Below are 226583 nucleotides of genomic sequence, written 5' to 3'. Positions count from 1 at the left end.
AAGGCTTTCGGGTGATTCGCTACGACAACCGCGACGTCGGCCTGTCCACCTGGCGGCAGGCGCCGGCGAGCGCCAACCTGACCTTCGAAGTGCTGCGCTACAAGCTCGGCTTGCCGGTGGCTGCGCCTTATACGTTGACCGACATGGCCGACGACGCCCTGGGCTTGATGGACGCGCTGCAGGTGCAGCAATTTCACGTACTCGGCGCGAGCATGGGCGGCATGATCGCTCAACACCTGGCGGCCATGGCGCCACAGCGGGTGGAAAGCCTGACCCTGATCATGACCAGCTCCGGCGCCGAGGGCTTGCCCGCGCCGAACGCGGCGCTGGTGCAATTGCTCTCGCGGCGCAGCGCGCCCAATCGTGAGGTGGCGCTGGAGCAACAGGCGGATTTGCTCGCGGCGTTGGGCAGCCCGGATATCAAGGACGATCGCCAGGCGTTGCTGCACCAGGCGGCGCTGTCCTATGACCGCGCCTTCAACCCCGAAGGCGTGAAGCGCCAGATCATGGCAATCCTGGCCGAGCCAAGCCGTGTGCCCTTGCTCAACCAACTGCGCGTGCCTGCGTTGGTCGTCCACGGCACCGCCGACCCCTTGCTGCCGGTGATGCACGGCGTGCATCTGGCCGCGCATATCCAGGGCAGCCAGTTGAAATTGATTCCCGGCCTGGCCCACCGTTTTCAGGAAGCGTTCAAGGCGCCCTTGCTGGCGGCGGTGTTGCCCTACCTGCAAGCCCATCGCCAGGATGCCGCGCACTGGGCGCAGATCGATTTGAGCGAGCCTTCGAAGGTGCTGTGAAGGTGGTGTATCGTGCAACCTTTATGTATGCGCATGACTGCACGCGAGGTTGCCCACCATGAGTACTCCCCTGAAAATCGATTTCGTCAGCGACGTATCCTGCCCCTGGTGCATCATCGGCCTGCGGGGCCTGACCGAAGCCCTCGACCAGCTCGGCAGCGAAGTGCAGGCCGAGATTCATTTCCAGCCGTTCGAACTGAACCCCAACATGCCCGCCATCGGTCAGAACATCGTCGAGCACATCACTGAAAAATACGGCTCCACGGCTGAAGAGTCCCAGGCTAATCGTGCGCGTATCCGCGACATGGGCGCCGCACTGGGCTTTGCGTTCCGCACCGACGGCCAGAGCCGTATCTACAACACCTTCGACGCGCACCGCCTGTTGCATTGGGCCGGGTTGGAAGGTTTGCAATACAACCTCAAGGAAGCGCTGTTCAAGGCGTATTTCAGCGATGGCCAGGACCCTTCCGACCACGCGACCCTGGCGATCATCGCCGAGAGCGTAGGGCTGGACATTGCGCGCGCCGCCGAGATTCTTGCCAGCGATGAATACGCCGCCGAAGTCCGCGAGCAGGAACAGCTGTGGGTTTCTCGTGGAGTGAGTTCGGTGCCGACCATTGTCTTCAATGACCAATATGCGGTGAGCGGTGGGCAACCGGCGGAAGCCTTCGTCGGCGCGATTCGCCAGATCATCAACGAATCGAAATCCTGAGGCCGAGCACGCAGCAAAATGTGGGAGCTGGCTGTCAGTTGCAAATGAGTTGACTGAAACACTGCCATCGCAGCATAGGTATCTACACAGCTTTGGTGTGACGCTGGACCTGTGGCGAGGGAGCTTGCTCCCGTGACGGACTGACAGCCGGCGCTGATCTAACTGACACACCACGATCCAAATGTGGGAGCTGGCTTGCCTGCGAAGACGGCCTACCAGCCAACGCCTATCTACCTGACACCCCGCGATCAAACTGTGGGAGCGGGCTTGCTCGCGAAGGCGGCCTGACAGGCGACACAGTTGGACCGTGTACATATCCATTGCTGCGGTAACGGCCACTTAGGGTTCCGCCCTGACGGCGGGTCACTTTGGAAAAGAGCCGGAATGCCGGCCCAGCCCAAAGTAACCAAAGGGCTCTTGCCCCACCACTCGGCACCTCGCTTGGGCTCGGTGTGCCCGAACACAGGCTTGAATCCGTGGGCCGCCGCCACGCGCCATCCATGGCGCGGGGCGGCTAACCCGGCGTCCTGCCGGGTTACCCACGAATTCAAGCCTGCGTTCGGCCAGCGTGGTTTAACGGGGCGCTTAAGATCAAAAGCAGAGCAAGAGCAAGAGCGACTCGCTTCGCATCGTGGTTAGCGTCTGCTGTTACAACTCACAAAGTTGTGTGAAGACCTATGGCCATCGCAGGCAAGCCAGCTCCCACATTTGATCTGTGTCGGCATTAAGAGAAGCGCTGGCCCATCCCTTGCATTACCCCCCTAAAGCCCAACCGGCCTGCGGTTGGGCACTGCCATTAGGGGTGAAACTTACCTTGAATATTCTTGACCTTGACCACAGCCTCACCGGCCAGGCACCGATTGCCCGGCGGTTGGCCAGCGGTCGGGCCACGCGCCTGGACCTGCTGGACTTGGGCCCGAAATTGCGTTTGTGGTCCACCGAAAAAACCTGGAAGCGTTTCGTCGAGCGCCTGGCCCAACGGACACGGCCCCGTGACGCGCGCCCGGAAATGCTGTTTGTCGGCTCCGGCGATTATCACCACCTTACGCCAGCGTTTTTGGCCGACCTCAAAGAGCCCGTCAGCCTGATTCACTTTGACAACCACCCAGACTGGGTGCGCTTTGCGCCCAAGCGGCACTGTGGTTCGTGGGTCAACCGGGCGCTGAAGATGCCAGCGATCCAACGCATCGTCACCCTCGGCCCGTGCAGCGATGACCTGCATAACCCGCAACTGCGCGGCGGCAACCTTGGCGCCCTCAAGCGCGGGCGTTTGCAGCTGTTTCCCTGGCAGCATCCGCCGTCCAAGGTCTGGGGCCGGGTGGGGGACGGCGCCGGCCACCAGCAACAGGAAAACCACCTGCACTGGCGCAACCTGGCGGACCTGGATTGGGGCGCCTTCCTCGACCAGATGATTGCCAGCCTGCCCACCGAGGCGATCTGGATCACCATCGACAAAGATGTGCTCGCCAGTGAAGACGCCGCCACCAACTGGGACCAGGGCGGCATGCGCCTGACCCATTTGCTCCAGGCCCTGCGGGCGTTGGCGGCGGGTAAACGCATCATTGGGATCGACGTCTGCGGTGAGTTCGCTACGCCGGCATTCAGCAACGCGTTCAAGCGCTGGGAAGCCAAGTCCGACCAGCCGCCACCGGAGCGCTGGAGCCCGCAAGACTTGCAGCGTAATGCGGCAACCAATGAAGCCTTGATCGACCTGTTTGAGGAACTGTTCCCGTGACCCTGACCGTGGTGTTGTTACTGGCGTTTTCCATCGTCCTCGATGTGATTGGTCAGCTGTGTTTCAAATTGGGCGTGGACCGTTTGCCGCAACTCGATGGCGGTTTTCGCCTGCGTGCGTTCTGGGGCCAGGTGTTCAATGCGCCGCTGTTGTGGGCCGGCGTCGGCGCCTACGTGATTGAGTTTTTTGTGTGGCTCGAAGCGCTGTCCCGTGCGCCCTTGAGTCTGCTGTTTCCGCTGGCGGCGTTGGCCTATTGCCTGGTGGTACTGGCAGGCAGGGTGGTGCTCAAGGAGACCGTCAGTCGGCGTCGTTGGCTGGGCACGCTGGTGATTACCTTAGGTGTGATGTTGGTAGCGATCGCGGGGAATCAGGCATGACAACGCAAACAATCAATACCGGCTGGCTGCATGGGCGTGTTGGCACCCTGGTGCTATGGGCACTGCTGATCGCCACCGAAAGCGCCGGGCAGTTGTTCACCAAGGTGGCCGGCGATCAGTTGGGGCCGATGGACTTCAGTTGGCAATGGCTGGCGGACGTGGCGCGCAACCCGGGGATTCTGGCGGCGATTGCCAGCTATCTGGGTGCGTTTTTTGTGTGGATGCTGATCCTGCGGCGTAGCAGTTTGTCCCTGGCGTTTCCGCTGAGTTCGCTGGTGTTTGTGGCGGTGCTGCTGGGCTCTTGGCTGGGGTTGGGGGAGCACATCAGCGTGTTGCATTGGGTGGGCGTGGTGGTAATTATCGGTGGTATCGCACTGTTGGCTGAGGGCGAGGAACACTGAAGATAGAGCTATGAAACACAGGCCCATTGTGGGAGCGGGCGTGCTCGCGAATGCGGTGGATCACTGAAGTATCGGGTGACTGACACACTGCTTTCGCGAGCAAGCCCGCTCCCACAATTTTGCTCCCAGGTGATTCAGTCAAAGGTGTAGCTGATCGCCGTCTGCACCTGGCCCTGATTCACATGGCCAGCCTCCTTGACGATGCTGCTCTTGGCCGCCGACCCCACCAGGTGTACCCAGCTGGCGCTGGTCAGCAGCGACCAATGGGGCGCCAGGGGGAAGGCGAAGCTTTGGCTCAGCGTCACGTTCTGGAAGCCCCCGCTCGCTTTATAGGGCCGCAAGCCTGAAGCGACGGCTTCGTTGTTGTCCACGCCGAAGAAGGTATTGGTCTGCCGCGCGTCGGCAAAATGCGCAACCAGGCTATTGCTGCCGATAATCCCGCCACCCACGGGGTAACCCAGTTCGCCGCCGATTTTACCCAGGGCGCCGCTCTGGGAATGCCCGCCGCCCACGGCCTGGCCCAATTGCGCATAGACCCGCCAGAAATCGGCCGGGGCGTATTGGACGAAACCGCCCACCTCGGCCATGTCCGACACGTTGCGCAGGCCCTGCAACTCGCCGTTGGAAGTACGCCCCGGCAGGTAGTTGATATAGGGGCCAGCGGTAAGGCCGTGGGTATCCAGGGCGCTCCAGGTGAGGCCGTCATCGGTACTCAGGCTGACGTCACCCCAATCCAGGTCCAGGTAAGGCACAGGCCGGGTTTCGTAGCGGCTGCCGCTGGGGTCGTGGGGCTGATAGCTGAGGCCCGCGCCCACGTCGCCCGTGATGCCTTCTGCCCACGCGGCACTGCAAAGGCCCCACCCTCCAAGTAAACCGGTGAATACAGCAGCAGCGAGCTTGGACATGGGGACGTTTCCTGAAGGTGGGCAGGCGCGCATGAACGCGCAAACCGACGCGCCTGCGCAAGCACTCATGTTGTTTGTAGCAAGCTACAAAAATTGTAGCTCCCGCGACACCTATCGCCGCGCATTTCGCCCTAACCCCCAGCCCTGCGGGGTTTTCGCCAGTTGGCACAGTCCCTGCTCTATCCCTTGGCAAGCGCATACAGCGCGCTCCTCCAAGGCCCTTTACCTAAAGGAAAGGCAGATGATCAACTGGCATATCGTGTGTGACTTCGACGGGACCATTACCCCCACCGATGTCATCGACAACGTCCTCCAACGCTTCGCCGGCCCCGAGTGGGAAACCATTGAGCAGGAATGGCTGGATGGGCATATCGGTTCACGCGAATGCCTGAGCCGCCAACTGGCGCTGATCAAGGCCACCCCGGCTGAACTGCTGGCGTACTTTGACAGCGTCGAGATCGACCCGGACTTCCCGGATTTTGTCGATCACGTCATGGGCCTGGGTGCTTCCATCGAAGTGGTCAGCGATGGCATCGAGCAGGGCATTGCCCGCATCCTTTCGCGCAACTACGTGACCTTGTTGCCGATCCTCGCCAACCGCCTGCGACAGGTCGACCAGGACAGCTGGCGCATCGACTTCCCGTATGCCAGCGATGCCTGTCGCGCCGCTGCCGGCAACTGCAAGTGCAAATCCACGCCGCGCAACAAGCGCGTGCTGGTGATCGGCGACGGCAAGTCCGACATGTGCGTGGCCTCCACCGCCGACTTCGTGTTCGCCAAGGGCAGCCTCGCCGACTACTGCGCCGCCCACCAGATTCCTCATGCGCGCTTCGACAGCTTTGCGCAAGTGCCGGCGTTGCTGGCCAAGCTGCCACAAGGCCTCGCCGCCAACGCCACCACCTTCAACACCTCTTCTGACAATCAGGAACTCTTCCATCATGTCTGATATCCGTATCGCTACCGCTGAAGACCAGGTGCTTCTGGATAAAGAAGCCAAGTATTGCTCCTACGGCGACACCGTTCACTACATCGAGCCGCCGCGTATTTTCAGCCGCTGCGAAGGCTCCTATGTGTGGGACACCGAAGACCAGGCCTACCTCGACCTGCAGATGTGGTACTCGGCCGTCAACTTCGGCTATGCCAACCCGCGCCTGAACAACGCGCTGAAAAAGCAGATCGACACCTTGCCGCAAATCGCCAGCCAGTACCTGCACAAAGGCAAGATCGAGCTGTCGGAAATGATCGCGGTCGATGCCAAGAACAAGTTCGGCCTCGATGGCCGTGTGCACTTCAACGTCGGCGGTTCGCAGTCCATCGAAGATTCCCTGAAGGTGGTGCGCAACGCCAGCAACGGCAAAAGCTTGATGTTCGCCTTCGAAGGCGGCTACCACGGGCGCACCCTCGGCGCCTCGTCGATCACCTCCAGCTTCCGCTATCGTCGTCGCTACGGCCACTTTGGCGAACGCGCCAATTTCATCCCATTCCCTTACCACTTCCGTGGCCCGAAGGGCATGACCAAGGAAGAGTACGGCAGCCATTGCGTGCAGCAGTTCGCCCGCTTGTTCGAGACCGAATACAACGGCGTGTGGGACCCTAAGACCAACCAGTGCGAATACGCAGCTTTCTATGTCGAGCCGATCCAGGGCACCGGCGGCTACGTGATCCCGCCGATGAATTTCTACCGCGAGCTCAAGCACGTCCTGGACCAGCACGGCATCCTGATGGTGTCCGACGAAATCCAGATGGGCTTCTACCGCACCGGTAAACTCTGGTCGATCGAGCACTTCGACGTGCAGCCGGACGTGATCGTGTTCGGCAAGGCGCTGACCAATGGCCTCAACCCGTTGGGCGGTATCTGGGCCCGTGAAGAGTTGATCAACCCGAAGGTGTTCCCGCCAGGTTCGACTCACTCCACCTTCGCCTCCAACCCGCTGGGCACCGCCGTCGGCCTGGAAATGTTCAAGATGACCAGCGAAGTCGACTACGGCGCCATGGTCATGGCCAAGGGCAAATACTTCCTGGAAGGCCTGCAAGACTTGCAAAAACGCTTCCCGATCATCGGCGATGTGGACGGCCTGGGCCTGGCGTTGCGCTGCGAAATCTGCGGCCCGGATGGCTTCACCCCGGACAAGGCGACCCTGGACTACATGGTCGAAGAAGGCATGAAAGGCGACATGCTGGTAGACGGCCAGAAACTCGGGCTGATCCTCGACGTAGGCGGTTACTACAAGAACGTGATCACCCTGGCGCCGTCCCTGGAAATCAGCTACCCGGAAATCGATCTGGGCCTGAAGTTGCTCGAGCAACTGCTGGTGCGAGCGACCACGCGGTGAATGCTCAAGGGATCGACCTCGGTGAAGGTACTGCCGGTTTCGTTCTCGGTGATGGTCCGGTCGGGATCCTGTTGATCCACGGCCTGACCGGCACGCCGACCGAGTTGCGCCAGGTCGCGAAGGGCCTGGCCAAGGTGGGTAACTGCACGGTGTATGTGCCCACACTGGCGGGGCACTGCGGCGACAACAGCGACTTGCAGGCCACTGGCTGGCAGGACTGGTACGAAGGCGTGCGCAAGACCTTCGTACAGGTCAAGCAACGCCACGGGCAGGTGTTTGTCGGTGGCTTGTCCATGGGCGCGGTGATGTCGATGTATGTGGCGTCCGAACATCCTGGGCAAGTCGCCGGGTTGCTGATGTATTCCACCACCTTGAAGTACGACGGTTGGAGCATCAACAAGCTGGCGTTCCTCACGCCGTTGCTGATGAAGATTCCATTCGGCGTACACATTTGCAGCTTCGAAGAGAAGCCGCCCTACGGCATCAAGAACGAGCGCCTGCGGGCCATCGTCGAGCGGCAGATGAAGGAAGGCGAGAGCAGCGAGGCGGGGTTGCTGACCATGGAAGGCATCACCGTGCGCGAGCTGCACCGCATGAACGCCGTGGTCAAGAAGCGCATGCCCCAGATCAAGGTGCCGGCGCTGGTGCTGCACTCCATCGAGGACGACATCACCAGCCGCTGGAACGCCGATTACGTGGAGCGCCACCTCGGCGGGCCGGTGACCAAGATCCTGTTGGACAACTGCTACCACATGATCACGGTCGATTTGCAGTACCGGCGGGTGATCGAGTTGAGTGCCAGGTTTGTCGAGCAGCACGCAGTGCAACTCAATCGTGTGGCGTGATTAGTTTACTTGTAGGAGCGAGCTTGCTGTGGCGAGCAAGCTTGCTTGCGCTGGGGTGCGAAGCACCCCCAAAAGCCTGCGACTGCTGCGCAGTCGAGCGGGAGCAAGCTCCCTCGCCACAGCAAGCTCGCTCCTACAGTAGAACGGCGTTGATAAGGAAAAACTGTGATAACCACCCAAGCCTTCCCGACCATCCGGGCTATCCAGCGCGATGCCTGGAACGACTGTTTTCCCGGTGCCCTGGAGGATTGGGACTATTACCTAGCCGTGGAAAACGCCGCGATCGATGACTTTCAGTGGCGTTACCTCGCGGTCTTCGAGGATCAAACGCTGGTGGCCGTGGCTGCCGCGTTCGTCACCCATTATCGCCTCGACACCACGGTGTCGGGGGCTGGCAAGCGCTTGACCGAGCGCCTGGAGCAGCTGTGGCCTGGCGTTTTGCAATTGGCGTTGTACGCCATCGGTTCGCCGGTGGCTGAACGCTGTGACGCCGGTGTCGCGAGCCATGTGCCCGAATCCCGCCGCCCGTTGCTGTTGCAGCAATTACTGGCGGCTGCGCGCAGCGATGCCAACGCGCTCGGTATCGGCTTGCTGGCGGTCAAGGATGCGCCCACCAACGACCCGCATTGGGCCCAGAGCTGCCTTGCCGCAGGCTTTCAAAGCATGCCCAGTTTGCCCACGGGGGTGTTGCCGCTGCCTTATGGCTCGGTGGATGCCTACCTGGGGTCGCTGGGCAAATCCACGCGCAAGGACCTGCGCCGCAAACTGCGCGCACCAGGGCCGCGGGTCGAGTGGCGGCGTAATATCGATGATGTGCTGCCTGAGGTCATGCGCCTGTATGAAGCCACGCTCGCGCGCGCAGACTTACAGTTCGAACGCCTGCCCGCCGGTTACTTCACGGGCGTGCTCGAACACCTGCACGAGCGGGCGGTCTGTGTTCTGTACTGGGTGGACGAGCGCCTGGTGGCGTTCAACCTTATCCTCCTGGATGAGCATCGGCTGGTGGACAAGTTCTTTGGCCACGACCTTGAGTTCAGCCGCGAGTACAACCTGTACTTCCGCAGTTGGTTGACCAATGTCGACTATTGTATTGAACACCGTATTCCGGTGTACGAGTGCGGCCAGGCCGGGTATGCCAGTAAACTGCGCCTGGGGTGCGAGTTCGAGGGCAACAGCCTGTTCTTCCGCCACCGCAACCGGCTGGTCAACGGCCTGCTCAAGCTTGTAAAACTGTTTATTCGACCGGATCGTTCCGACCCTGCCATGGCTGCTGCGATAAGCGAAACCTGATGATTACCAAGACCCGCCAGAAAGCCCGCCCCTTTGCCATCTCGCGTTGGAGCGTCCAGCGCAAGCTGGTGCTGGCGTTCTGGCTGGTCAGCGTGATTCCCACCATGATCGCGGCTGAGCTGGCTGCCACCACGCTGTCGCAGATTTTCGACAGCAACGTGCGTATCTGGCTGCAAGAGTCGACCAAGATCGTCAAGGACGAAATCGGCGACATCCTTCACGACAACGCGCGCATGGCCAAGCTGTTCCTGCGCTATACCAGCCCGCCGTCGTCCAAAAATGCCGAGAAGCATGACCGGCTCACCGCCGACATTGCCGATGCCACCGATATCGACGTGGTCGCGCTGATCCGCACCAGCGACCGTAAAGTGATGTTCAGCACGGCCGCCGATGACATCGTCAGGCAGATCAACCTCACCAGCAACGCGGTGCTGCAAACCGTGCAAGTCGCCGGCGTGAGCACGGGCCTGGTGGTGTCCACCTTCGAAACCAGCCGTGACGGCGTTGATTACCTGTTGCTGGTCGCCACTTACCTGGACAGCAGTTTTCTCACCAGCGTGGCCGATGTGCATTCCCTCGACCTGCGTTTGTACCTGGCCAACCCTGCCGGTTTTTCCGAAATATTTTCCACCCAGCGCTTCGCCAATCACCCCTCGCGCATCCCCAAGAATGTCGAGGCCTACCTGCGCAGCACCAAGCAGCCCAGCGAGCAGTTCACTAACCAGTACAGCGGTTTGTATTGGCCGATTTTCAATGATGCCGGCGAGTTGCAAGGCGTGATCTTCAGCGGCCTGCTACGCCATACCAGCCTGGTGGGGTTGGTGAACCAGAGCAACTTGTTCGTGCTGATCTTCCTGGTCAGCTCGGCGCTGTCACTGGCGGCCGGGTTGTTGGTGTCGCGGCGCCTGACCAAGCCCCTGCGCGATTTGTCCCAAGGCGTGGATGCGGTGATCTCGGGCAGTTATGCGCACCGTGTGGTGGTCAGTGGCGGTGACGAACTGGCGCAATTGAGCAGCACCTTCAACCACATGACCGAACGCCTGGGCGAGTTGCATCACCTGGAAGCCCAACTGCGTCGGCGTGACCGCTTGCATGCCCTGGGTGAAGTCGCCATGGGCCTGGCTCACGAAATTCGCAACCCACTGGGCATCATCAAGACCGCCACCCAACTGTTGCATCGGCGCGCTGACCTGGCGGAAACCGACAAGCGTCACCTGGAATATGTCATCAGCGAAGTCAGCCGCATCAACGAGCTGATTACCGAGTTCCTCGATTTCGCCAAGCCCAACCCGCCGATACGCGTGCAGCAACCGGCACGCGCCCTGGTGGAAGAAATCCTCGGTTTCTGCGGCCCGGAGCTGAGTAGCCATCGCATTGACGCGCAGATCGACGACCAGGCGCCTGGCGCGACGATCTACGCCGATGCCAAGCAGCTCAAACAGGCCTGTCTCAACCTGATTCTCAACGCCGTCGACGCGATGCCCGACGGCGGGCGCCTGACCCTGGGCATTCGCAGCGTGGGCGACAACACTGTGATCAGCATCGCCGATACCGGCGAAGGCATCCCGGCGGACATGGTGGAGCGCATCTTCACGCCATTCGTCACCACCAAGGCCTCGGGCACAGGCCTGGGCCTGGCCAAAGTCTATTCGATCATGGAAAGTCACGACGGCAGCATCGAATGCGCCAGTGAGAAAGATGCCGGCGCGACCTTCAGCCTGTACATTCCGTCTGACGGTGAAGACGACGGTGAAGATGAGGACGGGCATGACGCATAACGTATTGGTGGTCGACGACGAGCCCAAGCTCTGTGATCTGCTGACCCAGGCCTTGAGCCAGAACGGCATCCAGGTGTTCAGCGCGGGCAATGGCCTGCATGCGCTCAAGGTGCTGGGGGAGGAGGACATCGACCTGGTCATCAGCGACTGGCGCATGCCGGGCATGGACGGGCCGGCGTTGCTGGCCGAGATCAAGGTGCGTTATCCGACTTTGCCGGTAATCGTGATGACGGCCTACAGCACGGTGAAAAACGCCGTGCAGTCGATGCGTAACGGTGCCTATGACTACATTGCCAAGCCGTTCGACATCGACGAGCTGGACATCACCGTGGCCAAGGCCCTGCAATTTCGCGACATCATGCGCGACAACGCGCGCATGCGCGCCGAGCTGGACGAGCATGCTCAGTTCGACAGCCTGGTGGGCGACAGCCCGGCGTTTCGCCAGGTGCTCCAGGCGGTGGATTCGGTGCGTGAAAGCAACGCCACCATCCTGCTGACCGGCGAAAGCGGCACTGGCAAGGAAATGGTCGCCCGCGCCATCCACAAGCATGGCAGCCGTGCCGACCAACCCTTCGTGGCGGTCAATTGCGCGGCCATCCCTGAAGGCTTGCTGGAAAGCGAGATGTTTGGCCATCGCAAAGGCGCGTTCACCGGCGCCGTGGCTGACCGGGTAGGGCGCTTCATGCAGGCCGACAAGGGCACGCTGTTTCTGGATGAAGTCGGTGATATGCCCTTGGCGTTGCAGGCCAAGATTCTGCGCGCCTTGCAGGAGCGGGTTATCGAGCCGGTAGGCGACCCCCGCGAGCGCAAGGTGGATGTACGAGTAATTGCCGCCACCAACAAGAACCTGCTGGATGCGGTGGCGGCCAAGGAGTTTCGCGAAGACCTGTATTACCGCCTCAATGTCTTTCCGATTCCGTTGCCGTCGTTGCGCGAACGCGTGGAAGACATCGCGCCCCTGGCGCGCCACTTCGCTCACACTTTGAGCGCCACCACTGGCAAACGTATCACCGGTTTCAGCCCCGAGGCGTTGCAGGCCATGGCGGCGTATCACTGGCCGGGCAATATCCGCGAGCTGCAAAACTGCGTGGAGCGCGCAACCATCGTGGCGGCTTCATCGGTGATCGAGGATATTGATTTGCCGGGGTATCTGTTTGCTTCCACACCGAGCGAGGGTGATGTGACCGCGATCCTCAGCGACGGCCCAGGCGTGCCGCGGGATCTGGATGCGGCGCTGGCCGAAGTGGAGAAAGCCTATATTCTTGCGGCGCTGCAGGAGAGCAATGGGGTGCAGGCCGCGGCGGCGCAGCGGATCGGGATTTCCGAAAGGAGCTTCTGGTATCGCCTGAAGAAGCTGGGGATTCAGGTCGACAAGATCGTGCGCTGATCTGAGTGTGGGAACTCATGATCGCTCCCACGCTCCACGTGGGAGTGCCTCTGGTGACGCTCTGCGTCACGCGTGTGGACGCGGAGCGTCCTTGGCTGCATTCCCACGCGGGAGCGTGGGAACGATCTGCCGTGTTGCGTCAGGTGTGCAGGCGTACCCACACGCTGACCAACACCGTCGCGGCCATCAACCAGGCCACGGCGGCGACTGCCAGCGATGCCTCCAACCGCAGCCGATCGACCATCACATACAGCGTCGCCAAATACACAAAGTACGGAATGATCGACCACATCCCGAACAGGATCGTGGTCTTCAAGTCCGCAACCGTTCGGCCTTTGCCGACGATGTAATGGGCGATCAGCGCAAAAGTGGGAAACAGCGGCACCAAGCCTGCGATGTAATAGTTTCTGGTCTTGGCCAGCGCCGCCAGGATCAGCACCACTGCGGCGCCAAGTGCAGCCTTCAGGAACAGATCCATCAGTGACTCAACCCGTATTTCTTGACCTTGTCGAACAGGGTGGTCTTGGCCATCCCCAGTTCCTGGCTGGCCTGGGTCAGGTTCCCGCCGCTGCGTTGCAGGGCATCGTTGAGCAGGTTGCGCTCAAAGGCTTCCACCGCCTCGGTAAAGGCAACCCCTTGGTTGCCGCTGCCGGCGCCGCTTTTCTTGAAGGCGGGCAGGCCGAGGGCGAAACGTTCGGCGACGTTGCGCAGCTCACGCACGTTGCCTGGCCAGTCGTGGCTCATCAGGCTGGACAGGGTCTGGTTGTCCAGCTCCGGCACCGCCCGGTCGAAGCGTAGCGACGATTGCTGCAGGAAGTGTTCGAACAGTTGCAGGATGTCTTCGCGCCGTTCGCGCAAAGGCGGCAGTTCCAGGGTGACGACGTTGAGGCGGTAGTACAGGTCGCTGCGGAACTGGCTGGCGCGGCTCAACTCGTCGAGGTCGGACTTGGTGGCAGCGATTACCCGGCAATCCACCGCCACGCTCTGGTTCGAACCCAGGCGTTCCAACGTACGTTCTTGCAGCACCCGCAGCAATTTGATCTGCAGGTTGATCGGCATGCTCTCTACTTCATCGAGGAACAGCGTGCCTTGATGGGCATGCTCGATCTTGCCGATGCGACGTTTGCCGGCGCCGGTGAAGGCGTTGGCCTCGTGGCCGAAAATCTCGCTTTCAAACAGGTTTTCCGGCAGGCCACCGCAGTTGAGGGCGACGAACTGGTGGGTATGGCGCCGGCTGAAATCATGCAGGCAGCGCGCGACCAGTTCCTTGCCGGTGCCGGTCTCGCCTTCGATCAGCACGTTGGCCGAGGTATCGGCGACATTGGCAATCAGTTCGCGCAGGTTTTGCATGGCCGGCGAGCGGCCGATGATGCGGCCTTCCAGTGAGTCGCGTTCGGCCAGTTGCCGGCGTAGCGACCAGACTTCCCGCGCCAGCCCGCGTTGTTCCAGGGCGCGGCGTGCCACGTCCACCAGGCGTTCGGGCGAGAAGGGTTTCTCCATGAAGTCGTAGGCGCCGTTACGCATGGCGCCCACCGCCATGGAGATATCGCCATGCCCGGTGATCAACACCACCGGCAGGCTTTTATCCAGGGCCTTGAGGCGGGTCAGCAGTTCCAGGCCATCGATGCCCGGCAGGCGGATATCGCTGATGACGATGCCGGCAAAGTTTTCGCCGATGCGCTTGAGCGCTTCTTCGGCGCTGCCCACGCCGACGCTAGTGATGTCTTCGAGCGCCAATGCTTGCTGGCAACCGAGCAGTACATGGGGGTCGTCTTCGACGATCAGGACGGTAAGGTCTTGGGCTTGTGTATTCATGTCGACTCAGCTCGTTGAGCGCCCACCAATGGCAGGTTCAAGACAAAGGCGGTACCACCATTGGCCGGATGTTCCACGGCAAGGCTACCGCCTGTGGCGGCCGCGAGGCTTGCGGAAAGGGTCAGGCCCAAGCCCAGGCCTTGTTCGCCGGGCTTGGTGGTAAAAAAGGGTTCGAACAAATGCTTGCGCGCCTCGGGGTCGATGCCGTGGCCATTATCACGCACCAAAAGGCGGTATTTGCCATCGCCGCTCTGGCCTTCCAGCCACAGTTGCGGCACTGCTTGGGCCTGCATCGCATCGAGCGCGTTACCGATCAGGTTGACCAGGATCTGCTCCAGGCGGGTCTGGTCGATCTGCAATTGGGCGTTGGCAAAGTCACGGTGCACGGTCAACGGCAGGCTGTCCAGGCGCGCGCCGAGCACCTGGAACGCGGCGTCCACGGCCTTGCCGAGGCTGGCTTCGCCCTGGTCGTCACCGCGCCGGGCAAAGGAGCGCAGGCTGGCGGTGATGCGGCCCATGCGGTCGATCAGTTCGTTGATGGTCTTGAGGTTGGTGCTGGCAGTGTCCAGGGCGCCGCGCTCAAGGAAGCGTACGGTGTTGCCCGACAGCGTGCGCAGCGCCGCCAGCGGCTGGTTCAGTTCGTGGGCGATGCTGGTGGACATCTGGCCGATGGCCGCGAGTTTGCCGGCCTGCACCAGTTCGTCCTGGGCGTGGCGCAGGGTTTCTTCGGCCTGGCGTCGTTCGCGAATCTGGCCCTTGAGCCGTTCGTTGCTGGCGCGCAGGTCGGCGGTGCGTTCGGCAATCCGACGCTCAAGCTGGCTGTTGGCTTCCTGCAAGGCTTCCCGTGCGGCGAGGCGGGTGGCGATGACCTTGCGCCGTTCGTTCCAGGCGATCAGCAGGAAGGCGACCAGGCCAAAGGCGACGGCCACCAGGATGCCCTGGTTGATCGCAGCGCGGCGCAGGTCGTTGAGCGGGGTGAGCAGGGTGAAATTCCACGGTGTGTCGTTCAGCGGGCGGGTCTGCGCCAGGTAGCTGACGGCGTGCTGGTCGTTGACCACTTCGGTGTTGGCCGGGAAGGTCAGTTTCTCGGTGCCTTCGTTCAGGCGCTCACGGGCCAGGGGTTGCAGTTCATTGAGCGTCGCCCAGTAATATTGCAGGCTGTGGGCCAGGCGGTCCTTGGTGTCATCGCTCAGCGGGCGTACAGCCTTGAGGCGACGCGCCGGGTCGCTGGAAAGAATAATGATGCCGTTCTCATCGCTCACGAAAGCTTCGAGGCGCGCACGTTGCCAGCGCTCTTCAAGGGCTTCGAGGCGCACCTTGACCACGGCGACGCCGATGATCTTGCCGTGCTCTTCCAGGCCGTGGGCCAGGTAATAGCCGGGTTCGCCGTTGGTGCTGCCGATGCCGTAGAAACGACCGGGCTGGCCGCGTACAGCATTCTGGAAATAGGCGCGAAAGGACAGGTCCTCACCTTGGTAACTGTCGGCATCGCGCCAGTTACTGGTGGCCAGCACACGGCCGGTGGTGTCCATTACATAGATGGCGCGGCTGCGACTGCGGCGGTTCAGGCCTTCGAGGTAGTCGTTGACCGTCTTGCGGGTTTCCTGGTTCGGGTCGGCGAGCAGTTGGGAAACACTGGACTCCAGCTCCAGCAGGCTGGGCAGGTAGGTGTACTTGCTCAGTTCGCTTTCGACGGTGCGGGCGTGCAGCTCCAACTGGCGTTCGCCATTGTCGCTGAGGGTGCGGATGCCGTAGTAGTCACTGACCCAGAAGCCGATATAACCCAGGCCGACCATCAGGGCGATGATCAACGGCGGCAGGAACAGTTGGCGTATCAGACGAGGCTTCACGGCAAGTGATGGCGGCGCGGCGCGATATTGATTGGGGTCGCATTTCATCACAGATGCCTTGGGTCAGCTACTTCTCGCCAGTGTAAGAGCGGGCTTGTGTGGGAGCCGGGCTTGCCCGCGATGCAGGCGCCTCGGTGTAACAGTTGCACCGAGGCGATGCCATCGCAGGCAAGCCAGCTCCCACACAAGCCCGGCTCCTACAGGACGAACGGTGTTGCTTTTAGTGCTGCAGGATTTTCTCGAGGAAGTGCTGCGCACGCTCGGAGCGGGCGCTGATGTCGCCGAAGAACTCTTCTTTCGGGCAGTCTTCGATGATCTTGCCGGCATCCATGAAGATCACGCGGTCGGCCACTTTGCGCGCAAAGCCCATTTCGTGGGTCACGCACATCATGGTCATGCCTTCGTGGGCCAGTTGCACCATCACGTCGAGCACTTCGTTGACCATTTCCGGGTCCAGCGCCGAGGTCGGTTCGTCGAACAGCATGACGATCGGGTCCATGGCCAGGGCGCGGGCAATCGCCACACGTTGTTGCTGGCCGCCGGAGAGCTGGCCTGGGTGCTTGTGGGCGTGTGCCGACAAGCCCACGCGTTCGAGCAGTTGCAGGCCCTTCTTGGTGGCTTCTTCCTTGCTGCGGCCCAATACCTTGATCTGCGCGATGGTCAGGTTTTCGGTGATGGTCAGGTGCGGAAACAGCTCGAAGTGCTGGAACACCATGCCTACGCGCGAACGCAGTTTTGGCAGGTTGGTCTTCGGGTCGGCGATGGAGGTGCCGTCGACGACGATGTCGCCTTTCTGGAACGGTTCCAGTGCGTTGACGCACTTGATCAGGGTGGATTTGCCCGAGCCGGATGGCCCGCACACCACGATCACTTCGCCTTTTTTAACCTCGGTGCTGCAATCGGTCAGCACCTGGAAGTCGCCATACCACTTGTTGATGTTCTTGATAGAGATCATACGGCAAACCTTTTTTGCAGACGCTTGACCAGCAGCGAGGCGGAAAAGCTGATGATGAAGTAGACGACACCGGCGAAGATCAGGAACTCATTGGAGCGGCCGATGATGTCGCCGTTGGAGCGGGCGGAGTTGAGGAAGTCCACCAGGCCCACGGTGTAGACCAGGGAGGTGTCCTGGAACAGGATGATCGACTGTTGCAGCAGCAACGGCGTCATCTTGCGGAACGCCTGGGGCAGGATGATCAGGCGCATGGTCTGGCCGTAGGTCATGCCCATGGCTTGTGCCGCCGCCATCTGGCCCTTGGGAATCGACTGCACACCGGCTCGTACGATTTCGCAGAAGTACGCGGCCTCGAACATCATGAACGCCACGACGCAGGAGGTGAACGCGCCGATAGGGGTGTCTTCGCCGGTGATCCAGCGCAGCACGAACGGCACCGCCAGGTAGAACCAGGTGATCACCAGCAGCAAGGGGATCGAGCGGAAGTAGTTCACGTAGGCGCCGGCCACGCGGGACAGCAGTTTGTTGGACGACAAGCGCATCAGGGCCAGGATGGTCCCGATGATGATGCCGCCGACCACGCCCATGACCATCAGCTTCAAGGTCATGACCATGCCGTTCCACAGGCCTGGAATGGCGGGGATGATGCCGCTGAAATCGAAGTCCATTATTTGCCCCCCACGGAGATCAGGCCGGGCACCGCGACTTTCTTCTCGACCACGCGCATCAGCAGCATCAGGCTCATGTTCAGGGTGAAGTAGATCAGCGTGGCCAGGGTGAAGGCTTCAAACAGGTTGGCCGAGAACTCGGCGGTCTGTTTGGTTTGCGCCAGCAGTTCCATCAAGCCGATCAAGGACGCCACGGAGGAGTTCTTGAACACGTTGAGGAATTCCGAGGTAAGCGGCGGAATGATGATGCGGTAAGCCTGGGGCAGCAGCACGTTCCAGTAGATCTGCGGCAGCTTGAAGCCCATGGCGCGCGCCGCGGATTCCTGGCCGCGTGGCAGCGCCTGGATACCGGTACGCACTTGCTCGCACACACGGGCGGCGGTGAACAGGCCCAGGCACACCACGACGCTCAGGTAGGCCGAGGTGGTCGGGTTCAGGTCTTGTTTGTACCAGTCCTGCAGGTTCTGCGGCAGCATGTCCGGTACCAGGAAGTACCAGATGAACAGCTGAACCAGCAGCGGCACGTTACGAAACAGTTCCACGTAGCAGGTCGCGATGCCCGATACGAGGCGGTTTGGCACAGTGCGCATGACCCCCAGAATGGAGCCCAGCAGCAAGGCGATAATCCATGCCACGACAGCGATGGCGATGGTCCAGCCCAGCCCGGAGAGGTACCAGTCGAGATAAGTCTCGCTGCCCACGCCGGTGGACTTGAAGAACACGCCCCAGTCCCAGTTGTAATTCATTAGGGTCTCCCCTCGAGATCGATCGATGTACAAGCACCCGCTTGGGGAAGATCCGTTCCCGCCTGACGTTGAACGCCAGGCACACACGATCGGCTCGAAAACCGCCAGGTCGAGTGTTCCAAGTTAAAACCAGCAGGTAATTACAGACGCCTGAGGGAGGGTTGGCTCCCTCAGGACATAAGCTTAGTCAGGTATCAGATTTTTACTTCTGGCGCTGGTTTGTCGCTAGGGTTAGCGATCAGCTCCTTGACCTTGTCGCTCATCGGGAAGTTAAGGTTCAGGCCTTTCGGTGGGATCGGGCTTTCGAACCATTTGGCGTAGATCTTGTTGATCTCGCCGGACTTGTACAGGGCGACAATGGCGTCATCCACGGCTTTCTTGAAGTCCGGGTCGCCTTTGCGAACCATGCAAGCGTAGGCTTCAAAGGACTGCGGAGTACCGGTAATGACCCAGTCGTCCGGCTTCTTGGCCTTGGCTTCTTCACCGGCCAGCAGGGCGTCGTCCATCATGAATGCAACGGCGCGGCCGCTTTCGAGCATCTGGAAGGATTCGCCGTGGTCTTTGGCGGAGATAACGTTCATGCCCATCTGCTTGTCGGCGTTCATCGCCTTGATGATGCGCTCGGACGTGGTACCGGCGGTGGTCACGACGTTTTTGCCTTTCAGGTCGGCAAAGTCAGCGTAGGACGGCTTGCCTTCCTTGTCTTTCTTGACCAGCAGGCGGGTGCCGATTTCGAAGATGTTGACGGTGAAATCAACTTGCTGGGCGCGTTCGGTGTTGTTGGTGGTGGAGCCGCACTCCAGATCCGCGGTGCCGTTCTGGATCAACGGGATACGGGTTTGCGAGGTCACCAGGTTGTACTTGGCTTTGAGGTCGGGTTTGTTCAGGTCTTTTTTCAGTTGCTCGACAACGGCCAACTGGATGTCGTGGGAGTAGCCCACGGGTTTGCCCGAGCCATCCGCGATGTAGGAAAACGGAATGGAGCTGTCGCGGTGAGCGAGAGTGATGGTGCCGGAGTCGTTGATTTTCTTCAGTGTGCCGGTGAGTTCGGCGGCAAAAACTGGAGTGCTGATCAGAGCAGCAGCGATAGCTGCGCCCAGGATATGGGGAACGATGCGCATCAATACTTCCTCGACATTTGTTTTTTTTATGAAGCCAGCTGAACGGCTCTCTTGTAAAGCGACTGCCCGTGACGGCTCCTAAGGCGCCTCAGGCAATCGTTGAAGAGTGTAGAGCATGAGTCGTGCCATACCGAAAACAAAAGGATAACTTCATGATTTATATGGAAATTAACTTTTTGTGTCGGCAGTATTTTCGGTCGGTAGTCCGGCAAACCGAATAGGGCAGAGGTGTGCGTTCGGAAAACCGAATAGTCCGTAGGAGCGAGCTTGCTCGCGAAAAACGCAAAAACGCCGCGTTTATGCTGAATAAACGCGGCGCTCTCGGGTTTTTCGCGAGCAAGCTCGCTCCTACACTGGGGCGGTCAGGCGGCTTCGATCTTGCTGCGGTTCTGCTCGACCTTGGACAAGTAGCGCTGCAGGTTTTCCTGCTCTTGCGGCGTGGTGAACAGGCCAAGCTTGGTACGGCGCCACAGCACGTCCTGCGGTTGTGTTACCCACTCTTCGGCGCACAGGTAGTCGACTTCGCGGGTATAGAGGCCGCCACCCAAGTGGTCACCCAGATCGGCGAGCGATTGCGCGCCTTCCAGCAAGCGCCAAGTGCGGCTGCCGTAAGTGGTGGACCAGCGACGGGCGATCTCGCTCGGTACCCAGTCGAACTTGGCGCGGATGGCATCGGCCAGGGCTTCTGGGGTAGTCATGTGTTCGCCACCGGGCAGGCTGGCTGTGGCAGTCCAGCTTGGGCGCATCTGGGTGAAGTACGGCGCCAGTTGGGCCATGGCCGACTCAGCCAGTTTGCGATAGGTGGTCAGCTTGCCACCGAACACCGACAGGATCGGCGCTTCGCCGGTGCCGCCGGACAGCGACAGGGTGTAGTCACGCGTAATGGCCGACGGGTTGTCCGACTCGTCATTGCACAGTGGGCGCACGCCGGAGTAGGTGTGGACGATATCGTCACGGCTCAGTTGTTTCTTGAAGTGCGCGTTGACCACTTTAAGCATGTAGTCGGTTTCACCTTCGGTGATCGCCACTGCAGCCGGGTCGCCGGTGTATTCGCGGTCGGTGGTGCCGATGATGGTCAAGTGGTTCAGGTACGGAATGGTGAAGACGATGCGTTGGTCCTCGTTTTGCAGAATATGCGCGTGAGCACCCTCGTACAGTCTCGGCACGATCAGGTGGCTGCCCTGGATCAGACGAATGCCGTACGGTGAATCCAGCTTCAGGTCGTCCCGGATGAATTTGGCCACCCATGGGCCGGCGGCATTCACCAAGGCGCGGGCGCGGATCGAGAACAGGCTGCCGTCGGCACGTTCCATGTTCATTTCCCACATGCCGTTGCTGCGCTTGGCGCTGACGCAACGGGTCTGGGTGTGGATGTGCGCGCCTTTCTCGCGGGCAGCCATGGCGTTGAGTACCACCAGACGGGCGTCGTCGACCCAGCAGTCGGAGTATTCAAAGCCTTTGGTGATTTCGCTTTTCAGCGGGCTGTCGGCACCGAACTTGAGGCTTTTGGAACCCGCGAGCTTTTCGCGCTTGCCCAAGTGGTCATAAAGGAACAGACCAGCACGAATCATCCAGGCCGGGCGCAGGTGCGGGCGGTGCGGCAGTACGAAGCGCATTTGCTTGACGATGTGCGGTGCCTTGGCCAGCAGTACTTCGCGTTCGGCCAATGCTTCACGCACCAGACGGAATTCGTAATGCTCCAGGTAACGCAGTCCACCGTGGATCAGCTTGCTGCTGGCCGATGAGGTGTGGCTGGCCAAGTCATCCTTTTCGCAAAGGAATACCGACAAACCGCGACCGGCTGCGTCTGCTGCAATCCCGACGCCATTGATCCCGCCACCAATTACGGCTACGTCATAGACTTCGGCAAGCGGTGGAGCAGGCAAGGTGGAAGGGTTCATCGGCTGGCCTCGCGATCTTTTCGTCTTGGAATTCGAACATGAATGTTCATTTGCGAAAATGGTAGCTGATAATTGCGGGCACAGCCACCCGACTTCGATTGAAAAAACTCATCGAAGGGCGGGGAAAGGAAGAATCATGAACAAAGGTGAATGTATGGGTGTGAGTGAGGCCGTCATCGCGGGCAAGCCCGGCTCCCACATTTGATCGCATTTCAAACTGTGGGAGTCGGGCTTGCCCGCGATGACGCCTGAACAGGCGCTAAACGACTTCCAGCCGCACCTTGTGCTCATTCAGCACTTGCACCAACGCCGGCACCGGCTGCTGGTCAGTCACCAGGCAGTCCACCAGGCTGATCGGCCCCAGGCGAATCATGGCATTGCGCCCGAATTTGCTGGAGTCCGCCGCCAGGATCACCTGCCGCGCATTGGCGATGATTGCCTGGGAAACCCGCACCTCCTGGTAATCGAAGTCCAGCAGGCTGCCGTCCTCGTCGATCCCGCTGATGCCCACCAGGGCAAAGTCGACCTTGAACTGGTTGATGAAGTCGACACTGGCCTGGCCCACCACACCACCGTCACGGCGCACATTGCCGCCGGTGAGCAACACATCGAAGTCGTCCTTGGCACTGAGCATGGTGGCGACGTTGAGGTTGTTGGTGATGATTTTCAGGTGGCTGTGATTGAGCAGCGCACGGGCGATGGATTCGGTGGTGGTGCCGATGTTGATGAACAGCGAGGCATGATCGGGAATCTGCGCGGCGATGGCTTCACCGATGCGTTGCTTCTCGTCGCGCATCTGGTCGGCACGCATGGCGTACGCGGTGTTCTCGACACTGGAGTCATAGGCTGCGCCGCCGTGGTAGCGGCGCAACAGGTTGGCGTCCGCCAGCTGGTTGATATCGCGGCGGATGGTTTGCGGGGTGACAACGAATAGCTGCGCCATTTCCTCGATACTGACGTACCCGCGTTCGCGGACCAGTTCGAGGATTTGTTGTTGGCGGGGAGGCAGATTCATGGGGCGTCCTTTGGGCTGCCATACAAAAGTGGCCCATGATGACGCAGGAATCCGCTCCCTGCCAGTTACAACCTGCCGTAAGCCAGCGCTTGGCTTATTCGGCGCCTTCGTGCGGCTCCCAGTCACGGGTGCGGCTCACAGCTTTTTGCCAGCCGGCGTAGAGTTTCTCTTTGGCCGCCTCGTCCAGCTGTGGCTCGAACTCGCGCTCGATTACCGCCTTGCCGCGCAACTCGTCCAGGCTGCCCCAGAAGCCACACGCCAGGCCGGCCAGGTAGGCTGCGCCCAAGGCAGTGGTCTCACGCATTTGCGGGCGTTCTACCTGGGTGCCGAGGATGTCGGCCTGGAATTGCATCAGGAAGTTATTGGCAACCGCGCCGCCGTCCACGCGCAGGGCCTTGAGGCGTTCGCCCGAGTCCTGTTGCATGGCGTCGAGGACGTCGCGGGTCTGGTAGGCAATCGACTCCAGGGCTGCGCGAATAATGTGGTCTACGCGTACGCCACGGGTCAGGCCGAACAGTGCGCCACGGGCATACGGGTCCCAGTAGGGCGCGCCGAGACCGGTGAAGGCCGGTACCAGGTACACGCCGTTGCTGTCCTTGACCTTGCCGGCAAAGTATTCGGTGTCGTGGGCATCGTTGATGATCTTCAGCTCGTCACGTAGCCATTGCACGGTGGAGCCACCGTTGAAGACCGCGCCTTCCAGGGCATAGGCCACCTCACCGCGCGGGCCGCAGGCAATGGTGGTGAGCATGCCGTGCTTGGATTTCACCGCCTTGTCGCCGGTGTTCATCAGCAGGAAGCAGCCGGTGCCGTAGGTGTTCTTGGCCTGGCCCGCTTCCACGCACATCTGGCCAAACAGGGCCGCTTGCTGGTCGCCGGCAATGCCACCGATAGCGATGCCGCTCTTGGTACGGCCATAGATTTCCGACGACGACTTCACTTCAGGGAGCATTTCCCGTGGGATGTCGAGAATCTCCAGCATCTTCGCATCCCACTCCAGGGTGTGGATGTTGAAGAGCATGGTGCGCGACGCGTTGGTGTAGTCGGTGACGTGGGTCTTGCCGCCGGTAAATTTCCAGATCAGCCAGCTGTCGACGGTGCCGAACAGCAGTTCGCCATTGCGCGCACGTTCGCGACTGCCTTCGACGTTGTCGAGGATCCACTTGAGCTTGGTGCCGGAGAAGTATGGGTCGGTCACAAGGCCCGTGGTGTCGCTGATGTATTGCTCATGGCCGTCGCGCTTGAGCTGCTGGCAGATCTCGGTACTGCGGCGGCACTGCCAGACAATAGCGTTATAGATCGGGCGGCCGGTGATCTTGTCCCAGACCACCGTGGTTTCACGCTGGTTGGTGATACCGATGGCGGCCACCTGGTCATGGTGCAGGCCGGCCTGCGCCAGCGCTTCGACCATCACCGCGCTCTGGGTGGCGAAGATTTCCATTGGGTCATGTTCAACCCAGCCAGCCTGCGGGTAGTGCTGGACGAATTCACGCTGGGCGGTACACACCACGTTGGCGTCACGATCGAAGATGATCGCCCGGGAACTGGTGGTGCCCTGATCAAGGGCAATGATGTAGTTCTTATTCTGAAGGTCGGTCATGTCAATTGCCTTGGACGAAATAAGGAAGTCAGAAATCAGCCTGGGCCGCGAAGGGCAGGGGACCAGGCTGGCGCTTTCAGGAAATACGAGTCTTGCCGTTGACAGCCGTGTCAGGTGTTTCTTCAGCGATAGCCGGTGCGGCGCTCGGCAGGTGGCGAGCAATCAGCCCGCGATAGGCCGCAGCGCCCAGGCATGCGCCGACAATCGGAGCGAAAATCGGCACCAGGAAATAAGGAATATCGCGACCGCCAGTAAAGGCCATTTCACCCCAACCGGCGAAAAAGGTCATCAGCTTGGGACCGAAATCCCGTGCCGGGTTCATCGCAAAGCCAGTCAACGGGCCCATGGCGCTGCCGATTACGGCGATCAGCAAACCGATCAGCAGGGGGGCCAGGGGGCCGCGTGGCAGGCCGTTGTTATCATCGGTCAGAGCCATGATCACGCCCATCAGGATGGCGGTGATGACCATCTCCACCAGGAATGCCTGGGCCGTGCTCAGCAGCGCATGGGGATAGGTGGAGAACACCGACGCCAATTCCAGGCTGGCTTGTGAGCCGCGGACCATGTGGTGAGTTTGTTCGTAATCGAAAAACAGATTGCTGTAGAGCGTGTACACCAGGGCGGCGGAGCAAAAGGCGCCGGCGACCTGGGCAAGAATATAGAAGGGCAGTTTGCGCTTTTCAAAATCGGCAAAGATGCACAGGGCGATACTGACCGCCGGGTTGAGGTGAGCCCCGGAAATACCGGCACTCAGGTAGATCGCCATGCTCACGCCGACCCCCCAGATGATACTGATTTCCCACAAGCCAAAGCTCGCACCCGCGACCTTGAGCGCGGCGACGCATCCTGTACCGAAGAAGATCAGCAGCGCGGTGCCCAGGAATTCGGCCATGCATTGGCTCGAAAGTGAAGGCTGTTGAAGAGCAGTTGTCATGGAAAACCTCAATTGTTGTTCTTGTCTTGCGCACGGCCTCAACGGGCAGTTGCGCGATATTCACCACGAGAAGGATCCCCATCCTGGATCGCGGCTTACTGCGGAGTACCAGAGGATTATTCCTACGGTATTCGGAAACGAAAAAATATAGACAAGAATGACCGCTGTCAAAGGTCGAAAGTGAACCATTGGTCATTTCCGAACTATTGGTGTGGTGAATGATCATGGCCAAGGCGCGTTGCTTTTGCGGTGATAGGTCTGTGCTAGAGCGTTTTAGGTAGGCTTGGCCTAGAATTGGCCATCAGTTTGCCCGCCCGGAGCCGTTATGACCCCTGCATTGGACCTGTTGAAAAAAGTTCGCGCCGAACATCGTGTGCATAGTTATGAACATGATCCCAAGGCAGCCTCGTATGGGCTGGAGGCCGCGGAAAAATTGAGCCTGGACCCGGCCCAAGTGTTCAAGACGCTGCTGGCGAGCAGTGAGAAGGGTGAATTGTTGGTGGCGGTTGTGCCGGTCGTCGGAAGTCTGGACTTGAAAGCCCTGGCTCATGCTGCGGGTGTGAAGAAAGTCGAAATGGCTGACCCGGCAGCGGCGCAGCGTTCCACGGGTTATCTGTTGGGCGGCATCAGCCCGCTGGGTCAGAAGAAGCGGCTGCGCACGTTTATCGATGAAACGGCGCAACCCTTTGCAACGATTTTTGTCAGCGCGGGCAGAAGAGGATTGGAAGTTGAATTGCCAGCGGCGGTGTTGGCTGAACACACCCAGGCCAAATTCGCACCGATCGGGCGGGCCTGATATGCATTCTTTGAAGTCTATGAGGATCAAATGTGGGAGCTGGCTTGCCTGCGATAGCATCAACGCGGTGTAACAGATAACCCGAGTTGTCTGCATCGCAGGCAAGCCAGCTCCTACATCCCGACCCGGTTTTATCAGTGAGCGACGCTGTGGCGGCGCACGCCTGACTCAACAGCAGGAATTTGCGCCGCTGTGCTGCCGGATGCCTGGAACACCACCAAATGCTCAGCCGCCACACGAATCCCCACCTCCGCGCCCACTTGGTGATCGGCATGGCTGGGGAAAATCGACTCCAGCTGAGCGCCGGTCGGCAGCTGTAACCGGTACAGCGTTGAGGCGCCGAGGAAGGTCTTGCCGACGATCCGGGCTTTCAACGCGCTGTCCGGCGCATACACGATATCGTCCGGGCGCAGCAGCACGTCCACCGCAGCGCCGGTCGGCAAGGTGTAGGCACGGTTGCCGCGCAGGTCGCCCAGTTCAGTGCTGACCGATTCGGGCGAGTTCAGCCGACCACGGATGAAATACCCTTGGCCGATGAAACTGGCGACGTAAGGCGTCTGCGGTTCGTGATAGAGGTTGTAGGGCGTGTCCCACTGCTCAAGGCGGCCTTCCTTGAAGACCCCGACGTGATCGCTGACGGCGAAGGCCTCTTCCTGATCATGGGTTACCAGGATCGCGCTGGTGCCGCGAGCCTTGAGGATGTCGCGCACTTCATGGCTGAGCTTGCGGCGCAGTTCGCCATCGAGGTTGGAAAAGGGTTCATCCAGCAACAGCAGTTGCGGCTCCGGCGCCAGGGCCCGGGCGAGAGCGACGCGTTGTTGCTGACCACCGGAAAGCTCATGGGGGAAGCGCTTGCCCAGGTTCTTCAAGTTGACCAGTTCCAGCAACTCGGCAACTACGCGCTCTTTTTGCGGGTGCTTGCGAATGCCAAAGGCGATGTTGTCAGCCACGCTCAGGTGCGGGAACAACGCGTAGTCCTGGAACACCATGCCGATACGACGTTTTTCCGGGGCGAGGGTGAAACCGGCACGGGAGATGACTTCGCCCGCCAGGCTGATTTCGCCTTCATGCACCGGTTCAAAGCCAGCAATCGCGCGCAGGGTAGTGGTCTTGCCACACCCTGAAGAGCCGAGCAGGCAACCGATATCGCCGGCGTTGAGGTGCAGGTTGAGGTTCTGCACGACGCGCTGGTCTTGATAACCGCATGCCAGATTGCGCAGGTTCAGCAGTAATGACTGGCTCATGCGTGGTGGTACGACGGTGGTACGAGGAATTCGAGCAAGGCTTTTTGCGCATGCAGGCGGTTCTCGGCCTGATCCCACGCGACTGAGCGCGAATCGTCGAGCAGGTCCTGGCTGATTTCTTCGCCCCGGTGGGCGGGCAGGCAGTGCATGAACAGCACGTCTGGCGCGGCCAGGTCGAGCAACGCACGGGTCACCTGGAACGGCGCGAACTGGGCCAGGCGCTTGGCGGTTTCGTCTTCCTGGCCCATGGAGGTCCAGACGTCGGTGCTGACCAGGTGCGCGCCGACCACTGCGTCTTTCGGATCGCGCAGCAGTTGCACACGGCCATCGGCCTTGGCCATGAACTCGGCGCTGGGCTCGTAGCCTTCAGGGCAGGCGATGCGCAGGTGGAAGTCGAACTGGATCGCCGCTTCTATATAGCTGTTGCACATGTTGTTGCCATCGCCGATCCAGGCCACGGTCTTGCCTTGGATCGAGCCACGGTGCTCGAGGAAGGTTTGCATGTCGGCCAGCAACTGGCAGGGGTGCAGGTCATCGGACAGGCCGTTGATCACGGGCACACGGGAGTTGGCGGCAAATTCGGTCAAGGTGCTGTGGGCGAAGGTACGGATCATCACGGCATCGAGCATGCGCGACATCACGATGGCGCAATCGCTGATCGGCTCACCACGGCCCAATTGGGTGTCGCGCGGTGACAGGAAGATGGCCTGGCCACCCAACTGGATCATGCCGGCTTCGAACGACAGGCGTGTGCGGGTCGAGGACTTTTCGAAAATCATCCCGAGTACCCGGTTTTTCAACGGCTCAAACAGTACACCGCGGTTACGCAGGTCTTTAAGCTCAATGCCTCGACGGATCACGCTGACCAGCTCTTCGGGCGTGCAATCCATCAGGGAGAGAAAGTGCCTTGCGCTCATCATTAACTACCTTTTGCAACAGACCGCAGATACTCAAAGCCTTGTTTATTGCGACAACGGGCGAGACCTGCGGCGAAAGCCGCACGGGGCGACGAAATAGGGGAAGACGCGATATTGACATTAAATGTCGCGTTTTACCAATAGGGCTACGGCTTTAGGGGTGTTCAAGCAGGGCGCTGGCGCGCGTTTGAAGACGAATTCCTGACAGCAGCGAGCCATTTGTACACTGGCGTCCAGGCCTTTTGCAATGCGCGGGGGCGGGCTTGGGCCAGGTCGCGTCGGTTTCAGCGCCTGCTGACAAGGTTTCTGAAACATTTGCTCATGCTTAGCCATGCCCTGGCCTATGCCCGTCGATTCACAACGCGAAGGTTGCTGGCGCGCCAAGTGGTCGCGGCCCATAGTTGAGTCAAAGCCCCTATAAAAGAGACTGGCCATGACCAAGACTCTCCACCACCGTGCCTGCCACCTGTGCGAAGCCATCTGCGGCCTCACCCTGGAAACGACCCAAGCCGAAGACGGTAGCCTGGCGATCAGCTCGATCAAGGGCGACCCTCTGGACAGTTTCAGTCGCGGCCACATCTGCCCCAAGGCGGTGGCCCTACAGGACATCCAGAATGACCCGGACCGCCTGCACCAACCCATGCGGCGGGTGGGCAGCGAATGGCAGCCGATTGGCTGGGATGAAGCCTTTGCCCTAGTGGCCGAGCGGCTTGCGGGTATCCAGACGCGGCATGGGCAGAACGCGGTGGCGGTGTATCAGGGCAACCCAAGCGTGCATAACTATGGGTTGATGACCCACAGCAACTACTTTCTAGGGCTGTTGAAGACGCGCAATCGTTTTTCCGCGACCTCGGTAGACCAACTGCCTCATCACCTCACCAGTCACCTGATGTACGGCCACGGCCTGTTGTTGCCCATACCCGATATCGACCAGACCGACTTCATGTTGATTCTCGGCGGCAACCCGCTGGCTTCCAATGGCAGCATCATGACCGTGCCCGATGTGGAGAAACGCCTCAAGGCCATCCAGGCGCGGGGCGGAAAAGTGGTGGTGGTCGACCCTCGGCGCAGCGAGACGGCAGCCATCGCGGACCAGCATGTGTTCGTACGCCCCGGCGGCGATGCGGCATTGTTGTTTGGGGTGCTCAACACTTTGTTCTCCGAAGGGCTGACACGCGATAGCCATTTGCCGGTGCAAGGCCTGGATGATGTACGCAAGGCGATTACCGGCTTCGATGCCGAGGCCATGAGCCGCCAGTGTGCGGTGCCTGCCGAGCAGATTCGCCAGTTGGCCAGGGACTTCGCCGGCGCTGACAAGGCCGTTTGTTATGGCCGCATGGGGGTCTCGACCCAAGCGTTTGGCACGCTGTGCCATTGGCTGGTGCAACTGATCAACCTGGTGACCGGCAACCTGGACCGTGTCGGCGGCGCGCTCTGCACCAGCCCCGCGGTGGACCTGGTGGCCTCCACCAGCGGCGGCCATTTCAACCGCTGGCAGAGCCGCGTGTCCGGGCGCCCGGAGTACGGCGGAGAACTGCCGGTGTCGGCGCTGGCCGAAGAAATGCTGACCGAGGGTGATGGGCAGATCCGCGCCCTGGTGACGGTGGCCGGCAACCCGGTACTGTCCACGCCTAACGGCCGCCAATTGGAACAAGCCCTGGACGGGTTGGAGTTCATGGTCAGCATCGACCTGTATATCAACGAGACCACGCGTTATGCCGACCTGATCTTGCCGTCCACCTCGGCGCTGGAAAACGATCACTACGACACTACCTTCAATTTGTTCGCGGTACGCAATGTCACACGCTTCAATCGCGCCATCCTGCCCAAGCCTGAGGGTGCATTGCATGACTGGGAGATCTTCGTTGGCTTGGCCAAGGCGTTCGCGGCGCACACTGGCGCGGTGCTCAAGCCCACCCTGCCACCGGCACAGATGATCGACTTTGGCCTGCGTGCGGGTGCCTATGGTGACGCATCCAGTCATAAACTGTCGGTGGCGATGCTGGCGGATCATCCCCATGGGGTCGACCTGGGGCCGCTCAAGCCCAACCTCGCGGCACGTTTGAAAACCGCGGATGGCAAGGTGCAAGCGGCACCGGCCGTGATCCTGGCAGACCTGGCGCGTTTCGCCGCGCAGCCGGTGCCGGTGGCCGACGAACTGCTATTGATTGGCAGGCGGCATGTGCGCAGCAATAATTCCTGGATGCATAACTATCACCGGCTGGTGAAGGGTAAGCCACGCCATCAACTGCTGATGCACCCCGATGATCTGGCTAGCCGTCAGTTGAGCGATGGCCAGCGGGTGCGGGTGAGTTCGCGTATCGGTATGGTCGAGGTGGAAGTAGCGGCCAGCACGGACATGATGCCGGGTGTGGTCAGCCTGCCTCACGGCTGGGGCCACGGTCGTCCGGGCGTGCAGATGAGCATTGCGAGCGGCCAGCCGGGGGCGAGTGCCAATGACTTGACCGACGAGCGGCAATTGGACGAGTTGTCGGGTAATGCGGCGCTCAACGGCGTACCGGTGAAGGTGGCGGCGGCCTGAGCATCCTGCTGGATTTTTGCGTTACAATGCGCCACCGTGCCGACCCGTGAGTCGCAAAGTTCCTGCAGAGGTGTTCCATGGATATCATCGAAACGATCAAAGAGCAGATTGCCAACAACACCATTCTGCTTTACATGAAGGGCGCACCTAACGCGCCTCAATGCGGTTTCTCCGCAAAGGCGTCCCAGGCTGTGATGGCATGTGGCGAGAAGTTCGCTTACGTGGATATCCTGCAAAACCCTGAAATCCGCGCCAACCTGCCAAAGTACGCCAACTGGCCGACTTTCCCGCAGTTGTGGGTAGCCGGTGAGCTGGTTGGCGGTAGCGACATCATCACTGAAATGGCAGCTGATGGTTCGCTGCAAGCGCTGATCAAGGACGCAGCGGAAAAAGCAGCGGCCAAGACTGACGCCTAATTGGCTAGCAATAAAAAGCCCCGCTTCTCACAAGAGAGCGGGGCTTTTTTTGAGCTTTTCTGTAGGAGCGAGCTTGCTCGCGAAGGTCGCCCAGGCAACGCGTTAAATCAGATGCGCTGCGTGATCGTTGACGTTCTTCGCGAGCAAGCTCGCTCCTACAGTGATAACAAACGCAGTTATTCGCCCATCTGCGATTGCAGGTAATTCTCCAGGCTGACCTTGTCGATCAGGCCCAACTGGGTTTCAAGCCAGTCGATATGCTCTTCCTGATCTTCCAGGATATCTTCCAACAATTCACGGCTGCCGAAATCGCCCTTGGTTTCGCAGTGAGCGATACCAGCCTTCAGGTCGCTGTGGCTCTTGCGCTCAAAGCCCAGGTCGCTGCTGATCATTTCCTGGGTGTGCTCGCCGATGTTCAGCTTGCCCAGGTCCTGCACGTTCGGCAGGCCTTCCAGGAACAGGATGCGCTTGATCAGCGCGTCGGCGTCCTTCATGGCCTTGATCGATTCTTTGTATTCACGCTTGCCGAGCTTTTCCAGGCCCCAGTCGTCGTACATGCGCGCATGCAGGAAGTACTGATTGATCGCGACCAGTTCATTGGCAAGGATTTTGTTGAGTTGCTGGATGACTGAGATGTCGCCTTTCATGACTGGGGTCCTGCCCTGTAATAGCTGTGTATAGGGCGGAGTCTGAGCGGTGAAAATCCTAGTGTCAAACCTAAGTTATTGAATAATAAATGAAAATTAATCGGAATAAGAATGTTTGTGTTCCGCGTCTTGGCGCTAACTAATTGAATTACAGGCATAAAAAAACCGGACACAAGGTCCGGTTCTTTAAAACATGCCTATCAGGCGTGTGTAAATTCTGTCGAGTAGGGGAGTGCGGCCTGGGCTGTTTGCAGCTGCGTCAGGGTTTCCCGTACCACTTGCTTGGCCAGGCAAGCACATTTGCCGCACTGGCTGGCAACGCCGGTGGTTTCACGCACTTCTTTGTAGCTGCAGCAACCTTCATAGATTGTTTCGCGGATTTGTCCGTCGGTGACGCCAGTGCAGAGGCAGACATACATAAGTGAGAACCGTCGCGGGTTTATGGCTTAAGTGCGATGGATCTTAATGTTAACGAGAATGATTGTCAAAATAGTTTCAGCAGCAATCCGGGGGGAATTGCCCGTGCGCTGACGAACGGTTTTTTCGGTGTATGATGGTCGGTCTTCACGAAGCGTGATTGCGTCATATTTCTGTCTGTTTCCACAGGCAGACTCGACCGGTCCTTTTACTTCAATCGTCACCCCTATATCAGGAGATATCCAATGAGCGTACTCGTCGGTAAACAAGCCCCGGATTTCGACGTACCAGCCGTCCTCGGCAATGGCGAAATCGTAGACAGCTTCAAGCTGTCTGAAGCCATCAAAGGCAAATACGGCCTGGTGTTCTTCTACCCGCTGGACTTCACCTTCGTCTGCCCTTCAGAGCTGATCGCCCTGGACCACCGCATGGACGATTTCAAAGCGCGCAATGTTGAAGTGGTCGCGGTTTCCATCGACTCCCATTTCACCCACAACGCCTGGCGCAACACCGCCATCAACGACGGCGGCATTGGCAAAGTCAAATACACCATGGCTGCCGACATGAAGCACGACATCGCCAAGGCCTACGACGTTGAGTCCGAAGGCGGCGTGGCGTTCCGTGGCGCGTTCCTGATCGACGACAAGGGCGTTGTGCGCTCGCAGATCATCAACGACCTGCCGCTGGGCCGTAACATGGAAGAGCTGATCCGCCTGGTCGACGCGCTGCAATTCCACGAAGAGCACGGCGAAGTCTGCCCTGCCAACTGGAAAAAAGGCGACAAAGGCATGAACGCTTCGCCAGAAGGCGTTGCGGCTTACCTGACCGAGAACGCTGGCAAGCTGTAAGCCAACGTCACGGTACAAAAAAACCGGCCTGAAAAGGCCGGTTTTTTTATGCGTGGGATTTGCCTTCAGTCGTTGAAGTCTTCCCAGCCGCCCATCTGTTTCCACCGATTGACGATGCCGCAGAACAGCTCGGCGGTCTTCTCGGTGTCGTAGCGGGCCGAGTGGGCTTCACGCCCGTCAAAGTCGATACCGGCCGCCTGGCAGGCTTTGGCCAGAACGGTCTGACCGTAGGCCAGGCCGGCAAGCGTTGCGGTGTCGAAACTGGAGAACGGATGAAACGGGTTGCGCTTCATGTCCAGCCGCGCCACGGCGGCGTTCAGGAAGCCCAGGTCGAAACTGCTGTTGTGGCCGACCAGAATCGCACGTTTGCAGCCATTGGCCTTCAACGCCTTGCGCACGCCACGGAAGATATCGGTCAGCGCCGCTTCTTCACTTACCGCCATACGAAGTGGGTGGTCGAGCTTGATCCCGGTGAATTCCAGGGCAGCGGCTTCGATATTGGCGCCTTCAAACGGCTCGACGCGGAAGAAATGGGTGTGTTCCGGGTACACAAAGCCCTGTTCGTCCATGCCGATGGTGGTTGCGGCGATTTCCAGCAAGGCGTCGGTGGCGCAGTTGAAACCACCGGTTTCTACGTCGATGACAACCGGCAGATAACCGCGAAAACGCTCGGCCATCGGATGGCGCGAGCCGCCACCGCCGTGCTCTTGTTCGTCGTCGTAATGGTCTTCACTCACTTGCTTTCCTCCAGCAGGCGCCAGCGCAGTTTCTCACCGGCGCGCAGCGGGATAACGGTCAGCTCGCCAAACGGCAGGCTGGCAGGGGCGGTCCAGTCTTCACGGACCAGGGTAATGCGGTCGGTATTCGCCGGCAGGCCGTAGAAACGCGGGCCGTTGAGGCTGGCGAAACCTTCGAGTTTGTCCAGCGCGTTACGCTGTTCGAAAGCTTCGGCGTACAACTCGATGGCGGCAAACGCGGTGTAGCAGCCGGCGCAGCCGCATGCGGCTTCCTTGGCGTGCTGGGCATGTGGCGCAGAGTCGGTGCCGAGGAAGAACTTCGGGCTGCCGCTGGTGGCGGCATCCAGCAGTGCCACCTGGTGGGTATTGCGCTTGAGGATAGGCAGGCAATAGAAATGCGGCCGAATCCCGCCCACCAGCATGTGGTTGCGGTTGTAGAGCAGGTGATGAGCGGTGATGGTCGCGCCAACGTTGGCCGACGCTTCGCTGACGAACTGCACCGCATCGGCGGTGGTGATGTGTTCAAACACCACTTTGAGCGTAGGGAACAACTCGACCACACGACGCATGTGTTCATCGATGAAGATTTTTTCGCGATCGAACACATCCACGTCGCCACGAGTGACTTCCCCGTGGATCAGCAATGGCATGCCGACCTCCGCCATGGCTTCGATCGCCGGCAGGATCTTGTCGATACTGGTTACACCGGAATCGGAGTTGGTGGTCGCACCTGCCGGGTACAGCTTGGCGGCGTGCACATAACCGCTGGCCTTGGCTTCACGAATTTCTTCAGGCTGGGTGCGGTCGGTCAGGTAGAGCACCATCAACGGTTCGAAGCGGCTGCCGGCCGGTCGTGCAGCGAGGATGCGCTGGCGATAGGCGTCGGCTTCTGCGGCATTGCGCACCGGAGGTACCAGGTTAGGCATGATGATGGCACGGCCAAACGTGCGGGCCACATCGGCCACGGTTTGGGGTAACGCAGCACCATCGCGAAGATGAATATGCCAGTCGTCGGGACGCAGCAGGGTCAGGCGGTCGGACATTGGGGATTCCAGGCGGGTCAATCTGGTGGGAATGCTACCGGAAAAGACTCTTGCAGGCACTCGCTATCAAGTTTTGCCGGATGCTACCGATATCTCCGGGTATGCCTTAACGATGTATGACGCTTTGAAGTGTTGTAGAAACCAGTGGAGCCTCCCGTGCGCCAGTATTATCTAGCCCTGCTCAGTGTGTTCGCCAGCCTGCCTGCGGCGGCCCTCACGTTCCAGACACGTCTGGAGAATATTGAGTGGAAGGTAGAGGGCGATCAGTTCGAGTGCCGCCTGACCCAGCCGATCACCGATTTCGGTTCCGGTGAGTTCGTGCGCCGGGCCGGCGAGCAGGCAACGTTTCGTCTGAAAACCTATGGCGGCACCCTCGGCGCCGGCTCGGCAACCTTATTGGCCGCGGCCGCGCCGTGGCAGCCGGGCCGAGGTGATATCAACCTTGGGGCCGTGCGTGTCGGCAGCGGCGACGTCCTGTTCAATAGCTCCCAGGCCCAGGCCGGCCGCCTGTTCACGGGTTTGCTTGAAGGGCGCAGCCCGACCGTGCGGCATTACGGACGTCAAGGCGGCTACTCGGAAATTCGCCTGCTGCCTGTGAAGTTCAACAAGGCGTACAACGATTATCAGGTGTGCACCACCAAGCTGCTGCCCATGAATTACGACCAGGTCAAACAGACTGAAGTGGGCTTCCCCGGTGGTGGTATTGAGCTGGACGCGGCGGCCAAGAAGAAGTTGTCGGTGATCCTGGCATTCATGAAAGCCGATCCCACGGTCAATCATGTCGAGTTGAACGGTCATTCCGACAACAGTGGCAATCGCCTGACCAACCGTGACGTCTCACGGCGCCGCGCCCTGGCGGTGATGGACTACTTCAAGGCCAACGGCATTCAGGAATCGCAAATCACGATGCGCTTCCATGGCGAAAGCTACCCCTTGGCGCCCAACACTAATGCCACCAACCGTGCGCGTAACCGCCGTGTAAATATTCAGCTTGAGCGGGTGGCTACCCCAGAGAAACCGGCGCCTCAGGCCACTGCGCCGAGCAACCCGGCGGCTACCTCATAAGAGGCGACCATCGGTCGCCCACTCGACATAATCTGTCGCTTTATCTTCATTTGCTGTCGCGCCCCTGTAATTTCACGGTTTTGATCGGTAGAATCGTCGCCTTTCCGTACAACCCCGTGGAGTGATGGCATGGCCGACGTAAACAAGGTCGTTCTCGCGTATTCCGGCGGCCTGGACACTTCGGTGATCCTCAAGTGGCTGCAGGATACTTATAACTGTGAAGTGGTGACCTTCACCGCTGACCTGGGTCAGGGTGAAGAGGTCGAACCTGCACGTGCCAAGGCGCAAGCCATGGGCGTGAAAGAGATCTACATTGACGACCTGCGCGAAGAGTTCGTCCGCGATTTCGTTTTCCCGATGTTTCGCGCCAACACTGTCTACGAAGGTGAGTACCTGCTGGGTACCTCCATCGCACGTCCGCTGATCGCCAAGCGCCTGATCGAGATCGCCAACGAAACGGGCGCCGACGCCATTTCTCACGGCGCCACCGGCAAGGGCAACGACCAGGTACGTTTCGAACTGGGTGCCTACGCACTCAAGCCAGGCGTTAAAGTCATTGCGCCGTGGCGTGAATGGGACCTGCTGTCCCGTGAAAAGCTGATGGATTACGCTGAAAAGCACGCTATTCCGATCGAGCGCCATGGCAAGAAGAAGTCGCCGTACTCGATGGACGCCAACCTGCTGCACATTTCCTATGAAGGCGGCGTGCTGGAAGACACCTGGACCGAGCACGAAGAAGATATGTGGAAATGGACGGTCTCCCCGGAGAACGCTCCAGACAAGGCGCAGTACCTGGAACTGACTTACCGCAACGGCGACATCGTTGCGCTGGACGGCGTTGAAATGACCCCGGCCACCGTACTGGCGACCCTGAACCGTATCGGCGGTCAGCATGGTATCGGCCGTCTCGACATCGTCGAGAACCGTTATGTGGGCATGAAGTCTCGCGGTTGCTACGAAACCCCGGGCGGCACCATCATGCTGCGTGCCCACCGCGCCATCGAGTCCATCACCCTGGACCGTGAAGTCGCCCACCTTAAAGACGAGCTAATGCCCAAGTATGCCAGCCTGATCTACACCGGTTACTGGTGGAGCCCTGAGCGTCTGATGCTGCAACAGATGATCGACGCCTCCCAGGCTCACGTGAACGGTGTCGTGCGCCTGAAGCTGTACAAGGGCAACGTGATCGTCACCGGCCGCAAGTCCGATGAGTCGCTGTTCGACTCCAACATCGCCACCTTCGAAGAAGACGGCGGCGCCTACAATCAGGCGGACGCGGCAGGCTTCATCAAGTTGAACGCACTGCGCATGCGCATTGCTGCCAACAAGGGCCGCTCGTTGTTCTGAACCGTGCGCCCGTCGTGAAAAATGGCCCCTTTTGCAAGGGGTCATTTTTTTTGCCTGGATTTTAGATGCGGCGCTGTTTATTAGCGTTTAGCGTGTGTTTAAGGATTTTTCCGTAACTTGCGCAATTATTATCCAGTTTATCTTTATGTTTTTAAGGTTGAATGATTTTTTACATCTGAGGGGGAACTATATCTGACAGAAAATTCACTCATGTAGCTGCAATGGATATGTGAGTTGTTGAATTTTCTGTAGGAATTATGGAAGTGTCGAAATATGTTAAATGGAACTAATGCGGATAGTTTTTTCGGGGCGGTTTGCTGGCGCCATTGCGACAAACAAGGGGTATTTCCTGAAAGACTTGTGCGGCACGTTTACTTTCACGGGCTGATGGTCATGATCTTTCACTCAAAATATGTACGCGTCGAGAAAGGTCTGAAAGCAACCATAAAGCTCTATGCATCTAAGTTGGCGAATTTTTGTAGGCTAATTCCTATCTTCTTGTGGGTTGGGTCTCTGCCTGCTCTTGCTCGGGGGGGAATGCTATGCCAACTAGTAATCGACTAGGCTATTGTGTTTGCTCTAAATAATTCGAACAGCGAAATTGGACTTTCTCATGAATAAAGTGCTGATCGTGGATGATCATCCCGTCATTCGTCTTGCTGTGCGCATGCTAATGGAGCGTCATGGTTATGAGGTCGTTGCCGAGACTGATAACGGTGTCGATGCGTTGCAACTTGCACGGGAACATATGCCGGATATTGTGATACTGGATATCGGAATCCCCAAGCTCGACGGCCTGGAAGTTATTTGTCGGCTGGCTTCGACCAAGCAAGCCGTCTCGTTCAAGGTGCTGGTGCTGACGTCCCAGGCGCCTGGCCATTTTTCCATGCGCTGCATGCAGGCGGGTGCCGCCGGCTATGTGTGCAAGCAGCAGGATCTGACAGAGTTGCTCAGTGCCATCAAGGCGGTGCTTTCCGGCTATAGCTATTTCCCGAACCAGGCGCTCAACTCAGTGCGGTCAACCATGGGCAATGCCAGTGAAGCCGACATGGTCGAACGCTTATCGGGACGGGAGATGATGGTGCTGCAGCAACTGGCCCGTGGCAAAACCAACAAGGAAATTGCCGATGGCATGTTCCTCAGCAACAAAACCGTCAGTACCTACAAGACGCGCTTGCTGCTCAAGCTCAATGCCAGGTCCCTCGTGGACCTGATCGAACTGGCCCAGCGCAACGGCTTGGTCTAGGAGGATATTGCCCCCCTTGAATACCCGTGTAACCGGCAGAAAAAAGCCTCCGTCAGGGAGGCTTCCGGCCGTCAACGGCTCGATCAGAGATCGAAGTCGTAATCGGCCAGCTGTTTTTGCAAGCGTCGCTCTTCCAGAAGATTGTCGATAGTGCGGCGTTTGCTTAAATTGGTCTTGGCCACCTCTGCCACAGGTGCCTCTACCACATCGTCATCCGACTCAACGAGGTCGTCTTCCACTTCCAGTTGTTCGTTGCCAGCGCTCATAAGGTTAACTCCAGGCTAAGACTGCCGTTGGGGCTCCTTATAGCGATAATCCGCGAACGGGTAAAAAAGATTTTTTCAATCGTCTGATCACAAAAACCAATGATCGCTCAATCGTCGGAGGTCTTGTCCTTGTATTCGCACAAGTCTTCGATACGGCAGCTGCCGCAGCGCGGCTTGCGGGCCTGGCAAACGTAGCGTCCGTGCAGGATCAGCCAATGGTGGGAGTCGAGCAGATAGGGCTTGGGCACGAACTTCATCAATTGCTTTTCCACCTCAACCACATTCTTGCCCCGTGCAATGCCGGTTCGGTTGCTGACGCGGAAAATGTGCGTGTCCACCGCCATGGTCAACTGCCGAAACGCGGTATTGAGCACCACGTTTGCCGTTTTGCGGCCCACGCCAGGCAAGGCTTCGAGGGCTTCGCGGGTTTGTGGTACCTCGCCTCCATGCAGCTCCAACAGCAGGCGGCACGTTTCGATCACATTCTTGGCCTTGCTGTTATACAGGCCGATGGTCTTGATGTATTCGGACAGGCCTTCCACACCCAGAGCGTAAATCGCGGCGGGTGTATTGGCCACGGGGTACAGCTTCGCCGTGGCCTTGTTAACGCCAACGTCCGTGGATTGAGCCGAAAGGATCACCGCAATCAGTAATTCGAACGGTGAGGAGTAGGCCAGTTCGGTTTTCGGTTCCGGATTGTCTTCGTGAAACCTACGGAAGATTTCCAGGCGTTTTGCGGCATTCATAGGGACAGACGTTTCCTTGCAGGCGGTCGGCGTGATGTTAGTAATACACAGCGCAGTGGGTCAGCCGTTGGCCTCGGCATCTTGCAGCGTTTGCTCGGCGTCATTCAATGCAGCTTTCAAGGTTGCCAATTGATGCTCGTCAGCATGGTGATCCTGAGCCTTTTTCAACGCTGCACGGCGCATGGCCAGCTGGATTTTTGCGCGCTTGAACTCGGCGCTTTTAGTGGTCGTCTTTGGTGGCTGCGGTGAGCTGTTGGCCTCCAGTGCGGCAAGCGCCTGCTCGGATGCCTCGAACTGTCGCTGCAGCATAATCAATTGCGACTGTTGCTCAAAGGTCGGCGGATGCCCAAACGCTTTCAAGGATTTGTGCAACTGAGCGCGACTCATGGCGACGCTGCTTTTGGCCTGCTTGATCGCAGCGTCCTGAGCGGCCTGAGTGTTATCGACCGGTGCAACCTCCATCGGCGCTGCGCGCTTGGCTCGTGCCAGTCGTTCGGCGAGCTTGCAGGCTTCTTCACGTTGCAGGCGGGCGTTACGTTGTTCGAAGCGTCGCCGCGCCCGGTTGCGTTTGAGGTCGCGTGCACGCCGTTCATCATCGTTGCTGGCCAAGTCACCGACGATAGGCACAACGTCAGCAAGCGGGCGCATCTCGATACAGTCGACAGGGCAGGGCGCAACACACAGGTCGCAACCTGTGCACTCGTCGACAATCACGGTGTGCATCAACTTGGCGGCACCCACAATGGCGTCCACCGGGCAGGCCTGGATGCATTTGGTACAGCCGATGCATTCGGCTTCGCGGATATAGGCGACTTGCGCAGGCGCATCTCCACGGCTGGTGTCCAGCTCCAGTACCGGCAGGCGCAGCAGTTGCGCGAGCCCGGCAATGGTATCCTGCCCACCGGGCGGGCACTTGTTGATGGCTTCGCCTTTAGCGATGCCTTCTGCGTAAGGCTTGCAACCCGGGTGCCCGCACTTGCCGCATTGAGTCTGCGGCAGCAGCGCGTCGATACGTTGAATGAGGTTCATGCTGTGATCATAGCGTGGACGCCCGGCCCTGGGAGGAGGGCAAGCTGAGAAGCCCCGCCGTAGCAACAGCGGGGCATTTTGCAGAGGTTACTTGATGCGTTGACCCGGCTTGGCACCGCTGTCCGGGCTCAGCAGGTAGATTTCTTCGCCGCCAGGGCCCGCCGCCATCACCATGCCTTCGGAAATGCCGAACTTCATTTTCCGTGGCTTGAGGTTGGCGATCATCATGGTCAGGCGGCCATCGAGCTTGGACGGGTCCGGGTAAGCGCTCTTGATGCCGGAGAACACGTTGCGCTGTTCGTCACCGATATCCAGCGTCAGGCGCAGCAGCTTGTCGGCACCTTCCACGGCTTCGGCCTTGATGATCAGCGCCACACGCAGGTCTACGGCGGCAAAGGCGTCGAAATCGATTTCCGGGGAAATCGGGTCCTTGGCCAGCTCGCCATTGCCCGCCGGCGTGGATTGGCCGGTATCAGTCTGGCTGGCGACCAGGTCTTCTTTCGAAGCGTCGGTCATTGCCTGGACTTTCACCGGGTCAATTCGGGTCATCAAGGGCTTGAACGCGTTCAACTGATGATTGCCGAGCAAGGTGGTGTGATCGTTCCAGCTCAACGGCGGTACGTTGAGGAACGCCTCGGCATCGGCGGCCAGCAATGGCAGCACCGGCTTGAGGAAGATCACCAACTGACGGAACAGGTTGACTCCGGTGGCGCAGATCGCCTGGACTTCAGCTTCCTTGCCTTCCTGCTTGTTCAGTGACCACGGCGCCTTGTCGGCGATCCAGGCGTTGGCGCGGTCGGCCAGGCCCATGATCTCGCGCATGGCGCGGGCAAAGTCGCGGGCTTCATAAGCGTCGGCGATGCTCGGCGCGGCGGCCAGGAAGGCGTCGGTCAGTTCCGGTGCGGCGTTCTCGGCTACCAGTACACCGGCGTTGCCCTTGTGGATAAACCCGGCGCAACGGCTGGCGATGTTGACGACTTTACCCACCAGGTCCGAGTTGACCTTCTGTACGAAGTCTTCCAGGTTCAGGTCCAGGTCGTCGACGCCACGGCCCAGCTTGGACGCGTAGTAATAGCGCAGGTATTCCGGCGACAGGTGGTCCAGGTAGGTGCGCGCCTTGATAAAGGTGCCACGGGACTTGGACATTTTCTGGCCGTTGACCGTCAGGTAGCCGTGCACGGCAATACCGGTCGGCTTGCGATAGCCCGAGCCTTCAAGCATCGCTGGCCAGAACAGCGCGTGGAAGTTGACGATGTCCTTGCCGATGAAGTGGTACAGCTCGGCGGTGGAGTCCTTGCCCCAGAACGCGTCGAAGTCCAGCTCCGGGGTGCGGTCGCACAGGTTCTTGAAGCTGGCCATGTAGCCGATCGGCGCGTCCAGCCAAACATAGAAATACTTGCCCGGCTCGCCCGGAATCTCGAAGCCGAAGTACGGCGCGTCGCGGGAGATGTCCCACTGCTGCAGGCCACTGTCGAGCCATTCGGAGAGTTTGTTGGCCACGGCGTCCTGCAAGGTGCCGCTGCGCGTCCAGGTTTGCAGCATTTGCTGGAAATCCGGGAGCTTGAAGAAGAAGTGCTGCGAGTCCTTGAGCACCGGAGTGGCGCCGGAGATCGCTGACTTGGGATCCTTCAAGTCGGTCGGTGCGTAGGTCGCGCCGCATTTTTCGCAGTTGTCGCCGTACTGGTCTTCGGTGCCGCATTTCGGGCAGGTGCCCTTGATGAAGCGGTCGGCCAGGAACATCTTCTTTTCCGGGTCGAAATACTGGGTCACCGAACGTTGGTCGATGTGTCCGGCTTCTTTCAGCCGCAGGTAGATCTGGCTCGACAGCTCGCGGTTTTCGTCCGAGTGGGTCGAATGGAAGTTATCGAAGTCCACCAGAAACTCGGCAAAGTCGGCGCTGTGTTCAGCCTGCACATTGGCGATCAGTTGTTCCGGGGTGATGCCTTCCTTTTCGGCGCGCAACATGATGGCCGAACCGTGGGCGTCGTCCGCGCAGACATAAATGCATTGATTGCCGCGATGCTTCTGGAAGCGCACCCACATATCGGTCTGGATGTACTCAAGCATATGGCCAAGATGGATCGAACCATTGGCATAGGGCAGGGCGCTGGTAACGAGGATCTTGCGTGGCTCGGACATGGGGCTCGGCTACTTGATGAAACGGAGGTCGGCCACTATAAAGCGCCGGGAAATTTATTTCACCCCGTGACGCTGTTTCAGTATCTTGCGCAGCTTCGAAAGCATGCCGTTCGGCGGCTGGAACGGTTAGGATAGCCGCCTGTTTCAGTCAGTCTTTTTTCGGGAGTAGCCCATGAGCGCCGTCAATCGCGCAGCGGTGGAAGCCGTTCTTCGCCAGTACACCGACCCTTATTTGAACCAGGACCCGGTCAGTGCCGGTTGTGTGCGTGCCATCGAGGTCCAGGGCGACCAAGTGTCGGTGCAGTTGCAACTGGGTTATGCCGCGGGTTTGTTCAAAAGCGGTTGGGCGCAGATGTTGCAAATGGCCATCGAGGGCTTGGACGGCGTGGGTTCGGCCAAGGTCGATATCCAATGTGTGATCGCGCCGCACAAGGCCCAGGCGCAGATCCCGGGCCTGGCCAACGTCAAGAACGTGGTGGCGGTGGCGTCCGGCAAGGGCGGTGTGGGTAAATCGACCACGGCGGCCAACCTGGCCCTGGCCCTGGCACGGGAAGGCGCGCGCGTGGGCATCCTCGATGCCGACATCTACGGGCCGAGCCAGGGCGTGATGTTCGGCATCGCCGAAGGCACGCGGCCGAAGGTGAAGGATCAAAAATGGTTTGTGCCCATCGAGTCGCTGGGTGTGGAAGTGATGTCCATGGCGTTTCTCACCGATGACAACACGCCGATGGTCTGGCGCGGGCCGATGGTCTCCGGTGCGTTGCTGCAACTGGTCACACAAACGGCTTGGGGCGACCTCGACTACCTGGTGATCGACATGCCGCCAGGCACCGGCGACATTCAGTTGACCCTTGCGCAGAAAGTTCCGGTGGCCGGTGCAGTGATTGTCACCACGCCTCAGGACCTGGCGCTGCTCGACGCCAGGAAAGGTGTGGAGATGTTCCGCAAGGTCAACATCCCGGTGCTGGGTGTTGTGGAAAACATGGCGGTGCACATCTGTTCCAACTGCGGGCATGCCGAGCATCTGTTCGGTGAAGGTGGGGGCGAGAAGCTCGCTACCCAGTATGGCGTTGAACTGTTGGCATCGTTGCCATTGGCGATGGAGATTCGCGAGCAGGCCGATGGTGGCAAACCTACCGTAGCGGCAGAGGCTGATGGGCAGATCGCGATGATCTATCAGGAATTGGCCCGTCACGTCGGTGCGCGGATTGTTTTGCAGGAAGCGACGACGCCGGCGATGCCGACCATTACCGTGAGCGACGATTGATTAGGCTTTAACGGTTACGTGAAAAGCCTGACGATCCGTGGTGCTCTCAGGTTTTTCGCGAGCGAGCTCGCCCCTACAGGTGGGGCGCCAATAGGGCTTGCTGCTACTTTGCGTAATGCGCGTGTAAGCATTCGCTTACTTTTCCGTAAGTGTTTGGTTTTTTTAGCGGTTACGTACGTCTTGAATCGACGAAGCTATTATCTAAGCTTTTGAAAAATAAAGATTATTTTAATTCTGGCGAGCGGAAAAGTTTGTCAGCCCGCCGTGGGGATCGCGTTGAACTTCTCTGGGAACGCTCTAACATCAGCCCTGTGTCCACGGATTGGCACAGCCATCAAGGAACGATGGTTTGAAGGAACGTCGCAGGATGCGATTCATCAGGATGATGAAAAGGAATACAGGGACTAGGGAAAAAATGTGGGCGGGTCATACCGCCCCTTTTTTTTGCCTGTAGAAAAGTGAATGCAGGCACCCGAACGCAAAAAAGGCCCTCAAGGGGCCTTTTTTTGTTGGGCAGCGGCGCTTTAGCGCTCTAGTTGCTCAATTTTGTTGGGCTTGCCATCCCATTCAGCGGCATCCGGCATCGGATCTTTGCGCTCGGTGATGTTTGGCCACACTTCGGCCAGCTCGACGTTCAATTGAATGAATTGCTCCATGCCCGCAGGCACTTCGTCCTCGGAGAAAATCGCGACGGCCGGGCATTCTGGTTCACACAGGGCGCAGTCGATGCACTCATCCGGGTGGATAACCAGGAAATTCGGGCCTTCGTAGAAGCAGTCCACCGGACAGACTTCTACGCAGTCGGTGTACTTGCACTTGATGCAGTTGTCGGTGACGACGAAGGTCATTTCTAATTTTCTCCTCAGGCGGCGGCAGCGAAACCCCTTGTGGTGGGGTTCGCGAGGTTTGAGAGCGATAGTCTGCGGACCAGGCTAAAAGCCCGCAGCATCCCAAACCGCGCGAGATTCTATCAGCTTGCAAGCGTCTGCGTTATATCCGAGTCTTCAGTGCATATAACATTTCGAGCGCTTTACGCGGCGTCAAGTCATCCAGGTCAAGTTTTGCCAACTCATCCAGCACTGGATGGGGCAAACTGGCGAACATATCGCTCTGGTGCGGCGCGGCAGGTTTCTTGCTGGCCTTAGCAGGGCTGGCGACCACGGTTTCATGGGGCAGCGCCGTTGTTTCCAGGCGGCTGAGGTGTTCGCGGGCACGGGTGATCACCTCGTTCGGCACACCGGCCAACTGCGCCACGGCCAGACCATAACTCTGGCTCGCCGGCCCTGGCAGCACATGGTGCAGGAACACGATGCGCTCGTTGTGCTCGGTGGCATTGAGATGCACGTTGGCCACCAGCGGCTCGCTTTCCGGCAACACCGTCAGCTCGAAGTAGTGCGTGGCGAACAGCGTGTACGCACGCAGATGCGCCAAGCGTTCGGCCGCGGCCCAGGCCAGGGACAGGCCGTCGAAGGTGCTGGTGCCGCGGCCCACTTCGTCCATCAGCACCAGGCTGCGTTCGGTGGCGTTGTGCAGAATGTTGGCGGTTTCGCTCATTTCCACCATAAAGGTCGAACGGCCGCCGGCCAGGTCATCGCTGGAGCCGATCCGCGTGAAAATGCGGTCTACCAGGGACAATTCGCAACTGGCTGCCGGTACGAAGCTGCCGATATGCGCCAACAACACGATAAGCGCGGTCTGGCGCATGTAAGTGGATTTACCACCCATGTTCGGACCGGTGATCACCAACATGCGGGTATCGTCGTCCAGCGACAGGTCATTGGCGACGAACGGCGTGGTCAGCACCTGCTCTACCACCGGGTGACGACCTTGCACGATACGCATGCACGGTTCGCTGACAAACCGTGGGCAATTGAGGTCCAGGTTCAGCGCACGTTCGGCGAGGTTGCTCAATACATCCAGCTCCGCCAGGGCGGCGGCGGTGTCTTGCAACGGCGCCAGGCGGCTGATCAAGTCCTCGAGCAAGGCTTCGTAGAGCATTTTTTCCCGCGCCAGGGCGCGGCTTTTGGCTGACAGCGCCTTGTCTTCGAACTCTTTGAGCTCAGGGGTGATAAAACGCTCGGCGCCTTTGAGGGTCTGGCGACGTTGATAGTCGATAGGCGCCGACTCGGCCTGCTTGCTCGGCAGCTCGATAAAGTAGCCATGCACGCGGTTGTAGCCGACCTTCAGGTTGGCCAGGCCCGTACGGGCTTTTTCGCGGGCTTCCAGGTCGATCAGGAACTGCCCGGCGTTTTCGCTCAGGGATTGCAGCTCATCCAGCTCGCTGTCGTAGCCGGTTTTCAACACGCCGCCGTCACGAATGATCGCCGGCGGGTTGTCGATAATGGCCTTTTCCAGCAGCGCCGCGAGGTCCGGGTAAGTGCCAGCGGTGACGGCAAGCTGTTGCAGGTGCGGCGTGTCCAGTTCGGTCATCGCGACTTGCAGCTGCGGCAGGGCGCTCAAGGCATCGCGCAGGCGCGCCAAGTCGCGGGGCCGCGCATTGCGCAGGCCGATCCGCGCCAGGATGCGCTCGATATCGCCAATCTCTTTCAGTTGCGGCTGCAGTTTTTCAAAGCGATAGCCGTCGAGCAGGCAGGTAATGGAAGACTGGCGCGCTTGCAGCACCGTCAAATCCCGCAGCGGACGGTTCAACCAACGGGTCAGCAAACGGCTGCCCATCGCGGTCTGGCAACGGTCCACCACCGATTGCAGGGTGTTATCACGCCCACCGGCCAGGTTGGTGTCCAGTTCCAGGTTGCGACGGCTGGCGCCATCGAGCACCACGGTATCGTCCAGACGCTCATGGCGCAGGCTGCGCAAGTGAGGCAGAGCAGTGCGCTGGGTTTCCTTGGCGTAGCTGAGCAAGCAGCCTGCGGCACCGATGGCCAGGGTCAGGGTTTCGCAACCGAAGCCTTTAAGGTCCTGCACCGAGAACTGCTGGCACAGACTTTTCAGCGCAGAGTCGCGCTCGAAATCCCACGGTGCACGACGCTTGGTCCCACGACGTTTCTCTGCCGGCAAGTCCTTGGGCCAATCATCCGGAATCAACAACTCCACCGGATTGATACGCTCAAGTTCCGCCAACAGGTTCTCCCAGCCCTTGATCTCCAGCACGCTGAAGTTGCCGCTGGTGATATCCAGCACCGACAGGCCGAACAAACGCTCATCGCCCAACACCGCCGCAATCAGGTTGTCGCGACGCTCATCCAGCAACGCCTCATCACTCACCGTGCCCGGCGTAATAATGCGTACTACCTGACGCTCCACCGGCCCTTTACTGGTGGCCGGGTCGCCGATCTGCTCACAGATCACCACCGACTCACCCAGCTTCACCAGCTTGACCAGGTAGCCTTCCAACGAGTGGTAAGGAATCCCACACATCGGAATCGACTGCCCCGCCGACTGCCCGCGCGCGGTCAGGGTGATGTCCAGCAGCTTGGCGGCCTTCTTCGCGTCTTCATAGAAGATCTCGTAGAAGTCGCCCATGCGATAGAACATCAACTGATCAGGGTGCTGGTTTTTCAGGCGCCAGTACTGCTGCATCATCGGGGTGTGGGAGGACAGATCGGAAATTGCTTTATTCATCAGTGGCTTAGAGTGTCTCGTCGAATTGGTGGGGGCAAAAAAGGGGCATTTTAGCATCCACTTTTTGGGCACGGTGCCATCAAGCTGCTCGTCATTTTCCAAGAGGCCGCGCTATGATGCCTTAAGTACATCCCTTGGCCCATTTTTTCAATGGAAGCATTTGCCCTGGTGACTGTCTTTCAGCCCGACCTAGGGAAGCGTCTATAAAATAAAGGATTATCATGGCTATACCAGCACCTAGAAAACCGATCAGTCGCACGCTGCAGCTGAAGCCAATTCAGTTTTCTGAGCTCAAAGATGGCAACGATACAACCTTATCTGGCTTGATGGCTGTATTGGCCGGCGAGCTTCCCACCGTCGGGTCACGGACTGATACGACGGGTGTAACACTCGCTGATATGAGTGTGATACCTAATCAATGTACATTTTTTAATAACTATCAAGACCTGGGTGATGACACCTGTCTGTTTGAGATTTGGACATACGAGCCTGGCACGATTCCGCATACGCTTACACCTGACCCTAGCCTAGAAAATGCTGTGGTTGATACGGTTGCATTGGAAGTCGATGAGGAAGGTAAAACTAAAGAGTTTATCCATATTTCTCATGTGTTGGCATTTGGGCGCTGCGCCATAATTGAAAGTACGCGCAGTACCGGCGGTGTCCATAATATTCAGCGTTATTTGAATAAAATGGCGCGTGGAATAGGACTTGGTAGAAGAGGTAACTTCTTCTTTACTGATGCTGTTTCAAGTAGTTTGTCTAAAGAGATTGATCGTGCTGGTGGCGCGAGTGGATTTACCGTTGGCGTAACCAGCGTGGATCCTAATAGCAAAAGTGAATTGCTGGGGGTTCTTTCTGGTGTTCGTGGTTATATGCCCTCGTCGGGAATTTTGACAGTTGATTGGAAATCCAAGGATAAGCTCCCTACGGATAAGGTCATCAAGGCATACGACGAAGCGCAGCAGCAAGAAGAGGTAGAGACTGTTATAATTCATTTGAATGACGGATCTTCCATTCGTGGATTGTCCAAGTTTAAGATCAAGAAGACTGTGCATGTGGACGACGTCGGTGGGAAAAATCCGGATCGTGCCGAACTTGCACACAAGATGGTGCTCTATCTAGAGGAACTTTGCACTCCCGGTAAGGATGGAAAAAGGATTTTGGACGAATCTGGAGGGCTGGCAGATAATGAAATATTTATACCTAATTCCCGAAGAAGTAAGAAACGCGAAGCTGGTAAGTGATGAGCTGGGAGAGGTGGCGCGTTCGGGTTCTAGTAACACTGCCTATTTGTGCTGGAATGCTTTGGTCTTAGTAGTAGGTGGTGTGCCAGGATACTTTGGTGCTTCCTTCGTTGATGATAATTTACTCAATGCTATTATTGCGTTTAGCGGTGTGATAATTGGGTTTGTGATTACAGCGATGCTTTTTTCTGGGCGTAGCCAATATTTGACTAAGATGACTTATGAGCAAACGTTGTTGTATGCTCAGAAGACTAGATACATGCTCATGTCTCAAATTAATACGTTGTTCTCGTTTTTGATGTGTTTGCTGTTTTGTATTTTGACTATGGTTTCTAGTAAAAGTGGTTTTTTGCATCAGCCCACAGCGGTAGCGTTTTCGGCCGGTTTTTTTGTACTAGGTTGTTATCGGGTTTTGTTGTTGCCTTTCCAAATTTATGATGTTCACTCGTTTGCTCTAGATAATTTGATCGCTGATTCAAATGAGAGCACGACAACTGATGTTAAGTCAAAAACGGCAGAAAGATTAAGGCTTTTGAAGCGATAATAACTGTTCAAAAAAAGCGCCTTAGGCGCTTTTTGTTTCTTTTAATTTTGACCATATAAGTTCTAGTTCTTTAGGGGACTCATCATCCATCAATTTAGCATAAACCTCGACCAGCATTGTGAAATCTTTGTGACCCATCTGCTTCGCGATGAATGCAATGTTACCTCGAGTTGTCAGGCACCAGCAGGCGTAGGTGTGGCGAGTTTGATATGGCCGACGTGGACGGATGCCTGAACGCTTTTGGATCGCTGCCCACTTGGTGTTCCACGCGGTGGGAACATACCAGAAGTTTATGATCTTCTTGCGCGCCTGAGTGGATGGGGAAAGCAGTGGGGTAACCCTCTCTTTCCGGCTCTCGTGCCTGTTCTGGAACACCTCAATGACGCGTACAGGATGATCGGCAACAATCGACAGCAACACCCGGCAGGCTTCGACCGCTGGTGGCATTAATAATACTGAGCGGGGCTTCCCCGTTTTAGGAACCTTGAACGTGCCATTGGCGGTTATGGCGCGGGTTATGTTTATCTGCCCTGCGTCCAGGTCGATGTCCTCTACAGCCAGCGCGCATAGCTCACCTGGTCGAAGCCCGGTATACACGGCCAAGGTAATCGCCGCAGAGTCCTGGGGGTGAAGGCATCCTCTATCGACCAGCAGCTGAAACTCATCACGAGTAAGCGGATCCGGCTCTTGGCCTTGCATTGCGAACCGATTGCACGCTTCTGATAATCCCTTGCGGCAGTATCCATTGGTCTCGCACCAGCCCAGGAAACCGGCGAACGTCGCCAGGTAGTGATTGACGGTTGACGGCGCTCGATCTGCAATCAGCAACGTCCTCAGCAATTGAATGTCTTCGGGCAACAAAACTCCGGCGAAACGATCAATTCCAACCAAGGCAGTGCAGATGTCCAAGGCATAGCCGTACTTCTCCTCGGTCATCGGCGTGATGTCGACAGCCTTCAACGGCTTGTACCGCTCCAGTAATGCCCCAAGCCTTTCGTCCTTGGCACTGCTGTAGTTGGTCGCGTGCTTTGAGTTTGGAAAGTGCCGCCCATACTCAAAGTGGTCGGTTTTGATCTCATGAAGAATTGCCGCCCTTAATAGGGCGGCGTGTTTGATGTTGGCTTTGGTGATCGGAAGGCCGAGGGATTCGCGGCAGCGCATACGCCGCCACATGAACACAACGCGCAGGTTACCGCCGTGTATCTCAATCCCCTTGTGCTTTGCCAGCTCGGTTTCTAGGCCGCTTCCTGAGGTGCGCTCTCGGCCCCAGGTGCCGTTTTTCACTTTGTGGCGAATGGCGTCTTCGCTATAGCCAGTAAGTTCTGAGGCGCGGCTGATCATTATCCAGCGTGGAAATCTCATATTTTTCCTCTCCACAGGCTGCTGTCATGCGACATTGAGCGGACTGACAGTGGGTATTGCTCAAGGCCAGCCCCACGTCGGTGAGCAGGGGCGCTACTCGCAAAACGTGGATAAAAGGGGGCTAATCGGTGCACACGTTCCAAGTGAAAAGTATCAACGACATGTTATTGAAGCTGGACTGGGAGATAAGTCAGCTGCAGCGCAGTTACATCTCCAATGCGGTGGATAACCTTTCCACGTCGAGTTATTTTGCAATCAACGGCGCCCTCACGGCGTTCCACATTTGTGAATGGATCTGGCACAGCGGAAATGAGTTACAGCGTGCGATTTGGGGAAAAGGTCAGAAGGTAGGGGAGCCTACGAAGACAAACTTCCAGTTGAATCTGAGAGATGCTTGCCCAAACCTCACGGTATGTCGTGAGATCGCGAACTCCTTCAAACATTACGCCCCAGATCGTCATACCGATGAAGCGGTCAAGCCTGCCTCCGTTTGGTTTACTACTTTTCCGGCAAGGGCAGGGATTGCGCGAGCTGGGGACGCGTTGAACTCTCCGGCCGCAGTAGTGATGATTTCCAATGGCGTGGATACGCTGCCTGTTGCTCACGTCCTCAGCGTCGTCCATGGATACTTGGAGGACTTCTGTGAGAAACACGGGCTTCTTGGCGAAATTATTGATTAGGGCGGCAGCCTTTTTACCCTCTTTGCCAGGCTGCGCGAGCGGGCGTTTCTGAGGGGTTAGCGTTACATCACTGAGCGCTGCCCTGCGCAGATTTTCGTGGGGTATGAGTGCCTCGGCAGTGGCGCTGGGAGGAGCAATGATGCCTGCTGCTGCGCAGCAGAGACTGTTTGTTTCTAGCGTGTCGCCACCATTTGCAGCAATCCGCAAAGCGGACAGGGCACCGGTGTTGTTCTGTCGGTTCTCGGCCAGGTAAAAACACAAAAAGAGGCGACGCATTTATTCAATGCGCCGCGCCCCTCTTCCTAGCTCCTTACCGAATGTTGCCGGGCGAATTCAACACCTTCACCACATCATCAACTACCGCCTTCACCATTTCCTGCAAGTAATGCGACGCCCAGGCATAACGGTCCGTCTCCTTGGTCATCGCCGCATCTTCTGCGAGCAGTTTGGCGACATGGAGAAGGTCGGATGCGTGATGCAAGGCGTCTTGCAAGGAAACACCGCTGTTGACGCGGAATAGAGGTTGGTCGGAGTGAAAGAAGAAGGGGGTGACACCAAGAGTGGTTAACGCAGGTGGATTTGTAGCGGTCATCGGTAAAACTCCCATATCAAGTGAGAGCTACCACGTTCGTTATCAGGCGAATGGGGTGGCAGCTGTGCGCAGGCTGATAAACCGGAGATACAGGAACCCGGCAGACCCGAAGGTCTCCCACGCACAGCCGCCATTGCACGAAATGATGGGCGAAAAAAACGCCTGCAAATCGGGTTTGGTGGCGCTTGGTGCGCCTGCATCTTGACGGGTTATCAGGCCCGGTCGCTGAATTGGCAGCGACGAATGGAAGGGTAGCGTGGTGATAGGGAGGGTGCAACTGGGAAAATTGTGTCTTGGAAATAAATGCGTCCCCTTTTTTCCACGTCCCCTTTTTTCAGGAGTATCAGGGCATCTGATACGTGAACGCAACCGAGAAAGACAGAGATATCCTGGCGCGCACGTTGTACGGCGATGGCTTTGAAGACCAGATTGCCTTGGCCTCGACCATTCGCAAGCGTGTGTTCGACGGCCAGGCCGCATCTTGGTGGGGAGGCATATGCTGGCGTGTGCCTGAAGCCGTTGCAGTTCAACTGCTGGAACCAGAACGACCCGAACTACACTTACCTGAGCGGTGCCAAGCAGATCCCTGCCGCGCAGTGCGCCTAGGTTCAGCGCGCGGCTGACCAGGTTATATCGGGTGCGGTGCCGGACCCTACCGGCGGCGCTACGCACTACTACGCGACCACGGTGCCAAAGCCCCGGCCTAGGCGTCGAAGGCAAAGCAAACGCTGCGCCTCGGTCACCATGTCTTCTTCAAGGATGTGCCGTGATGACGCCCGTACAGATCATGGTCACACTTTGCTGGCGATGGTGATCAGCGCCGCATGCACCTGGCAGGTTCAGGAATGGCTTATAGGTATGAGGCTTGTCGAGCAGGCCGGCAGGACGCCGTAGGGAGTTGGGGGTTAGCAGGCTGATTTGACTATCAAGTGCCCAAACATTTCCATGTATTCATTCGGGCCATCAAGGTCGGCAGCATCAAAATCACGTGACCAGTGAGCGAGCCAGTTTTCAAGATCTTCAGCGCTGTACTCGTGAGTTGCAACACCAACCATAATATCGACGAATTCGTCGCTGGGCGCGGTCAGCTCGTAACCATTCAGGAGGAGAAAAATATACCCAGCAGCTGCCGCAGTTCGCTTATTGGCGTTTGCAAAGCAGTGGTTTTTGATGAGGCTTTCCATAAGAACTGCGGCAAGACAGAACATGTCGTTTGTCTGCGTGTAGTACCTATGAGTCGCAGGTCTTGCCTGGGAGGAGTGGAGCAGTTCTTCGCTGAGGACGCCCAACGGTTCCGTTGGGGTTTGCGCTAAAATTAGGCGTTTGTTAATCCATATAAGGGCATCTGGAGTGAGATAGCGAATCCCCTCCAGGTGCTCGCTTAGCGCAGACGTATCCATTGTCGACACAAATTAGACCTTTGCCAGAGCCTCGAACGCCTTTTCATAACGCTGGAAAGCTGTGCAGAAGGCTTTTTCGATTTGAGCCTGGTATACGCCTTCAGCCGAACGTGGTTCCGCCACGCGCGATTTGTCGCGCTGAGGGATGTAGATGCGGTCGGTTTTTTTCAGTGCGTGTCCCACGGTTTTCTCCTCGTCCCGGCGGTGCCGGGGAATGCCATAACTGGTCCAGAAATGGTCTTCATGCTCCGTAAAACGTAATTTACGGTCCACTTAAAGTGGATGGCGATTCTTCATATGTCAACGCATGAAGTCAATGAAAAATAACTATCGGAAAGCCCGTTCGTCATTTGGTTACCATTCACACAGTGTGTATCGACCGAAATTTCTGTATCTAAATGCTCTGTTGAGACCATTCATAAAATCAGACAGCAATCTGGCTAAGCAGTTCGTAAAATTGACCAGCCGATCAGGATGCGACCGATAATCTCAGGAAAATTCTGTCTAAAACTGTTGAAAGTGATGGGGCAAAGGGGGCGCTTGGCCCAGCATTTTTTGCGATGGCGGCAAGGTTAACACGCGAGGTGGCGGGTTCGCAGGTTGCAAACGGCCAGGTAAAACGCAAATTAACCCAATAAAAAGCCCGGCACAGTACCGGGCTTCGAAAGGCGATGTGCAATCAAGCTCTTTTCGCTTCTGCCTCATCATCACGAGATTCTGCTGCTTGGTCGCTTCAGTCAGAACCTCACTGTAGACGCGCTTTTTTTGATCAGATTTTGCGTCACGGATAAAGTCGGCAAAGGAGCTTTTTGCGCCTTTGGACAAGCCCAGCTTGATCGATATCATCAACGCGCTCCTGATGGTGGCCCGAGCTTAGCCGCTAGATCGGCCCGTGTATGCTGCTCGGGAATATGGTAGTCAATTTTGTCGACACCTGCTTTGTAAAGTCGTCCAGAGTTGTCGATATGCTTGATAGCAAAACCTCGCGAACGTCCCCGCTGATTAAGCGGCAAACTCGTTGCGAAGCTCATCGGGGTCGATCCATAGGAGGTCGAGACTATCACGCGATTCCAGCTCCTTTACTGGCCGAAACGTCACTTAATACATCGGTTTTATGTATAAATATGCAAATTAGCATTTGCCAACCCCAAAAACTCCCGTCACTATCCGCGCTATGCAAAAACGCAACGTTTCTATCGTCTTAAGAGAGCTGCTGGACCGCGACCGGATCTCCCCCACGGAGCTTCACCGCCGTACCGGCGTGCCTCAATCCACACTGTCCCGGATCCTCAGCGGCAAGATCGTTGATCCGTCGGATAAACACATCTCGCGCATCGCCGAGTATTTTCGCGTCAGTACTGATTACCTGCGCGGGCGCGCAGCAGTGGGCGTTGTGCGCGACGATGGGCGCGACCCGATGCATTCGGAACTCAAGGACATAAGCCTGTGGGACGACGACACCCCCGTTAATGATGACGAGGTGTCGATCCCCTTTCTGCGCGAGGTTGAATTGGCTGCTGGATCAGGAAGATTCGTCATCGAGGAAAGTGAGAAAGCCAGCCTGCGGTTCGGCAAGCGCAGCCTGCGGCATAATGGTGTGCAGTTCGACCAGGCCAAATGCGTGACGGTACGTGGCAACAGTATGTTGCCGGTATTGCGCGACGGCGCCACGGTAGGGGTGAATGCCGGCAAGAGCGGCATTGGCGATATCGTGGATGGCGACCTGTATGCCATCAATCACAACGGCCAGTTGCGGGTTAAACAGCTCTACCGCCTACCTTCCGGTATTCGCCTGCGCAGCTTCAACCGTGATGAACACCCCGATGAGGACTACAGCTTCCAGGATATCCAGGATGAGCAGATCAGCATCCTCGGTCATGTTTTCTGGTGGGGCATGTACGCCCGCTAACCTCCACGCGTAAGAAGAAACCCGCCCATGTGCGGGTTTTTTTTCGTCCATAGGAAACCGGCAAAACCCAAGCCCGCCAGGCTTCGAATGCATCCGTGCATTCCGGCAGCAAAAATAAATGCATTTGTGCATTGACTGTATATGCATACATGCATATTCTTCATCTCAAGCCAGCCAACAAGGCCGGTGGAGGCGGCAAGGATGCTGCCAAGGAAGACAAGGAAGGCACGCAACATCGGCAAGGACGCCATCGAAGCGATGGCAGGGATGCCAGGCAACACCGGCAAGGATGCCGACGCTCTTTAGTTTCAACGCTTCAACAACGGGCAGCGATGAACCGGCCTTAACGGTTCAGAGGGTTGGCAACTGACCCGGGTGTGCAGCGTAAAGCACCAAAAGCAGTTATCCGGCAGACAGGGATCGTGGTCGGAAAAACATCGAGGAAAGGACCGTACCGCGCCAGTAGCGCCGAAAGTCCGAGGACATCATTACTGAAAAGCCCGGGCGACCGGGCTTTTTGGAATGCCTACCTACTCAAGCATTTGTAAATGAAATACGGACTATTTATTGCTCAGCCAGGAGGCGTGACATGACAAGTGAACAGCAAGCGTTAGCGGAGATGCCTATCTGGCTGGTCATCGTACTGGCAGTGATCGGCGGTGTATCCGGCGAGATGTGGCGGGCCGACAAGGAGGGCGCCCGCGGTTGGTCGTTGATCCGCCGCCTGGCCCTGCGTTCCGGGGCGTGCATGGTTTGCGGGGTTTCGGCTTTGATGCTGTGCTACGCCGCCGGCATGTCGATCTGGACCGCCGGCGCCATTGGTTGCCTGACCGCCATGGCCGGTGCCGACGTGGCTATCGGCCTTTACGAGCGGTGGGCGGCCAAGCGCATCGGGATCAACCAAGGCTCCCGCCAGGACCCGCAGTAATTGTTGCAAGGACGCTACTAAAATGACGCTTATCGAAAAGCCATCGCAACTGCCCCAGGCCATTGGCGCGGCGCTGCATGCAGCCCTCCCGGGCCTCAAGGTGGGGAGCCACCAGGACTTCCAGGGCGACGCTGAAAAAAACGGCGTAATGGTTACGGTCGAAGGTAATGGCCCTGGCATTCGCTCTCGCGAGGGGCGCAAAGCCCACGTCTTGGCCATCTCACTCAGGGCCATGGTTGCTCCCGGTGCATTGGCGTTCGATGCCTGCGACCTGGCCAGCCAACTGATGGACCTGGTGCTGGATAACCGATGGAACCTGCCCCCGGCACAGTGCGATTTGCCGGCGAATATCGTCGCTGCGCCCGCTTTGCGCACTTCCGTAGAAACGGACTACGACACCTGGACGGTTTCCTTCACGCAAACCCTCTATCTGGGGCCGACGCTACTCGACGATCCCACAGGCCAACCGCTATTTGCCTGCACCTGGGACGTCTCCAACATCGACGACCCGGCCCAATACAAGCCACTGGCGGAGTAACCCATGTTCGACGCGCTGTTACGCATGCAATTGGGACCGATCGTCGAACGCCTGGCCGAGATGGAGTCCCAGCTCGAGGACCTCTACCGCCGCGCCGAGAGCTTCTGCCGGATCGGCATCTGCCAGCAGGTCGATGCGGCCAGCAACACCTGCAAGGTCAGCCACGGTGACTTGCTCACCCCGGCGATCCGCTTTTTCAACCCCAGTGCCGGTGCACAAACCGAAACCCGCATCCCCACGGTGGGTGAGCAATGCCTGCTGCTCAACTACGGCGGGGGGGAGGGCGGTGTGCAATCCGTGGCCCTGTTCGGCCTTAACAGTGATCGCTTCCCGCCGGTCTCCAGCGTGGCAACGCTGACTCGGCGCCGGCATCAAGATGGCACCCAAAGCGACTATGACGACGCCAGCCACACCTTCAACTGGGTCAACGGCCCGACCAGCTTCAGCGGTTCCCGCGAACAGGTTGACGTCAAAGTCGGCGCCGCCAGCCTGACCCTCAACGCCCAAGGCATCACCCTGCAAGTCGGCGGCACCAGTCTGTTGCTGGATGCCGGCGGCGCGCACTTCAGCGGCCCGGTGGTGGACCATCAAGGACGCGTCATCAGCCCCCGATAAGGACACCCCATGCTTGGAATCGATAGGAACACCGGGGCGGCCGTCGACGACTGGCTGCAATTTGTGCAGCGCGCCACCCGAGCGCTGACCACCCCTGTGGGCACTCGGCAAAAACGCCCGTTGTACGGCTCGCTGATCCCACAGTTGCTCGGCCAGAACCTCGGCGACGACCTGTTGATCCTCGCCCAGAGCCACGCCGCGCAGGCCTTCTACAACACCCACAACGGCATCGGCGACTTCGACCCTCAGGTCATTGTCGCCACTCGCCAAGGCGCCGGCCTGCTGTTGCGGTTTGCCGGCACCTGGAAAAACCGCCAACAATCCTTCGAGGTCGTGACATGAGCATGCTGATCCCCGGCCAGAACCAACTGGCGGAACCGGCCATCATTAAGGTCGATGAGTTCGAACCGTTGCTGGCCGAATTCAAAGCGTTTGTCATCGACTATGTCGCCACCCGCGCGCCGCAAAGCGCAGCCAAACTCCAGGCCAGCCTCGACAACGAAAGCGAACTGCTGACCCTGGCCCTGGAAGCTTTTTGCGTGCGCCTGCAAACCCACGAACGCAAATACAACGCCCGCATCAAACAGATGCTGGCGTGGTGGGCCACCGGTAGCAACCTGGATGCACGCCTGGCCGATATGGGCCTGGAACGCCAAATGCTCGACCCTGGCGACCCGGCCGCGTTCCCGCCGGTGCCACCCACCTTGGAAAGCGACGACGACGCCCGCCTGCGCTACTACCTGGCACCCCACGCCCCAGCGGCGGGCTCGCGCATGCAGTATCGTCGCGAAGTGTTCACCCTTGGCGAGCGCCCGGCGGTGAAAGTGCAGAGCGCGACGCCTGGGGTGGTGACGGTCACCTACACCTTCGACCCGGACGGCTATGCGGCCCAGATCAAGGACGGCAACGCCCGACGTACTGCACCGGGTGAAGTCATGGTCACCGTGCTTTCCCGCGAGGGCGACGGCACGCCGTCTGCCGACTTGCTTGACGGCGTGCGTCGACATTTCGCACGGCCGGATGTACGGCCCGAAACCGACCTTGTCAGCGTTCAGGGCGCACAGATTCAACCCTACAAAATTCGCGTGGTGGCCAAGATCAACGCCGGACCGGACTCCGGGCTGACCCAAGTGGCAGCGCAGAAACTGCTGCAAGACTACGCAGAGTCCTGCCACCGCCTGGAAGGGCGGGTCGACCCCAGCTGGATCGACTACGCCATCCACAGCGCCGGCGCCGCGCAACTGCAAATTCTTGAACCGCTGGCGCCGATTGTCAGCACCGCTTTTCAGGCCCCGTATTGCATGGGCGTCGAGGTGGAGGTGCGCACCCTATGAGTGAACCCAAAGCGAGTTTGTTGCCGGCCAACAGCTCACCGCTGGAAAAGGCTCTGGACCTGGGCTTCGGCACATTGCTTGAGCGCGTCACGCCGCCGTTTCCAGCGCTGATGAATCCACTTCAAACCCCAAGCGAATTCCTCCCTTACCTGGCCGCCGACCGCGGTGTCAGCGAATGGGACGCCGAGGCCAGCGAGGCGGAGAAGCGTCTGACCGTGGCCTTGTCCTGGCAGATCCAGCGTCAGGCCGGCACGCCCAAGGCGCTGAGCCATGCGGTGGAGTCATTGGGTTTTACCCCCAACATCAGCGCCTGGTACCAGCAGCGCCCCGTGGGCGTGCCTTACACCTTCGACGTGCAGGCAATCATTGGGCGCAGTTGGTCCAGCGGGGATCACAACCGGCTGATCCGGCGTATCAATGCGGCCAAGAGTGAGCGCGATCAGGCGACGATTACCATCGTGCATGAAACCGAAGGCCAGCTCGCGCTCACGCAAGTGCTCGACGCGCCTTTAAGCGACGGCGAGTTCTACCTGAACGGCGCGTTGCCGGACTTGGCGCTGGTTGCCCGGCTAAACAGTGCCGGGGTTGCCCAGCACTACACCATTAACGATTACGACCTCAGGGCGCAGCCATGACAGATGAAATCACGCGCCTGGTGCGCTTCACCTCCAAAGGTTTGGATGAAGTGCTGCAGGCAAAGAACCAGGGCCTCAAAGGCGAAATCACCCACGTTGGCGCCGGCACCGGCCGCTACAACCCCGACGGCAGCGAAGTGGCCTTGCGTGACGAGCGCCAACGGGTGGCCATCGTCGATTACGAAGACCTGGGCGAGCGCCAACTCAGGATGGCCGCGCTGTTCGATGGCGACGGTGAGTATGAGATTGGCGAGTTCGGTTTTTACCTCGCCAGCGGCACCTTGCTGGCGGTGTATTCCGTGGCGGGGAAGTTGCTGACGTATAAAGCGGCGGCGGCGCGGGTGCTGCAGAAGTTTACGCTGGATGTTTCGCCGTTGCCGGCGGATAGCGTGACGATTGTGGTGGGGAGTGAGAACTTGAATCTGTTGTTGGCGGAGGAGATCGCGATTATGGCGGCGGCTTCGGTTGGCAATATGTCCCGCCACCTTGATTTAATGTTTCGGGTCATGCATCTCGAAACGAAGTAATTGCACTGACAAAAGTGCTGGAAAGATTAATTGACAGGGAGTTGATGATGGGGATTGAAACGACTATTACGAAGGTTGTGGATGCGTGTAATAAACTCACCGATACGGTTACTTCTCAGGTCGGAAAAATTAATACTCGAATGGATACTGCTCAAGAACAGTTTTCTACTTGGCGAGGCACTGTTCAAGCCAAGGATATTAATGGTCGCGCGTCTTATTCGCAGGTTATTGATCTAACTGGTTTATCCACCAATATTTTTTATCCGGTATGGTGGCGTATGCCGGGTAACGAACAGGGGATTTCTGAAATAGTCATATCTAGGAACTATGCTCAAAATCATGAATTGAATCCATTTAATAATAATTTTGAACCTCATGTTGCGGGCTTGAATCTTCAAATGGAAGGCTGCGGCATTCCTTGGAATGGAGATGCAAATTTTCTAGCCATAAAGCGCGTCTCTCAAACGTATCGAGAGACTGTCCGAAAAGCGCAGTTCGCGATGCTTTCTTTTGTTCGGCCTGTAACTGGCTTGAAACCGATTTGGCTTAATTTGACGCCAGGTGTTCTGACCACATCGCCGCAAGAGTCCGGGTGCTACTTGCGCGGTGGACTAACATATCTTGTGACCAAAAGCTTTCAAGAACCCGTGAAGTACAGTCGTACGGATGAAGAGGTTGAGCTAAGCCAAGCAGTTACGCCGGAGTATGAAATTTCTTGGAAGGTCAAACCGTTCGTAATGACCGCGCCAGAGCTGGGCGATACATATCCGGAAAGTAACACGGCATACACGTTGGATAACGATAAGCGCTATGCGGTGAAAGGAGTATGACCATGGGCCGTTCTATTAGAAAGCTGTTACTTGATTCGGGTGAAACGCTCATCAACGTTCCCGCAGACCGCCCTACGTTGGTTTCTCTCGGATTCAGTGAATCTCGGGCCAATGAGTTGTGCAAGGAGGCTGAAAACGCTGAAAAGCAGGAGGCAGTTATTACTGCGCGCCGTACTTTGTACGCCACCCAGGCCGACCCGCTATTTTTAGAATGGCAATACGACGAAACCCCTGAAAAAGAAAAGGTCTGGCGTGACAAAGTCGCCGAGATCAAGGCGCTCTACCCCTTGCCTGATCGCACCTGACCCACCTCCGCGAAAGCGGTTTTTTTCGCCTCCCCAAAAGCCCCTCCCCGCAGGGGCTTTTTGCATTTCCCACCCGGAGATTTCCACCCATGCCCACCCGCCAAACCTACACCGTCCTCATCCCATTCCCCATCGGCAACGGCCATTGGTCTACCGCCGGTGAGGAGCTGGAACTGCTCGACGTCGAAGCATCCGCCCTGCGCACCGCTGGCCGTCTGGAACTGACCAGCGTCCTCAACTCCACCCCGAAGAAGGCTGAATAACCATGGCAGAAGTCCTGAACTTCGAGCACAACGGCATCACTGTGAATGCCACTGAATCCCCCGAGGCCATGGGTGGCCTTGGCGATAACGTCATTGGCCTAGTTGGCACTGCGCCGAATGCCCATGCGTCAATCCCGAAAAACGCCCCGTTTCGCATCAACAGCTTCACCGCCCAGGCGCTCCTGGACCCTACCGGCACTGAGTCGGGCACCTTGTTCCAGGCGGTGTACCAGATCCTCAAAGTGGTCAAGGTGCCGGTCTATGTGGTCATCGTCGAAGAAGGCGCCACCCCGGCCGACACGATCAACAACGTGATCGGCGGCAACGACCCGGTCACCGGTCGCAAACTGGGCCTGGCGGCCCTGAGCAGCGTCCCTGAAGACCTGACCATCATCGGCGCTCCAGGCTTTACCAGCACCAAGGCCGTGGCCGGTGAGTTCGCCTCCTTCGGCAAGCGCATCAAGGCCCGTGTGGTGCTGGATGGCAAGGACGCGTCCGTTGCCGACCAAGTGACCTACAGCGGCGAACTGGGCGGGGCCGACCTCGGCTTCGACCGTTGCCTGCTGGTGCACAACATGCCGTCGGTGTACTCCAAGGCCGCGAAGAAAAACGTGTTCCTGTCGCCATCCTCGCTGGCCATTGCCGCATTGGCCAAGGTCAAGCAGTGGGAAAGTCCAGGTAACCAGGTGACGTTCGCCGAGGACGTTTCCCGCGTGGTCGAGTACAACATCCTCGACACCTCCACCGAAGGCGACTTGCTCAACCGCTACGGCGTGAGCTACTACGCCCGCACCATCCTCGGCGGCTTCTCGCTGTTGGGCAACCGCTCCATCACCGGCAAGTTCATCAGCTACGTCGGCCTGGAAGATGCCATCAGCCGCAAGCTGGTCAAGGCCGGCCAGAAAGCCATGGCCAAGAACCTCACCAAGTCCTTCATGGACCAGGAGGTCAAGCGCATCAACGACTGGCTGCAAACCCTGGTGGCCGACGAAACCATCCCCGGCGGCAGCGTGTACCTGCACCCGGAACTGAACAGCGTCGAGAAGTACAAGAACGGCACCTGGTTCATCGTCATCGACTACGGCCGCTACGCGCCGAACGAACACATGGTTTATCAACTCAACGCCCGCGATGAAATCATCGAGCAGTTCCTGGAGGACGTTCTCTAATGTTTACCAACCGAGTCAGACAGGCCATTGCGGCCACCCTTCAAGGCCTGCCGTTGTCCGCAACCGTAGAAGAGTTCACCCCGCCGAAGATCGAGTTCGACATGGAGCCCATGTCCGGCGGGCGCTTTATTGCCGAGGAAATGGCCAAGAGCGGCAAGGTGCTCAACGCCAAGCTGGTGCTGCAAGGTGCCGGCCCGGAAATCATGCTGGCCCTGGGCGTGCGCACTGGCGACGACATCTTGCTGAACGTGCGTGAAGCCGGCCAAGACCAGGACGGCAAGACCTACTTCACCTACCACACCGTGGGCGGCAAGCTCAAATCCCTGGAGGAGGCGAAGCTGAAAATGGGCGACAAGGCCACCACCACGCTGGAGCTGTCCTGCCGTACCTACAACCGTCTGGAAAATGGCATTTCGGTGATCGATATCGATGTGCGCACCCAGAAGTTCGTGCTCAACGGCGTCGACATCCTTGGCGATGCGCGCCGCGCCGTGCTGATGCCTTAAGGGCCGGCGCAATCTGAAGCGAGCACGGTCAAGGTGGGAGCTGGCTTGCCTGCGATGCAGGCGACTCGGTATCTCTGGAGCATCGAGTGGATGCCATCGCAGGCAAGCCAGCTCCCGCAGGGGCCGTGCTCAGGTTTAGATTTTTTGCACTTTTCAACACCGCTCAACAAGGAATTCCCCATGGCCTGGATGCCACCGTTGCACATCCTGCTGTCCCCGATCACCGCCGACACCGGTGCAATGATCGAGCAGGTTCAACTCAAGCCGTTGTTCTACGCCGCGCAGAAAGACGCGCTGGCCCGGGCCGGTGATGACGAGGACGACCAGTTCTTCGAACTGGCGAAACTCGCCACCGGCCTGTCGGAAAAAGAGCTCGACCAACTCAAGCGCCCGGACTACGTGAGCATTGCGCAGTACGTACACGAAATGTCGACACGGCCGGCCTCGTTCTTCCTGAAAGAACAGGACGTGACGACCCACGACCAGCCTGTCCACCTGCTATTACCCCTGGAAGCCGCCGGCCGAAACCTGTCGGAACTGCCCCTGGAAATGCCCGCCCTGCGCGCTACCAAGGTGATGAAAAAGCTAGCCACTAACAAAGAGCGTGCCGAGTTCATCACCGCCCATTGTACCGGCCTGATGATTCCCGATCTTGCCGGCCTGACCGTGCCCGACTGGACCGAGCTGCAGGAGCGCATCGACGATTTTTTAAACAAACCGGCGGACTTCTTTCGGAGCGCGACATCGAAGTGATTCTCGATGTAGTGCCGCTGGTTTACTCGGTGAACGAAGCGGAAATCCTCGATTGGGAAGCCGGCAAAGCATTGCGCCGCTACGACATCGCAATCAGTCGTCTTGGCGTCAAACAGGAGTAGAGCGCAATGGCAGATAGTAATCATGGAGCAGGGTCAGCCATTGCCAAGGACGGCGTGATGACTCAGGGCGCCCTTCAGATGACAGGAATGCAGGCCAGTCTCAAACCTATCACCCAAGCGCTGCCGAGCCCGCTTGAGGTGGCCCCGGGGAGTGCGGCGAGTTTGGCCCTGGCATTGGCCGATGCCAGCTTGCAGATCAAGCATCTGGCGGACGGGCAGGTACGGTTGGTCGATACGCTGGAGCTGTTCAACGTCTCGTTGCTCAAGGTGATGGACGCCCGGCAAGCTCAAACTGCCGGGAACGCAGAGGGTACGAAGACCGTCGCGGCTACAGACAAGCGCACACCCTCGCAGGCGCTGGACGCCGCGATGACCGATATTGATCAACTGTTGATGTTTGCCCGGCATGAGCGCAAGGCATTGCGTGAAGCCAACCTTGCCATGGCGTCCGAGCCGGTGGTGGCTGCCAGTGGTGCCAGTGCCGTCGACCTCGCGAAGGTCGAGTATGCCGCCGCCCGTTCCGGTATCGGCAGTGATCGCAAGGACGCTTCCGGCAATATCGACCCCGTTGGGCGCCGGGCAGACCTGCAGCAGTTCGCTCGCGACGCTGCGATCCTGGCGACGGCGTTCAAGATCGACGTCAAAAATGCCGGCGAAATCATGGGCGGCTGGCGCGAGTCAATGCACCTTGATCGCGCACAAGCCTTGGACCTTGCCGACGCAACAAACGTGCTGGGCACCCAGGTATCGCTCAAGGCCGAATCGGCGGATATCGGCGCTGTTGTGCAACTCCAGGGCGCTGCCGCGAAGGCTGCGGGCATGAGTCCCGAACAGGCTGCAGCGCTTTCGGCGGCGTTGTTGAGCGCAGGTAACAACAAGGCTGTTGCTGGTGCCGGGCTGGAAAAAATCAGCACCGTCCTGGCTAAAGGCGACAACGCCTCTGCAGGGCAACGCAGTGCCTGGGCAGAGCTCAAGCTTGATCCAAAAGTACTCGCGGCGGGCATGAAACAGGACGCCCCACAGGCCGTGCTTACGGTGCTGGAGGCGCTCAAGTCGCAACCTGCCGAAAGGCAGGCGGTGCTGGCGACGCAGTTGTTCGACGGCAACCAGACGATTCTGAGCCTGGTACCGGTGATCGACAACGTGAAACAGGCCTTTTCGCTGGTCGCAGAAAAATCCACCTACGCCACTTCGACGCTGGGCGACCAAGGTTCGGTGCTGCGTTCCGCCGCGGTTCGTGCGGACTCTACTTACGCGCGTCGGCAAGCCTACGAGGCCAGTACCACACGCTTGAGCACCGCCTCTGATACAGCGCTGGCCCCCGTTGTGGATGCCTCGCTGACCGTAATGAACGGCCTGGTCAGTGGCGTGGCTTGGCTCGCGGAAGGCCTGCCCAAGGCTGCCGCTGCCGTCGCCCTGGCGGGGGCGGTGCTGATCCCGGTGGTTTCTGGTGTTTTCGGTGCCGTGAAGGACAAGATTTTCGAAAAGGTCGCAGGGAAAGTGCTCGGAGAGGGGCCGGCAGCAGGGAATAAAACCACACCGCCGGACAGCCAGCGCAAAGCCCCGAGCAATGACGAGCACAGCGGTAATCGCCCGTCTGCTTCCGGCCCTGGCATCTCTGGCAAAGCGGCGAAGGTGAGCAAGCTGGCCAAAGGGGTCCCCCTGGGTTTGGTGGTGGCCCAGGCCGGTGTCGAGATGACGAAAGGCGCGATGACCGGAAACCTGGGTCAAGCGGTTGGCACTAGCGTGGGCTCTATCGGCGGCGGTGTTGCCGGCGGTGTCGTCGGTGATGTGGCTGGGATGGCGATAGGCCGAGCGGTCGGCACGCTGGCGGGAGCCGTTATCGGTTCGGTCGTTCCGGGTGCCGGCACAGTGTTGGGCGGTGTGATGGGCGGCGTCGCCGGGGGCGCAATCGGTAAGGTAGTCGGTGGTGCCGTGGGCACTTTCGTGGGCAGTGACGTCGGTGCGTGGCTGGCTGAAAAAGTGATGGGGGCGGGCGATCGCCTGCCATCCCCCACAGAGGTCAGCAAAAACCTCAACGCCCCTCAAGCCGACAACCGCCAAATCAACTTCGCCCCGCAAATCACCATCACCGCGCCTGAGCAAGCCAGCCATCAACAACTGGCGGCGCTCGTGGTGCAACAGATCGAAGCGCAATTTACCCCGCTGTCGATGGACAACCTGCTGGCGACCCGACGCGGCGCAGCACTCACCGATGGAGCTGTGTGATGCGACAACAGATGGTCTTGGGTACTTTTATTTTCGGGCTGTCCCGTGGGTTCGCCTACGACACGCTTGATCGTGGTAGCAGCGGGGGCTGGGTCAGTCTCGACATCATTGCCGGCAAACCTAAATCCAGCCAGGTCGGCCAGGGGCTCGAAACCCTGGCATTGGGCGGCAAGGCTGCGCGTGCCAATGGCATGGCGCGCCTGGATGAGTTGCGCACCCTGCAGGCCCTGCGTGCGCCGTTGCCTTTGGTGGACGGGTTAGGGCGTAACTGGGGGCTATGGACCATCCGGTCGATCAGTGAAAAACAAGCCAGCGTGATCGACGACGGGACGGCCATGGTGATCAATTGGACATTGTTACTGGAGGAGTTCGTCAATGCGTAGGGTTCGAAGTATTGCCGGCGACTCGGTGAACCTGTTGCTCTACCGTGAGCTGGGGCGCAGTGATGATGCCGCAGAAGAAGCGTTGTGGCGCTTGAACCCGGAGTTGGCCGAACAGGGCGCGGTACTGCCGGCGGGCGTCAGCGTGCTGGTGCCCGAATTGGACGCGCAACCAGTTGCGAGCCGGCCGGTTTCCGCCTGGGATTAAGGAGCCATCATGGCACTCGGATTTACACCTGTAGTGGAGCTATACGGAGCCAATGCCGCGTTATTCAACGAGCGGCTATTGGAGTGGGAGCATACCGACGCAGCGGGGTTTGTATCTGATCAACTGAAGTTGACCCTCGATATCGAGGGGCTTGAAGGGCTGCCCGATCTGGGCGGCAAAATTGGCCTGCGTATTGGCTATCTGGAATCGGGCCTGGTGGATAAGGGTGTGTTCAAGATTACCCAGCGCACGCCGTCGATGTTCCCATTGAGACTGGTGCTGGTGGCCACGGCGGCACCGTTCGACGAGCACGAATTCAAACAGCGCCGCACCGCCAGCCATGGGCCGATAACCCTGGGTGCGCTGTTTCGCCAACTGACCACCCGATATGGTTTTTCACCGCGTGTGGCGCCTGAACTCGACGGTGAGCCGATCGCGCACATCGATCAGACCAATGAAAGCGACATGGCCTTTCTGACGCGCTTGGCCAAGCGCTTCGATGCGGTGGCCAAGCCTGTCGATGAGCTTTATGTACTGGGGCGCAAAGGCCAGATCAAGACGCTGTCGGGCAAGGCATTGCCGGATGTACGGTTGTCGATTACCCATGACAATCGTCCAGGTGACCGCGCGTTCATCAGCGCCAGCTTCACCGAAACCAGCCGTGCCAAATACAACGGTGCGCAAACGTCATGGTGGGACGCGGCAGCCGGAAAACAGCGTGTCGTCAAGGTGGGCATCGCACCCTTCAAAGTGGTGACACCGCGATACCAGAGCGAGGACGAAGCACGCTCGGCGGCGCAGGGAGAGATGCGGCGGGTGGAGCGCGAAGGGTTGCAGATCGATGTGGTTTGCCCGGGTAATCCTTCGTTGGCTGCTGAAGGCCTGTTGCTGCTGGATGAGTCGTGGCCGGGGTTCATGCAAGGGCGCTGGTCGATTAAAACGGTGAAATCCAGGGGCGAGCGAAAAGGTGGCTATCGGAGTACGGTCCAGGCCAGCGGTTTGTCGGTGTAGATCCTTCCTTAGAGTAAAACCCATGGTAATCACACATGCTCAGCTTCTGGGTGTAATGCCTGGAGCCCGCCTTCGCGCGGGCATTTTTTTAACCTTTCTAAATGCGGCCTTTGCGGGGCATCAGATCAATACGGCCCGTCGCGTCGCCGCCTTCCTCGCCCAAATCGGTCACGAGTCTGCCCAGTTACAGTACGTGCGCGAATTGGGTAGCGATCAATACCTGAGCAAGTACGACACCGGCAGCTTGGCCGCGCGGCTGGGCAACACCCCTGAGGCGGACGGTGATGGGCAAATGTATCGGGGCAGGGGGTTGATCCAGATCACCGGGCGCCGTAATTACATGGCGTGTAGCCAAGCTCTGTTTGGTGACGATCGTCTGCTGCGACAACCAAAATTGCTGGAGCAGCCACAGTGGGCCTGCGAATCTGCCGCCTGGTTCTGGCAAAGCAACGGCCTCAATGAGCTCGCCGACAAAGACCAGTTCACCACCATCACTCGCCGTATCAATGGCGGGCTCAACGGTCTGGACGATCGTTTGCGGTTGTGGGTGCGAGCGAAGGCGGTGCTATGCGTTTCCTAGGTGCGTTTCGCTTGGTCGGTGTGTGCCTGCTCATGGCGCTTGTTTGGCAGGTGCAGGCGTGGCGATACGGGGCGCAGCTGGAGCTGCAATCGGTCCGACATACACAGGCGCTCAGCCAACAAAGCCAGGCAATTCTTCAGCAACAACAGGCTGAACAGGCCAAACGCCTGGCCCTTGAACAGCAAATCTCTACTAGCGATCACCAACACATTCAGGAATTGAACGATGCCCTGCGTAATCAAGCGGCTCTGCGCGATCGCCTGGCCACTGCTGATGTGCGGCTGTCAGTCCTTCTCGCCACCGTCACCACTGGCTGCACAGTGCCTGCCGCCCCCAGCCCCGGCGGCGTGGTTCATGCAACCTCGCGAGCCCGACTTGACCCGGCGCATGCTCAGCGAATTATCCGCATCACCGACGACGGCGATAACGCCCTGATCGCCTTGCGTGCTTGCCAGGCCTACGTGCAGGCCGTCGCGCATTAGCGTCTTGATGCACTCTGTACCTTGCAAGGTCGATGGGCTCCTGTAGGGTAGACAAACCCCCGCCCATTCCTGGAGACGACCGTGAAGGAAATCACTCAACTGGCTGCCGAACTGGGTCGCCGTTTGCAGGTGCTCAGTGCCCACGTCACCACTGCCGAGTCCTGTACCGGCGGCGGCATTGCCGAAGCCATCACGCGGATCCCGGGCAGTTCGGCCTGGTTCGAGGCGGGCTATGTCACTTATTCCAACCGACAGAAGACCCGGCAGTTGAATGTGCCGGAAAAACTGTTCGCCAAAGTCGGGGCCGTCAGCCAGGAAGTGGTGGAGGCGATGGCCCGCGGTGCGCAGGAAAAAAGCCTGGCACGGTTTGCCGTGGCGGTCAGCGGTGTCGCTGGCCCGGATGGCGGTTCGCCGGACAAGCCGGTGGGCACCGTTTGGCTGGCTTTTGCCGTGGGCGAAGAGGTGACCGCCGAGCTTGCGCACTTCCCCGGCAACCGCGACGAGGTCCGCCGACAAACGGTAAAAGCCGCGCTGGAGGGCTTGTTGCGACGAGCTGCAGTAGAAATAGACAATCAGGGGTAGGCGATCTCGGATCTTTGTGGAACAATACTGTCTACTTATACAGGTGTTGGCCGTCAGGCCTTATTGATTACGTGAGGACTTTAATGGACGACAACAAGAAGAAAGCCTTGGCTGCGGCCCTGGGTCAGATCGAACGTCAATTCGGCAAGGGTGCCGTAATGCGTATGGGCGATCACGACCGTCAGGCGATCCCGGCTATTTCCACTGGCTCTCTGGGTCTGGACATCGCGCTCGGCATTGGCGGCCTGCCAAAAGGCCGTATCGTTGAAATCTACGGTCCTGAATCTTCCGGTAAAACCACCCTGACCCTGTCGGTGATTGCCCAGGCGCAAAAGATGGGCGCCACCTGCGCGTTCGTCGACGCCGAGCACGCCCTGGATCCTGAATACGCCGGCAAGCTGGGCGTCAACGTCGATGACCTGCTGGTTTCCCAGCCGGACACCGGCGAGCAAGCCCTGGAAATCACCGACATGCTGGTGCGCTCCAACGCCATCGACGTGATCGTGGTCGACTCCGTGGCGGCCCTGGTGCCCAAGGCTGAAATCGAAGGCGAAATGGGCGACATGCACGTGGGCCTGCAAGCCCGCCTGATGTCCCAGGCGCTGCGTAAAATCACCGGTAACATCAAGAACGCCAACTGCCTGGTGATCTTCATCAACCAGATCCGTATGAAGATCGGCGTGATGTTCGGCAGCCCGGAAACCACCACCGGTGGTAACGCGCTGAAGTTCTACGCTTCGGTCCGTCTGGATATCCGCCGTACGGGCGCGGTGAAGGAAGGTGACGAGGTTGTCGGTAGCGAAACCCGCGTCAAGGTCGTGAAGAACAAAGTGGCCCCGCCATTCCGTCAGGCTGAGTTCCAGATTCTCTACGGCAAGGGTATCTACCTGAACGGCGAGATGATCGACCTGGGCGTACTGCACGGTTTCGTCGAGAAGTCCGGTGCCTGGTATGCCTACAACGGCAGCAAGATCGGTCAGGGCAAGGCCAACTCGGCCAAGTTCCTGGCAGACAATCCGGATATCGCTGCCACGCTTGAGAAGCAGATCCGCGACAAGCTGCTGACCGCAGCGCCGGACGTGAAAGCGGCTGCCAACCGCGAGCCGGTAGATGAAATGGAAGAAGCCGATACTGACGTCTGAAGCAAACGATGACTGTTGTACTGGATACACTCGTCGCCGTTCGGCGCACTGCAATGGACCTGCTCGCTCGCCGCGAGCATGGTCGAGTCGAGCTGACACGTAAGTTGCGTCAGCGCGGCGCAGAGCCTGAGATGATCGAAACAGTCCTCGACCGGTTGACGGAAGAAGGGCTGTTGTCGGAAGCCCGTTACCTTGAAAGCTTTGTGTCTTACCGCGCACGTTCCGGTTACGGCCCTGCGCGGATTCGCGAGGAGTTAAGCCAGCGCGGACTGCAACGTGCCGATATTGACCTTGCGCTACGTGAGTGCGGTATCAGTTGGCAGTCGCAGTTGGAGGAAACCTGGCGTCGCAAGTTTGCTGGGCATCTTCCTATTGATGCCAAGGAGCGTGCGAAGCAAGGTCGCTTCTTGAGTTATCGCGGGTTTTCGATGGACATGATCAGCCGCTTATTGAGCGGTCGGGATATGGACGACTGAGCAAAAAACAAAAGGCCCACTATGAAAATAGTGGGCCTTTTTTTTTGCCTGCAAAAAATCACGCTGTTTCTGGTGTCATCCGTTGCTGTGCCTTGCCCTGGGCCTGTGCCCAGTTCTCCGGCAGGTTGATGTAATCCACCAACTCCCGCAATCGCCCCTGGTCGCGACCGTTGAAATTGAACACCAAACGCGTCAAATGGCTGAACCTCGGTTCGTCATAGTCTTCGCCCGTATAGGCGAGTTGCTGGAACTCGCCACTGAGCCGCAAGCTGGCAAACGCTTGCTGCATATGGGCCAGGGCGCGGTCACTCAGTGGATGATTCATGCGCACCACAAACTCACGCTTAAGCCAACGGGTGGAGTGGAAGTTGGCGTAGAACTGGTTGATTTCGTCCACCGCCTCTTCGGCGCTGTAGACCAGGCGGACCAGTTTGAGGTCGGTGGGCAGGATGTAGCGATTGGCTTCCAGCTGGCTGCGGATGAAATCCAGGGCGCCTTGCCAGAATCCACCGCCCGGCGCATCCAGTAGCACTACCGGCACCAGCGGGCTCTTGCCGGTCTGGATCAGGGTCAGCACTTCCAATGCCTCGTCGAGGGTGCCGAAGCCGCCAGGGCACAACACCAGCGCGTCGGCTTCTTTGACGAAGAACAGCTTACGGGTAAAGAAGAAGTGGAATGACAGCAGGTTGTCGGTGCCATCAATGGTTGGGTTGGCATGCTGTTCAAAGGGCAGGGTGATATTGAACCCCAGGCTGTGCTCCAGGCCCGCGCCTTCGTGGGCTGCGGCCATGATCCCGCCACCGCCACCGGTGATGACCATCAGGTCGGAACGTGCCAACGCCGCCCCCACTTCTCGGGCCAGCGCATACAGCGGGCTTTCCACTGGCGTACGCGCCGAGCCGAATACCGTGACTTTGCGCCGGCCCTTGAATTGTTCGAGCACCCGAAAGGCATGGTCCAGTTCACGGATGGCACGCAGGGTGATCTTGGCGTTCCAGCGATCACGGTCGTCTTGGGCCATGCGCAGGACGGTGAGGATCATGTCTCGATAAAGAGGGATATTCGGGCTGTTGGGGGCGATCAACTGAATTTGTGCGTCGACCTGCTGAGTGAGGTCGGTCCCGTTTTCTTCAAAATGACGAAGCAGCAAATCATTCGATTCATAAGGCATTCAATTTCTCCTTCTTTACAGGGCCTGGGTAGTCGACGAGAACGTCGCCTGGGCCACGACACTGCTTGTGTCGCGGCATGCCGCAGGAGGGCAGGCCTTTTTTGTCCTGAAAATATGACAGAACAGCATTAAAAACTGTGGTGGGTGGGCATCTGGGATGAACTGATCATGGGCCGAAAAACCCTTGGCTGGCAACCGCTTATTGGGGGTTCATTACGCAGTTTAGTCGTTGGTGGCAAACGCAGAGGAAGCGTGCGCGCCGCTGGGAAGCAGCGCGGGAGGGTCAAGCAGAGGTTACTTTTTCTTTTTCGCCGGAGCCGGGCAATCGGCCTCTGCGAACTTGACGGAAGCCACCGGGCGATTGGTCTTGTTCTCGGTAATTTCGTAGCGCATCACTGCGCCCTTGGCCATCAGCTCGCGGTAGCCCGGGTTGGTGCACACACTGCGGCCCAGCTGGAAATACACAGCCTTGGGGTTGGCGCGCATCTGTTCGGCACGGTCAGGCAGCACGCTGAGGTGATCGATCAGTTGCATCCCTTCAACGGTGTAGGCGACTTCCAGGGTTTTTTCATCGATTTCCCGGGGCAGGTCCTTGTTGCTTTCGGCCGCGACGCTTTGCAGCTTCTTGTTCATTTGAGCCTCCAGCAGCGAGGCCGCGTGGGCGCCCATAGGCAAGACCAGCGCAAGGGCGACGGATGGGGCAACAAGGCGCAGCATGGAACGCAGCATGAAACTCTCCTGATTCGGTTACTGGTGCATAGACCAGCCACTGGGCTGTGCGTTCAGTGGCGCGCAATTATAGGTGAGCCCTTGCCACTACAGCCAGGCGTATCGCTGGTAAACTGCTGGACTTCTGTTTTTCACGAGTTTGTTCCGTGTCGATTTCCTTTTCTTCGCCGCGTGCCCGATGAGTCACGCCGTCTCCCGTTTGCGTACCCAGCGTCTGGCGCGTGCCGTCAGGCCGTTTCTCAATCGGGGTTCCCGTGCTGAGCGCTGTCCCGGCTGTCGGGTCATTCCTGAGTACTGCCTGTGTGCCTGGCGGCCTCAGGTAGAAGCCAAGTCCGCCATGTGCCTGTTGATGCATGACGTAGAACCGATGAAGCCCAGTAACACGGGCTGGCTGATCGCCGATGTCATACACGACACCACCGCATTCGCCTGGTCGCGTACCGAAGTCGACCCCGAGTTGCTCAGGCTGCTGGCCGACCCGCAGTGGCAACCCTACATCGTATTTCCCGGTGAATTCGTGGCGCCGCAACGGGTGGTCAGTGAAGTGCGCGTGGAGGAGGGCAAGCGCCCACTGTTCATCCTGCTGGACGGCACCTGGAGCGAAGCGCGCAAGATGTTTCGCAAAAGTCCCTATCTGGAACATTTACCGGTGCTGAGCCTGGCACCCGAGCAACTGTCGCGTTACAAGCTACGGCGCTCCAAGCGTGATGACCACTTCTGCACCGCCGAGGTGGCGGCGCTGTGCCTGGAGCTGGCCGATGACCTGGTCGCCAGCGAAGTGCTGGATGCCTACCTCGATGTATTCAGCACCCATTACCTGGCTGCCAAGTTCCAACTGCCACTGGATGCGGCAGACACCGTGCATACGCGCCTTGCACCCTACATCCCGGCGGGATAACCAGACGACGTTTGCATGATGGCACTGTAAGCCCGCAACCCGCTAAAATCCCCACGGGCGTAGTGCTTGACCCTCCAGGCTACGCTGGGCATGCTGTGCGCCGATTGGGCGCAACCGTGAATTATCGACGTCGTTTCATGTGTTTTTGACGTTGAGCGGGCCCTGTGGCGATCGCTGTCCGGCCGTCGCCTCGTGTATTGGTGAACCCTGAACCCATCAGGGCTCCCATAAAAAACAGGATCATTTAACCAATGGCCACATACGAAATCCTGATTGCCGATGACCACCCGCTGTTTCGCAGCGCACTGCATCAGGCCGTAACCCTGGGCCTTGGCCCCGATGTACGTTTGGTCGAAGTAGCCAGCATTGCCGAACTGGAAGCCCGCCTGACTGAAAAATCCGACTGGGACCTGGTGTTGCTCGACCTGAACATGCCGGGCGCCTACGGTTTTTCCGGGCTGGTGCTGCTGCGTGGCCAATACCCGCAGATCCCCGTGGTGATGGTGTCGGCCCAGGAAGAAGCCGACGTGGTGGTGCGCTCCAAGGAGTTTGGCGCCAGCGGTTTCATTCCCAAGTCCAGCGCGATGGAAGATATCCAGAAAGCCGTGCGCACGGTGTTGGACGGCGATGTGTCCTGGCCACCCCAGGCGTTTGAAGAAATCAATGTGTCCGATGAAGCCAAGGCCGCCCGCGATGGCCTGGCCAGCTTGACGCCCCAGCAGTTCCGGGTGTTGACCATGGTTTGCGAAGGTTTGTTGAACAAGCAGATTGCCTACGAATTGAGTGTGTCGGAAGCGACCATCAAGGCCCACGTTACGGCGATTTTCCGTAAGTTGGGTGTGCGTACGCGCACTCAGGCGGCGTTGCTTTTGCAGCAACTCGAGTCCATCTCGCAACATTAAGTTACAGCCGCTTCACGCTTTTTTGACTTTGCGTGATCTAGCTTCCCCACTTCTTTGGTTCAGTTGCCTACATCTATGTCGCCTTTCAAGGGTCAAACCGGTATCAAACGTATCTTCAATGCAGGGGGCTATTCCCTGGATGGCCTGCGTGCGGCTTTCACGGGCGAGGCGGCATTCCGCCAGTTGGTGTTGCTGAACGTCATCCTGATCCCCTTGAGCTTTTTCCTGCAGGTCAGCCGGGTTGAACGGGCGCTGCTGATTGCAGTGTGTTTGTTGGCGCTGATCGTCGAATTGCTCAACTCAGCGGTAGAAGCGGCCATTGACCGTATTTCCCTGGACCGCCACCCGCTGTCGAAAAACGCCAAGGACATGGGCAGCGCCGCGCAATTTGTGGCACTGACCATGATCACCCTGGTATGGGCCGTGATCCTGATCTGACGATCAAGCGATACTCGGCAGCACGATCTCGTCGCTGCGCTGCACCCCAGCGGTGAAGGCGCGGCACAGTTCGAGAAACTCACGCATCGCCGAGGTCTGGTACTTCTGCTTGTGCCAGATGAAGTAGAACTGCCGGGCCAGGTCCAGGTCCGGGGTTTCCACCGGCACCAGGCTGCCACGGCGGAAGGCATCGCGCAGCGCCAGCCGCGAAATGCAGCCAATCCCCAAGCCCGACTCCACTGCCCGTTTGATCGCCTCGGTGTGTTCCAGCTCCAGGCGGATATTCAGCGCGCTGCGGTGATGACGCATTGCCTGATCAAAGGTCAGTCGCGTGCCCGAGCCCTGTTCCCGCAGGATCCACGCTTCGTGGGTCAACTCGTCCATGGTGGCCACGCCACGCTTGGCCAAATGATGCTGGGGCGCACAGAACACCACCAGCTCATCTTCTACCCACGTCTGCACCTCGATATCCGGGTGGCTGCAGTCGCCTTCAATTAGACCCAGGTCAATTTCGTAGTGGGCAACCTGATGCACGATATGGGCAGTGTTCTGCACATGCAGCTTTACCTGGCTCTCGGGGTGTTGCTGCATAAAGCTGCCAATCAGCAGTGTCGCCAGGTAATTGCCTATGGTCAGCGTGGCGCCGACCGCCAGGGAACCGAAGCCTGACTTGCCGTTGAGCAGGTCTTCGATCTCCTTGGCCTGGTCCAGCAATGCCACCGCCTGAGGCAACAGCTGGTGACCGAGGGCGTTGAGGCTCAGGCGTTTGCCGGCGCGGTCGAATAATTGGCAGCTGGATTGACGCTCCAGCTCGGTAATCGAGGTGCTGGCGGCGGATTGAGATAAGGCCAGAAGGCCAGCAGCGCGCGAGACGCTTTCCTGCTGGGCGACGGCGACGAAAACTTGCAGTTGACGGAGAGTAAATCGCATATCGATATAACCGATAACCCTTATCTTAATAATCCAGTTAACAGATATTGTCGCCGCCATTAGAATGCTGTGCAATTGCGCATCCATACCTTTGGCGCAGACCCATTTCCAGGAGTCCCCCGTACATGAGCAACATGAACCACGAGCGTGTCCTCAGTGTTCATCACTGGAACGACACTCTGTTCAGCTTCAAGTGCACCCGCGATCCGGGCCTGCGCTTCGAGAACGGTCAGTTCGTGATGATCGGCCTGCAACAGCCCAACGGCCGCCCGCTCATGCGCGCTTACTCCATTGCCAGCCCGAACTGGGAAGAGCATCTGGAGTTCTTCAGCATCAAGGTGCCCGATGGCCCGCTGACTTCCCAATTGCAGCATTTGAAGGAAGGCGACGAGATCATCATCAGCAAAAAACCGACGGGCACCCTGGTGCTTGACGATTTGAAGCCGGGCAAACACCTGTACCTGCTCAGCACCGGTACTGGCCTCGCCCCGTTCATGAGTGTGATCCAGGACCCTGAGACCTACGAGCGCTTCGAAAAAGTCATCCTGTGCCACGGCGTGCGCTACGTCAACGAAGTCGCCTACCGCGAATTCATCACCGAGCACCTGCCGCAGAACGAGTTCTTCGGTGAGGCCCTGCGTGACAAGTTGATCTACTACCCGACCGTGACCCGCGAGCCGTTCGAAAACGAAGGCCGCCTGACCGACCTGATGCGCAGCGGCAAGCTGTTCAGCGACATCGGCCTGCCGCCGATCAACCCCGAAGACGACCGCGCCATGCTGTGTGGCAGCCCAAGTATGTTGGATGAGACCAGCGAAGTGTTGAACAGCTTCGGCCTCAAGGTTTCGCCACGGATGCGTGAGCCGGGTGACTACCTGATCGAGCGTGCGTTCGTCGAGAAGTGACTTCGGGTCACTTGTAGGAGCGAGCTTGCTCGCGAAGAACGCCAACGATAACGCTGGCATCTTGACTGAACGCGGTGCCTGCTCGTTTTTCGCGAGCAAGCTCGTTCCTACAGTCGAATGCGTTGCAAAGAAAAGCCCGCGTTGCCTGTGAAGGCAGCGCGGGCTTTTGCGTTTCTGCGATTTACTGCGCCGAAACCACTTCCAGCACACAAATCATCCCCGGCTCCGGGTAGTGCCAGCGCACATCCACATCCCAGAACCGCACACCGTATTCGCGTTCCGACGTCGGAACCTGATACGCAGGCCGCGGGTCCTGTGCCAGACACTGTTCAATCAACTCCACCAACGGTTCACCAAGGCGCTGTGCATGGCCTTGCGCCTGTTGCAGTGCAGCCTTGAGCCATTGCACGCCGATCAGCGCGGGCGCATCGCTGGCGATGTCGTTGGTGGCCGCATCCACGATATCGGCATAAGGCACATACGGCTTGATATCCAACACCGGCGTGCCATCGAGCAAATCTATGCCGGAAATCCACAGGCGCCCCCGTTCCACCTTGTCCAGCTTCACCACCGACTGGCCGATGCCATTGGGGCGATGGGTTGCGCGGGTGGCAAACACGCCCATGGACGTATTGCCGCCCAGGCGTGGCGGGCGCACTTTCAGGCGTGGCTTGTCTTCCAGGGCCTGATGAAACAGAAACAGCAGCCACACATGGCTGACCTGCTCCAGCCCCTGCACCGCCTCACCCTGGTCGAACGGCGCTACCAGCTCCAGCACGCCACGGGCAGCCGGTGCCAGTTGCGGTTGGCGCGGGATGGCGAACTTCTCCTTGAAACAGGAGCGTACGAAGCCGACGGGCGAGATCTGGTAACTCATGGCTTAGGCACGGACCCGCAAGGTCAGGCCCTTGAGGAAGTTACGCAGCAACTGATCGCCACAGGTGCGGTAGTTGGTATGACCAAACTTGCGAAACAGCGCGCTCAGCTCTGGCTTGGACACCGGGAACTCCGCCGCCTTGAGGATTGCATGCATGTCGTCTTCCTTCAGTTCGAAGGCCACGCGCAGCTTTTTCAGAATGATGTTGTTGGTCACCGGGGTTTCGATCGGTTGCGGCGGGCGGCTTTCGTCCTTGCCGCGCTTGAAAATCACCAAGCCATCGAGGAAGTGAGCCATGACTTCATCCGGGCAGAACACGAAGCCTTCTTCCTCATCTTTCTTGAGGTAGGTCAGTAGGTCTTCCTTGGTCACGTCCATGCCGCCGAGCTTGATGATCTCGACCATCTTGTTGTCGCTGATGTCGAGCATGTAGCGCACGCTGCGCAGTACGTCGTTGTGAATCATGGTGGGCAATCCTGGTATTCAACTGATGACACCGCCGGAATCAGGCGGTGTCGGGAAAAGGGAACGGCTTAAAACTTTTCTTTGCCGGACAGGTAACGCCATTGGCCCACTGGCACCTTGCCGATGGACACGCCGCCGATGCGGATGCGGCGGATGGCGATGACTTTCAGGCCAACGGCTTCGCAGAACAGCGCGATCACGCCGGGTTGCGGATTTTTCATCGCAAAGCGCAGGCGGTTCTCGTTCTGCCAGCTGGCTTTGACGGCAGGCAGCTCTTTGCCTTTGTAGGTCAGGCCGTGGTTCAAGCGGTTAAGGCCGTGGGCAACCATGTCGCCTTCGACTTCCACCACGTATTCCTGCTCGATCTTGGCGGCATCGGCGGTCAACTTGCGCAGAATCTTCCAGTCTTGGGTGAACACTAGCAGGCCACTGGCCTTGGCTTGCAGGTCGGCGCTGGCGCTCAGGCGCAGAAAGTGCCCCTTGAGCGGGCGCTTGCCGAAGCGGTGCTCTTCAGAAAGGGTTTCGGCGCTGATCGAGGCCATGGCGGTTTCAGCATCCATGCCTGCGGGGGCGTGCATCAGGATGGTCACCGGCTCTGGCGCGGTGGCTTTAGCTTCCGGGTCCAGCTCGACCTTCTCGTCAGTGACCTTGAACTGCGGCTCGTCGATCACTTCGCCGTCCACCGAGACCCAGCCGCCTTCGATAAACAACTCAGCCTCCCGACGGGAGCAACCGACCAGTTCGATAAGGCGTTTGGAGAGGCGTATGGGGTCAGTCATGACAAGGGCCGTAACAAAAGGGGGCCACTATTGTACCTGCCTGGCGCCGGTTAATCCCGGCCCCATTTCAGCACATGGGCCATAACAATTACTTAACTGACACAACACGGGTCAAATGTGGGAGCTGGCTTGCCTGCGATGGCGGTATACCAGCACCGGATGGGTAGACTGACCCGACGCCTTCGCAGGCAAGCCAGCTCCCACAGTTCAGACATTACGGGCCCGTTGCTGCTGGTGTAGACGCAGGTGCAGCAATGGATAAGGCTGCCCAAGCCCATCATGTTCTGTGCGCCCGATTACCTCGAAGCCTTGCTTGAGGTAAAAACCCAGGGCCTGGGGGTTCTGTTCGTTGACGTCCAGTTCATCGGCATTCATGTGTTCGATCGCGTAACCCAGCAATTGCCGGCCCAGTCCCTGGCCACGGTGGTGCGGGTCGATAAACAGCATTTCCACCTTGCCCGCCGACACTCCGGCGAACCCGGTGATGCGTTGGCATGAGTCCTTGGTGCAGATCAGCATGACCGCATCGAGGTACCGGGTCAGCACCAGGTTTTTCAACATGTCGATATAGCTGTCCGGGAGGAAGTCGTGGGTGGCGCGTACCGAGTTCTCCCAGATCTGCACCAGGCGCGTGTAATCGCTGGTTTTAGGTGTGTGAATCACCGAATGCTGACGCATACCCGCTGTCCCTTGCTGTATTCGGGGTTGATGGACAATACGATAGACCTAAAAAAGCCCCGCATCTTCTCAGAGGCGAGGCTTTTTATCACCGTGCGATCAGTCGCGCTTTTCAGCCCACAAGTCGTACTCGTCGGCGTCGGTCACGGTGCACCAGACTTTGTCACCCGGCTTCAGGCCGCTGGCATCGTCGATAAACACGTTACCGTCAATTTCAGGGGCGTCGAAGAAGCAACGACCCACCGCGCCTTGCTCGTCGACTTCATCGATCAGCACTTCGATTTCCTTGCCGATGCGCAGTTGCAGGCGTGCCGAGCTGATGGCCTGCTGGTGCGCCATGAAGCGCTCCCAACGGTCTTGCTTGACGTCGTCCGGTACCACGGCCAAGTCCAGCAGGTTGGCCGGTGCACCTTCCACCGGCGAGTACTGGAAGCAACCGACGCGGTCCAGCTGCGCTTCGGTCAGCCAGTCCAACAGGTACTGGAAGTCTTCCTCGGTCTCGCCGGGGAAACCGACGATGAAGGTGGAGCGGATGATCAGCTCCGGGCAGATCTCGCGCCAGTTCTTGATGCGTGCCAGGGTCTTGTCTTCGAACGCCGGGCGTTTCATCGCCTTGAGCACTTTCGGGCTGGCGTGCTGGAACGGGATGTCCAGGTACGGCAGGATCTTGCCGGCGGCCATCAACGGGATCAACTCGTCCACGTGCGGGTAAGGGTAAACATAGTGCAGGCGCACCCACACGCCCAGGCTGCTGAGGGCTTCGCACAGCTCGGTCATGCGGGTTTTCACCGGCGCGCCGTTCCAGAAACCGGTGCGGTATTTCACATCGACGCCGTAGGCGCTGGTGTCCTGGGAGATCACCAGCAGCTCCTTGACGCCAGACTTGACCAGGCGCTGGGCCTCGTCGAGCACATCACCCACCGGGCGGCTTACCAGTTTGCCGCGCATCGACGGGATGATGCAGAAGCTGCAGCTGTGGTTGCAGCCTTCGGAAATCTTCAGATATGCGTAGTGACGCGGGGTCAGCTTGATGCCTTGAGGCGGCACCAGGTCGATCAGCGGATTGTGATCCTGGCGTGGCGGCACCACCTCGTGCACAGCGTTGACCACTTGCTCGTACTGCTGCGGGCCGGTCACCGCCAGCACACTCGGGTGCACGTTACGGATATTGCCTTCTTCCACCCCCATGCAGCCGGTCACGATGACCTTGCCGTTTTCCTTGATGGCTTCGCCGATCACTTCCAGGGATTCGGCCTTGGCCGAGTCGATGAAGCCACAGGTGTTGACCACCACCACATCGGCGTCCTGGTAAGTGGACACGACGTCGTAGCCTTCCATACGCAATTGCGTGAGGATGCGCTCGGAGTCGACAAGCGCCTTCGGGCAACCCAGGGAAACAAAGCCAACCTTGGGGTTGGCTTTTGCGATGGTGGTGGACATGTCTAACCTCGGTATTGAATGACGCTGCCGGTCGCGCACGACAAGGCAACGGATGGGCGCTTGGTGCGCCTCTGATCAAAAAGTGCGCAATTCTATCGGCGGGCAGCGCACTTGACCAGCTTTATGCAGGGAAATGCGACGAGTGCTGCGCCGGGTAATCCCCATAGCTACTGGCGCGCGCTTAAGCCTGGACGTCTTGTTCTGTTCGGTGCGATACCACTTTAGACATGCCCACACCTAACGCCTGGAGGACTTTAAGCAAAGTGGAGAGCTTAGGATCACCGCCGACGCCGATGGACCTGTAGAGGTTTGCTCGATTGAGTCCTGTGTTCTGCGACAAGCTGAGCATCCCACCACGAGCTTCCGCCACTCGACGGATAGCGACAAGGAAAGCGTCCTCGCCACCGGCTTCATCTATTTCCTCAAGCGCGACAGATAAATATTCGAGGGCGAATGCTTCGTCGTTGCGAAGCATTTCCAGAACGCTATCTTCGTGCGGGCGGGTACGAATGGTCATTTTTGCTGCACCTTGTAAGATTTCCAGAGAGCCTTGGCCTGATCGATATCGTTCTGCTGTCTGGCCTTCGAACCACCGCCCAATAGGAAAATGATTTTTCGATCCTGGACTGCGTAATACACGCGAAACCCTGGGCCGAAGTCGAGCTTCATCTCAAAGACCCCATCACCCACTGGCTCGGTAACGCCAAAGTGACCAAGGGACGCCCGATCCACTCTGGTGGTGATTCTTGCTTTCGAACGCGTGTCCTGCACTGTATCCAGCCAAGCCTGGTAGATATCCACGCCGTTGATTGACAGTACGTGTTTCACTTCGTACATGAGGAGTGTACCTTAAAAGAGACAGTCCGATAGTTGAGTTTTTATATCGACTGCGCGCCATGCGAATGCACGAATGACTGATCAGGTAATCCGGCCAAGGCGCTCCTGCTCACACCACCCACGCAGCACGACTGAGCCGGGCCAGGAATATACGGTTGGCCGTAAATGTGATCAATGCAGGCAAAAAGGCGCCAAAGTGCTGCTGTGCCCGCTATGACTGATTGCCTAAAACGACACCCCGTTCACTTGAACGGGGAAATACGACGAGTGCTGCGCTATGCTTCGCGCCGTTGCGCACGGGTAAAGCCCTTGGGTCAATAAAACGTCTGTTACGAGAAGTAAAACGGCGCATGCTAGGGTCAGCTTAGAAGCGCTGTTTATAAAAGACCTCAGGTCAAAGGGCAGGAGTGGTTGATGGGTCAGGCAAGTAGTCAGGCAGCAGGTGCCGAGCATTCAAAAGCCAAGCCGATTGGCATGCTGGTAGCGGCGGTCGGGGTGGTTTATGGCGATATCGGGACCAGCCCGCTCTACACCCTTAAAGAGGTGTTCAACGGTGGTTATGGGGTGCAGGTCAACCATGACGGCGTCCTGGGGATCCTGGCGCTGATCTTCTGGTCGCTGATCTGGGTGGTGTCGATCAAGTACGTATTGTTCGTGCTGCGTGCCGACAACCAGGGCGAGGGCGGCATCATGGCCCTCACCGCGTTGGCCCGGCGAGCTGCCGGGAAGCACACGAAATTGCGCAGTTTCCTGGTGGTGTGTGGCCTGTGTGGCGCGGCGTTGTTCTACGGCGACAGTATGATCACCCCGGCAATTTCGGTGTTGTCGGCCATCGAAGGCTTGGAACTGGCGTTCGACGGCCTGGAAAAATGGGTAGTGCCCATTGCCCTGGTGGTGCTGGTGGCGCTGTTCCTGATCCAGAAACACGGCACCGACCGCATCGGCAAGCTGTTTGGCCCGGTGATGGTTACCTGGTTCCTGGTATTGGGCGGCCTGGGGGTGTACGGCATCCTGCAGCAGCCCGAAGTGCTCAATGCGCTGAACCCGGCATGGGGCGTGCGCTTCTTCATGGTTCACCCCGGTATTGGCGTGGCGATCCTCGGCGCGGTGGTGCTGGCATTGACCGGCGCTGAAGCGTTGTACGCCGACATGGGCCACTTTGGCCGCAAACCCATCGCCCGCGCCTGGTTCCTGCTGGTGCTGCCGGCGCTGGTGCTGAACTATTTTGGCCAGGGCGCGATGCTGCTGGGCGATCCGGAGGCGGCGCGCAACCCGTTCTACCTGCTGGCGCCGAGCTGGGCACTGGTCCCGTTGGTGGGCTTGTCCACCATGGCCACGGTGATTGCTTCCCAGGCGGTGATTTCCGGCGCGTTCTCGTTGACCCGCCAGGCGATCCAGCTGGGTTACATCCCGCGCATGCATATCCAGCACACCTCCAGTGCCGAACAGGGCCAGATCTACATCGGTGCGGTGAACTGGTCGTTGATGGTCGGCGTGATCCTGCTGGTGCTGGGTTTCGAATCCTCCGGCGCTCTGGCCTCGGCCTACGGTGTGGCGGTGACCGGCACCATGCTGATGACCACCATCCTGGTATCAGCGGTGATGCTGCTGCTGTGGAAATGGCCACCGGTGCTGGCCGTGCCGCTGTTGCTCTGCTGCCTGTTGGTGGATGGCCTGTTCTTCGCCGCCAACGCGCCGAAGATCCTCCAGGGCGGCGCCTTCCCGGTACTGGCGGGGATCGTGCTGTTCGTGCTGATGACCACCTGGAAGCGCGGCAAGCAATTGCTGGTCGGCCGTCTCGACGAGGGTGGCCTGCCGTTGCCGATCTTCATCAGCAGTATCCGCGTACAGCCGCCCCATCGCGTTCAGGGCACGGCGGTGTTCCTCACCGCGCGGCCCGACGCCGTGCCCCATGCGCTGTTGCACAACCTGCTGCATAACCAGGTGCTGCATGAGCAGGTGGTGCTGTTGACCGTGGTCTACGAAGACATTCCACGGGTGCCTGCGGCGCGACGCTTCGAGGTGGATGCCTATGGCGAAGGCTTCTTCCGGGTGATCCTGCACTTCGGGTTCACCGATGAACCGGACGTGCCTGAAGCGCTGAAACTGTGCCATCTGGATGACCTGGACTTCAGCCCGATGCGCACCACCTACTTCCTCAGCCGTGAAACGGTAATTGCCTCGCGCATCAAAGGCATGGCCCGTTGGCGTGAAGTGTTGTTTGCCTTCATGTTGAAAAACGCCAACGGCAACCTGCGGTTCTTCAAACTGCCGGTCAACCGTGTGATCGAGTTGGGCACCCAGGTCGAGATGTAAGGCGCTGCCTACCGGGAGCCGGCAATCGGCTCCCGCTTTCCTTTCTGAACCCTGTGCAAACGATGGTTGTCGACTAGGCTCTATGCACTGTTGAACAGTGCCCACAGAACCCAGAAGAGGTGCGCCATGAGTCAGCTGCTCGAACCTTATACCCTGCGCCAATTGACCCTGCTCAACCGCATCGCGGTTTCACCCATGTGCCAATACTCCAGCGACGATGGCCTGGCCAATGACTGGCACCTGGTGCACCTCGGCAGCCGGGCCGTGGGTGGCGCCGGGCTGATTTTTACCGAGGCCACGGCGGTGACCGCCGATGGCCGTATCACCGCCCAGGACCTGGGCCTGTGGAACGACACCCAGATCGAACCATTGCGGCGCATCACCCGTTTTATCGCGGCCCAGGGCGCGGTGGCGGGTATTCAATTGGCCCACGCCGGGCGCAAGGCCAGCACCCACCGGCCATGGATCGGCAAACACGGCAGCGTCAAGCCGGAGGAGGGCGGCTGGGTGCCGGTGGGGCCCTCGCCGATTGCCTTCGACCCCAATCACACCCAGCCCAAGCCACTGGACGAAGCACAGATCCAGCAAGTAATCGCCGACTTTGTCGCCGCCGCCAGGCGCGCCTTGACCGCAGGCTTTGAGGTGGTGGAAATCCATGCAGCCCACGGGTACCTGCTGCACCAGTTTCTCTCGCCGATCAGCAACCAGCGTCAGGACCACTACGGCGGCTCCTTCGAAAACCGCATTCGCCTGGTGCTGGAAGTCACCAAGGCCGTGCGCGCCGTGTGGCCTGAGGAGTTGCCGCTGTTTGTGCGCGTGTCGGCCACCGATTGGGTGGAAGACGGCTGGAACCCGGATGAGACCGTGGAATTGGCGCGCCGCCTGAAAGACCTCGGGGTGGATCTGATCGACGTGTCGTCCGGTGGTACCGCCGCCAATGCCGAGATTCCCACCGGCCCCGGCTACCAGACGCGCTTCGCCGAGCGCGTGCGCAAGGAATCGGGCATCGCCACCGGCACGGTCGGCATGATTACCGAACCGGCCCAGGCCGAGCACATCCTGCGTACCTGCCAGGCTGACATTATTTTTCTGGCCCGTGAACTGCTGCGCGACCCGTACTGGCCGTTGCATGCCGACGATGACCTGGGCGGACGCAAAGCCATCTGGCCGGCGCAGTACCAGCGGGCAACCCATCGGGACCAGCCGATCCATGAGTCGGATCTGCGGGATTGACCCTACTTACCTCTGTGCCAAACCCACCCTGATACGGTGGGTTTTTTCTTGCTCGCGTTTATAGGAAGGTTGATCCTTGGCGGTTGTTAAGCAGGAGAAGCTTATGCTGGTGGAACGCGCGTTAACCGAAGACGATATCCCTTTGCTGGCAACCATCGATCGTACGGAGCTGATCCCGGCGTGCTATCGCATGGACTGCGGCGAACTGGTGTTGTATGCCACACATCATGATATGCGCGGCTGGCCCGAAGGCGAGGCTGAACAGGATGCGGTGGCGCTGCGTGCCTGCCTCCAGCGCGGCGGGTGGTTGTGGGGCGTATTCGACGGCCAGGTGCTGGTTGCCGCAGTGGTGGTGGACAATCGGCCGTTCCATCACCAGGGCCTGCTGATGCGGCAGCTGAAATTCCTGCATGTCAGCCACAGTGCCCGCGGTTCTGGCCTGGGCGGTCGGTTGTTGGCGCTGGCTTGCGAGCACGGCCGGCAAGTGGGGGCCCAAGCGCTCTATATCTCGGCGACGGAGTCGCGTAACACTGTGGACTTTTACCTGCGCCATGGTTGCGGTCTGTTGCAGCAACCCCACGCTGAGCTTTATGCGCAAGAACCGCTAGACATTCACCTGTATCGACCCCTGCGTGAGTAATGGCTGTAGGTTTTTATTACCGCCGTTATTTTTTAAGTTAATACTCTAAAAAAATCCCACGAATGATGAGATAGTTTCTACGCTAAGGGTAAGCCCGACTCCTGGCCCAGGGAGACAGGCGGTTGGTCCGCGAAGCCGTTGCGCTTCCCGGGAGTTTGGAAATGGGCACCAGGAGTGTTTGACTGATATCAGGAGTAGCGGTCCATGGCCAAGTCCTATGGCGTAGCGGGTGCGGTGGCGTCTTTTCTGAGCCGTCGGATGTCCTTGCGGGGTCGAAGGTTGAGTTCAGATGAGATGGAGTTGCTGGTGCAATACCGGGCGCTGACCGAGAGCGATCAGGTGGCGATGCGGTATCTGATTGGTGCGATGAAAAGCGTGTCGCGGTTCTAAGCCACCTGTGATCATTCCCACGCTGCGGCGTGGGAATGATCAGGCGGTTAATTTCAGGTGTACTTGCGCTGCTCCGGTGCTGGCGGGAAGTACTGATACAGCCAGGTTTCACTCAGGGTGCGGTCCTGGGTTCGTATAAACAGGCGCAATTCGACGGGGTCCACGCTGTCGCTGGTGGGGTACCAGTCGAACAGGATGCGATAGCCCTTGATGTTATCCAGCACCAGCACGCTGAAATCCTTCACCTCACCATGGGAACAAGTCACCACCGGCTCGATGCCGGTGCCCGCTGGCAAGCGATCCAGGCCGCCGCCCTTGAAGTCTACGGCGAAACGCCGCGCCCATACCTTCGGATAATGCTCGCCGGGTGCCCAGCCTTCGGTAAAGCCGCCCATGCCCGAACGGGTCGCGTCGACCTGTGCCAGCGGCGTGCTCACCGGCGGCAGTGCGCTCCAGTACAGCTTGTAGCCGTAGTTGAGCGAATCACCCGCGGCCACGGGCTTTTTCGGGGTCCAGAAGGCCACGATATTGTCCAGGGTTTCGCCAGTGGTGGGGATTTCCAGCAAGTCGATGGAGCCTTCGCCCCAGGCCGTGGTCGGTTCAACCCACAGGCTTGGGCGTTTGCTGTACCAGTCGACGGTGTCCTGGTAGCTGGCGAACTCATGGTCGGTCTGCACCAGGCCGAAGCCTTTGGGGTTGGTGTCGGCGAACGCGTTGAATTGCAGCTTGGCCGGGTTGTTCAGGGGCCGGCAGATCCACTCGCCGTTGCCGCGCCACATGGCCAGGCGGTCCGAGTCGTGGATTTGCGGGTGAATGGTGTCGCACATGCGGCGCTCATGGGTGCCGCAGCTGAACATACTGGTCATGGGCGCGATGCCCAGTTGCTCGATGGCGGTGCGCGCATTGATGTGCGCGTCGATCGCCATCACCACTTGGTTGGCCTGGCAGTCGATATCGAAGCGGTAGGCGCCGGTGGCGCTTGGCGAGTCGAGCAGGGCGTAGACCACAAAGCGCGTGGCGTTCTTGTCCGGGGTTTCGAACCAGAACTGCGTGAAATCGGGGAATTCCTCGCGTTTTTTCGCGTAGGTATCAATCGCCAGGCCACGCGCCGAGAGGCCGTACTGGCCGGTGGAATCCACCGCACGGAAGTAGCTGGCGCCGAGAAACGACAGCACGTCATGGCGGTCCAACTCCGGCGCCTTGAACAGCTTGAAGCCGGAGAAACCCAGGTCCCCGGTCAGTTGCTGGGTGTCCACCGTGGTTTTTTCATAGTTGAACAGTGAAGGGCGAAAATGCACTTCGCGGGCTTCACGGGTCTTTGGGTCGACGCTGTGCATACGCACCGGCGTCTTGAAGCCCATGCCGACGTGGAAGAACTGCACGTCCAGTTGGCCGTTCAACTCCTTCCACAGCGAATGGTTACGGTCATAGCCGATGGCGTTGAAATTCTGCGGGGTCATGGTGGCCAGGGTCGGCGGCAGCACCTGCTTAGTGTCCTGGTAGCCACGGGTGGCCAATTGCTTGGCCTGGGCCTTGAGCGATTCGAAATCGAACGCCACGGCCTTGCCATCGGCAGCCCGATTCCCGGCCCAGGCCTGCGCGGCCAGCAGGCCACTGGCCGACAACCCGGTGTAAGCCGCAATGGCCATGGATGCTTTGAGCAAATTCCTGCGGTGCATAGAGACAACCTGTCGTGAGCAAATCCCGCGCCGTTCCTGGCACGTATCGGATCAGAAATAACGGTTCGGACATGCCTTCGGCCAAACGCAACGGACAATAAACAGACGCCGGATAGCTTAAGCGGTTCGATGAACAAGGCAAATTGATTGATGGCGGGATGATGGCGTTGCATGTGCAACAAGACATTTCCAGCATCGCAGGAGGACGTTACATCTGGAAGCACTCTAGATCGCGGCTTTTTGGCACTTAGTTTTACGCTGGAGGCCTATTGGTCCTACGAACCCAAGTGTCTGGAGGCTACGAATGAATACCCGTGGATTGCTCGATCAGTTGCTCAAGTCTGGCCAGGACATGTTGCAAAACAAGGCCGGCGGCCAACGCAAATCCAATGACAAGGGCGCCCTCGGCGGCTTGCTCAGCGGTGGCGGGCTCGGCAGCATGCTCGGCGGTGCCGGCGGCGGCGCCCTGGCGGCGGGGGCCATGGGTTTGCTGCTGGGCAACAAGAAGGCGCGTAAATTCGGCGGCAAGGCGCTCACCTACGGCGGCTTGGCCGCACTGGGTGTGATTGCCTACAAGGCTTACGGCAACTGGCAAGCCCAGCAGGCCAGCGCGCCCCAAGGCGAGCCGCAAACCATCGACCGCCTGCCGGCTGACCAGGTGGAGCAACACAGCCAGGGCATTCTCAAGGCACTGGTGGCCGCGGCCAAGGCTGATGGGCATGTGGATGAGCGCGAGCGCGCCTTGATCGAAGGCGAATTTACCAAGCTGGACAACGACCAGGAGCTGCAACACTGGCTGCACGCCGAACTCAACAAGCCCCTGGACCCAACCGACGTTGCCCGCGCCGCCAGCACCCCGGAAATGGCCGCCGAAATGTACATCGCCAGCGTGATGCTGGTGGACGAAGAAAACTTCATGGAAAAAGCCTACCTGGACGAACTGGCACGCCAACTGAAACTTGAACCAGGCTTGAAGCTTGAGCTGGAAAAACAAGTACGGCTAAACGCATAAATAGGGCCACACGCCAGTCAAACCTGTGGGAGCAGGCTTGCCCGCGAATGCGGTGGGCCAGTCACTCTATTTCTGACTGACTGACTGACTGACTGACTCACGCCATCGCGGCATAGGCACCAACACCGTAACCACGATGCGAAGCGAGCCGCTCTTGATCTTGCTTTTGATCTGCTTGTGATCTTGATCTCAGGCGCCCCGTTAAACCACGCTGGCCGGAATTCGACAGGGATTTGGGGGGTAAACCGGCAGGGATGCCGGTTTAGCCGCCCCGCGCCATGGATGGCGCGTGGCGGCGGCCCCCCAAATCACTGGCGGATTACGGGCACACCGAGCCTGGGCGAGGTGCCGAGTGGTGGGGCAAGAGCGTTTTGCTTACTTTTGCGCTTTTCAAAAGTGAGCCGCCGTCAGGGCGGAACCCTAAGCGGCCATTGCCGCAGGAATGGATATGTACACAATCCAGCTGTGTTGACTGTCAGGCCGCCATCGCAGGCAACCAGCTCCCACATTCAGATCGTGGGGGGGCAGGTGGGTAGGCGTCGGCTGTCAGGCCGTCACGGGAGCAAGCTCCCTCGCCACAGGTCCAGCGCCGTACCAAAATTGTGTAGATAGCTGTGGCCAACGCGAGCACATCTGCATTCTGTGCACTGCACATCAAAAGCCTTGATAAAAGCGCGCAGCCGCTCAGCTATACTCCCCTCCATTTGAATGGCCCTGCGAGGAATTACTGTGAAGAACTGGACCCTGCGCCAAAGGATTTTGGCGAGCTTTGCGGTAATTATCGCGATCATGCTGCTGATGGTCGTGGTCTCGTATTCGCGCCTGCTGAAAATCGAAATCAGCGAAAACTCAGTGCGGGACGATGCGGTGCCCGGGGTGTTTTTCAGCTCGATGATTCGCAGCGCCTGGGTCGACAGCTACCTGCAAACCCAGGAGTTGGTCGGAATCCACGAGAACCAGGGCATTTCCGAAGCCGACAAACAGGACTACAAGTCTTTTGAGGCTCGGCTTGAGCAACATATGGCCAGCTACGCAGGGACGATCAATATCACCCAGGATCGCACCGAATTCGATGCCTTCGAAAAACTGCACCAGAGCTACAACCAGATTCTCGCCCAGGTTTTGGCGGCCCATCAGAGCAATAACGCCGCCGAAGCACTGAGGTTGTTCAACGAGCAACTGACCCCCGCCTGGACAGCAGGCCGCATGAAGCTCAATGACATTATCAATGAGAACAAGCAGGTCGCCGACAACGCCACCGCCGCCATCGATGATGCGGTAGCGGCCGCGAAGATCAGCATGGGCGTCTCGCTGTTGCTGGCGATTCTCGCCGCCGCGCTGTGTGGCCTGTTGCTGATGCGCGCGATCATGGCGCCGATGCAGCGCATCGTTCAAATCCTCGAAGTCATGCGCACCGGTGACCTGAGCAAGCGCCTGAACCTGGAGCGCAAGGACGAATTCAACGCGGTTGAAACCGGCTTCAACGACATGATGACCGAGCTGACTGCCCTGGTGTCCCAGGCGCAGCGTTCATCGGTGCAGGTCACCACCTCGGTCACCGAGATTGCCGCGACCTCCAAGCAGCAACAGGCGACCGCGACAGAAACCGCAGCCACCACCACCGAAATCGGCGCCACTTCCCGCGAGATTGCCGCCACGTCCAAGGACTTGGTCCGCACCATGACCGAAGTGTCCACCGCCGCCGACCAGGCCTCGGTGGCTGCCGGTTCCGGCCAGCAGGGCCTGGCCCGCATGGAAGAAACCATGCACTCGGTGATGGGCGCCGCCGACCTGGTCAACGCCAAGCTGGCGATCCTCAATGAGAAGGCCGGCAACATCAACCAGGTGGTAGTCACCATCGTCAAGGTGGCCGACCAGACCAACCTGTTGTCCCTCAATGCTGCGATCGAGGCTGAGAAAGCCGGTGAGTACGGGCGCGGCTTTGCCGTGGTTGCCACCGAAGTGCGCCGCCTGGCCGACCAGACCGCTGTGGCGACCTACGACATTGAGCAGATGGTGCGTGAGATCCAGTCGGCGGTGTCGGCAGGGGTGATGGGCATGGACAAATTCTCCGAGGAGGTGCGCCGCGGCATGTCTGAGGTGCAGCAAGTGGGCGAGCAACTGTCGCAGATCATCCATCAGGTACAGGCCCTGGCGCCGCGGGTGCTGATGGTCAACGAAGGCATGCAGGCCCAGGCCACCGGTGCCGAGCAGATCAACCACGCGCTGGTGCAATTGGGCGATGCCAGCAGCCAGACCGTCGAATCCCTGCGCCAGGCCAGCTTTGCCATTGATGAACTGAGCCAGGTTGCGGTCGGTCTGCGCAGCGGCGTCTCGCGTTTCAAAGTCTGATGAGCGAACTCGCGGCTAAACGCGGTGCCGTCCCGGCAGCGAAAAAGGCGTTGTTTCTGGTGTTTCGCATCGGCAACGAACGCTTTGCCCTCAAGGCTACGGAAGTGGCCGAGGTGCTGCCGCGCCTGGCGCTCAAACCTATCGCCCAAGCGCCCTTGTGGGTGGCGGGTATCTTCGCCCATCGTGGGGTGCTGGTGCCGGTCATCGACTTGAGCGCCCTGACGTTCGGCACTTCGGCTCAGGCGCGTACCAGCACGCGCCTGGTGCTGGTCAATTACCAGCCGCAGCCCTGGAGTGAGGCGCGTTGGCTGGGGCTGATTTTGGAACAGGCCACCGACACCCTGCGTTGCGACCCCGCCGAATTCCAGCCCTATGGCCTGGACAACCGGCAGGCGCCGTACCTGGGGCCGGTGCGTGAAGATGCCCAGGGCTTGATGCAGTGGATTGGCGTTGCGGATCTGTTGACCGCGCCAGTGCGCGCCTTGCTGTTTTCCGCCGAGTTGAGCCTATGAGCAATGACCCGCGGTTTTTCGCGTTTTTGAAAGAACGCATCGGCCTGGACGTCGCTTCGGTGGGCGAGGCGATTATCGAACGCGCGGTGCGCCAGCGCTGCCAGTCGTCCCAGTCGCAGTCGGCGGAGGCTTACTGGCAACACCTGCAAACCTCCCATGACGAGCAGCAGGCGCTGATCGAAGCGGTGATCGTCCCCGAGACCTGGTTTTTCCGCTATCCCGAATCCTTTGCAACCCTGGCCCGCCTGGCCCAGATGCGTCTGGCCGAGATCAATCAGCTGCGCGCCCTGCGTATTCTCAGCCTGCCGTGTTCGACGGGCGAAGAACCCTATTCGATTGCCATGGCCTTGCTCGATGCGGGCCTGGCGCCCCACCAGTTCAAAGTGCAGGGCATGGATGTCAGCCCGCTGTCGGTGGAGCGCGCGCGGCGGGGCGTGTACGGCAAGAACTCGTTTCGCGGCGCCGACCTTGAGTTTCGTGACCGTCACTTCACTGAAGACGCAGGTAATTACCGCATCGCCGACCGGGTGCGCGAACAAGTGCGCCTGCAAGTCGGCAACTTGCTGGACCCGGCACTGCTGGCGAATGAGCCAACCTACGATTTTGTGTTCTGCCGCAACTTGCTGATCTACTTCGACCAGCCGACCCAGAAACAGGTCTTTGATGTGCTCAAGGCATTGACTCACGTAGACGGTGTGCTGTTTATCGGCCCGGCCGAGGGCAGCCTCCTGGGGCGTCACGGCATGCGCTCCATCGGTGTGCCGCAGTCCTTTGCCTTCAGTCGGCATGTAGAACCGGCCCCGCCGGTTGCACCTGTGGTCAAACCGACGCCCGCGCCGCTACCGCAGCGCAGGGCGGCGCCGATACCGCTCAAGCCGCGGCCGTTCAGCACCGTCAGCCCCAACGTGCCACCGGTCAAAGTGGTGACTACCGATGCCGGGGATTTGCTCAGCCAGATCGCAACCCTGGCCAACGAGGGCAAAAGTGCCGAGGCCCGAGCGGCCTGCGAACGGTATTTGAGCAGTCACCCGCCGGCCGCCCAGGTGTTTTACTGGTTGGGGCTGCTCAGCGATGTGGCTGGCAGTGCCCTGGAGGCCCAAGGGTATTACCGAAAAGCCCTGTATCTGGAACCGCAGCATCCCCAGGCCCTGATGCACCTGGCCGCGTTGCTCGAGTCCCAGGGTGACAGTGCCGGCGCGCGCCGTCTTCAGGCACGCGCCGCCCGTAGCGAGCGAGCTGACAGTGAGTCCAAACGATGAGTAGCCCTGACGCGCTCGACACCGCAGGCCTGGACCTGACGCTGACCGATACCCAAGCCATTGACGACTGTTGGAACCGCATCGGTATTCATGGCGACAAGTCCTGCCCGTTGTTGGCCGAGCATATCCACTGCCGCAATTGCTCGGTGTATTCCGCCGCCGCCACACGCCTGCTCGACCGCTACGCACTGCAACAGGACGACCATCATGCGCAGGCAACTGCCGAAGCGGATAACGAGGTGGTCACCCGTTCGCTGTTGATGTTCCGCCTCGGCGAAGAATGGCTCGGTATCGCCACCCGTTGCCTGGTGGAAGTGGCGCCGTTGCAGCCGATCCACTCGCTGCCGCACCAGCGTTCCCGAGCGCTGCTGGGCGTGGCCAACGTACGCGGGGCGCTGGTGGCGTGCCTGTCACTGGTGGAACTGTTGGGCCTGGACAGCACCAGTGCCGGCGCCAGCGGCGGGCGGATCATGCCGCGCATGCTGATCATCGCTGCCCAGGACGGCCCGGTCGTGGTGCCGGTGGATGAAGTAGACGGCATCCATGCCATCGATGAGCGCACCTTGAAGGCCGCATCGGTGTCCGGCACCCAGGCCAGCGCACGCTACACCCAAGGCGTGTTGCAGTGGAAAGGCCGCAGCCTGCGTTGGCTGGACGAAGCGCAATTGTTGTCCGCCGTGACCCGGAGCCTCGCATGACCCCCGACCAGATGCGCGATGCCTCGCTGTTGGAACTGTTCAGCCTGGAGGCTGATGCGCAGACCCAAGTGTTGAGCGCGGGCCTGCTGGCGCTGGAACGCAACCCGACCCAGGCCGACCAGCTCGAAGCCTGCATGCGCGCCGCGCATTCACTTAAAGGGGCGGCGCGGATTGTCGGTGTGGATGCCGGCGTCAGCGTGGCCCACGTCATGGAAGATTGCCTGGTCAGCGCCCAGGAAGGCCGTCTGTATCTGCAACCTGAACATATCGACGCATTACTGCAAGGTACTGATCTGCTGATGCGTATCGCCACCCCGGGCAACGATGTGGGGCCGGCGGATATCGAGGCGTACGTAGCGCTGATGGAGCGCTTGCTCAATCCCTCGCAGCCGATTGCCACGCCCGTGCCAAAACCCGAGCCCATCCCCGCGCCGCGGGTTGACGCGCTGCTGCTGGACCCCGAGCTGGAGCCTGCGCCACCGCTCGGCAGTGACGCGCCGCGCCAGAACAAGCGCATGACCGAAGGCGGCGAGCGTGTGCTGCGGGTGACGGCTGAGCGCTTGAACAGTCTGTTGGACTTGTCCAGCAAATCCCTGGTGGAAACCCAGCGGCTCAAGCCGTACCTGGCCAGCCTGCAACGCCTCAAGCGCATTCAAAGTAACAGCTTGCGTGCGCTGGATGCCCTGGACGGCCAGCTCAAGTCGCTGGATCTGAACCTGGAAGCCCAGGAGGCCCTGGCCGATACCCGTCGCCTGCTGAGTGAAGCCCAGGCCCTGCTGGCGGAAAAAAACGCCGAGCTGGATGAGTTCGGCTGGCAGGCCGGCCAGCGCGCCCAGGTGCTCTACGACACCGCATTGGCCTGCCGCATGCGGCCGTTTGCCGATGTGCTGGCCGGGCAGGTGCGCATGGTGCGTGACTTAGGTCGCAGCCTGGGCAAGCAAGTGCGCCTGGAGATTGAGGGCGAAAAGACCCAGGTCGACCGGGACGTGCTGGAAAAACTCGAAGCGCCGCTCACCCATCTATTACGCAATGCGGTCGATCACGGCATCGAAACCCCTGAGCAACGCGTGCTGGCGGGCAAGCCGGCGGAAGGCTTGATTCGCCTGCGTGCGTCCCATCAGGCCGGGTTGTTGGTGCTGGAATTGAGCGATGACGGCAACGGTGTCGACCTCGAGCGCCTGCGCGGCACCATCGTCGACCGCCATCTGTCGCCGGTTGAAACGGCCCTGCGTCTGAGTGAAGAGGAACTGCTCACGTTCCTCTTCTTGCCAGGGTTCAGCCTGCGCGACAAAGTCACCGAAGTGTCCGGGCGCGGGGTCGGCCTGGACGCGGTGCAACATATGGTTCGTCAACTGCGCGGCGCGGTGGTGCTGGAGCAGACGGCGGGGCAGGGCAGCCGCTTCCATCTTGAGGTGCCGTTGACCCTGTCGGTGGTGCGCAGCCTGGTGGTGGAAGTCGGCGAAGAAGCCTATGCCTTTCCCCTGGCGCATATCGAACGCATGTGCGACCTGGCGCCCGACGACATCGTGCAGTTGGAAGGCCGCCAGCACTTCTGGCATGAGGGCCGGCACGTCGGCCTGGTTGCCGCCAGCCAGTTGCTGCAGCGCCCGCCGGGGCAGAGCCCGTCAGATACCTTGAAGGTGGTGGTGATCCGCGAGCGCGATGCCGTGTACGGGATTGCCGTGGAGCGTTTTATCGGCGAGCGCACCCTGGTGGTGTTGCCGCTGGATGATCGCCTGGGCAAAGTCCAGGACATTTCCGCCGGGGCCTTGCTAGATGACGGCTCGGTGGTGTTGATCGTCGATGTCGAAGACATGCTGCGTTCGGTGGATAAATTGCTCAACACCGGTCGCCTGGAGCGCATTGCCCGGCGCAGCCAGCAGGCCACCGAAGCGCCGCGCAAGCGTGTGCTGGTGGTGGACGACTCACTGACGGTGCGCGAGCTGCAACGCAAATTATTACTCAATCGTGGTTATGAAGTCGCTGTTGCGGTCGATGGCATGGATGGCTGGAACGCATTGCGCTCCGAGGACTTCGACCTGCTTATCACTGATATTGATATGCCTCGCATGGACGGTATTGAATTGGTCACACTTTTGCGCCGTGACAGTCGCCTGCAATCGTTGCCGGTGATGGTGGTTTCCTACAAGGATCGTGAAGAAGACCGCCGCCGTGGCCTCGACGCCGGGGCCGACTATTATCTAGCCAAAGCCAGTTTCCATGACGACGCCTTGCTCGACGCCGTGGTTGAACTGATTGGAGGCGCCCGGGCATGAGGATTGCGATCGTCAATGACATGCCCCTGGCGGTGGAGGCCTTGCGCCGCGCCCTGAGTTACGAGCCCGCCCACGAGGTGGTATGGGTGGCCAGCAATGGCCTGGAAGCGGTACAGCGTTGCGCCGAGCTGACCCCGGACCTGATCCTGATGGACCTGATCATGCCGGTGATGGATGGGGTGGAGGCCACCCGGCAGATCATGGCCGACACGCCTTGCCCGATTGTGATCGTCACTGTCGACCGCCAGGCCAACGTCAGCCGCGTATTCGAAGCCATGGGCCACGGCGCCCTGGATGTGGTGGACACCCCGGCACTGGGCGTTGGCAACCCCAAGGATGCGGCCGCGCCCCTGCTGCGCAAGATCCTCAATATTGGTTGGCTGATCGGCCAGCGCGGCACGCGGGTGCGTGCCGAAACCCCGCCGCAGCGGGTCACCGGCAAGCGTCAACGGCTGGTGGCCATTGGTTCTTCGGCTGGTGGGCCGGCGGCACTGGAAGTTCTGCTCAAGGGTTTGCCCCGGGATTTTCCCGCCGCCATCGTGCTGGTACAGCATGTGGACCAGGTCTTCGCCGCCGGCATGGCCGAGTGGCTGAGCAGCGCTTCCGGCCTGCCGGTGCGCCTAGCCTGTGAGGGCGAGCCGCCTCAACCCGGCGTGGTATTGCTGGCCGGAACCAACCACCATATTCGCTTGTTGAAAAATGGCACGCTAGCCTATACCGCAGAGCCGGTGAACGAGATTTACCGGCCCTCCATCGACGTGTTTTTCGAAAGCGTCGCCAGTTACTGGAACGGTGACGCCGTTGGCGTCTTGCTCACCGGCATGGGGCGCGACGGCGCCCAGGGCCTCAAGCTGATGCGTGAACAAGGATATTTGACCATCGCCCAGGACCAGCAGAGCTCGGCGGTGTATGGCATGCCCAAAGCGGCGGCGGCGATTGATGCTGCTGTTGAAATTCGCCCACTGGATAGAATTGCGCCCCGATTGCTGGAGGTCTTTGCAAAATGAACAAAAATCTCCCGCCGTGCTGGCTTGCAGGTAGTAATTCAGGTGATTGCACATGAATGATTTACAGCTCGACGACTTCAAGACCGACGAAAACGCCGCCATGGTGCTGCTGGTCGACGACCAGGCCATGATCGGTGAAGCCGTGCGGCGTGGCCTGGCCCATGAAGAGAACATCGACTTCCACTTTTGCGCCGACCCGCACCAGGCGATTGCCCAGGCGATCCGCATCAAGCCCACGGTGATCCTGCAAGACCTAGTGATGCCGGGCCTGGACGGCCTGACCCTGGTGCGTGAGTACCGCAATCACCCGGCCACCGCGAATATCCCGATCATCGTGCTGTCCACCAAAGAGGACCCGCTGATCAAAAGCGCGGCCTTTGCGGCCGGGGCCAACGATTATCTGGTCAAGCTGCCGGACAACATCGAATTGGTGGCGCGCATCCGCTATCACTCGCGCTCCTACATGACGCTGTTGCAGCGCGACGCGGCCTACCGCGCGTTGCGGGTCAGCCAGCAACAGTTGCTGGACACCAACCTGGTGCTGCAACGCCTGATGAACTCCGATGGCCTGACCGGGCTGTCCAACCGCCGTCACTTCGACGAATACCTGGAGCTGGAATGGCGCCGCGCCATGCGCGACCAGACCCAACTCTCGTTGCTGATGATCGATGTGGATTTCTTCAAGACCTACAACGACAGCTTCGGCCACGTCGAGGGCGACGAAGCCTTGCGCAAAGTCGCCGCCACCATTCGCGATGCCAGCAGCCGCCCTTCGGACTTGCCGGCGCGCTACGGTGGCGAAGAGTTCGCACTGGTCCTGCCCAACACCTCGCCGGGCGGCGCACGCCTGGTCGCGGAAAAACTGCGCATGGCGGTGGCGGCGTTGAAAATCCCGCACATCGCCCCGGCTGAAGGTGCCAGCCTGACCATCAGTATCGGGCTGTCGACGTTGACGCCGGCTCAGGGTACGGACTGTCGGCAGTTGATCATGGCGGCGGACAAGGGGTTGTACACGGCCAAGAACAATGGGCGTAATCAGGTTGGTATCGAGTAATTAGAGGCCAACTTCAATGTGCGAGGGGGACTTCCCCCTTGCACTCCTGAGTTTCGTACTCATCCGAATTGATTACATATGAAAGTTTTTGAGCTAAGAAATCTGCCATCGTTGTAGAGCCGATGGCAGGGGGCAGGACGGCGTTATTCTATTCTGAATCCAGGCTTGCCATTATTCGCGCGCCACTCTTTGACCTCTTTTACAATGCCTTCTGGACTGTCTTCTCTACCCTTTCTTGGATAATAGACGAGGTCTGACCCATCAGGATGCTCCGTAAGTCGCTTGAATTCTAATAGCATTTCGTCATCTTCTTCCTCAGAGCGAGCACTCGCATCACAAAGAGAAATTACAAATTTTAAAAATTCGCTTTCTGTGTACTCGGAAATTGAGGTTTTCATCTTAATTACCTTTGCCGTGAATACGCTTATGAAGTTTTGGAGTGACTATGTGGATATTGTCGATGTCGAAAATTTCTCCGCCTTGGGAAATGAATATTTTATGGTGAAGTTCGAATTTACTAGATTTTCCAGCATGTTCTAGTTCGCTAGTATAGGGCGCCTTGCCGTTTAGTATTCTTCTTAGGTTTTGACGGTTTAACTGACTAGCCAGTTCCGAGTCGCTAGCAACCGTTTTCCAGAAGGCTTCACGAAATGCCTTGAAGTTTTTAAATTCTTGACCTCTCAGTTTTGCGGCAATTTGCGATGGTATAGGGACTCCTTCACCCTGGGAGGCCGCTCCCAGCCAAGAGCCGGTTATAGATTGCCCATTGCCTGTCACGATTCCGGGATCTTCACGCCGATCCCTGAACATGACATAGATTGGAGGCAGGCCAGAATCGACCGGGAAAACGATGATGAAGTCGTCAAATCCAGCTTCAACAACGGCTGGAAAACTGTCAACCCTACCCTCGACTGGAATTGTGTCGGCGCCTGCATAGACGGGCGTTTCAGGCGGGGCCGGTGGCAGCGTTGTTGAGCTATCTCCAGGAGCGGAAATAGGTGTCCAAATCAACGTTCTTGGTGGAATGTCACTTGTCGTGACGGTGTATACCTTCTGCCCAGGATCATAGGTCGCAGTAACCACTTTGACCCTGGAAGGCACGCTTGCACCATCGGTGTTGACCACAAAAACTTCTGACCGCCCATCTGCGGCCGTCCTCGAACTCATTCGAACCGGCAGGTCGATTGTGCCGTTGACTGCCGAACTTATCGTCGACTCGTCGAGGCCTGGTACCAAGGTTGAGATCGGTGTGCCAAGCGCATAACGCTCTGGAAGTTCTCCGTTCGCGAGTTTGGGAGAATAGATCAGCACTGAAACACCGACCATCAAGCCACTCGCGGTACTGGCGGCCAATTCCGTCAATGCGGCCACTGCTGCCCCAATAGCGGCTCGCAGCGTGACGGTAACCCCCTCTGCTGTAGCGATAGTTCCGACTGAGGTCATGACGATCGCTTGAGTCGCAGCAGCAGTGCCCGACAGTCGATAGGTATTGGCTACTCTTACCGCTTCAATACGCGCTTGGGCCGTTGCTACCTGCTGCGCACGTTCTGCGAGGTCGCTGATTGCATTGGAGGCGTTGGCAAGAAACCGCGCGGACTCTGACTTCAGCACAAAGTCATGATGGCTGAGCCATCTCACCCCAAGAGCGGTATTCTGCTGTAGATAAATAAGCTGTTTGAGTCCCTCAAGCTCGGGTTTGCTCAGTGGCGGTGTAACCCGTGGGTTGGCTGCGGGATAGTAAATCATCAACCCGTTCCGGTTTATGGCTAACGGTGGGTCAATAGGTTTGATCGCTGCCATCGTTTCTTCGATCATTTTGTCCAGCGTGTTTTTGTAAAGCATGAGGGTCTGGCCGGGTGTCAATCCAACGACCGAACCGGCAAGAGAGGCGAGTTCCACCTGCAAATATTCCGGCAGCAACTGCACTTGAATTTCCAACTCATCTGCAATGACCTTCAGATACTCATTGTGTAAATTTGCCCAGCCAGGATCATGTTCGGCTAAATTGGCCTCCAGCGTTTGCCGGGCCTTTGCCAACCCTGAAAGTTTTTTAGTCAGAATGTCTATGGAGAGCGAGAGAGCCTTGAGTTCTTGTGCGGCCCTCCAGACGTTGTCGTAAAGTGTGTAGGCATCGCCCAGATTTTTTATCGGGTCAGAAGAGGCAAGCGTTTCACGTAGCTTTGTATAAGTTAAGTTTTCCATCAGGTAAAAAGGGCTTTGATCATAGAGCCCATAGATGAGTGGCGCAGTACTGGCGTATTTGGTTTTTTTCGCGCCGATGATTTCAAGTGTGATTTTTTGATCGAGAACGGCTGAGGCTGTTTCTGTAAGCGGCTGTGAAGCTTTCGCGGCTTGCTGTTTCTCTGCGAGTTCGCGTTCAGTTTCAGTAGTGAGCGTTGCGAACCGTGCGCTGTACTCCGCGTCAATCAAGGATTGATTGTACTTTTGCTCTCCAATGAAATCGGCGGTGGTGCTAGGGAAGTCAAACTGCTTGAAGCGGCTACGGTCTCCTTCACCTCGACGTGGCCCTTCTTGAAGGCCCCAGCCATCTCCACTTCCTACGTAGCCTCCGCCTTCACCACCCCAATAAGTGTTTCGTCTCCCTGCGGTAATTATCGTCGGCTTGAGTTCTAAAGGTTGTCCTGGCTGCCACCCTTGTTGTGCCATAGGGCCTCTCCATTTTTATGAGAGTGATCGTTAGAGTTTGTGCGTCCTGAAGAAAAAAACTCAGGCGCTTTGATCAAACTTATTTGAGAGGGAAGAAAGAAAAAACTGATGGCGTTTTGATTTGATTTTATGCGTGTAGGAGACTCTGTAAGACGGTTCTGAAACTGATGTATTTATATTCTTGTATGTTTATCACTTGAGTCTTGGGATGATTTGGCTAGAAACCTAATTGTTTGTTTTTATTGGAGTGGGTTGGTTTGTGGTCTTTTAGGCAGGCTCTGATTTGGATTTTCAAATTATTTGTATAAACAGATGAACGGTCTGGTTTTAGCGAGTAGTAGGTCGGGTTTTCTAACGCGCGGCATCGTCAACCTATAGGAAATGCTCTGAGGGTCACGTGTCTGTCACCGAAGCAAGCGTGACGAGAGGCAAGCGCTGTCTTGGCAGAATCGACCAAGCGGGCTGCCGTTTCCAGCCGTTTGCCGTTATACTCGCCGGCTTTCAAAAGTTCGCCAACGAGTGCTGCCCGCCATGGAAATCAACCCGATCCTTAACACCATCAAGGACCTGTCCGAGCGCTCCGAAACTATTCGGGGGTATCTTTGACTACGATCAAAAGCATGAGCGTCTGACCGAGGTCAATCGCGAGCTTGAAGATCCGAGTGTCTGGAACAAACCTGAATACGCCCAGGAACTGGGGCGCGAGCGCGCTGCGCTGGCACAGATTGTCGATACCCTCGACGAACTGAACACCGGCCTGGGTGATTGCCGCGACCTGCTGGACATGGCCGTCGAAGAAAACGACGAAGGCGCAGTGGGCGATGTTGTCGCCGAGCTGGCCCGTCTCGAGGAAAACCTCGCCAAGCTTGAATTCCGCCGCATGTTCAGCCACGAAATGGACCCGAACAACGCCTACCTGGATATCCAGGCCGGTTCCGGTGGCACCGAAGCCCAGGACTGGGCCAACATCCTGCTGCGCATGTACCTGCGCTGGGCCGACAAGCGCGGTTTCGACGCGACCATCATGGAACTGTCCGCCGGTGAAGTGGCCGGTATCAAGGGTGCGACCGTACACATCAAGGGCGAATACGCCTTTGGCTGGCTGCGCACCGAGATCGGCGTGCACCGCCTGGTGCGCAAGAGCCCGTTCGACTCCGGCAACCGTCGCCACACCTCATTCTCTGCGGTGTTCGTCTCGCCAGAGATCGACGACAAAGTGGAAATCGAGATCAACCCGGCCGACCTGCGGATCGACACCTACCGTTCCTCCGGCGCTGGTGGTCAGCACGTAAACACCACTGACTCGGCCGTACGTATCACCCACGTACCGACCAACACCGTGGTCAGCTGCCAGAACGAACGTTCCCAGCACGCCAACAAGGACACCGCCATGAAAATGCTGCGGGCCAAGTTGTACGAGCAGGAAATGCAGAAGCGCAACGCCGCTTCCCAGGCGCTGGAAGACACCAAGTCGGATATCGGCTGGGGTCACCAGATCCGTTCGTACGTGCTCGATGCCTCGCGGATCAAGGATCTGCGCACTAACATCGAACGCAGCGACTGCGACAAGGTACTCGACGGCGATATCGACGAATACCTGGAAGCCAGCCTGAAATCCGGCCTCTAATACCCTCTGTGGGAGCGGGCTTGCCCGCGATCCCCCGCCGAAGGCTGGGGGCAACGAACCTGATGGAATATTTAAAGACATGAGCGACCAACAACTCGACCCGCAAGCCCTGCAACAGGAAGAAAACTCCCTGATCGCCCTGCGCAAGGAAAAGCTTGCTGCCGAGCGCGCCAAGGGTAACGCCTTCCCCAACGACTTCCGTCGCGACAACTACTGCGATGCCTTGCAGAAGCAATACGCGGACAAGACCAAGGAAGAACTGGCAGAGGCTGCGATCCCGGTCAAGGTGGCAGGTCGCATCATGCTCAACCGTGGCTCGTTCATGGTGATCCAGGACATGACCGGTCGCATCCAGGTCTACGTCAACCGCAAGACCCTGTCCGAAGAAACCCTGGCCTCGGTGAAAACCTGGGACATGGGCGACATCATCGCCGCCGAAGGCACCCTGGCCCGTTCCGGCAAGGGCGACCTGTACGTCGAGATGACCAATGTACGCCTGCTGACCAAGTCCCTGCGCCCGCTGCCAGACAAGCACCACGGCCTGACCGACACCGAACAGCGCTATCGCCAGCGCTACGTTGACCTGATCGTCAACGAAGACGTGCGCCAGACCTTCCGCGTACGCTCGCAAGTCATTGCTCACATCCGCAGCTTCCTGATGCAGCGTGACTTCCTGGAAGTGGAAACCCCGATGCTGCAGACCATCCCGGGTGGTGCCGCAGCCAAGCCGTTCGAGACCCACCACAACGCGCTGGACATGGAAATGTTCCTGCGTATTGCGCCTGAGCTGTACCTCAAGCGGCTTGTTGTTGGCGGCTTTGAAAAGGTGTTCGAGATCAACCGCAACTTCCGTAACGAAGGCGTCTCGACCCGTCACAACCCTGAATTCACCATGTTGGAGTTCTACCAGGCCTACGCCGACTACGAAGACAACATGGACCTGACCGAAGAGCTGTTCCGCGAGCTGGCACAGCTGGTGCTGGGCAGCACTGACGTGCCGTACGGCGACAAGGTGTTCCACTTCGGCGAGCCATTCGTGCGCCTGTCGGTGTTCGACTCGATCCTCAAGTACAACCCCGAGCTGACCGCTGACGACCTCAACGACATCGACAAGGCCCGTGCCATTGCCAAGAAAGCCGGCGCCAAGGTGCTGGGCTTCGAAGGCCTGGGCAAGCTGCAGGTGATGATTTTCGAAGAACTGGTGGAGCACAAGCTGGAACAGCCGCACTTCATTACCCAATACCCGTTCGAAGTGTCTCCGCTGGCCCGTCGCAACGACGACAACCCGAACGTCACCGACCGTTTCGAGCTGTTCATCGGTGGCCGCGAAATCGCCAACGCCTATTCCGAGCTTAACGATGCGGAAGACCAGGCCGAGCGCTTCATGGCCCAGGTGGCCGACAAGGACGCCGGTGACGACGAAGCCATGCACTACGATGCCGACTTCGTTCGGGCCCTGGAGTACGGCATGCCGCCGACTGCCGGTGAAGGTATCGGCATTGACCGTCTGGTGATGTTGTTGACCAACTCGCCGTCGATCCGCGACGTGATCCTGTTCCCGCACATGCGGCCACAAGCGTAACCGTAGCGAAATCCGAAGCCGCCTTTTATAAGGCGGCTTTTTTATGTGGCCTGTTCAAGTGGTGCTCGTCATTGATCGTTCCCACGCTCCGCGTGGGAGTGCACTCTGTGACGCTCCGCGTCACCTCTAAAGGAAGAAGTGTGGTGAACCGCATAATGGCTCAAGAAGGTGCCGCCGGCATTGCTGCTGCCGTGGCTGAAAGTGTTCAGTACCAGGGCCGCAAGGCCAGTCGGCGGGGCAGCGAGCAGCGCCGGCAAGACATTCTCGATGCGGCCATGCGTATCGTAGTGCGCGATGGCGTGCGGGCCGTACGTCATCGGGCAGTGGCGGCAGAGGCGGGGGTGCCGCTGTCGGCCACCACCTATTACTTCAAAGACATCGACGACCTGCTCACCGACACCTTCGCCCAATACGTGGAGCGCAGCGCCGCTTTCATGGGCAAGCTGTGGGTGCGCAACGAAGGCCTGTTGCGCGAGATGGTCGCCTATGGTGACGGCAGCCCGCAGTCGCGTTCGCAACTGGCCGATGATATCGCCCGCCTGACCGCCGACTATGTGCTGCGCCAACTGACCAACCGCCGCGAATACCTGATGGCCGAGCAGGCTTTTCGCCAGGAAGCCCTGCTCAACCCGCGCCTGGCCGAACTGGTACGCTCCCACCAACAGATCCTGTTGCAGGGCACCGGGCAGTTTTTCCAGGTATTGGGTTCCCGTGAGCCACAGCAGGATGCCAAGGTGTTGACGGCTATCATCAGTCGGATGGAATATCAGGGCCTGTTGGGCGGCGCAGAGCCTTTGACGGGTGACGAGATGCTTGAAATCCTCAAGCGTCACATGCACCTGGTATTGGCCTCGGCCTAGCCCTGTGCGCAATCTGCTTTGGGTGGGGGCAGGCAAGCCAGCTCCTACCTCTGATGGGCCTGCTGCTCAGATGTGAAGCCGTGCGCTAACTGCGCGTGGGCCAATAACGTTTAAAGAGGAAGCACCGGGTGGACGATTACCAGCAGACGATACGCACCTTGTCCGATCGCATTGTGCTGGCGCAAACACCGATCCGCGTCCTTGATGCGGTGAAATGGGACGAGAACATTCGTCAGGGATTTCTCAAGGCCAAGGGCAAGGCGATGCCTGCCGTAGACCGTGATTACTACCTGAACCGGCCGCTGTCGTTCGATTCCAGTGCGGTGAAGCTGGAGTTTCAGAACATCGAGCGCGACATCACCCGTCGCCTTGGGCAATTCAGTCCGGTGGGGCAGATCATGCGGCGCATGTGCCGTGAATACCGCATGGTGGTGCGCATGCTTGAAGCGCGCGGCACCGAGGACTTCGGTCTGATTTCCCAAGAGCTTTACGGCGCCGCCTCCGATGCGTTCCACGCCGGCGACCCGACCCTGGCCGACCTTGGCCTGATGCTCTCCGACTACCTGAACAACATCGATGGCCGGGGTGACCTCAAGGACGAAGCCAAGACCCTCACCGCCAAGGACGCGGTCAGCCTGCTGCAAACGCGCCTGAACAAGGTGTTTGGCGAAGCCGAAGAGACCATCCGCGTGTTCGAGTCCGACGGCATCGTCGCCGATGCGGCAGCGGGCGCCGACTACATCAAGATCCGCGCCGATGCGATGTTCAATGACCGCGACGTGCGCGCCCTCGAAGTGCATGAAGGGTTGGTGCATGTGGGCACCACCCTTAACGGCCAGAACCAGCCGATCTGCACGTTTCTGTCCAAGGGCCCGCCGTCGTCCACCGTCACCCAAGAAGGCCTGGCGATCCTGATGGAAATCATCACGTTTGCCTCCTACCCCAGCCGCCTGCGCAAACTCACCAACCGGACCCGCGCCATCCATATGGTGGAGGAGGGCGCTGACTTCCTGCAGGTGTTCGAGTTCTTCCGCGAGCAAGGCTTTGAAATGGCCGAAAGCTATGGGAATGCCAGCCGGGTATTTCGTGGTTCGGTGCCCACCGGCCTGCCATTTACCAAGGATTTGTCCTACCTCAAGGGCTTTATCATGGTCTACAACTACATCCAGCTCGCCGTGCGCAAAGGCAAGCTGGAGCAAGTGCCGCTGCTGTTCTGCGGCAAGACCACCCTTGAAGACATGCGTACCCTGCGCCAGTTGGTCGACGAAGGCCTGGTGGTGCCGCCCAAGTACCTGCCGGAGCAGTTTCGTGACATGAACGCGCTGGCGGCCTGGATGTGCTTCTCCAACTTCCTCAACCACTTGAGCCTGGACCGGATCGAGGCGGATTACTCCAATATCCTGTAACTGACGAAACCGAATCAAAAAATGTGGGAGCTGGCTTGCCTGCGATAGCGCTGGGTCAGCCAGCGCTCAGTCACTGATAGACCGCTATCGCAGGCAAGCCAGCTCCCACATTTGATCTTTACTGGTCTTCAGAACTTTCGCGAGGTTTCAACGGATGAGAATCCTCGGCATTTTATGCCTGCTACTCACATTGAACGGCTGCAGCTCCTTGCTGTTCTACCCCGAGCCCGGCCTACCCTTCACCCCGGAAAAAGCCCACCTGCAATACCGCGACGTCACGCTCACCACCGCAGATGGCGTGAAACTGCATGCCTGGTGGCTGCCGGCCAAACCCGGTGTCCCGCTCAAGGGCACAGTCCTGCATTTGCACGGCAACGGCGGCAACCTCGCCTGGCACCTGGGGGGCAGTTGGTGGTTGCCGGAGCAGGGTTATCAAGTGCTGTTGCTGGACTATCGCGGCTATGGGCTGTCGGAAGGCAAGCCGTCGTTGCCGGCGATCTACCAGGATATCGACGCCGCATTCGGCTGGATCGACAAGGCGCCTGAAACCCAGGGGCAACCGTTGGTTATTCTCGGCCAAAGCCTGGGCGGTGCATTGGCGGTGCATTACCTGGCAGCCCACCCGGAGCGTCAAGCCCAGCTAAAAGCCTTGGTACTGGACGGCGTGCCAGCCAGTTATCGTGACGTAGGACAATTCGCCCTGAGCACTTCCTGGTTAACCTGGCCGTTGCAGGTGCCGCTGTCGTGGCTGGTGCCCGACGCCGACAGTGCGATCAATGCCATTCCCCGGTTGACCGGTGTGCCCAAGCTGCTGTTCCACAGTCTGGATGACCCGATCGTGCCGGTGGCCAATGGGATCCGCCTGTATCAAGCGGCGCCACCGCCCAGGGTGTTGCAACTGACTCGTGGCGGCCATGTGCAGACCTTTGCCGACAAGACCTGGCAAACCGTCATGCTGCGTTACCTGGACGACCCGCAGCACTTCAATGGCCTGCGCCGTCTGGGCGAGATTCCGAATTACCCTATTCCTAAAGTTGACTCATCAGAGAGCCCGCAATGAGCGAAGAACGCAACATGATCCCGCTGATCCTCACCGGCATCGGTACCATCATCGGCACCGTTGGCTGCCTGTGGTACTACGGCTATCTGCACTTCGCCAAGCCGGAAGATGCGTTGCTGCTCAGCGATTTCACCATGCTCAAGACCATACCGGGCGAAGATTACAAAGTCTCCCTGACCCCGGCCGCGCAAGTGGCGCAGTGTGTTGACGGCGTATTGGTGATGTTTGATACCGAGCAGAAAGGCTTGAGCGGCGTGCTGGTGAACAACAAGAAGCAGGCCGTACGTTGTATAGGTCAAGAAACGCCGAAACTGGAGCAGTAGGACAGGCAGTGTGGGGAAAGCTGGAACCATTTTGAGTGAGTTGCCACTGATTTGGGACCGAGCAGCAACGCTGATTCGGTTAACTCTTTAACTTGATTTGGAGTCACATATGTCTATAAGTGGAGTTGGTCCTTCCCAAGGTGGTTTTGGCGCTCAAGATGCAGGTCAACAATCCGGTGACGTAGGCAGCCTCAAGAAAGAGATTGAGGATCTGAAGAAGCAAATAGGTCAGATGCAATCTCAAGGTGCCGGTGGTTCAGAGGGCGGCGGCGGTTCGGGAGGCGCTGTGGATGACCTTAAAAAACTGCTGAAAGAACTCGAGGAAAAGCTTAAAGCTATGGAAGGCCAAGAGGGTAAAGGCGCTGATGGCGAAGGCAGCAAGCCTGGTGGCGAAGGTAGCGCAAAGATTTCCATTGATTTCCAGCAGTAACATGAATAACGGGAACCGTCTTGCGTCAGAAGCCACAAAAGCGTCATGACTCATAAAGATTGGGGCCGAGACAGTGGCGATTACTATTGCTGCGATACGCAATATGTTGAACATGGCGAGAGGGCATGAAGAACTGGAGCGCAAAGTTGCCCAGACGCATGAGCTTAGCCAGCTGATGGACAAGCTATCGAGCGCGAAGATAGAAATGCCGCTCGAAGATACACATCGTCCAGTCGGGTTCGACGAACCCAAAAAAAACCCACCGTAAGGTGGGTTTTTTATCCAGCATCAATCAGTTAGCAACGGAAGACCGTGGCTTGACCGGCTGGTTGTCGTTGGAAATGGTCACTTCCACGCGACGGTTCATGGCGCGGCCGGAGACGCTGCCGTTATCGGCAACCGGGTATTCCTTGCCATAACCCTGGGTCACGATACGCGAGATATCCACGCCTTGTTGAGCCAGTGCACGCTGAACAGAAGCGGCACGACGCTCAGACAGGCTCTGGTTGTACGAGTCGGAACCGGTGCTGTCGGTGTAGCCTTCGACGATCACTTTACGGTCTGGGTTATCGCGCAGGAACTGAGCCAGCTTGGTGATGTTCACCAGGCCGCTGGATTTCAGATCGGACTTGTTGGTGGCGAACAGCACGTCACCGAAAGTCACCAGGGTGCCGCGATCGGTTTGTTTGGCGTTCAAGCTGTTTTGCAGTTGCTTGATTTGTGCGTCACGAGCGTCCAGCAGGGCGCGGGCACGTTCGTCACCAGCGTTTTTCAGCTTGGCTTCGGATTCGCGCAGGACGATGGTGTCCTTGGCCACTTCAACGCGCTGGTTGGTCAGGTAGGCCAACTGGTCGACTTTCTTCTCGTCTTCCTTGTCGCGGTAGGCCTTGTCAGCCTTGTCCAGCCATTCGCTGGCGTCTTTGGTTTCCAGCGCCGCCAGCTTGGTGGCTTGCGGGTTGGTTTGCAGGGACGAGAAATTGGTCCGCGCATTTTCCAGGTTCGCGTTCGGCGGGGTGGAGCAGGCCGCCAAGGCAACGCTCATCGCCAGCAGGGCAGGGATCATCAATTGTTTACGCATAGTCGTGTCGTCCTTTCAATTCGATATCAGGTGCGATGCAGTCAAGGAGCTGCGGCTTACTTCTGCATGATTGCAGCTGGGCGCATGCCTTCCTTACGCAGTTCTTCAACAGCCTTCTGGGAATCCTTCACAGCCTGTTGAGCCTTGGCAGCCTGGGCCTTACGCTCAGCGACGCGGGCATCCCACTCGGCTTGTTCAGCCAATTGGCGAGCCTTGTCGTAGTTCTTGTCGTGCATGGCAATCTCAGCTTCTTTGAGCTTGTCCTGGGCCGACTTCATTTCCACCGCCGCATACTCGGTACCGCCGGCGCTGACTGCGCTGTTGACGGCCGATTGGGTCACGGCGTACTGCTCGGTTGGAGGGTTGCCGGCGCAGCCAGCCAGAACGAAGCTGGTGCCGATTGCCAGCGCGGCCAATTTGAGCCCGCGCAGGTGGTTAAACGAGGATTTGGCAGTGCTGGTGTTCATCGTCTTCAACTCCATTGGATAACTCCTGAAAAACATCAAAATCCATCGGGGCGTATCGATTTCGGGCCCGTCGGTAAAGCACATGGCGTCCGTTCAAACGACCGTTCCACAAGTGATGGCTACTGGCTGTGACCGGAGGCTTTTTTCAAAAGTTCAGCGGATATGGCGATTTGCCTAAAAAAATATCTGACTGATTGGTCAGTGTTTGAAAAATGGAACTTTCGCGGTGCGCAGCGGTACCTCCGGGCCTGTAAAAGGCCCGGAATACGTGGGTTTAATTGACGTCAATAAATGTTTATCAGTGTTTTTGTTCGTCAGCGCCGGCCGACAAATCATGTAAGTGGCGACGGGATAAAGTAAGAAAGCGTGGCGTGGGGCCGACGTCTTCATACAGCGGGTCACCCTCTTCGTCAGTGGCAATTACCTGCTGGCCCTGGATGTAGGGAAAGCTGGCTTCCAGCTCTTCTAGGGCGGCACCGATCAACTCGCCGAGCAGTTCTTCGACATGGCGCTTGGGGTACATCTCGGCAATGGCCGCCAGCCGTGCAGCGGCTTCTACATCCAGATGAATGGCGTACTCAGTCTTGGTCAAACGACCCTTGGCGGTTTCTTCCCAATGCTGGGCCAGTTCTCGAATTTTCATGGCTACCTCAATAAAGCCTGCGATGGCAGGCGGTGATGAGTGACCAGCCGCCTGCGTGGATGACGCGGCGACTCACCGTTGAGACTAGCTGCAAGCGCCAAGGTTTAAAGTCGTTTGCGTTCGGCCTTGTCAGAAACCGACGTCGGCGGCACTCTGAAGCACCTGCGCGTCCCGGATTTCTGGCTGGAGATTGGCTGATGAGTGATATCGATGCACGCTTGCGTGAGGATGTTCACCTGCTGGGTGAGCTGTTGGGCAACACCATTCGAGAGCAGTACGGCGAGGCTTTCCTCGAAAAGATCGAGCAGATCCGCAAAGGCGCCAAGGCCGACCGTCGCGGAGCCGTTTCAGAGAAAGCCGCTGGCGATGAGTTGAGCGCCAGCCTCAATCAGCTGCAGGAGGACGAACTGCTGCCGGTGGCCCGAGCCTTCAACCAGTTCCTCAACCTGGCCAACATTGCCGAACAATATCAATTGATTCATCGGCGCGATGAATCGCAACCCGCGCCGTTCGAATCCCGGGTTTTGCCGGAGTTGCTGGCCCGTCTGCAAAGCGAAGGTCACAGCAATGAATCCCTGGCCCGGCAGTTGGCGCGGTTGGACATCGAGCTGGTGCTCACCGCCCACCCCACCGAAGTGGCCCGCCGCACGCTGATCCAGAAATACGATGCCATTGCTGCGCAACTGGCCTTGCAGGATCACCGCGACCTCACCACCGCCGAGCGCGAGCAGATTCGCGAGCGCTTGCAACGCTTGATTGCCGAAGCCTGGCACACCGAAGAAATCCGTCGGGTGCGGCCCACCCCGGTGGACGAAGCCAAATGGGGCTTTGCGGTGATCGAGCATTCGCTGTGGCACGCCATCCCCAATTACCTGCGCAAGGCCGACCAGGCCCTGCACGCCGCCACCGGCCTGCGCCTGCCCCTGGAGGCTGCGCCGATTCGCTTTGCTTCGTGGATGGGTGGCGACCGTGACGGCAACCCGAACGTCACCGCGCCGGTCACGCGCGAAGTGCTGTTGCTGGCGCGTTGGATGGCGGCGGATTTGTATCTGCGTGACATTGATCAATTGGCCTCCGAGCTGTCGATGCAACAGGCCAGCCCGGCGTTGCAAGCCAAAGTCGGCGACAGCGTCGAACCTTATCGTGCCTTGCTAAAGCAACTGCGTGAACGCCTGCGCGCCACGCGCCAGTGGGCCCACACCTCGTTGACCAGCACCACCCCGGCGCCGGCCGAGGTGTTGCAGAACAACCGCGACCTGCTGGACCCGCTACAACTGTGCTACCAGTCCCTACACGAATGCGGCATGGGCGTGATCGCCGATGGCCCGCTGCTCGACTGCCTGCGCCGTGCCGTGACGTTCGGCCTGTTCCTGGTGCGCCTGGATGTGCGCCAGGACTCCAGCCGTCACTCGGCGGCCATGACCGAAATCACCGATTACCTGGGCCTGGGGCGTTATGAGGACTGGGATGAGGATGCGCGTATCAGCTTCCTCACCCAGGAACTGACCAATCGGCGGCCATTGCTGCCGGGTTACTTCAAACCCTCGGCGGACACTGCCGAGGTGCTCAATACCTGCAAGGAAATCGCCGCCGCACCAGCCGCATCATTAGGTTCGTATGTCATCTCCATGGCCGGCGCCGCGTCGGATGTGCTGGCGGTGCAACTGCTGTTGAAGGAATCCGGTGTACAGCGGCCAATGCGCGTAGTGCCATTGTTCGAGACCCTGGCCGACCTGGACAACGCCGGGCCGGTGATGGAGCGCCTGTTGCAACTGCCGGGTTACCGCGCGCGCTTGCAGGGCCCGCAGGAAGTGATGATTGGCTACTCGGACTCGGCCAAGGACGCCGGCACCACGGCCGCCGCCTGGGCACAGTACCGCGCCCAGGAGCGTCTGGTGGACATCTGCCGCGAGCAACAGGTGGAGCTGTTATTGTTCCACGGTCGCGGCGGCACTGTTGGTCGTGGCGGTGGCCCGGCGCACGCTGCCATCCTGTCGCAGCCACCGGGCTCGGTAGCGGGGCGGTTCCGCACCACTGAGCAGGGCGAGATGATTCGCTTCAAATTCGGCCTGCCGGATATCGCTGAGCAGAACCTCAATCTCTACCTGGCCGCGGTACTGGAAGCGACCCTGTTACCGCCGCCGCCTCCCGAGCCTGCCTGGCGTCATCTGATGGACGAACTGGCGGCAGACGGTGTCAGCGCATACCGGGCCGTGGTGCGGGAAAATCCGCAGTTCGTCGAGTACTTCCGCCAGTCCACGCCGGAGCAGGAGTTGGGCCGTTTGCCTTTGGGCAGTCGCCCGGCCAAGCGTCGTGCGGGCGGGATTGAGAGCTTGCGCGCCATCCCATGGATCTTTGGCTGGACCCAGACGCGCCTGATGCTGCCCGCCTGGCTCGGCTGGGAAGCGGCACTGAGCAAGGCGCTGGAGCGCGGTGAAGGTCAATTGCTGGGGCAGATGCGCGAGCAGTGGCCGTTCTTTCGCACGCGCATCGACATGCTGGAAATGGTCCTGGCCAAGGCCGATGCCGATATCGCCCGTCTTTATGATGAGCGCCTGGTGCAGCCGGACCTGCTGGCATTGGGTGCGCACTTACGCGACCTATTGTCGCAGGCGTGTGACGTGGTGCTTGGCCTGACCGGCCAGTCGCAGCTGCTGGCCCATAGCCCCGACACCCTGGAGTTCATCCGCCTGCGCAACACCTACCTCGACCCCTTGCACCTGTTGCAGGCCGAGTTGCTGGCACGTTCCCGTCAGCAGGAGGCTGCCCAAGACAGCCCTCTGGAACAGGCGCTGCTGGTGTCCGTGGCCGGTATCGCGGCCGGTTTGCGCAACACCGGCTGAGGTTTTTTGCGTGTACTCAATGGCTTGCGGATAAACCGCGACGACCGCCCGGAAACGGGCGGTCGTCGTTTGAGAGGGTGGGTTGCGCTCAGGCACACCCTGGCGCTGACGCATGTGCGGCGCGGGTTTCTCCTACTTTTGGCGGCTTGTATGGTGAGGGCCCGCTGTGTATCTTGATCAGCCTTTGGCCGTTTGATCGGCCTAGAACCACATTTTTACGAGATTGGCCCCACGCGGCGAATCCGAGCGTCATCTCTATAAAAAATTGAGGAGCACATCGATGCGCGTCATTCTGCTGGGAGCTCCCGGGGCCGGTAAAGGTACTCAGGCAAAGTTCATCACTGAAAAATTCGGCATTCCACAAATCTCCACCGGCGACATGCTGCGTGCGGCCGTCAAGGCTGGCACCGAACTGGGCCTGATCGCCAAGAGCGTGATGGACAGCGGCGGCCTGGTCTCCGATGACCTGATCATCAACCTGGTCAAGGAACGCATCAGCCAGGAAGACTGCAAGAACGGTTTCCTGTTCGACGGCTTCCCACGCACCATTCCCCAGGCTGAAGCCTTGGTGAAGGCGGGCGTGGAGTTGGACGCCGTGGTCGAAATCGCGGTTGAAGACGAAGAGATCGTCCAGCGTATCGCTGGCCGTCGTGTTCACGAAGGCTCTGGCCGCGTGTACCACATCGTCTACAACCCGCCGAAAGTGGAAGGCAAGGACGATGTCACCGGCGAAGACCTGGTGCAGCGTAAAGACGACACCGAAGAAACCGTGCGTCATCGCCTGTCGGTCTACCATTCCCAGACCAAGCCCCTGGTGGACTTCTACCAGAAGCTGTCCGCAGCCCAGGGCAAGCCGAAATATAGCCACATCCCTGGTGTGGGCTCGGTAGAGGCCATCACCGCCAAGGTGCTGCAAGCACTGAGCTGATCCCTTGATCAGCGGCACAGACAACGGCCCGCTTGCGGGTCGTTGTTGTTTATACTGGCGCACTTTTTTCCGACTTGGACACCCACACCGATGAGTACCCTGCTGGCCCTGGACACCGCGACTGAAGCTTGCTCCGTTGCCTTGCTGCACGATGGCAAGGTCACGAGCCACTACGAGGTGATCCCGCGCCTGCATGCGCAGAAATTGTTGCCGATGATCAAGCAATTGCTTGAAGACGCCGGGACCACCCTGGCTGCCGTGGATGCCATCGCGTTCGGCCGTGGCCCCGGTGCGTTCACTGGCGTGCGCATCGCCATCGGCGTGGTGCAGGGCCTGGCCTTTGCGCTGGAGCGCCCGGTGTTGCCGGTGTCCAACCTGGCGGTACTGGCCCAGCGTGCGTTGCGTGAGCACGGGGCATCGCAGGTGGCAGCGGCAATTGATGCGCGCATGGATGAGGTTTACTGGGGTTGCTACCGTGAGACCGCAGGCGAAATGCGCCTGGTCGGTACGGAAGCGGTGCTGGCCCCCGAAGCGGCGCAGTTGCCCGCTGACGCCAGCGGCGATTGGTTCGGTGCCGGCACGGGTTGGGGTTATGGCGAACGCATCAAGGTGACCTGTGCCGAGCAGGACGCGGCGATGTTGCCACACGCCGAAGACCTGCTGGCGTTGGCACGTTTCGCATTCGAGCGCGGCGAGGCGATTGCGGCGGACCAGGCAGCACCGGTGTACCTGCGCGATAAAGTCGCGCAGACCAAGGCCGAACGCGGGATTATTTGACGCCAAAAAGGTGGGTGTTACGCGGCAAATTTCGCCAATCGTCAGAATTTGCCTGGGTTTTTAAACCTTTTACAAATTATGTGTTCTAGTTATCACCAGAGCATTTGCGCGCCATGGAAAGTGCCGCTAAATTGCCATCATTGATACCGAGTCTGCATGTATGCGTATAGACGGTTTTTCCTCACAGTCGTACCCCCTCAAGCGTAAGCCGCGCAAGGCGAGCGTGACGGTAGACGAGTCCGTCGAGGATTCACCGGACTTCATCGAAGTACACACCGATACGCCTTCCAAAGCTCAAGGCGCCTCGAGCGCCCGCATCAGCGGCGTTCCTGCCCGTCAGCAAGACATGGTCTTTCCCCGTTCCATGAGCAAAAGCGTTGCCACCGCCTTGGCCAGCTACCTGACCACTGCCGGCTTTGTCGAATGGGATATGGAAGTGCTGGGTCTCGATATCCATATCTGATGCGTTTGCCTTATTACATCGGCTGCCCGTCCTGGAGTGAAAACGCCTGGCGCGAGTACCTGTATCCCGTTGAGGCACGTTCCAGCGATTACCTCGGGCTCTATTCCCAGGTCTTCAACGCCGTTGAGGGCAATACCACTTTTTATGCTCGCCCCTCGGCCGCCACTGTGCAGCGCTGGGCCGAAATCATGCCTGATGATTTTCGCTTCACCGCCAAATTTCCCGGCGATATCAGCCATGCTGGCGATTTGCGTGAACAGTTGCCGGCGGCAGAAAGTTTTGTCGGCTTGATGAGCCCTTTGGGTGAGCGCGTTTCACCGCTGTGGCTGCAGCTCTCGAAGAGCTTTACGCCGCCACGCCTGGCGGAGCTGGCTGGATTTCTCGATGGCATTGATCGGCCGCTGGCCGTGGAGGTGCGTCATGAACTGTTCTTCGCCAAGGGTGATGCTGAGCGCATGCTCAACCGCCTGTTGCGCGATCGCGGTGTCGAGCGCATCTGCCTCGATCCACGTGCCCTGTTCAGTTGTACCTCTACCTCGGAAGCGGTGCTGCATGCCCAGTCCAAAAAGCCCCGGGTGCCACCGCGCCCAGCGGCCCTGACGCAGTTTCCCCAGGTGCGCTTCATTGGGCATCCGGACCTTGAGGCCAATGACCCGTTCCTGATTCCATGGGTGGAAAAGATCGCCAGTTGGATCGAAGAGGGCCGCACGCCCTATATGTTCCTGCACACGTCGGACAATCGTCTCGCGGCACAACTGGCGCTGCGCTTCCACGCCAAGCTGATGGTGCGCCTGCCAGGGCTACCGCCGCTGCCTGCCTTGCATCGAGAACCCGTGGCGGAGCAGCTCGGGCTACTTTGAGGGTCGAGCCGTGGGTGTGGTCAAGACATTGAGTGTGTTGCTGGTGCTGGTGGGCGCATTTGCGTTGGCCGTCTGGCGGGGTTGGGTGCCGATGCCGGCCGAGTGGAACCCCTGGGCGCCCTTGGATGTGCGGGCCAGCCCCAACCTGTTGACGCGCTACAAGCTCAGTCGTTTGCAGGACGATCCGGCGCTGTGTGACCAGGTGTTGAACACCTCTGGTCTGCGCGTGAGCCGCCAGGCCGATACACCGGCTGATGCGGCGTGCCCCTTGCGCAATATTCTGCGTGTGCAGGGCGCTGACGTGGCCTTGAGCAGCAGCTTTCTCGCCAGTTGCCCGCTGGCGGTGGCGTTCGCCTTGTTCGAGCGCCATAGCCTGCAACCGGCGGCCCAGGCCGTGTTTGGCCAGGCGGTGAGCCGCGTCGAGCATTTGGGCAGTTTTGCCTGCCGTAATATCTACAACCGCGCCGACGGTCGACTCAGCCAGCATGCCTCGGCCAATGCGCTGGATATCGCCGGTTTTCGCCTGGCGGATGGGCGCAGCATCAGCGTGCTCAAGGATTGGCCGGGGCAGAGCGACAGTGCGCGTTTCCTGCGTTTGGTACGCGATGGCGCCTGTGATGATTTCAACGTGGTGTTGAGCCCGGACTACAACGCGGCTCATCGCAACCATTTCCATCTCGACATGGGGCGTTGGTGGGTGTGTCGCTAGGGTTCAGGCGGCCAGGCGCAGGTTGTGGGTCACCAGCGGGCGTGCCCAGTAGTAATCGAAATCCAGTGCCTTTTGCTGCGCCAGCAGCTCTTCTTCAGGGTACGGCGTGGCGGCCGGTGGCAGCAGGTCCAGCTCGAATTCGGCAATCGGCAGGTGCAGTGGGCGTGGTTGTGGCGCGGGGCCTGGCCCGGGTAGCGGTTGGCCGGCGTTCAGCACGATGGGGCGCACCCACTCGCTCTCAAACGCTTGTTGGCGTTGCTGGGCGATGACTTCTTCTTCCGGGAACGGCGTGGCGGCCGGTGGCAGCAGCTCGGTTTCGAACTCGGCAATCGGCAGGAAGAGCGGTTCCGGCGGGGCGATCTCGGTGTCTTTCACATCGCACTCACGCTGGGTGAGGATCTGCGCCAGCAGGTCGGCGCCTTCGCGGGGTTCAACTGCCGGGTCTGCCGGGGCGGGCGCCTTGGCGGCGAGCGCGTCCGGCGTTTCACCGAGCTGCTCGGCCAACGCGCGGGCGAAGAAGTCCTGCCACACATGACTCACCCCGGCCAGCGCTTGGGTATTGCGCAGGCCGTAATGGTTGTGGGTCGGCAGTACACCGATGGAAAGGGGAAGAATGTCTGACATTTTTCTCGGTCGACGCTCAGCTCTGGCAAAATACCTGACTGTGATTTTTATCGGCCGTTGTTTGCCGATCCTTAATATTTTTGAGCGTGGCGATTGATGAACGAACAACCAGCGGCCAGCCGCATCCAGGTCCAAGCCTTGGCTGACAGCTTCCAGGCCCGCGCTGAACAGTGGGCTTCGCTGCTGGGGTTGCCTCTGCAGGTGGCCGATGCGGATTTTTCCCTGCAAGTGGGGGAGCACGGCTTGCAGTTGCAACAGCTTGGGCCTGATGCGCCAGGGCCGGTGCGGGTCGACTTTGTCGAAGGCGGCGCGGCGCATCGGCGATTGTATGGTGGTGGCAGCGGGCAGATGATCGCCAAGGCGGTGGGCATCGCCCAGGGCGTGCGCCCGCGAGTGCTGGATGCCACGGCTGGCTTGGGCAAGGACGCGTTCGTGCTGGCCAGCCTCGGGTGTGAGATGAGCCTGATCGAGCGCCAGCCGTTGATCGGCGCCTTGCTCGAAGATGGCCTGGCACGCGCTGCCGAAGATTTTGACGTGGCGCCGATTGTGGCGCGCATGAAGCTGCTCAAGGGCAACTCCATTGACGTGATGCTCAATTGGCAGGGCGAGCCGCCTCAGGTGATCTACCTGGACCCAATGTTTCCGCACCGTGAGAAAACTGCCCTGGTGAAGAAGGAAATGCGCCTGTTCCGGCCGTTGGTGGGCGATGACCCGGATGCACCGGCGTTGCTTGCGGCCGCTCTGGCTTTGGCCAGCCATCGGGTGGTGGTCAAGCGGCCGCGCAAGGCACCCTGTATTGAGGGGCCGAAGCCAAGCCATGCGCTGGATGGCAAGTCCAGCCGCTACGATATTTATCCCAAGAAGGCGCTCAAGGCTTAAGCGGCAGCATTCATCTTGCTGATGCGGCGAGATCCAATTGTGGGAGCTGGCTTGCCTGCGATGACGGCCTCCCAGCCGACACCTATCCACCTGACACTCCGCGATCAACCTGTGGGAGCTGGCTTGCCTGCGATGGCGGCCTTCCAGCCGACACCTATCTCCCTGGCGCCCCGCAATCAAATTGTGGGAGCGGGCTTGCTCGCGAAGGCGGCCTGACAGCCGACACAGTTGGATTGTGTACATATCCATTGCTGCGGTAACGGCTACTTAGGGTTCCGCCTGACGGCGGGTCACTTTGGAAAAGAGCCCCAAAGTAACCAAAGGGCTCTTGCCCCACCACTCGGCACCTCGCTTGGGCTCGGTGTGCCCGAACGCAGGCTTGAATCCGTGGGCCGCCGCCACGCGCCATCCATGGCGCGGGGCGGCTAACCCGGCGTCCTGCCGGGTTACCCACGAATTCAAGCCTGCGTTCGGCCAGCGTGGTTTAACGGGGCGCTTGAGATCAAGATCACAAGCAGATCAAGATCAAGAGCGACTCGCTTCGCATCGTGGTTACCGTTGGTCGCTACCGACTACGCAGATGTATCGAAACCCTGGCTGCGATAGGCCCGCATAAACAACTTCACCACGTCCTGCACATGCTCCTCGGCCTCTTGCGCACTCAATTGCCCGCCACACCCGTACAACAAACGAAAGTTCGCCGTGCCCTTAAGCAAGCAAAAGAAGTGCTCCGCGGCTTTGAACGGTGTGTCGATGCTCAGGGCTCCGCCCTGGTGAATCTTGCCGAGCAGGCGCTCCATGCCTTGCAGCATGCGCATGGGGCCGGCGTTGAAGAAGATCTGGGAGAGTTTCACGTCCTGATTGCCGGTGGTCATCATCAGGCGATGCAGGTTTACCGACTCCTCGCTGTTGATCAGCCGATGAAAGCCGCGTGCGATGTTGAGCAACACCGTCTCGACGGGCATGCCTTCGGGAAGCTCGAAGTGCATCACCGGCAACTGCTCTTCACATTTGGCCACCACCGCAGCGGTGAACAGCGTCTCCTTGTCGGTGAAGTGGCTGTAAACCGTGAGCTTCGATACGCCGGCCGCCAGGGCAACGGCGTCCATGCTGGTGTTCGCATAACCCTTGTCCAGAAACAGCGATTTCGCCGATTCGAGGATTGCCTGGCGTTTTGCCATGTCCTTGGGACGCCCGGGGCTTGCGGTGTTCAGAGGATTGTCGGACATTTTCACCTTTAATACTGGACTGGTGAGTTTGGTATTAATAACATACCGGCCAGTATAATTATTCCAAGCTCTATTTGCGAAAGGTCCTTCAGCATGCGCAGCGCTTTCCTGCCCCTTGCTTTGCCTGTCAGCCTGGTCTTCCTGTTGGCCGCGTGCGGCCATGAAGAAGCGGCCCAGACCACCGTACGTCCGGCCATGGTGGTGCAACCGCAGCCTTCGGCACAGGCGATGGACAGCTACCCCGGTGAGGTGCGTGCCCGTTATGAGCCGGACCTGGCCTTTCGCATCGGCGGTAAAGTCAGCAAGCGCCTGGTGGAGGAGGGCGAGCGGGTCAAGGCCAACCAGCCGCTGGCCGAACTCGACCCCCAGGACGTGCGCCTGCAACTGGAAGCGACCCGCGCTCAAGTAGCCGCTGCAGAGGCCAATCTCAGCCTGGTGCGTGCGGAACGAGATCGCTATAAGACCTTGATGGACCGGCAGATGGTCAGTCGGTCGCAGTACGACAATTCCGAAAACCTCTACCGAGCCGGTGAAGCACGCCTCAAGCAGATCAAGGCCGAGTTCGATGTGTCGAGCAACCAGGCCGGCTACGCCGTGCTGCGTGCGCCTCAGGACGGGGTGGTCGCCAAGCGTGCGGTCGAAGTGGGGCAAGTGGTTTCCGCTGGCCAGACCGTGTTCACCCTGGCCACCGATGGCGAGCGTGAAGTGTTGATCAGCCTGCCTGAACAGGGCTTTGGCCGCTTCAAGGTCGGCCAGCCAGTGTCGGTGGAGTTATGGAGCCAGCCAGAGCAACGTTTTGCCGGGCGCATTCGTGAGCTGTCTCCCGCGGCTGACCCCAAATCCCGCACTTTCGCGGCGCGTGTGGCCTTCACCGGCGGCAAAGTGCCCGCCGAACTGGGGCAAAGTGCGCGGGTTTTCATCCAGGCCGACGGTGTCATTGCGCTGTCGGTACCCTTGTCTGCCCTGAGTGCCGAAAACGGCGCGTCCTACGTCTGGCGCGTACAACCGGACAACACCCTTGAACGCACTCCCGTGCGCATGGGTGCCTTTGGCGAAAACACGGTACCGATACTGGAAGGATTGGCCGCCACCGATTGGGTGGTTGCCGCAGGCGTGCATGTACTCCATGAGGGCCAATTAGTGCGCCCGGTGGATCGCTCCAACCGTGTGGTTAATCTGGCGGCCAAGGAGTAGTCCCCATGGGTTTCAATCTTTCCGAATGGGCGTTGCGTAATCGCCAGATCGTACTGTTCCTGATGATCCTGCTGGCCGTGGTTGGAACCTTGTCCTACACCAAGCTGGGGCAAAGCGAAGACCCGCCCTTTACCTTCAAGGCCATGGTGATCAAGACCAACTGGCCCGGGGCCACGGCCCAGGAGGTATCGCGCCAGGTCACCGAGCGAATCGAGAAAAAACTCATGGAGACCGGTGAGTACGAACGCATCGTGTCGTTCTCCCGCCCCGGTGAATCCCAGGTCACCTTTATTGCCCGTGATTCGATGCGTTCGGCGCAGATTCCCGAGTTGTGGTATCAGGTGCGCAAGAAAATCAGCGACATCCGCCACACCTTGCCGCCGGATATCCAGGGGCCGTTTTTCAACGATGAGTTCGGCACCACGTTCGGCAATATCTACGCCCTGACCGGCGACGGATTCGACTATGCCGTGCTCAAGGACTACGCCGATCGCATCCAGATCCAGCTGCAACGTGTCCCGGATGTGGGCAAGGTCGAGTTGCTCGGCTTGCAGGACGAGAAGATCTGGATCGAGCTGTCCAACCTCAAGCTCGCTACCCTCGGCTTGCCTTTGGCTGCGGTACAGCAGGCGTTGCAGGAACAAAATGCGGTGTCCACCGCCGGCTTCTTTGAAACCCCTACCGAGCGCGTGCAATTGCGCGTTTCTGGCAACTTCAAGACGGTGGAAGAGATCCGCAACTTTCCGATACGCGTGGGGGATCGCACTTTCCGCATTGGTGACGTGGCTGACATCCATCGAGGTTTCAACGACCCACCGGCACCGCGCATGCGCTACATGGGCGCAGATGCCATCGGCTTGGCCGTGGCCATGCGCGACGGTGGCGACATCCTCGTATTGGGCAAGGCCCTTGAAGCGCAATTCGCACGCCTGCAAAAGAACCTTCCGGCAGGGATGGAGCTGCGCAAAGTGTCGGACCAACCAGCAGCGGTAAAGACCAGCGTCGGCGAGTTTGTCCAGGTACTGGCTGAAGCGTTGGCGATTGTTTTGCTTGTGAGCTTTTTCTCCCTCGGTGTGCGCACCGGCATGGTCGTTGCCCTGACGATTCCGCTGGTACTGGCGATGACCTTTGCCAGCATGTATTACCTGGGCATCGGCCTGCACAAGATTTCCCTTGGCGCCTTGGTCCTGGCACTGGGCTTGTTGGTAGATGACGCGATCATCGCCGTGGAAATGATGGCGATCAAAATGGAGCAGGGCTACGACCGGCTCAAGGCTGCGAGTTTCGCCTGGACCAGTACCGCGTTCCCTATGCTCACCGGCACCCTGATCACGGCGGCGGGCTTCTTGCCGATTGCCACCGCGCAATCGAGCACCGGGGAATACACCCGCTCGATCTTCCAGGTGGTGACCATCGCACTGCTGGCCTCCTGGGTGGCAGCCGTGGTGTTTGTGCCGTACCTGGGGGAAAAACTCCTGCCCGACCTGGCGAAGATTCACGCCGCCAAACACGGTACCGACGGCCCGGACCCTTACGGCACACCCTTCTACCAGCGTGTAAGACGTCTGGTGGAGTGGTGCGTGCAACGGCGTAAAACCGTGATCGTGCTGACCTTGCTGCTGTTTATCGGCTCGGTTGCACTGTTCCGCTTCGTGCCGCAACAGTTCTTCCCGGCTTCCGGTCGCCTGGAGTTGATGGTCGACCTGAAACTGGCCGAGGGCGCTTCGCTCAGCAACACCGCCGAACAGGTCAAACGCCTGGAGGCGTTGCTCAAGGAGCATGCCGGCATCAACAACTATGTCGCCTACGCGGGCACCGGTTCGCCGCGGTTTTACCTGCCACTGGACCAGCAATTGCCCGCTGCCAGCTTCGCCCAGTTTGTGGTGCTGGCTAACACCATCGAGGAGCGAGAAAGCCTGCGCACCTGGCTGATCGAAACCCTCAACGAGCAATTTCCCGAACTGCGTTCGCGTGTCACACGGCTGGAGAACGGCCCGCCCGTAGGCTACCCGGTGCAGTTTCGCGTGACCGGCGAGCACATCGAAGAGGTGCGCGCGCTGGCGCGCAAAGTGGCGGCGAAGGTTCGCGAAAATACCCATGTGGTCAATGTGCACTTGGACTGGGAAGAGCCAAGCAAAATCGTGTACCTGAATATCGACCAGGACCGTGCCCGCGCCCTCGGCGTGAGCACCGCCAACCTGGCGAAATTCCTGCAGAGTTCCCTGACCGGCTCCAGCGTCAGCCAGTACCGTGAGGACAACGAATTGATCGAGATCCTCCTGCGCGGCACGGTGCATGAGCGTAGCGAACTGTCGCGCCTGCCGAGCCTTGCCGTGCCCACCGACAATGGTAAAAGCGTGGCGCTGTCGCAAATTGCCACCCTCGAATATGGCTTCGAAGAGGGCATCATCTGGCATCGCAACCGCTTGCCCACGGTGACTGTGCGGGCCGATATCTATGGCAAGGAACAGCCGGCGACCCTCGTGCAGCAGATCTTGCCGACGCTCGCCGATGTACGTGCCGAACTGCCGGACGGCTACTTGCTGGAAGTGGGCGGCACGGTTGAAGATTCAGCGCGTGGGCAAAACTCGGTGAAGGCCGGCGTACCGCTGTTTATCGTGGTGGTGCTGACCTTGCTGATGCTGCAACTGCGCAGCTTTTCGCGCACGGCGATGGTCTTTCTCACCGCACCGTTGGGGCTGATCGGCGTGACCCTGTTCCTGCTGGTATTCCACCAACCCTTCGGCTTCGTCGCCATGCTTGGCACCATCGCGCTGTCGGGAATGATCATGCGTAACTCGGTGATTTTGGTGGACCAGATCGAGCAAGACATCAAGGCCGGCCTGGCACCTTGGCAGGCGATTATCGAAGCTACGGTCCGACGCTTTCGCCCGATTGTTCTGACGGCACTGGCGGCGGTGCTGGCGATGATTCCACTGTCGCGCAGTGTGTTCTTCGGGCCGATGGCCGTGGCGATCATGGGAGGGTTGATCGTGGCTACGGCATTGACCTTGCTCTTTCTCCCGGCGCTTTATGCTGCGTGGTTTCGCGTCAAAAAGGACGCTGGATAATCAGGCTGTCATCTCGGTTGTCGGGGCGTAGAGAGTACGCGCCCCGTCACCGTGGGCATGCGGCAGAATGAGCAATTTTCCTATGTGAGAGATAGGAAGCTCACTACACGGGCCTAGGAACCTTTCCTTATTGATTGCCACTCAATGTTACCTGGTTGGCAGGTACCTACTGCTCTTGCTCGTCGGCAGAAACAGTAGTGATTGGAATGAATTTAAGGAGTTCGCCATGTGTATAGCTAGTTTGAAGGCTTTTCTGCGTCCGCCCAGCAGGCCAAAACCTCCTGAAAAGTGTAAACCCAGCCCTCCTGAACGTTGTAAGCCCAAGCGCCCTGGGTATTGCAAACCCAAGCCCCTTGAGAGTTTCAGACCCAACCCTCCTGAGGAATGCAGACCCAAGCCTCCTGAGGAATGCAAACCCAAACCCCCTGAGTATTGCATGCCCAAACCTCCTGAAGAGTGCAATCCCGAGCCCCCTCCGAAGTGTTGCTACATAAAAACCGTTGAGCTGACGATTGTCATGAAGGCGGCCATAAATTACTGACTTTGAGGCTCTTTTTTGCGCAAACGCCTCGAGAATACGAGGCGCTTGTGGGGGGCAGGGCAGATCGGCAGGTTTTACAGCGCGCCAAACACCTTCTTGGCCAAGCTGGTAGCCGCAGCCGCTGGATTCTTGCGAATCGTTTCTTCCTGCTGCGCAATCATCTTGAACAAACCATCCAGGGCCTGCTCGGTCACGTAGTTCTCAACGTTGGCGCTCTTGGCGTCCACCGCGCCAAAGGCCGCGGCCTTGCCGGCGAGGGCGTTGTACTGCTGGGCCACGCCGACTTTGTCGGTGGCGGCCTTGACGATAGGCAGGAACTTGGCGCGAATCTCTTCACGGCTGCTTTTGTTCAGGTACTGGGTGGCGGAGTCCTGGCCACCGCTGAGAATGCCCTTGGCGTCGGTCACGCTCATGTTCTTCACAGCGTTGACCAGGATCGGCTGGGCCTGGGTCACGGCGGTTTCCGCCGCCTTGTTCATGCTGGTTTCCAGCTGCGTGACCTGGTCACCCATGCCGAACATTTTCAACTTGTCGGCGACTTTGCCGAGTTTGCCCGGCAGGTCGATCTTCACGTCCGGGTTGTTGCTGAAACCACCGGGCGTCCCGAGCTGTTTCACAGCAATCTGTGCACCTTGGGTCAAGGCATCCTTGAGGCCGCCGCTGGCGTCGCCCTGGGACAGGCTGCCGAGATCCAGGGCCATGGCGTTGGCGCCGAATAGCAAGCCAGCACACAGGGCGGTGAGGCGAAGAGATTTGCGGAGCATGGGCGCTTCCTTATGAAGTGGGAATGATCAGTGTGCAGCCGCATCCACGCGCAGGCGCAGCGGTTGTGGGTCCTGGCCGTTGAGCTGCACGGTGTGCCGCTCGGTGGTGATAAACAGTAGCTTGCCGTCCAGCTCGATGCGAGCGCTGACCGAGTATGTGTGGCCTGGCTTAACCTGGGCCGGGTCATAGCTCAGGTGAAACGGCAGCGGCACCTGGCCTTTGACCGGCCCTTTCTGTTCGGCGAGGGTCACGGCCGGGGCGTCCATCAGGGACACGTCCTGCAGGCTGACACTCAAGGTGGCGGCTGGCGGCAGGGCGATGCGTTGCAGGTAGAACACTTCGCCGTCGAGGCTGGCCTTCGGGGTTGGGGTCATCGAGTGGCAGGCTCCGAGCAGGGCGGTCAGGCCCAGGAGGATGAGTTTTTTCAAGGTGCGGCTCCTTTTCAACGGCGCCGGAATCCGCCCGGCGCCTCAATCAGTCTAGCGCTGTGCTTCAGGATTGACGGCAACCGGTTCGGCCGCAGCCTCGGCTGCGCCGTCCACGCGGTGCAAGGCAACTTGGCGGATCGACAGGCGAATATCCGCCGGCAGTACGCGTTTGGCGGCGCCTTCGGCCAGTTCGCCGAGCAGGTCGTGATAGCCCAGCTTGCCGGCTTCATCGCGGCGCAGCACATCTTGCTCCAGCAACGTCTGGATAAAATGTCGGAAAAGACTCTTGTCGAAGAATTCCGGGGCATTGAGGCCGTGCAGGATCGACAGGCGCTGGGCCATGATCGTGCACAGGTCTTCCAGCTCTTCGGCGCTGATGCTGTTCTGGCCGCTGTTGAGCAGTAACGAGATCGCCATGTAGAAACGTTGCAGGGTCTGGGCGATGCTCTTGGACAGCAGCGTCAGCAGCACAAAGTGCCGCGAACTCGGCGCCGGGCGCAGGTATACGGCGTTTTCGAAACGCAGCAGGCCTTGTTCGACAAACGCGTCCAGCCACTGGTCGACCACGCTGTCCAGATCCTCCAGCGACCAACGGATAAACAGCTCCGATTGCAGGTACGGGTAGAGCGCGTGGGTGTAGCGCAGGATCTGTTCGCGGGTCATGCGCGAACTGCTCTGGAAGAAGCTCGCCAGCAACGCTGGCAGGGCGAAGATGTGCAGCACATTGTTGCGGTAGTAGGTCATCAGGACGGCATTCTGCTCATCCAGATAAACGATTTTGCCCAGGGCGTCGCTCTGTTCGGACAACAAGTTCATGTCCTTGACGTGCTTGATCAGCGCCAGGCCATCGCCCTCCGGCAAAGTGGTATGGGGCGAGTAGGGCACACGACGCAACAACGCCAGGTACAGGTCCAGTTGGCGGGCCATGGCCTGTTCATCCAGCGCCAGGCGAGTGGTGGACAGTAGCGCCAGCGCCACCAGGTTCACCGGGTTCACCGCAGCGGCTTCGTTCAAGTGGCGCGCCACCTGTTCGCCGAGGCGATTGGTGGTCTCGTTGAGCCACGCCGGTTTGTAGTTCGGCCCCAGTTCCTGGGCGCGCCAGTCCGGTTGCTCGGCGTCGAGGAACTCCGCCAGCTTGATCGGCTCACCGAAGTTGACCGCCACTTGGCCGAAGCGCTGCTTGAGCGCGCCGACCACTTTGAAAATATCGAAGATCGACTCTTTCTTCTTGCTCGCGCCACGCAGTTCGCCCAGGTAAGTGCGGCCTTCGAGCACGCGCTCATAGCCGATATACACCGGCACGAACACGATGGGCATGCGCGAGGAACGCAGGAAGCTGCGCAAGGTGATCGCCAGCATGCCGGTTTTCGGTTGCAGCATGCGCCCGGTGCGCGAGCGCCCGCCTTCGACGAAGTATTCCACCGGGAAACCCTTGGTAAACAGGGTGTGCAGGTATTCGTTGAACACCGAGGTGTACAAAGGGTTGCCCTTGAAGGTGCGGCGCATGAAAAACGCACCGCCACGGCGCAGCAGGCTGCCGATCACCGGCATGTTGAGGTTGATGCCGGCGGCGATGTGCGGCGGGGTCAGGCCGTTCTTGAACAGCAGGTAGGACAGCAGCAGATAGTCGATGTGGCTGCGGTGGCAAGGCACGTAGATCACCTCGTAGCCTTGGGCCACCTTTTGCACGCCCTCGATGTTATTGACCTTGATACCGTCGTAGATCTTGTTCCAGAACCAGCTCAATACCACTTCCAGGAAGCGGATCGCGGTGTAGGTGTAATCCGAGGCAATCTCGTTGCCATAGCGCAGGGCCAGGGCCTTGGCTTTTTGCGGGGCGATCTTTTCGCGTTCGGCTTCATCCGCAATGGCTTGGCGTACCAGCGGCATATTGACCAGGCCCTTGACCAGATTACGCCGGTGGGACAGGTCGGGGCCGATCACTGCCGTCTTCAGGTTACGGAAGTGCACACGCAGGATGCGCTGGGCCATGCGTACGGTGCGTTCGTGACCTTTATTGTGCTCGATCAATTCACGCAGGTTGATAGGCGCGGAGAATTGCACGCGAGTCTTGCGCCCCAGGATCAGGATGCTCAACAACCGGCGTAGACGCCCGGTGACCGCCCAGCTGTCGGCGAACAACAGCTTCCACGGGCTGGACTCGCTTTCGGGGGATTGGCCCCAGAACACACTGACCGGAATGATTTGTGCATTCTCTTCGGCGTGTTCGGTGAGGGTGTTGACCAAGCGCGTCAGGGTGGGCGGCGCACCGCGCTTGTCCTGGCGGCCGAGCCAATCCGGATCCGGCGTGAGGTAGAAGAACGCCGCAGGCTCCATCAACGGCCCCACCGACACCGGCAGCACCGGACGTGGCAGGCCAGCCTTGGTGCACTCGGCATCGACCACCGCCAACTCGGTCAGGGAGGGTGATTGCAGGACGTAGAAAACCGGCCGGCTGCGGTCCAGGTTGAGGGTTAGGGACGACTGGTTGATCGTCTCTGAGCGAACCCAGAGGTACAACAGTCGGCGCAAGGTGCCGAACACCAGACGGCGGAACGGGGAGCGGGTCATAGGCGAGCTGCTTCAAGTGGAAAAAACCGAGCAGGCGCTCGGGCGGGTAGTGTGCCGTATTCGCCGAAAATCGGCAAAAAAGCAGCGATGTAAAGTTGAGTTGATGGTTTTTGAGCCTGTCTTATACTCGGCAGTTCAATGCGAGCGACTCAACAATAAAAAACCAGTGGGAGTGAACAGATGTCAACGCGCGAAACCGGGAATGTGAAGTGGTTCAACGATGCAAAGGGCTACGGCTTTATCCAGCGTGAGGATGGCAAGGATGTGTTTGTGCATTATCGCGCTATTCGCGGTGAGGGCCACCGTTCGTTGGCCGAGGGCCAGCAGGTGGAGTACGCCGTGGTGACGGGCGAGAAGGGCTTGCAGGCGGAGGATGTGGTGGGCCTGTAGCAACGTTGTTTGATCGTTCCCACGCTCTGCGTGGGAACGCCTCTTGTGACGCTCCGCGTCACGCTTTGGGACGCAGAGCGTCCCAGGCTACTTTCCCACGCAGAGCGTGGGAACGATCTTCAGGCGGTCTTCCAGGTGATCTGTTCTTCACCGTCTTCGCTGATGCGAATCCAGGTGTCGGCACTTTCCTCACCTTCTTCCTCAACCCAGGTGCCCGGCGCGCAACGCACTTCGACGTTCAGCGCGGCAAACGCGGCGCGGGCGCAGGCAATGTCGTCGTCCCATGGGGTCTGGTCGCTTTCCAGGTACAGGCTGTTCCATTTGCCCACCGCCTTGGGCAGCCAGGTCACCGGCACGCTGCCGGCCTTGCACTTGTAGGTCTGGCCTTTCTGGACCCAGTCGGTACACGGGCCGAGTGCGGCGCCCAGCCAGGCAGCGATGGCCTTGTGATCGACGTCGGCGTCCTTCAGGTAAATCTCAATATCGGGTTGGCGCATGGATGTTCCTCGTTGCGGGATTCGAAAATCCATTCGCGGATGGGTGAACGTCAGTCATTGAAGCACGAAATAATCGTAACGCATCGACACCGTGACCTGCAGCGGCTCGGCCGCCTCGATCACCTCGTGGCGGCGCTCGGCACTGGCCCGCCAGCCGTGGGGCGTCATCGCCAGCAGGTTGGCGCGGTCCTGGGCTTCGGCCAGGCTCAGGGTGAATTCCAGGGTTTCACTGTGAGCAAGGCTCATACCGTCCGGCACCAGGGCCAGGTGTTTGTCGTCGGTGTACTCGCGTACCTCGTCGTAAAGACGCTCGCGCAGTTCCATCAAGTGGCCGCTGGTCGGGCCGACCTTCATCAAACCGCCGCCGGGACTGAGCAGGCGCTTGGCCTCTTGCCAGTCCAACGGGCTGAACACGCTGGCGAGGAACTGGCAGCTGGCATCGGCCAATGGCACGCGGGCCATGCTGGCGATCAACCAGGTCAGCGCCGGGTTGCGTTTGCACGCGCGCTTGACCGCTTCCTTGGAGATATCCAGGGCATAGCCATCGGCGTGGGGTAGGGCCTGGGCAATTTGCGCGGTGTAGTAACCCTCGCCACACCCAATGTCGACCCAGCGCTGCGGTGCACGCTCGACGGCCAGTTCGGCCAGGCGCTTGGCCACTGGCGCATAGTGGCCAGCGTTGAGGAAGTCGCGGCGCGCCTCGACCATGGCCAGGTTGTCGCCTGGGTCGCGGCTGTTCTTGTGCTGCACCGGCAACAGGTTCAAATAACCCTGGCGCGCGCGGTCGAAGCGGTGCCCGGCCGGGCACGCCACGCCATTGTCCACGGTATTGAGCGGTGCACTGCAAATGGGGCAGGCAAGCATCAGGCGAGCAACTTGATCAGGGTCTGGTAGTAGATTTCGGTCAGCACGTCGAGGTCGCTGGCCAGGATGCGTTCATTGACCTGGTGGATCGTCGCGTTCACCGGGCCCAGTTCGACCACCTGGGTGCCCAACGTTGCAATGAAGCGCCCATCGGAGGTGCCGCCACTGGTGGACGCCTGGGTCTCGCGCCCGGTGATCGCCAGGATGCTGGCCGACACTGCATCCAACAGAGCGCCTGGCTCGGTGAGGAACGGCAGGCCCGACAGCGCCCACTCCACGTGCCAGTCCAGGCCATGTTTGTCGAGAATGGCCGCGACGCGTTGTTGCAGGCCCTCGACGGTGGATTCGGTGGAAAAACGGAAGTTGAACACCGCCGTCAGGTCACCCGGGATCACGTTGGTGGCGCCAGTACCGGAGTTGAGGTTGGAAATCTGGAAACTGGTTGGCGGGAAGAACGCGTTGCCGTCATCCCAATGCTCGGCAGCGAGTTCGGCCAGGGCCGGTGCGGCCAGGTGGATCGGGTTCTTTGCCAGATGCGGGTAAGCCACATGGCCCTGTACACCGCGCACGGTCAAGGTGGCGCCAAGGGAGCCTCGGCGGCCGTTCTTGACCACGTCGCCCACCAGGCTGGTGCTCGACGGTTCGCCGACGATGCACCAGTCCAGGCGCTCGTTGCGTGCGGCCAGGCGTTCGATCACGGCCTTGGTGCCGTGGTGCGCCGGGCCTTCTTCGTCGCTGGTGATCAGGAAGGCGACCGAACCCTTGTGGTCCGGGTAGTCGCTGACGAAACGTTCCGCCGCCACCAGCATCGCCGCCAGGCTGCCTTTCATGTCCGCCGCCCCACGGCCGCAGAGCATGCCGTTGTCATCGATCAACGCGTCGAACGGGTCGTTCTGCCAGGCCTGTACCGGGCCGGTCGGCACCACGTCGGTGTGACCGGCAAAACACAGCACCGGGCCTTCGTGCTTGCCGTGGATGGCCCAGAAGTTGTCCACATCTTCGATGCGCATCGGTTCAAGCGCAAAACCGGCGTCGCCCAGGCGCTGCATCATCAGCTTCTGGCAATCGGCATCGATCGGTGTGACCGACGGGCGACGGATCAGGTCGATGGCAAGTTGAAGGGTCGGCGAAAGGTCGGCATGGGCCGTCATGGGGGGAACTCCGGAAATCGAGGCGGCGACGTTCTAACTGTAGGAGCGAGCTCGCTCGCGAAAAACTCAAGGGCACCGCGTGCATTCAGGATGCCCGCGTTATCGTTAACGATTTTCGCGAGCAAGCTCGCTCCTACAGTGATGGGTGTAAGGCACGCAAAAGGGCCGTTATCTTATAGCAAAACGGCGGCCAAGGGCCGCCGTTTAGTGCATCGCGTGACTTTTTACGCCGCCGGCGCAGCCTCAGGCGCCGTCGAAGGTTTGGGCAGCGACGACAAGAACGCCATGATCAGCGCCGCCACGTACGGCAGCGACTGTACCAGCAACATCACCACCCAGAAGCGAATGTCATTGCTCGGCAGGCCTTGCACCAGGTAGATCCCCAGCGCCGCGCCCCATAGCAGCAGCATGATGAACATTTCTTCGCGGGCTTCGGAAATCGCCACCCAGAAGCCGTGGTTATCCGCGTTTTTCGGTGTACGAAAGAACGGAATGCTGCTGGTGAAGAAGCCGTACAACACCGCCTTGGCGATGGTATGAGACAGCGCCAACCCGGCCAGCGCCGCGCAGAACGCATCTTTCAAGTTCACACCTACCGCACGACGATAGAGGAAGATGATCTTGCCGACTTTGAACACAAACAACGCCAACGGCGGGATTGCGAAAATCAGCAATGGCGGGTCGACCCGAGTCGGCACGATGATCATCGCCGCAGACCACAACAGGGCGCCGACGGTAAAGAAGATGTTCATGCCATCGGCCACCCACGGCAACCAGCCCGCAAGGAAGTGGTAGCGCTGGCCACGGGTCAGTTCGGTGTCTTTGCCGCGCAACAGGCTGGCGGTGTGGCGCTTGATGATCTGGATCGCGCCATAGGCCCAGCGGAAACGCTGTTTCTTGAAGTCTATAAAGGTATCCGGCATCAAACCCTTGCCGTAGCTGTCGTGGTAGTACGCCGCGGACAGGCCTTTTTCGAATACGCGAAGGCCCAGTTCGGCGTCTTCACAGATGCACCAGTCGGCCCAGCCCAGCTCTTCAAGCACCGAGCGACGGGTCATGGTCATGGTGCCGTGCTGGATGATCGCGTCACGGTCGTTACGGGTGACCATGCCGATATGGAAGAAGCCCTTGTATTCGGCGTAGCAGAGCTTCTTGAAGGTGCTTTCGTTCTGGTCGCGGTAATCCTGGGGCGACTGCACCACGGCGATTTTCGGGTCGGCGAAGTGCGGCACCATGTGCTTGAGCCAGTTCGGCGATACGCAGTAGTCCGAGTCGATCACTGCGATCACTTCGGCATCCTTGGCGGTGTGCGGGATCAGGTAGTTCAGCGCGCCGCCCTTGAAACCGGCCAGGGGCGCGACGTGGAAGAACTTGAAGCGCGGGCCGAGGGTTTCGCAGTAGTCGCGCACCGGCTCCCACACCGCCGGGTCCTTGGTGTTGTTGTCGATGATCAGGACTTCGTAGTCCGGATAGTCGAGGGCGGCCAGGGCATCGAGGGTCTGCTTGACCATTTCCGGTGGCTCGTTGTAGCACGGCACGTGGATCGATACTTTAGGGCGGTAGTCCGAGTCGCCTTCCACGGGCAGGAATTCACGCCGACGCTTGTGGGTCCACACCGCTTCCGCCAGTTCGTGGGCTTCGGTCAGCAACACAATGAACACGCCCAGGGCGCCGAGTGCCAGCAACACCCCGACCGTCACGCTGAACCAGGTGCTGTATTGCTGGCTGTAGTCGTAGCCGATCCAGACCAGCACCGACCCGCACAGGAACGCAATGAAGGTCAGGAAGGTACGGCCCCGCTGGCGCAGGGCCGAGCCGTCGATCATCAACAGGGTCAGGGACAGCAGCGCAAGCACCACCGAACCGATGGCCAGTACCCGCCATTGCGGAATCGCCACCACCGGGCCGTCAAAATTGAATTTCTGCTGGCGCGCGGCATTGAATACACCCCAATACGCACCCGCCGACCCTTCGTCGCTGACCTTCCACGGCTGGTCGAAGGCCTCGATCACAAAGTAGTTGTAACCCTGGCGGTTGAGCTTGTTGACCAGCGTACGCAGGTAAATCGCCTGGTCGGCCGGCGACGACTCATTGCCACCGCGCATACGGCCGTTGCTCGGCCAGCCCACTTCCGATAGCAGCAGTGGCTTTTTCGGGAAGGCTTTCTTCAGGTCCTTGGCGCGGTCGAGAACGTACTGGCCGGCCTTGTCCATTGGGATGTATTCCCAGAACGGCAGGATGTGCGCGGCGATCAGGTCGACGTGCTTGGCCAGTTGCGGGTTCTTTTCCCAGATGTGCCATTGCTCGGAGGTGGTCACCGGGACTTTCACGGCGGCGCGCACGCGGTCGAGCAGCACGATCAGGGCTTCGGGGGTGATTTCTTCACGGAACAACGCTTCGTTGCCCACCACTACGCGCACGACGCTGCGCGAGGTGTTGGCGATCTCGATAGCGCGCTGGATCTCCCGCTCGTTACGCTCAAGGTCCGGGCTGATCCAGATCCCCAGGGTCACGCGCAGGCCAAACTCTTCGGCCAGCTTGGGTATATCCCCCAGGGGGCCGTCCACCGAGTAGGTACGGATGTTGTCCGTCAGCTTGCTCATGATCGCAAGGTCCTGACGCATCTGTTCGTCGGTAGGGTACTGGCCTTTCTGCGGGTACTGGCCTTGCTGGAACGGCGAGTAGGAAAAACCGGAGATCTGATCGGGCCAGTTGGGAGCGGTGACCGGGCGGTTGATCAGCGCCCAGAAACCGGTGAACAGCGCGGCAATTGCCAGCACCACCACCAGGTTGAGTCCAAATTTACGCGATGCCATGGTTATGTCGGGTTCCAAAGGGTGCGGAACGAAAGAGGTGTCGGCCTGCGCCGAACGGCGCGCATCCTACACTGGCGCTTCCCTGAGCGTACAGCAGACAGAGAAAAGCCGGACGTTAGTCTGCGAAACTCCATCTAAGTTCTTCACTTGTAACTTGTAGCTTAAAACTTGCCGCTCCGTAGCCCTATAATGCGCGCCGGTTTTTGGGGTAATGATGATGAGTACAGAAGATCCGCGGTTTGCAGGCGTCGCCCGCTTGTACGGGCTTGAGGGCCTGGAGCGCTTGAAAGCGGCCCATGTGGCGATTGTCGGCGTCGGCGGCGTGGGTTCCTGGGCGGCGGAAGCGATTGCCCGCTGCGGGGTGGGCGAGATTTCGCTGTTTGACCTGGACGATGTCTGCGTCAGCAACAGCAACCGCCAGTTGCATGCCTTGGACAGCACCGTGGGCAAGCCCAAGGTCGAAGTGATGGCTGAGCGTTTGCGCGGTATTAATCCTGAGTGCACCGTGCACGCGGTGGCAGACTTCGTCACCCGCGACACCATGGCCGAGTACATCACCCCGACTATCGACTGCGTGATCGACTGCATCGACGCGGTCAACGCCAAGGCGGCGCTGATTGCCTGGTGCAAGCGTCGCAAGATCCAGATCATCACTACTGGCGGTGCCGGCGGGCAGATTGACCCCACGCTGATCCAGGTGTGCGACCTGAACCGCACCTTCAATGATCCGCTGGCGTCGAAAGTACGCTCTACCTTGCGCCGCGATTATGGCTTCTCGCGCACGGTGACCCGTCATTACAGCGTGCCCTGCGTGTTTTCCACCGAACAACTGCGCTATCCCAAACCCGATGGCAGTATCTGTTTGCAGAAGAGTTTTGTCGGCGACGGGGTCAAGCTTGACTGCGCGGGAGGGTTTGGCGCGGTGATGATGGTCACCGCCACGTTCGGCATGGTGGCGGCGACCAAGGCGGTGGACAAGATTGTGGCGGGAGTGCGCAGGCCGTCGGAGCGCATCAAACCCAGCTAAATCTCATTGCCGAACATAGATCCAGATTGTGGGAGCTGGCCTGCCTGCGATAGCGGTGTGTCAGCCACTGAAAATACTGACTGATTCGCCGCTATCGCAGGCAAGCCAGCTCCCACATTATTTCTGTGTACGCGTCAGGTCTCGCATGCGTTGCAGTACGGCATTCAAGCCATTGCTGCGCGACGGCGATAGTTGGCGCGACAGGCCCAGTTGATTGAACCAGCCAGGCAGGTCGACCGCTTGCAATTGATCAGCCGACAAGCCGTTGACCCGCGCCAGCAGCAACGCCACCAACCCGCGAATCATCCGTGCCTCGCTGCTCGCAGCAAACTGCCAATGGCCGCCCTGCAAGCGGCCCACCAACCACACTAGGCTTTCACAACCTTGCACCAGGTTAGCGTCGACCTTTTCGTCATCAGCCAGGGCGGGCAAGCGTTCACCCCATTGCATCAGCATCCGTGCGCGCTGCTCCCAGCTGCCCACAGCCTGGAAGGCCTCCAGCGCGGCCATGGCGTCCACTGGCAAGCTCATCGCAACATATCCAGCGCCTGGTCCAACGCTTCAAAAAAGCGTTCCAGGTCGTCGGAATCGTTGTAGAGCGCCAGGGAAACGCGGATTGCGCCTGACAGATGCATTGCCTTCAACAATGGCATCGCGCAGTGATGACCGGCGCGCACAGCAATGCCTTGCTCGGTCAGCAGGTGGGCGAGGTCGGCGTTGTGCACGCCCTCCACCACAAAACTCACCAGCGCCACCTGCGGCGATCCCAGCACGCGCACGCCATTGCGTGCCTTAAGCCCGCGCAGCAGGTAGTCATGCAGGGCGGCTTCGTGGGCGATCACCGCCGAGGCATCCAGCGAGCTCAGGTAATCCAGGCTCGCGCCCAGGCCGATCACACTGGCAATCGGTGGGGTGCCGGCTTCAAAGCCCAGCGGCGCGGGGCGAAAGCTGGCGCTGTGGTAGTCGGCCTGTTGCACCATCTCGCCGCCGAACTGCCAGTGGCGCAGGTGGTGCAGGGCCTCATTACGGCCATACAGTACGCCGACGCCGTCCGGGCCGTAGAGTTTGTGGCTGGAGAACACGTAGAAGTCGCAGCCGAGGGCCTGTACGTCGTGGCGGCCATGGACGATGCCTTGGGCGCCGTCCACCACCGTGAGGGCGCCGTGTGCCTGGGCCAGCGCCAGCAAGGCTTGCAGCGGCTGCCAGGCCCCGAGCACGTTGGACAACTGGCTCACCGCCAGCAGGCGCGTGCGTGGGCCAATCAAGCGGGCTGCGGCGTCCAGGTCGATTACGCCTTCATCGTCCAAGGGTAATACCACCAGCGTGAGCGCGTGGCGTTTGGCCAATTGCTGCCAGGGCAACAGGTTGGCGTGGTGTTCCAGGGCGCTGATAGCAATCTCATCGCCCGCATTGAATAAGTGTTCCAGGCCATAGGCCAGGAGGTTCAGCGCAGACGTTGCGCCGTGGGTAAACACAACCTGCCCGCTGTCACCTGCGTTCAACCACTGCGCGACCTTGCTGCGGCTGTCTTCAAAGGCCTGGGTAGCATGGGCCCCGGGCAAATGCTGGGCACGGTGCACATTCGCTGCGCCATTGGCGTAGTAATGATTGATGGCATCCAGCAGGGCTTGGGGTTTTTGCGTGGTGGCGGCGCTGTCCAGATAGGTCTGGTCTTGCCGTTGCAGGGTGGCGATGGCCGGGAAGTCGGCGCGCCAGGGGGAGGGCACAAGCATGGTGATCAAGACTCGTATAAGCGAGCCGCCCCCGAGGGTGCGGCCCGCTAGTGGCATCGAGTGGCTGCTTAGTTGTGAGCGTGCAGCGCTTCGTTCAGTTCGATGGCCGATTTGTGGGTTTTGCACTCCACGGCACCGGTCTCGGAGTTACGACGGAACAGCAGGTCCGGCTGGCCAGCCAACTCGCGTGCCTTGACCACCTTGACCAGTTGGTTCTGCTCGTCCAGCAGGGCAACCTTGGTGCCGGCGGTGATGTAGAGGCCCGACTCCACGGTGTTGCGGTCGCCCAATGGGATACCGGTACCGGCGTTGGCGCCGATCAGGCAGCCTTCGCCCACCTTGATCACGATATTGCCGCCGCCCGACAGGGTGCCCATGGTGGAGCAACCGCCGCCCAGGTCCGAGCCCTTGCCGACGAATACGCCCGCCGATACGCGACCTTCGATCATGCCCGGGCCTTCGGTGCCCGCGTTGAAGTTGACGAAGCCTTCGTGCATCACGGTGGTGCCTTCGCCCACGTACGCGCCCAGACGGATACGTGCAGCGTCAGCGATACGCACGCCAGCCGGTACGACGTAGTCGGTCATTTTCGGGAACTTGTCCACCGAGAACACTTCCAGCAGGTCGCCACGCAGGCGCGCTTCCAGTTGGCGCTCGGCCAGTTCATTGATGTCGATAGCGCCCTGGCTGGTCCAGGCCACGTTCGGCAACTGCGGGAACACACCGGCCAGGCTCAGGCCGTGGGGCTTGACCAGGCGATGGGACAGCAGGTGCAGCTTGAGGTAGGCCTCGGGCGTGGAGGTCAGTGCGGCGTCTTCGGCCAGCAAGGTCGCGACCAGCGGCGTGTGGCTTTCAGCCAGACGGCTGAGCAGGGCGGCCTGGGCAGCATCGACGCCTTTGAGCGCGTCGGCCAGTTGCAGGGCCTGGCTCACGGTGAAGGTGATCGCCTGGTTGCCTTCGGTGTAACCGAGGATCGGTGCGATGGCGGCAACGATTTCAGCCGATGGATTGAGCAAGGGTTGTGCGTAAAACACTTCCAGCCAAGCACCTTGGCGGTTCTGAGTGCCGACGCCGAAGCCCAGGCTGAACAGGGAATTGGACATGCTGTTACCTCTACAAAAATGGAAGGCTGGCCTACTTGAGGGCCGCCGAATAACTATCTGGCTTGAAGCCAATCAGGGTTCTGTCACCGAGATCGAGCACCGGGCGCTTGATCATCGAGGGTTGTGCGAGCATCAATTCAATGGCTTTCGACTGATCGAGATCGGCTTTGCGTTCGTCTTCGAGTTTGCGAAAGGTGGTGCCCGCACGGTTCAAAACCACCTGCCAACCGTGCTCGTTGCACCATTGGGTCAAGTGTTCGCGGTCGATACCGGCCGTTTTGTAGTCATGGAACTCATAGCTCACCCCGTGCTCATCGAGCCACGTGCGCGCCTTTTTCATGGTGTCGCAGGCTTTGATGCCGAAAAGGTGCAAGGTTTTGCTTGAAGCACTCAAGGAATTGCCCCCCTTTGGACGTATGAAAATGAAAGATCGCCGATTATGCCACGACCAGCGGGTTTCGGCGCCGCTCGTCAACAGCGTGCGACTTTTGTGCAAAGTGCCAGTGCGCAGCATAGGCGAGTAACATAGCCAGGTAACATAGCCGGGTAATATGGCACTTCAACGGCCAGTTGTTGCCTGATGTGTCGTTGCAAGCCGATTGTCCGGGAAACCCGCGTTATGCAAACCGCCTACACCGTTCTTATCCTGCTGATGCTGGTCAGCTTTTCGCGCCTGATCGGGCGCATCATCCCACTGCCCTTGCCCCTGGTGCAGATCGCCGCCGGCGCCTTGCTGGCCTGGCCCACGTTGGGGCTGCATGTGGCGCTGGACCCTGAGCTGTTCCTGTTTCTGTTCCTGCCGCCACTGTTGTTTTCCGATGGTTGGCGCATGCCCAAGCGTGAGTTGTGGCACCTGCGTGGCCCGATCCTGACATTGGCGGTGGGGCTGGTGCTGTTCACCGTGGTGGGCGCCGGTTACTTCATTCATTGGTTGCTGCCCTCGATCCCCTTGCCGGTGGCCTTTGCCCTGGCAGCGGTGCTCTCGCCGACGGACGCTGTGGCGGTGTCGGCCATTTCCCAGAACCGTTTGCCCAAGCCGCTGATGCACATGCTCCAGGGCGAGGCCTTGATGAATGACGCGTCGGGCCTCGTGACTTTCAAGTTCGCCCTGGCCGCTGCGTTGACCGGGGTCTTTTCCCTGGCGGATGCCAGCCTGACGTTTGTGTTAGTGGCGGTGGGCGGGCTGGCGATCGGTGTGGCGTTGAGCTGGCTGGTCGGCCGCCTGCGCGCCTGGATGATCGCGCGCGGTTGGGACGACCCGGCGACCCATGTGGTGTTCATGTTGTTGCTGCCCTTTGCTGCGTACGTACTGGCTGAACGCCTGGGCGCGTCCGGCATCCTCTCGGCGGTGGCAGCGGGCATGATGCAAAGCTGGCTCGACCTGCTGCCGCGCCAGACCAGCACGCGCCTGCTCAACCGCAGCGTGTGGTCGTTGCTGGAGTTTGCCTTTAACGGCCTGATCTTCCTGCTGCTCGGTCTGCAACTGCCAGACATCATCAAGGCCGTGGTCAGCCATGAAACCACGCTGTGGCCCACCTTGATGTATCGCTGCCTGGATGTGGTGGCGATCTTTCTGGTGCTGGTGGTATTGCGCTTCATCTGGGTGCAAAGCATCTGGCGGCTGTCAGGTTTGCTGCGCAGGCTACGTGGCAAAAGCGCGCTGACCCTGGTGCCGACGGCCCGTTCCTGCTGGTTGTTGACCGTCGGCGGTGTACGCGGTGCGGTGACCCTGGCGGGCGTCATGTCGGTGCCCTTGCTGTTGGCGCCTGGCCAGGATTTCCCTGAGCGTGACCTGCTGATCTTTATCGCTGCCGGTGTGATCCTGTTATCACTGGTCGCTGCCTGTATCGCGCTGCCGCTGCTGTTACGCGGCGTCGAGAATAGCCCGGATGAAAAACGCCACAAAGAAGTGCGCGAAGCCTGGAAAAAGACCGCCGTGGCCGCGATTCATGCACTGGAGGCCGACGAGCCAGTCGAGGCCGACACGCCGGACGCCGCCCAGGCGGCATTGGCTACCGAACTGAAGGCACGGCTGATGTCGGAATATCGCCATCAATTGGAGGTCTTCAACGATTCGGCTGAAGCTCAGGCGCTGGCGCAGCAAATGGACCTGCTTGAGCGCAAGCTGCGGCTCAAGGCTCTGCGCGCCCAACGGTTGGAGTTGTACAGCTTGAGCCGTCACCACCAGATTGGTGATGACGTATTGAGGGAGGTGCTGGCGGAATTGGATATGAGCGAGGCGAATTTGGGTCACATGAAGTGACCCGTAAGCCCTTAACGGCGACGCTGGATAAAGTCGCGAATCCGCTCAGCCGCTTCCACGCATTCGGCCAACGGCGCAACCAATGCCAGGCGCACACGCCCCGCACCTGGGTTAAAGCCGTCCACTTCCCGCGACAGGTAAGAGCCCGGCACCACCGTCACATGTTCTTCCACGAACAAATCGCGGCAGAAGGCGGCGTCATCGCCTTGTACATTCGGCCACAGGTAAAAGCCGCCGTCCGGGCTTTGCACGTCCAGCACCGGCTTGAGGATCGCCAGCACTGCGTCGAACTTCTCGCGGTACAGGTCACGGTTGGCCAGTACATGGGCCTCGTCCTGCCAGGCGGCGATGCTGGCCAACTGGGTTTGCACCGGCATCGCGCAGCCATGGTAGGTGCGGTACAGCAAAAAGGCCTTGAGGATCTCGGCGTCGCCGGCCACGAAGCCTGAACGCAGGCCTGGCAGGTTGGAGCGCTTGGATAGGCTGTGGAATACCACGCAACGCTTGAAGTCCTGAAGGCCCAGTTCGACGCAGGCGCTGAGCAGGCCCGGGGGTGGGGTTTGTTCGTCGAAGTACAGTTCGCTGTAGCATTCGTCGGCGGCGATGACGAAATCGTATTTATCGGCCAGGGCGATGAGTTTTTTCAGCGTGGCGACTGGAATCAGCGCACCGGTCGGGTTACCGGGGGAGCACAGGAACAGGATCTGGCAGCGTTTCCAGATATCGGGGGAGACAGCATCGAAGTCTGGATTGAAGCCGTTGCTATCCAGGCACGGCAGGTAATGCGGCTTGGCCCCCGCCAGGAACGCGGCGCCTTCGTAGATCTGGTAGAACGGGTTGGGGCTCACAACCAGTGCATCGTCGCCACGGTTGACCACGGTCTGGGTGAAGGCAAACAACGCCTCGCGCGTACCGTTGACCGGCAGGATGTTGCGCGCCGGGTCCAGCCAGCCCTTGGGCACGTTGAAGCGGCGTTCGCACCAGGCGCCGATGGCTTCACGCAGTGCCGGGATACCCAACGTGGTGGGGTACACCGCCATTTGATCGAGGTTATTGCTCAAGGCCTCGGCAACGAAGGCCGGTGACGTGTGCTTGGGCTCGCCGATGGACAGTGCGATCGGGCGTTTGTCCGGGTTCGGCGTCACGCTGCCGAGCAGGGCGCGCAGCTTCTCGAAGGGGTAGGGCTGCAACTGGTTAAGGGCGTTGTTCATATAAGCCTCTATCACGGTGAGCGCGGATCTGTGGGAGCTGGCCTGCCTGCGATCTGCGGTCGATCGGACGGGCCGAGGTGTCTGCATCGCAGGCAAGCCAGCTCCCACATGACTCGTGTTCACAAAGTTAAGAATTCAAATAGTCACTCTGGTCAGCTCGACACCGGGTTCCTGGGTCACGCTCAACTGCTCCACGATTGCCGCCTGTAAACGCAGGCACAGCTCCGGGTCGGACAGTGGCTGGTTGTCGGCATCGGTGATAAAGAACACGTCTTCTACCCGCTCGCCCAGGGTCGCAATCTTGGCATTTTGCAATGACAGGTCGAACTCCAGGAAAATCCCGCCGATACGCGCCAGCAGGCCTGGGCGATCCGGTGCGCTGAGCTCCAGCACCGTCACCGGTCGCTGTGCGTCGTTGGAAATGGTCACCTGAGGCGCAAAGGCAAAATGCTTGAGCTGGCGCGGCACCCGGCGCTGGATGATGGTGGGGTAGTCGTCGGGGTTGCGCAGGGCTTCGGTGAGGCCCTCGCGGATCTTTTTCACGCGCGCCGGGTTGTCGCCAATCGAGTCGCCGTCGGCGTCGAGCACGATGTAGGTGTCGAGGGTGAACTGGCTGCTGGAGGTGATGACCCGGGCGTCATGGATGTTCAGGTTGAGCTGGTCCATGGCCGCCACGGTCACGGCGAAGAAGTCGTGCTGGTCGGGCGCGTAAATGAAGATCTGCGTGCCGCCTTCGAATTCGCGCTGGGTGGTTTCCTTGATCAAGACCAACGGGCCGCCATCGGCGGGTTGCTGCAGGATTGCGTCACTGTGCCAGGCCACGTCGCCGGCGGTGTGGCGCAGGAAGTAATCATCACCCAGTTGCGACCAGAGTTGCTCGACGTCGTCCGGGTCGTTACCGCCGCGCACCAGGATATCCAGGGCTGCGCTTTGGGTGCGGCGGATCTGCTCTTCGCGGTCCACCGGGTTCTCCAGGCCACGGCGCAGGGCGCGCTTGGTTTCGGTGTACAGCTGGCGCAACAGGCTGGCACGCCAGGAGTTCCACAGCGTGGGGTTAGTGGCGTTGATATCGGAGACGGTCAGCACATAGAGGTAGTCGAGACGGGTCTCATCGCCGACGATGCCGGCAAAGTCGTGAATCACCTGTGGGTCGGACAAGTCCTTGCGCTGGGCCGTGGTCGACATCACCAGGTGGTTCTGCACCAGCCAGACAATCAGGCGGCTGTCCCACAACGGCAACTGGTGGCGCTGGCAGAAGGCTTCGGCATCCACCGCGCCGATCTCCGAGTGGTCGCCATGCCGGCCCTTGCCGATGTCGTGGTACAAGCCGGCCAGGTAAATCAACTCGGGCTTGGGCAGCTTGGCCATCAGCTTACTGGCCAGCGGGAATTTCTCTGACACCTGCGTGTACTGCAACTTACGCAGGTGCTTGATCAGGTTCAGGGTGTGGGCATCGACGGTATAGATATGGAACAGGTCGTGCTGCATCTGCCCGACGATAAAGCCGAACTCCGGCAGGTAGCGCCCCAGAATGCCGTAGCGGTTCATGCGCCGCAGGTTGCGATGGATGCCGATGCGGCACTTGAACAGCTCGATAAACAGGCTGGTATTGCGAATGTCGTTGCGAAAATCGTCGTCGATCAGGTGACGGTTTTCCCGCAGCAAGCGGATGGTATCGGCGCGCACGCCTTTGATCTCCGGCTGCTGGGCCATCAACACGAAGATTTCCAGCATGGCGAACGGGGTGCGGCGGAACACGTTGTCGTTGCGTGCTTCGATATATCCGTCGTGCAACTGGAAACGCGCATTGATCGGCTGCGGTGGCGCTTCGTCTTCGGGGGCCAGGATCACTTCTTCGAAGTGCTGGATGATCAAGTCGCTGAGCTGGGCAATGCTCATGACTACCCGGTAATACTGCTGCATGAAGCTCTCGATGCTGGTCTTCGCATCTTCGCCTTCAAAGCCCAGAAGGGTAGCGATAGAGCGCTGGTGATCGAAGAGCAGGCGGTCTTCGGAACGACCGGCCAGCATGTGCAGGGCGTAGCGCACCTTCCACAGGAATTCCTGGGACGAGGCCAGCAGGGAATTTTCGCTCTCCACCAGAAAGCCTTCGCCGGCCAGGGCGCGCAGGTTCAGCGTGCCGTATTGACGGCGCGCCACCCACAAGATTGTCTGGATATCCCGCAGCCCACCGGGTGAGCCTTTGACGTTGGGTTCCAGGTTGTATTCGGTGTCGTTGTACTTGTGGTGCCGGGCTTTTTGCTCGGCGCGCTTGGCCAGGAAAAAGTCTTTGCTTGGCCACATGTGTGCGGTACTGGTGACTTCAAGCATGCGCTGGCGCAGGCGCTCGGGGCCACAGATGGTGCGGCTTTCCATCAGATTGGTGACCACCGTCAGATCGGCACGGGCCTCTTCGGCGCATTCGTCCACCGAGCGTACGCTCTGGCCGACTTCCAGGCCGATGTCCCACAGCAACGTCAGAAAGCGCTCGATGGAATCGCGAAAGATCTCGTGATCGGCCTGGTCCAGCAGGATCAGCAGGTCGATGTCGGAGTAGGGGTGCAGTTCGCCGCGACCGTAGCCGCCGACCGCCACCAGGGCGATATCGGCGTCGAAACTCCAATTGAACTGCTCCCAGGCCTTTTGCAGGATGTTATCGACGAACCAGGCGCGGTCTTCGATCAGGCGGCGAATATCCCGGCCGCTGCGAAAGCGCGCATCGAGCACCTCGCGGGCTTGGCGGATGGCCTTCTTGAAGGCGGCGATGGGGCTTGCCTTCAGTGCCAGCTCGGCCTGGAATTGGCCACGGTCGAAGAGTTCGGGATCCACCTGGGGCATCGTTCGGCTTTCCTTTCTATCTATCAGTCAGTCACAACACGTTGCGGGAAAACCTGGGCGACCTTCAGGCAGAAACGCGTGGGATGGTGTCGTCAGCGCGCAGGGTGAAGATCTCGTAGCCGGTGTCGGTGACCAGCAGGGTGTGCTCCCACTGGGCCGAGAGCTTGCGGTCCTTGGTGATGGCGGTCCAGCCGTCGCCCAGCACCTTGGTGTCGGCCTTGCCTTGGTTGATCATCGGTTCGATGGTGAACGTCATGCCGGCCTTGAGTTCCATGCCGGTGCCGGCGCGGCCGTAATGCAGAATCTGCGGCTCTTCGTGGAACACCTTGCCGATACCGTGGCCGCAGAACTCGCGCACCACCGAGAAGCCGTTCTTTTCCGCGTGCTTCTGGATCACTTCACCGATGTCACCCAGGCGGCAGCCGGGCTTGACGATCTCGATGGCCTTGTACATGCATTCCTGGGTGACCTGGGACAGACGCTCGGCCCATACCGGCACATTACCGACGTGGAACATGCGGCTGGTGTCGCCGTGGTAACCATCCTTGATCACCGTGACGTCGATGTTCAGGGTGTCGCCGTCTTTCAGTGGCTTGTCACCGGGAATGCCGTGGCAGACCACGTGGTTGATCGAGGTGCAGATCGACTTGGGGAAGCCTTTGTAATTCAGCGGGGCAGGGATGGCTTTTTGCACGTCGACTATATAGTCGTGGCAAATGCGGTCCAGCGCTTCGGTGGTGACGCCGGGCTTGACGTGTTCGGCGATCATTTCCAGCACGTCGGCAGCCAGTTTGCCGGCAACGCGCATGCCTGCGATGTCTTCGGCGGTTTTCAAGGTAACGGTCATACAGGCTCTCTCTAGCGCGACGCGCTGAAATCAATACGGTTCACGGGGAGCGCGACAAAGGGGTACAGCATTCGCGCAAGTCCCAAAAAACGCGATTCTAACAGACGATGCTGGCAAATCATGCGCGTCTGGTGATCGCTTCTCTCTATGAGGTAGAGGCATGTTGGCTGTATTCAAGGGCTTACGCAAAGACGACGACCGGCAAGTGTGATTGCGGGTTTCGTTTTTGCCGATGCTGTGGTATAAAATGCGCCGCTTTCCGGGGATACCCCGCAAAGCTTAAATCCACACACGTGTCGACACGATGACCTGGGTGCCGGAGGCCTTGATGCCGCTGGTTGGTCATTGGGATACGTGGAGGCCAAACCCGACTTATTAAGGAACTATCATGTCCCAAGTCAACATGCGCGATATGCTGAAGGCCGGTGTGCACTTCGGTCACCAGACCCGTTACTGGAACCCGAAAATGGGTAAGTACATTTTCGGCGCGCGTAACAAGATTCACATTATCAACCTTGAAAAAACCCTGCCAATGTTCAACGAAGCGCTGACTTTCGTAGAGCGTCTGGCCCAGGGCAAAAACAAGATCCTGTTCGTCGGCACCAAGCGTTCCGCTGGCAAGATCGTTGCTGAAGAAGCAGCACGTTGCGGTTCGCCGTACGTCGATCACCGCTGGTTGGGCGGCATGCTGACCAACTTCAAAACCATCCGTGCTTCCATCAAGCGTCTGCGTGACCTTGAAGTGCAAGCCGAAGACGGTACTTTCGCCAAGCTGACCAAGAAAGAAGCGCTGATGCGCTCCCGTGACCTGGAAAAGCTCGATCGTTCCCTGGGTGGTATCAAGGACATGGGCGGTCTGCCTGACGCACTGTTCGTTATCGACGTTGATCACGAGCGCATCGCGATCACCGAAGCCAACAAGCTGGGCATCCCGGTTATCGGCGTAGTCGATACCAACAGCAGCCCGGAAGGCGTTGACTACATCATCCCAGGCAACGATGACGCAATCCGCGCTATCCAGTTGTACATGGGTTCGATGGCTGACGCTGTAATCCGTGGTCGCAACCACGTTGCTGGTGGTACCGAGCAGTTCGTTGAAGAAGCTCCGGTAGCTGCCGCTGAGTAATTGACGCCCTGGCGTTGACTCAGTAAGCAAAAAGGGGGCTTGGCCCCCTTTTTGCCACCTCGAAAACCATTTGTCGGCAGCGCAGCTACATTGTTTGTAACGTGCAGCGGCCTACAACGGAGATTCGGGAAGAATTGATCGCCCGTTTGATCGGGTGGAATGGTTGAAAACCTATCCAAGAGGATTTTGAAATGGCAGAGATTACTGCAGCGTTGGTTAAAGAACTGCGTGAGCGTACCGGCGAAGGCATGATGGATTGCAAAAAGGCCTTGACCAAGGCCGGCGGCGACATCGAAAAAGCCATTGATGACATGCGTGCTTCCGGCGCCATCAAGGCTGCCAAGAAAGCAGGCAACGTGGCTGCTGAAGGCGCTATCGCTCTGAAAGAAGACGGCAAATCCGCCGTTCTGCTGGAAGTGAACTCCCAGACCGACTTCCTGGCTCTGCAGGATGACTTCAAGGCGTTCGTTGCTTCCAGCGTCGAAAAAGCTTTCGCTGACAAGCTGACCACTGTTGAGCCTCTGATCGAAGCTCAAGAAGCAGCTCGTCTGGTACTGGTCGGCAAGGTTGGCGAAAACGTCAACATCCGTCGCCTGGTTCGCGTTGAAGGTGATGTAGTTGGTGGCTACCTGCACGGCAACAAAATCGGTGTTGCAGTTGTTCTGAAAGGCGGCGACGTTGAGCTGGCCAAAGACATCGCGATGCACGTTGCTGCAAGCAACCCTGAGTTCCTGCTGCCTTCGGAAGTTTCGGCCGAAGCGATCGAGCGTGAAAAAGCTGTGTTCCTGCAGCTGAACGAAGAAAAAATCAAAGGCAAGCCAGAAAACATTGTTGAGAACATGGTCAAAGGCCGTATCAGCAAGTTCCTGGCCGAAGCAAGCCTGGTTGAGCAGGCGTTCGTCAAGAACCCTGAAATCAAGGTTGGCGAACTGGCCAAGAAAGCCGGTGCTGAAATCGTTTCCTTCACTTACTTCAAAGTAGGCGAAGGCATCGAGAAGCCGGTCGACAACTTCGCTGAAGAAGTTGCTGCCCAGCTGGCTGCCGCCAAGCAATAAGACAGTTCCAAACTGTCGCCGAAAGAGGCTGCCCGCTCACGCGCGCAGCCTCTTTTCAAATGGGAAGGCCAATTTTATTTGGTTTCCTCTCGGAACTGGCTTACAAAGCCGTGTTCCGATGGCGCTGTGACAGCGTCCAGCTAGAGTGAACGCAAGCCGTAAACGGCTCGCCAAGAATTTTTAAAAAATACGCCGCAGGAGAGATTCGCAATGGCTCAGCAGGGCAGTGGTTATCAGGCTCGCTATAAACGCATTCTACTCAAGCTCAGCGGCGAGGCCCTGATGGGCTCGGAAGAGTTCGGGATCGACCCCAAGGTGCTTGACCGCATGGCGCTGGAAGTCGGCCAGTTGGTCGGTATCGGCGTGCAGGTCGGCCTGGTGATTGGTGGTGGCAACCTGTTCCGCGGTGCGGCACTGAGTGCGGCCGGTATGGACCGGGTTACGGGCGACCACATGGGCATGCTGGCTACTGTGATGAACGCCCTCGCCATGCGCGACGCCCTGGAGCGCGCCAACATCTCGGCCATCGTGATGTCGGCAATTTCCATGGTTGGCGTGACTGATCACTATGATCGCCGCAAAGCCATGCGCCACCTGAACTCCAAGGAAGTGGTGATCTTTGCTGCTGGCACAGGTAACCCGTTCTTCACTACCGACTCGGCCGCATGCCTGCGTGCTATCGAAATCGATGCCGACGTGGTGTTGAAGGCGACCAAGGTGGATGGCGTATACACTGCAGACCCATTCAAAGACCCGCATGCCGAGAAGTTCGATCATCTGACCTACGATGAAGTACTGGATCGCAAGCTGGGTGTCATGGACCTGACCGCTATCTGCCTGTGCCGCGACCACAAGATGCCGCTGCGCGTATTTAACATGAACAAGCCCGGCGCCCTGCTGAATATCGTACACGGCGGCGCAGAAGGGACTCTGATCGAGGAAGGCCAACAATGATCAACGAAATCAAGAAAGACGCCCAGGCGCGTATGCAGAAATCCCTGGAATCCTTGAGCCACGCCTTTGGCCAGATCCGTACTGGCAAGGCGCACCCAAGCATCCTGGGCAGCGTGATGGTGCCTTACTACGGTTCCGACACCCCGCTGAGCGGTGTGGCCAACGTGACCGTGAAGGATTCGCGTACCCTGCAAGTTGTTGCCTTCGAGCGCAACATGCTCGCCGCCGTCGACAAGGCTATCCAGAGTGCCGGCCTGAACCTCAACCCGACCAACCTGGGCGAGTTGCTGCTGATCTCCATGCCAGCCCTGACCGAAGAAACCCGCAAGGGCTTCACCAAGCAGGCGCGCAGTGCTGCTGAAGATGCGCGCGTTGCCGTGCGTAACATCCGTCGCGATGCACTGGGCGATCTGAAGAAGCTGGTCAAGGACAAGGAAATCAGCGAAGACGAAGAGCGCCGTGCCGTCGCTGATATCGACAAGCTGACCAAGGACGCCGAAGCCCAGATCACCAAGGCGACTGAAGAAAAAGAAAAGGACCTGATGGCCGTATAAGGGGTCAGGACGCCTTCATGGAAAAGACCAAGCAGACTGTGCCCTCCGTGGTGCCGCGCCATGTCGCGATCATCATGGATGGGAATAATCGCTGGGCGAAAAAACGCTTTATGCCGGGTGTTGCCGGGCATAAAGCGGGTGTTGACGCGGTAAGGGCGGTGATTGAGGTGTGTGCCGAGGCCAAGGTCGAAGTATTGACCTTGTTCGCGTTCTCAAGTGAGAACTGGCAGCGACCCGCCGATGAAGTCAGTGCCTTGATGGACCTGTTCTTCAAGGCTCTGCGTCGTGAGGCCAAGCGCCTCAACGACAACAACATCAGTCTGCGCATCATTGGTGATCGCTCGCGGTTCCATCCGGAGCTGCAAGCGGCCATGCGCGAAGCCGAGGCCATCACTGCCGGTAGTAACCGTTTTGTGTTGCAGATCGCAGCCAACTACGGTGGCCAGTGGGATATTGCCCAGGCTGCGCAGCGGCTGGCCCGCGAAGTGCAGGCCGGCCATCTGCGCCCGGACGACATCACGCCCCAACTGTTGCAAACCTGCCTGGTGACCGGCGACCTGCCGTTGCCGGACTTGTGCATTCGCACCGGTGGCGAGCATCGCATCAGCAATTTCCTGCTGTGGCAGCTGGCCTACACCGAGCTGTACTTCTCCGACCTGTTCTGGCCGGACTTCAAACACGAAGCCATGCGTAATGCACTGGCTGATTTCGCTTCCCGTCAGCGTCGCTTCGGTAAAACGAGCGAGCAGATCGAAGCTGGAGCCCGGGTTTAAATGCTTAAACAACGAATCATCACGGCGCTGATCCTGCTGCCGATTGCCTTGTGCGGTTTTTTCCTGCTCGACGGTTCCGGCTTTGCGCTGTTCATCGGCCTGGTTGTGACCCTTGGTGCGTGGGAGTGGGCGCGCCTGGCAGGCTTTGTCAACCAGTTGCCGCGTATGGCCTATGCCGCCTTGGTCGCGCTGTTGTTGTTCTTCATGTACATCCTGCCGGACATCGCGCCCTGGGTGCTGGGGGCTGCAGTGTTGTGGTGGGCGTTGGCGACTTTCCTGGTGCTCACCTATCCGCGCACCAGTAGCCAGTGGTCCAGCGTGGCCTGCAAGCTGGTGATTGGCCTGGCGATCCTCTTGCCGGCCTGGCAAGGGCTGGTGGAGATCAAGCGTTACCCGCTGGGCAACGAATTGATCCTGGCTGTGATGGTGTTGGTATGGGGCGCCGACATTGGTGCCTACTTCTCGGGTAGAGCTTTTGGCAAACGCAAGCTGGCCCCGGCCGTAAGCCCTGGCAAGAGCTGGGAAGGCGTATACGGCGGCTTGGCCTTGACGCTGCTGATCACCCTGGTGGTCGGTGTGGTGCGTGACTGGTCAGTAAAGGAAGTGCTTCTGGCCTTGCTGGGGACGGCTATTGTCGTCTTCATCTCGGTGGTGGGCGACCTTACCGAGAGCATGTTCAAACGCCAGGCGGGCATCAAGGACAGCAGTAACCTGCTGCCAGGCCATGGCGGTGTGCTTGACCGTATCGACAGCCTCACCGCCGCGCTGCCTATTTTTGCCGTGCTGTTGTGGATGATCGCTTCGTGAGCCGCCTGCAGCAGGTTACGGTGCTGGGTGCGACCGGCTCGGTCGGGCTCAGTACCCTGGATGTCATCGCGCGTCACCCCGATCGCTATCAGGTTTTCGCCCTGACCGGCTTCACGCGTTTGCGCGAGTTGCTGGCCTTGTGCGTGCGTCACTCGCCGCGCTTTGCCGTGGTGCCGGAAGCTGCTGCGGCTCGCAGTCTGCAGGATGATCTGCGGGCTGCCGGGCTGGCCACTCAGGTATTGGTTGGCGAGGCAGGCTTATGCCAGGTCTCGGCCGATGCGGACGTGGATACGGTGGTGGCGGCGATTGTCGGTGCGGCAGGTTTGCGCCCGACCTTGGCGGCAGTCGATGCTGGCAAGAAAATCCTGCTGGCCAACAAAGAAGCCTTGGTCATGTCCGGCGCGCTCTTTATGCAAGCGGTGCGTAAGAGCGGAGCGGTGCTGCTGCCTCTGGACAGCGAGCACAACGCCATCTTCCAGTGCATGCCCGGTGATTTTGCCCGCGGCTTGAGCCAGGTCGGCGTGCGCCGAATTTTGCTGACGGCATCGGGTGGCCCATTCCGCCAGACTCCGTCGGCCGAGCTGGACCATGTGTCTCCCGATCAGGCATGCGCTCACCCGAACTGGTCCATGGGGCGCAAAATCTCCGTGGATTCGGCGAGCATGATGAACAAGGGCCTGGAGTTGATCGAGGCATGCTGGCTGTTCGATGCGCGGCCTGACCAGGTTGAGGTGGTCATTCACCCACAAAGTGTGATCCATTCCCTGGTCGATTACGTGGATGGTTCGGTGTTGGCGCAATTGGGTAACCCGGACATGCGCACACCGATCGCCAACGCCTTGGCGTGGCCTGAGCGGATTGATTCCGGCGTAGCACCGTTGGACTTGTTTGCAATCGCGCGCCTGGACTTCGAAGCCCCGGACGAGCAGCGTTTCCCTTGTTTGCGCCTGGCGCGGCAAGCGGCCGAGGCGGGTAACAGTGCCCCGGCGATGCTTAACGCGGCCAACGAAGTGGCCGTGGCGGCGTTTCTTGAGCGGCGCATCCGCTTTCCGCAGATTGCGAGTATCATCGAGGACGTCCTGGCGCTTGAGCCGGTAGTGGCAGTGAATGACCTGGAGGTGGTGTTCGAGGCCGACACCAAGGCCCGAGCCCTGGCCGGGCAATGGTTGGATCGCAATGCGGGTTAGGCCGCGGGCAGGTTTGAGTCTTCAGGCATTGGATTGAAATGCGGAGAAATTAGATGAGTGCGCTCTACATGATTGTCGGCACCCTGGTTGCTCTGGGTGTGTTGGTGACCTTCCACGAATTCGGCCACTTCTGGGTGGCGCGTCGTTGCGGCGTCAAGGTATTGCGCTTTTCCGTCGGTTTCGGCATGCCGTTGTTGCGCTGGCATGATCGCCGAGGCACTGAGTTTGTCATTGCTGCTATCCCGTTGGGCGGCTACGTCAAGATGCTCGATGAGCGCGAAGGCGAAGTGCCTGCAGACCAGCTGGACCAGTCCTTCAATCGCAAGACCGTTCGTCAGCGTATTGCGATTGTCGCGGCGGGACCGATCGCCAACTTCCTGTTGGCGATGGTGTTCTTCTGGGTCTTGGCCATGCTGGGCAGCCAGCAGGTGCGCCCGGTCATTGGCGCGGTCGAAGCCGACAGCATCGCGGCCAAGGCGGGCCTGACGGCAGGGCAGGAAATTGTATCGATTGATGGCGAACCCACCACAGGGTGGGGCGCGGTCAATTTGCAGTTGGTGCGTCGCCTGGGTGAAAGCGGCACCGTCAATGTGGTAGTGCGTGACCAGGGCTCCAGCGCCGAAACCCCGCGGGCATTGGCGCTGGACCATTGGCTCAAGGGCGCCGATGAGCCCGATCCGATCAAATCCCTCGGGATCCGCCCTTGGCGTCCGGCCTTGCCGCCGGTGCTGGCCGAGCTGGATCCAAAGGGGCCGGCCCAGGCTGCTGGCCTGAAAACCGGTGATCGCCTGTTGGCCCTTGATGGCCAGGCGCTGGGTGACTGGCAGCAGGTGGTTGACCTGGTGCGTGTGCGCCCTGATACCAAAATTGTGCTGAAAGTTGAGCGCGACGGTGCTCAAATCGACGTCCCCGTGACCCTGTCGGTGCGAGGCGAAGCCAAGGCGGCCGGGGGCTACCTGGGGGCAGGGGTCAAAGGTGTCGAATGGCCGCCATCGATGGTGCGAGAGGTCAGCTACGGGCCTTTGGCAGCGATTGCAGAGGGCGCGAAACGCACCTGGACCATGAGCGTGCTGACCCTCGAATCCCTCAAGAAAATGTTGTTCGGTGAGCTCTCGGTAAAAAACTTGAGTGGACCGATAACCATTGCTAAAGTGGCGGGCGCTTCTGCCCAGTCGGGTGTCGCGGATTTCCTGAATTTCCTGGCTTATCTGAGTATTAGCCTTGGGGTTCTGAATTTGCTGCCCATTCCAGTATTGGATGGGGGGCATCTGCTGTTTTATCTGGTCGAGTGGGTGCGTGGTCGCCCCTTGTCGGATCGGGTGCAGGGTTGGGGGATACAGATTGGTATCAGTTTGGTGGTCGGGGTGATGTTGTTAGCCCTGGTCAACGATCTGGGACGTCTGTAACGCTTCGCTGAATTGCGAATCTGCCGCATTTTGCGGCAGTTTGTTTATTGCCAGTTGGAATAAGAAAGGACTTCATGAAACGTCTGCTGCTAACTGCGGTTCTCACCGTATTGATGATCGCCGAAGTTCACGCCGAGTCCTTCACCATCTCCGATATTCGCGTCAATGGCCTCCAGCGGGTCTCCGCGGGTAGCGTCTTTGGTGCCTTGCCGTTGAACGTCGGGGAACAGGCGGATGATCGTCGCCTGGTGGAATCCACTCGTGCGCTGTTCAAAACCGGGTTCTTTCAAGATATCCAACTGGGTCGCGAAGGCAACGTCCTGGTCATCACGGTCGTCGAGCGACCTTCCGTCGCCAGTATCGCGATCGAAGGTAACAAGGCCATCTCCACTGAAGACCTGATGAAGGGCCTGAAGCAATCGGGCCTGGCCGAGGGCGAGATCTTCCAGCGCGCAACCCTTGAGGGTGTGCGTAACGAGTTGCAACGCCAGTACGTTGCCCAGGGCCGCTACTCCGCGACCGTGGAAACCGAAGTGATCCCCCAGCCTCGTAACCGTGTGGGCCTGAAGGTCAACATCAACGAAGGCACCGTGGCCGCCATCCAGCACATCAACGTCGTGGGCAACACCAAGTTCCCTGATGAAGACCTGGTCGACCTGTTCGAACTCAAGACCACCAACTGGTTGTCGTTCTTCAAGAACGATGACAAGTACGCCCGTGAAAAACTCTCCGGTGACCTGGAACGCCTGCGCTCCTACTACCTGGACCGTGGCTACATCAACATGGACATCGCTTCGACCCAGGTGTCCATCACCCCGGACAAGAAGCACGTCTATATCACCGTCAACGTCAACGAAGGCGAGAAGTACAAGGTTCGTGACGTCAAGCTCAGCGGCGACCTGAAAGTGCCTGAAGACCAGGTCAAGTCCCTGCTGCTCGTGCAGAAGGACCAGGTGTTCTCGCGCAAGCTGATGACCACCACCTCAGAACTGATCACCCGCCGCCTGGGTAACGAAGGCTATACCTTCGCCAACGTCAACGGCGTGCCGACCCCGAATGATGAAGACCACACCGTGGACATCACCTTCGTCGTCGATCCGGGCAAGCGTGCCTACGTCAACCGTATCAACTTCCGTGGCAACACCAAGTCCGCGGACGAAGTGCTGCGTCGTGAAATGCGTCAGATGGAAGGTGGCTGGGCTTCGACCTACCTGATCGACCAGTCCAAGACCCGTCTTGAGCGCCTGGGCTTCTTCAAGGAAGTCAACGTCGAAACCCCGGCCGTACCGGGTGTGGATGACCAGGTTGATGTGAACTACGCCGTTGAAGAACAAGCCTCGGGTTCGATCACCGCCAGCGTCGGTTTCGCCCAGAGTGCCGGTTTGATCCTGGGTGGTTCCATCACGCAGAACAACTTCCTGGGTACCGGTAACCGTGTGTCCATCGGCCTGACCCGCAGCGAATACCAGAGCCGATACAACTTCGGCTACACCGACCCCTACTGGACTGCAGACGGTGTGAGCCTGGGCTACAACGCCTTCTATCGCACCACCGACTACAAAGACCTCGATGTTGACGTTGCAAGCTATGCGATCGACAGCCTGGGCGCCGGTGTCAACGTGGGTTACCCGATCAGCGAGACCTCGCGCCTGACCTTCGGCCTTACAGCCCAGCAGGATGAGATCAAGACCGGTGTGTACACAGTGGACGAAATCTTCGACTTCACCCGTCGTGAAGGCGACAAGTTCCTGAACTTCAAGGCGTCTGCCGGCTGGTCCGAGTCGACCCTGAACAAAGGCGTACTGGCAACCCGCGGCCACTCCCAGAGCCTGACCGCGGAAGTCACTACGCCGGGCAGCGACCTGTCGTTCTTCAAGCTCGACTACCGCGGCCAGTTGTTCCAGCCGTTGAGCGATAACTACACCATGCGCCTGCACACAGAGTTGGGCTATGGTGACGGCTATGGTTCGACCAATGGCTTGCCGTTCTATGAAAACTACTATGCAGGTGGCTTCAACTCGGTACGTGGCTTCAAGGACAGTACCTTGGGTCCGCGTGGCACGCCGAGCCGTGGCCAGGCCTTTACAGGTAACCAGGGTACGCAAGTGGACTCCGACAACGACCCGCTTCCTTTCGGTGGTAACGTGCTGATCCAGGGTGGTGCCGAAATTCTGTTCCCGCTGCCATTCGTAAAAGATCAGCGTTCCCTGCGTACTTCGGTCTTCTGGGACGTGGGTAACGTGTTTGACTCCAAGTGCGATCAGATCACCAACCCAAGTGGCGTGAAGTCCAACACTCAGTGCAACGACGTGAGCCTCAGCAACCTGGCGAGCTCCGTGGGCGTGGGTGTGACCTGGGTGACTGCGCTGGGCCCGTTGAGCTTTGCTCTGGCCATGCCGATCAAGAAACCGGATAACGCTGAAACCCAGATTTTCCAATTCTCCCTCGGCCAGACGTTCTAAGCGTCTGACCTAAGATAACGACAACGGATTCTGTAGGAGTACATCGTGCGTAAGTTGACTCAATTGGTCTTGCTGGCCACTGTGCTGGTCACCACCCCGGCCTTCGCCGAAATGAAAATCGCGGTCCTGAACTATCAGATGGCCCTGCTGGAGTCCGATGCGGCCAAGCGATACGCCGTGGATGCCGAGAAGAAATTCGGTCCGCAGCTGACCAAGCTCAAGACGCTGGAAAGCAGCGCCAAGGGCATCCAGGACCGCCTGGTAGCCGGTGGCGACAAGATGCAGCAAGGCGAGCGCGAGCGTCTGGAGCTTGAATTCAAGCAAAAGGCCCGTGACTACCAGTTCCAATCCAAGGAGCTGAACGAAGCCAAGGCTGTGGCCGACCGCGAAATGCTCAAGCAGCTCAAGCCGAAATTGGACAGCGCTGTGGAAGAAGTCATCAAGAAGGGTGCCTTTGACCTGGTGTTCGAGCGTGGCGCCGTGATCGACGTCAAGCCTCAATACGACATCACCCGCCAGGTGATCGAGCGCATGAACCAGCTGAAGTAAACCATGACAGCGACTATCAAGCTCGGCGAGTTGGCCGAGTTCCTGGGGGCCACCTTGCGTGGCTCCAAGGAGAAAGAAATCACTGGGCTAGCCACCTTGCAGGAGGCTGGCCCAGCTCAGTTGAGCTTCCTCGCAAATCCTCAATACCGTAAATACCTGGTCGACTGCCAGGCGGCAGCCGTGTTGCTGAAGGCCGCCGACGCCGAAGGGTTTACCGGGGATGCGCTGGTGGTGGCCGATCCGTACCTGTCGTACGCCAAGGCGTCGCACCTGTTCGATCCCAAGCCGAAGGCGGCCGGTGGTATTCACCCGTCTGCCGTGATCGCCGATGATGCCCAGGTTGATCCTGCCGCCAGCATCGGTGCATTCGCCGTGATCGAAAGCGGGGCGCGTATTGGTGCTGGTGTCACCGTGGGTGCCCACTGCTTTATCGGTGCACGCTGTGAAATTGGTGCCGATGGTTGGCTGGCCCCCCGCGTGACCCTCTACCACGATGTGCGTATTGGTCAGCGTGTGGTCATTCAGTCCGGTGCTGTTATCGGCGGCGAAGGCTTTGGCTTTGCCAACTCCAAAGGTGTCTGGCACAAGATCGCCCAGGTCGGTGGCGTATTGATCGGCGATGATGTGGAGATCGGCGTGAACACCGCCGTGGATCGCGGGGCCTTGGCTGATACCGTGATCGGCAACGGTGTGAAGCTCGATAACCAGATCCAGATCGCCCACAACGTGCAGATTGGCGATCACACCGCCATGGCGGCCTGCGTGGGCATCTCCGGCAGCACCAAGATCGGCAAGCATTGCATGCTCGCCGGTGGCGTTGGGCTGGTGGGGCATATCGATATTTGCGACAACGTCTTCATCACCGGCATGACCATGGTGACCCACTCGATCACAGAGCCAGGGGCCTACTCGTCCGGTACCGCGATGCAACCTGCGGCCGAATGGCGCAAGAGTGCCGCGCGTTTGAGGAAGATCGACGACATGGCACGACGTATCAAACAGCTTGAAAAGCGTGTCGGGGACGTGACCCCTGGCGGTAATGCTTCATCAGAAGGCTGATACCATTTCCATATCAAGTGTGCGCAGCCGCTAGACGGCCTCCTTGATTTGCTAGCGGGGCGTGCGCCTGGTGCGCCCGCCCCCAATCTTTATTACAGGCTTCCCCCCGAAATGATGGACATCAACGAGATTCGCGAATACCTGCCTCACCGTTACCCGTTCCTGCTGGTGGATCGCGTAGTGGACCTCAATGTCGAGGAAAAGCGCATTCGTGCCTACAAGAATGTCAGCATCAACGAACCATTCTTCAATGGTCACTTTCCTGCGCATCCAATCATGCCAGGTGTGTTGATCATCGAAGCCATGGCCCAGGCTGCCGGTATCCTTGGTTTCAAAATGCTCGACCTCAAGCCTGCTGACGGCACGCTTTACTATTTCGTGGGTTCGGACAAGCTGCGTTTTCGCAATCCGGTCACCCCGGGTGACCAGTTGATCCTGGAAGCCAAGTTCATCAGTTGCAAACGCCAGATCTGGAAGTTCGAATGCCAGGCCTCGGTAGATGGCAAGCCGGTGTGCTCTGCCGAGATCATCTGTGCGGAACGCAAACTATGAGTTTGATTGACCCTCGCGCAATCATCGATCCGTCGGCCGTACTGGCCGCCGACGTTGAGGTCGGCCCTTGGTCGATCGTCGGCGCAGGTGTGGAAATCGGCGAGGGGACTGTCATCGGGCCGCACGTGATCCTCAAGGGTCCGACCCGTATTGGCAAACACAATCGCATCTACCAGTTTTCCTCGGTAGGCGAAGACACCCCGGACATGAAGTACAAGGGTGAAGAAACACGCCTGATAATCGGAGACCACAATATTATCCGTGAAGGCGTCACCATTCACCGTGGCACCGTGCAGGATCGCGCCGAAACCACCTTGGGTGATCACAACCTGGTCATGGCCTATGCGCACATCGGCCATGACAGCGTGATCGGCAATCATTGCATCCTGGTCAACAACACTGCGTTGGCAGGCCATGTGCACGTTGATGACTGGGCGATCCTTTCCGGCTTTACCCTGGTACATCAATACTGCCATATCGGCGCCCACAGCTTTTCCGGTATGGGCACCGCCATCGGCAAGGATGTCCCGGCATTCGTGACGGTGTTCGGCAATCCTGCCGAAGCCCGCAGCATGAATTTTGAAGGCATGCGTCGTCGTGGTTTCAGCGAAGAAGCCATCCACGCCCTGCGCCGTGCCTACAAGACGGTTTACCGCCAAGGGTTGACCGTGGAGCAGGCCTTGGCCGAGTTGGCCGAGCCTGCCACGCAGTTCCCGGAAGTCGCTGTATTCCGTGATTCTATCCAGACCTCGACTCGCGGCATCACCCGCTGATCATGGCCACTCTGCGTATTGCGCTCGTGGCCGGTGAAGCTTCCGGCGATATCCTGGGTGCTGGTTTGATGCGGGCGCTCAAGGCCCAGCATCCGGCGGTGGAATTTATCGGGGTCGGTGGCCCATTGATGCAGGCCGAAGGCCTGACCTCCTACTTTCCGATGGAACGCCTGTCGGTCATGGGGCTGGTGGAAGTCTTGGGGCGCCTGCGTGAGCTGCTGGCTCGCCGCAAGCTGCTGATCAAGACGCTGATCGAAGAAAAACCTGACGTCTTTATCGGCATCGATGCGCCGGACTTCACGCTCAATATCGAACTCAAGTTGCGCCAGGCCGGGATCAAGACCGTGCACTACGTCAGCCCATCCGTGTGGGCGTGGCGCCAGAAGCGTGTGTTGAAAATCCGCGAAGGCTGCGACCTGATGTTGACCTTGCTTCCATTCGAAGCCCGGTTCTACGAGGAGAAGGGCGTGCCGGTGCGGTTTGTCGGCCACACCCTGGCTGACGCCATTCCCTTGCAGGCTGATCGTGCGGCTGCGCGCGCCGAGCTGGGCTTGCCCGATGGCCCGTTGGTAGCGTTGATGCCAGGCAGTCGTGGCGGTGAGGTGGGGCGTTTGGGGGCGTTGTTTTTTGATGCTGCCGAACGTCTTCAGGCGCAAAAGCCGGGAATCCGCTTTGTGCTGCCTTGCGCCAGTCCACAACGTCGTGCACAGATCGAAACCCTGCTGGAAGGCCGCAACCTGCCGTTGACCCTGCTCGATGGCCAGTCCCACCTGGCCCTGGCAGCCTGCGATGCGGTGTTGATCGCCTCGGGCACTGCCACGCTTGAGGCCTTGCTGTACAAGCGGCCGATGGTCGTGGCCTATCGCCTGGCGCCACTGACCTTCTGGATCCTCAAGCGCATGGTCAAGAGCCCTTACATTTCCTTGCCCAACCTGCTGGCCCAGCGCCTGCTGGTGCCGGAGTTGTTGCAGGACGATGCAACGCCCGAAGCGCTTGCGCAAACCCTACTACCCTTGATTGACGGCGGCGAAGAGCAGACCCGTGGTTTCGACGATATTCACCGCACGTTACGCCGTGATGCCTCGAACCAGGCGGCCGACGCCGTGTTGACCCTGATCGGCCATAAACAGGAAGCCTTATGACCATGCAAATGGGCCTGGATTTCAGTCTCGTCGCCCAAGCCCACGAACTGGTGGCGGGTGTTGACGAAGTCGGGCGCGGCCCGCTGTGTGGCGCAGTGGTCACGGCGGCGGTGATCCTTGATCCGAACCGCCCGATCCTGGGGCTCAACGATTCGAAGAAGCTCACCGAAGCCCGTCGCGAAAAGCTCTATGACGAGATCTGTGAGAAAGCCCTGAGCTGGCATATCGCCCGGGCTGAAGTCGAAGAAATCGACGAGCTGAATATCCTGCACGCCACCATGCTGGCGATGCAGCGCGCTGTGGAAGGGCTGCACATCACCCCGAAAATGGCGATGATCGACGGTAACCGCTGCCCCAAACTGACAATGCCGTCCGAAGCGGTGGTCAAGGGCGATAGCAAGGTTCCCGCCATTGCCGCCGCCTCGATCCTGGCCAAGGTCAGCCGCGACCGTGAAATGGCCGCGTTCGAATTGATCTATCCCGGCTACGGCATTGGTGGCCATAAAGGCTACCCGACCCCCGTTCATCTGGAAGCCCTGGCTCGGCTCGGCCCCACCCCGATCCATCGCCGCTCGTTTGCCCCGGTGCGCCAGGCTTATGAGGCCCGTGAAAGTCTGATCGAGGTATAGCAGCAAGGCTGATGTTTTTACCCAGGCCCGGTACAATCCGGGCCTTGTTGTTTTCATGTATCAAGACAGGATCACTATGCCGGCTTCATTCGTTCATCTACGCCTGCACACTGAGTACTCCCTGGTCGACGGCCTGGTACGGATCAAACCGCTGGTCAAAACCCTGGTGGGCATGAACATGCCTGCGGTTGCGGTTACCGACCAGAACAACATGTGTTCCCTGGTCAAGTTCTACAAGAACGCCATGGGCGCCGGCATCAAGCCGATCTGCGGCGCCGATCTGTGGCTGTCCAACAAAGACCCGGATAACCCCCTGAGCCGCATCAGCCTGCTGGCGATGAACGGCGTGGGTTATCGCAACCTCACCGAACTGATCTCCCGTGGCTTTATCGATGGTCAGCGCAACGGCTCGATCATCATCGAGCGCGAGTGGGTGGCCGAAGCCAGCGAAGGACTGATCATGCTCTCGGCGGCCAAAGAGGGCGAAATCGGTATCGCGCTGCTGGGCGGCAACCCTCAGGAAGCCGAAGTGCTGGCGCGTGAGTGGATGCAGGTGTTCCCAGGCCGGTTCTACCTGGAAGTCCAGCGCACCAACCGCCCCAACGATGAAGAGCATCTGCACGCTGCCGTAGCCCTGGCCGATAAGTTGGGTGCGCCGCTGGTGGCGACCAATGATGTGCGCTTTATCAAGAAAGAAGATTTCGAAGCCCACGAGACCCGCGTGTGCATCGGCGAAGGCCGTGCCTTGGATGACCCGCGCCGCTCGAAGAACTACAGCGAAGAGCAGTACCTCAAAAGCGCCGAGGAAATGGCGGAGCTGTTCAGCGACTTGCCCGAGGCCCTGGAAAACTCCGTCGAGATCGCCAAGCGCTGCAACATCGAAGTGAAGCTGGGCAAACACTTCCTGCCCAACTTCCCGATTCCCGATGGCATGACCATCGACGAATACTTTCGCAAAGTGTCGTTCGATGGCCTGGAGGAACGCCTCAGCGTCCTGCTGCCCAAGGACACCACCGAGGACTACGAAGCCAAGCGCCAGGTGTATGTCGATCGGTTGAATTTCGAGCTGGATATCATTATCCAGATGGGGTTCCCCGGTTACTTCCTGATCGTAATGGACTTTATCCAGTGGGCCAAAAACAACGGTGTACCGGTAGGCCCTGGCCGGGGGTCAGGTGCTGGCTCGCTGGTGGCCTACGTACAGAAGATCACCGACCTTGACCCGCTTGAATATGACCTGCTGTTCGAACGGTTCCTGAACCCGGAACGGGTTTCCATGCCCGACTTCGACGTCGACTTCTGCATGGATGGCCGTGACCGCGTGATTGAGTACGTGGCCGAAAAATACGGTCGCAACGCGGTAAGTCAGATCATCACCTTCGGCTCCATGGCCGCCAAAGCGGTAATCCGCGACGTGGCGCGGGTGCAGGGCAAGTCCTACGGTTTGGCGGACCGCCTGTCGAAGATGATCCCGTTCGAAGTCGGCATGACCCTGGAAAAAGCCTACGAGCAGGAAGAAATCCTGCGCGACTTCATCAAGGTCGATGAAGAAGCCGCCGAAATCTGGGACATGGCGCGCAAGCTCGAAGGCGTGGTGCGTAACGTCGGTAAACACGCCGGTGGTGTGGTTATTGCGCCGACCAAGCTCACCGACTTTTCGCCGATCTATTGCGATGAAGAAGGCGACGGCCTGGTCACCCAGTTCGACAAGGACGACGTGGAGGCCGCCGGCCTGGTGAAGTTCGACTTCCTCGGCCTGCGGACCCTGACGATCATCGACTGGGCACTCAAGACCATCAACCGCGACCGTGCCAAGGTCGGCGAAGAACCGCTGGATATCGCGTTTATCCCGCTGGACGACAAGCCGACGTACAGCCTGCTGCAAAAAGCCGAAACCACCGCAGTGTTCCAGCTTGAATCCCGGGGCATGAAGGAGCTGATCAAAAAGCTCAAGCCCGACTGCCTGGAAGACTTGATCGCACTGGTGGCCCTGTTCCGTCCGGGCCCGCTGCAATCGGGCATGGTGGATGACTTCATCAACCGTAAACACGGCCGGGCCGAGCTGGCTTACCCGCATTCCGACTATCAGTATGAAGGCCTCAAGCCCGTACTGGCGCCGACCTACGGCATCATCCTGTACCAGGAACAGGTGATGCAGATCGCCCAGGTGATGGCCGGCTACACCCTCGGCGGTGCGGACATGCTGCGTCGCGCCATGGGTAAGAAAAAGCCCGAGGAAATGGCCAAGCAGCGCGGCGGTTTCATTGAAGGTTGCGCCACCAACAATATTGATGCCGACCTGGCCGGTAACATCTTCGACCTGGTAGAAAAGTTCGCCGGTTATGGCTTCAACAAATCCCACTCCGCCGCCTATGGCCTGGTGTCGTACCAGACCGCCTGGCTGAAAGCCCACTATCCTGCACCGTTCATGGCGGCGGTACTCTCGGCGGATATGCACAACACCGACAAGGTCGTGACCTTGATCGAGGAAGTGCGCACCATGAAGCTGCGCCTCGACGCCCCGGACGTCAACGCTTCGGAGTTCAAGTTCACGGTGAACGACGAAGGCCGCATCATCTATGGCCTCGGCGCGATCAAAGGCGTGGGCGAAGGCCCGGTCGAGGCCATTACCGAAGCGCGTCAGGACGGGCCGTTCAAGGACCTGTTCGACTTTTGCGCACGCGTTGACCTCAAGCGCATCAACAAGCGTACCCTCGATGGCCTGATCCGCAGCGGCGCACTCGACCGTCTTGGCCCGTATTTTCATGATGAGCCGAAGGCTTACCAGGCCAATATCGATCGTAACCGGGCGGTGCTGCTGACCGCCATGGAAGAGGCGATCAAGGCCGCTGAACAGACCGCCCGTACCCATGACAGCGGCCACGCCGACCTGTTTGGCGGGCTGTTCGTCGAAGAAGATGCGGATGTCTACGCGAATCACCGCAAGGCCAAGGAGCTGACTCTGAAGGAGCGCCTCAAGGGTGAAAAAGACACCTTGGGCCTGTACCTCACTGGCCACCCGATTGACGAGTACGAAGGCGAAATCCGCCGTTTTGCCCGCCAGCGCATCATCGACCTGAAACCGGCGCGGGATACCCAGACCGTCGCCGGTATGATCATCGCCCTGCGGGTGATGAAAAATAAGAAGGGCGACAAGATGGGCTTCATCACCCTCGATGACCGCTCGGGCCGCATCGAAGCGTCATTGTTTGCCGACGCGTTTCACTCCGCCCAATCGCTGTTGCAGACCGACGCCATGGTGGTGGTGGAAGGGGAGGTCAGCAATGATGACTTCTCCGGTGGCCTGCGCCTGCGCATCAAGCGCGTGATGAGCATGGAAGACGCCCGCACCAACCTGGCCGAAAGCCTGCGCCTGAAGGTCAAGACCGAAGCGCTTAAAGGTGATCAGCTACGCTGGTTGGGTGACCTGCTAAAACGCCATCGTGGCGCATGCCCGGTGACTATGGAGTACACCGGCAGCGATGCCAAGGCCATGTTGCAGTTTGGTGAGACGTGGCGAATTGATCCCGCTGATGGCTTGATTCAAGCTTTGCGTGACCAGTTCGGGCGAGACAACGTCTTCCTCCAATACCGTTGACGGTCATATAGATCTGATCTCGACTAAACATTTAATCTCGACCTAAACGCGCCTCTCCCTTAAGGTAGGGCGCGAATAGACAACCGGCTGGCCAGGCACCCCTTGGCCGTCGACCCAAGACGGACGCTTATGAACCCGAATTTTCTTGATTTCGAACAGCCGATCGCTGACCTGCAAGCCAAGATCGAAGAGCTGCGCCTGGTCGGCAATGACAATTCGCTGAACATCGGTGATGAAATCGCTCGCCTGCAAGACAAGAGCAGCACGCTCACCGAAGACATCTTCGGCAAGCTGACCAGCTGGCAGATCGCGCGCCTGGCTCGCCATCCGCGCCGTCCCTACACCCTGGACTACATCGAACACATCTTCACCGAGTTCGACGAGTTGCACGGCGACCGTCACTTCTCCGACGACGCAGCCATCGTGGGCGGCATCGCTCGCCTGGACGACCAGCCGGTGATGGTGATCGGTCACCAGAAAGGCCGTGAAGTGCGCGAGAAAGTACGCCGCAACTTCGGTATGCCGCGCCCGGAAGGCTATCGCAAGGCGTGCCGCCTGATGGAAATGGCCGAGCGCTTCAAGATGCCGATCCTGACCTTCATCGACACGCCGGGTGCCTACCCGGGTATCGACGCCGAAGAGCGCAACCAGAGCGAAGCGATTGCCTGGAACCTGCGCGTCATGGCCCGCCTGAAAACTCCGATCATCGCCACCGTGATCGGTGAAGGTGGTTCCGGCGGTGCGTTGGCCATTGGTGTCTGCGACCAACTGAACATGTTGCAGTACTCGACCTACGCGGTGATCTCGCCGGAAGGTTGTGCCTCGATCCTGTGGAAAACCGCCGAAAAGGCGCCGGACGCTGCCGAAGCCATGGGCATCACCGCCGATCGCCTCAAAGGCCTGGGTATCGTGGACAAGGTCATCGCCGAGCCACTGGGCGGCGCCCACCGTGACCCGGCTGCCGCCGCTGCGACCATCCGTGCCGAGTTGGGGTCGCAACTGGCGATGCTCAAGAAGCTGGATAACGAAGCGCTGCTGGCTCGTCGTTATGAGCGCCTGATGAGCTACGGCCTCTAAGCCGACGCGGTACCCAATGTGGTAGCCGGCTTGTGTGGGAGCTGGCTTGCCGGCGACAGCATCACCTTGGTATCACTGATACCCCGAGGTGCCTGCATCGCGGGCAAGCCCGGCTCCCACATTTGCTTTGTGTATGCTGACGAACGTATTCCAGCTTTGCGGCGGTGACGTGTGATGAAACCAACCCTGCCGGCCACACTCCTGCACACCCTGGCCGACTGGCGCAACGCGCCGGCCTGGCATATCGCATTCTCCGGCGGTCTCGACTCCACCGTTCTGCTGCACCTCCTGGCCTCATTGGCCAAAATCGAAAATCTGCCTCCTGTCAGCGCCGTCCATGTCCACCATGGCCTGCAAGCTGCTGCCGATGCTTGGCCCTCTCATTGCCAATCGGTCTGCGACAGCCTGGGCGTACCTTTGCGCGTCATGCGCGTGCAGGTCAGTCAGGGTGCGAGCCTTGAACGTGCGGCCCGCGAGGCGCGCTACCAAGCGTTCATGCAGGTCCTAGGGGTGGGGGAGGTGCTTTTCACTGGCCAGCATCGCGACGATCAAGCCGAAACCCTGCTGTTTCGCCTGCTGCGTGGCGCCGGTGTAAGAGGGCTGGCGGCTATGCCTGAGCATCGCCCCTTGGCGCAGGGGTGCTTGGTGCGGCCGTTGCTGGCATTTTCCCGTAGCGACCTGGAAGCCTACGCCCATCAGCATCAGTTGCAGTGGATCGACGACCCCTCCAACGTTGATCCACGGTTTTCCCGCAATTACCTGCGTCACCACGTACTTCCCACGCTGACGAAACGCTGGCCACAGGCGATCACCCACTTGGCTCGCACGGCTGAACACATGGCTGAGGCGCAAGGGCTGCTCGACGAATTGGCGATGATGGATCTGCAGCGCGCCGATCAGCCTTCTGCGTTTCCCTGGTTGCCTCTGCCGTCCCTGGCGCTTGAACCATTGCGCGAGCTATCCGATGCCCGCCAGCGTAACGCCCTGCGGCATTGGCTCACGCCACTGACCCGTTTACCCGACAGCGACCACTGGGCCGGTTGGCATGCCCTGCGCGATGCCAAGAGCGACGCACAGCCTCTGTGGCGCCTGGCCGACGGCCAAATGCAGCGTAGCGGTGAACGCATCTGGTGGTTGCCCTCGACCTGGTCGGAGTTTTCCGACGCATCGGTGAGCTGGCCCGATCCGCAAGATCCACTAGAGTTAACGGGCAATGGTCAACTGAGGTTTATCGGCATGGCCCCCGAAGGCCCGCTGGAGGTGCGTTATCGCCAGGGTGGCGAAATCATCGACGTAGCGGGCCGAGGCCGGCGGGATCTCAAGCGTCTGCTGAATGAAAGCGGCATGCCGGGCTTCGCCCGTGGCAGATTGCCGCTGGTCTATCGGGGCGAGCAATTGCTGGCTGTGCCAAGTGTTGCGGGGGCATGGTCCAGGTCGGTGGGTGAGGTGCAATTGGATTGGTTGCCACAGACCTGCGATCAAGGTTTGAGCTGATAGCGCCTTTCCGGTAGACTACGCTCCCTTCTTGATACAACTTCTGTGGATTCGCCTGAATCGCAGTCGTTGCCGATTACCAAGCAGTCTTTGCTGGGCGATTCCAAAAAATGTGTAGCGATCAACGTACCGGTGCTTCATTGCTGGTCTGTCACAACGCGGCGGTTTTTTTGAAAGGTGCACTGTGATTAATGCAGGTGATCGGGGGCTTCGGCCTTCCTTCGCTTTCCCCGGCGGCTCGGACCGCTTTAACGCAGACTTCTAGGGTTTTTCATGACGCGCTACATATTCGTCACGGGCGGTGTTGTTTCTTCATTGGGGAAAGGCATTGCCTCCGCTTCATTGGCGGCCATCCTGGAGGCGCGGGGACTTAAGGTCACCATGCTCAAGCTGGACCCGTACATCAACGTTGACCCGGGCACCATGAGCCCGTTCCAGCACGGTGAAGTGTTCGTCACCCACGACGGCGCCGAGACCGACCTGGACCTGGGCCACTACGAGCGGTTCATCCGCACGACCATGACCCAGAACAACAACTTCACCACCGGCCGTGTCTACGAGCACGTGCTGCGCAAAGAGCGCCGTGGTGACTACCTGGGTGCAACCATCCAGGTGATCCCGCACATCACCGACGAAATCAAGCGCCGCATTATCAAGGGTGCAGGCGATGCCGACGTGGCGATGGTCGAGATCGGTGGCACCGTGGGTGACATCGAGTCCCAACCGTTCCTCGAAGCCATCCGCCAGTTGCGTTTCGAAGTCGGCGCCAAGCGCGCGATGCTGATGCACCTGACACTCGTGCCGTACATCGCCACTGCCGGAGAAACCAAAACCAAGCCTACCCAGCATTCGGTCAAGGAACTGCGTTCCATCGGCCTGCAGCCGGATGTGCTGGTATGCCGCTCCGATCACCCGATCGACATTTCCTCGCGCCGCAAGATCGCGCAGTTCACCAACGTTGAAGAACGTGCGGTGATTGCCCTGGAAGACGCCGACACCATCTACAAGATCCCGGGCATCCTGCATTCCCAGGGGCTGGATGATTTTGTGGTCGAGCGTTTCGGCCTGCAGTGCGGCGGCGCCGACCTGTCCGAGTGGGAAGCGGTTGTCGACGCCAAGCTCAACCCTGAGCATGAAGTCACCATCGCCATGGTCGGCAAGTACATGGAGCTGCTGGACGCGTACAAGTCGCTGATCGAAGCGATGAGTCACGCCGGTATCAGCAACCGTACCAAGGTCAACCTGCGCTACATCGACTCCGAAGACATCGAGAACCAGGGCACCGCGCTGCTCGAAGGTGTTGACGCTATCCTCGTCCCCGGCGGTTTCGGCCTGCGTGGCGTGGAAGGCAAGATCACCGCAGTGCAGTACGCCCGTGAAAACAAGGTGCCGTACCTGGGTATCTGCCTGGGCATGCAAGTGGCTGTTATCGAGTTCGCCCGTAACGTGCTGGGCTGGAAAGACGCCAACTCCACCGAATTCGATCACACCAGCGGCCATCCGGTCGTGGGCCTGATCACCGAGTGGGAAGACGCCACCGGCGCCGTTGAAACCCGTACCGAAACGTCCGACCTGGGCGGCACCATGCGCCTGGGCGCACAGGATTGCCTGCTGGAAGCCGGCTCGCTGGTACACGACTGCTACGGCAAGGATGTGATCGTCGAGCGTCACCGCCACCGTTACGAAGTGAACAACAACCTGCTGCCGCAGATCAAAGAAGCTGGCCTGAAAATCTCCGGCCGCTCCGGTGATGGCAAGCTGGTTGAAGTGGTCGAGGCACCGGATCATCCGTGGTTCGTGGCTTGCCAGTTCCACCCGGAGTTCACCTCGACACCGCGTGACGGTCACCCGTTGTTCAGTGGTTTCGTCAAAGCAGCACTGACGCAACATCAGAAGAAGGCGTAAACCTGATGGCCCAGAAGATCATTCGCGTAGGCGACATCGAGATTGCCAACGACAAGCCCATGGTGCTGTTCGGCGGCATGAACGTGCTGGAAAGCCGCGACATGGCGATGCAGGTGTGTGAAGAGTACGTGCGGGTCACCCAGAAGCTGGGTATTCCTTACGTCTTCAAGGCCAGCTTCGACAAGGCCAACCGTTCGTCCGTGACCTCCTATCGCGGCCCGGGCCTTGAAGAAGGCATGCGGATCTTCCAGGACATCAAGCAAGCCTTCGGCGTGCCGATCATCACCGACGTCCACGAGCCTGAGCAGGCTGCCGTGGTCGCCGAGGTGTGCGACATCATCCAGTTGCCGGCTTTCCTTTCGCGCCAGACCGACCTCGTGGTCGCCATGGCCAAGACCGGCGCGGTGATCAACATCAAGAAAGCCCAATTCCTCGCTCCTCAGGAGATGAAACACATCCTGAGCAAATGCGTGGAAGCGGGTAACGACCAGTTGATCCTTTGCGAGCGGGGTTCGAGCTTCGGCTATAACAACCTCGTGGTGGACATGCTCGGTTTCGGCATCATGAAACAGTTCGAATACCCAGTGTTCTTCGACGTGACCCACGCGCTGCAAATGCCCGGTGGTCGCTCGGACTCCGCTGGCGGGCGACGTGCCCAGGTGACGGACCTGGCCAAGGCGGGCATGAGCCAGTCCCTGGCGGGCCTGTTCCTTGAAGCTCACCCGGACCCGGACAACGCCAAATGTGATGGCCCATGCGCCCTGCGCCTGGACAAGCTGGAGCCATTCCTGGCCCAACTCAAGCAGTTGGACGAGCTGGTCAAGAGTTTTCCGACGGTAGAGACCGCGTAACTGGCATTTCTCCGGTAGAATTTCCCACGCTTTACGCTCAGGCCCCCGGGCCTGAGCCTTGTCGTCTGCAAGCCTGCCCCGTTGTTCCACCCTTGCGGTCGGTCAAAAGATTTCCTTCAGCTGCGTCGTTTTCGTCAACTTTGGAGTGTTTACAACAATGGCAAAAATCGTCGACATCAAAGGTCGTGAAGTTCTCGACTCCCGTGGCAACCCCACCGTCGAAGCCGACGTGCTTCTCGATAACGGCATCATCGGCAGCGCCTGCGCGCCGTCCGGTGCTTCCACCGGTTCGCGCGAAGCGCTGGAACTGCGTGATGGCGACAAGAGCCGTTACCTGGGCAAGGGTGTACTCAAGGCTGTAGCCAACATCAACGGTCCGATTCGTGACCTGTTGCTGGGCAAGGACCCGCTGGACCAGAAAGCCCTGGACCACGCGATGATCAAGCTCGACGGCACTGAAAACAAAGGCAGCCTCGGCGCCAACGCCATCCTCGCGGTATCCCTGGCCGCCGCCAAGGCAGCAGCCCAGGACCAGGACCTGCCGTTGTACGCACACATTGCCAACCTGAATGGCACTCCGGGCGTCTACTCGATGCCGGTGCCGATGATGAACATCATCAACGGTGGCGAGCACGCTGATAACAACGTCGACATCCAGGAATTCATGGTGCAGCCAGTGGGCGCCAAGTCCTTCTCCGAAGGCCTGCGCATGGGCACCGAGATTTTCCATCACCTCAAGGCTGTACTGAAGGCCCGTGGCCTGAGCACTGCCGTGGGTGACGAAGGTGGTTTCGCGCCGAACCTGGCCTCCAACGAAGATGCACTGAAAGTCATCTCCGAAGCAGTGGCCAACGCTGGCTACACGCTGGGCACCGACGTGACCCTGGCCCTGGACTGCGCCGCCAGCGAATTCTATGAAGACGGTAAGTACAACCTGTCCGGCGAAGGCCAGGTGTTCGACTCCGAAGGCTTCGCTGAATACCTCAAAGGCTTGACCCAGCGCTACCCGATCATCTCGATCGAAGACGGCCTGGACGAGTCCGACTGGGATGGCTGGAAAATCCTCACCGACAAGATCGGCGAAAAAATCCAGCTGGTGGGTGACGACCTGTTCGTGACCAACACCAAGATCCTGAAAGAAGGCATCGACAAGAAGATCGCCAACTCGATCCTGATCAAGTTCAACCAGATCGGCACCCTGACCGAAACCCTGGAAGCCATCCAGATGGCCAAGGCCGCGGGCTACACCGCCGTGATCTCCCATCGCTCCGGCGAAACCGAAGATTCCACCATTGCCGACCTGGCCGTGGGTACTTCGGCGGGCCAGATCAAGACCGGTTCCCTGTGCCGTTCCGATCGCGTTTCCAAGTACAACCAATTGCTGCGCATCGAAGAGCAATTGGCAGGTAAAGCCAAGTACAACGGTCGCGCCGAGTTTCGCGGCTGAACAGTAAATGGTAAAAAGTCGGCGGATTGCGTCGGAAATCTCACGAAAATGTGAATTTCGGCGCTAATCTGCTGACTGACAAGCGCAAGCCTGGGTTTTCCAGGCTTTGTGCTATCAGTTGCTGCAAAAGGTTTGCATGACTGTCTTTATTCAATGGATACCCGGATTTCGATGCGCAGTCCCAATTGGTTGTTCCTCGTCTTGCTCTTGTTGCTGGCTGGCCTGCAGTACCGCCTATGGGTCGGTAATGGCAGCTTTGCGCAGGTGGAAGAGTTGACCCAGCAAATTGCCGACCAGCGTGCCGAAAACGAACGCCTGCTGGAGCGCAACCGTGTCCTCGACGCTGAAGTGCTTGAGCTGAAAAAAGGCACGGAGACCGTTGAAGAGCGGGCTCGTCATGAGTTGGGCATGGTCAAGGAGGGCGAGACCCTCTACCAGTTGGCCCAATGAGCTACGATTTACCGGCCTTCTGGGCCGTGATTCCTGCCGCGGGCGTCGGTGCCCGTATGGCTGCGGACCGTCCCAAGCAGTACCTGCAATTGGGCGGGCGCACTATTCTCGAACACAGCCTCGGCTGTTTTCTCGACCATCCATGCCTCAAGGGCCTGGTGGTCAGTCTTGCAATTGACGATCCTTATTGGCCCACCTTGGCATGCGCCAATGACCCGCGTATCCAGCGTGCCGACGGGGGCTCGGAACGTTCCGGCTCGGTACTCAATGCGCTGCTGCAACTCAACGCCCTGGGCGCAAGTGATGACGACTGGGTGTTGGTGCATGACGCTGCGCGGCCTAACCTGAGCCGTGATGACCTCGACAACTTGTTGGCGGAACTGGCTGACGATCCGGTAGGCGGCCTGCTGGCGGTGCCGGCGCGCGACACCCTCAAGCGTGTCGACAAGCACGGCCGTGTGGTGGACACCATTGATCGCAGCCTGATCTGGCAGGCTTACACGCCGCAGATGTTCCGCCTGGGCGCCTTGCATCGCGCCTTGGCCGACAGCCTGGTGGCCGATGCGGTGATCACCGATGAAGCGTCGGCCATGGAATGGTCTGGGCAGGCACCGCGCCTGATCGAAGGGCGTTCGGACAATATCAAGGTGACTCGGCCGGAAGACCTGGAGTGGTTGAAGTTGCGCTGGGCTAACCGGCGGTAACCCGTCAGACCGAGTCTGCTGCATCGCAGGCAAGCCAGCTCCCACATTTGATCGCTGCCACATCAGACAACGCGGTCAACTGTGAGAGCCGGGCTTGCCCGCGATGAGGCCGATGCAGGCCCCCTCAGTTCAATGCTTGTACTCCGGCCTCTGCGCCAACCCCACCTTCAAGAAGTCCACCAGCTTCCTCACCTTCGGCGACAAATGCCGCTGCTGCGGATACAGCGCCCACACGGCGGTATTCGGCGGTTGATGAGCCTGCAGCAGCGACACCAACGCCCCGCTGTGCAGATGCTCCAGCACGTAGTAATCCGGCAACTGGCACAAGCCCATGCCTTGCAACGCCGCATCCAGCACCGCTTGCCCACTGTTGCAGCGCCAATTGCCTTGCACACGCTGGGAAAATTCCCGCCCATCCTGGGCCATTTGCCAGATATCCGAGCTGCCAATCAGACAGTTATGCCGGCTCAACTCCGACAAGCTGTGTGGTCGACCGTACCGTTCGAGGTAGGAGGGGGAGGCGCACAGGTACATGCGCCGAGGCGCCAGGCGGCTGGCGACCATGCGCGAGTCTTGCAGGCGTCCCAGGCGGATGGCCAGGTCGAGGCCTTCATGGACCAGGTCCAGCGAGCGGTTGGTCAACTCGATGTCCACGCGCAGTTGCGGATAGTGCGCCATGAACCGCGTCACCAGCGGCACGATAAAACGTTCGCCATAGGCCACGGCGCAGGTCATGCGCAACATGCCCTTGGGTTCGCTGGTCAGGTCGCCCACCGCCCGCAACGCTTCCTCGCGACCGTCCTGTAGGCGTTGGCAGTGCTGCAGGAAGGTCTGACCGGCTTCGGTCAAGGTCACCTTGCGCGTACTGCGGTACAGCAATCGGGTTTGCAGGCGTTCTTCAAGACGCGCCACTTGCCGGCTGACATGGGATGAAGACACCCCCAACCGTTCGGCCGCCGCCGTGAACTGGCTGCATTCGGCCACCGCGACAAACTCGTCAATGCCTTCCCAGCGGTTCTCCAGCATGGTGATTGTCCCTGTACAGCAATAATGTTTTGCTTTGGTCCGGATTATTCATCAATGGGTCATGATTTACACTCACCGTCTCAGTTTTTAACCCGATGGAGAAACCTGGATGATCAAGTCCCGTGCCGCCGTAGCCTTCGAAGCCAAGAAGCCCCTTGAGATTGTTGAAGTGGATGTCGCCATGCCCAAGGCTGGCGAGGTGCTGCTGCGGGTAGTTGCGTCCGGCGTGTGCCACACCGACGCCTACACCTTGTCGGGCGCCGACCCGGAAGGCATTTTTCCGTCGATCCTCGGCCATGAAGGCGGCGCAGTGGTGGAAGCCATTGGCGAGGGCGTGACTTCGGTCGCTGTGGGCGATCACGTGATCCCGCTGTACACCCCGGAATGCGGCAAGTGCAAGTTCTGTCTGAGTGGCAAGACCAACCTGTGCCAGGCCATTCGCGCCACGCAGGGCAAGGGCTTGATGCCGGATGGCACCACGCGTTTCTCCTACAAGGGCCAGCCGATTTTCCACTACATGGGCACCTCGACGTTCTCCGAGTACACCGTGCTGCCGGAAATCTCCGTGGCCAAGATTCCTAAAGAAGCGCCGTTGGAAAAAGTCTGCCTGCTCGGTTGTGGCGTCACCACTGGCATCGGTGCGGTGATCAACACCGCCAAGGTCAAGCCGGGCGACACGGTGGCCGTCTTCGGTCTGGGCGGTATTGGCCTGTCGGCGATTATCGGTGCAGTCAAGGCCAAGGCCGGGCGCATCATCGCCATCGATATCAACCCGGCCAAGTTCGAAATCGCCAAGCAACTGGGCGCTACCGATTGCATCAACCCTAAGGACTACGATCGCCCGATCCAGGACGTGATTGTCGACCTGACTGACGGCGGCGTGGACTTTTCCTTCGAGTGCATCGGCAACGTACAACTGATGCGTGCGGCCCTTGAGTGCTGCCACAAAGGCTGGGGCGAGTCGGTGATCATCGGTGTGGCCGGTGCTGGCCAGGAAATTGCCACTCGCCCATTCCAACTGGTCACCGGGCGCGTCTGGCGTGGTTCGGCGTTTGGTGGCGTGCGCGGTCGTACCGAATTGCCAAGCTACGTGGAAATGGCCCAGACCGGTGAAATCCCGCTGGACACCTTCATCACCCACACCATGGGCCTGGAAGATATCAACAAAGCGTTTGACCTGATGCATGAAGGCAAGAGCATTCGTACCGTCATTCATTTTTGAAGCAGCGGCAAGCTACAAGTGACAAGCTGCAAGTAGGTGTACGCCTTACTTGCAGCTTGAGGCTTGCAACTTGCAGCTGGGAGCATTCCCATGACCCTGGAAAATATCTCCTGCCAAAAGAGTTCTGGCGGCTGGCATAAACGCTACAAACACAGCTCCCACGTGCTCGGTTGCGACATGACCTTCGCGGTCTATCTGCCGCCGCAAGCAGAGCAGGGCGGTAAATTACCGGTGCTGTATTGGCTGTCCGGTCTGACCTGCACCGATGAGAACTTCATGCAGAAAGCCGGCGCCCAGCGCATGGCCGCCGAGTTGGGCTTGATCATCGTTGCACCGGACACCAGCCCCCGTGGCCCCGGTGTGCCGGACGATCCGGACAACGCCTGGGATTTTGGCCTCGGCGCCGGCTTCTACCTCAATGCCACCCAGGAACCCTGGGCCAAGCACTATCGGATGCATGACTACGTGGTACAGGAGTTACCGGCCTTGGTGGAAGCGCATTTCCCTGCGTCGGATAAGCGCGGCATCAGCGGCCACTCCATGGGCGGTCACGGTGCGCTGGTCTGCGCGCTGCGCAACCCTGGACGTTACCTGTCGGTGTCGGCGTTTTCGCCGATCAACAACCCGATGGACTGCCCATGGGGTCAGAAAGCCTTTTCCCGTTATTTGGGTGAAGAGCGCTCTAAGTGGCGTGAATGGGATGCGTGCGTGCTGATCAGCGAAGCCTCGGAAAAGCTGCCGCTGTTGGTGGACCAGGGCGATCGCGACGATTTCCTCGCCGTTCAGCTCAAGCCCGAAGCCCTGCTGCAGGCGGCCAAGGCAGCCAACCATCCGCTGGAACTGCGCCTGCAGCCTGGCTACGACCACAGCTACTTTTTCATCGCCAGCTTCATTGAAGACCATTTGCGTCATCATGGGCGTGCTTTGCTCGGTTAATCTGAGGCAAAAGTAGGTAGAATCACGCCCTGAATTAAATCGGGGCGTTTTTTTATGCGTATTGGCCACGGCTACGATGTGCACCGTTTCGCTGAAGGCGATTTCATCACCCTGGGCGGCGTGCGCATTGCACACCACCATGGGTTGCTGGCTCATTCCGACGGCGACGTGGTCCTGCACGCCTTGAGCGATGCCTTGCTCGGCGCGGCTGCATTAGGCGATATCGGCAAGCACTTTCCGGACACCGACCCCACCTTCAAGGGGGCGGACAGTCGTGTGTTGCTGCGCCATGTGGTCGGCCTGATCCATGCCAAGGGCTGGAAGGTCGGCAACGTCGATAACACCATCGTCGCCCAGGCGCCGAAAATGGCCCCCCATATTGAAGCGATGCGCGCAGTGATCGCCGCAGACCTGCAAATTGAATTGGATCAAGTCAACGTGAAAGCCACCACCACCGAAAAGCTCGGGTTTACCGGTCGTGAAGAGGGCATTGCGGTGCACTCCGTCGCCTTGTTGCTGCGCGCATGAACGACCTGCAACTGCTGGGCCCGCGGGCCTATGGCGAGGCCCTGGGCAGCGCGGTACTGAAGGCCACGGCCGAAGACTTCCAGGTTGATGAGGTGCTGGACATCCCGCTGACCGGCGATGGCGAGCACCTGTGGCTGTGGGTGGAAAAGCGCGGCTTGAACACTGAGGAAGCGGCACGGCGTATCGCCAAAGCCGCTGGGGTGCCATTGCGCACCGTCAGCTATGCCGGGCTCAAGGATCGTCAGGCCCTGACCCGCCAGTGGTTCAGCGTGCAATTGCCCGGCAAGGCCGACCCGGACATGAGCGGCGCAGAAAACGACACCCTCAAGATCCTGAAAACCGCCCGTCACAAGCGCAAGTTGCAGCGTGGGGCCCATTCGGCCAATGGTTTCACCTTGCGCCTGACCCAATTGGCCGGCGACACCGCTGCCATCGACGCACGTCTGCAGTTGATTGCCCGGCACGGCATCCCCAATTATTTCGGCACCCAGCGTTTTGGCCACAACGGCGGCAATGTGGTGGATGCTCGCGAGTGGGCTGCCCGCAAGGCCCTGCCCGAGCAGCGCAACGTGCGCTCGCGCTTGCTGTCCACGGCTCGCAGTTACCTGTTCAACCAAGTGTTGGCGGCTCGCGTCGCCGACGGTTCATGGCAGCGTGCCCAAGTTGGCGATCTGCTGGCGTTTACCGACAGTCGCAGTTTTTTTCCGGCCGGGGAAGCTGAATGCAGTGACCCGCGCCTGGCGATCCTGGACCTGCATCCCACCGGCCCGCAGTGGGGCGAAGGCGACTCGCCGGCGAAAGGTCTTACGTACGAGCTGGAACAATCTGTCGCCGCTGGCGAAGCAGACCTACGTGATTGGCTGGTGAAGGCGGGAATGAGCCAGGAACGTCGCATTCTGCGACTGCCCATTGGCGGGTTGACGTGGCATTATCCCGGGCCTGACATTCTGCAATTGGAATTCGTCCTGCCGGCCGGATGCTTCGCCACTGTCTTGGTGCGCGAGCTTGTTGATCTGGTGCCGGTGGGGCAGACGGACAGCCCATGCGTATTCTGATATCAAACGATGACGGTGCCACCGCACCCGGTCTTGCCGCGCTCCATGCTGCGCTGCAGGATTACGCCGAGTGCGTGGTGGTTGCCCCCGACCAGGACAAGAGCGGCGCCAGCAGTTCGCTGACGCTCGACCGTCCGCTGCATCCGCGGGTCCTGGCCAATGGCTTTATCAGCGTTAACGGCACCCCCACCGACTGCGTGCACCTGGCGATCAACAGTCTGCTGGAGCACCAGCCAGACCTGGTGGTCTCGGGGATCAACCTGGGCGCCAACCTGGGTGATGACGTGCTGTATTCCGGCACCGTGGCGGCCGCCCTTGAAGGGCGCTTCCTGGGCCGCACCGGCTTTGCCTTTTCCTTTGCTTCGCGGCAACTGGATAACCTGGCGACGGCGGCCTACTACGCGCGCAAGTTGGTGGAGGCCCATGCTTCCCTGGACCTGCCGCCGCGTACGGTGCTCAACGTCAATATCCCCAACTTGCCCCTCGACCATATTCGCGGTATCCAACTCACGCGCCTGGGTCATCGCGCCCGTGCGGCGGCGCCCTTGAAGGTGGTCGACCCTCGCGGCAAGGAAGGGTATTGGATCGCCGCCGCTGGCGACGCCGAAGATGGCGGCGAAGGCACCGACTTTCATGCGGTGATGCAAGGCTATGTCTCCGTTACCCCTCTGCTGTTTGATCGCACCTTCAGTGATGCCTTCAGTGGCCTTGATGGCTGGCTGGAGGGACTGCGTTGATGGCTCGTGAACAAGACGACCTGTTGCGCCGTGGCATCGGGATGACCTCCCAGCGCACCCGGGAGCGGTTGATCCAGCGTCTGTATGAAGAAGGCTTGTCCAACGCGCAGGTGCTGGAAGTGATCCGGCGCACGCCGCGGCACCTGTTTGTCGATGAGGCGCTGGCGCATCGCGCGTATGAAGACACAGCGTTGCCAATCGGCCACAACCAGACCATTTCTCAGCCCTATATGGTTGCGCGTATGAGCGAGCTATTGCTGGCGGCGGGGCCGTTGGACAAGGTGCTGGAGATTGGTACCGGCTCCGGCTACCAGACGGCCGTGCTGTCGCAATTGGTAGAGCGGGTGTTTTCGGTCGAGCGCATCAAGGTGCTACAGGACCGGGCCAAAGAGCGTCTGGTGGAGCTGAACCTGCGCAACGTGGTATTCCGCTGGGGCGATGGTTGGGAGGGCTGGCCGGCGCTGGCGCCCTACAACGGTATCATCGTCACCGCCGTGGCCACCGATGTGCCGCAAGCCTTGCTGGATCAATTGGCGCCTGGCGGGCGGCTGGTCATCCCGGTGGGCTCCGGCGAAGTGCAACAGTTGATGCTTATTATCCGTGAGGACGAAGGTTTTTCCCGGCATGTACTCGGTGCCGTGCGGTTCGTACCCTTGCTCAACGGCCCGCTGGCCTGATCATTTATTCGCAGGCAGTGAATTCTGTAAGCGCGGATGTGTCTTACGGCGGGGTCCATTGAATCAACATGCCTGGCAGCCACGATTAAACATGATGAATTTTTCCTTTCAGTCAGGTGCCAGTAAAAAGCCAATGCCCAGTTATACTTGCGTCATATTTCAAGCCTGATACAGGCGTTAACGTTCAGCCACCACAAAGGGAGCGGCGGGTGAGTCTCACAGGTCCTGCGCAGCGAATGAGTAAAACAAGCTTTCAGCGACTGGTGCTTGGCCTTGTCTTGAGTTCCTTATTGGCAGCCTGCTCGAGCACGCCATCCGGCGGTGCGCGGGTCGTTGACCGTACCAACGCAACCCCCCAGAGACCTACGGTCACCACCGGCCAATACGTGGTGCGCAAAGGCGACACACTGTTCTCGATTGCCTTCCGTTATGGCTGGGACTACAAGGCGTTGGCCGCCCGTAACAACATTCCTGTGCCGTATACGATCCATCCTGGGCAAACCATTCGTTTCGATGGTCGCTCAGGTTCTGCACCTACGGCAGTTGTGACAAAGTCGGGTTCTTCGCCATCGTCCTCGAGCAAGACCACCATCATCACTCGGCCTGCAGGCAGCGCCACGCCTACGGTTGCGAGCAAGCCGGCACCCGCGCCGTTGCCACCTGCCGGGCCTGCGCCGACCGGATGGGGATGGCCTTCAAACGGAGTGTTGATTGGAAAATTCTCTTCAAACGGTAGTTTGAATAAAGGCATTGATATCGCCGGGGATTTGGGACAGCCTGTTTTAGCTGCGTCTGATGGGACAGTGGTGTACGCCGGGAGTGGTTTGCGGGGCTACGGCGAGCTGGTCATCATCAAACACAGCGATACCTACGTCAGTGCCTACGGTCATAACCGCAGGTTGTTGGTTCGGGAGGGGCAGCAGGTCAAGGTCGGACAGACGATTGCCGAAATGGGGTCAACGGGCACAGACCGGGTGAAACTGCACTTTGAGATTCGCCGCCAAGGGAAGCCTGTAGATCCGCTGCAATTCCTACCCCGTCGTTGATGTGTTGCACAGCCTGTTCCCTCACGTAGAAGGAACAGGCTCCAGCGTTGCCAAGGATAGAGGCGTCGCTTGAGCTTGAGGTCGAACTCACCAAAGGACTATAACAATGGCTCTCAGTAAAGAAGTGCCGGAGTTTGACATCGACGATGAGGTTCTCCTTATGGAGACCGGCATCGATTTGGAAACGATGTCAGATAATGAAGGGGTATCACCACCTTCAGTTCGCACCAAATCCAAAAATGCTGCCGCGTTGAAGCAGCACAAGTACGTTGATTACACGCGGGCGCTCGATGCGACCCAGCTGTACCTCAATGAAATCGGCTTTTCCCCTCTGTTGACCCCCGAAGAAGAAGTCCATTTTGCGCGTCTGTCGCAGAAGGGCGATCCGGCTGGGCGTAAGCGCATGATTGAAAGCAACCTGCGCCTGGTGGTTAAGATCGCCCGACGCTACGTCAATCGTGGGCTGTCCCTGTTGGACCTGATCGAGGAGGGCAACCTGGGCTTGATCCGGGCTGTGGAGAAGTTCGACCCTGAGCGGGGCTTCCGTTTCTCCACCTATGCCACCTGGTGGATTCGCCAGACCATCGAACGGGCGATCATGAATCAGACCCGCACGATCCGTTTGCCGATCCATGTGGTCAAGGAGCTCAATGTCTATCTGCGGGCGGCGCGTGAGCTGACGCAAAAACTCGATCATGAACCTTCGCCTGAAGAGATCGCCAACCTGCTGGAAAAACCGGTAGGGGAGGTCAAGCGCATGCTGGGCCTTAACGAGCGTGTCTCTTCGGTCGATGTCTCGCTGGGGCCGGATTCGGATAAGACCCTGCTGGACACCCTGACCGATGATCGTCCGACAGACCCTTGCGAGCTGCTGCAAGACGATGATCTTTCCCAAAGTATTGACCAGTGGCTCTCAGAGCTCACGGACAAGCAGCGTGAAGTGGTGATTCGCCGCTTCGGCCTGCGCGGCCATGAGAGCAGCACCCTGGAGGATGTAGGCCTGGAGATCGGCCTGACCCGTGAGCGGGTGCGGCAGATCCAGGTAGAGGGCCTCAAGCGCTTGCGCGAGATCCTGGAGAAGAATGGCTTGTCGAGTGAGTCGTTGTTCCAATAAACGACACAAGACAAAAATGTGGGAGCCGGCTTGTGTGGGAGCTGGCTTGCCTGCGATAGCATCAACTCGGTATAGCTAGTGCACCGAGTCGATAGCATCGAAGGCAAGCCAGCTCCCACATACAGCTGCGCTCCCACATTTTTTTGTGTCCGTCATTACATCGGTGTGCTGATCGTTCCACGCTTTGCGTGGGCATGCAGGGGTGACGCAGAGCGTCACAAAAAGCATTACCACGCGGAGCGTGGGAACGAGCAGCCAAAATTCAGGCATAAAAAAACCCCGCTTTTAAGGGCGGGGTTTTTTCGACTAAGTCAGTACAAGTTAGATAACTTGAACTTCTTCAGCTTGCATGCCTTTCTGACCGCGGGTAGCGATGAAAGAAACCTGTTGGCCTTCTTTCAGGCTTTTGAAGCCGTCGGATTGGATAGCTTTGAAGTGAACGAACAGGTCGTCACCGGATTGTGGAGTGATGAAGCCGAAGCCTTTTTCATCGTTGAACCACTTAACGGTACCAGTTTGGCGATTAGACATGGTGTATCTCCTTGGACAAAGTTAACTGCGACTCAGGAAAAGCCCTGGCCGAGACTGAGTGCAAAGAGCAGGAAAAATTCTTGGAGATGGTTGGATCGAAATTCAACATATCGTGTAGAGATTCTCAGTGACACAAGCAGCACAGTGGCGCCACCTTAACCCTTTTTCCGGAACGTGCCAATGGTATTTCCGAAGGTTTCTCTAATTTCGTGACTGGCGGTGGTATTTACAGTCATGGGCGCCTGCCGTCCGGGCCCCGGCCACGCTGGCTGCGGCTTATAGCTGGCAGTGCATTGATCAAGAAAACCGGTGCGGCCTTTGAACCCCAACGCCGGCCCCGGTAAGATGGCCCACAGATTTTTTTCGCCTCGCTATTCAGGACACCGCCATGAGCATCAAATCGGACAAGTGGATTCGCCGCATGGCGCAGGAACACGGCATGATCGAGCCGTTCGTCGAACGCCAGATTCGTGGCGAAGGCGACGAGCGCGTGATTTCGTACGGTGTTTCCAGCTATGGCTACGACGTGCGTTGCGCCGATGAATTCAAGGTGTTCACCAACATCAATTCGGCGATCGTCGATCCGAAAAACTTCGACGAAAAGAGCTTCGTCGACGTCAAGAGCGACGTGTGCATCATCCCGCCCAACTCCTTCGCCCTGGCGCGCACCGTGGAGTTCTTCCGTATTCCTCGCGACGTGCTGACCATCTGCCTGGGTAAAAGCACCTATGCCCGCTGCGGGATTATCGTCAATGTCACGCCGCTTGAGCCTGAGTGGGAAGGCCACGTCACCCTGGAATTCTCCAACACCACGACCTTGCCGGCGAAAATCTACGCCAACGAAGGCGTGGCACAGATGCTGTTCCTGCAGTCCGATGAGGCCTGTGAAGTGTCCTACAAGGACCGTGCGGGCAAGTATCAGGGCCAGCGCGGCGTCACTCTCCCACGCGCTTGATCGAAAGCGCCTACGGGTAAAGGGAATTTGTCTGCAGAAAGTGACTCTATCTAGGTGTACTGCTTCGGCGCGTGTGAAACGCGTCGGGCCATACTTGAGGAGTACCCTATGAAGATCGACCCGCGAATCAGCGCAGAACTCGCCCGGCTTGAACCCAACCAGATTGGTGTTCTGGCCTGGTCCTTGATGGCCAATCCCGCGCACGCGGGGGGCATCCCTGGTCAACCCGAACCTGATTACCCGCAGCCTACCGAGCCGGGTGAGCCGACCTTACCGGACGAGCCGCCACCCGCGCCCGTTGCCTGATACCTGAGCAGGCTTGTCTCGATTCATTGAATCGGCCAGACCTGGTGATCGCCAATCACAAAGATTCGCTGGTCTTGGGCCTGCTCCACGGCATAACCCCCTGTGAACGCGCCGAAGGCTGGCAGCAGGCTAACCTGAGTGCCGATCTGGAAGCACGGCAGGCGTAGCCGCTGGCGCCCTTTGCCGCGCAGGTGGTACACCGGATGCACATGCCCCGCCAGTACATGATGGCTGGCGTGGGCGTCTGGCTCATGTTGCAAGGCGAAAGGGCCCATCAGCAGGGGCTCGGGGATCACCTCGATGCCCAGATCCAACGGTGGGTCGCCGGCGCTTTTGTCGTGATTGCCGCGAATCAAGGTCAAGGCCAATGTGCGATTGCGCTCACGCCAGGCCCTGATTGCGTTCAGGGTGCCGCTGGCGTGAGAGCCGGGACCGTGAAGGAAATCGCCGAGAAAGATCAACTGCGCGAACGGTAGGGCCGATACGAGCCTGTCCAGGCGTTCCAGGTTGGCCGTAGTCGTGCCCTGTGGCACCGGTTGTCCCAGGCTGCGATAGGCCGAAGCCTTGCCAAAATGCGCATCGGCAATCAGCAGGCATCGGCGTGCGGGCCAATACACGGCCTTGTCCGGCAATAGCCAGAGTTCTTCGCCTTCAACCGTCAGTGGGTAATGCATCAGCCTTGCCCTTTGTCGGCGACTTTTTCCAGGTCCTTGACCATCCGCGCGATGCGCTCCGAGAGTTTTTCCGAGCTCATGCTTTCGCGCATCCGTTCTACCAGCAGCGGAAAGGCCAGGGGCGTGGGCCGCTGGATCCTGTGCAGGTCTAGCTTCAATGTCGACAGATGATTGAGCGTCTGTTCCAGTCGGCGAATATCCAGCTCGTCCCGCAGCACTTCTTCCCCGGCCTGGGCCAGCAGCAGATTTTGTGGGTCATATTGCTTGAACACTTCAAAGAACAAACCACTGGAAGCCTGCACTTGTCGCGTACTTTTTGGCGCGCCGGGATACCCGGCAAATACCAGCCCGGCGATTCGCGCAATCTCGCGAAAGCGGCGCAGGGCCAGTTCCCCGGCATTGAGGCTGGCAATTACGTCAGCCAGCAGGCCTTGGGGGCTCAGCAACCGAGTATTCAACAATTGGGGCCACTGCACCTCGGTGGCGCTCAACAGTTCCAGGCCATAATCATTCACCGCAATCGAAAAGGTCAGCGGCTGCTGCTGGCTGACCCGCCACGCCAGCAAACTGGCTAGGCCCAGGTGTACCTGGCGGCCAGCGAATGGGTACAGAAACAGGTGCCAGCCCTCCCGCGACCGCAGGTTCTCGGCCAGCAGATGTTCGCGTGTCGGCAGGCCGGACCAGCGCAATTGGGTGTGCAGCAACGGTTGCACCGCCTTCATCTCTGGGCCGTCGAAGTGCCCATGCGCGGCGGCATCAAAACGCTCGACCACCGCCTGGGCCAGTTCGTTGGAAAGGGGCATGCGCCCGCCATTCCAGCGTGGCACGGCGGCTTTTTTCGCGTTGCTGCGGCGCACATAGGCGGTCATGTTTTCCACACGCACCAGTTCCAGCAAGCGCCCGGCGAACAGAAACCCATCCCCCGGCTTGAGCCTTGCAATAAACCCTTCCTCGACACTGCCCAGGTTCTTGCCGCCGCCGCCCTTGCTCCAGAACTTGAGCTGGATACTGGCATCACTGACGATGGTGCCCACGCTCATGCGGTGGCGGCGTGCCAGGCGGGCATCCGGAACACGCCAGATGCCGTGCTCATCGGGCTCCACCCGGCGGTAATCCGGATAAGCGGTGAGTGACAGGCCACCATGGCGCACAAACCCCAGGGCCCAGGCCCAATCCGCTTCGGTGAGGTCGCGATAGGCCCAGGCGCCGCGCACTTCGTCCAACAGTGCCGCCGGAGTAAACCCGCCGCCCAAGGCCATGCTGACCAGGTGTTGTACCAGCACATCCAGCGGCTTGTACGGTGATTCCCGCGCTTCGATGCGCCGTTGGGCGATCGCATCCTGGGCGGCTGCGGCTTCCACCAGCTCCAGGCTGTGGGTGGGCACCAGCGTTACCCGTGAGGGCCGCCCTGGTGCGTGGCCGGAGCGCCCGGCGCGTTGCATCAGCCGCGCTACGCCCTTGGCGGAGCCGATTTGCAGCACCCGTTCCACCGGCAAGAAGTCCACGCCCAGGTCCAGGCTGGACGTGCACACCACCGCTTTGAGTTGCCCGTCTTTCAACGCTCGCTCCACCCAGTCCCGGGTCTCCCGCGATAGCGAGCCATGGTGCAGTGCAATTAATCCGGCCCAGTCCGGTCGGGCGTCGAGAATCGCCTGGTACCAGATTTCCGATTGGGCCCGGGTGTTGGTAAATACCAGGCAACTGCTGCTGGCCTCTACCTCGGCGACCACTTGCGGCAACATCTTCAAGCCGATATGCCCTGCCCAGGGAAAGCGCTCGGTGACGGGCGGCAGCAAGGTGTCGACCTTCAGTGCCTTGGCCGTTTGCCCCTGTACATTGATGCCGCCGCCCTGTGGGACCAGTACCTCCAAAGCGTGGGCCTGATTACCCAGCGTCGCGGAAATACCCCACACCATCAATTCAGGATGCCAGCGCCGCAAGCGTGCCAGTGCCAGTTGCAACTGCACGCCGCGCTTATTGCCGATCAGTTCGTGCCATTCATCCACGATGACCATGCGCAGGTGCGCCAGGCTGGTTTCACTGTCGGCACGGGCCAGCATCAGGGTCAGGCTTTCCGGGGTGGTGACCAGGGCGGTGGGTTGGCGACGGGTCTGGCGCGCGCGTTCACTGCTGCTGGTGTCACCGGTGCGCAGGCCCACGCTCCAGGGAATCTGCAACGCCTCCAGTGGGGCTTGCAGGGCGCGTGCGGAGTCGGCGGCCAGGGCGCGCATCGGCGTGATCCACAGGACGGTCAGCGGCTCGGCAGGTGGTTTGCGTTTGCCTGTGGCGGGCGGGCGGGTAATGGCGAAACGGTTGAGGGCGGCAAACCAGAGGGCATAGGTTTTACCCGCCCCGGTGCTGGCATGCAGTAACCCCGACTGGCCGGCCTTGACCTCGGCCCATACCTCTTTCTGAAAGGCGAATGGCTTCCACCCTTGGGTGGCAAACCATTGCTTGGCGAAGTCGGGTTTTTTTGCCATGCGGCAGCGGACGCTCTGGAGGGGTTAGTTCAAAGACCCCTGAGGCAGCGCCGACGTTCAACTGCCTAATGCCATTCAGTCAAGCAGAAGCGCTGCCCTGTGGCGAGGGAGCATGCTCCCGCTGGACTGCGTAGCAGTCCCAGTCTTTTTGAGCAAAGAGCGGGGGCCGCTTCGCGCCCCAGCGGGAGCAAGCTCCCTCGCCACAGCAAGCTCGCTCCTACTTCAAATTGCCACTCAGAAACTGTTGCAGGCGTTCGCTTTTCGGATTGCCCAGCACATCCTCCGGCAAGCCCTGCTCCTCCACCAGGCCCTGGTGCAGGAACAGCACCTGGCTTGAAACCTTGCGCGCAAAGCTCATCTCGTGGGTCACCATGATCATGGTGCGGCCTTCCTCGGCCAGGCCCTGGATCACCTTCAAAACTTCGCCCACCAACTCCGGGTCCAGCGCCGACGTGGGTTCATCGAACAGCATCACCTCCGGCTCCATGGCCAGGGCGCGGGCGATGGCGACACGCTGCTGCTGGCCGCCGGAGAGGAACGCCGGGTATTGATCAGCCACGCGCGCCGGCAGCCCGACTTTGTCCAGGTAGCGGCGGGCACGGTCTTCGGCGTCCTTTTTACTGCAACCCAGCACGCGGCGCGGGGCCATGGTGATGTTTTCCAGCACGCTCATGTGGCTCCACAAGTTGAAGTGCTGGAACACCATCGCCAGCCGTGTGCGCAAGCGTTGCAACTCGGCGTCGTCGGCCACGCGCATGCCATGGCGGTCGCTGACCATGCGGATCGCCTGGCCGTCCAGGGTCATGGCGCCATCGTTGGGGGTTTCCAAAAAGTTGATACAGCGCAGGAAGGTACTCTTGCCTGAGCCACTGGCGCCGATCAGGCTGATCACATCACCGGTCTTGGCCTTGAGCGACACACCTTTGAGCACTTGATTGTCGCCATAGCTTTTGTGCAGGCCTTCAACGGTCAGTTTGTACATGTGGCATGCATCCTCAAGGCGAAAGTAGATAACCGCTGCGGTAGGCCTGTGTGCCGGCGACATGGCAGATCACCATGCCGGCCGTGGCCATGCGGCGTAGCGAACGGGCGTAAAGCAGCCCGGCGTGCTGGCAGTGCACAGGCGTCACGCGGTCTGTAATGGGATCGATGATTTCAGCGACCAATTGCCCCGCCTCCAGGTATTCCCCCGGCAGGGCGCTGAACACGAGCAAGCCACCCACTGCAGTGGTCACTGGCTCCACCGCCGCCAACGGCGTAGCCGGGTAGGCCAGGGCAGGCAAGGGGGCTGCATCGCCGCGAATGGTGCCGAAGTGGATCAAATAATCAATGATGGCCTGGCAGTCCAGCGCGGCGAGGCCGTGGTTGACATCGCCCTGGCCACGCAGCTCGACGGTCACCGACAAGCTGCCCATGGGGATCGGGTAGCGTTCGCCGAAGCGTTGCTGCAACTGCCACCACACCAGGGTGAAACACTCGTCAAAAGACTGCCCACCGGAATCGGTGGCCAACAAGTTGGCCTCCGAGCCCAGGTAGCGCGCCAACGGTTCTACCTGTGGCCAGGCTTCGGGCGTGGTGTACAGGTGCGCCACGGCTTCGAAGTCGCAATGCAGGTCCAGCACCACGTCGGCATCACAGGCCAGGCGTTGCAGCACCAGGCGTTGGGAGTGCAACTGGGTCTGGGCGGTGTGCGCGGCCAGGGCGCTGCGGATCAATTGGGCATTGCGCTGCGGATCATCGCCCAGCAGGTCTTCGACCTGGTTACCGACGTCTTCGCTGAGGTCGACAAACAGGCGATTGAAGTTCTGCCCGCTTTCCAGTTCGTAGCGGCCCAAGGGGATGTCCATCAACACCTGTTCCAGGCCCACCGGGTTGGCGACGGGCACCAGCACGATTTCGCTGCGCAAGCGCCCGGTCGCTTCAAGTTCTGCCAGGCGCGCCTTTAAATGCCAGGCCACCAGCATGCCTGGCAATTCATCGGCATGCAGGGAGGACTGGATGTACACCTTGCCTTCGGGCTGCTGCGGGCCGAAGTGAAAACTGTGGATCTGCCGCGCCGTGCCGGGCACCGGTGCGATCAGGTCATGTAGCTGATGGTGCATGCAAGCTCCTTAGTGGCTAGGCCCGAGAAAGGCCAGCCAACGACGTTCCGCCAGGCGAAACAGGCCGACCAGGGCAAAGGTCACCGTCAGATAGATCAGTGCGGCAATGCCAAATGACTGGAAGGTCATGAAGGTGGCAGAGTTGGCATCCCGCGCCACTTTGAGGATGTCCGGGATCGTCGCGGTAAAGGCCACGGTGGTCGAATGCAGCATCAGGATCACTTCGTTGCTGTAGTAGGGCAACGAGCGTCGCAACGCGGAAGGCATGATCACGTAGGCGTACAGCTTCCAGCCACTGAGGCCGTAAGCCTTGGCCGCCTCGACTTCGCCGTGGGCCATGCTGCGGATTGCCCCGGCGAAAATCTCCGTGGTGTAGGCGCAAGTGTTGAGGGCGAAGGCGAGCAGGGTGCAGTTCATCGCGTCGCGAAAGAACGCATCCAGCACCGGTTGTGCTCGTACGGCGGCAAGGCTGTAGATGCCGGTGTAGCAGATCAGCAATTGGATATAGAGCGGAGTGCCACGAAACAGGTAGGTGTAGAACTGCACGGGCCAACGCACCATGCGCTTGCGCGAAACGCGGGCGATGGACAGTGGAATCGACACCAGAAAACCGATGACCAATGAGGCGCTGAGCAGCCACAAGGTCATGGCCAGGCCGGTGATGTGCTGGCCGTCGCTGTAAAGAAAAGGGCGCCAGTATTCCTGCAATAGCTCGATCATCGCACTGCCTCCCGGGCGCCTGCGGAGTAGCGACGTTCAAGTCGGCGCAAGACAAAGTTGGAGGCGCTGGTGATCAACAGGTAGATCAGCGCCGCCAGCACCAGGAAATAAAACAGTTGATAGGTGCTCTTGCCAGCGTCCTGGGCGGCTTTTACCAAGTCTGCGAGGCCGATGATCGACACCAGTGCGGTGGCCTTGAGCATCACCATCCAGTTATTGCCGATGCCCGGCAGCGCAAAGCGCATCATCTGCGGGAAGGTCACGTAGCGAAACCGCTGCCCGCGCTTGAGCCCGTAAGCGGTGGAGGCTTCGAGTTGGCCGCGGGGCACGGCGAGGATCGCACCGCGAAAGGTTTCGGTGAAATACGCACCGTAGATAAAGCCCAGGGTGATCACCCCGGCGCTGAACGGGTCGATCTCGATGTATTCCCATTCCATAAAGTCGGTAAAGCCACTGAGCCAGGTTTGCAGGCTGTAGAAAATCAACAGCATCAGCACCAGGTCCGGCACACCGCGAATCAGAGTGGTATAGAGCTGGGCGGGGATACGCACAATGGCCAGGCTGGACAGTTTGGCGCTGGCGCCGAGCAGGCCCAGCAATACGCTGACGGCCAGGGACAGCACCGACAACTTGATGGTCATCCAGGTGCCTTGCAGCAACAGCGGGCCGAAACCCTTCAAGCTGAATGCGCTCAGCCCGAGGGTTTGCAACAGATCTTCGAACATAAATCAGGACCTATGGCGATAAAAAAGCGCCCCACCCGAAGCAGGGCGCCCCAGGCATTATTTGCCGCTGTACAGGTTCAGATCGCCAAAGTGTTTCTTCTGGATAGTGGCGTAGGTGCCATCATCGTGTAACGCTTTGATACCTTTATCCAAAAGCGCCTTGAGTTCAGTGTTACCTTTTTTGATACCGACGGCGGTTTTCGACGGCAGCAGCGGGTCGTCGATAGCGGCGCTCACTTCATAGCCAGCACCGGCTGGCGACTTGAGGAAGCCCAGTTCGGCTTGGAGCATGTCCTGCACGGAAGCGTCGAGGCGCCCGGAGGTCAGGTCGGCGTACACCTGGTCCTGGTTGGCGTAAGCCTTGGTGGTCACCCCGGCTTTATCCAGTACGGCCTTGGCGTAGGCTTCCTGGATGGTGCCTTGCTCGTAACCCACGGATTTGCCCTTGAGAGATTCTGGCGTCGAATAGCCAGCGCCTTTCTTGAACACCAGCGAAGTCGGGCCGGAGAACAGCTCAGAGGAGAAGTCGATCGCCTTCTCGCGCACGGGGGTCACGGTCATCGACGAAATCACGCCATCGAATTTATTGGCTTTCAGGCCCGGGATCATGCCGTCGAAGTCACTTTCGACCCACTTGCACTTGACCTTCAGCTCCGCGCAGATCGCATTGCCCAGGTCGATATCGAAGCCCACCAGGCTGCCGTCGGCGGCCTTGGATTCGAACGGTGCATAGGAAGGGTCGACACCAAAACGCAATTCCTTGTATTCCTTGGCTGTAGCAACACCAGCAGCCATGCACAGAGTCAGTGCAGAAAGGGTCAGCAATGCTTTTTTCATTATGTAATCCCTGGAAACCAAGATAAGCGCTTGTGGCGCGATTAGGACTGTTACTGAACGGTGTCAGACCCATCACAAGTAGCAATTTCTGCACCATAGTTCCGGATGGGCTTTTTAAACGATGGGATAAGGCAGTTCCAAGTGTAGGCGGCGCCCAAAAATGGGCATGGAATTTCCAGTGCACCATTGTGGAACTGTCGCTGATCAAAAGGTGGGAGCTGGCTTGCCTGCGATAGCGGTGGGTCAGTTGTTACATGGGGTACTGACTCACCGCTATCGCAGGCAAGCCAGCTCCCACAAGGGGCTACATCAGGCTAGCAAGTCTTGTAGCGTGGCCAGGTTGTCCGCTTCATCCACCGCCTTGTCCTGGCGCCAGCGCAGCATCCGCGGAAACCGCACCGCAATCCCGCTCTTGTGCCGCTTGGACAGGGCAATCCCTTCAAAACCCAACTCAAACACCATGCTCGGCGTCACGCTGCTGACCGGGCCGAACTTCTCCACCGTGGTTTTGCGCACAATGGCGTCGACCTTGCGCATTTCCTCGTCGGTCAGCCCGGAATACGCCTTGGCGAACGGCACCAGTGTGCGCTCGCTTCCCGGTGGGCTGTCCCATACCGCGAAGGTGTAGTCGCTGTAGAGGCTGGCGCGCCGGCCATGGCCGCGCTGGGCGTAGATCAACACGGCGTCGACGCTGAAGGGGTCGACCTTCCATTTCCACCAAAGGCCCATGTCCTTGGTGCGGCCCACGCCGTAGAGGCCGTTGCGATCCTTGAGCATCATGCCTTCCACGCCCAGGCTGCGAGAGGCTTCGCGCTGCTCGGCCAAGGCTGCCCAAGTCTTGCCTTCCAGCAAGGGCGAAGGCAATAAGACCGGTTGGTTGCACGTAGCGATCACCTGTTCCAATTGGGTGCGACGTTCGGCCTGGATGTGGTTGCGCCAGTCGTCGCCCTGATACTCCAGCAAGTCGTAGGCGAGCACGGCCACTGGCGCATCCTCAAGGACTTTTTTACTCAGGGTCTTGCGGCCAATGCGCTGTTGCAGCAGCGCGAAGGGTTGTACCGAGTCTTTCCACACCACGATTTCGCCATCGATCACCGTACCGTCGGGCAGGCCACTGACCAGGCTGTGGAGTTCAGGGAAGCGTTCAGTCAGCAATTCTTCACCGCGAGACCAGACCCACAGGCGTCCCTCGCGCTTGACCAGTTGTGCGCGAATGCCATCAAACTTCCATTCCACCTGCCAATCGGCGGGTGAACCGAGCAGCGTGTCGAATTGCTCCACCGGTTGCGCCAGCCCGTGAGCCAGAAAAAACGGATAGGGTTGCCCGCCACGTTGCGCGTGTTCGTCGGACGATTCGGCGGCAATCAGCTTTAGATAGCCTTCGGCTGTGGGACGGTTCGACAAATCGGTGTAGCCCACTAGCCGCTGCGCCACGCGTTTGCTGTCGAGATCGGCCATGGCGGCGAGGGCGCGGGTCACCAGCAGTTTGGATACCCCGACCCGGAAGCTGCCGGTGATCAATTTGATGCACACCATCAGGCTCGGTTGGTCCAGTTGCGCCCACAGCGCCGGCAGCCGGTCTGCAAGGTCCAAGGGTGGCAGACCGCGCAGGGGCAGCAGTTTTTCTTCCAGCCACACGGCCAGGCCGTCTTCGGATGTGTAGGTGGATTCTGGCAGGAGCAGTGAGATCGTCTCGGCCAGGTCACCTACGGACTGGTAGCTCTCTTCGAACAGCCAGGGTTCGATGCCGGCCGCTTCGGTGGCCATGTCCCGTAGCAGGCGCGTCGGCACCAGCTGTCGTGGCCTCCCGCCGCTAAGAAAGTAAACGGCCCAAGCGGCATCTGCTGGCGGCGCCTGCAGAAAGTAGGCCTGCAGGGCGGCGAGCTTGGCATTGCTGGAAGTGGTGGCGTCGAGGTTAGCGTACAGCTCAGCGAAGGCTTTCATGCCGTGGCCTCTTCTTCGTCATCACCGTATTCGGTGCTGAAGCCTTGGGCATCCAAGCCCTTTTCCCGCAGGTGGCGTACCAACACACCGACCGAACCATGGGTGACCATCACCCGTTGCGCGCCGGTTTGTTCGATGGCCCATAACAGGCCCGGCCAGTCGGCGTGGTCCGAGAGCACGAAGCCACGGTCCACGCCGCGCCGCCGTCTGGTACCGCGCAGGCGCATCCAGCCGCTGGCGAAGGCGTCGCTGTAGTCGCCAAAGCGGCGCATCCAGGTACTGCCTCCAGCGGAGGGCGGGGCGATGATCAGGGCTTGGCGCAGCAGTGGGTCGGTCTTTTTGAAGTCGCCGGCATACAGGGTCTCGGGGATGTAGATGCCCGCTTCGCGGTACACCCGGTTCAACGGCTCGACCGCGCCGTGGCTGAGGATCGGGCCGATGCTGGCGTCCAGCCCATGGAGGATGCGTTGGGCCTTGCCGAAGGAGTAGCAGAACAACACGCTGGCTTTGCCGCTGGCGATATTGGCCTGCCACCAGTCATTGATCCCGGCAAAAATCTGCGCCTGGGGCTGCCAGCGGTAAATCGGCAGGCCGAAGGTGGATTCGGTGATAAAGGTGTGGCAACGCACCGGTTCGAAGGGCGCGCAGGTACCATCGGGTTCGACCTTGTAGTCGCCGGACGCCACCCAGACCTCGCCCTGGTATTCCAGGCGTACCTGGGCCGAGCCCAGTACATGCCCGGCGGGATGAAAACTCAAAGTCACGCCGTGATGCACCAACCGTTCACCGTAGGCCAGGGTTTGCAGGTTGATGTCCTGGCCCAGGCGCCAGCGCAGGATACCTTCGCCGGGGGCGGCGGCCAGGTAGTGTTGATTGCCGGTGCGGGCGTGGTCGCCGTGGGCGTGGGTGATGACCGCACGTTCCACTGGACGCCAGGGGTCGATATAAAAATCACCGGCAGGGCAGTAGAGGCCTTCGGGGCGGGCGATGACAAGGTCCATGGGGGTGCCGGGGCGGTGGGCTTGTTAGTTATGAGGCGGGGCTGGGTGCAGAAGTTCTATCTGAATGCAGGTAGTACAAAGGTGGGAGTTGGCTTGCCTGCGATGACGGTCTGAAAGCCGACACCTATCTACCTGACACCCGACGATCCAACTGCGGGAGCTGGCTTGCCTGCGATGGCGGCCTGACAGCCGAAGCTGTTATCTGTGTACATATCCATTTCTGCGGTAACGGCCACTTAGGGTTCCGCTTTTACAGCGGGTCACTTTTGGAAAAGAGCCCGGAATGCCGGCCCAGCCAAAAGTAACCAAAAAGGCTCTTGCCCCACCACTCGGCACCTCGCCCAGGCTCGGTGTGCCCGTAATCCGCCAGTGATTTGGGGGGCCGCCGCCACGCGCCATCCATGGCGCGGGGCGGCTAAACCGGCATCCCTGCCGGTTTACCCCCCAAATCCCTGTCGAATTCCGGCCAGCGTGGTTTGAAGGGGCGCCTAAGATCAAGATCAAAAGCAGATCAAGAGCAAGATCAAGAGCGGCTCGCTTCGCAACGTGGTTACCGTCGGCTGCTATCGCAGGCAAGCCACAATGCCAGTCAGTCAAGCGGTCATCGCCGACTGTAGGAGCGAGCTTGCTCGCGAAAATCGTCAACGATAACGCATGCTTGCTGAATGAAAGCGGCGCCTGTGAGTTTTTCGCGAGCAAGCTCGCTCCTACAAAAAGCCCTTAACTGACTGGCATTGAGGCAAGCCAGCTCCCACAGCGTTATCCAGTTTCGTCAGGGAAGCCCGGTTACTTACCAGGCGTCAGGGTCAACCTTGTCTTGCCATACACCTTTTCAAAGTTCTGCGGCTGCATCGGAAAGCTCAGGTATTGCGCCTTCAGCGACGGGTCGATGCCATTGACATAGTTGGGGCTGGCCGGGTTGCCGGATTGGCCGATGCCGCCCTGGCCCATCATCGGTTCCACTTGGCCGAAGTCGATGATCATGCGCAGCGCCGACACCTGGGTCGCGTTGAAATCCTGGCCCCAGCTATACGGCGCCGGGTTCAAGGTATTGTGGTCGCCACCGCTGGCAAAGGGACCGCGGATGACCTGGCCGCTGGTGTTTTTCCAGGTGGTGCTGTGCAGCTTGCCCCACTGCCAAGCCTTGTGGTCGGCGCCCAGTTGGCTGTCGCCAGTAGTGATGGCGGCGGCCAGGGTGCGAGCCAGGATCGCGGGTTTGTCTTCTTTTTGCGGTGTACGCGTGTCATCCCAGAATGGGCTGTCTTCACGGCCCAGCAGGTGGTCGGCGATGGCCGAGTAGGACAGGCTGGCGTTGCTGGCGAAGGCTTTCCAACTGGCGCTGTTTTCCGGGCCAAGTTTGTCCAGGAAGATCTGCCGGGCGCTTTCCTGCAGGAACAGTTCGTAGATTGCCGCGTCAGCCGAGGTGGTTGCCAGCCGACCATCGAAGGTCATCAGGCGCTCCAGTGCTTCGCGGGCCTTGGCACGTTCCGCTGTCGGCAGGGCCTCGATGGCCTGCTTGAGCGGCTGGGCCATGCCGGGTGCCTGGAACATGTTCTTGAGTTTGGCGGCGAAGAGGGTGGTCTGGTCGTATTGCATGGCGATCAGGCTGCGGCTGTCATGCTTGCCGGCGTTGGCCAGTTGCGCCAGGCGCTCGCTGCGCTCCGGTGCATCCCAGGCGTTGGACAGTTGCATGCCGTAGCCACGCGGCGCGGTACGCTGGTTGGCGGTGCCGATCCAGCCTTGGGCCGGGTCCTGGTCGTACGGGTGCAGCATCGCGTCCGCGTATCCGTCCCAGTCAAAGCGCGTGTCCCAGCCCGGCGATGGCAACAGGCCTTCGCCTTCGCGGCGGTTGGGGAAACGGCCGGTGACCTGCCAGCCGATGTTGCTGGCGTCGGCGAAGATCATGTTCAGGGCGATGGCGCGAATCTCGCGGGTAGCATCCGAGGCCTTGCCGGCGTTTTGTGCGCGGGACAGGTCGAAGAACGCATCCAGGCTCTTGTCGTCCTTGAAGTCGGCGGTTTGCAAGGCCAGGCCAAGACCGCTGGTGAGCGCCTGGCTGCTGTTGAGCAGAGCGCCGTGGCGGGTTTCGTACACCACTTCGCGAATCGAGCGCTGGCCCTTGATGAAGAAGGTTTCGTTGCGCACGCCGGCCGGCAGCCATTTGCCGTTGTTCTCGTAGTACAGCGCATTGCCCTGGCGTTTGACCTTCTCGAGGAACAGGTCCTGGGTGTCGCCCTTGACCGCGCTCATGCTCCACGCGACCTTGCCGTTGAAACCCGACAGCAGGGTCGGCAGGCCGGCAATCGAAGCACCGACAGCCTGGTATTTGGGCGCACGAATCTGCACGTAGTTCCACGGCGACGGTGCTTGTGGCTGCGCGGCGATGTCGTTGGCCAACAGGCTCTTGCCGCTGCGGCTGCGTTGCGGGCCAATGGCCCAGTTGCTTGAGGTGGTGACGCCCAGGGCATTGAGGCTGCGCAATTGCTGGCCCACCGTCTCTAGCCCGGCGAGGCCGGTGATCTGGCTCAGGTTGACGCCTTTGAGCTTGTCGGCTTCGGCCAGCGGGACGGGTTCGTCCGGTGCGCTTGGGGTGAGCCAGGCGAGTTTGTCGACGCCGACCTTTTGCGCCAGCACCAGGGACGAAAGCTCCTCCTGCAAGTTGCTCGACTGGCTGAAATTGAGCAGGCAGAACAGCAGCGCCGAATCTTCCGGCTTCCAGTACTCGGGCTTGTAGCCGCTCTGGGCCAGGTCCGTCGGCAACTTGTCGCGATAACGGAACAGGTAGGCGTTGACGCCTCGGGCATACACTTCAAAGAAGCGTTTGAGGCGCGGCGATGAGGCGCTATACAACTCGCCAGCGCTTTTCTTGAGGTTGACCGCCCGCATGAAACGGTCGACGTCCAGCACTTGCGGCCCCGACATTTCCGCCAGGCGGCCCTGGGCCAGCAGGCGCAGGGTGACCATCTGGGTGATGCGGTCGCTGGCGTGCACGTAACCGAGGCTGAACAGTGCGTCGTGGAAGGTGTTGCTTTCGATCAGCGGCATGCCTTGGGCATTGCGGCGCACCGACACATTCTGTGCCAGGCCCTTGATTGGCTGCACGCCAGCAACGGGCGGCAGGGTGTCCTGGGTGTTCTGGAGCTGGCAACCGGCCAGGCCCAAGGCACTGACCACTGCCGCGGCAACGCCGAACCGGGGAAGAAAATGTAAGAGGGCTGGCGAGGCCATGGCAAAGCTCCTGCGGGGGGTAGCGTCAGTAAAGGCGCTACGTTAGTGAGCGCGGTGAAACGACGCAAGCGGGAGTTTTGGCAATTGCGTGAGAACTTGAAACAGCCACCAATCGAGGTGGCTTAAGGTTTTGTAGGAGCGAGCTTGCTCGCGAGAAACCCATAGGCGCCGCGTTTACTCAGAAAACGCGCGCTATCGTTGACGTTTTTCGCGAGCAAGCTCGCTCCTACCCGTGCGGTTTAAGCACCGTGGCACTTCTTGAATTTCTTCTCGCTGCCGCACGGGCAAGGATCGTTGCGACCGACGTCCTTCAACGCATTGCGCACCGGCTCCTGGTGAGCGTGGCCGCAGTTCGGGCCGTGGACATGGCCGTGGTCGTGATCATGATGATCATGATCGTGGTTGCAGTCAGGACCATGGACATGAGGTTGCTGTGTCATCGATGTTGCTCCGGAATAAAATCGCCGGGGATTATCTCGCCATTGTGTGCCACCTGCACGTCATTACCGATGAATAATCCGGTTTTCAGTTCGCCTTCTAAACGATAAGGCACGGGCCGGTCGGGATTTTTCAGCATCTGCACCACCTCACGCACCTGTGGCCAGAGGTTGGTGCGCACCGAGACCTTGAAGAATTTATGACCGCGTGGCGGTACGGTCAGCCACTCGTTGGACTCGCCTTCGGTCAACACCAGATTGCCCAGGCTGACCTTGTAGACCAGGCCGCGCACGGTTAGGTCGGCGTCGTCGCGGTTGTCCACGCGAAAGTACAGCTTGAATTTCTGTTCCAGCAGCTTGGCCCGCACCACTTCGACCTTGACCAGGGAAACGTGGGGGGGCGGCGCGTCGTCTTCGAACCAGGACGCGCAGCCGGTCAGGCCCAGGGTCAACGCCAGCATCAAGCTATACATCCGAAGCATGGCGCTATCCCCGTCGAGTGATTAGAAGTAGCTGGAACAGCACTTCTTGAATTTCTGCCCGCTGCCACACAAACAGGCATCGTTACGTCCGGCCTTCACTTCTACCGTAGGGTCGATGAAGTACCAGCGCCCTTCATTCTGTACGAAAGAAGACTGCTCGCGGTGACTATGTTCACCGGCAGCGTCATGCCAGCGCGCGGTAAAGGTGACAAAGGCGTGCTCAGGCTGGCCGCCGAATACCTCGGAGCTTTCCACCTCCAGGCCCAGCCAGGTGCTCTGGGCACTCCAGGCGGCAATGGCGTCGCGGTCCAGGCCGGCCTGTTGCGCAGGCAGCGTAGTGGCGACCAGGTAATCGACCAGGCCCAGCACATAGGCGCTGTAGCGCGAGCGCATCAACGCGCTGGCGCAGGGGGCCGGGTGGCCGGCGTGATAATGGCCGCAGCAGGCATCCAGCAGATTGCCGCTGCCGCAGGGGCAAATGGATGTACTCATCGGGTTACCACCAATACTTTCCGAAGTTTTCCGGGTTGGCCCAGAAGCGGGCGTTGAGCCAGTCCGGCACCTGTTTATAGTCAAGCAGATCATAGGTAAACAGCGTCAGCACCTGATCATCGCGTTGGAAGCGTTCGCCGGCTTGCAGGGCCAGGGAGAAAAAATCGGTGTCCTTCCAGTCGCAGGCACCCAGGTCCACCAGCACGGCAATGCGGCTGGCGTTGAGGTTACGGATGCCTCCGAGCAGGGTCAGGCCTTGGGGTTTGGACAGATGCTCCAGGCAGTCGACCACCAACGCGATGTCAAAGCGCTGCACGGCGAGGTCTTCCGGCAACGGTCCTGGCGCGGCATAGAACACCTCGGTATCCGCGTGCGCAGCCCGGAAGGCATCCAGCGCCGGAAATTGGCTGGCGCCCACTAACAACAGGCGTTTTGGCCTGTGAAGGTCCAGCAGGGCCGCCAAGGCTTGTTGGGGCGTACGGGCAGAAATTCCAGCGGTCATTGCAGATCCTCGCATCAAGACCGTAGAGACTAGCGCGGCTAGGCGCGTGGGCCTAGAGCGCGACGGTCGATACCCACCGAGGCAGAACTGAAGTTTTTTGATCCTTCACTGGCAAATCGCCGGTAGAAGTCGTTACTGTGCGCTCAAAGAAAAATTTGAAAACACTCAGGAGCCCCATGATGCGTAAGGTTTTTCTGTTGGCCCTGTTGGTCAGCCCCGTTGCCCTTGCCCAAAGCGTCAGTGTCGAAACCAATTCGTTGATGCGCTTGCCCAGCAGCACCAGCGTGTTGCAGCTCGAGCGCCTGGACGTAGCGGACTACGGCACCTTGCTGATTCCGGCCACCATCAGCCAGGTCACGGTGGATGAGCTGCACTTGGGGCGCGACGCACGCATCACCATTGTGCCTGGCAATAGCGCCTTGCAAATGCAGGTACGCGAGGCGCAGCTGGAGCACGGTAGTCAGATCACCTCACGGGGCGCCCCCGGCACCCACGAAAAACCCGCCAAGGCTGGACGTGATCTGACCTTGCGCATTAACTCGCTGACTGCCGAAGCGCTGTCGGTGGATGCCCGTGGTGGCGCTGGAGCCCAAGGATATGCGGGCCTGGACGGTGCCAACGGCGTGGACCCGGGTTGCACCTGGGGTTCAGCCGGGCGCGGCTTTAATGGCGATAACGGCGGCGATGGCCGGCCAGGGGCAGCGGGCGCCCAGGTACGCCTGGAGTTGCCACAGGAATTCCCGGCCGAACAGATCAAGGTCTGGGTCGATGGCGGGGCTGGAGGCCTGGCGGGTGTTGCAGGTAAACCCGGCAAGGGCGGGCAGTCCAAGGGCTGCCTGGTGTACCGCGCGGACGGCGGCGAAAAGGGCCGACCAGGGTTGGAGGGGCAACCGGGGCCGGCTGGGCCTGCGGGGTCTGTGACCATCCAGCGGCTGTAAGAGCCAGCTTGCTCGCGAAAAACGTCAACGATAACGCGTGCTTCCTGAATAAACGCGGCGTCTGTGAGTTTTTCGCGAGCAAGCTCGCTCCTACACGCGTTAGGGCAAGCCAACAGCTCAGAACATCGGCCGAGCCGAAGCCACCGCCACCACCACCAACCCCACGATCAAATTAATCCCCACCAACCTGCGAATCTGCCCCAGCGCAGCCGCGCCCGCCGGCCAATCCTCAGCCGCCACCGCTGCCTTCAGCTCCGGGAACTTCAAGGCCTGGATTCGGATAAACAACACCGTCATCACCAGATACAGCCCCATCATCACCTGCACATAACGCGGCGCGGTCTCAAAACCACTGAAGCGCAGTTGCAGCAAACCGATGCCGCTGATCGGTAAAAGCACCACCGCCACCCACACCCACACAAAAAAACGTTGAAACACATTTGCCCACAGCTTGAGCCGGGCAGGGCCCTCAAGCGCCGCCATGGCGGCGGGGCGCAGGATCATCCAGGCGAAAAACATGCCGCCGACCCAGATCAATGCGGCCAGTACATGCAGGGTATAAGCGAGGCTAAACGCGGTCATTGTGGTACTCCGTTCTGCGCGGGATTAATTAGCGGGGTATGATAGCGGCCGATCCGAACCACTGAAAATTTATCCAGCGTTTTTTGCGCCCGACTATCCATGATCAGCACTGAACTCAAAACCACGATCCAGGGCGCCTATTCGCGTTTTCTCGAAGCCAAGAGCTTGAAACCGCGCTACGGCCAACGCCTGATGATCGCCGAAGTGGCAAAAGTCCTCGGGGATATCGACACCGACGACGAAGGCCGCCGCGAGGGTGAGCCTGCGGTAGTGGCCGTCGAGGCCGGTACCGGTACCGGCAAGACCGTGGCCTACAGCCTGGCTGCGATCCCTACGGCCAAGGCTGCTGGCAAGCGCCTGGTGATCGCCACCGCTACCGTCGCGCTGCAAGAGCAGATCGTCTACAAAGACTTGCCCGACCTGATGCGCAACAGCGGCTTGAGCTTTACCTTCGCCCTGGCCAAGGGCCGTGGCCGCTACATGTGCCTGTCCAAGCTCGACGTATTGCTGCAGGAAGGCCACGCCCAAACCGCCACCGCCTCCTTGTTCGAAGAAGAAGGCTTCAAGATCGAGGTGGATGAGGCCAGCCAGAAGCTGTTTACCAGCATGATCGAGAAGCTGGCCGGCAACAAATGGGACGGCGACCGCGACAGCTGGCCCACTGCCCTGGAAGATTCAGACTGGGCGCGCCTGACCACCGACCATAGCCAATGCACCAACCGCCATTGCCCCAACTTCGGCCAGTGCGCGTTCTACAAGGCGCGCGAAGGCATGGGCAAAGTGGACGTCATCGTCACCAACCACGACATGGTATTGGCTGACCTCGCCTTGGGCGGCGGTGCGGTACTGCCTGATCCCCGCGACACCCTCTACGTCTTCGACGAAGGCCACCATCTGCCAGACAAGGCCATTGGCCATTTCGCCCACTACACCCGTTTGCGTTCCACGGCCGACTGGCTGGAAACCACTGCCAAGAATCTCACCAAGTTGCTGGCCCAGCACCCGTTACCCGGCGACTTGGGCAAGTTGATCGAGCAAGTGCCGGAGCTGGCGCGCGAGATCAAGACCCAGCAGCAATTCATGTTCAGCGCCTGCGAGCAGGTGGCGGACTTCAAGCCCGGTGAAGACGTCGAAGGCCGAGAGCGCCCGCGCCACCGTTTTGTCGGCGGGATGATTCCCGAGCACATGCGCGAAATGGGCATCGAGCTGAAGAAAGGCTTTTCACGCCTGACCGACCTGTTCACCCGCCTGACGGATTTGCTCAAGGAAGGCATGGATGGCGAGGTCAATATCGGCATCGCCAGCAACCAGGCCGAAGAGTGGTATCCCTTGTTCGGCAGTTTGCTGTCTCGTTCCCAAGGCAATTGGGAGCTGTGGACCGCCTTTACCGTCGAAGACCCGGAAGACAACCCGCCCATGGCCCGCTGGCTGACGTTGTCGGAAAGCGGTGCGCTGTTCGATATCGAGATCAACGCCAGTCCGATCCTCGCCGCTGAAATGCTGCGCCGCAACCTGTGGAACGTCGCCTACGGCTGCCTGGTAACCTCGGCCACGCTGACGGCCCTGGGCACCTTTGACCGCTTCCGCATGCGCGCCGGCCTGCCGAAAAAGGCCGTCACCGCCGTGGTGCCCAGCCCGTTTCATCACGCTGACGCCGGCGTGCTTCGGGTGCCGGACCTCAAGGCCGACCCACGGGACGCGGCCGCGCACACGGCGGCGATCATTCGCGATCTGCCGTCGTTGGTGGAAGGCTCCCGCGGCACCCTGGTGCTGTTCTCGTCGCGCAAACAGATGCAGGACGTGTTCGACGGCCTCGACCGCGACTGGCGCAAGCAGGTGTTTATCCAGGGCAACCTGTCCAAGCAGGAAACCCTGAACAAGCACAAAGCGCGGGTCGACGGTGGGGATTCCAGTGTGTTGTTCGGCCTGGCCAGCTTTGCCGAAGGCGTGGACTTGCCCGGTGCCTACTGCGAACACGTGGTGATCGCCAAAATCCCGTTCTCGGTGCCGGATGACCCGGTCGAGGCCGCACTGGCCGAATGGATCGAAGCCCGGGGCGGCAACCCGTTCATGGAAATCTCGGTGCCGGATGCTTCACTGAAGCTGGTGCAGGCCTGCGGGCGTCTGCTGCGTACCGAAGAAGACCGCGGCACCATCACCTTGCTCGACCGTCGCCTGGTTACCCAGCGCTATGGCAAGGCGATCCTCAATGCATTGCCGCCGTTCAGGCGCGAAATTTCTTAAGCCACCGTGGGCGGATTCGCCCACTCTGTGGTCTATCTCATCACTATCATCAGGCCAGTCATCGGCCGTTTGGGAGAACCTTGTTCGTATGATTCGCACGCTGCCCGCTCTTTTTGCCCTGCTGTTCGCTGCGCCGTTGATGGCGGCGCCCGAGGGGCAACAAACGCTGTTCAACTTCGTCCGGCCTGCCGATGTGGTCAAGGTGGCGACCCAGGACGCCAGCCTGCCGCAATACAACGCCGAACAAACCCCCGAAGGCGAGGTGCTGCGCCGCATCACCTTCAACCCAGCGGCCGAGCCGAGCCTGGTGCTCAGCCCGCAGACGGGGACGTGGGATTGGTCGCAATCGAGCGCCATGAGCCTGCGTATCCAGAGCGCGATGAACTGGGCGCTGACCCTTTACGTCAAGGTGCAGAGCGCCGACGGCAAGACGCTCGTCAGCCGCATCGACCTGCCTGCCGGCCCGGCCCAGACGCTGCTCGTCCCGCTGCAAGCCAACTCACCGCTGAGCCAGGGCATGAAGGCCGGCCCGCCGATGCCGATGACGGTGGATGGCCAACGGGTATTGCTGGCCGCCAGCGCCGGGGAAATCGACCGCAGCCAGGTCGTCTCGGTGACCCTGTCGATGCTCAAGCCCAATGCCGCTCAAAGTATCCTGCTGGAGCGCTTTGGCGTGCAGGACAGCGAGCCGGTATTGAAGGCTGCCTACACTGAACTGGTGGATGCCTATGGCCAATCCAACCGCGCACGCTGGCCGGAGAAGGTCAGCAGTGACGAGCAACTCAAGGCATCGGCCGCCAAGGAAAAACAGCAGCTCAAGACCTGGCTGGCCGAGCGGGACAAGTCCTCCCTGGATCAATACGGTGGCTGGAAGAAGGGCCCGGCCTTCGATGCCAGCGGTTTTTTCCGCACCCAGAAGCGCGACGGCCGCTGGTACCTGGTGACGCCGCAGGGGCATCCGTTCTACTCGCTGGGGGTGAACACCGTGGCGCCGGACAACAGCCAGACCTACGTGGCGGGGCGCGAGTGGATGTTCGCGGCGCTGCCCAAGGCCGGCGAACCCTTTGACAAGTACTACGGCAGCGACGACAGCCGCACCGGCAACGGCGCCGGCGAAGGTCGCGGCTTTGGCTCGGGGCGTTGGTACGATTTCTACGGCGCCAACCTGCAACGCACTTACGGCGGTGACGCGTTGGACCAGCCACGCTGGGTGACCCATACCCTCGATCGCCTGCAAGCCTGGGGCTTCAACACCGTCGGCAACTGGAGCGATCCGGACCTGGCTACTGCCGACCGCGTGCCGTACACCTTGCCGCTGTCGATTGTCGGTGACTATGCCAGCATCAGCACCGGCACCGACTGGTGGGGCGGCATGCCCGACCCCTTTGACCCGCGCTTTGCCATGGCCACCGAGCGCGCAGTGGCTATTGCCGCACGCGATCACCGTGACGATCCTTGGCTGATCGGTTTCTTTGCCGACAACGAACTGGCCTGGGCCGGTCCTGGCGAGGATGCAAAATCCCGCTACGCCCTGGCGTACGGCACCCTGCGCATGACCACCGACGTGCCGGCCAAGCGCGCCTTCCTCAAGCAACTGCGCGATAAATATCGCAATGAAGAGGGCCTTTCCAAAGCCTGGGGTATTCAACTGGCTGGTTGGGAACTGATGGAAGACCCAGGCTTCGAGCCGCCGATGCCCAGCCCTGAACACCCGGAAATCGAAGCCGACTTCAAGTATTTCCAGAAGACCTTCGCCGATGCTTACTTCAAGACCATTTCCGACTCGCTGAAGTGGCACGCACCCAACCAGCTGTTGCTAGGCGGCCGTTTTGCGGTGAGCACGCCCGAGGCCGTCGCTTCGTGCGCGCAGTATTGCGACGTGCTGAGCTTCAACATGTACACCTTGAAACCCCAGGACGGTTACGACTTCGCCGCCCTGCGTGCGCTGGACAAACCGGTACTGATCACCGAATTCAACTTTGGCTCCGCCGACCGCGGCCCGTTCTGGGGCGGCGTGACGCAACTGGCCCGCGAAGAGGACCGCGGCGCGGCGTACTCCGCGTTCCTCAAGCAGGCGGTGGCCGAGCCGTCGATTGTCGGGGTGCACTGGTTCCAGTACCTGGACCAGCCGGTAACCGGGCGTCTGCTGGATGGTGAAAACGGCCATTTCGGCCTGGTCGGCATCACCGATGTACCCTTCCAGGGCTTTGTCGAGACGGTGCGCAAGAGCAACCTGGCCGCGCTCGACCAGTTGGGCCGTGAGGCGCAAAAAGCCAAGGCCACCCAAGCGATGCGTGAAAGTGAAGCCGGCAAGCCGGGGCGCGACGGCAAAGGCGCGGGGCAGGGCGCTGGGCATGCCGGTGGACACGCTGGAAACGGTCATTGATTCATCGTTGACGGGTTCACAAAACCTACAATGGCTGAAAGAATGGCGACCACTTTTCATGGTGTTTTCCGAGGGGACTTAGGTGCAGATTCAGGGTCATTACGAGCTGCAGTTCGAAGCGGTGCGCGAAGCCTTCGCCGCCCTGTTCGATGATCCTCAGGAGCGTGGTGCCGGGCTGTGCATCCAGATCGGCGGGCAAACCGTCGTCGACCTGTGGGCCGGTACTGCCGACAAGGACGGTGCCGAGGCCTGGCACAGCGATACCATCGTCAACCTGTTCTCCTGCACCAAGACCTTCACGGCAGTGACTGCCCTGCAACTGGTGGCCGAAGGCAAGCTCAAGCTCGATGCGCCGGTAGCCGAGTACTGGCCGGAGTTTGCCGCTGCTGGCAAGGACGCGATCACGCTGCGCCAGTTGCTCTGCCACCAGGCCGGGCTGCCCGCCATCCGCGAAATGCTGCCTACCGAAGCGTTGTACGACTGGCAATTGATGGTCGATACCCTGGCGGCAGAATCCCCGTGGTGGACACCGGGCCAGGGCCACGGCTATGAGGCGATCACCTACGGCTGGCTGGTTGGCGAACTGTTGCGCCGCGCCGACGGGCGCGGGCCGGGGGAGTCGATTGTGGCGCGGGTGGCACGCCCATTGGGGCTGGACTTCCATGTAGGCCTGGCGGATGAAGAGTTTTATCGCGTCGCTCATATAGCGCGCAGCAAAGGCACTGTGGGGGATGAAGCCGCGCAACGGTTACTTCAAGTAATGATGCGCGAGCCGGCGGCGATGACTACCCGTGCATTTGCCAATCCACCGTCTATTCTGACCAGCACTAATAAGCCTGAATGGCGACGCATGCAGCAGCCTGCGGCGAATGGCCACGGTAATGCACGCAGCCTGGCCGGGTTTTATAGTGGTTTGTTGGACGGTAGTTTGCTGGAAAGCGACATGCTCGAACAATTGACCCGCGAGCACAGTATCGGGCTGGATAAAACCTTATTGACCCAAACCCGCTTCGGCCTGGGCTGCATGTTGGATCAACCGCAGTTGCCCAATGCCACGTTCGGCCTTGGGCCACGTGCATTCGGGCATCCCGGGGCAGGGGGCTCAGTCGGGTTTGCCGACCCTGAACATGATGTAGCCTTCGGTTTTGTGACTAATACCCTGGGTCCCTACGTACTTATGGACCCGCGGGCCCAGAAGTTGGTCGGAATATTGGCCGGTTGTCTATAAACCCCTTGCTGTTTCACAATTTTTTGTTACAAAGGCAAGTATAAAAAAGATGCTGAACGACATGTTGTAACTTGAATGTTCTTTTAGCGTCTGTTTAACGGGTCCTGCGACCCTCTGGTTTTTTCTCATTTTGTGGATATCTCATGTTATCGAACAAGTCTTTGGCACTGGCGCTGTGCCTCACTATTACGGGTTGTGCACAAACTCCACAAAATGATGCCGAAGGTGGGCATTGGTGGTCATTTGGATCTGACAAAACGGCGACCAAGGATCCAGTGGCCCAGACCGACGCCAAGTCGGATGCCAAACCCGACGCCAAGCCGGCCGCCGGTGCCAAGCCTGTTGAGCCTGTCACCGCTGCTGCCGCTGCCCCGGCTGCCAAAGCCGACACCGGTTACAGCTGGTGGCCGTTTTCCACCAAGAGTGCCGAAGACAAAGCCGCCGACGCCAAGGCCGACCTGAAAGCCGACCTCAAGGCGGCAACCCCGGCCTCGGACGCCGCACCTGTCGTCGCCAAGACCGACAGCGAGCCGCGCTGGTGGTGGCCGTTCGAAAGCAAGCCAAAGCCATTGGCCAAGGTCGATGTGACCAATGTACAAATGCCTGACCCGAAGATCACCCAAGCCTGGCTGGACGAATACGAACCACGCCTGCGTGCCGCCATCAAGGACAGCAACCTGCAACTGGAGCGCCGTGACAACACCCTGGTGGTGATTGCCCCGGTAGACGGCTCCTACAACCCGAAGCGTCCGGCCATGTTGCTGCCGGTGACCCTGGGCCCGTTCACGCGGGTGGCCAAGGCCGTCGAAGCTGACCCGAAGACCGCCGTACTGGTGCTGGGCCACGTTGATGCCACGGGCAGCGCCCCGGCCAGCCAGGCGTTGAGCAAGGAACGTGCGCAGTCCATTGCCTCGATTTTCAGCCTGAGTGGTCTGAAACAGGATCGCTTGATGCTGCGTGGCATGGGCGACCTTATGCCGCGTGCCGCCAACGACAGCAATCAGGGGCGTGCGCTGAACCGTCGCATGGAAATCATGTTCACTCAGCGTACAACGATGTTGGCACTGCTGAGCAAGTACAACTCCGGCAAGACCCCGCCCGTAGCCGAAATGGTCGCGGTGCAGAATGTGCCTGCGCCAGCACCGGCGGCCAAAGCGCCTGCCAAAAAGGCCACGGCCAAGAAAGCGGCGGCCAAGCCAGCGGCTAAAAAGGCTGCGGCCAAGCCGGCTGCGAAGAAACCTGCCACGGCAAAAGCCAAGGCGGCGCCCGCTTCGAACGACCAGGCGAAGAACTGAGCTGTTGAACCACAAGGATAAAGCCGCATGACCCAGGCACTGGCCGATATGCGCCGTGACTACACACGGGACGGTTTGAGCGAGGCCCAGGCCCCGGACGAGCCGTTTGCGTTGTTCCACCATTGGTTTGCTGATGCGGTGAAAACCGAACAGCCGCCAGTGGAGGCCAATGCCATGACGCTGGCGACGGTGGATCAGGACGGCCGCCCGCACTGCCGCATCCTGCTGCTCAAGGGCCTGGATGCACAGGGCTTTACCTTCTTCACCAACTATCAGAGCGCCAAGGGTGAACAACTCGCGGCGCGGCCGTTTGCGGCCATGACCTTCTTCTGGCCAACCCTGGAGCGCCAGGTACGCATTGAAGGGCGCGTGGCCAAGGTCACGCCTGCAGAGTCGGATGCTTATTATCAGGTGCGCCCGTTGGGCAGCCGCCTGGGCGCCTGGGCCTCTCCGCAGAGCAAAGTCATTCGTGATCGCGAAGAGCTGCAGGCGCTGCTCAAGGCCACTGAAGAGCGTTTCAGCGATACCCAGCCCGATTGCCCCGAGCATTGGGGTGGGTACCGTTTACTGCCTGAGCGCATCGAGTTCTGGCAAGGCCGCGCCAGCCGCCTGCATGATCGCCTCAACTACCGCTTGCAAGACGGCCAATGGTGCCGCGAGCGCCTGGCGCCCTGAGCGTCACCTTTCGTCATTCCACCTGAATCAACACCGTTGCGTCGAAGTCTCTGTTCAAGAGACTTCGGACGCTTTCGGCTGTGCGGCTACACTGATCGAGCCGGTTATGGCATGGTTCCGTACCCTGGCTTGGTTACCGTTCGTCGAGTTCTCTGGTGCTGGCAGTCTGTACTCAGGCTGAATGAAAGCAAGTTTCTGCCTGGTGCGCCGTGACACGCGCCAAGCCACAGCGTTTAATGAATACCTGTCCTTTGGAGTTGATGCTATGCGTAAGTCCGTTTTACTAGTTGCCTGCTTTACCACCCTGTCGTTGCTGTTGGGTGGCTGCGCCTCGAGTCTGACCGGCGACTCGTACTCTCGTGATGAGGCGCGTCGTGTACAGACCGTTCGCATGGGCACCATCGAATCCCTGCGTCCGGTGAAAATCGAAGGGACCAAGACCCCAATCGGCGGCGCCGCGGGCGCAGTCATCGGCGGCGTTGGCGGCAGCGCCATCGGTGGCGGCCGTGGCAGCATCGTGACTGCTGTGATCGGCGCAGTTGCGGGCGGCCTGCTGGGCTCGGCCACCGAAGAAGGCCTGACCCGTACCCAAGGTGTGGAAATCACCGTGCGCGAAGACGACGGCAGCATGCGTGCCTACGTACAAGCCGTGCAGGAAAATGAAATCTTCCGCATTGGTGACCGCGTACGCATCATGACCGTCGACGGTACCAGCCGCGTTACTCGCTAAGCCTTGAGCTACAGGCGAAGAAAAACCCCCAACCGGGTGACCGGTTGGGGGTTTTTTTGTAGGAGCGAGCTTGCTCGCGAAAAACGTTAACGATAACGCGTGCTCAATGAATGAACGCGGCGCCTCTAAGTTTTTCGCAAGCAAGCTCGCTCCTACAACTGACTGACTTCAATCATGCAACGACGACTTTCTTGCGACTTGCCATCGCCGTCACGGCATACCCGATAAAGGCCGCCAGGATCGACCCGGTCAGAATCCCCATGCGATCTTCACCGGCAAACTCACTGGCGCCCGGCACAAACGCCAGGGAGCCGACAAACAGGCTCATGGTGAAGCCGATCCCGCACAGGATCGCCACGCCCAGTACCTGGCCCCAATTGGCGCCGCTGGGCAGTGAGGCGATGCCGGTCTTGATCGCCAGCCAGGTGAGGCCGAACACACCGACTGTCTTGCCGATCAACAGGCCCGCGGCGATGCCCATGGGCACGGAGTGGGTGAAGCTCTCCAGGCTGACACCGGTGAGTGACACACCGGCATTGGCGAACGCGAACAGCGGCAGGATGGCGTAGGCCACCCAGGGGTGCAGGGCGTGTTCCAGGCTCAGCAGCGGTGAGGTTTCGGCATTCTTGGTGCGCAGTGGAATGCAGAACGCCAGGGTTACACCCGCCAAGGTCGCATGCACACCGCTCTTGAGCACGCACACCCACAGGATCAGGCCGATGATCATATACGGCCCCAGCTTGATCACGCCCAGGCGGTTCATCGCAATCAGCGCAATCAAGCACGCCCCCGCGCCCGCCAGGGATGCCGTGGACAAGTCAGCGGAATAGAACAAGGCAATGACGATGATGGCGCCAAGGTCATCAATGATCGCCAGGGTCATCAGGAACAGCTTCAGCGACACTGGTACGCGCTTGCCCAGCAGGGCCAGAACGCCCAGCGCAAAGGCGATGTCGGTGGCCATGGGGATCGCCCAGCCGGCCAGGGCGGCCGGGTTGTCCTTGTTAAGCGCCCAGTAGATCAGCGCCGGCACCACCATGCCGCCGATGGCCGCTGCGCCAGGCAGCACCACTTGCGAAGGCTTGGACAGGTGACCATCCAGCAGCTCACGCTTGACCTCCAGGCCGATCAGCAGGAAAAACAGGGCCATCAGGCCATCGTTGATCCAAAGCAGCGCCGGCTTGGCGATTTTCAACGCGCCAACCTGAGCCACCACCGGCGTGTCGAGAAAGGCGTTGTACAGGTGCGACAACGGTGAGTTGTTGATAATCAGCGCCAAAGCGGCAGCGGCGATCAACAACAGACCACTGGCGGCTTCCAGCTGGAAGAAACGGGTGAAAGTGCTACGCAGAGGCAAGGGATGCTCTCCAATCCAGGTTCAATAGGTGGGTACCCTAACCCGTACCGTTAGTTGTTAAAACAAAAGTTATATTCTTATTTGTTATAAGTGGTTGGCCGGAACATCGGTGGGTTAAAGACTAGCAATTGTGTGTCCAATTGCGTCGTCACTGTATCTGTGTGAAGCGTGGGAAACATCCTAAGATCACCGCTGAAAACCTTTAGAGAAGCCACCATGAGCGACCACCGTACCTGGGCCCGCGAAGCCATTCGTATCATTGAAGCGGACTTCCAGCGGAGCGCCGACACCCACCTGATCCCGCTGCCATTACCGGGTTTGCCAGGCATCGAGTTGTACTTCAAGGATGAGTCCAGCCACCCCACCGGCAGCCTGAAACACCGGCTGGCGCGCTCGTTGTTCCTGTATGCGCTGTGCAATGGTTGGCTCAAGCCTGGCGCCCCCGTTATTGAAGCGTCCAGCGGCTCCACCGCGATCTCGGAAGCCTACTTCGCGCGCTTGCTCGGCTTGCCGTTCATTGCCGTCATGCCCGCTACCACGTCCCAAGAGAAGATCGCCCAGATTGCCTTCTATGGTGGGAAGAGCCATCTGGTCCAGGACCCGACGCAGATCTACGCCGAATCCGAACGCCTGGCCCAGGAAAGCGGTGGTCACTTCATGGACCAGTTCACTTACGCCGAACGTGCCACCGACTGGCGGGCGAACAACAACATCGCCGAATCGATCTTCCAGCAGATGCGCTTTGAACAGCACCCGGAGCCGAGTTGGTTGATTTCCAGCCCTGGCACCGGCGGCACCACCGCGACCCTGGGCCGCTATGTGCGTTATCGTCAACATTGCACGCGTGTCCTATGTGCCGACGCCGAACGCTCGGTGTTCTTCGACTTCTACCAGAGTGGTGACGCCAGCCTGCGCCTGGACTGTGGCTCACGGATTGAAGGGATTGGTCGCCCACGGGTGGAGGCCTCGTTTCTGCCGGCGGTGATTGACGCCATGGTCAAGGTACCGGATGCATTGTCCCTGGCGGCCATGCATTACCTGGCTGAGCATTTGGGACGACGGGTTGGCGGGTCCAGCGGGACCAACCTGATCGGTGCGCTGATGGCGGCGCAACAGATGAAAGCGGCGGGGGAGTCGGGGTCGATCGTTGCGATCTTGTGCGATGGTGGTGAGCGCTATGCCACGACCTATTACGATCAAGCGTGGCTGGCGGGGCAGGGCTATGAGCTGGAAGGGTTGATCGCGGCGGTTGCGGCGAGTGTCGAACGCGGTGAGGCGCTACCCGCTAACATCCTGCGCGCTAATATCTGACAAGCAGCGCCAAGTTGTAAGCTCCAAGCTACAAGAAAAGCAGGATGCATACCTGTTTTTAGCTTGTGGCTTGAAGCTTACAACTCGAAGCTTCAACCGTGGATGCCGAGCATATCCCGCGCCAACGCCTCGGCGATCCGAATCCCGTCGACACCCGCCGACAGAATCCCACCGGCATAGCCTGCGCCTTCACCGGCCGGGAACAAGCCTTTGACGTTCAGGCTCTGCATCGACTCGTTGCGGGTAATGCGCAGTGGTGACGAGGTGCGGGTCTCGATGCCGGTCAGCACCGCATCGTGCAGCGAGTAACCTTTGATCTGCTTCTCAAATGCCGGCAAGGCTTCGCGGATGGCTTCGATGGCGAAGTCCGGCAGGGCCAGGGCCAGGTCGCCCAACGACACGCCGGGTTTGTAGGACGGTTCCACACTGCCCAGCGCGGTGGAGGGTTTGCCGGCGATGAAGTCGCCCACCAGTTGCGCCGGGGCCTCGTAGTTGCTGCCGCCGAGGATGTAGGCGCGGGACTCCAGACGCTCCTGCAACTCGATACCGGCCAGCGGGCCACCCGGGTAATCCACCTCGGGGGTAATGCCTACCACGATGCCAGAGTTGGCATTGCGCTCGTTACGCGAGTATTGGCTCATGCCGTTGGTCACGACGCGATGGGGCTCCGAGGTCGCAGCCACGACGGTGCCGCCGGGGCACATGCAGAAGCTGTAGACCGAACGGCCGTTCTTGGCGTGGTGCACCAGCTTGTAGTCCGCAGCACCCAGCTTCGGGTGGCCGGCGTATTTACCCAGGCGTGCGGCGTCGATCAGCGACTGTGGGTGTTCGATACGGAAACCCACCGAGAACGGCTTGGCTTCCATGTACACGCCACGGTCGTGGAGCATGCGGAAGGTGTCCCGGGCGCTGTGGCCCAGGGCAAGAATCACGTGCTTGGAGAGGATCTGCTCGCCGCCGTCGATGACCACGCCGTTCAACTGGCCGTCTTCGATCAACACGTCGGTGACCCGCTGCTCGAAGCGTACTTCACCACCCAGGGCGATGATCTGCTCGCGCATGTTTTCCACCACGCCGGTCAGGCGGAAGGTGCCGATGTGGGGCTTGCTGACGTAGAGAATTTCTTCCGGCGCGCCGGCCTTGACGAACTCGTGCAGCACTTTGCGACCGTGGAATTTCGGGTCCTTGATCTGGCTGTACAGCTTGCCGTCGGAGAAGGTGCCTGCGCCGCCTTCACCGAATTGCACGTTGGACTCGGGGTTGAGCACGCTTTTGCGCCACAGGCCCCAGGTGTCCTTGGTGCGTTGGCGCACTTCCTTGCCGCGCTCGAGGATGATCGGCTTGAAGCCCATCTGTGCCAGCAGCAGCCCGGCGAAAATCCCGCAGGGACCGAAGCCCACCACGATTGGCCGCTCAGCCAGGCCTTCCGGCGCCTGGCCCACCACCTTGTAGCTGACATCCGGTGCCGGATTGACATTGCGGTCGTCGGCAAACTTGAGCAGCAAGGCGGCTTCACCCTTCACGTTCAGGTCGACGGTGTAGATGAAGCACAGCTCAGAGGTCTTTTTACGCGCATCGTAGCTGCGCTTGAACAGGGTGAAATCGAGCAGGTCATCACTGGCGATGCCCAGGCGCTGCACGATGGCAGTGCGCAGGTCTTCTTCGGGATGGTCGATGGGCAGCTTGAGTTCGGTGATTCGTAACATGACAGGATCCGGTAGGCGGCGGGCAAGGAGGCCGGCTGTTTTGCAAACCGGCGATTATAAGCCCCAATGGCAAGTTTCCGTCAGGTTAAAACAGCACAGGGCCTAATCAGTCGTCCCGCGAGCCGCCGAATGCTGCGCAACCACGCTGCACCTGGCCGTTCACGCGCAACTCGGCGCTCATGTGTTGCAGGCTGCCGCTCACACTGTCGACGCAGCGCTGGGGCGCCACCCACAGTTCGATGTGCTGGTTGTTGGCTTCAGTCATCAGATTGAAGCGGCCGTCGCCCAGTTGTTCCTCGACGTAGGGTACTGCCAACGGTGGATGGCCTTCGCGTTCCAGCACCATACCCTTGGCCGTGACATTCATTGCCCAGGCGGGTTTATGGCCGTTGGCCCGCAGTATCATGCGCTTGAAGTCCGGGTCGGAGCACGCTGAAGTCGAGCGTTCGACGCGATACAGCTGTTGCAGGTCGACTGAACCCTGGGTGCCGCTGGCGACCCCGGAAAACTTGCCGCGCAGGTCGGCAAACAGCTTGCCCTGCTGGCCGGCCAGCGAGGCGGCTTCCTGCAGAACGCTGGTGCCGCCGGTGTCGTTGACCACGTAGCTTCGCTGGTCGCCGCACGGCTGGAACAGCAGTTTGCCGTCCACCGCGGTCAACTCACCCTGCATGCGGGTCAGCCCGACAGTCGATGGCTTGGCCGGCTCGCTTTCGAACAATTGGCAGGCGGCGAATACAGGAAGCAAGGCAAACAGGACGAGGGTACGGGCGGCGCGCATTATCGGGTCTCCAGGCAAGTGCCGCCACGTTACGCAGGCTGGCCGTGCATCACAAGCCCGCTTGCCAGCTTCAGGCGTTTCTTACAGTACTCACCCTCATCCCACGATAAAGGTCTGACCAGTTTGTAGGCCCTCGACGCTTTTTGCGTAAGCCAGCGCCACATCGGCGGCGGGGGCAGGTTTGTAGCCACGGAAATAAGGGGCATAGCTGCCCATGGCTTCCAGTAGCACAGTCGGGCTGACCGAGTTGATACGCAGGCCGCGAGGCAATTCAATGGCCGCCGCTTTGACGAAGGCGTCCAGAGCACCGTTGACCAAGGCCGCCGAAGCGCCGGTACGGATCGGATCACGGTTCAGGATGCCGCTGGTGAACGTGAACGAAGCACCGTCGTTGGCGTACTCACGGCCGATCAACAGCAGGTTGACCTGGCCCATCAGCTTGTCACGCAGGCCCAGTTCGAAATCGCTGTCGTTCATGTCTGCCAGGGGCACGAAGTTGACGCTGCCTGCCGCGCAGATCAGGGCGTCGAACTTGCCGGTCTGTTCGAACAGCTTACGGATCGAGGCGCTATCGCTGATATCCATCTGGAAGTCACCGCTGGTGCGGCCGATGCTGATCACTTCGTGGCGCTGGGCCAGTTCCGCCTTGACCGCTGAACCGATGGTGCCGCTGGCACCGATCAATAGGATTTTCATCGTACTGTTCCTCTGGGCTGATGCCCTGTAGGAGCGAGCTTGCTCGCGAAGAACGTCAACGATCACGCGGTAAAACTGACTACACTGCGGCGATCTTGAGTTTTTCGCGAGCAAGCTCGCTCCTACAGGGGTTGGGATTTGCGTTCAGTCTAGTGTGGCTTTTTAATTGGATAAACGTGCTAATAGGCAACCTTTGGTTTTCAAATGGAAACAGTCCATGAGCGAAATGGATGACCTGGCGGCGTTCGCCGTGCTGATCGAAGCCGGCAGTTTCACCGTGGCGGCCGCACAATTGGGCTGCAGCAAAGGGCAGTTGTCCAAGCGCATCAGCCAGTTGGAAGCGCAGTTTGCCGTGGTTTTGCTGCACCGCACCACGCGCAAGCTGAGCCTGACTGCTGCCGGCGCGGCGTTGCTGCCCCAGGCACAAGCATTGGTGGTGCAGGTGGAACGCGCCCGCCAGGCATTGGCGCGGCTCAAAGATGATTTGGCTGGCCCTGTGCGTATGACCGTTCCAGTGTCGTTGGGTGAAACCTTCTTCGATGGCTTGCTGATGGAGTTCTCCAAGCAATACCCGCAGGTGCAGATCGAGCTGGAGCTCAATAACAACTACCGAGACTTGGCACGGGATGGTTTTGACTTGGGGGTACGTTCGGGCGCCATCGAACATGAACGCTTGGTGGCTAAACCTTTGCTGGCCTGGCATGAGATGACCTGCGCCAGCCCGGCTTATCTGGAACAGCATGGCGAGCCGCAGACCCCAGCAGACCTGGCGGCGCACAGCTGTTTGCTCAACAGTCATTACAGCGGCCGCGAGGAATGGTTGTACCACCAGCAACACGAATTGCTGCGGGTAAAGGTGAGCGGCACCTTCGCCTCCAACCACTACAACCTGCTGAAAAAAGCAGCGTTGGTCGGCGCCGGTATTGCCCGCCTGCCGTCCTACGTTCTACCCACGGAGCTGGCTGACGGCCGATTGCGCTGGCTGCTGCGCGATTATCAGACACGCAGCATGCCGATGTACCTGGTGCATCCCTACCAGGGCGGCTTGCCACGGCGTACCCAGGTGTTGGCCGACTACCTGGTGGACTGGTTCAAGCGCAGCGGCGAGGCACTGGATCGGCTTCAGCGATAACGACGGGCAATCAGGTGGTCGATGGACAGGCACCCCGGGCCTTTGGCAAGCAACAACAATAACAGCGCAAGCCAGGTGCCGTGAGTGGGGTAGGCGTCAGGGTAGACGAACAGCTGGATGGTCAAGGTCATGCCGATCAAGGCCAGGGCCGAGAAGCGCGTGGCGAACCCCAGCAGAATCAATACCGGGAAAAAGTGCTCGGCAAAGGTTGCCAGGTGCGCGGCCACCTCTGGCGACAGCAGAGGCAATTGGTATTCGCTGCGAAACAAAAAGAGGGTCGAGGCGGCGAGTTTGGGCTCACCCCATTGGAAGGTGCCGCTGATCAGGTCAATGGCAAAGCCTTCGACCTTGGTCTGGCCAGACTTCCAGAACACCGCCGCAATGGAGAAGCGCGCGATAAAGGCGATCAGGCTGTAGGGGATTTTTTCAAACAGTGCGACGGTTCGTTTTACCAGGCAGGGAGCGGGAAAGTTCATGGCGATACCTCTGGTTGCAGATGCAAATGGGTGATGGCGTCGTGGCTGATCAACTGCGTGAGACATAGGTGCAAATCGAATTCGTCAGAGGCTTTCAGGGCATCAGCTATGGCCATTTCCAGCCCTGCGCCTTGGTTGAGTCGGTTGATAAAGGTCACAGACCCGCGGTCGATGGCGAATACCTTGACCACCAACCCTTGGCGCAAGACCAGCCCGCCTTGGGCATGCCAGGGGTTCAAGCTGGCGATGGCCCCGTCGGCCTGGTGCACCGCCCAAACCGATACCACCGCGTAGGACGATTCCAGCGTGGCAAGTGACGGATGCAGTCCTACACGCAGTTGCCCCAGTTGTGCGCAACCTTGCAGTTGCCGAAGTACGCTGTGCTGATCCAAAACCTGGCAATCCGCCGCGTGATAAGCGCGGACCCTCAAGCGTTCCAGCCGGGCGACATCGGCCAGGTAGGGCACGCTCCAGGCTGGTTCGAAACCCTGGATAAAGTCAGCGAACGTGCCGCCGTACTCATTGATCAAGGGGCTGGTGGGCGGGTGGGCCTGGGCATACAGGCCGGCCATGGCGCGGAAAAACTCATCGCCGACCAGTTGCCGCGCCACCGGGTAGGCGGCTGCCAAAGCATTGATCAAAGCGCTATGGACATTGTTTCGATACACCGCAAAGCGGCTCGCCGGTTCAGCACCGTTGCTGCTGAACACGCCCTCGGGGCAGGTTGCTTGCGGGGCCAGTAAAGCCTCGGCGAATGTTTGCTGAATGCTCATCGGGCCACCTGCGACAAATACCATTCGGCCTGCCGGGCCTCTTTTTGCAACACGCTGAACGCGGGCACCTGGTTATCCCGCTCGATCAGCGTCGCCACCGCTCCGGTCCGCGCCAGTACCTGTGCGTAAAGCTGCCACACGGCGTTATCGATCGGCGCGCCGTGGTCATCAATCAGCAGGCGGTCGCCCAGGCTGTCGGTGTCTTCGGCAAAACCGGCCAGATGAATCTCACCCACTGCGTGCAATGGCAAGGCATCGATGTAGGTCAGCGGGTCGCGCTGATGATTGATGCAGGACACGTAGACGTTGTTGACGTCGAGCAGCAGGCCGCAACCGGTACGGCGGACTATCTGGCTGATGAAGTCGGTTTCGTCCAGGGTAGAGCGCTGGAACTGCAGGTAGGTGGAGGGGTTTTCCAACAGCATCGGCCGCTTGAGCGCGCTCTGTACCTGATCCACGTGTTCGCATACCCGCTCCAGGGTGCAGGCGTCGTAGGCCAGGGGCAGCAAGTCGTTGAGAAACACCGGGCCGTGGCTGGACCAGGCCAGGTGTTCGGAAAAAGACTGGGGTTGATAGCGTTCGATCAGCGTGGCCAGGCGTGCCAGGTGCTCGCGATCCAAGGGGGCTTCGCCGCCGATGGACAGGCCGACGCCGTGCAGAGACAGGGGGTACTGCGCACGAATCAACCCCAGGTAGTGATGAAACGGGCCGCCGGCCACCATGTAGTTTTCGGCGTGTACTTCGAAAAAACCGATGTCGGGGCGGGTCTCGAGCACCTCGGTGAAGTGCTCGGTCTTGAGCCCCAGCCCGGCCCGATAGGGGAGGCCGGGCACCTGAGCCGGTGAGACCGCGTGTTGGGCTGTAGGCGTCATCATCAGTACTCAGGCTGCGCGGGGTTCAGGATTTGGCGGTGAAGGCCGCTTCCTGGCCAAAACCGGTCGGCGAGGTGGTGCTTGGGGTCTTGGTGCAAGTGCCGGCGGGGACCAGCTTCCAGGCATTGGCCTGGTCTTTGGTTTTGGAGGTGCCAGCGCAGGACGTACCGGCGCCCGCGGCGCAGTCATTCTTGCCGGCTTCAGCCACGCCGAAGCATTTCTGCATGTCGTCGGCCGCGTGGGCGGTGGTGGTCAGGGCGGACAGGCTCAGGGCAGAACCAAGGGCCAGAACGAGGGTGGCGGCGGACAGTTTGGTGGTCATGGTGTGTCTCCAGCAGTGGTTGAATGCGCAGGCTTGATTGCCTGCATGCACCACTAGAGAAAGGGGGAGGGAATTCGTTACAAAGCCATCGAAAAAAACTGCAAACAACACCTGTTTAATGACTTATACAAAGCAAATGTGGGAGTCGGGCTTGCCCGCGATGCAAACGCCTCGGTTTTTCAGATACACCGGGGTGATGCTATCGCAGGCAAGCCAGCTCCCACACAAGCGAGCTCCTACTTAGAACTCACTCTTTCTTAGCCGCCGAGGTACGCCTCCCGCACCTTCGGATCGGTCAGCAATTGCTCACCCGTGCCCTGCATCACCACCCGGCCATTCTCCAGCACATAGGCACGGTCAGCGATTTTCAGCGCCTGGTTCGCGTTCTGCTCCACCAAAAACACCGTCACACCGTCCTTGCGCAGCTGTTCGATGATGTCGAAGATCTGCTGGATGATGATCGGTGCCAGGCCCAGGGAAGGCTCGTCCAGCAACAACAGCTTGGGCTTGCTCATCAGCGCCCGGCCGATGGCAAGCATTTGCTGCTCGCCGCCGGACATGGTGCCGCCGCGCTGGCTGAAGCGTTCCTTGAGGCGGGGGAACAGGTGCAGCACTTTGTCCATTTGTTCCTGGTAATCGCCCTTGTCGGTAAAGAACCCACCCATGGCCAGGTTCTCTTCCACGGTCAGGCGCGAAAACACTCGACGGCCTTCCGGTACCACCGCAATGCTCTTGCGCATGATCTCGGCGGAGTGCTTGCCCACCAGTTCTTCACCCATGTAGCGGATGCTGCCACTGTAGGCTTGCGGCGAACCGCACAAGGTCATCAGCAAGGTCGATTTGCCGGCACCGTTGGCGCCGATCAGGGTGACAATCTCACCCTGGCGCACTTCCACATTGACGCTGTGCAGGGCCTGGATCTTGCCGTAGAAAGTGGAAACGTTTTCGAATTGCAGCATTTTACGCTTCCCCCAAGTAGGCTTTGATCACTTCAGGATTGTCGCGGATCTGCTCCGGCGTCCCGTTGGCCAGCGGCGTGCCCTGGTTGATCACCACGATATGGTCGGAGATGCTCATGACCAGTTTCATGTCGTGTTCGATCAACAGCACCGTGGCGTTGTTTTCCTCACGCAGCAAACTGATCAGCGCCTTGAGGTCTTCGGTTTCCTTGGGGTTCAGGCCCGCGGCAGGTTCGTCGAGCATCAGGATGCGCGGGCGGGTCATCATGCAGCGGGCGATTTCCAGGCGACGTTGCTGGCCGTAGGCGAGGGTGCCTGCCGGGCGGTTGGCGAACTCGGTCAGGTTGACCTTGTCCAGCCAGTACGCCGCGTATTCCATAGCCTCGCGTTCGCTCTTGCGGAACGCCGGGGTCTTGAACAGGCCAGCGAAGAAGTTGGTGTTCAAGTGACGGTGCTGGGCGATCAACAGGTTCTCGACCGCCGTCATGTCTTTGAACAACCGCACGTTCTGGAAGGTACGCACCACGCCTTTGCGGGCGATTTCGTGGCCGGCCAGGCCCTGTATGGGTTGGCCGTCCAGCAGGATGCTGCCACCGCTCGGCTTGTAGAAACCGGTGAGGCAGTTGAACACCGTGGTCTTGCCGGCGCCGTTGGGGCCGATCAGCGCTACCACTTGTTTCTCTTTGACGGTCAGGGCCACGCCATTGACCGCCAGCAAACCGCCGAAGCGCATGCTCAGGTTTTCGACTTTCAGGATCTCGCGGCTCATTTGCGCAGCTCCATGTGTGGACGTTGCATGGGCAGCAGGCCTTGAGGGCGCCAGATCATCATCAGCACCATCATGGCGCCGAACATCAACATGCGGTATTCGCTGAACTCACGCATCATTTCCGGCAGCAGGATCATCACGATGGCCGCCAGGATCACGCCCAGTTGCGAGCCCATGCCACCCAATACCACGATGGCGAGAATGATCGCCGACTCGATAAAGGTGAACGATTCCGGCGTCACCAGGCCTTGGCGAGCGGCGAAGAAGCTGCCGGCAAAACCGGCGAATGCAGCGCCCAGGGTGAATGCGGAAAGCTTGATGATGGTTGGGTTCAGGCCCAGGGCACGGCAGGCGATTTCATCTTCGCGTAGTGCTTCCCACGCACGGCCGATGGGCATGCGCAGCAGGCGGTTGATCACGAACAAGGCCGCCAATGCCAGCAACAGTGCCACCAGGTACAGGAACACCACTTTGCTCACCGGGTTGTAGGCAATCCCGAAGTACTCGTGGAAAGTCTGCATGCCTTCGGCGGCAGTGCGGTCGAACGACAGCCCGAAGAACGTCGGCTTGGGAATGCTGCTGATACCGTTGGGGCCACCGGTGATATCGGTGAGGTTACGCAGGAACAGGCGAATGATTTCCCCGAACCCCAGGGTCACGATGGCCAGGTAGTCACCGCGCAGGCGCAGCACCGGGAAGCCCAGCAGGAAGCCGAACGTCGCCGCCGCCATACCCGCCAATGGCAGGCAGATCCAGAAGCTCCAGCCCAGGTAATGCGAGAGCAGCGCGTAGGTATAGGCACCCACGGCGTAGAAGCCCACATAACCCAGGTCGAGCAAGCCTGCCAGGCCCACCACGATGTTCAGGCCCAGGCCCAGCAACACGTAGATCAGGATCAGCGTGGCAATGTCGACCGCGCCGCGCGAGCCGAAGAACGGCCAGATCAGCGCCGCGATGATCAACCCGATGATGATGTAGCGCTGGGTGCGCGGCAGGGTCAGAAATTGGCTGACCTTGGGCGACACCAACGGGCCACGGTTGCCCTTGAACAAGGCACCCACCTGCTGGGTGAACAGTACACGCAGGAACATCAGCACCGAACACAGGGCGATGACGGTCAGGGTCACAGGCCCGGTGCCGTGCACTTCCAGGTTGATGCCGACAATGCTCAGCTTGAGGCCGAGTACCGGGAAGGCCACGGCCCACACCAGCAAGGCGCTGAAAAACGCCGATTTAAGATATCTGCTCATACTTTCTCAACCTCCGGACGGCCCAGGATGCCGGTCGGACGGAACAACAACACCAGAACCAACAGGCCGAACGCGACGACGTCCTTGTACTGGTCACCGAAGATATCGGCGCCAAAGGCTTCGGCCACACCCAGCACCAGCCCGCCGAGCATGGCGCCCGGAATGCTGCCGATGCCGCCCAATACCGCAGCGGTAAAGGCCTTGAGGCCCACCAGGAAACCGGCGTTGGGGTTGATCACGCCGTATTGCATGCTCAGCAACACGGCCGCCACGGCCGCCAGCGCAGCACCAATGACGAAGGTCAGGGCGATGATGTTGTTGGTGTTGATGCCCAGCAGGTTGGCCATCTTGATGTCTTCGGCGCAGGCCCGGCAGGCGCGCCCCAGACGGGAGCGGGAGATGAACAGCGTCAGGCCCAGCATGGCCACCAGGGTGACCACGAAAACCAGAATCTGCATGTACGAAATCAGCACTTCTTGTGCGCCACCCGGGCCGAAGGAGATGCTCCCCGGAATCAGGTTGGGAATGGACTTGTCCTTGGAGTCCTGGGACAGCAATACGGTGTTCTGCAGGAAAATCGACATGCCGATCGCGGAAATCAGCGGGATCAAACGGTTGCTGCCCCGCAGGGGACGGTAGGCAACCCGCTCGATGCTGTAGCCATAGGCACTGGTTACGATGATCGACGCCAGGAACGCAGCGGTCATCAATAGCGGCAGGGAGTGGATCCCCATCATGGCCAGCCCGGCAAGGGCGATAAAGGCCACGTAGGAACCAATCATGTACACCTCGCCATGGGCGAAGTTGATCATTCCAATGATGCCGTAAACCATTGTGTAGCCAATGGCTATCAAGGCATAGGTGCTGCCAATGGTCAGGCCATTAACCAGCTGTTGGAAAAAATGATAGATCTCAGGCATTACAGCGCTCCTAAAAACCCGATACGCATTTCACTGGTGGAGTCATTTCCGGCTCGGTGCCCTGTTCTGTGACCAGGTTGCACGAAGCGTTTGCCAGCGAACCGCTGGTGACGGTTTTAAGATTTTCAGGTGAGCCAGCGCCCGGATCGCGGGTGACATGGCCCATAAACCTCGTAAAACAAAGCCCACTGCTTGCACAGTGGGCTTGTTGACCAGTAACGCCTGGCTTACTGAGGGGAGACTTCGGTTTTTGGTTTACCGAAGTGCCATTCGTAGACCACGAACTTGAAGTCCTTCAGGTCGCCCTTGGCGTCGAAGCTCAGATCGCCGGTAGGGGTCTTGAAGGTACCCGCGTGGATGGCCTCGGCCACTTTGGCGGTGTCTTCGCTCTTCGCGGCAGCGATACCGCCGGCGATGACTTCAACTGCCGAGTACGCCGGGAATACGAACGGACCGGTTGGGTCCTGTTTGTTCTTGGCGAACTCTTCAACGATGGCTTTGTTGGCAGGGTCGGTGTCGAAGGATTTCGGCAGGGTCACCAGCAGGCCTTCGGAAGCGCCCTGGGCGATTTGCGAGATAGAGTCGTTACCCACGCCCTCTGGGCCCATGAATTTGGCGTTCAGGCCTTTTTCCTTGGCTTGGCGCAGGATCAGGCCCAGCTCAGGGTGGTAACCGCCGTAGTAGACGAAGTCGACGTTGGCTTGCTTGAGTTTCTGGATGATCGAGGAGAAGTCTTTGTCACCGGCGTTCAGGCCTTCGAAGACGGCAACCTTGGTGCCTTTTTCTTCAAGGGTCTTCTTCACGGCGCTGGCAATACCTTCACCGTATTGCTGCTTGTCGTGCAGGACGGCAACGATTTTCGGCTTCACGTGGTCGGCGATGTAGTTGCCGGCCGCTGGGCCTTGCGCGCTGTCCAGGCCGATGGTGCGGAAAATCAGCTTGTAGCCACGGGAGGTGATTTCCGGGCTGGTGGCGGCTGGGGTAATCATGATGACGCCTTCGTCTTCATAGATATCCGACGCTGGCTGAGTGGAGCTGGAGCAGAGGTGGCCGACGACGAACCTGACGCCATCATTGACCACTTTGTTGGCAACGGCCACGGCTTGTTTTGGATCGCAAGCGTCGTCGTATTCCTTGGCCTCAAGCATCTTGCCGTCTACGCCGCCCTTGGCGTTGATGTCTTTGATGGCTTGCTTGGCACCCATGAATTGCATGTCGCCGTATTGCGTCACCGGACCGGTCTTGGGACCGGCGATGCCGATCTTGATGGTGTCGGCTGCGAACGAATGGCCGGCAACCCCAGCCAGGACCATAGCGGCAAACAGTTTGGAAATCTGCTTAGTAGCCTTATTCATAGTGCTCCACTCTTACTGTTGTATTTTTTATAGTTCTAGCGGCCTTGTGAGCTGCAGAACCGGATCAGATATCGCGGATATCCCCCCGGCATTGCCCTGGCAACTGTACCGGTACAGTGTAGAGCGCCGGTTGATCGCTTGAAAAGCTGGCAGCTGGGGGCAAAACCTGGGTATGTCGCTTAAGTGAAAGAAAAAGACAGAATTGCGCCGGGCTGCTAACAGCTTTCAAGGCATTCCTTGGCTTTCCTGGCAGTTTCAATCGCTACTTCATTTGCTACTGGGTTTTTCTGCCTGAGCGACGGGGCTATGATTGCGCCGATTTTCTACTCAGGTGAATTCCCATGACGCAAGAACCAAGCACCCTCTATGCCAAGCTGCTCGGTGAAACCGCCGAAATTTCCTGGAAGGAGCTTGAACCGTTCTTTGCCAAGGGTGCCCTATTGTGGGTCGATGCCGGCCTGGATTTGATCGAGGCCGCCGAAGGAATGGCCGAAGACAACCGTGACAAAGTCGCCGCCTGGCTGGCTGCAGGCACCCTTGGCGAGGTGTCTGCGACGCGGGCATTGGACCTGGTCGAACGGGATCCAAGCTTATGGGCAGTGGTGGTCTCGCCATGGATCCTGATCCAGGAAAGGGCAGCATAAGAATGGCGCGCACGAAAAAGGTGCGTATTTTTCACGCGCTGAAGTGTGTAGCCGAGTAACCGCTGAACGCGTGATGGCACCTTGCCGTAGAGAAAGGTCACAGCCGAGGGTGACGTAAGCGTCACGGGAACAGTTGAGGTCCGAAGGAATGAGTGGCGCAATTGTTTCCAGGTATGACCCGGCGTGAAGAGAAGCAGCGATTACACCACCACTCCCCGTGCCTGGGTCTCAGCGAATCGGCCTGACAATAGACGGCGGGCCGATACGCCCTGGCGCCGGGTCTTTTGGCTGTGGAGCGTCGTTGTTCTCCACGCTGAGCGGGTATAGCGGGTTGCGCATGGCAATCCCCTGCATCACGCCGATGATGTCATTGAAAGGCACCGCCGGGCTGAGCAGGTAGCCCTGGATGTAGTCACAGCCATGCTTGAGCAGCAACTCGAACTGTGCCTGGGTTTCCACGCCTTCGGTAACCACCTGCAAGTGCAGGGTGTGGGCCATGCCGATAACCGCCTGGACGATTTCACTGTCTGCGGTGGATTTGGGAATGTCCTGGATAAACGAGCGGTCGATCTTCAAGGTGTTGAGCGGCAAGCGCTTGAGATAAGCCAGCGACGAATAGCCAGTGCCGAAGTCATCGATGGCCAGTGACACACCCAGGGCGCGAATTTGCCGCAACAGTGCCAGGGTGCTGCTGATGTTGCCCATCAGTGCATTTTCAGTGACTTCCAGTTCAAGTCGGTTGGTGCCTATGCCGGCGAAGCGCAGGGCGTCTTCGATTTCATCGGCCAGTTCGTCACGCGCCAGGTTCAACGCCGAGCAGTTCACCGCCATGATCAACTCGGTGTAGCCCCGGTCAGACAACAGGCTCAGGTCGTGACAGGCCTGGCGCAATACCCAGTGGTCCAGCTCGGCGATCAGCCCGTTGTTCTCGGCAATGCCGATAAAGCGGTCCGGAGCCAGGAGTCCGTGCTGGGGGTGTTGCCAGCGCACCAGGGCTTCCAGGCGCGTGACCTTTCCCAGCTTCATGTCGAAGATCGGCTGATAAAACAGCACCAGCTGGTTGCGCGTACGCAAGGCGGCGCGCAGTTCTTCCTCCAGTTGCAGCTCAAGGAAGGCGCGTGTTTTCAGGTTGGAGCTGAAGAAGTGCAAGCTGTTGCGCCCGGCGTCCTTGGATTGGTACAGCGCCAGGTCGGCAGTCTTCAGCAGCTCTTCGCAGGTGTGGCCGTCCTCGGGAAACAGGCTGATGCCGATGCTGGTGGTCATCACCATGCGCCGGCCAGCCAGCTCGATGGGCTCTTTCATCTTCTGCATGATGCGCTGGGCCATCTGCCGGGCTTCGTCGCGGTGATGAATAGTGATCAGAATGCAGAATTCATCGCCGCCAAAGCGTGCCACTACATCTTCATGGCTGCGTATCGAGCCCTTGATATGCCCGGCCAGCACCGTGAGCAACTGGTCGCCCGCATCGTGGCCAAGGCTGTCATTGATGCGCTTGAAGTGATCAATGTCGAGAAAGATTACCGCCAGCATGCCTTGGCTTCGGGTTTTTTCCGCAACCTTTTCCGCGAAGATCTGATTGAAACCACGGCGGTTGAGCAGGCTGGTCAGTGCATCGAAGTGGGCCACTTGTTGCAGTGAAGCGCGGGCCTGGTCGAGTTCGCTGAGCAGCGCATTGACCCGGCGCAGGTCCCGCTCTTTGTGCTGCAGCTTTTTATCTGCCAGGGCTGCGCTGACACTACTGCCGATCACCAGCAAGGTAATTACCGCCACCGACAACCCCAGTTGAATCGGACTGCCATCCACCGGCAATGAAAGATCCGCGCCAGCGGGCACCAGCATTTGCATGGCCGCCATGCCGGTGAAATGCATGCTCAGGATCCCGGCTCCCAGCACCAGGCTGGCGGCGTATTTGAGCAACTGGTGAAACACGCCGGCTCCGTTGCGCAGGTAGCTGGACAGCAACAATGCCGCCAGGCTGGCGCCGATGGCAATCGCCACCGAGGCCAGGAACAGCCGTGTTTCGAAGTACACCTGGGCCTGGGAGCGCATGGCCGACATGCCCACGTAGTGCATCAGCGCGATACCCAGTCCCATCCACACCGAAGCCACCAGGTACTGATGAAAGCGCAGGTGGGTATGACTGAGGGTCTGCATGGCGAGCAGCGAGGCGATCAGGGCGATCAGCAGCGAGGCGAACGTCATGATCAATTCGTAGTGAATGGCGATGGGGGCCTGGAACGCCAGCATGCTGATGAAATGGGTCGACCAGATTCCGCCTGCCAGGCAACCCGCGCCCAGCCAGCGCCAATGGCGGCGGGCGGTGGGGTCTTCGACATGGCCCACACGTTCGGCCATGTCCAGCGTACCGAAGCCCGCCGCGCAGGCGACCAGGTACGCCAGTAGCACCAGAAAGGGGTTATGACTGCAATTGAGTAATAAATGCCCACTGTCTGGAAGGTCGGTAAAAAAGTGCTGCCCCAGCCATTCCATAGCGTATCCCGTCATAGAGCCATGTCACTGCCAGAGGCGATGACCGATGAGATCGAGTATAGAAGTCTCCGAAGATTTGCCATGAGTAATGGCGTTTTGATCTCAAATTATTTTGACATGCCTTCCATAGCGTTTGGTGCTAAGCGCTGATGGGCAGGTCGAGTTCGAAGTGTGGGGCTTCCAGCGGCGCCAGGCCGAATGCGGCACGGGCGGCGTCGCAATCGACATTTTGCACGCCCTGGCTCCAGGACGAGTCGAACTCACGGCATACGCTGGAGCGTTGCTCATAAATAGAGCAACTGGTGGCCTGTCCGACTTCACCTTCAAGGCTGCAGCACCGTGCAGGTTTCTGATCGGTGCCGATCATCGCCACGCGGCTGGGGTTGATCTGCACCACCAGGTCATCGGGCACCGTGCCCCCGGACGAGGCGCACTCACCCCAGAAGAAAGACACGCGAAAGTGTGAACAGCAGGCACCGCAATTCAGACACGGACTGGCTTCGGACATGGGCGTCATCAATAAGAAAAGTAGGAGGAGGGTGCTACGAAAGGCTCGCCATTCTATCCGTGCCATCGCCATTGGGAAGAGGGGCACGCACTTATATTTTCGTGGGCAAAATCCGCTGTTGCCTGGGTGAAATCATGTCCTATCAGCTTTACGAATCATTACAGACAATCACTGACAGCCTGACTATGTTGCAATGACCTGAGCAGGATGCATCGGGCATCGCAGCTCTCATAACAATAAAAGAGACGGACCCATGCAGAACTCGACCCAAGCGGCGAATGCCTGGCGCATTCTGTTCCTGCTGTTCCTCGCTAACCTGTTCAACTTTTTTGACCGCACCATTCCCGCGATCATCATTGAGCCCATCCGCATGGAATGGCACCTGAGCGACTTCCAGCTCGGTATCATCGGCACCGCTTTTACCATCGTCTACGCCATTGCCGGGCTGCCGCTCGGGCGCCTGGCCGACACCGGTTCACGCAGCAAGTTGATGGGTTGGGGCCTGTTCGCCTGGAGCGGGCTGACGGCCGTCAACGGCATGGTCGGCAGTTTCTGGACCTTCCTGCTGGTACGCATGGGCATTGGCATCGGCGAAGCCAGCTATGCACCCGCGGCCAATTCGCTGATTGGCGACCTCTTTCCCGCCCACCGCCGTGCCCGAGCCATGGGGATTTTCATGCTTGGCCTGCCGTTGGGCCTGTTGCTGGCGTTCTTTACGATCGGTGCGATGGTCAAGGCGTTCGACAGCTGGCGCGCGCCCTTCTTTATCGCGGCGGTGCCGGGGCTGATCCTTGCGGTGTTTATGTTCTACATAAAAGAACCCAAG

218 protein-coding genes and 2 pseudogenes (2 of these 220 only partly in view) are annotated in these 226583 nt (G+C 59.7%); 127 read left to right on the top strand and 93 right to left on the bottom strand.

Going from position 1 to position 226583, the window contains the following annotated elements; all coding sequences use genetic code 11:
• The 5 genes from HU730_RS07055 to HU730_RS07035 all read left to right on the top strand — a co-directional run.
• Window positions 1-797, top strand: partial view of an alpha/beta hydrolase gene (locus HU730_RS07055; protein ID WP_034126527.1) — the 3' portion only. The gene continues 223 nt to the left of window position 1, outside the view; 797 of the gene's 1020 nt are visible here — the last part of the coding sequence; the start codon falls outside the window, past its left edge; the stop codon is at window positions 795-797.
• Window positions 798-855: 58 nt separating this feature from the next.
• Window positions 856-1509, top strand: a complete 654-nt coding sequence (locus HU730_RS07050) for a DsbA family oxidoreductase (protein WP_034126450.1) — start codon at window positions 856-858, stop codon at window positions 1507-1509.
• Window positions 1510-2323: 814 nt separating this feature from the next.
• Window positions 2324-3244 carry an arginase gene (locus tag HU730_RS07045; RefSeq protein WP_186526476.1) on the top strand — a complete coding sequence of 307 codons (921 nt, stop codon included), beginning with the start codon at window positions 2324-2326 and terminating at the stop codon, window positions 3242-3244.
• Window positions 3241-3621 carry an EamA family transporter gene (locus HU730_RS07040; RefSeq protein ID WP_003188930.1) on the top strand — a complete coding sequence of 127 codons (381 nt, stop codon included), beginning with the start codon at window positions 3241-3243 and terminating at the stop codon, window positions 3619-3621. Before HU730_RS07045 ends, HU730_RS07040 begins: the two co-directional genes overlap by 4 nt.
• Entirely contained in the window at window positions 3618-4022 is a 405-nt protein-coding gene (locus HU730_RS07035) for an EamA family transporter (protein ID WP_034126452.1), read from the top strand. The genes HU730_RS07040 and HU730_RS07035 overlap by 4 nt, the downstream gene beginning before the upstream one ends.
• 134 nt (window positions 4023-4156) lie before the next feature.
• Here HU730_RS07035 and HU730_RS07030 read toward each other — a convergent pair whose 3' ends face one another.
• Complete coding sequence (locus HU730_RS07030) at window positions 4157-4927, bottom strand: MipA/OmpV family protein (protein WP_034126453.1); 771 nt, start codon at window positions 4925-4927, stop codon at window positions 4157-4159.
• 241 nt (window positions 4928-5168) lie between these two features.
• Here HU730_RS07030 and HU730_RS07025 point away from each other — a divergent pair, with 241 nt between their 5' ends.
• From HU730_RS07025 to HU730_RS07000, 6 genes are all read left to right on the top strand, one after another.
• Window positions 5169-5873, top strand: a complete 705-nt coding sequence (locus HU730_RS07025) for an MtnX-like HAD-IB family phosphatase (protein WP_034126454.1) — start codon at window positions 5169-5171, stop codon at window positions 5871-5873.
• Complete coding sequence (locus HU730_RS07020) at window positions 5866-7260, top strand: aminotransferase class III-fold pyridoxal phosphate-dependent enzyme (RefSeq protein ID WP_003188936.1); 1395 nt, start codon at window positions 5866-5868, stop codon at window positions 7258-7260. The genes HU730_RS07025 and HU730_RS07020 overlap by 8 nt, the downstream gene beginning before the upstream one ends.
• The gene (locus HU730_RS07015; protein ID WP_186526477.1) at window positions 7257-8105 is read left to right on the top strand and encodes an alpha/beta fold hydrolase; all 849 of its coding nucleotides are present in this window, start codon (window positions 7257-7259) and stop codon (window positions 8103-8105) included. Before HU730_RS07020 ends, HU730_RS07015 begins: the two co-directional genes overlap by 4 nt.
• A gap of 165 nt (window positions 8106-8270) precedes the next feature.
• Entirely contained in the window at window positions 8271-9395 is a 1125-nt protein-coding gene (locus HU730_RS07010) for a GNAT family N-acetyltransferase (protein WP_186526478.1), read from the top strand.
• Window positions 9395-11173, top strand: a complete 1779-nt coding sequence (locus tag HU730_RS07005; protein WP_186526479.1) for a HAMP domain-containing sensor histidine kinase — start codon at window positions 9395-9397, stop codon at window positions 11171-11173. Before HU730_RS07010 ends, HU730_RS07005 begins: the two co-directional genes overlap by 1 nt.
• Window positions 11163-12560, top strand: a complete 1398-nt coding sequence (locus tag HU730_RS07000) for a sigma-54 dependent transcriptional regulator (RefSeq protein WP_054897712.1) — start codon at window positions 11163-11165, stop codon at window positions 12558-12560. The genes HU730_RS07005 and HU730_RS07000 overlap by 11 nt, the downstream gene beginning before the upstream one ends.
• 139 nt (window positions 12561-12699) lie before the next feature.
• On the opposite strand, the gene HU730_RS06995 is transcribed toward HU730_RS07000, so the two are convergent.
• The 11 genes from HU730_RS06995 to HU730_RS06945 form a co-directional block, all read right to left on the bottom strand.
• The gene (locus HU730_RS06995; protein ID WP_014717129.1) at window positions 12700-13038 is read right to left on the bottom strand and encodes a GlpM family protein; all 339 of its coding nucleotides are present in this window, start codon (window positions 13036-13038) and stop codon (window positions 12700-12702) included.
• Window positions 13038-14375 carry a sigma-54 dependent transcriptional regulator gene (locus tag HU730_RS06990; protein ID WP_034126459.1) on the bottom strand — a complete coding sequence of 446 codons (1338 nt, stop codon included), beginning with the start codon at window positions 14373-14375 and terminating at the stop codon, window positions 13038-13040. The genes HU730_RS06995 and HU730_RS06990 overlap by 1 nt, the downstream gene beginning before the upstream one ends.
• Complete coding sequence (locus tag HU730_RS06985) at window positions 14372-16273, bottom strand: sensor histidine kinase (protein ID WP_034126460.1); 1902 nt, start codon at window positions 16271-16273, stop codon at window positions 14372-14374. Before HU730_RS06985 ends, HU730_RS06990 begins: the two co-directional genes overlap by 4 nt.
• Before the next feature lie 172 nt (window positions 16274-16445).
• A complete protein-coding gene (locus tag HU730_RS06980; protein WP_007916729.1) occupies window positions 16446-17180 on the bottom strand; it encodes an amino acid ABC transporter ATP-binding protein in 735 nt (244 codons plus the stop codon).
• On the bottom strand, window positions 17177-17848 hold the full coding sequence (locus HU730_RS06975; protein ID WP_003188954.1) for an ABC transporter permease subunit: 672 nt from the start codon (window positions 17846-17848) through the stop codon (window positions 17177-17179). The genes HU730_RS06980 and HU730_RS06975 overlap by 4 nt, the downstream gene beginning before the upstream one ends.
• Window positions 17848-18594, bottom strand: a complete 747-nt coding sequence (locus HU730_RS06970; RefSeq protein WP_014717132.1) for an amino acid ABC transporter permease — start codon at window positions 18592-18594, stop codon at window positions 17848-17850. The genes HU730_RS06975 and HU730_RS06970 overlap by 1 nt, the downstream gene beginning before the upstream one ends.
• A 194-nt stretch (window positions 18595-18788) precedes the next feature.
• Window positions 18789-19715: a glutamate/aspartate ABC transporter substrate-binding protein gene (locus HU730_RS06965; RefSeq protein WP_003188957.1), complete on the bottom strand. Its 927-nt coding sequence runs from the start codon at window positions 19713-19715 to the stop codon at window positions 18789-18791.
• A gap of 362 nt (window positions 19716-20077) precedes the next feature.
• Window positions 20078-21616, bottom strand: coding sequence for a glycerol-3-phosphate dehydrogenase (gene glpD, locus HU730_RS06960; RefSeq protein ID WP_186526480.1), 1539 nt, complete (start codon window positions 21614-21616; stop codon window positions 20078-20080).
• Window positions 21617-21875: 259 nt separating this feature from the next.
• On the bottom strand, window positions 21876-22631 hold the full coding sequence (locus HU730_RS06955) for a DeoR/GlpR family transcriptional regulator (protein WP_003188962.1): 756 nt from the start codon (window positions 22629-22631) through the stop codon (window positions 21876-21878).
• A 94-nt stretch (window positions 22632-22725) separates the two neighbouring features.
• Complete coding sequence (gene glpK / locus HU730_RS06950; RefSeq protein ID WP_032893327.1) at window positions 22726-24231, bottom strand: glycerol kinase GlpK; 1506 nt, start codon at window positions 24229-24231, stop codon at window positions 22726-22728.
• Between the two features lie 76 nt (window positions 24232-24307).
• The gene (locus tag HU730_RS06945; protein ID WP_014717136.1) at window positions 24308-25165 is read right to left on the bottom strand and encodes an MIP/aquaporin family protein; all 858 of its coding nucleotides are present in this window, start codon (window positions 25163-25165) and stop codon (window positions 24308-24310) included.
• 325 nt (window positions 25166-25490) lie between these two features.
• On the opposite strand from HU730_RS06945, the gene ybaK reads away from it, so the two are divergent.
• Window positions 25491-25961: a Cys-tRNA(Pro) deacylase gene (gene ybaK, locus HU730_RS06940; RefSeq protein ID WP_014717137.1), complete on the top strand. Its 471-nt coding sequence runs from the start codon at window positions 25491-25493 to the stop codon at window positions 25959-25961.
• Window positions 25962-26095: 134 nt separating this feature from the next.
• Here the strand turns inward: ybaK and HU730_RS06935 are convergent, their stop codons facing one another.
• Window positions 26096-27205, bottom strand: coding sequence for an ABC transporter ATP-binding protein (locus HU730_RS06935; protein WP_034126462.1), 1110 nt, complete (start codon window positions 27203-27205; stop codon window positions 26096-26098).
• Window positions 27202-28122, bottom strand: coding sequence for an ornithine carbamoyltransferase (gene argF, locus HU730_RS06930; protein ID WP_034126463.1), 921 nt, complete (start codon window positions 28120-28122; stop codon window positions 27202-27204). Before argF ends, HU730_RS06935 begins: the two co-directional genes overlap by 4 nt.
• A gap of 433 nt (window positions 28123-28555) precedes the next feature.
• On the opposite strand from argF, the gene HU730_RS06925 reads away from it, so the two are divergent.
• A complete protein-coding gene (locus HU730_RS06925; RefSeq protein ID WP_186526481.1) occupies window positions 28556-30664 on the top strand; it encodes a molybdopterin oxidoreductase family protein in 2109 nt (702 codons plus the stop codon).
• 77 nt (window positions 30665-30741) lie between these two features.
• A complete protein-coding gene (gene grxD, locus HU730_RS06920; RefSeq protein WP_034126465.1) occupies window positions 30742-31080 on the top strand; it encodes a Grx4 family monothiol glutaredoxin in 339 nt (112 codons plus the stop codon).
• Between the two features lie 176 nt (window positions 31081-31256).
• On the opposite strand, the gene bfr is transcribed toward grxD, so the two are convergent.
• Both bfr and HU730_RS06910 read right to left on the bottom strand, forming a co-directional pair.
• Complete coding sequence (gene bfr, locus HU730_RS06915; RefSeq protein WP_054898039.1) at window positions 31257-31727, bottom strand: bacterioferritin; 471 nt, start codon at window positions 31725-31727, stop codon at window positions 31257-31259.
• Between the two features lie 200 nt (window positions 31728-31927).
• The gene (locus tag HU730_RS06910; protein ID WP_186526482.1) at window positions 31928-32146 is read right to left on the bottom strand and encodes a bacterioferritin-associated ferredoxin; all 219 of its coding nucleotides are present in this window, start codon (window positions 32144-32146) and stop codon (window positions 31928-31930) included.
• A 243-nt stretch (window positions 32147-32389) separates the two neighbouring features.
• On the opposite strand from HU730_RS06910, the gene HU730_RS06905 reads away from it, so the two are divergent.
• Window positions 32390-32992: a peroxiredoxin gene (locus HU730_RS06905; RefSeq protein ID WP_003172097.1), complete on the top strand. Its 603-nt coding sequence runs from the start codon at window positions 32390-32392 to the stop codon at window positions 32990-32992.
• Between the two features lie 65 nt (window positions 32993-33057).
• Here the strand turns inward: HU730_RS06905 and rnt are convergent, their stop codons facing one another.
• Entirely contained in the window at window positions 33058-33729 is a 672-nt protein-coding gene (gene rnt / locus HU730_RS06900; protein WP_003188980.1) for a ribonuclease T, read from the bottom strand.
• Window positions 33726-34772 (bottom strand): dihydroorotase, encoded by a 1047-nt coding sequence (pyrC, locus tag HU730_RS06895; RefSeq protein ID WP_186526483.1) that lies wholly within the window; start codon window positions 34770-34772, stop codon window positions 33726-33728. Before pyrC ends, rnt begins: the two co-directional genes overlap by 4 nt.
• Before the next feature lie 156 nt (window positions 34773-34928).
• Here pyrC and HU730_RS06890 point away from each other — a divergent pair, with 156 nt between their 5' ends.
• The 3 genes from HU730_RS06890 to HU730_RS06880 all read left to right on the top strand — a co-directional run bounded on the left by HU730_RS06890 (window position 34929) and on the right by HU730_RS06880 (window position 38430).
• Window positions 34929-35837 (top strand): OmpA family protein, encoded by a 909-nt coding sequence (locus HU730_RS06890; RefSeq protein WP_034126467.1) that lies wholly within the window; start codon window positions 34929-34931, stop codon window positions 35835-35837.
• A gap of 129 nt (window positions 35838-35966) precedes the next feature.
• Window positions 35967-37184, top strand: coding sequence for an argininosuccinate synthase (locus HU730_RS06885; protein WP_003188984.1), 1218 nt, complete (start codon window positions 35967-35969; stop codon window positions 37182-37184).
• 613 nt (window positions 37185-37797) lie between these two features.
• A complete protein-coding gene (locus HU730_RS06880) occupies window positions 37798-38430 on the top strand; it encodes a response regulator transcription factor (RefSeq protein ID WP_003188986.1) in 633 nt (210 codons plus the stop codon).
• Between the two features lie 83 nt (window positions 38431-38513).
• Here HU730_RS06880 and HU730_RS06875 read toward each other — a convergent pair whose 3' ends face one another.
• From HU730_RS06875 to metG, 4 genes are all read right to left on the bottom strand, one after another.
• Entirely contained in the window at window positions 38514-38696 is a 183-nt protein-coding gene (locus tag HU730_RS06875; RefSeq protein WP_014717144.1) for a hypothetical protein, read from the bottom strand.
• 107 nt (window positions 38697-38803) lie between these two features.
• Window positions 38804-39442, bottom strand: coding sequence for an endonuclease III (gene nth, locus HU730_RS06870; RefSeq protein ID WP_003188989.1), 639 nt, complete (start codon window positions 39440-39442; stop codon window positions 38804-38806).
• Between the two features lie 60 nt (window positions 39443-39502).
• The gene (rsxB, locus tag HU730_RS06865) at window positions 39503-40471 is read right to left on the bottom strand and encodes an electron transport complex subunit RsxB (RefSeq protein WP_054917769.1); all 969 of its coding nucleotides are present in this window, start codon (window positions 40469-40471) and stop codon (window positions 39503-39505) included.
• Between the two features lie 87 nt (window positions 40472-40558).
• The gene (gene metG, locus HU730_RS06860) at window positions 40559-42610 is read right to left on the bottom strand and encodes a methionine--tRNA ligase (protein WP_034126469.1); all 2052 of its coding nucleotides are present in this window, start codon (window positions 42608-42610) and stop codon (window positions 40559-40561) included.
• A 172-nt stretch (window positions 42611-42782) separates the two neighbouring features.
• Between metG and apbC the strand changes: the two genes are divergently transcribed.
• Window positions 42783-43877 (top strand): iron-sulfur cluster carrier protein ApbC, encoded by a 1095-nt coding sequence (apbC, locus tag HU730_RS06855; protein ID WP_034126470.1) that lies wholly within the window; start codon window positions 42783-42785, stop codon window positions 43875-43877.
• A 524-nt stretch (window positions 43878-44401) separates the two neighbouring features.
• Here apbC and fdxA read toward each other — a convergent pair.
• Entirely contained in the window at window positions 44402-44725 is a 324-nt protein-coding gene (gene fdxA / locus HU730_RS06850; protein WP_003172109.1) for a ferredoxin FdxA, read from the bottom strand.
• 142 nt (window positions 44726-44867) lie between these two features.
• The gene (mutS, locus tag HU730_RS06845; protein WP_161975082.1) at window positions 44868-47447 is read right to left on the bottom strand and encodes a DNA mismatch repair protein MutS; all 2580 of its coding nucleotides are present in this window, start codon (window positions 47445-47447) and stop codon (window positions 44868-44870) included.
• A 233-nt stretch (window positions 47448-47680) separates the two neighbouring features.
• Here mutS and HU730_RS06840 point away from each other — a divergent pair, with 233 nt between their 5' ends.
• Together HU730_RS06840 and HU730_RS06835 are read left to right on the top strand one after the other, a co-directional pair.
• Window positions 47681-48706: a hypothetical protein gene (locus HU730_RS06840; RefSeq protein WP_186526484.1), complete on the top strand. Its 1026-nt coding sequence runs from the start codon at window positions 47681-47683 to the stop codon at window positions 48704-48706.
• Window positions 48651-49250 carry a hypothetical protein gene (locus HU730_RS06835; RefSeq protein WP_186526485.1) on the top strand — a complete coding sequence of 200 codons (600 nt, stop codon included), beginning with the start codon at window positions 48651-48653 and terminating at the stop codon, window positions 49248-49250. The genes HU730_RS06840 and HU730_RS06835 overlap by 56 nt, the downstream gene beginning before the upstream one ends.
• A 21-nt stretch (window positions 49251-49271) precedes the next feature.
• Here the strand turns inward: HU730_RS06835 and HU730_RS06830 are convergent, their stop codons facing one another.
• A complete protein-coding gene (locus HU730_RS06830; RefSeq protein ID WP_254914012.1) occupies window positions 49272-50612 on the bottom strand; it encodes a site-specific integrase in 1341 nt (446 codons plus the stop codon).
• A gap of 128 nt (window positions 50613-50740) precedes the next feature.
• Here HU730_RS06830 and HU730_RS06825 point away from each other — a divergent pair, with 128 nt between their 5' ends.
• A complete protein-coding gene (locus tag HU730_RS06825) occupies window positions 50741-51292 on the top strand; it encodes a hypothetical protein (RefSeq protein ID WP_186526486.1) in 552 nt (183 codons plus the stop codon).
• A gap of 310 nt (window positions 51293-51602) precedes the next feature.
• Here the strand turns inward: HU730_RS06825 and HU730_RS06820 are convergent, their stop codons facing one another.
• Entirely contained in the window at window positions 51603-51884 is a 282-nt protein-coding gene (locus HU730_RS06820) for a DUF3077 domain-containing protein (RefSeq protein WP_186526487.1), read from the bottom strand.
• A gap of 359 nt (window positions 51885-52243) precedes the next feature.
• Here HU730_RS06820 and HU730_RS26615 point away from each other — a divergent pair.
• A pseudogene (locus HU730_RS26615) lies at window positions 52244-52654 on the top strand (cell wall hydrolase).
• Window positions 52655-52789: 135 nt separating this feature from the next.
• Here the strand turns inward: HU730_RS26615 and HU730_RS06815 are convergent.
• From HU730_RS06815 to HU730_RS06805, 3 genes are all read right to left on the bottom strand, one after another.
• Window positions 52790-53284 (bottom strand): type II toxin-antitoxin system death-on-curing family toxin, encoded by a 495-nt coding sequence (locus HU730_RS06815; RefSeq protein WP_186526488.1) that lies wholly within the window; start codon window positions 53282-53284, stop codon window positions 52790-52792.
• A 12-nt stretch (window positions 53285-53296) separates the two neighbouring features.
• Window positions 53297-53557: a hypothetical protein gene (locus HU730_RS06810; RefSeq protein WP_146120462.1), complete on the bottom strand. Its 261-nt coding sequence runs from the start codon at window positions 53555-53557 to the stop codon at window positions 53297-53299.
• A 231-nt stretch (window positions 53558-53788) separates the two neighbouring features.
• On the bottom strand, window positions 53789-54130 hold the full coding sequence (locus tag HU730_RS06805; protein ID WP_186526567.1) for a hypothetical protein: 342 nt from the start codon (window positions 54128-54130) through the stop codon (window positions 53789-53791).
• 319 nt (window positions 54131-54449) lie between these two features.
• Here HU730_RS06805 and HU730_RS06800 point away from each other — a divergent pair, with 319 nt between their 5' ends.
• The 24 genes from HU730_RS06800 (at window position 54450) to recX (ending at window position 70808) form a co-directional block, all read left to right on the top strand.
• Window positions 54450-55193: an XRE family transcriptional regulator gene (locus HU730_RS06800; protein WP_186526565.1), complete on the top strand. Its 744-nt coding sequence runs from the start codon at window positions 54450-54452 to the stop codon at window positions 55191-55193.
• Between the two features lie 589 nt (window positions 55194-55782).
• A complete protein-coding gene (locus HU730_RS06795) occupies window positions 55783-56121 on the top strand; it encodes a phage holin family protein (RefSeq protein WP_034126475.1) in 339 nt (112 codons plus the stop codon).
• Between the two features lie 22 nt (window positions 56122-56143).
• Window positions 56144-56659: a hypothetical protein gene (locus HU730_RS06790; protein WP_186526489.1), complete on the top strand. Its 516-nt coding sequence runs from the start codon at window positions 56144-56146 to the stop codon at window positions 56657-56659.
• A 3-nt stretch (window positions 56660-56662) separates the two neighbouring features.
• On the top strand, window positions 56663-57274 hold the full coding sequence (locus HU730_RS06785) for a phage baseplate assembly protein V (RefSeq protein ID WP_034126477.1): 612 nt from the start codon (window positions 56663-56665) through the stop codon (window positions 57272-57274).
• 9 nt (window positions 57275-57283) lie between these two features.
• Complete coding sequence (locus tag HU730_RS06780) at window positions 57284-57616, top strand: phage baseplate protein (RefSeq protein ID WP_032893295.1); 333 nt, start codon at window positions 57284-57286, stop codon at window positions 57614-57616.
• Window positions 57613-58608: a baseplate J/gp47 family protein gene (locus HU730_RS06775; RefSeq protein WP_186526490.1), complete on the top strand. Its 996-nt coding sequence runs from the start codon at window positions 57613-57615 to the stop codon at window positions 58606-58608. The genes HU730_RS06780 and HU730_RS06775 overlap by 4 nt, the downstream gene beginning before the upstream one ends.
• A complete protein-coding gene (locus HU730_RS06770; protein WP_186526491.1) occupies window positions 58605-59243 on the top strand; it encodes a phage tail protein I in 639 nt (212 codons plus the stop codon). Before HU730_RS06775 ends, HU730_RS06770 begins: the two co-directional genes overlap by 4 nt.
• Complete coding sequence (locus HU730_RS06765) at window positions 59240-59770, top strand: hypothetical protein (protein WP_186526492.1); 531 nt, start codon at window positions 59240-59242, stop codon at window positions 59768-59770. Before HU730_RS06770 ends, HU730_RS06765 begins: the two co-directional genes overlap by 4 nt.
• Before the next feature lie 47 nt (window positions 59771-59817).
• Window positions 59818-60600, top strand: coding sequence for a phage tail protein (locus tag HU730_RS06760; RefSeq protein ID WP_186526493.1), 783 nt, complete (start codon window positions 59818-59820; stop codon window positions 60598-60600).
• 2 nt (window positions 60601-60602) lie between these two features.
• The gene (locus HU730_RS06755; protein ID WP_170949840.1) at window positions 60603-60905 is read left to right on the top strand and encodes a hypothetical protein; all 303 of its coding nucleotides are present in this window, start codon (window positions 60603-60605) and stop codon (window positions 60903-60905) included.
• Window positions 60906-60994: 89 nt separating this feature from the next.
• Window positions 60995-61168, top strand: coding sequence for a hypothetical protein (locus HU730_RS06750; protein ID WP_003189022.1), 174 nt, complete (start codon window positions 60995-60997; stop codon window positions 61166-61168).
• 2 nt (window positions 61169-61170) lie between these two features.
• Window positions 61171-62337: a phage tail protein gene (locus tag HU730_RS06745; RefSeq protein WP_073453121.1), complete on the top strand. Its 1167-nt coding sequence runs from the start codon at window positions 61171-61173 to the stop codon at window positions 62335-62337.
• The gene (locus HU730_RS06740; protein ID WP_054897092.1) at window positions 62337-62843 is read left to right on the top strand and encodes a phage major tail tube protein; all 507 of its coding nucleotides are present in this window, start codon (window positions 62337-62339) and stop codon (window positions 62841-62843) included. Before HU730_RS06745 ends, HU730_RS06740 begins: the two co-directional genes overlap by 1 nt.
• Before the next feature lie 180 nt (window positions 62844-63023).
• Window positions 63024-63596 carry a phage tail assembly protein gene (locus tag HU730_RS06735; RefSeq protein WP_014717168.1) on the top strand — a complete coding sequence of 191 codons (573 nt, stop codon included), beginning with the start codon at window positions 63024-63026 and terminating at the stop codon, window positions 63594-63596.
• Window positions 63593-63718 (top strand): hypothetical protein, encoded by a 126-nt coding sequence (locus tag HU730_RS26610; protein WP_014717169.1) that lies wholly within the window; start codon window positions 63593-63595, stop codon window positions 63716-63718. The genes HU730_RS06735 and HU730_RS26610 overlap by 4 nt, the downstream gene beginning before the upstream one ends.
• Before the next feature lie 6 nt (window positions 63719-63724).
• Window positions 63725-65947 carry a phage tail tape measure protein gene (locus tag HU730_RS06730; protein WP_186526494.1) on the top strand — a complete coding sequence of 741 codons (2223 nt, stop codon included), beginning with the start codon at window positions 63725-63727 and terminating at the stop codon, window positions 65945-65947.
• Entirely contained in the window at window positions 65947-66330 is a 384-nt protein-coding gene (locus tag HU730_RS06725) for a phage tail protein (protein ID WP_186526495.1), read from the top strand. Before HU730_RS06730 ends, HU730_RS06725 begins: the two co-directional genes overlap by 1 nt.
• Complete coding sequence (locus tag HU730_RS06720) at window positions 66323-66535, top strand: tail protein X (protein WP_014717172.1); 213 nt, start codon at window positions 66323-66325, stop codon at window positions 66533-66535. The genes HU730_RS06725 and HU730_RS06720 overlap by 8 nt, the downstream gene beginning before the upstream one ends.
• A gap of 9 nt (window positions 66536-66544) precedes the next feature.
• Window positions 66545-67546 carry a contractile injection system protein, VgrG/Pvc8 family gene (locus tag HU730_RS06715; RefSeq protein WP_186526496.1) on the top strand — a complete coding sequence of 334 codons (1002 nt, stop codon included), beginning with the start codon at window positions 66545-66547 and terminating at the stop codon, window positions 67544-67546.
• 22 nt (window positions 67547-67568) lie between these two features.
• On the top strand, window positions 67569-68126 hold the full coding sequence (locus tag HU730_RS06710) for a glycoside hydrolase family 19 protein (protein WP_034126486.1): 558 nt from the start codon (window positions 67569-67571) through the stop codon (window positions 68124-68126).
• Window positions 68114-68608 (top strand): lysis system i-spanin subunit Rz, encoded by a 495-nt coding sequence (locus HU730_RS06705; protein WP_034126487.1) that lies wholly within the window; start codon window positions 68114-68116, stop codon window positions 68606-68608. Before HU730_RS06710 ends, HU730_RS06705 begins: the two co-directional genes overlap by 13 nt.
• 81 nt (window positions 68609-68689) lie before the next feature.
• Window positions 68690-69190 carry a CinA family protein gene (locus HU730_RS06700; RefSeq protein ID WP_186526497.1) on the top strand — a complete coding sequence of 167 codons (501 nt, stop codon included), beginning with the start codon at window positions 68690-68692 and terminating at the stop codon, window positions 69188-69190.
• 83 nt (window positions 69191-69273) lie between these two features.
• Window positions 69274-70332 (top strand): recombinase RecA, encoded by a 1059-nt coding sequence (gene recA, locus HU730_RS06695; RefSeq protein WP_014717176.1) that lies wholly within the window; start codon window positions 69274-69276, stop codon window positions 70330-70332.
• A gap of 8 nt (window positions 70333-70340) precedes the next feature.
• On the top strand, window positions 70341-70808 hold the full coding sequence (gene recX / locus HU730_RS06690) for a recombination regulator RecX (RefSeq protein ID WP_186526498.1): 468 nt from the start codon (window positions 70341-70343) through the stop codon (window positions 70806-70808).
• A gap of 58 nt (window positions 70809-70866) precedes the next feature.
• On the opposite strand, the gene HU730_RS06685 is transcribed toward recX, so the two are convergent.
• Entirely contained in the window at window positions 70867-71979 is a 1113-nt protein-coding gene (locus tag HU730_RS06685; RefSeq protein ID WP_186526499.1) for a TIGR00730 family Rossman fold protein, read from the bottom strand.
• Between the two features lie 294 nt (window positions 71980-72273).
• Window positions 72274-72708, bottom strand: coding sequence for a PA3611 family quorum-sensing-regulated virulence factor (locus tag HU730_RS06680; RefSeq protein WP_034126491.1), 435 nt, complete (start codon window positions 72706-72708; stop codon window positions 72274-72276).
• A 178-nt stretch (window positions 72709-72886) separates the two neighbouring features.
• Between HU730_RS06680 and HU730_RS06675 the strand changes: the two genes are divergently transcribed.
• The 3 genes from HU730_RS06675 (at window position 72887) to HU730_RS06665 (ending at window position 74946) form a co-directional block, all read left to right on the top strand.
• Window positions 72887-73606, top strand: a complete 720-nt coding sequence (locus HU730_RS06675) for a tRNA-uridine aminocarboxypropyltransferase (protein WP_054917802.1) — start codon at window positions 72887-72889, stop codon at window positions 73604-73606.
• Window positions 73607-73857: 251 nt separating this feature from the next.
• A complete protein-coding gene (erdR, locus tag HU730_RS06670; protein WP_003189050.1) occupies window positions 73858-74508 on the top strand; it encodes a response regulator transcription factor ErdR in 651 nt (216 codons plus the stop codon).
• Between the two features lie 75 nt (window positions 74509-74583).
• On the top strand, window positions 74584-74946 hold the full coding sequence (locus tag HU730_RS06665) for a diacylglycerol kinase (protein ID WP_003189051.1): 363 nt from the start codon (window positions 74584-74586) through the stop codon (window positions 74944-74946).
• Between the two features lie 3 nt (window positions 74947-74949).
• On the opposite strand, the gene HU730_RS06660 is transcribed toward HU730_RS06665, so the two are convergent.
• Entirely contained in the window at window positions 74950-75876 is a 927-nt protein-coding gene (locus HU730_RS06660; RefSeq protein WP_003189054.1) for a LysR family transcriptional regulator, read from the bottom strand.
• A gap of 125 nt (window positions 75877-76001) precedes the next feature.
• On the opposite strand from HU730_RS06660, the gene fpr reads away from it, so the two are divergent.
• Together fpr and HU730_RS26605 are read left to right on the top strand one after the other, a co-directional pair.
• Window positions 76002-76781, top strand: coding sequence for a ferredoxin-NADP reductase (gene fpr, locus HU730_RS06655; RefSeq protein WP_003189055.1), 780 nt, complete (start codon window positions 76002-76004; stop codon window positions 76779-76781).
• A 25-nt stretch (window positions 76782-76806) separates the two neighbouring features.
• Window positions 76807-76905, top strand: a pseudogene (locus tag HU730_RS26605) (outer membrane lipoprotein carrier protein LolA); the annotation flags it as partial.
• A gap of 57 nt (window positions 76906-76962) precedes the next feature.
• Here the strand turns inward: HU730_RS26605 and tsaA are convergent.
• The 7 genes from tsaA to HU730_RS06620 form a co-directional block, all read right to left on the bottom strand.
• Window positions 76963-77658 carry a tRNA (N6-threonylcarbamoyladenosine(37)-N6)-methyltransferase TrmO gene (tsaA, locus tag HU730_RS06650; RefSeq protein ID WP_186526500.1) on the bottom strand — a complete coding sequence of 232 codons (696 nt, stop codon included), beginning with the start codon at window positions 77656-77658 and terminating at the stop codon, window positions 76963-76965.
• Between the two features lie 3 nt (window positions 77659-77661).
• Window positions 77662-78123 (bottom strand): DUF1456 family protein, encoded by a 462-nt coding sequence (locus tag HU730_RS06645; RefSeq protein WP_005785469.1) that lies wholly within the window; start codon window positions 78121-78123, stop codon window positions 77662-77664.
• Window positions 78124-78191: 68 nt separating this feature from the next.
• The gene (locus HU730_RS06640) at window positions 78192-78902 is read right to left on the bottom strand and encodes an rRNA pseudouridine synthase (protein WP_014717183.1); all 711 of its coding nucleotides are present in this window, start codon (window positions 78900-78902) and stop codon (window positions 78192-78194) included.
• A 207-nt stretch (window positions 78903-79109) separates the two neighbouring features.
• Window positions 79110-79580: a GNAT family N-acetyltransferase gene (locus HU730_RS06635; protein ID WP_186526501.1), complete on the bottom strand. Its 471-nt coding sequence runs from the start codon at window positions 79578-79580 to the stop codon at window positions 79110-79112.
• A gap of 99 nt (window positions 79581-79679) precedes the next feature.
• A complete protein-coding gene (gene rimO, locus HU730_RS06630) occupies window positions 79680-81008 on the bottom strand; it encodes a 30S ribosomal protein S12 methylthiotransferase RimO (RefSeq protein ID WP_169855583.1) in 1329 nt (442 codons plus the stop codon).
• Window positions 81009-81201: 193 nt separating this feature from the next.
• The gene (locus HU730_RS06625) at window positions 81202-81537 is read right to left on the bottom strand and encodes an addiction module antidote protein (protein WP_034126496.1); all 336 of its coding nucleotides are present in this window, start codon (window positions 81535-81537) and stop codon (window positions 81202-81204) included.
• Window positions 81534-81857, bottom strand: coding sequence for a type II toxin-antitoxin system RelE/ParE family toxin (locus tag HU730_RS06620; protein ID WP_034126497.1), 324 nt, complete (start codon window positions 81855-81857; stop codon window positions 81534-81536). Before HU730_RS06620 ends, HU730_RS06625 begins: the two co-directional genes overlap by 4 nt.
• A 414-nt stretch (window positions 81858-82271) precedes the next feature.
• On the opposite strand from HU730_RS06620, the gene HU730_RS06615 reads away from it, so the two are divergent.
• The 4 genes from HU730_RS06615 to HU730_RS06600 all read left to right on the top strand — a co-directional run bounded on the left by HU730_RS06615 (window position 82272) and on the right by HU730_RS06600 (window position 86436).
• The gene (locus tag HU730_RS06615; RefSeq protein WP_014717187.1) at window positions 82272-84173 is read left to right on the top strand and encodes a potassium transporter Kup; all 1902 of its coding nucleotides are present in this window, start codon (window positions 82272-82274) and stop codon (window positions 84171-84173) included.
• A gap of 126 nt (window positions 84174-84299) precedes the next feature.
• The gene (locus HU730_RS06610) at window positions 84300-85406 is read left to right on the top strand and encodes an NADH:flavin oxidoreductase/NADH oxidase (RefSeq protein WP_034126499.1); all 1107 of its coding nucleotides are present in this window, start codon (window positions 84300-84302) and stop codon (window positions 85404-85406) included.
• Window positions 85407-85509: 103 nt separating this feature from the next.
• Entirely contained in the window at window positions 85510-86046 is a 537-nt protein-coding gene (locus HU730_RS06605) for a GNAT family N-acetyltransferase (protein WP_186526502.1), read from the top strand.
• Window positions 86047-86250: 204 nt separating this feature from the next.
• Entirely contained in the window at window positions 86251-86436 is a 186-nt protein-coding gene (locus HU730_RS06600) for a hypothetical protein (RefSeq protein WP_014717190.1), read from the top strand.
• Between the two features lie 53 nt (window positions 86437-86489).
• Here HU730_RS06600 and HU730_RS06595 read toward each other — a convergent pair whose 3' ends face one another.
• Window positions 86490-88115 (bottom strand): glucan biosynthesis protein D, encoded by a 1626-nt coding sequence (locus tag HU730_RS06595; protein WP_034126501.1) that lies wholly within the window; start codon window positions 88113-88115, stop codon window positions 86490-86492.
• A gap of 304 nt (window positions 88116-88419) precedes the next feature.
• Between HU730_RS06595 and HU730_RS06590 the strand changes: the two genes are divergently transcribed.
• The 8 genes from HU730_RS06590 (at window position 88420) to HU730_RS06555 (ending at window position 98285) form a co-directional block, all read left to right on the top strand.
• Window positions 88420-89127 carry a tellurite resistance TerB family protein gene (locus tag HU730_RS06590; protein WP_034126502.1) on the top strand — a complete coding sequence of 236 codons (708 nt, stop codon included), beginning with the start codon at window positions 88420-88422 and terminating at the stop codon, window positions 89125-89127.
• Between the two features lie 729 nt (window positions 89128-89856).
• Window positions 89857-91479, top strand: a complete 1623-nt coding sequence (locus tag HU730_RS06585; RefSeq protein WP_127882177.1) for a methyl-accepting chemotaxis protein — start codon at window positions 89857-89859, stop codon at window positions 91477-91479.
• Window positions 91479-91991 (top strand): chemotaxis protein CheW, encoded by a 513-nt coding sequence (locus tag HU730_RS06580; protein ID WP_034126504.1) that lies wholly within the window; start codon window positions 91479-91481, stop codon window positions 91989-91991. The genes HU730_RS06585 and HU730_RS06580 overlap by 1 nt, the downstream gene beginning before the upstream one ends.
• The gene (locus HU730_RS06575) at window positions 91988-93250 is read left to right on the top strand and encodes a protein-glutamate O-methyltransferase CheR (RefSeq protein WP_096144500.1); all 1263 of its coding nucleotides are present in this window, start codon (window positions 91988-91990) and stop codon (window positions 93248-93250) included. Before HU730_RS06580 ends, HU730_RS06575 begins: the two co-directional genes overlap by 4 nt.
• Entirely contained in the window at window positions 93247-93948 is a 702-nt protein-coding gene (locus HU730_RS06570; protein WP_034126506.1) for a chemotaxis protein CheW, read from the top strand. The genes HU730_RS06575 and HU730_RS06570 overlap by 4 nt, the downstream gene beginning before the upstream one ends.
• Window positions 93945-96224, top strand: a complete 2280-nt coding sequence (locus tag HU730_RS06565) for a hybrid sensor histidine kinase/response regulator (RefSeq protein WP_186526503.1) — start codon at window positions 93945-93947, stop codon at window positions 96222-96224. The genes HU730_RS06570 and HU730_RS06565 overlap by 4 nt, the downstream gene beginning before the upstream one ends.
• The gene (locus tag HU730_RS06560; protein WP_034126508.1) at window positions 96221-97231 is read left to right on the top strand and encodes a chemotaxis response regulator protein-glutamate methylesterase; all 1011 of its coding nucleotides are present in this window, start codon (window positions 96221-96223) and stop codon (window positions 97229-97231) included. The genes HU730_RS06565 and HU730_RS06560 overlap by 4 nt, the downstream gene beginning before the upstream one ends.
• A 52-nt stretch (window positions 97232-97283) precedes the next feature.
• Entirely contained in the window at window positions 97284-98285 is a 1002-nt protein-coding gene (locus HU730_RS06555) for a PleD family two-component system response regulator (protein ID WP_054897111.1), read from the top strand.
• Between the two features lie 143 nt (window positions 98286-98428).
• Here HU730_RS06555 and HU730_RS06550 read toward each other — a convergent pair whose 3' ends face one another.
• Both HU730_RS06550 and HU730_RS06545 read right to left on the bottom strand, forming a co-directional pair.
• Window positions 98429-98683, bottom strand: coding sequence for a bacteriocin immunity protein (locus tag HU730_RS06550; RefSeq protein WP_054897112.1), 255 nt, complete (start codon window positions 98681-98683; stop codon window positions 98429-98431).
• Window position 98684: 1 nt separating this feature from the next.
• Complete coding sequence (locus tag HU730_RS06545; RefSeq protein ID WP_186526504.1) at window positions 98685-100952, bottom strand: S-type pyocin domain-containing protein; 2268 nt, start codon at window positions 100950-100952, stop codon at window positions 98685-98687.
• A 531-nt stretch (window positions 100953-101483) separates the two neighbouring features.
• Here HU730_RS06545 and prfB point away from each other — a divergent pair.
• The 7 genes from prfB (at window position 101484) to HU730_RS06510 (ending at window position 108240) form a co-directional block, all read left to right on the top strand.
• A protein-coding gene (prfB, locus tag HU730_RS06540; protein ID WP_096001736.1) for a peptide chain release factor 2 occupies window positions 101484-102579 on the top strand; the annotation gives its coding sequence in 2 pieces (ribosomal slippage) (window positions 101484-101555 and window positions 101557-102579; 1095 coding nt in all).
• A 79-nt stretch (window positions 102580-102658) separates the two neighbouring features.
• Complete coding sequence (lysS, locus tag HU730_RS06535) at window positions 102659-104161, top strand: lysine--tRNA ligase (RefSeq protein WP_003189082.1); 1503 nt, start codon at window positions 102659-102661, stop codon at window positions 104159-104161.
• Between the two features lie 143 nt (window positions 104162-104304).
• Window positions 104305-105021, top strand: coding sequence for a TetR family transcriptional regulator (locus HU730_RS06530; protein ID WP_106117928.1), 717 nt, complete (start codon window positions 104305-104307; stop codon window positions 105019-105021).
• Window positions 105022-105149: 128 nt separating this feature from the next.
• Entirely contained in the window at window positions 105150-106427 is a 1278-nt protein-coding gene (locus HU730_RS06525) for a flavohemoglobin expression-modulating QEGLA motif protein (protein ID WP_014717201.1), read from the top strand.
• A gap of 154 nt (window positions 106428-106581) precedes the next feature.
• Window positions 106582-107487 (top strand): alpha/beta hydrolase, encoded by a 906-nt coding sequence (locus tag HU730_RS06520; RefSeq protein WP_034126512.1) that lies wholly within the window; start codon window positions 106582-106584, stop codon window positions 107485-107487.
• Window positions 107484-107810, top strand: a complete 327-nt coding sequence (locus tag HU730_RS06515) for a hypothetical protein (protein WP_054917825.1) — start codon at window positions 107484-107486, stop codon at window positions 107808-107810. The genes HU730_RS06520 and HU730_RS06515 overlap by 4 nt, the downstream gene beginning before the upstream one ends.
• Window positions 107811-107919: 109 nt before the next feature.
• Window positions 107920-108240: a hypothetical protein gene (locus HU730_RS06510; protein ID WP_054897116.1), complete on the top strand. Its 321-nt coding sequence runs from the start codon at window positions 107920-107922 to the stop codon at window positions 108238-108240.
• Between the two features lie 292 nt (window positions 108241-108532).
• On the opposite strand, the gene HU730_RS06505 is transcribed toward HU730_RS06510, so the two are convergent.
• From HU730_RS06505 to HU730_RS06495, 3 genes are all read right to left on the bottom strand, one after another.
• Window positions 108533-109318, bottom strand: coding sequence for an OmpA family protein (locus HU730_RS06505; protein ID WP_034126516.1), 786 nt, complete (start codon window positions 109316-109318; stop codon window positions 108533-108535).
• 56 nt (window positions 109319-109374) lie between these two features.
• Window positions 109375-109800, bottom strand: coding sequence for a DUF4398 domain-containing protein (locus HU730_RS06500; protein WP_034126517.1), 426 nt, complete (start codon window positions 109798-109800; stop codon window positions 109375-109377).
• Between the two features lie 283 nt (window positions 109801-110083).
• Window positions 110084-110428 (bottom strand): hypothetical protein, encoded by a 345-nt coding sequence (locus tag HU730_RS06495; RefSeq protein WP_034126518.1) that lies wholly within the window; start codon window positions 110426-110428, stop codon window positions 110084-110086.
• Window positions 110429-110625: 197 nt separating this feature from the next.
• On the opposite strand from HU730_RS06495, the gene ppc reads away from it, so the two are divergent.
• From ppc to HU730_RS06465, 6 genes are all read left to right on the top strand, one after another.
• Window positions 110626-113271 (top strand): phosphoenolpyruvate carboxylase, encoded by a 2646-nt coding sequence (gene ppc, locus HU730_RS06490; RefSeq protein ID WP_034126519.1) that lies wholly within the window; start codon window positions 110626-110628, stop codon window positions 113269-113271.
• A 280-nt stretch (window positions 113272-113551) separates the two neighbouring features.
• Window positions 113552-114199 (top strand): adenylate kinase, encoded by a 648-nt coding sequence (adk, locus tag HU730_RS06485; RefSeq protein WP_003189104.1) that lies wholly within the window; start codon window positions 113552-113554, stop codon window positions 114197-114199.
• A gap of 90 nt (window positions 114200-114289) precedes the next feature.
• Entirely contained in the window at window positions 114290-114976 is a 687-nt protein-coding gene (tsaB, locus tag HU730_RS06480; protein ID WP_096144494.1) for a tRNA (adenosine(37)-N6)-threonylcarbamoyltransferase complex dimerization subunit type 1 TsaB, read from the top strand.
• Window positions 114977-115136: 160 nt separating this feature from the next.
• Window positions 115137-115439, top strand: coding sequence for a hypothetical protein (locus HU730_RS06475; protein ID WP_034126521.1), 303 nt, complete (start codon window positions 115137-115139; stop codon window positions 115437-115439).
• The gene (locus HU730_RS06470) at window positions 115439-116299 is read left to right on the top strand and encodes a DUF72 domain-containing protein (RefSeq protein ID WP_096144493.1); all 861 of its coding nucleotides are present in this window, start codon (window positions 115439-115441) and stop codon (window positions 116297-116299) included. Before HU730_RS06475 ends, HU730_RS06470 begins: the two co-directional genes overlap by 1 nt.
• A gap of 10 nt (window positions 116300-116309) precedes the next feature.
• A complete protein-coding gene (locus HU730_RS06465) occupies window positions 116310-117008 on the top strand; it encodes an extensin family protein (RefSeq protein ID WP_034126523.1) in 699 nt (232 codons plus the stop codon).
• Between the two features lie 3 nt (window positions 117009-117011).
• Here HU730_RS06465 and HU730_RS06460 read toward each other — a convergent pair whose 3' ends face one another.
• A complete protein-coding gene (locus tag HU730_RS06460; protein ID WP_034126524.1) occupies window positions 117012-117632 on the bottom strand; it encodes a hypothetical protein in 621 nt (206 codons plus the stop codon).
• A gap of 96 nt (window positions 117633-117728) precedes the next feature.
• Here HU730_RS06460 and HU730_RS06455 point away from each other — a divergent pair, with 96 nt between their 5' ends.
• The gene (locus tag HU730_RS06455) at window positions 117729-118511 is read left to right on the top strand and encodes a class I SAM-dependent methyltransferase (RefSeq protein ID WP_186526505.1); all 783 of its coding nucleotides are present in this window, start codon (window positions 117729-117731) and stop codon (window positions 118509-118511) included.
• Window positions 118512-119083: 572 nt separating this feature from the next.
• Here HU730_RS06455 and HU730_RS06450 read toward each other — a convergent pair.
• Window positions 119084-119740: a TetR/AcrR family transcriptional regulator gene (locus HU730_RS06450; RefSeq protein WP_186526506.1), complete on the bottom strand. Its 657-nt coding sequence runs from the start codon at window positions 119738-119740 to the stop codon at window positions 119084-119086.
• A gap of 93 nt (window positions 119741-119833) precedes the next feature.
• Here HU730_RS06450 and HU730_RS06445 point away from each other — a divergent pair, with 93 nt between their 5' ends.
• Both HU730_RS06445 and HU730_RS06440 read left to right on the top strand, forming a co-directional pair.
• Entirely contained in the window at window positions 119834-120934 is a 1101-nt protein-coding gene (locus HU730_RS06445) for an efflux RND transporter periplasmic adaptor subunit (RefSeq protein ID WP_186526507.1), read from the top strand.
• A gap of 5 nt (window positions 120935-120939) precedes the next feature.
• Complete coding sequence (locus HU730_RS06440) at window positions 120940-124005, top strand: efflux RND transporter permease subunit (RefSeq protein WP_034126817.1); 3066 nt, start codon at window positions 120940-120942, stop codon at window positions 124003-124005.
• A gap of 615 nt (window positions 124006-124620) precedes the next feature.
• Here the strand turns inward: HU730_RS06440 and HU730_RS06430 are convergent.
• From HU730_RS06430 to plsB, 3 genes are read right to left on the bottom strand one after another with little or no spacing between them, the layout of a single operon-like run.
• On the bottom strand, window positions 124621-125310 hold the full coding sequence (locus HU730_RS06430; protein WP_186526509.1) for a DUF4197 domain-containing protein: 690 nt from the start codon (window positions 125308-125310) through the stop codon (window positions 124621-124623).
• A gap of 27 nt (window positions 125311-125337) precedes the next feature.
• Complete coding sequence (locus HU730_RS06425; RefSeq protein ID WP_014717218.1) at window positions 125338-125739, bottom strand: YbaY family lipoprotein; 402 nt, start codon at window positions 125737-125739, stop codon at window positions 125338-125340.
• 51 nt (window positions 125740-125790) lie between these two features.
• Window positions 125791-128310, bottom strand: a complete 2520-nt coding sequence (gene plsB / locus HU730_RS06420; protein WP_186526510.1) for a glycerol-3-phosphate 1-O-acyltransferase PlsB — start codon at window positions 128308-128310, stop codon at window positions 125791-125793.
• Window positions 128311-128490: 180 nt separating this feature from the next.
• Between plsB and HU730_RS06415 the strand changes: the two genes are divergently transcribed.
• Window positions 128491-128700: a cold-shock protein gene (locus HU730_RS06415; protein WP_034126819.1), complete on the top strand. Its 210-nt coding sequence runs from the start codon at window positions 128491-128493 to the stop codon at window positions 128698-128700.
• A gap of 119 nt (window positions 128701-128819) precedes the next feature.
• Here the strand turns inward: HU730_RS06415 and HU730_RS06410 are convergent, their stop codons facing one another.
• The 4 genes from HU730_RS06410 to HU730_RS06395 form a co-directional block, all read right to left on the bottom strand.
• Entirely contained in the window at window positions 128820-129197 is a 378-nt protein-coding gene (locus tag HU730_RS06410) for a hypothetical protein (RefSeq protein WP_034126820.1), read from the bottom strand.
• A gap of 54 nt (window positions 129198-129251) precedes the next feature.
• A complete protein-coding gene (locus HU730_RS06405) occupies window positions 129252-130061 on the bottom strand; it encodes a putative RNA methyltransferase (protein WP_034126821.1) in 810 nt (269 codons plus the stop codon).
• Window positions 130061-131212, bottom strand: coding sequence for a succinyl-diaminopimelate desuccinylase (gene dapE / locus HU730_RS06400; RefSeq protein ID WP_186526511.1), 1152 nt, complete (start codon window positions 131210-131212; stop codon window positions 130061-130063). Before dapE ends, HU730_RS06405 begins: the two co-directional genes overlap by 1 nt.
• A 224-nt stretch (window positions 131213-131436) precedes the next feature.
• Window positions 131437-134028 carry a glycosyltransferase gene (locus HU730_RS06395; protein WP_034126823.1) on the bottom strand — a complete coding sequence of 864 codons (2592 nt, stop codon included), beginning with the start codon at window positions 134026-134028 and terminating at the stop codon, window positions 131437-131439.
• 211 nt (window positions 134029-134239) lie between these two features.
• Here HU730_RS06395 and tcdA point away from each other — a divergent pair, with 211 nt between their 5' ends.
• On the top strand, window positions 134240-135055 hold the full coding sequence (gene tcdA, locus HU730_RS06390) for a tRNA cyclic N6-threonylcarbamoyladenosine(37) synthase TcdA (protein ID WP_034126824.1): 816 nt from the start codon (window positions 134240-134242) through the stop codon (window positions 135053-135055).
• A gap of 117 nt (window positions 135056-135172) precedes the next feature.
• On the opposite strand, the gene HU730_RS06385 is transcribed toward tcdA, so the two are convergent.
• The 4 genes from HU730_RS06385 to HU730_RS06370 all read right to left on the bottom strand — a co-directional run bounded on the left by HU730_RS06385 (window position 135173) and on the right by HU730_RS06370 (window position 138285).
• Window positions 135173-135586, bottom strand: coding sequence for a SufE family protein (locus tag HU730_RS06385; protein WP_186526512.1), 414 nt, complete (start codon window positions 135584-135586; stop codon window positions 135173-135175).
• Complete coding sequence (locus HU730_RS06380; protein ID WP_186526513.1) at window positions 135583-136788, bottom strand: cysteine desulfurase; 1206 nt, start codon at window positions 136786-136788, stop codon at window positions 135583-135585. The genes HU730_RS06385 and HU730_RS06380 overlap by 4 nt, the downstream gene beginning before the upstream one ends.
• Window positions 136789-136856: 68 nt before the next feature.
• Window positions 136857-137891, bottom strand: a complete 1035-nt coding sequence (gene dapD, locus HU730_RS06375) for a 2,3,4,5-tetrahydropyridine-2,6-dicarboxylate N-succinyltransferase (RefSeq protein ID WP_034126827.1) — start codon at window positions 137889-137891, stop codon at window positions 136857-136859.
• 31 nt (window positions 137892-137922) lie between these two features.
• Window positions 137923-138285: an ArsC family reductase gene (locus HU730_RS06370; protein WP_014717227.1), complete on the bottom strand. Its 363-nt coding sequence runs from the start codon at window positions 138283-138285 to the stop codon at window positions 137923-137925.
• Between the two features lie 225 nt (window positions 138286-138510).
• Between HU730_RS06370 and HU730_RS06365 the strand changes: the two genes are divergently transcribed.
• Complete coding sequence (locus tag HU730_RS06365) at window positions 138511-140154, top strand: Na+/H+ antiporter (protein WP_034126828.1); 1644 nt, start codon at window positions 138511-138513, stop codon at window positions 140152-140154.
• Between the two features lie 11 nt (window positions 140155-140165).
• On the opposite strand, the gene dapC is transcribed toward HU730_RS06365, so the two are convergent.
• From dapC to map, 3 genes are all read right to left on the bottom strand, one after another.
• Window positions 140166-141365 (bottom strand): succinyldiaminopimelate transaminase, encoded by a 1200-nt coding sequence (gene dapC / locus HU730_RS06360; RefSeq protein ID WP_186526514.1) that lies wholly within the window; start codon window positions 141363-141365, stop codon window positions 140166-140168.
• Between the two features lie 135 nt (window positions 141366-141500).
• A complete protein-coding gene (locus tag HU730_RS06355) occupies window positions 141501-144203 on the bottom strand; it encodes a [protein-PII] uridylyltransferase (RefSeq protein WP_186526515.1) in 2703 nt (900 codons plus the stop codon).
• Window positions 144204-144267: 64 nt separating this feature from the next.
• Window positions 144268-145050, bottom strand: coding sequence for a type I methionyl aminopeptidase (gene map, locus HU730_RS06350; RefSeq protein WP_003189156.1), 783 nt, complete (start codon window positions 145048-145050; stop codon window positions 144268-144270).
• A gap of 388 nt (window positions 145051-145438) precedes the next feature.
• On the opposite strand from map, the gene rpsB reads away from it, so the two are divergent.
• From rpsB to ispD, 23 genes are all read left to right on the top strand, one after another.
• On the top strand, window positions 145439-146176 hold the full coding sequence (gene rpsB / locus HU730_RS06345; protein WP_003189158.1) for a 30S ribosomal protein S2: 738 nt from the start codon (window positions 145439-145441) through the stop codon (window positions 146174-146176).
• A gap of 191 nt (window positions 146177-146367) precedes the next feature.
• Window positions 146368-147231: a translation elongation factor Ts gene (tsf, locus tag HU730_RS06340; protein WP_054899096.1), complete on the top strand. Its 864-nt coding sequence runs from the start codon at window positions 146368-146370 to the stop codon at window positions 147229-147231.
• Between the two features lie 210 nt (window positions 147232-147441).
• Window positions 147442-148185 (top strand): UMP kinase, encoded by a 744-nt coding sequence (pyrH, locus tag HU730_RS06335; protein WP_003189161.1) that lies wholly within the window; start codon window positions 147442-147444, stop codon window positions 148183-148185.
• Window positions 148182-148739, top strand: coding sequence for a ribosome recycling factor (gene frr, locus HU730_RS06330; protein WP_003189163.1), 558 nt, complete (start codon window positions 148182-148184; stop codon window positions 148737-148739). The genes pyrH and frr overlap by 4 nt, the downstream gene beginning before the upstream one ends.
• Before the next feature lie 17 nt (window positions 148740-148756).
• Complete coding sequence (gene uppS, locus HU730_RS06325) at window positions 148757-149512, top strand: polyprenyl diphosphate synthase (RefSeq protein WP_054899097.1); 756 nt, start codon at window positions 148757-148759, stop codon at window positions 149510-149512.
• Window positions 149513-150319: a phosphatidate cytidylyltransferase gene (locus tag HU730_RS06320; RefSeq protein WP_034126832.1), complete on the top strand. Its 807-nt coding sequence runs from the start codon at window positions 149513-149515 to the stop codon at window positions 150317-150319. It begins immediately after the preceding gene.
• Window positions 150316-151506, top strand: coding sequence for a 1-deoxy-D-xylulose-5-phosphate reductoisomerase (ispC, locus tag HU730_RS06315; protein ID WP_186526516.1), 1191 nt, complete (start codon window positions 150316-150318; stop codon window positions 151504-151506). The genes HU730_RS06320 and ispC overlap by 4 nt, the downstream gene beginning before the upstream one ends.
• A gap of 53 nt (window positions 151507-151559) precedes the next feature.
• Window positions 151560-152912: a sigma E protease regulator RseP gene (gene rseP, locus HU730_RS06310; protein WP_181125350.1), complete on the top strand. Its 1353-nt coding sequence runs from the start codon at window positions 151560-151562 to the stop codon at window positions 152910-152912.
• Window positions 152913-152986: 74 nt separating this feature from the next.
• Complete coding sequence (gene bamA, locus HU730_RS06305) at window positions 152987-155374, top strand: outer membrane protein assembly factor BamA (RefSeq protein ID WP_020300966.1); 2388 nt, start codon at window positions 152987-152989, stop codon at window positions 155372-155374.
• Between the two features lie 45 nt (window positions 155375-155419).
• On the top strand, window positions 155420-155923 hold the full coding sequence (locus HU730_RS06300; protein ID WP_003189173.1) for an OmpH family outer membrane protein: 504 nt from the start codon (window positions 155420-155422) through the stop codon (window positions 155921-155923).
• A 3-nt stretch (window positions 155924-155926) separates the two neighbouring features.
• Window positions 155927-156982, top strand: coding sequence for a UDP-3-O-(3-hydroxymyristoyl)glucosamine N-acyltransferase (gene lpxD / locus HU730_RS06295; protein WP_034126835.1), 1056 nt, complete (start codon window positions 155927-155929; stop codon window positions 156980-156982).
• Between the two features lie 111 nt (window positions 156983-157093).
• Window positions 157094-157534, top strand: coding sequence for a 3-hydroxyacyl-ACP dehydratase FabZ (gene fabZ / locus HU730_RS06290; RefSeq protein ID WP_003172281.1), 441 nt, complete (start codon window positions 157094-157096; stop codon window positions 157532-157534).
• The gene (gene lpxA, locus HU730_RS06285) at window positions 157531-158307 is read left to right on the top strand and encodes an acyl-ACP--UDP-N-acetylglucosamine O-acyltransferase (RefSeq protein ID WP_186526517.1); all 777 of its coding nucleotides are present in this window, start codon (window positions 157531-157533) and stop codon (window positions 158305-158307) included. The genes fabZ and lpxA overlap by 4 nt, the downstream gene beginning before the upstream one ends.
• Before the next feature lie 2 nt (window positions 158308-158309).
• Window positions 158310-159449, top strand: coding sequence for a lipid-A-disaccharide synthase (gene lpxB, locus HU730_RS06280; protein WP_034126836.1), 1140 nt, complete (start codon window positions 158310-158312; stop codon window positions 159447-159449).
• Window positions 159450-159451: 2 nt separating this feature from the next.
• The gene (gene rnhB / locus HU730_RS06275; RefSeq protein WP_161793220.1) at window positions 159452-160078 is read left to right on the top strand and encodes a ribonuclease HII; all 627 of its coding nucleotides are present in this window, start codon (window positions 159452-159454) and stop codon (window positions 160076-160078) included.
• A gap of 76 nt (window positions 160079-160154) precedes the next feature.
• Window positions 160155-163676 carry a DNA polymerase III subunit alpha gene (gene dnaE / locus HU730_RS06270; protein ID WP_003189180.1) on the top strand — a complete coding sequence of 1174 codons (3522 nt, stop codon included), beginning with the start codon at window positions 160155-160157 and terminating at the stop codon, window positions 163674-163676.
• A gap of 129 nt (window positions 163677-163805) precedes the next feature.
• Entirely contained in the window at window positions 163806-164753 is a 948-nt protein-coding gene (locus HU730_RS06265) for an acetyl-CoA carboxylase carboxyltransferase subunit alpha (protein ID WP_003189182.1), read from the top strand.
• Between the two features lie 174 nt (window positions 164754-164927).
• Complete coding sequence (gene tilS, locus HU730_RS06260) at window positions 164928-166247, top strand: tRNA lysidine(34) synthetase TilS (protein ID WP_186526518.1); 1320 nt, start codon at window positions 164928-164930, stop codon at window positions 166245-166247.
• A 273-nt stretch (window positions 166248-166520) separates the two neighbouring features.
• On the top strand, window positions 166521-168152 hold the full coding sequence (locus HU730_RS06255) for a CTP synthase (protein ID WP_034126838.1): 1632 nt from the start codon (window positions 166521-166523) through the stop codon (window positions 168150-168152).
• A 5-nt stretch (window positions 168153-168157) separates the two neighbouring features.
• The gene (gene kdsA / locus HU730_RS06250) at window positions 168158-169003 is read left to right on the top strand and encodes a 3-deoxy-8-phosphooctulonate synthase (RefSeq protein ID WP_003189190.1); all 846 of its coding nucleotides are present in this window, start codon (window positions 168158-168160) and stop codon (window positions 169001-169003) included.
• A gap of 157 nt (window positions 169004-169160) precedes the next feature.
• Window positions 169161-170450, top strand: coding sequence for a phosphopyruvate hydratase (gene eno, locus HU730_RS06245; protein WP_034126839.1), 1290 nt, complete (start codon window positions 169161-169163; stop codon window positions 170448-170450).
• A gap of 171 nt (window positions 170451-170621) precedes the next feature.
• Complete coding sequence (gene ftsB, locus HU730_RS06240) at window positions 170622-170900, top strand: cell division protein FtsB (protein WP_003189195.1); 279 nt, start codon at window positions 170622-170624, stop codon at window positions 170898-170900.
• The gene (gene ispD / locus HU730_RS06235; protein ID WP_034126840.1) at window positions 170897-171604 is read left to right on the top strand and encodes a 2-C-methyl-D-erythritol 4-phosphate cytidylyltransferase; all 708 of its coding nucleotides are present in this window, start codon (window positions 170897-170899) and stop codon (window positions 171602-171604) included. The genes ftsB and ispD overlap by 4 nt, the downstream gene beginning before the upstream one ends.
• Window positions 171605-171733: 129 nt before the next feature.
• Here the strand turns inward: ispD and HU730_RS06230 are convergent, their stop codons facing one another.
• Window positions 171734-172630 carry a LysR substrate-binding domain-containing protein gene (locus HU730_RS06230; RefSeq protein ID WP_034126841.1) on the bottom strand — a complete coding sequence of 299 codons (897 nt, stop codon included), beginning with the start codon at window positions 172628-172630 and terminating at the stop codon, window positions 171734-171736.
• Window positions 172631-172739: 109 nt separating this feature from the next.
• Between HU730_RS06230 and HU730_RS06225 the strand changes: the two genes are divergently transcribed.
• The 8 genes from HU730_RS06225 to rpoS all read left to right on the top strand — a co-directional run bounded on the left by HU730_RS06225 (window position 172740) and on the right by rpoS (window position 179945).
• The gene (locus tag HU730_RS06225) at window positions 172740-173852 is read left to right on the top strand and encodes an S-(hydroxymethyl)glutathione dehydrogenase/class III alcohol dehydrogenase (RefSeq protein ID WP_003189203.1); all 1113 of its coding nucleotides are present in this window, start codon (window positions 172740-172742) and stop codon (window positions 173850-173852) included.
• An 84-nt stretch (window positions 173853-173936) separates the two neighbouring features.
• Window positions 173937-174788, top strand: a complete 852-nt coding sequence (gene fghA / locus HU730_RS06220; RefSeq protein WP_169921950.1) for an S-formylglutathione hydrolase — start codon at window positions 173937-173939, stop codon at window positions 174786-174788.
• Window positions 174789-174842: 54 nt separating this feature from the next.
• Window positions 174843-175316, top strand: a complete 474-nt coding sequence (ispF, locus tag HU730_RS06215) for a 2-C-methyl-D-erythritol 2,4-cyclodiphosphate synthase (RefSeq protein WP_034126843.1) — start codon at window positions 174843-174845, stop codon at window positions 175314-175316.
• Window positions 175313-176371: a tRNA pseudouridine(13) synthase TruD gene (gene truD, locus HU730_RS06210; RefSeq protein WP_034126844.1), complete on the top strand. Its 1059-nt coding sequence runs from the start codon at window positions 175313-175315 to the stop codon at window positions 176369-176371. Before ispF ends, truD begins: the two co-directional genes overlap by 4 nt.
• The gene (surE, locus tag HU730_RS06205; RefSeq protein ID WP_003189210.1) at window positions 176359-177108 is read left to right on the top strand and encodes a 5'/3'-nucleotidase SurE; all 750 of its coding nucleotides are present in this window, start codon (window positions 176359-176361) and stop codon (window positions 177106-177108) included. The genes truD and surE overlap by 13 nt, the downstream gene beginning before the upstream one ends.
• Window positions 177109-177149: 41 nt before the next feature.
• Window positions 177150-177785, top strand: coding sequence for a protein-L-isoaspartate(D-aspartate) O-methyltransferase (locus tag HU730_RS06200; RefSeq protein WP_169850588.1), 636 nt, complete (start codon window positions 177150-177152; stop codon window positions 177783-177785).
• Between the two features lie 209 nt (window positions 177786-177994).
• Complete coding sequence (locus tag HU730_RS06195; protein WP_003189213.1) at window positions 177995-178831, top strand: peptidoglycan DD-metalloendopeptidase family protein; 837 nt, start codon at window positions 177995-177997, stop codon at window positions 178829-178831.
• Window positions 178832-178937: 106 nt separating this feature from the next.
• Window positions 178938-179945, top strand: a complete 1008-nt coding sequence (gene rpoS / locus HU730_RS06190) for an RNA polymerase sigma factor RpoS (RefSeq protein WP_034126846.1) — start codon at window positions 178938-178940, stop codon at window positions 179943-179945.
• Between the two features lie 321 nt (window positions 179946-180266).
• Here rpoS and HU730_RS06185 read toward each other — a convergent pair whose 3' ends face one another.
• Window positions 180267-180476, bottom strand: a complete 210-nt coding sequence (locus tag HU730_RS06185) for a cold-shock protein (RefSeq protein WP_002554837.1) — start codon at window positions 180474-180476, stop codon at window positions 180267-180269.
• Window positions 180477-180864: 388 nt separating this feature from the next.
• On the opposite strand from HU730_RS06185, the gene dcd reads away from it, so the two are divergent.
• Both dcd and HU730_RS06175 read left to right on the top strand, forming a co-directional pair.
• Entirely contained in the window at window positions 180865-181431 is a 567-nt protein-coding gene (dcd, locus tag HU730_RS06180; protein ID WP_003189215.1) for a dCTP deaminase, read from the top strand.
• A 108-nt stretch (window positions 181432-181539) separates the two neighbouring features.
• Entirely contained in the window at window positions 181540-181737 is a 198-nt protein-coding gene (locus HU730_RS06175; protein ID WP_005785769.1) for a hypothetical protein, read from the top strand.
• 23 nt (window positions 181738-181760) lie between these two features.
• Here the strand turns inward: HU730_RS06175 and pdeM are convergent, their stop codons facing one another.
• From pdeM to HU730_RS06105, 14 genes are all read right to left on the bottom strand, one after another.
• Window positions 181761-182411 carry a ligase-associated DNA damage response endonuclease PdeM gene (gene pdeM / locus HU730_RS06170; protein ID WP_186526519.1) on the bottom strand — a complete coding sequence of 217 codons (651 nt, stop codon included), beginning with the start codon at window positions 182409-182411 and terminating at the stop codon, window positions 181761-181763.
• Window positions 182411-184891 (bottom strand): ligase-associated DNA damage response DEXH box helicase, encoded by a 2481-nt coding sequence (locus HU730_RS06165; protein WP_096144481.1) that lies wholly within the window; start codon window positions 184889-184891, stop codon window positions 182411-182413. The genes pdeM and HU730_RS06165 overlap by 1 nt, the downstream gene beginning before the upstream one ends.
• 217 nt (window positions 184892-185108) lie before the next feature.
• The gene (locus HU730_RS06160) at window positions 185109-185873 is read right to left on the bottom strand and encodes an ATP-binding cassette domain-containing protein (RefSeq protein ID WP_034126849.1); all 765 of its coding nucleotides are present in this window, start codon (window positions 185871-185873) and stop codon (window positions 185109-185111) included.
• A 13-nt stretch (window positions 185874-185886) separates the two neighbouring features.
• Window positions 185887-186993, bottom strand: a complete 1107-nt coding sequence (locus HU730_RS06155; protein ID WP_186526520.1) for a succinylglutamate desuccinylase/aspartoacylase family protein — start codon at window positions 186991-186993, stop codon at window positions 185887-185889.
• Between the two features lie 9 nt (window positions 186994-187002).
• Entirely contained in the window at window positions 187003-187713 is a 711-nt protein-coding gene (locus HU730_RS06150) for an ABC transporter permease (protein WP_054917884.1), read from the bottom strand.
• On the bottom strand, window positions 187710-188438 hold the full coding sequence (locus HU730_RS06145) for an ABC transporter permease (protein WP_186526521.1): 729 nt from the start codon (window positions 188436-188438) through the stop codon (window positions 187710-187712). The genes HU730_RS06150 and HU730_RS06145 overlap by 4 nt, the downstream gene beginning before the upstream one ends.
• A gap of 57 nt (window positions 188439-188495) precedes the next feature.
• Complete coding sequence (locus HU730_RS06140) at window positions 188496-189275, bottom strand: transporter substrate-binding domain-containing protein (RefSeq protein ID WP_060764371.1); 780 nt, start codon at window positions 189273-189275, stop codon at window positions 188496-188498.
• A 309-nt stretch (window positions 189276-189584) separates the two neighbouring features.
• Window positions 189585-191219: an ATP-dependent DNA ligase gene (locus tag HU730_RS06135; RefSeq protein ID WP_060764375.1), complete on the bottom strand. Its 1635-nt coding sequence runs from the start codon at window positions 191217-191219 to the stop codon at window positions 189585-189587.
• Window positions 191216-192220, bottom strand: coding sequence for a ligase-associated DNA damage response exonuclease (locus HU730_RS06130; RefSeq protein WP_054897985.1), 1005 nt, complete (start codon window positions 192218-192220; stop codon window positions 191216-191218). Before HU730_RS06130 ends, HU730_RS06135 begins: the two co-directional genes overlap by 4 nt.
• A 786-nt stretch (window positions 192221-193006) precedes the next feature.
• The gene (locus tag HU730_RS06125; RefSeq protein ID WP_186527898.1) at window positions 193007-195448 is read right to left on the bottom strand and encodes a penicillin acylase family protein; all 2442 of its coding nucleotides are present in this window, start codon (window positions 195446-195448) and stop codon (window positions 193007-193009) included.
• A 239-nt stretch (window positions 195449-195687) separates the two neighbouring features.
• A complete protein-coding gene (locus HU730_RS06120) occupies window positions 195688-195888 on the bottom strand; it encodes an SEC-C metal-binding domain-containing protein (protein WP_003189235.1) in 201 nt (66 codons plus the stop codon).
• The gene (locus HU730_RS06115) at window positions 195885-196367 is read right to left on the bottom strand and encodes an LEA type 2 family protein (protein WP_054897983.1); all 483 of its coding nucleotides are present in this window, start codon (window positions 196365-196367) and stop codon (window positions 195885-195887) included. Before HU730_RS06115 ends, HU730_RS06120 begins: the two co-directional genes overlap by 4 nt.
• A gap of 21 nt (window positions 196368-196388) precedes the next feature.
• A complete protein-coding gene (locus HU730_RS06110; protein WP_034125936.1) occupies window positions 196389-196859 on the bottom strand; it encodes a YchJ family protein in 471 nt (156 codons plus the stop codon).
• Between the two features lie 4 nt (window positions 196860-196863).
• Entirely contained in the window at window positions 196864-197361 is a 498-nt protein-coding gene (locus HU730_RS06105; protein ID WP_060764378.1) for a DUF6231 family protein, read from the bottom strand.
• A gap of 179 nt (window positions 197362-197540) precedes the next feature.
• On the opposite strand from HU730_RS06105, the gene HU730_RS06100 reads away from it, so the two are divergent.
• Window positions 197541-198299 carry a hypothetical protein gene (locus HU730_RS06100; protein WP_106117935.1) on the top strand — a complete coding sequence of 253 codons (759 nt, stop codon included), beginning with the start codon at window positions 197541-197543 and terminating at the stop codon, window positions 198297-198299.
• Window positions 198300-198416: 117 nt separating this feature from the next.
• On the opposite strand, the gene HU730_RS06095 is transcribed toward HU730_RS06100, so the two are convergent.
• Entirely contained in the window at window positions 198417-198881 is a 465-nt protein-coding gene (locus HU730_RS06095) for a CopD family protein (RefSeq protein WP_060764382.1), read from the bottom strand.
• Between the two features lie 99 nt (window positions 198882-198980).
• Here HU730_RS06095 and dinG point away from each other — a divergent pair, with 99 nt between their 5' ends.
• From dinG to HU730_RS06065, 6 genes are all read left to right on the top strand, one after another.
• Window positions 198981-201125 (top strand): ATP-dependent DNA helicase DinG, encoded by a 2145-nt coding sequence (gene dinG, locus HU730_RS06090; RefSeq protein ID WP_186526568.1) that lies wholly within the window; start codon window positions 198981-198983, stop codon window positions 201123-201125.
• An 88-nt stretch (window positions 201126-201213) separates the two neighbouring features.
• Window positions 201214-203511 (top strand): beta-galactosidase, encoded by a 2298-nt coding sequence (locus tag HU730_RS06085; protein ID WP_060764381.1) that lies wholly within the window; start codon window positions 201214-201216, stop codon window positions 203509-203511.
• A gap of 82 nt (window positions 203512-203593) precedes the next feature.
• The gene (locus HU730_RS06080; RefSeq protein ID WP_034125941.1) at window positions 203594-204739 is read left to right on the top strand and encodes an EstA family serine hydrolase; all 1146 of its coding nucleotides are present in this window, start codon (window positions 203594-203596) and stop codon (window positions 204737-204739) included.
• 143 nt (window positions 204740-204882) lie between these two features.
• Window positions 204883-206034, top strand: coding sequence for an OmpA family protein (locus HU730_RS06075; protein ID WP_080757662.1), 1152 nt, complete (start codon window positions 204883-204885; stop codon window positions 206032-206034).
• A gap of 27 nt (window positions 206035-206061) precedes the next feature.
• The gene (gene pdxH, locus HU730_RS06070; RefSeq protein ID WP_034125943.1) at window positions 206062-206709 is read left to right on the top strand and encodes a pyridoxamine 5'-phosphate oxidase; all 648 of its coding nucleotides are present in this window, start codon (window positions 206062-206064) and stop codon (window positions 206707-206709) included.
• A 265-nt stretch (window positions 206710-206974) separates the two neighbouring features.
• The gene (locus HU730_RS06065) at window positions 206975-207439 is read left to right on the top strand and encodes a glycine zipper 2TM domain-containing protein (protein WP_003189251.1); all 465 of its coding nucleotides are present in this window, start codon (window positions 206975-206977) and stop codon (window positions 207437-207439) included.
• A gap of 172 nt (window positions 207440-207611) precedes the next feature.
• On the opposite strand, the gene nhaA is transcribed toward HU730_RS06065, so the two are convergent.
• Entirely contained in the window at window positions 207612-208796 is a 1185-nt protein-coding gene (nhaA, locus tag HU730_RS06060; RefSeq protein WP_034125944.1) for a Na+/H+ antiporter NhaA, read from the bottom strand.
• A gap of 216 nt (window positions 208797-209012) precedes the next feature.
• On the opposite strand from nhaA, the gene HU730_RS06055 reads away from it, so the two are divergent.
• Window positions 209013-210107 (top strand): PLP-dependent cysteine synthase family protein, encoded by a 1095-nt coding sequence (locus HU730_RS06055; protein WP_034125945.1) that lies wholly within the window; start codon window positions 209013-209015, stop codon window positions 210105-210107.
• 92 nt (window positions 210108-210199) lie between these two features.
• Here the strand turns inward: HU730_RS06055 and HU730_RS06050 are convergent, their stop codons facing one another.
• The 3 genes from HU730_RS06050 to HU730_RS06040 all read right to left on the bottom strand — a co-directional run bounded on the left by HU730_RS06050 (window position 210200) and on the right by HU730_RS06040 (window position 213287).
• Window positions 210200-211813, bottom strand: a complete 1614-nt coding sequence (locus HU730_RS06050; RefSeq protein WP_186526569.1) for an NAD(P)/FAD-dependent oxidoreductase — start codon at window positions 211811-211813, stop codon at window positions 210200-210202.
• Window positions 211814-211919: 106 nt separating this feature from the next.
• Entirely contained in the window at window positions 211920-212591 is a 672-nt protein-coding gene (locus HU730_RS06045) for a membrane protein (protein WP_034125947.1), read from the bottom strand.
• Between the two features lie 96 nt (window positions 212592-212687).
• A complete protein-coding gene (locus HU730_RS06040) occupies window positions 212688-213287 on the bottom strand; it encodes a short chain dehydrogenase (RefSeq protein WP_186526570.1) in 600 nt (199 codons plus the stop codon).
• A 217-nt stretch (window positions 213288-213504) separates the two neighbouring features.
• On the opposite strand from HU730_RS06040, the gene HU730_RS06035 reads away from it, so the two are divergent.
• The gene (locus HU730_RS06035) at window positions 213505-214419 is read left to right on the top strand and encodes a LysR family transcriptional regulator (RefSeq protein ID WP_054898403.1); all 915 of its coding nucleotides are present in this window, start codon (window positions 213505-213507) and stop codon (window positions 214417-214419) included.
• Here the strand turns inward: HU730_RS06035 and HU730_RS06030 are convergent.
• The 9 genes from HU730_RS06030 to HU730_RS05990 form a co-directional block, all read right to left on the bottom strand.
• On the bottom strand, window positions 214410-214895 hold the full coding sequence (locus tag HU730_RS06030) for a DoxX family protein (RefSeq protein ID WP_034125950.1): 486 nt from the start codon (window positions 214893-214895) through the stop codon (window positions 214410-214412). The two genes, HU730_RS06035 and HU730_RS06030, sit on opposite strands and share 10 nt — an antisense overlap.
• Window positions 214892-215668 carry a DNA-binding domain-containing protein gene (locus HU730_RS06025; protein WP_186526571.1) on the bottom strand — a complete coding sequence of 259 codons (777 nt, stop codon included), beginning with the start codon at window positions 215666-215668 and terminating at the stop codon, window positions 214892-214894. The genes HU730_RS06030 and HU730_RS06025 overlap by 4 nt, the downstream gene beginning before the upstream one ends.
• Window positions 215665-216543, bottom strand: a complete 879-nt coding sequence (locus HU730_RS06020) for a DUF692 domain-containing protein (protein ID WP_034125952.1) — start codon at window positions 216541-216543, stop codon at window positions 215665-215667. The genes HU730_RS06025 and HU730_RS06020 overlap by 4 nt, the downstream gene beginning before the upstream one ends.
• Window positions 216544-216565: 22 nt before the next feature.
• The gene (locus HU730_RS06015) at window positions 216566-216862 is read right to left on the bottom strand and encodes a DUF2282 domain-containing protein (RefSeq protein WP_034125953.1); all 297 of its coding nucleotides are present in this window, start codon (window positions 216860-216862) and stop codon (window positions 216566-216568) included.
• Between the two features lie 257 nt (window positions 216863-217119).
• Window positions 217120-217821, bottom strand: coding sequence for an ABC transporter ATP-binding protein (locus HU730_RS06010; RefSeq protein ID WP_003193540.1), 702 nt, complete (start codon window positions 217819-217821; stop codon window positions 217120-217122).
• A gap of 1 nt (window position 217822) precedes the next feature.
• Complete coding sequence (gene livG / locus HU730_RS06005) at window positions 217823-218590, bottom strand: high-affinity branched-chain amino acid ABC transporter ATP-binding protein LivG (RefSeq protein WP_186526572.1); 768 nt, start codon at window positions 218588-218590, stop codon at window positions 217823-217825.
• Window positions 218587-219840 carry a high-affinity branched-chain amino acid ABC transporter permease LivM gene (locus HU730_RS06000; RefSeq protein WP_034125955.1) on the bottom strand — a complete coding sequence of 418 codons (1254 nt, stop codon included), beginning with the start codon at window positions 219838-219840 and terminating at the stop codon, window positions 218587-218589. The genes livG and HU730_RS06000 overlap by 4 nt, the downstream gene beginning before the upstream one ends.
• On the bottom strand, window positions 219837-220760 hold the full coding sequence (gene livH, locus HU730_RS05995) for a high-affinity branched-chain amino acid ABC transporter permease LivH (protein ID WP_003193535.1): 924 nt from the start codon (window positions 220758-220760) through the stop codon (window positions 219837-219839). The genes HU730_RS06000 and livH overlap by 4 nt, the downstream gene beginning before the upstream one ends.
• 227 nt (window positions 220761-220987) lie before the next feature.
• Window positions 220988-222115, bottom strand: a complete 1128-nt coding sequence (locus HU730_RS05990) for a branched-chain amino acid ABC transporter substrate-binding protein (protein ID WP_186526573.1) — start codon at window positions 222113-222115, stop codon at window positions 220988-220990.
• A 341-nt stretch (window positions 222116-222456) separates the two neighbouring features.
• On the opposite strand from HU730_RS05990, the gene HU730_RS05985 reads away from it, so the two are divergent.
• Window positions 222457-222759: a DUF2288 domain-containing protein gene (locus HU730_RS05985; protein ID WP_034125956.1), complete on the top strand. Its 303-nt coding sequence runs from the start codon at window positions 222457-222459 to the stop codon at window positions 222757-222759.
• Window positions 222760-222987: 228 nt separating this feature from the next.
• Here HU730_RS05985 and HU730_RS05980 read toward each other — a convergent pair whose 3' ends face one another.
• On the bottom strand, window positions 222988-225249 hold the full coding sequence (locus HU730_RS05980; RefSeq protein WP_057975628.1) for an EAL domain-containing protein: 2262 nt from the start codon (window positions 225247-225249) through the stop codon (window positions 222988-222990).
• A gap of 139 nt (window positions 225250-225388) precedes the next feature.
• Window positions 225389-225757 carry a YkgJ family cysteine cluster protein gene (locus HU730_RS05975; protein ID WP_057975629.1) on the bottom strand — a complete coding sequence of 123 codons (369 nt, stop codon included), beginning with the start codon at window positions 225755-225757 and terminating at the stop codon, window positions 225389-225391.
• A 253-nt stretch (window positions 225758-226010) separates the two neighbouring features.
• Between HU730_RS05975 and HU730_RS05970 the strand changes: the two genes are divergently transcribed.
• Window positions 226011-226583 carry the start of an MFS transporter gene (locus tag HU730_RS05970; RefSeq protein WP_186526574.1) on the top strand. It continues 774 nt past the right edge of the window, so the window shows 573 of its 1347 coding nt (coding positions 1-573); its start codon is at window positions 226011-226013; its stop codon lies off the right edge, out of view.

The sequence above is a fragment of the Pseudomonas sp. SWRI22 genome, from assembly GCF_014268395.2.
GTDB lineage: Bacteria > Pseudomonadota > Gammaproteobacteria > Pseudomonadales > Pseudomonadaceae > Aquipseudomonas > Aquipseudomonas paracarnis.
The sequence above is the reverse complement of the archived record's forward strand: the minus strand, read 5'-3'. Positions and strand labels throughout refer to the sequence as shown.

Excerpts from the sequence above, each read along its gene's own strand:
- HU730_RS07050 (WP_034126450.1), top strand. The coding sequence starts at position 856 with ATGAGTACTCCCCTGAAAATCGATTTCGTCAGCGACGTATCCTGCCCC.
- HU730_RS07035 (WP_034126452.1), top strand. The coding sequence starts at position 3,618 with ATGACAACGCAAACAATCAATACCGGCTGGCTGCATGGGCGTGTTGGC.
- HU730_RS07030 (WP_034126453.1), bottom strand. The coding sequence starts at position 4,927 with ATGTCCAAGCTCGCTGCTGCTGTATTCACCGGTTTACTTGGAGGGTGG.
- HU730_RS07025 (WP_034126454.1), top strand. The coding sequence starts at position 5,169 with ATGATCAACTGGCATATCGTGTGTGACTTCGACGGGACCATTACCCCC.
- HU730_RS07020 (WP_003188936.1), top strand. The coding sequence starts at position 5,866 with ATGTCTGATATCCGTATCGCTACCGCTGAAGACCAGGTGCTTCTGGAT.
- HU730_RS07005 (WP_186526479.1), top strand. The coding sequence starts at position 9,395 with ATGATTACCAAGACCCGCCAGAAAGCCCGCCCCTTTGCCATCTCGCGT.
- HU730_RS07000 (WP_054897712.1), top strand. The coding sequence starts at position 11,163 with ATGACGCATAACGTATTGGTGGTCGACGACGAGCCCAAGCTCTGTGAT.
- HU730_RS06995 (WP_014717129.1), bottom strand. The coding sequence starts at position 13,038 with ATGGATCTGTTCCTGAAGGCTGCACTTGGCGCCGCAGTGGTGCTGATC.
- HU730_RS06990 (WP_034126459.1), bottom strand. The coding sequence starts at position 14,375 with ATGAATACACAAGCCCAAGACCTTACCGTCCTGATCGTCGAAGACGAC.
- HU730_RS06985 (WP_034126460.1), bottom strand. The coding sequence starts at position 16,273 with ATGAAATGCGACCCCAATCAATATCGCGCCGCGCCGCCATCACTTGCC.
- HU730_RS06980 (WP_007916729.1), bottom strand. The coding sequence starts at position 17,180 with ATGATCTCTATCAAGAACATCAACAAGTGGTATGGCGACTTCCAGGTG.
- HU730_RS06975 (WP_003188954.1), bottom strand. The coding sequence starts at position 17,848 with ATGGACTTCGATTTCAGCGGCATCATCCCCGCCATTCCAGGCCTGTGG.
- HU730_RS06970 (WP_014717132.1), bottom strand. The coding sequence starts at position 18,594 with ATGAATTACAACTGGGACTGGGGCGTGTTCTTCAAGTCCACCGGCGTG.
- HU730_RS06965 (WP_003188957.1), bottom strand. The coding sequence starts at position 19,715 with ATGCGCATCGTTCCCCATATCCTGGGCGCAGCTATCGCTGCTGCTCTG.
- glpD (WP_186526480.1), bottom strand. The coding sequence starts at position 21,616 with ATGAACCCTTCCACCTTGCCTGCTCCACCGCTTGCCGAAGTCTATGAC.
- HU730_RS06955 (WP_003188962.1), bottom strand. The coding sequence starts at position 22,631 with ATGAATCTGCCTCCCCGCCAACAACAAATCCTCGAACTGGTCCGCGAA.
- glpK (WP_032893327.1), bottom strand. The coding sequence starts at position 24,231 with ATGACCGACCTTCAGAATAAGAACTACATCATTGCCCTTGATCAGGGC.
- HU730_RS06945 (WP_014717136.1), bottom strand. The coding sequence starts at position 25,165 with ATGACAACTGCTCTTCAACAGCCTTCACTTTCGAGCCAATGCATGGCC.
- ybaK (WP_014717137.1), top strand. The coding sequence starts at position 25,491 with ATGACCCCTGCATTGGACCTGTTGAAAAAAGTTCGCGCCGAACATCGT.
- HU730_RS06935 (WP_034126462.1), bottom strand. The coding sequence starts at position 27,205 with ATGAGCCAGTCATTACTGCTGAACCTGCGCAATCTGGCATGCGGTTAT.
- argF (WP_034126463.1), bottom strand. The coding sequence starts at position 28,122 with ATGAGCGCAAGGCACTTTCTCTCCCTGATGGATTGCACGCCCGAAGAG.
- HU730_RS06925 (WP_186526481.1), top strand. The coding sequence starts at position 28,556 with ATGACCAAGACTCTCCACCACCGTGCCTGCCACCTGTGCGAAGCCATC.
- grxD (WP_034126465.1), top strand. The coding sequence starts at position 30,742 with ATGGATATCATCGAAACGATCAAAGAGCAGATTGCCAACAACACCATT.
- bfr (WP_054898039.1), bottom strand. The coding sequence starts at position 31,727 with ATGAAAGGCGACATCTCAGTCATCCAGCAACTCAACAAAATCCTTGCC.
- HU730_RS06910 (WP_186526482.1), bottom strand. The coding sequence starts at position 32,146 with ATGTATGTCTGCCTCTGCACTGGCGTCACCGACGGACAAATCCGCGAA.
- HU730_RS06905 (WP_003172097.1), top strand. The coding sequence starts at position 32,390 with ATGAGCGTACTCGTCGGTAAACAAGCCCCGGATTTCGACGTACCAGCC.
- pyrC (WP_186526483.1), bottom strand. The coding sequence starts at position 34,772 with ATGTCCGACCGCCTGACCCTGCTGCGTCCCGACGACTGGCATATTCAT.
- HU730_RS06885 (WP_003188984.1), top strand. The coding sequence starts at position 35,967 with ATGGCCGACGTAAACAAGGTCGTTCTCGCGTATTCCGGCGGCCTGGAC.
- HU730_RS06880 (WP_003188986.1), top strand. The coding sequence starts at position 37,798 with ATGAATAAAGTGCTGATCGTGGATGATCATCCCGTCATTCGTCTTGCT.
- HU730_RS06875 (WP_014717144.1), bottom strand. The coding sequence starts at position 38,696 with ATGAGCGCTGGCAACGAACAACTGGAAGTGGAAGACGACCTCGTTGAG.
- nth (WP_003188989.1), bottom strand. The coding sequence starts at position 39,442 with ATGAATGCCGCAAAACGCCTGGAAATCTTCCGTAGGTTTCACGAAGAC.
- rsxB (WP_054917769.1), bottom strand. The coding sequence starts at position 40,471 with ATGAACCTCATTCAACGTATCGACGCGCTGCTGCCGCAGACTCAATGC.
- metG (WP_034126469.1), bottom strand. The coding sequence starts at position 42,610 with ATGTCCGAGCCACGCAAGATCCTCGTTACCAGCGCCCTGCCCTATGCC.
- apbC (WP_034126470.1), top strand. The coding sequence starts at position 42,783 with ATGAGCGCCGTCAATCGCGCAGCGGTGGAAGCCGTTCTTCGCCAGTAC.
- fdxA (WP_003172109.1), bottom strand. The coding sequence starts at position 44,725 with ATGACCTTCGTCGTCACCGACAACTGCATCAAGTGCAAGTACACCGAC.
- HU730_RS06840 (WP_186526484.1), top strand. The coding sequence starts at position 47,681 with ATGGCTATACCAGCACCTAGAAAACCGATCAGTCGCACGCTGCAGCTG.
- HU730_RS06835 (WP_186526485.1), top strand. The coding sequence starts at position 48,651 with ATGAAATATTTATACCTAATTCCCGAAGAAGTAAGAAACGCGAAGCTG.
- HU730_RS06830 (WP_254914012.1), bottom strand. The coding sequence starts at position 50,612 with ATGAGATTTCCACGCTGGATAATGATCAGCCGCGCCTCAGAACTTACT.
- HU730_RS06820 (WP_186526487.1), bottom strand. The coding sequence starts at position 51,884 with ATGACCGCTACAAATCCACCTGCGTTAACCACTCTTGGTGTCACCCCC.
- HU730_RS06815 (WP_186526488.1), bottom strand. The coding sequence starts at position 53,284 with ATGGATACGTCTGCGCTAAGCGAGCACCTGGAGGGGATTCGCTATCTC.
- HU730_RS06805 (WP_186526567.1), bottom strand. The coding sequence starts at position 54,130 with ATGATATCGATCAAGCTGGGCTTGTCCAAAGGCGCAAAAAGCTCCTTT.
- HU730_RS06795 (WP_034126475.1), top strand. The coding sequence starts at position 55,783 with ATGACAAGTGAACAGCAAGCGTTAGCGGAGATGCCTATCTGGCTGGTC.
- HU730_RS06790 (WP_186526489.1), top strand. The coding sequence starts at position 56,144 with ATGACGCTTATCGAAAAGCCATCGCAACTGCCCCAGGCCATTGGCGCG.
- HU730_RS06785 (WP_034126477.1), top strand. The coding sequence starts at position 56,663 with ATGTTCGACGCGCTGTTACGCATGCAATTGGGACCGATCGTCGAACGC.
- HU730_RS06780 (WP_032893295.1), top strand. The coding sequence starts at position 57,284 with ATGCTTGGAATCGATAGGAACACCGGGGCGGCCGTCGACGACTGGCTG.
- HU730_RS06775 (WP_186526490.1), top strand. The coding sequence starts at position 57,613 with ATGAGCATGCTGATCCCCGGCCAGAACCAACTGGCGGAACCGGCCATC.
- HU730_RS06770 (WP_186526491.1), top strand. The coding sequence starts at position 58,605 with ATGAGTGAACCCAAAGCGAGTTTGTTGCCGGCCAACAGCTCACCGCTG.
- HU730_RS06765 (WP_186526492.1), top strand. The coding sequence starts at position 59,240 with ATGACAGATGAAATCACGCGCCTGGTGCGCTTCACCTCCAAAGGTTTG.
- HU730_RS06760 (WP_186526493.1), top strand. The coding sequence starts at position 59,818 with ATGGGGATTGAAACGACTATTACGAAGGTTGTGGATGCGTGTAATAAA.
- HU730_RS06755 (WP_170949840.1), top strand. The coding sequence starts at position 60,603 with ATGGGCCGTTCTATTAGAAAGCTGTTACTTGATTCGGGTGAAACGCTC.
- HU730_RS06750 (WP_003189022.1), top strand. The coding sequence starts at position 60,995 with ATGCCCACCCGCCAAACCTACACCGTCCTCATCCCATTCCCCATCGGC.
- HU730_RS06745 (WP_073453121.1), top strand. The coding sequence starts at position 61,171 with ATGGCAGAAGTCCTGAACTTCGAGCACAACGGCATCACTGTGAATGCC.
- HU730_RS06740 (WP_054897092.1), top strand. The coding sequence starts at position 62,337 with ATGTTTACCAACCGAGTCAGACAGGCCATTGCGGCCACCCTTCAAGGC.
- HU730_RS06735 (WP_014717168.1), top strand. The coding sequence starts at position 63,024 with ATGGCCTGGATGCCACCGTTGCACATCCTGCTGTCCCCGATCACCGCC.
- HU730_RS06730 (WP_186526494.1), top strand. The coding sequence starts at position 63,725 with ATGGCAGATAGTAATCATGGAGCAGGGTCAGCCATTGCCAAGGACGGC.
- HU730_RS06725 (WP_186526495.1), top strand. The coding sequence starts at position 65,947 with ATGCGACAACAGATGGTCTTGGGTACTTTTATTTTCGGGCTGTCCCGT.
- HU730_RS06720 (WP_014717172.1), top strand. The coding sequence starts at position 66,323 with ATGCGTAGGGTTCGAAGTATTGCCGGCGACTCGGTGAACCTGTTGCTC.
- HU730_RS06715 (WP_186526496.1), top strand. The coding sequence starts at position 66,545 with ATGGCACTCGGATTTACACCTGTAGTGGAGCTATACGGAGCCAATGCC.
- HU730_RS06710 (WP_034126486.1), top strand. The coding sequence starts at position 67,569 with ATGGTAATCACACATGCTCAGCTTCTGGGTGTAATGCCTGGAGCCCGC.
- HU730_RS06705 (WP_034126487.1), top strand. The coding sequence starts at position 68,114 with ATGCGTTTCCTAGGTGCGTTTCGCTTGGTCGGTGTGTGCCTGCTCATG.
- recA (WP_014717176.1), top strand. The coding sequence starts at position 69,274 with ATGGACGACAACAAGAAGAAAGCCTTGGCTGCGGCCCTGGGTCAGATC.
- recX (WP_186526498.1), top strand. The coding sequence starts at position 70,341 with ATGACTGTTGTACTGGATACACTCGTCGCCGTTCGGCGCACTGCAATG.
- HU730_RS06685 (WP_186526499.1), bottom strand. The coding sequence starts at position 71,979 with ATGCCTTATGAATCGAATGATTTGCTGCTTCGTCATTTTGAAGAAAAC.
- HU730_RS06680 (WP_034126491.1), bottom strand. The coding sequence starts at position 72,708 with ATGCTGCGTTCCATGCTGCGCCTTGTTGCCCCATCCGTCGCCCTTGCG.
- HU730_RS06675 (WP_054917802.1), top strand. The coding sequence starts at position 72,887 with ATGAGTCACGCCGTCTCCCGTTTGCGTACCCAGCGTCTGGCGCGTGCC.
- erdR (WP_003189050.1), top strand. The coding sequence starts at position 73,858 with ATGGCCACATACGAAATCCTGATTGCCGATGACCACCCGCTGTTTCGC.
- HU730_RS06665 (WP_003189051.1), top strand. The coding sequence starts at position 74,584 with ATGTCGCCTTTCAAGGGTCAAACCGGTATCAAACGTATCTTCAATGCA.
- HU730_RS06660 (WP_003189054.1), bottom strand. The coding sequence starts at position 75,876 with ATGCGATTTACTCTCCGTCAACTGCAAGTTTTCGTCGCCGTCGCCCAG.
- fpr (WP_003189055.1), top strand. The coding sequence starts at position 76,002 with ATGAGCAACATGAACCACGAGCGTGTCCTCAGTGTTCATCACTGGAAC.
- tsaA (WP_186526500.1), bottom strand. The coding sequence starts at position 77,658 with ATGAGTTACCAGATCTCGCCCGTCGGCTTCGTACGCTCCTGTTTCAAG.
- HU730_RS06645 (WP_005785469.1), bottom strand. The coding sequence starts at position 78,123 with ATGATTCACAACGACGTACTGCGCAGCGTGCGCTACATGCTCGACATC.
- HU730_RS06640 (WP_014717183.1), bottom strand. The coding sequence starts at position 78,902 with ATGACTGACCCCATACGCCTCTCCAAACGCCTTATCGAACTGGTCGGT.
- HU730_RS06635 (WP_186526501.1), bottom strand. The coding sequence starts at position 79,580 with ATGCGTCAGCATTCGGTGATTCACACACCTAAAACCAGCGATTACACG.
- HU730_RS06625 (WP_034126496.1), bottom strand. The coding sequence starts at position 81,537 with ATGACCATTCGTACCCGCCCGCACGAAGATAGCGTTCTGGAAATGCTT.
- HU730_RS06620 (WP_034126497.1), bottom strand. The coding sequence starts at position 81,857 with ATGTACGAAGTGAAACACGTACTGTCAATCAACGGCGTGGATATCTAC.
- HU730_RS06615 (WP_014717187.1), top strand. The coding sequence starts at position 82,272 with ATGGGTCAGGCAAGTAGTCAGGCAGCAGGTGCCGAGCATTCAAAAGCC.
- HU730_RS06610 (WP_034126499.1), top strand. The coding sequence starts at position 84,300 with ATGAGTCAGCTGCTCGAACCTTATACCCTGCGCCAATTGACCCTGCTC.
- HU730_RS06605 (WP_186526502.1), top strand. The coding sequence starts at position 85,510 with ATGCTGGTGGAACGCGCGTTAACCGAAGACGATATCCCTTTGCTGGCA.
- HU730_RS06600 (WP_014717190.1), top strand. The coding sequence starts at position 86,251 with ATGGCCAAGTCCTATGGCGTAGCGGGTGCGGTGGCGTCTTTTCTGAGC.
- HU730_RS06595 (WP_034126501.1), bottom strand. The coding sequence starts at position 88,115 with ATGCACCGCAGGAATTTGCTCAAAGCATCCATGGCCATTGCGGCTTAC.
- HU730_RS06590 (WP_034126502.1), top strand. The coding sequence starts at position 88,420 with ATGAATACCCGTGGATTGCTCGATCAGTTGCTCAAGTCTGGCCAGGAC.
- HU730_RS06580 (WP_034126504.1), top strand. The coding sequence starts at position 91,479 with ATGAGCGAACTCGCGGCTAAACGCGGTGCCGTCCCGGCAGCGAAAAAG.
- HU730_RS06575 (WP_096144500.1), top strand. The coding sequence starts at position 91,988 with ATGAGCAATGACCCGCGGTTTTTCGCGTTTTTGAAAGAACGCATCGGC.
- HU730_RS06570 (WP_034126506.1), top strand. The coding sequence starts at position 93,247 with ATGAGTAGCCCTGACGCGCTCGACACCGCAGGCCTGGACCTGACGCTG.
- HU730_RS06565 (WP_186526503.1), top strand. The coding sequence starts at position 93,945 with ATGACCCCCGACCAGATGCGCGATGCCTCGCTGTTGGAACTGTTCAGC.
- HU730_RS06560 (WP_034126508.1), top strand. The coding sequence starts at position 96,221 with ATGAGGATTGCGATCGTCAATGACATGCCCCTGGCGGTGGAGGCCTTG.
- HU730_RS06555 (WP_054897111.1), top strand. The coding sequence starts at position 97,284 with ATGAATGATTTACAGCTCGACGACTTCAAGACCGACGAAAACGCCGCC.
- HU730_RS06550 (WP_054897112.1), bottom strand. The coding sequence starts at position 98,683 with ATGAAAACCTCAATTTCCGAGTACACAGAAAGCGAATTTTTAAAATTT.
- HU730_RS06545 (WP_186526504.1), bottom strand. The coding sequence starts at position 100,952 with ATGGCACAACAAGGGTGGCAGCCAGGACAACCTTTAGAACTCAAGCCG.
- lysS (WP_003189082.1), top strand. The coding sequence starts at position 102,659 with ATGAGCGACCAACAACTCGACCCGCAAGCCCTGCAACAGGAAGAAAAC.
- HU730_RS06520 (WP_034126512.1), top strand. The coding sequence starts at position 106,582 with ATGAGAATCCTCGGCATTTTATGCCTGCTACTCACATTGAACGGCTGC.
- HU730_RS06515 (WP_054917825.1), top strand. The coding sequence starts at position 107,484 with ATGAGCGAAGAACGCAACATGATCCCGCTGATCCTCACCGGCATCGGT.
- HU730_RS06510 (WP_054897116.1), top strand. The coding sequence starts at position 107,920 with ATGTCTATAAGTGGAGTTGGTCCTTCCCAAGGTGGTTTTGGCGCTCAA.
- HU730_RS06505 (WP_034126516.1), bottom strand. The coding sequence starts at position 109,318 with ATGCGTAAACAATTGATGATCCCTGCCCTGCTGGCGATGAGCGTTGCC.
- HU730_RS06500 (WP_034126517.1), bottom strand. The coding sequence starts at position 109,800 with ATGGAGTTGAAGACGATGAACACCAGCACTGCCAAATCCTCGTTTAAC.
- HU730_RS06495 (WP_034126518.1), bottom strand. The coding sequence starts at position 110,428 with ATGAAAATTCGAGAACTGGCCCAGCATTGGGAAGAAACCGCCAAGGGT.
- ppc (WP_034126519.1), top strand. The coding sequence starts at position 110,626 with ATGAGTGATATCGATGCACGCTTGCGTGAGGATGTTCACCTGCTGGGT.
- adk (WP_003189104.1), top strand. The coding sequence starts at position 113,552 with ATGCGCGTCATTCTGCTGGGAGCTCCCGGGGCCGGTAAAGGTACTCAG.
- tsaB (WP_096144494.1), top strand. The coding sequence starts at position 114,290 with ATGAGTACCCTGCTGGCCCTGGACACCGCGACTGAAGCTTGCTCCGTT.
- HU730_RS06475 (WP_034126521.1), top strand. The coding sequence starts at position 115,137 with ATGCGTATAGACGGTTTTTCCTCACAGTCGTACCCCCTCAAGCGTAAG.
- HU730_RS06470 (WP_096144493.1), top strand. The coding sequence starts at position 115,439 with ATGCGTTTGCCTTATTACATCGGCTGCCCGTCCTGGAGTGAAAACGCC.
- HU730_RS06460 (WP_034126524.1), bottom strand. The coding sequence starts at position 117,632 with ATGTCAGACATTCTTCCCCTTTCCATCGGTGTACTGCCGACCCACAAC.
- HU730_RS06455 (WP_186526505.1), top strand. The coding sequence starts at position 117,729 with ATGAACGAACAACCAGCGGCCAGCCGCATCCAGGTCCAAGCCTTGGCT.
- HU730_RS06450 (WP_186526506.1), bottom strand. The coding sequence starts at position 119,740 with ATGTCCGACAATCCTCTGAACACCGCAAGCCCCGGGCGTCCCAAGGAC.
- HU730_RS06445 (WP_186526507.1), top strand. The coding sequence starts at position 119,834 with ATGCGCAGCGCTTTCCTGCCCCTTGCTTTGCCTGTCAGCCTGGTCTTC.
- HU730_RS06440 (WP_034126817.1), top strand. The coding sequence starts at position 120,940 with ATGGGTTTCAATCTTTCCGAATGGGCGTTGCGTAATCGCCAGATCGTA.
- HU730_RS06430 (WP_186526509.1), bottom strand. The coding sequence starts at position 125,310 with ATGCTCCGCAAATCTCTTCGCCTCACCGCCCTGTGTGCTGGCTTGCTA.
- plsB (WP_186526510.1), bottom strand. The coding sequence starts at position 128,310 with ATGACCCGCTCCCCGTTCCGCCGTCTGGTGTTCGGCACCTTGCGCCGA.
- HU730_RS06415 (WP_034126819.1), top strand. The coding sequence starts at position 128,491 with ATGTCAACGCGCGAAACCGGGAATGTGAAGTGGTTCAACGATGCAAAG.
- HU730_RS06410 (WP_034126820.1), bottom strand. The coding sequence starts at position 129,197 with ATGCGCCAACCCGATATTGAGATTTACCTGAAGGACGCCGACGTCGAT.
- HU730_RS06405 (WP_034126821.1), bottom strand. The coding sequence starts at position 130,061 with ATGCTTGCCTGCCCCATTTGCAGTGCACCGCTCAATACCGTGGACAAT.
- dapE (WP_186526511.1), bottom strand. The coding sequence starts at position 131,212 with ATGACGGCCCATGCCGACCTTTCGCCGACCCTTCAACTTGCCATCGAC.
- HU730_RS06395 (WP_034126823.1), bottom strand. The coding sequence starts at position 134,028 with ATGGCATCGCGTAAATTTGGACTCAACCTGGTGGTGGTGCTGGCAATT.
- tcdA (WP_034126824.1), top strand. The coding sequence starts at position 134,240 with ATGATGATGAGTACAGAAGATCCGCGGTTTGCAGGCGTCGCCCGCTTG.
- HU730_RS06385 (WP_186526512.1), bottom strand. The coding sequence starts at position 135,586 with ATGAGCTTGCCAGTGGACGCCATGGCCGCGCTGGAGGCCTTCCAGGCT.
- HU730_RS06380 (WP_186526513.1), bottom strand. The coding sequence starts at position 136,788 with ATGCTTGTGCCCTCCCCCTGGCGCGCCGACTTCCCGGCCATCGCCACC.
- dapD (WP_034126827.1), bottom strand. The coding sequence starts at position 137,891 with ATGTCCAATTCCCTGTTCAGCCTGGGCTTCGGCGTCGGCACTCAGAAC.
- HU730_RS06365 (WP_034126828.1), top strand. The coding sequence starts at position 138,511 with ATGCAAACCGCCTACACCGTTCTTATCCTGCTGATGCTGGTCAGCTTT.
- dapC (WP_186526514.1), bottom strand. The coding sequence starts at position 141,365 with ATGAACAACGCCCTTAACCAGTTGCAGCCCTACCCCTTCGAGAAGCTG.
- HU730_RS06355 (WP_186526515.1), bottom strand. The coding sequence starts at position 144,203 with ATGCCCCAGGTGGATCCCGAACTCTTCGACCGTGGCCAATTCCAGGCC.
- map (WP_003189156.1), bottom strand. The coding sequence starts at position 145,050 with ATGACCGTTACCTTGAAAACCGCCGAAGACATCGCAGGCATGCGCGTT.
- rpsB (WP_003189158.1), top strand. The coding sequence starts at position 145,439 with ATGTCCCAAGTCAACATGCGCGATATGCTGAAGGCCGGTGTGCACTTC.
- tsf (WP_054899096.1), top strand. The coding sequence starts at position 146,368 with ATGGCAGAGATTACTGCAGCGTTGGTTAAAGAACTGCGTGAGCGTACC.
- pyrH (WP_003189161.1), top strand. The coding sequence starts at position 147,442 with ATGGCTCAGCAGGGCAGTGGTTATCAGGCTCGCTATAAACGCATTCTA.
- frr (WP_003189163.1), top strand. The coding sequence starts at position 148,182 with ATGATCAACGAAATCAAGAAAGACGCCCAGGCGCGTATGCAGAAATCC.
- uppS (WP_054899097.1), top strand. The coding sequence starts at position 148,757 with ATGGAAAAGACCAAGCAGACTGTGCCCTCCGTGGTGCCGCGCCATGTC.
- HU730_RS06320 (WP_034126832.1), top strand. The coding sequence starts at position 149,513 with ATGCTTAAACAACGAATCATCACGGCGCTGATCCTGCTGCCGATTGCC.
- rseP (WP_181125350.1), top strand. The coding sequence starts at position 151,560 with ATGAGTGCGCTCTACATGATTGTCGGCACCCTGGTTGCTCTGGGTGTG.
- bamA (WP_020300966.1), top strand. The coding sequence starts at position 152,987 with ATGAAACGTCTGCTGCTAACTGCGGTTCTCACCGTATTGATGATCGCC.
- lpxD (WP_034126835.1), top strand. The coding sequence starts at position 155,927 with ATGACAGCGACTATCAAGCTCGGCGAGTTGGCCGAGTTCCTGGGGGCC.
- fabZ (WP_003172281.1), top strand. The coding sequence starts at position 157,094 with ATGATGGACATCAACGAGATTCGCGAATACCTGCCTCACCGTTACCCG.
- lpxA (WP_186526517.1), top strand. The coding sequence starts at position 157,531 with ATGAGTTTGATTGACCCTCGCGCAATCATCGATCCGTCGGCCGTACTG.
- lpxB (WP_034126836.1), top strand. The coding sequence starts at position 158,310 with ATGGCCACTCTGCGTATTGCGCTCGTGGCCGGTGAAGCTTCCGGCGAT.
- rnhB (WP_161793220.1), top strand. The coding sequence starts at position 159,452 with ATGCAAATGGGCCTGGATTTCAGTCTCGTCGCCCAAGCCCACGAACTG.
- dnaE (WP_003189180.1), top strand. The coding sequence starts at position 160,155 with ATGCCGGCTTCATTCGTTCATCTACGCCTGCACACTGAGTACTCCCTG.
- HU730_RS06265 (WP_003189182.1), top strand. The coding sequence starts at position 163,806 with ATGAACCCGAATTTTCTTGATTTCGAACAGCCGATCGCTGACCTGCAA.
- tilS (WP_186526518.1), top strand. The coding sequence starts at position 164,928 with ATGAAACCAACCCTGCCGGCCACACTCCTGCACACCCTGGCCGACTGG.
- HU730_RS06255 (WP_034126838.1), top strand. The coding sequence starts at position 166,521 with ATGACGCGCTACATATTCGTCACGGGCGGTGTTGTTTCTTCATTGGGG.
- kdsA (WP_003189190.1), top strand. The coding sequence starts at position 168,158 with ATGGCCCAGAAGATCATTCGCGTAGGCGACATCGAGATTGCCAACGAC.
- eno (WP_034126839.1), top strand. The coding sequence starts at position 169,161 with ATGGCAAAAATCGTCGACATCAAAGGTCGTGAAGTTCTCGACTCCCGT.
- ftsB (WP_003189195.1), top strand. The coding sequence starts at position 170,622 with ATGCGCAGTCCCAATTGGTTGTTCCTCGTCTTGCTCTTGTTGCTGGCT.
- ispD (WP_034126840.1), top strand. The coding sequence starts at position 170,897 with ATGAGCTACGATTTACCGGCCTTCTGGGCCGTGATTCCTGCCGCGGGC.
- HU730_RS06230 (WP_034126841.1), bottom strand. The coding sequence starts at position 172,630 with ATGCTGGAGAACCGCTGGGAAGGCATTGACGAGTTTGTCGCGGTGGCC.
- HU730_RS06225 (WP_003189203.1), top strand. The coding sequence starts at position 172,740 with ATGATCAAGTCCCGTGCCGCCGTAGCCTTCGAAGCCAAGAAGCCCCTT.
- ispF (WP_034126843.1), top strand. The coding sequence starts at position 174,843 with ATGCGTATTGGCCACGGCTACGATGTGCACCGTTTCGCTGAAGGCGAT.
- truD (WP_034126844.1), top strand. The coding sequence starts at position 175,313 with ATGAACGACCTGCAACTGCTGGGCCCGCGGGCCTATGGCGAGGCCCTG.
- surE (WP_003189210.1), top strand. The coding sequence starts at position 176,359 with ATGCGTATTCTGATATCAAACGATGACGGTGCCACCGCACCCGGTCTT.
- HU730_RS06200 (WP_169850588.1), top strand. The coding sequence starts at position 177,150 with ATGACCTCCCAGCGCACCCGGGAGCGGTTGATCCAGCGTCTGTATGAA.
- rpoS (WP_034126846.1), top strand. The coding sequence starts at position 178,938 with ATGGCTCTCAGTAAAGAAGTGCCGGAGTTTGACATCGACGATGAGGTT.
- HU730_RS06185 (WP_002554837.1), bottom strand. The coding sequence starts at position 180,476 with ATGTCTAATCGCCAAACTGGTACCGTTAAGTGGTTCAACGATGAAAAA.
- dcd (WP_003189215.1), top strand. The coding sequence starts at position 180,865 with ATGAGCATCAAATCGGACAAGTGGATTCGCCGCATGGCGCAGGAACAC.
- HU730_RS06175 (WP_005785769.1), top strand. The coding sequence starts at position 181,540 with ATGAAGATCGACCCGCGAATCAGCGCAGAACTCGCCCGGCTTGAACCC.
- pdeM (WP_186526519.1), bottom strand. The coding sequence starts at position 182,411 with ATGCATTACCCACTGACGGTTGAAGGCGAAGAACTCTGGCTATTGCCG.
- HU730_RS06165 (WP_096144481.1), bottom strand. The coding sequence starts at position 184,891 with ATGGCAAAAAAACCCGACTTCGCCAAGCAATGGTTTGCCACCCAAGGG.
- HU730_RS06160 (WP_034126849.1), bottom strand. The coding sequence starts at position 185,873 with ATGTACAAACTGACCGTTGAAGGCCTGCACAAAAGCTATGGCGACAAT.
- HU730_RS06155 (WP_186526520.1), bottom strand. The coding sequence starts at position 186,993 with ATGCACCATCAGCTACATGACCTGATCGCACCGGTGCCCGGCACGGCG.
- HU730_RS06150 (WP_054917884.1), bottom strand. The coding sequence starts at position 187,713 with ATGATCGAGCTATTGCAGGAATACTGGCGCCCTTTTCTTTACAGCGAC.
- HU730_RS06145 (WP_186526521.1), bottom strand. The coding sequence starts at position 188,438 with ATGTTCGAAGATCTGTTGCAAACCCTCGGGCTGAGCGCATTCAGCTTG.
- HU730_RS06140 (WP_060764371.1), bottom strand. The coding sequence starts at position 189,275 with ATGAAAAAAGCATTGCTGACCCTTTCTGCACTGACTCTGTGCATGGCT.
- HU730_RS06135 (WP_060764375.1), bottom strand. The coding sequence starts at position 191,219 with ATGAAAGCCTTCGCTGAGCTGTACGCTAACCTCGACGCCACCACTTCC.
- HU730_RS06130 (WP_054897985.1), bottom strand. The coding sequence starts at position 192,220 with ATGGACCTTGTCATCGCCCGCCCCGAAGGCCTCTACTGCCCTGCCGGT.
- HU730_RS06125 (WP_186527898.1), bottom strand. The coding sequence starts at position 195,448 with ATGGCCTCGCCAGCCCTCTTACATTTTCTTCCCCGGTTCGGCGTTGCC.
- HU730_RS06120 (WP_003189235.1), bottom strand. The coding sequence starts at position 195,888 with ATGACACAGCAACCTCATGTCCATGGTCCTGACTGCAACCACGATCAT.
- HU730_RS06115 (WP_054897983.1), bottom strand. The coding sequence starts at position 196,367 with ATGCTTCGGATGTATAGCTTGATGCTGGCGTTGACCCTGGGCCTGACC.
- HU730_RS06110 (WP_034125936.1), bottom strand. The coding sequence starts at position 196,859 with ATGAGTACATCCATTTGCCCCTGCGGCAGCGGCAATCTGCTGGATGCC.
- HU730_RS06105 (WP_060764378.1), bottom strand. The coding sequence starts at position 197,361 with ATGACCGCTGGAATTTCTGCCCGTACGCCCCAACAAGCCTTGGCGGCC.
- HU730_RS06100 (WP_106117935.1), top strand. The coding sequence starts at position 197,541 with ATGCGTAAGGTTTTTCTGTTGGCCCTGTTGGTCAGCCCCGTTGCCCTT.
- HU730_RS06095 (WP_060764382.1), bottom strand. The coding sequence starts at position 198,881 with ATGACCGCGTTTAGCCTCGCTTATACCCTGCATGTACTGGCCGCATTG.
- dinG (WP_186526568.1), top strand. The coding sequence starts at position 198,981 with ATGATCAGCACTGAACTCAAAACCACGATCCAGGGCGCCTATTCGCGT.
- HU730_RS06085 (WP_060764381.1), top strand. The coding sequence starts at position 201,214 with ATGATTCGCACGCTGCCCGCTCTTTTTGCCCTGCTGTTCGCTGCGCCG.
- HU730_RS06075 (WP_080757662.1), top strand. The coding sequence starts at position 204,883 with ATGTTATCGAACAAGTCTTTGGCACTGGCGCTGTGCCTCACTATTACG.
- pdxH (WP_034125943.1), top strand. The coding sequence starts at position 206,062 with ATGACCCAGGCACTGGCCGATATGCGCCGTGACTACACACGGGACGGT.
- HU730_RS06065 (WP_003189251.1), top strand. The coding sequence starts at position 206,975 with ATGCGTAAGTCCGTTTTACTAGTTGCCTGCTTTACCACCCTGTCGTTG.
- HU730_RS06055 (WP_034125945.1), top strand. The coding sequence starts at position 209,013 with ATGAGCGACCACCGTACCTGGGCCCGCGAAGCCATTCGTATCATTGAA.
- HU730_RS06050 (WP_186526569.1), bottom strand. The coding sequence starts at position 211,813 with ATGTTACGAATCACCGAACTCAAGCTGCCCATCGACCATCCCGAAGAA.
- HU730_RS06045 (WP_034125947.1), bottom strand. The coding sequence starts at position 212,591 with ATGCGCGCCGCCCGTACCCTCGTCCTGTTTGCCTTGCTTCCTGTATTC.
- HU730_RS06040 (WP_186526570.1), bottom strand. The coding sequence starts at position 213,287 with ATGAAAATCCTATTGATCGGTGCCAGCGGCACCATCGGTTCAGCGGTC.
- HU730_RS06035 (WP_054898403.1), top strand. The coding sequence starts at position 213,505 with ATGAGCGAAATGGATGACCTGGCGGCGTTCGCCGTGCTGATCGAAGCC.
- HU730_RS06030 (WP_034125950.1), bottom strand. The coding sequence starts at position 214,895 with ATGAACTTTCCCGCTCCCTGCCTGGTAAAACGAACCGTCGCACTGTTT.
- HU730_RS06025 (WP_186526571.1), bottom strand. The coding sequence starts at position 215,668 with ATGAGCATTCAGCAAACATTCGCCGAGGCTTTACTGGCCCCGCAAGCA.
- HU730_RS06020 (WP_034125952.1), bottom strand. The coding sequence starts at position 216,543 with ATGATGACGCCTACAGCCCAACACGCGGTCTCACCGGCTCAGGTGCCC.
- HU730_RS06015 (WP_034125953.1), bottom strand. The coding sequence starts at position 216,862 with ATGACCACCAAACTGTCCGCCGCCACCCTCGTTCTGGCCCTTGGTTCT.
- HU730_RS06010 (WP_003193540.1), bottom strand. The coding sequence starts at position 217,821 with ATGCTGCAATTCGAAAACGTTTCCACTTTCTACGGCAAGATCCAGGCC.
- livG (WP_186526572.1), bottom strand. The coding sequence starts at position 218,590 with ATGAGCCGCGAGATCCTGAAAGTCGAAAACCTGAGCATGCGCTTCGGC.
- HU730_RS06000 (WP_034125955.1), bottom strand. The coding sequence starts at position 219,840 with ATGAGCAGATATCTTAAATCGGCGTTTTTCAGCGCCTTGCTGGTGTGG.
- livH (WP_003193535.1), bottom strand. The coding sequence starts at position 220,760 with ATGCCTGAGATCTATCATTTTTTCCAACAGCTGGTTAATGGCCTGACC.
- HU730_RS05990 (WP_186526573.1), bottom strand. The coding sequence starts at position 222,115 with ATGAATAAGGCTACTAAGCAGATTTCCAAACTGTTTGCCGCTATGGTC.
- HU730_RS05985 (WP_034125956.1), top strand. The coding sequence starts at position 222,457 with ATGACGCAAGAACCAAGCACCCTCTATGCCAAGCTGCTCGGTGAAACC.
- HU730_RS05980 (WP_057975628.1), bottom strand. The coding sequence starts at position 225,249 with ATGGAATGGCTGGGGCAGCACTTTTTTACCGACCTTCCAGACAGTGGG.
- HU730_RS05975 (WP_057975629.1), bottom strand. The coding sequence starts at position 225,757 with ATGTCCGAAGCCAGTCCGTGTCTGAATTGCGGTGCCTGCTGTTCACAC.